Raw genomic sequence first — 230686 nt, 5'->3', positions numbered from 1 at the left:
CTCTGCCAGGTGGATCTTGACAATTTCAAACCATTTGCCGATAAATACGGGTATGCGTGGGGCAGCGAAGTTATTAAAGAGGTTGCCGATATCCTTCAAGGCTACATCAGAGAAGCGGAGCTCGCTGATATATTTCTCGGCCATATCGGAGGCGATGATTTTGTCGTCATTGGCAACCCTGATCACGTTCAGTCCATCTGCAAAAGACTGGTAATGGATTTCGAAAAACGTATCCTCAGTTTCTATGAATCTCAGGACGCGCAAAACGGATATTTCATCGGTAAAAACCGCCAGGGAATTGTGCAAAAATTTCCATTAATTACGATTACGGCGGCGATTGTCACCGACGATGGCTCACGATTCAAAAACCCGTTGGATATGGCCAGGCTGGTGGCGGAATTAAAAGAATATGCCAAAATGATGCCCGGCAGTAATTACGTTACGGAAGAATATGTTGAAAAAAGAAAATTATCTCAGCCGCAGAACTTATGAAATACTCTGGAGTTGAAAAAGTGTTCATCCCTTTCAGGAGAATCATCTGTTTCATTATCACAACCGCTATGCTGGCGGGATGCGCAGCAAGCGCTGTTATGGAAAACGCGAATGACAAGACGGGTGCAAAAGGAAAATCCAGCCGGATGTTCAATAAAGCGCCGTCGGATAAAGAGCTGTTTGAAGAGGCCCTGTTCTGCTTGAGTAATGATAAAAAAGAACCGGATTATCAGGAGGCGCAAAGCAAATTGCAAAATCTGGTTTCGCAATTTCCAAACAGTCATCTGACCACCGGCGCAGAGGCTTTATTATTAACCCTGGACAGAATTTCCGCATTGCAAACCGCATTAAAAAAGGAAAAACTTAAAACTCAGGGGGAGCAGGTAAAACTTACAAAAGAAATTAGCAGGTTAAAAGAAAACGCCGAACAGATAGAAGGAAAATATTCGGTGGAAATCGTAAAATTGCAGCAGGAAAATGAGCAGTTGAAGAAGGATATCCAGCAATTAAAGAATTTGGAAATTCAGCTGGAAAAAAGAGAGAAAATGATACGGTGATTTTAAGCGGATTTCAGTGAGCAGCCGGATGCAGAGATTCGTGCTGATCGAGTGCTGAAATCAGGCAAATCAACTGATGATCAAAGAGATAAAAAGCCCGGATATTCAAAAGGGGATGAATTTGTTTTTTAACGCTCCGCATTCAGAACACCCGCATCGTCATGGTCTGACGCTTTTCCCAATATGGTTGAAAGAAAGTGATGATTCATCTTTGAAAGGATGGATCTGAAAATTCGTTTTGCTTTTTTCCCTAAGACCCTGTTATAAATATTAAATGATTAAGACGATTAAAATAACCGAACTTAAACTGGGCATGTATATCAACCTGCCCACTTCCTGGCGCGCCCACCCGTTTTTACGAAACAGCTTTACCATTACCTCAAAGAAGCAAATCCAGAAGCTGGCTGATTACGGTATAAAAGAAGTCAAGATTGATGAGGTTAAAGGGTTGCCTGCCAATACGGCTATTAAAGAAGTAGAGCAGCCGGAAAAAGACTTTTCTCAGGATTATAAGGTGGTCGCCGAAAAGTTGCATGAGGTGCTGATCGATAAGAGCATTGAGCCGGCTAAACGGGCTGAAGCTATTCACATGCGGACAGCCGATATGATGAAAAACATGTGGGAGAATCCCACGCCTGAAAAAATAGGGCAGTTTAAACAGAGTGTAGCCGGTGTTGTAAAATTGGTCCTTTCCGAGGATGCCACCAACAATTACTTATTAAATATCACCTCCTATGATTATGATACGTATATTCATTCCGTTAATGTCGGTGTGCTGGCTATATCTCTGGCAAAAGTTGTTTTAAAGAAGGAAGACAAGCATGATCTCAATGCGCTGGGTGCAGGATTTTTTCTCCATGATTTAGGGAAAATACATATCGATGAGTCTATTATCAACAAACCCGGAAAACTCACCGAGGAAGAAATGAATATTATGCGCAGACATCCGGGCATGGGATTTAACCTTTTGCTGGAAACAAAGCAAATCAGTGAAGAAAGCAAACTGGTCGTATTGCAGCATCATGAACGCTATAACGGTTCAGGCTACCCGAAGAAGCTGCGCGGCGAAGAAATTCATATTTACGGCCGCATTTGTTCAGTTGCGGATGTTTTTGACGCGCTGGTTTCCAAACGGCCGTACAAATCACAGCTGAGTCATTTTGAAGCTCTGAAGATTATGAAAAACGAGATGATCGAACATTTTCACAAGGATGTTTTCGAGAAATTTGTCATGATGTTTAAATAAATATTCAATCCATTCCAGGTTAGTGTCTCACTGGTATAAAAAATCCACCTGCAAAAAAATATCTGTCACCGTCACTTTCACCGGTTATAACCGGTTGCACGGAATAGCCGGGTCTACAACCTCATCACCAGGCTTGTATTTCGCGATTTTCAATAAGGCGGCTTCGCAGGGTGAAAGCGCCGGATTACCGGGCTTTCACCCCCCGTTGCAATTATAAATAATTTTTACTTCTTTAACGTCGGTGCGAAGCTTTTGTAGGATTCATCGATCTTCGGCATTTTGACGCTTTCCTCGATCAGGGGAAGCTTGCCGTAGGTGGTATCATCCTGCCACCCGTCCATGTGCGCGGCGCGACGGGCTGCCGCCTGGAGTTTCTTCCAGTTGGCGCTGCCGTACAGGAACATCTCCTGGGCCGCCATCGATCCTTCACCGTGAATCGTATCAACCTGCCAGTGATTGCCGGTGCAGTCTTTAATGAGCCGCAGGATGCGCAGCCGCTCCTCGGTGGAAACGCCGTCTTTTGCCGCCAGATATTTATCGATGAACGGCGCTATCTCGGGGTTCTTCCAGTCGCGGTAAGCGGGCACGGTGGTTGTTAATCCGCCGCCGATATCATGCATGTGCTGGCACATTGTATGGAAGTTGCTGGCGTAGGTCCACTTCGAAGCATTGATGGCCATCCGGTTGGGCATCATCACGTCCATGCCGAATTCCGTGATCGGATCGAGACAGGCCTGTTTGGCCAGCAGTTGCACGGTCTCCGTGATATAGGCCATCCAGGACAGCTTCTTGCGTACATGCGGAACATTCTGAACGCCGTTGTATTCGGCGATGAGGCTTGCGGCGCCGGTCATCAGCTCCAGCGTTCCCGTCATTTTGCAGGTGCCGAAGAGGCGATGATAGCTGGCAAAGGCATAGGCCAGAACCTGGGAGTACTGCCACTCGCCGCACATGAAGACCCGTTCCCAGGGAACAAAAACATCGTCAAAAACGATCAGCGACTCCGAAGGCTGCAAGTGGTCGGAGGCGGGATAATCGAATTCGCATTCCTCTCCGTACATCCTCACATTCGGCTCCACGGCCAGAAGCTTCACACCGGGCGTGGCAACGGGGATGGCAAAGCCCAGGGCGTAATCCTTATCCGCTTCGCCATGGGTGCGGCAGGGCAGACACAGAAGCTCGTTGGCGCAGGGGGAGGCGCTGATATGCACCTTGGCGCCGCGAACCACAATGCCGTCTTTTTGCCGGTCCACGATTCTCAGATAGAAGTCTTTATGCTGCTTCTGTTGAGAGGGGTGCAGACTGCGGTCTCCCTTCACATCCGTAATGGCGCCGGTCAGGGCCAGATCGTTTTTCTGCAGGTATCGCCGGTAATTCTCGACACGCTCAATGTAGTTGGTGCCCAGTTTCTTGTCCATCACCTCCGCGGCGACACTGAAAGAGGCTAGCGCGTCGGCGCCCATGCAGTGCACTAGTACGCCGCCGCCTGTGCGCATGCCGGTCATGTAGCACTCCCGGCGCCTCAGCATATCCTGAGGTGTTTTCGGGGAGGTCAGCAGGAAATTGATATCTTCGCCGTCTTTATCTTTGGTGACAAAAATATCCCGGTAATCGGGATGATTCGGCAATACATAATCCATGGCTGCCATTCTGACGATGGTGCTGATCGACGGATGGGTTCGGACATCGGTGACTTTTTCTCCCAGACACCAGACCTCCCGGCCGTCATTTAAACTTTCCAAATACTGTTCTACAGTTTTTATCATAATCTTCTCCTTAAGCTTTATTTATCGGATAACAAAAATCAGGCAGCCTTCCATGCCGATATTATTTTTTGCTTTTAGCAATTTCCTCGTCACGCAATATCTTGCGAAGGATCTTGCCGACGGCGGATTTCGGCAGTTCTTTGCGGAATTCAACCGTCTTCGGCACTTTATAGGGCGCGAGTTTCTGTTTACAGAAATCAATAATTTCCTTATCGGTTGCTTCTTCACCCTCTTTCAAGACGACAAAGGCTTTGACGGTCTCACCGCGATAGGCGTCGGGAACACCCGCGGAAACCGCCTCGGCGATTTTGGGATGCTGATAAAGAACCTCGTCAACCTCGCGGGGATAAATATTGAAGCCGCCCGCGATGATCATGTCTTTCTTGCGGTCAACGATGCAGAAATAGCCGTCTTCGTCCATGGTGGCAATATCGCCGGTGCTGAGCCAGCCGTCTTTCAACTGGTTTTTCGTCTCTTCGGGATTGTCCCAGTAGCCCTGCATGACGGAGGGACCTTTCAGCAGGATTTCACCCGGCTCACCTTGTTTAACCTCCTGAAGACCTGTTTCGATATCCACAAGACGGACCTGGTTGTCGGTAACCGGGCAGCCGATGGACCCGGCCTTATGGCGGAGAATCGGGCTCGAGATCCCCACGGATGCCGTTTCACTCATCCCCCATCCTTCACTGAAGAAGATGCCCATGTCTTTGACTTTCTGAATCAACTCCAGAGGCATCGGCGCGCCGCCCGAGCTGATCAGGCGAATACGGGAACCAAGGTCCAGTTCGGCGGCTTTGGGATGGCTGATGATCGCCGTGATCATCGTCGGCACGGCAGGAAAATACGTGATCTGGTTGAATTGGGCAATGATCGTCATAAATTCTTCCAGTTCAAAACGCGGGAACAGGATTTGCGTGCCGGCATTGAACATGGACCAGTTCATGGCAAAGGTATTGCCGTAAACATGGAAATAAGGAATGACGCTGATGACGGAGCGTTCGGCATGGGGAACGTAATTGGTGACGGCACTGCCCCAGAGACAACTCTGGAAAACGCCCGACACGATATTCGAGTGAGACAAAAGGGCGCCTTTGGGCAATCCCGTCGTACCTCCCGTGTACTGAATCATGGCCGGATCTTCGGAATGAACGGCCACTTTCGGTATACTCTCATTGGTATTGGTCTCAATGAGTTCCGAAAAATGGTGCCAGCCTTCTTCCAGTTCCAGGCTTTTGGCCGTACTGACCGGCAGACCCTGGATGTAGTCCGTTACCTTCGTGATGATCACATTTTTCAACTTCAGTTCTTTGGCCAGAGGCCGCATTACGGGCAGAACCATGTCAAAGGTGAAGAGGGTTTGCAAACCTGAATTTTCCATCATGAATTTCAATTCGTCATGTGTGTACATGGGGTTCATGTTCACGACGATGGCGCCCGCGGACAGCGCCGCATAATAGGCAATGACGTACTGCGGACAGTTGGGAAGCGCGAGGCCGATGCGGTCTCCTTTCTTAACGCCGAATTTGATCAGCGCGTTGGACATGCGCAGCATCTGGGAGCGGATCTGCCGGAAGGTCATCTCCGAACCATAAAAATTTGTTGATGCTTTACGCGGATACATGGCGGCAGCAAGATGGACCAAATCCTGTATGGGAATTTTCGGATACTGAATCGTTTTCGGGACACAGTAATCGTAACAATTTAGCCAGGGTCTTGTTTCAAACATGTGTAACCTCCTAAAAAAGTTTATTTATCCACGCTCATCAGAAAAATTATCAGTAAAAATCCACTCTGAAAAACATGGGATCTATTTTGTCCGGTTCTATCTTTTTCATCCTGCCGTTACTAATACATAAAAATTTATTAATATTCAATATATTTTAATTTAAATATAAAACATAAATATTAAATAGTTACAGATTTAAATAAAACATACGTTTGTATTTTTTATCCAGATCTGCTAAGCTGCATCCGTTTTTACGGGTAGAACAGTTTTCCGTGAAGGACGTGAAAAACAAGACATTGAACTGACGGATGCAAAAATTTATGGGTTCCGGAATTGTCATGGCGGGCGCTTTGAAAAATCCGCTTTCCGCCCCGATGGGCACAAAGTTATTCGCCGGGTTTTCCAGCGGCTCGACGCCGCTTGATCATTTGTACGGAACTTGATTTTAAAGAAAGGCTCTGGTAATGAAACGTCCTGTCTCATGTAAAAAAGTTGAATTAACAGAGCCCTGCGTATCACGGGACCCCATGTCATCAAAGACCATCACCTTCTCTCGATGATCCGGGTCAGAGTCATATGCAGCGGGCCAGTCACGCATTGGCGGTGTTAATGACAAAAATACTTTTAGCATAACTTTATAAATGAGGAACTCATGGCCAAAACCAACGACAGTCACCCTGTTACAGAAACCGCCGCAGGAAAATCCGGGAGCACCCGTCAGGACCCTGTCAATAAAAGGCAGCAGCTGATTATAAAAAAAGCATCAAAATTATTCATTAAAAAAGGGTATTCCCAAACCACCATGCGCGACATCTCCAAGGCAACTGGCATCAACCTGGGAAATCTGTATAGTTATATCAGCAATAAGGAAGACATTCTTTGCCTTGCTTTTGACATGTATCATGGGCCCGCGATGGATTGGTTCGTACAGGAAGGTATTTTGGAAATCGACAATCCTGATTTGCAGTTGAAAACAGCTCTCCGTCAGATGCTGGAAATGATTCATGACGCCATGAATGATGTTCTGATGATGTATCGGGAAACCAGAGTTCTACCCCCCAAATTTTTGAAAATCGTTTTAAAAAAAGAGAATGAACTGATCAAAATCTTTGAGGGCATTATTGCCAGGGGAGTCGAAAAAAAGGTTTTTAATGTCCGGGATCCTTTTTTTGCAGCCAACATGCTTGTCTTCCAACTATCGCTTTATCCCCTGAGAAGCTGGAATCTTGATAGATACACCCGTGAAGAATATCTGAACCTGGCTGAGGAAACCATTCTGAAAGCGATCATCCCGTAATCCATTTAAATATTGAGGGAGAAGATGTCTGCCATGAATAATCCGGAAAACCTCGATTTCTTATTTCATCCCCAAACGATCGCCATTGCCGGCGTATCGGAGAATGCCAACAAGTTTAATTTCGGCCTGAAATATCTTGAAGGGTTGACCGAGTTCGGCTTCAAGGGAAAAATCTACCCGATGAATCCCACCGGCGGCGAAATCATGGGAAGGACCATTTACAAAAGCGTTAAAGATATTCCCGATCAGGTGGATTTCATTATCTCGGCCATCCCTGCCCCCTATACGCCGCAGCTGGTCACCGATGCGGCCGAAAAAGGCGTCCGGGCCATTCATTTCTTTACCTCAGGCTTCAGCGAGATTGAAAACGCCGAAGGCAAACGTCTGCAGGCGGATATTATCGCCAGGGCCAGGAAGGGCGGCATCCGCGTGATCGGTCCTAATTGCCTGGGCTTCTATTGCCCGTCCGGCGGACTGAGTTTTAATGCCGGCTATGACAAAACCGCGGGGCCTGTGGCCATGATCTCCCAGAGTGGAGGCAATGCCGCGCACTGCATTCAGGAAGGCAACAGCAGAGGCGTGTTTTTCAGCAAAGTGATCAGCATGGGCAACGGCGCGGATCTCAATGAATCGGATTTTCTGGAATATCTGACGCAGGATGAGGAAACGAAAATTATTACAGCTTACATTGAAGGCGTGCACCAGGGGCCGCGGTTCTTCAAAACGCTCAAAGCTGCCGCTAAAACAAAGCCCGTCGTTATTCTGAAAGTCGGCACTTCGGAATCCGGAGCCGAGGCGGCGGTATCGCACACAACGGCTATGGCCGGTTCCGATCAGATATGGGAGGGCGTGCTTGCGCAGACGGGAGCCATCCGTGCAGGCTGCATTGAGGAAATGATGGATATCGCCCTGGCGTTTCAGCACATGCCGGCGCCCACGGGAAACCGGATAGTAATTGTCGGGATCGGCGGCGGCGCCAGTGTGATCCTTGCGGATGAATTCAGTCGGACGGGACTGGAGCTGCCAAGGATCAGCAATGATCTGCGGCAAAGCCTGATTGATGTGTTTTCCTCGGAAGCCGGACGGATCTTTAAGAATCCGATCGACCTCAATAATTTTGAAACGCCCGACAAATTCTTCAAAACCATGAACACCCTGGATCAGTCTGAAGAAGCCGACATGCTGATTATCCATGTGGCGTTTGACCATTTCGGCCTGGTTTCCAACAAAGAAAAGGAATTCTGGGTGGGCTCATTTCTCCAGCTGATCGGTCAAGTCAAGAAGGGTTTGAACAAACCGCTGGCGGTGATCCTGCACAGCTACAGCTCCGCGGATATGAAGCTGTTGGCGCAGAAAGCAGCTATGGAACTGTCCGCCGCGGGAATTGCGGTCTTCCCTTCAATCCAGCGGGCGGCCATCGCTTTGAGCAAATTCACAAGCTACCACGCAAAGATTAAGGAAGACGGATAAATCATCAAGACTGAACAGGCAGCGATCAATCCTGTGCTTCTCTGCGGGATCGATCACAGCAAATGGAAGGACCGTGAGGATAAGAGCATGCCATTTGAGCAGGAACTGGATCAGCTGGAAAAACGCAGGGAAAAGGCCCGCCGGATGGGCGGACCCGCAAAAATCAAAATACAACACGACAAGAATAAATTGACCGCGCGGGAACGGATACCGCGTCTTTTGGACCCCGATACCTTTCTGGAAGTGGGGATGTTCAATTGTTCGGACGTTCCGGGCATGGAAGATAAAACGCCCGCGGACAGTAAAATAGGCGGTTACGGCAAAATCAACGGCCGGCCTGTGGCAGTCATCGCCAATGACTTTACCGTCCTTGCAGCAACCAGCAGCCGGGTGGCCGCGCGCAAGGAAGTGGATATCAAAAGTGAAGCGGTTCGCAGAGGCTTTCCGCTGGTCTATCTGGGCGAGGCCGGCGGAGCGAGAATGCCCGACATCATGGGGGCCAAGGGGCTGGCGTCCTTCGGAGGCGGCGGCTATGACACCTTTGTGCAGGCCATGAGCCGCGTGCGCAAGTCGCCCCAGGTCACTGCCATTATGGGGGAATGCTACGGTATGCCCACCTGGATGGCGTGCCTTTCGGATTTTGTCGTCCAGGTCAAGGGTAGCGCCATGGGCGTATCCGGGCCCCGCGTGCTGGAACTGGCGATCGGTGAAAAGATTTCGGATGAGGAGCTGGGCGGATGGAAGGTCCATGCGGAAATCACCGGCAATGTAGACCGCGTCGCGGAAAACGATGAAGAATGCCTGGACATCATCCGTGAGTATTTAGCCTATATGCCCGCGCATTGTGATGAAAAGCCGCCGGTCATGGCGGTGCCTGATGGTTCCGGCAGCGGCATGGATAAAATCCTGAATATTCTGCCGGAAAAAAGAAACCGCGCTTATGACATGAATAAGATTTTAAGCACGATTGTCGACGGCGGCATTTTATTTCCGGTCAAGCCATCTTTTGCCAAAAGCGTCATCACGTCACTCGCGCGGTTAAACGGCGAAGTGGTCGGCATTGTCGCCAATCAGCCGTCTTTCGGCGCCGGCGCAATCGACACCAACGGCATCGACAAAATTACCAGCTTCCTGGTTTTATGCGATTCCTTCAATATTCCTCTGCTCTTTTTCGAAGACACGCCGGGATTTCTGGTCGGGAAGGAAGCGGAGCGCAACCGTGTCGGCGCCCGGGTGATGAATTTCATGAATGCCCTGGGGCAGATCACCGTTCCCAAGATTACGGTGATTGTCCGCAAGGCTTATGGCATGGCTTTTCACACCATGGCCGGACCGGGATGCAGAACGGATTTTATTGTCGCCTGGCCGACGGCCGAGGTGAGTTTTGTCGCGCCGGAGATCGCCGCCAATATTGTCTTTGCCGGAAAAATGGCCAATTCGCCCGAGCTCAAAGAACAAAAAGACAAGTACATCTCAGAGATGGTCAGAGACAGCGCCCCCTATTCGGCGGTCGGCGCCCATTTCTTCCACGACGTCATCGACCCGCGCGAGACGCGCAATTACCTTATCCGCGCCCTGAACATCTGCGTGGATCAGCGCACGGGAGGTATCGGCGAACACCGGCTCGCCAACTGGCCGACCAAGTTCTGATACCGCGCAGATCAGGAATGAAACGCCGGAAATACCTTCCGGCAGTGAATCGTGCAGGATCATCCTGCAATAGAAAGGAACGAACATGGATACTTTCCCGTGGTGGAGTGAAGCCCAGATCAAACTGGCCGAGGACGCCGGGAAATTTGTCGACGATGTGCTGATGCCGGTGGGCATGCGCGGCATCGTAAAAAATGAATTCGCCCGGGAGGCTTCAAAGCTGATGGCCGGACAGGATTGGTTCGGCGCCCTGGTCCCGAAAAAATACGGCGGCCATTTTGAAGACTGGGGTGTGACGGGTGCGGCGATTCTCAACGAAGAAGCCGCCCGCGCCGGTGTGGTCGGCCCATTGGGGACCACCATGTTCGGCAGCGCTACGCAGCTGCTGCACAATGGAAACGAGGAACAAAAACAGAAGTGGCTCCCGAAAATGGCCAAAGGAGAGCTCTTAGGATGCATCACCATGACGGAGCCTTATGCGGGCTCCGATATCGCGTCGATCGAATCAACGGCCGTGCGCGACGGCGACAGTTATATCATCAACGGGAAAAAAAGATTTCAAACAACCGCTGCGGCGGCCGATCTTTATCTGTGCTATTTCCGGACCAGCCTCAAACCGGAGGACCGGGCTGCCTATCGTCATCTGAGCGCTTTTGTCGTGGAGAAAGGCGCTCCCGGCTTCCATATCGAGAGAGTCAATGACATGATCGGCATGTTTGGTAATTACAACGGTAATCTGACCTTCGATCAGGCCAGGATTCCCGTGTTCAACCGTCTGGGGCAGGAAGGCGACGGATGGAAGATCATGATGGGCGGCCTGAATGTCGAAAGAATTTTGAATGCCGCCCCGATCCTGGGCATGATGCGGGAGTGCATCCGTTATACCAAGCAGCATTTGGAAAGAAGGTTGCAGTTCGGCCGCCCCACCGGCGATATCGCCACCAACCAGTTCAAGCTCGCGGATATGATTTCGAAGCTTTACCTCGGCAGACTGGTGATGTACTATTCCTGCCACTGCATCGACCTGGGACGTGAAATTCCTGTTGAGTCCGCCATCTCCAAGCTCTTTGCGGCTGACTCGCTGATGGAGACGGCATTGGAAGCCATCCAGTGCATGGGCGGAAACGGCGCTCTGAAAATTTATCCCGTGCAGCGCATCATGCAGGACGCCAAGCTGACGCAGATTGCCGCGGGAACCTCGGAAGTCCTGAAACTGCTCATCTATCGTCAGGGCACCAAACGCCTGAAAGACGATTTGAAAATCCCACAGCGGATGATCGATCCCGACCTGAAAGTTCCGCTGCCTGTCGGTCAACCGCCGGCCCGCACCAAAGCCCGCAGCGAAGCGGATGTGCTGCAGATTCTGGCGGAGAATTACCGGGTTAATCCGGGATTGCACATGACGATGGACGACATCCGGGAATGGCTCGAAATTACGGATGCGGATCTGATCAAATACCTTGAGATCCTGGAAGCAGCAGGAAAGGCGGGCCTGTACCGCACCCGCCAGGGCATTGCTCTGGCCAGAGTGACCCTGGCCGGACTTCAACTGGCTCATCCTCCGGAGTATTATCGATATATCCCCGAATGGGCAAAAGCGGAAGATATGTTTTAACGTCCTTATTCACGGTTCCATACCAGACATGATGATGTTCTCGTAAACCGGTCAAAAAAAACCGGAATCGGCACGGGGCCGATTCCGGTTCATTGAAAACCAGCAGCAAGTGTGATTACAGATCCCAGGCTGCGCGCGCGCCTTCTTCCGTTGCTTCAATGATTCTTCTGGGCTTGCCGGCATCACCGACAACGGCAAAGGGAATCCCGAGTTTCTCCAGAACGTCCTTGAGTGCGTTGACGGGCTTCATTCCAACGGCGACCACTACCTGATCAACAGGAGAAATCTCGGACAGTTCACCTTCCATGCTGCATTCGACGCAGCCGTCGCCGATGCTCTTGACTTCCACGCCGAAGATCATCCGGCATTTTCTTTCCCGCAGACGGTTATGCAGCATGTAACCATGGGACGTGATTTTCAGGACGGGTGAACGTTTCAGCATTTCCACTATTGTAACTTGAATCCCTTTTTCGCTGAGATAATCCGCCACTTCCATACCGATCAATCCGCCGCCGATGACGACAACATTTTTTCCGGGCGCCACCCGGCCGTCGAGGATCTGCCACGCGTCACAGACAAAAGGTTTGTCGATTCCCGCGATGGGCGGGACAAGCTTTTCTCCGCCGGTTGCCACGATCACAAAATCAGGTTTACCGTCGGCAAGCAGCGCTTCCGTGACCTCCGTCTCCCTCTTGATGGTCACTTTGGATTTTTCAACCTGGCCTGCCTGCCAGTCGATCCATTCGCCGTAGATTTCCTTATGCGGGGGAACCTGGGCATAACGGATCTGACCCCCGAGGGTTTTTTTCTTTTCGAAAAGGGTTACCTTGTGGCCGAGGCGGCAGGCCTCGGAGGCGGCAATTAGGCCCGCGGGGCCCGAACCGGCAACCCAAACATTCCGGGGGGTGGCTGCGGGGCCTTTGGGATAGATCGTTTCCTGGCCTGTTTCCGGATTGATGGAGCAGCGAATGTTTCCTTCTCCAAGCATTTCTCTTTCAATGCATCCCTGGTTGCAGGCAATGCACTGGCGGATGTCCGCCGTCCGTCCTGCTTTGGCTTTGATGAGAAAATCCGGGTCGGCTAAAAACTGCCGTCCGAAAGCGATCAGATCGGCGTCGCCGCGGGCGATGGCCTCGTCCGCCGCCGAAGGATCGGTAAAGCGGCCGACGGCAATGACCGGCGCGGAAGTGACATCTTTTATTTTTTTGGCCAGCCAGACATTAAAGCCGGGTGCGTATTCACCGGGCGCCTGGGTGATGCCGCCGGGGCTGCCGTGTGTGCCGAAAGACGCATGGATCAGGTCGGCGCCGGCCGCTACGATATCCGGGATGATGGTCTGCATATCTTCCACGCTGTAGCCGCCCTTGATAAATTCCTGCGCGGACAGCCGGATGGAAAGGGGATAATCCGCGCCAACCTGTCTGCGGACTTCCGCGATGACTTCCAGAACAAAACGGGATCGTTCCTTCAACGTTGTTCCGCCGTATTGATCGGTCCGCTGGTTGGTCAGCGCGGAGAGAAACTGTGTTAAAAGATAGCCGTGAGCGCCATGGATTTCCACGGCGTCAAACCCGGCTTCGCGCGCCCGGCGGGCGGCCGATCCGAAGCAGGCAATGATTTCCTGGATATCGCCAAGCGTCATTTCCCTGGGCATGCCCCTGAAAACAATACTCGGTATCGGCGACGGCGCCATTGCTTTGCCCTTGCCCAGCATGTAGAGGCTTTCGCGACCGGTATGATGAATCTGCATGGCAATCCTGCAGCCTTCTTCATGCGCCGCCGCCGCCATTTTCGCCAGCCCCGGAATAAAGCGGTCGTCGTAGGCGCCAAGCTGGTTTGGGCCGACCACGCCTTCGGGATGAACACCGGTGATCTCCGTGATAATCAGGCCGGGCTGCCCTTTGGCGCGGCGCGTCAGGTATGCCAGATTCTCTTCACTTACCGTTCCATCCTTATTTCCCAGATTCGATCCCATAGGGGGCATGACAACCCGATTGGGAAGTTCCAAAGATCTGATCTTGAGAGGCGATAAGATGCTTTTCAATGTACTCATCATGTTCTCCTTATTTACGGTCTCTTTTAAATTAAAATGATCATGAATGAATGGCCTGCCCGCCGCCGATGACCATTTCCTTACCGGTCATAAAAGACGCTTCCTCGGAGCACATCCACAGAACAGCCGAGGCGATTTCTTCGGGCTTGCCGAATCGCTTCATGGGAACCAGTGCCATGGTTAAATCCTTGATCTGGGGATTTTGCTGCCATGGTTCTTCCAGCATGGGGGTATGGATAAATCCCGGGCAGACGGCATTGATGCGGACTTTCCTGTGAGCATAATCGAGAGCGGCGGCCCGGGTCAAACCCAGTACGGCATGCTTGCTTGCCGCGTAAACAGACAGGCCGACTTCCGAGCAGATGCCGGCGATGGACGAATTGTTGACAATGGCGCCTCCGCCCTGTTTCAACATCCGCGGAATTTCCTGTTTCATGCATCGCCAGACGCCTTTTAAGTTGGTGTTCATCATCCAGTCCCAGTCTTCCATGGTTGTATTGATGATCCGCCTCATCGTGGGTGAGCTGACCCCGGCGTTGTTGAAGGCGCAGTCCAGCCGGCCATACTCATTATCAATGACCTGAAACAGATTTTCAATGTCTTTTATCCGGGTGATGTCGGTTTGAATAAACCGGGCCCGTCCTTTTTCATTTTCTATTTCCTGCACGACGGCGTTGCCCTTGTCTTCCCGGCGGGCGGCGATAACCACCCGGGCGCCCTCGCGGGCGAACATCAGCGCCGCGGCGCGGCCGATTCCCGAATTGCCTCCGGTGACCAAAACAACTTTGTCCTGAAATCGATTTGCTTTCAAAGTTTATCTCCTTTCTCGTGAAACAGCCATCAGGATACGACCCCCTGACCGCCCGCTACCACCAATTCTTTTCCTGTCATAAACGACGATTCGCCGGAGCAAAGCCAAAGAACCGCTCCCGCAATCTCTTCCGGCTCGCCCATTCTTCTCATGGGTGTTTTGGCAATCAGCATGTCATTCATTTTAGCGAATTGGGCCATGGGGGCTGTGAGCATTTCCGTGCGGATCGGTCCGGGGCATACGGCATTGACGCGGATGTTTTTATGGGCGTATTCCAGCGCCGCCGTTTTGGTCAATCCGATGATGCCATGTTTGCTGGCGCAGTAAGATGCTAACCCGTATTCTCCCGTCACGCCAAGCACCGAGGCGGTGTTCACTATCACGCCGCCGCCCTGCTTGAGCATCACGCCTATCTCCTGTTTCATGCAAAGCCATGTCCCGCGGAGATTGGTATTGACGATGTCGTCCCATTCCTCTTCGGTGATCTTTGCGGCGGGCGGCATACCCATTGAACTAAGACCGGCATTATTAAAGGCGACATCCAGACGTCCGTAGCGGGTTGTGATTTCCTGAAAAAGCCTGTCGATTTCCTCGCTGACCCGGATATCCGTTTTAATGAAGACGGCTTTTCCGCCATTGGTTTCTATTTCGCGGACAACTTCACGGCCGAGATCTTCCCTTCGGGCGGCAATGATGACGTGTGCGCCTTCGCGGGCAAAGGCCACGGCTGTGGCTCTTCCTATCCCGGAGGTGCCGCCTGTCACCAGCACCGTTTTATGGTCGTATCTTTTGATTTCCAATAGTTGCTCCTTTCTTTTATTGTCTTTCTTTATTAAATTATCAATGGTAATAACAGTTTAATGATTCTTAATAAAACAAGCGTTTTATTTTCGTTATATGAATCCGTTTGTCCTGTCAAGTTGTTTTAGATATTTTCTTTATGATTTAAATATATTAGGAACTTAAGCAATAATAATTCTTGACAAATTGACCTCCCTTAAATAATGATTAAAACATACGTACGTTTTATTTACGTACTTGTAGAACGAAAAGATAATATGAAATATTAATAAATTAAATGGAGGAGGTGTTTTATGATTAAATCAAGACTGTGTGACCTGATTGGAATTAAGTATCCGATCATTCAGGCGGGGATGGGCCCTTTCAGCAATAACAACCTTGGCGTTGCAGCGGCCAATGCCGGCGCATTGGGCCTGCTTTCCACAAGCGGTTTAACGGGCAGGGACATGCAACCTTTTGTTTACGATGCCTGGATCAAGACGGCCGAGGCAAATTTGGATGATGATATTGCCACCGCAATGGAGAAGGTGCTGAAGCGGACATATCGTCTCACGAAAGACAAGGGAGGCGTGTTCGGCATTAACGTCATGGTCGCGGCGGAAATGGCGGCCGAAGCAAACATCATTGTTGATGCAGCCATCCGGGTGCGGGAAGCGAATCCCGAAATGAAGAAAAACTTCAAAGTCATCTTTACCTCCGCCGGAGACCCGGTAGGCTGGCATGACAAAATCAAGGGCGCCGGGTTTACCTGGATGCACGTTGTACCCTCCGTTAAGGGCGCTTTGCGCTGCAAGAAAGCGGGCGTTGACGTGATTGTGGCATCCGGTCACGAAGGCGGATTCCATACCTCGTGGGAGCCGGTGCATTCCATGATCCTGCTGCCCGCGGTGGTGGAAGCCGTTTCGGATGAAAAGACGCTCGTCTGCGGAGCCGGTGGATTCTGTGACGGTAAGACACTCGCCGCCGCACTGGTGCTGGGCGCCGACGGTGTTCAGATGGGTACGCGGTTCCTGGCTACACAGGAAAGCGATTTCCATTTGATCTGGAAAGAAGCTGTTGTGGCCGCTCAGGATAGAGGGACTCTGGTGGCCCGTGGATTTGTCGGACCGGCCCGCTGGTTGAAAACCCCGCGCAGCGAAGAGCATGCTGTCAACACGCTCGCAAAATCGCCCGGCGTCTTCTTGGGGACACCCGACGACTTTACGACAATTGATATGTCCCTGATTCAGTATGAGATTGAATCCATCAAGGCTGTTTATGACGGTGATAAGACAAAAGCGTTGATGGCAGCCGGCGAAGCGGCCCAGCGGATCAACGATATGCCCAAGGTAGGCGATATGGTTGAGACCATTGTCCGGGATGCGGAAGATATTCTTCGCGGCATTCAGAAAAAATATCTTGCTTAAACAGAAGAGACTGAAACGAATAATAAACATACGTACGTTTTATTATCGGGCTTTTAAAACTGCGTATGTTTATGAAATAACAAGATAATATAAATAAATTGATCTTGTTGACAATGAATAATAATTAGTATAGGGAAATAGACAGCGTCGTGGATGAACGCTGCTATTTTACAACATGTCGAAGCAGTTGCATATCAAACAATGTACTGCCCCGGGTAACCGATAAAATGAAACCGTAAGATGCACTCATGAAAAAGATCTTGAATCCCAGTGACAGCAAAGAAGTAAACAGAGTATTAAAACATTCTGCATCTTCATTACTGTTTCCGGGAATGACAAGATATGCTTCTTGCGGCTCCATCAATTTTGTAACAAGGAGGAAAGTAAAATGAAGCAAATGGGTAAGTATTTTTCGGTTGTTCTTCTCGCTCTTGCGGTATGTGCTCTGGCTGCCTTTAGTCCGTCTACGGGCTTTGCAGCCAAAGCAGCTAAAGTGGACAAGAAAAGCAGTGCAGCACCAGCCGCCGCCGTCTTCGATGCTAATAAAATGTCGAACATGTCGGATTATGATCCGGGCAGCCCCGTGACTCCCAAGGGCGATACGATTAAAATTGCCGTCGTCGCCGCCTTCTCCGGGCCAAGCGCATACAACGGGCAGATCTACTTCGCCTTGGTGCAATGGGTGGCCCATGACATCAACAAACGCGGCGGCATTATGGTAGACGGCAAAAAGAAACTGATTGAAGTCATTAAAGCGGATCACATGTCCAAAGTGGATCAGTGCAAAAAGGTCACGGAACGCATGGCCCTGCAGGAAAAAGTTCATTTCTTCTGGGGAACAGACGGCAGCCATTTCATGAAGATCATCAATGAGACGGCTAAGAAATACAAGATCATCGCCATCAATGCCACGTGCATGTCTGATGATCTTCAGGACGCGGTCAATTTTTCACCCTACTCTTTCCATGCCACCTTCTCCACTGAGTCAGTCGCACGCGGGTTAGCCTACTACTACGGCCAGATCCGTAAAAAAGAGAAAAAATTCTATATTCTCAATCAGGATTACGCTTTCGGCCGTCAATTGGCGGAAGACTTCAAGAAGGGCCTGAAGGAATATTATCCGGACGCGCAAATCGTGGGCGAAGATTTTCATAAACTGTTCCTGACCGACTACGCCCCCTACCTCACCAAAGTCAAAGCCTCCGGCGCCGAAGTTATTTTTACGGGGGACTGGCTTCCCGATGCGGGAAACCTGTTAAAGCAGGCGCGGCAGATGGGCATCATGCTGCCTTTTGCCAACGTTTACGTGGATGAGCCCAACTACCTCAACGAAACAGGCGTCGCGGGAACCAAAGGCCTCACCAATATCAGCGCCTATTATGATTCAACTCCGTTCTTCAAAACAAAAGAGCATATCAAGTTCTATACGACATGGAAGGAACAGCAGAAAAAGTGGAAAACCCTTCCTTACAGCAGCATCGCGTTTCAGCATTTCACGGCTAACGCCGCCGCCTGGGTCATGACCACCTACTGGGCGATGAGTGTTATGGAACGGGCGCAGAGCACCGATCCGGAAAAGATCATTAAAGTCTGGGAAAATGACAGTTACCAATACATCAACGGCAAAGTCGTTAAAATGAGGGCCTGTGATCACAAGGCTGTCATGGATCTGGGCGTCACCGAATATGTGCCGCCCGAGCAGCAGAAAGTTGCCATGAACATTCCCCCCTACTACTGGTTCAAGAACGCTTCCTATACTGGGCCGGTTTACAAGGTTCCTGCTGCCAAGGTTCTTCCCTGGATGGACCAGAAATTGGACCGTTGCAAGGGAAAGAATGACTGGGGCCAGTAGCAGCAACGCCAGCGCCCGCCATTCTGAGATGCTGTAAAATTGGCCAAATGGCAGATCAACCCCGCATCAAAACGGGGGTTGATCTGTCCATCCTTTAGAAAGCTCGGCAACAGGACCATCCAGAGCAGTTCCGGTTTAAGTAATGAAAGGAAGTAAAGAATGGATCCAACTTTATCGATGTATATTTCGCAGGGCATGCACGGGATTGCCTACGGCATGATATTATTTTTAATTGCCTCGGGATTGAACATCATCTTCGGAATGATGGGAATACTGAACATGGCCCATGCTGCGTTTTTCATGCTGGCGAGTTATTTCTGCTACCAGATTGTAGGTGTGACGGGAAGCTTCTGGCTCGGGCTGATTTTTGCGCCGCTAATGACGGCCGGGCTGGGTGTATTCATGGAGCGGGTTTTTTTGCGTCGTGCCCATGCCGCGGGACATTTTGGGGAGTTGATCCTGACAATGGGTATTGCGGCGGTCATCGTGGCGGCAATCAAGAAGATCTGGGGTTCGGAAAGCCTGCCACTGCACGTTCCGGACATCCTGCAGGGAATGGTGGATATCGCCGGCGTGAGCTACCCGGTTTACCGGCTGTTTGTCATCGGGTTGGCGCTGGTCGTTCTGGCTTTCATGATGCTCCTTTTGTACCGGACGCGTCTGGGTAAGATTGTCCGGGCAGCGGTGTCGGACCGGGATATGGTCAATGCCCTGGGGATTAATATCAACCTGGTCTTTATGTTTGTATTTGGCGTCGGCACATGGATGGCGGGACTCGCCGGTGTGGCCATCGCGCCGATCCTGACGGTTTTTCCGGGACTCGCGGACCAGGTGGGAATGGATGCTTTTATTGTTGTGGTGACGGGAGGATTCGGTTCTCTGGCCGGAGCTTTTATCGTCTCCATTATTTTCGGACTGCTCAGCTCCTACGGCGTCCAGTTCGTCTCTCAATTTGCGCCGGTCCTGATGGTTTGTTTCATGGCCCTTGTTCTGGCGTTTCGTCCTAACGGACTATTCGGAGCGAAGGATCGGTGATGATGAATAAGACTACAAAAGTGACGGCCTGGCTGGCAGGCCTTATTTTATTGATTTTTATCCCCAAGTTGATTGGGGTTTACTATATGAATATGATGGTGACATTCGCCATCCTTGCCGTCTATGCGGTATCTTTGAACATGCTGCTGGGGTACACGGGGCTTTTGAGCTTCGGGCATGCGATGTTCTTCGGGATGGGAGGATACGGGACCGCCCTGGCGCTTACCCATATCGACGGAATCGGCGTCCTTCCGGCCATCGGTATCGGCGCCATGGCATCAATGATTCTGGCTTTGGTTCTCTCCCCCCTCGTGGTCCGGGTGAGCGGAACGGCTTTTGCCATGCTGCATCTGGCGTTTGGTCAGTTGATGTTTGTTCTGGCGCTCAAGTTATATAAAGTAACCGGCGGTGAAGACGGGATTGGAAACTTTCCGATGCCGGGAATCTTTACCGAAAGCCTGAAGACTTCTCCCGAACATTTCTATTTTCTGGTGATGATTGTGATGGGAGCATGCACATGGCTGATGTGGTTTATCACCAAGACCCCCTTCGGCCAAATCCAGGTGGGAATCCGCGACAATGCCAAACGCATCGATTACCTGGGGTATAAAGTGCCGCAGACAAAAGCGGTGGTCTATACGCTCTCGGCAACATTTGCCGGCGTGGCGGGGTCATTGTACGGCTTGTCCCACAATCTGGTCTCGGCCGACGGATCGCTGGGATTGGGAATGTCTTTTGCACCGATCATAGCAACCATGATTGGCGGCGTCGGCAGCTTTTTCGGACCCATCCTGGGCGTCGCCATCTTTCAGGGAATCGACGAGCTGATTCTGCGCTACACGGAAAGTACGGAACTGGTCATGGGCGTGATCCTGATCCTGGTGGTCATGTTTCTGCCAACGGGCTTTATGGGACTTATCAGAAAGCTGAACATCAAATGGAATGCCCGGTCCGCAAAAAAGGCTGAAATGGAGAAGGTGTCATGAATATACTGGAAACCAAAGATTTACAGCACAGTTTCGGCGGATTGAAAGTGTTGTTCGGCGTCAATCTGCAGGTGGAAGAAGGAGAACGGCACGCGGTGATCGGCCCCAACGGCGCGGGGAAAACGACTCTGTTTAATGCCATAACGGGTACATATAACCCGACAGCGGGAAAAGTGCTTTTCAAGGGAAAGGACATCACCGGCTACAAGCCCCATCAGCTTTCGCGGATGGGCATGGGACGGTCGTTTCAGATCACCAGCACATTTACGAATCTGACGGCGTTTCAAAACATCCGGCTGGCGATTCTCTCCAAAGACGGCGTGCGTTTCAATTTATTCCGAAACGTGGATAAAATGAAGCGGCTGACCGAAGAGACGGAAGAAATGTTGAAAAGGATCAATTTGTTCGAGGACCGGGATACGCCGGCTGCCGCATTGTCCTATGGAAAATCGCGCGCCCTCGAAATCAGCATGGCGCTGGCAACGGATCCTGAGCTGGTGCTGCTCGACGAATTTGCGGCGGGAATGTCCAGAGAAGAGACTCAGGATGCAGTTGCGCTGATCCGGAAATTGACCCAGGGCAAGACTGTGGTCATCATCGAACATGACATGGACGTGGTCTTTTCGCTGGCGGACCGGATTACGGTTTTGCATTACGGAAAGATTCTGGCAACGGGAACACCGCAGGAAATCCGCAATAATCAGGACGTAAAGGATGCCTATCTCGGCGATCTGGAAGTTTAAGATGAAATGGCTTCGGAAAAAGGCCATATGCCGGGTCCACCTTCAGGTAACGTTGCGCTTCATTCCGCGGACTTCGCGCGCCTTGCCTCCGGCACTTTTTGCGATGCCATAAAACCTTTAAGAAAGAATGTCAATTAAGGTGAATACATATGTTACTGGAAGTAAAAGATCTGAACACTCATTACGGGCCAAGCCATGTGCTGCAGGGAATAAATCTGAACATCGCTGAAGGAGAACTGGTGGCTCTGCTGGGGCGAAACGGAATGGGTAAGAGCACTACACTGAAAAGCATCATGGGTATGGTCAAGCCGACTTCCGGATCCGTATTACTTGAAGGAAAAGAGATAGCCGGCCTGCCGCCCTATAAGGTGGCGCGCGCCGGAATCGGTTATGTGCCTGAAGAGCGCCGTATTTTTCCCGGACTTTCCGTGCTGGATAATTTGCTTCTGGGGATTAAAGGCGGAAAGATCGAAAAGCCGAACGATCCAAATGTCTGGACGGTGGAACGGATTTTCCATCATTTCCCGAAGTTGAAGGAACGCACGAACCAGATGGGAGGTTTGTTGTCCGGCGGCGAACAGCAGATGCTGTCCATTGGCCGGTCGCTCATGGGGAATCCGCGTCTGCTTCTCGTTGATGAGCCGTCGGAAGGGCTCGCACCCATCATGGTTCAGGAAGTGCGCAATGTTCTAGCCGAGATCAACAAGGCGGGAGTTTCGGTTCTGCTGGTGGAACATAACCTGAAGGTGGCTCTGTCGCTGGCCAGTCGGGTCTACCTGATGACAAAGGCCTGTATCGGCTGCGAGGCCGCCGCCGAGGAAATGAAAAACAATCACGAGATACGGGCGAAATATCTGGAAGCGTGAAACAGTTCAGGCAATAAAAATACGGGTACCTGCACCTGTTGCCTCATAAGAATTTTCCGGCCAGCATAATTCCCAGGACCGTTTTAGCATCCATGATTGCACCACTATTTATCAGTTCTTCGGCCCTTTTGAAGCTCACGGGAATGACTTCAATAAATTCGTCTTCATCCGGCGTCAGTGGCGCATAAGCAAGATCCTGGGCCAGAAAAAAATACATAAATTCATTGCAGTAACCCGGTAAGAGATAGCCGGCAAAAAGCTGGGTTAGCGATCGGGCCCGATAGCCTGTTTCTTCGGCCAGTTCACGCCCCGCGCAGGCAACGGGAGATTCCTCCCCGTGGTCCATGGAACCGGCGGGAATCTCCAGCAGGTTTTGTTTGGCGGGGATGCGGAATTGTTTGATCAGAAGCAGTTCGTTTTTATCATTAACAGGGATGACGGCTACCGTCGGTTTATGGTCGATCCAGCTTTGCTTAATCGTTTTTCCATTGGGCAGTGATATATCTTCTTCCCAGACCGAAAAAATTTTACACGAGTAGGACAACTTTTTGTTATTTTCCATCACAACTTTTTCACTTCAGTTGGTTTTGATAATCGCGAGCAGGTGTTTTTCTATTTCCTGTTTCGGCAGGGCGCCCACAAGACGTTCAACGATTTTGCCTTCACGAAAAAACAGCAGAGTGGGAATGCTGCGGATGCCGTACTGAGATGCGGTAACGGGATTTTCGTCCACATTCAGTTTGACCACCTTTACACCATTGGCATAATCCGAAGCCAGTTCATCAATGATCGGCGAAAGGCTCTTGCACGGACCGCACCAGGGCGCCCAGCAATCGACCAGGACAGAGGTTTCCGTGGTCAGCACTTCACGGGCAAAGGAGTCATCGGTTACGTCGATGGGTTTGATGTTCTGTCTCACGATTACAAGCGGTTCACGACATTTGCCGCAAAGCGGTTTTTGATTCAGGCGTTCCTCAGGCATACGGTTTTTCGTGCCGCATTTCAAACAACGGATGATCAGATCATCAAGGGCGGCATGACAGTTGCCGCATGTGGGACGACCCTGAAATTTTTGTTTCGGTATCCGATTTTTTGTTCCGCAGTTGAGGCAGCGGATGATCACATTGTCCGGCATAAATATTTCCTCAAAAGTTGATGGGCATTATCTCTTTTTTCAGTACAAAAGGCAAATCATATCGCAACACTGACTTCGCGGGGTTGAAGGATGCGAACAAGTTCCGAAGATGGCATTTTCGCCAGCAGACCTCGTGAACCGGCATTGATCAGAATTTCCGGCAAATCAGCGATGGTTTTTTCCATATAAATCATCATAGGTTTTCTGGTGCCAAACGGAGACGTTCCACCGACCAGATAACCGGTATGCTTATGCGCCGTTTCCGGTTTGCAGGGTGTGATGGATTTGACACCCAGAAAACGAGCCAGCGATTTGGTGGAAACTTCCTTGTCTCCGTGCATGAGAATGATGAATGGTTTGGCGGTTTCATCCTCCATGACCAGGGTTTTAATAACACAATGTTCGTCAACTCCCAGCTTCTGAGAAGATACGCGTGTGCCACCGTGCTCTTCATAAGTGTAGATCTGCAAAGCATAATCGGCGCTTTGCGCTTTCAAGGCCAGGATGGCTGGGGTGGTCGGAATTTTTTCTTTTGCCATGGTTCAATTATAATGATGCCTGGTGGGAAAGGCAATGGAAAAAGGGTTGAAGGTCAAAGACCACACTCCCTTTTTGAAGAAGGCGCGAGACGGGGGGCTGGTGCAGGCATTCAGCCCTTTAATTTATGCCTTGAAGGTTGCCAGGTTTTTGAAATCCAGCGTGGCCAGATAGTCCTTTACTGTTTCGGCGCGGCGGATTTGAGTGACGGAGCCGTCTTCACGAAGCAGCAGCTCGGCGGCGCGGAGTTTGCCGTTGTAATTGAAACCCATGGCATAGCCGTGGGCGCCTGCGTCATGAATAGCCATGATGTCTCCCGGTTCCAACCGGGGCAGCATGCGATCAATGGCGAACTTGTCGTTGTTTTCGCAAAGCGAGCCGGTGACGTCATACAGGACATCATGGGGACGATTTTCCTTGCCGAAAACGGTGATGTGATGATAGGCGCCATAAAGAGCCGGCCGCATCAGGTTAGCCATGCAGGCGTCCAGTCCGGCAAATAGTTTATACGTATCTTTAATATGCAGGACTTTGGATATGAGGTAGCCGTACGGGCCGGTGATATATCGTCCGGATTCGGTAAATATCTTAATAGGAGCGAAACCATTGGCGGCAATAATCTGCTCGTATTTGTCCCGAATGCCGCGGGCCATGGCCTGTAAGTCAATCCGTTCCTGTTCGGGCCGGTAGGGAATCCCAACGCCGCCGCTGAGATTAACGAATTCAAAACGGATGTTGAGGGCGTGCGACAGTTCGACGATAAGCCTGAATAGAATTTCCGCCGTTTCAACAAAATAGTTCGGGTCAAGTTCGTTGGAGGCTACCATGGTGTGAATGCCAAACCGCTTAATACCTTTGTCCCGGCAGATACGATACCCTTCAAATAATTGCTCCCGCGTAAATCCGTACTTGGCCTCTTCCGGATGGCCGATGATGATATTGCCCTTTTTCAGAGGGCCGGGATTATAGCGAAGGCAAATAATTTCAGGGAGTCCTGCGTGTTGTTCGAGATACTGAATATGTGAGATATCATCCAGATTGATGACCGCTTTTAATTTTTTAGCTTTGACAAATTCTTCGGCGGGGGTGTCGTTGGAGGAAAACATGATTTCTTCTCCGACAATGCCGGTCTTTTGAGACATTACCAGTTCCGCAAGCGAGCTGCAATCCGTGCCGAATCCTTCGGCATGAAGTAATTTTAGTAAATAAGGATTCGGACAGGCTTTGACGGCAAAAAATTCTTTGAAGCCCTTATTCCAGGCAAAAGCCTTTTTAAAGGCGCGGGCGTTTGCCCGGATGGCTTTTTCATCATAAATATGAAAAGGAGTCGGATATTGTTCAATAATTTTTTCAATCTGTTTTTTTGTAAAAGGCGGCAGTTTATCCGGCATCAAAGATTCTCCCGTAGCAAATTAATTTGAAATTATGAACAGGATTTACGGGAAAAAAGAAAAATTATCAATAGTATTTTCAATCGGGATGTTGGACTGAGACATTTTGAATCCAGTTTTGCGGGACGAACGTTAATTCGCGCAGCTTGCTGCGGGGTGGTTGATTCTTAAAAAATAAAAAATTTCAGAGAAAGGTAAAGGGTGGCGGAGATGGCGGCGGCAATCGGTATTGTCAATACCCAGGCCCAAATGATGTTGCCGGCCACGCCCCAGCGGACGGCGGAAAGCCTTTTCGTCGCACCGACACCGACAATGGCTCCCGCTATCGTGTGTGTTGTACTGACCGGAATACCCGCTATGGATGAACCGATAATCGCGCAGGCGGCGGCGGCTTCAGCGCTGAAACCGCCAATCGGTTGAAGTTTCGTGATTTTAGTTCCCATCGTTTTCACAATTCGCCAGCCGCCAAACATGGTTCCCAATGCGATGACCGAGTAGCACATGATAATGATCCAGTAGGGAATGTTAAAACTCGAACCGATCAGGCCTTTACTATACAGAACAATGGCAATGATACCGATTGTCTTTTGCGCATCATTCATGCCGTGACCCAGCGAATAAATTGCCGATGAAGCAAGCTGCAATTTTCGGTAAATTTTGTCTGTTCTGGCAATATTGGAATTCCGATTAAGATTCATGTGCAAGACCATGAATATGAACCCGAGAACTAAACCAATGGCAGGTGACAAGACAATGAAAGCGGTCGTTTTGATGATGCCGGACCACACCAGAGTCTCGACACCGCCTTTGGCGATGCCTGCGCCGATGAGTCCGCCAATCAGAGCGTGAGAAGAACTGCTCGGTAAACCAAAATACCACGTAATGAGATTCCAGACAATGGCGCCGCCCAGTGCGGAAAGAATCAGCAGGTTGTCAATAATGTCGATATGGATAATGCCTTTACCAATGGTGTGAGCAACTGCGGTGCCGATGAAAAATGCGGCGATAAAATTAAAAAAGGCGGCCCACATGACGGCTTGTTTGGGCGAAAGAACTCTGGTGGAAACAATTGTTGAAATGGAATTAGAAGAGTCATGGAAACCGTTGATGAAATCGAAAACAAGTGCAACGATCACCAGGAAAATGACAAATGCCATTGAATCAAGCATGTTTCAGGACAATCCCTTCCACGGTGTTGGATACGTCTTCACAAACATCAATCGCCTCTTCGATCCGTTCGAAGATTTCTTTCCATTTGATCAGTTCGATGGCATCCTGTTCCTTGATAAAAAGATTGGTGATAATGGTTCTTAAAACGACGTCACCGGCATTTTCCAGGGTGTTGATTTCCACGCAGCCGTCCAGAATCATCTGGGAGTTTTTCATGTCGCGCAGGCCATACACAATTTCTTTTATTTTTTTGATGGCTTGAAAAAGGATTTCCGCCTGCTTGATGATTTCGTCATCCGGCTTTTTAACCTTATACATGTGGATGCGAATGGCGGTGGCTTCAATGACGTCCATAATGCTGTCCATCTTGTTGACCAGGGCGTAAATATCCTCACGGTCGATGGGCGTCAGAAAAGTCTTGTGCATTCTTTCATAAGTTTTGTGGGTAATGATGTCGGCTTCATGCTCAAGTTCTTTGAGGCGTGCCACTTTTGCTTCAGAATAATCACGATTCTTGGTCATATCCAGAAAGAATTGGCCACCTTCTTCAATTTTATTGGCTAACTCTTCAAAGTAGTTAAAGAAATTTTCTTCTTTAGGAAACAGGCGCATCAGCAATTCCTCCTTTTTTCCTTAGGTATGCAGCTGGTGATCTTAAAGTCAGCAGTGCTCTAGCGAATTATCGGAAAAAATGCAAGGCCTTAAAACGAATATCGGGCAAATTATTGGTCTTATTATTTGTTATTTAAGGGCTTTAGAGTAAATAATTTTACTATCGCCGGGTGAATAGAAATCCTTAAGAACCGCCTCGGGAAAGTAGCCGCAACTTTTGTAAAAATGCTGAGTTGGTCCGTATTGAGCGCGGGAAGCTGTCTCTGCGTATATCTGCCTGCCGCCGGTTTTCTGAATGAGATCTTCTGTTTTTTGCAGAAGAATTTTACCGAGGCCATGACCGCGCAGGGGTTCAGAAACTGCAATCCAGTAAAGATCATAACTGCTTGCCGTAGCCGGTATTAAACCATAACAGGTATATCCGACGACCTGGCTGTTTTCTTCGGCGAATAAAAACTCATAGGAGCTCTGCCTGCCTTGTTCCAGCCGATCGGCGGCCAGTTCACAGGCCAGTTCAACTTCTTCGGCGGAGAAAAACCCGCTTCCTTGAACAATGTTCAAAATCGCGCTTAAATCCGACGGTTCAATTTCCTGTCGGTAGGTGATGGGATTCATCCGTATCATCCATTCTGCGGCATACCGCCGCGAAACATGAAGTAAACCGCGCCAACCATACAGAACGCCGCCCAGAGAAAGTCCAGTTTCAGCGGCTGCTTCATATAAAGGATGGCGAAACCGGCAAAAACGATCATCGTAATAACTTCCTGGATAATCTTAAGCTGACCTAAAGAGTAATACTCAAATCCGATACGGTTGGCAGGTACCTGCAAGACATATTCAAAGAAAGCAATACCCCAGCTGATTATGATGACCAGAAACAAAGGTTTGCTGTTAAGATTTTTTAAATGGCCATACCAGGCAAATGTCATGAAAAGATTAGAAAACAAAAGCAATACAACAGATTTTAACACAAAACAAATCCCCTTTCTTCATTTATGGTTGTAAAGCATCCCGAAGGATGTCGTCAATTGCATTGGAATACTTTATGCCTGCATAATCGAGGGCAGCGGCAAATCCCGCGTCCGGCGACAGACAGGGATTGGCGTTGATTTCCAGAACATATGGATTGCCCTTCTGGTCGATACGGAAATCCACGCGGGCGTATCCGCGCAAACCGAAAAGATTCCAGCACCGCAGGGCGATATCCCGCAGGCGGCCTGTCAATGGTTCGTCCTCAGGAGCGATATACAGAGTCCGCCGTGTATTGTCATATTCGAAAGAATCTTCCACCCACTTGGCACGGTAATCCAGGATTTTCAGTTTGCCGGGCGGGTAATCCTGAAAGAGAATTTCCGAAGCCGGCAGAATTTGAACCCCCTGATCTGTGGCCAGTAAGGCGATGTTAAATTCCCGTCCTTCGATATAGGCTTCCGCGAAACAGTCGCTGCCGATTTCTGCCTGCCGATTCCGCAAGGCGCTTACAATATTATTCTGGTCGGTCATGAAGATAATAGCATCATCATCCAATCCGACGGATGCATCTTCCCAGGAGGGCTTCATTAAATAAGTGCCGGCGGGAGCCGATCCGGTGCCGATGCCGGCAGTTGTGATCCAGGGAGGTGTGGGAATGCCTTCTGCGTGCAGGAACTTTTTCGTGAGGGGTTTATTGGATGTCAGATACAGGGCGTCCGTCCGGCAGCCCGTGTAGGGAAGGCGTAGAAAATCCAGCAGGGCTGTTGAAAAGTAAACCATGCTGCCTTTTCCGCCAAGGGATTCCACCAGATTAAAAACAACACAGGGCTGCAGGGCGCGGAGTTTGGAAATCGTTGCATTTAAATCCATCACAAAGGGCAGCATGACCGGCTCGTAGCCCAGAGATGTTATGGCCTCGGCAATGGTTTTGGCCTGAAGAATCGTATCCTGTTCATCAATACCCGCATCGGGGGCCACATCCGTATGCAAAATGACAATTTTTTTCATGGAATAATTTTCCGCTCTCAGGATTTTGAGATTCGACTTAACATATTCTTAGCATTCCGGCACGCTTTAAGGCGGAATTCAGGATGTCGGTGATGAGTTGATGATAAGATATCCCCATAAGGCGGCAGAGAATAGGCAGATCCGAACGGATGGGATTCAAGCCGGCCAGTGAATTTACTTCGATAAAGTGCGGAATACCTCGAGTATCAGAGCGCAGGTCGATGCGTCCCCCGTCTGCCAAACCGAGTCCGCGCCAGGCGGCAAGAGATATCTCCATGGCATGTCTGGCTTCTGCGTCATCGACTGCGGCGTATCGTACAAGATTTTCATAATGTTCCTTATTGTCATAGGAGTATGCATGCTGCTCAGCGTCCGGGTTGAGGATGACCTCCATGGCGCCGAGGGTGCGGGCGTCCTTTCCTGTGCCGACAATCCCGACAGTGAATTCCCGTCCGGATAGATAAGTTTCTACCAACACGGGCTGATGAAAAGTGTTGAGAAGGTTTGTGCAGATATTGCGCAGATCTTCGACGTTATCAATTTTGGACAGGGCGGTGATACCTTTGCCTGTCCCTTCCGCGACAGGTTTGGCAAAGAGGGGATAAGGAAGGGAAACCTGGTCTATATCCTCCGGATCGGAAACAACGACAAAGTCCGGTGTGGGAATGCCCAGATCGCGTACGACATGTTTAGTCATGCCCTTATGAAGGGTCAGAGTCTGTCCGAGCGGATCGGAGAAGGTATAGGGAATTTTGTAGGCGTCCAGCAGCGCGGGAACCTGCGCCTCACGGCCAAAGCCGTGCAGACCTTCGGCAATGTTGAAAACAAGATCCCAGCGATCACCCGCGGCCAGACGACGGGTCAGTGCCTGAACATGGCCGATGCGATCAGTCGCATGACCGTTTTTCAAAATGACGTCTTCAATAGCTGCAATGGTATCGGGTTTGTCGAATTCGGCGGTTTCTTCCTGAGAGTAACCTTCTCGCAGGTAATCATCTCGCAAGTCATAGGTCAGGCCGACGGTTATTTTTGGCAGAGTGCTGATGATTGGGCTGTCAGGTTTACCGGACATCATTTGTTTTCACGATCCTAATGGATATCTTTCGATTCAGCGTGATTGTCCGGGTAGCGGAAGATATTGCCTTCGTAATTGCGAACCATCAAATCGCCTTTATCCCAGCCGATAGCGTATTCGGGAAGCAACGGAATTTTTCCACCGCCGCCGGGAGCATCGACGACATAGGTCGGTACGGCATAGCCGGTCGTATGGCCTCGCAAGCCCTGGATGATTTCCAGGCCTTTGCTGATCGGTGTGCGGAAATGAGAGGAGCCGGGAATCGGATCGCATTGATACAGGTAGTAGGGGCGAACGCGAATTTGTAAAAGGCCATGCACCAGTCTCGTCATCGTGGAGACAGAATCATTAATGCCGGAAAGCAAGACGGTTTGGCTGCCCAGGGGAATGCCGGCGTCAGCCAGGCGGATGCAGGCGGCGCTCATTTCGGGGGTCAACTCATCCGGATGTGTGATGTGGATGCTCATCCAGAGTGGATGGTATTTTTTTAACATGGAAACCAGAGCGGGCGTAATCCGTTGCGGCAGGACGACGGGCGCTTTGGTGCCGATACGGATCATTTCAACATGGGGAATGTCCTTGAGTCTTGCCAGGAGCCACTCGAGTTTATCGTCGGACAGGGTTAGCGGATCGCCGCCGGACAGGAGCACATCACGGATGTTTGGATTAGATTCGATATAGGAAAGCGCCCTTTCCCATTTAGCCGTGTCTATAAAACATTGATGCTGACGGCCAAAAATGCGGGAACGGGTGCAGTAACGGCAATACGTCGCGCAAATGTCGGTAACCAGAAACAGGACGCGGTCGGGGTAGCGATGCACGATGCCGGGAACCGGGGAGTCGGCGTCTTCGCAAAGAGGATCTTCTTCTTCGCCCTTCGTATGCAGACATTCATCAACCACCGGAACGACGGAACGACGAAGCGGTGAGGACGGGTCCTGTGTGGAAATCAAACTGGCATAATAAGGGGTAACGGCTACAGGTAAATCTCCTGAGGGGTGCATCATGGCCTGGCGTTCATTGTCGGACAAATGAATGATGGCATCCAGTGCCTGGACATCGCGAATGGCGTTTTGAAATTGCCAGCGCCAGTCAAACCATTCGATACGGCTGATGTCAGGATAATGTTTTTTGCGAAAGGCTCGTGAACGGGGAGAATCTTTAAAGGGAAAATAAAGGCGCTCTGGCTTTGATTTTACCAGGGAGGGTTGCTGATTGTTAGTGGACAACGAAAAGAAATTCGTTGTTTCGTTTTGAGCCACAACAAGACCAGCTGTGGTACCGGGAGGTTCGGCCTCCTCATTAAACAGCGTCTCGTTTTCCATTGATGCTCCCTCCAAAATCTTTCTTCTGTTTAAAAAAAGTAATCACCAATAAACAGATTTATAGTTTTTGAATTTACGCAAGCAGAAAAATTTGTCAACATTTATTTTCAATTTTAGCTGGAAAAATGAAAATAATTCTAAAAAAAGTAAAATAATTTTTAAGCAAAATTTTTCGAGCGGGTTGTGTTGCTCAAAACTCATAAAAAAAATTTCCCATGGGTGCTACTATGAGCTTTTGGAAAAGAGAATGTTCAGCAAGATGCGCCATACGAACTTTTTCAAAAGAGCAGGACGACCGTACAAATTAAATTGCCGAAGTGATCATAATAAAGTAAAAGGAAGAAGTCCTGAAAGCAGTTAATCGTGAGGAAACATAGACTGGACAGCTATTTCAGAGGAACATACAATCATTTTTACTGACTGAATTCAATGAGCAAGATTAGTAAAAGGAGAAAAAATGCCCGAACTGCCGGAAGTCGAAACGTTATGTCGTCAGCTAAATGCCAAAATAGCCGGAGAAAAAATTCTGGAGACGATTGTTTATGACGATAAGCTTGCCGGTCTCGAAAACGTCAAAGGACAAATGATCGAGAAAGTCCAGCGCATCGGAAAAACGATTGTCATAATGTTAAGCGATGGCAGAAATATCGCAATTCATTTGCGCATGACAGGGCGATTGTTTTGGCGACAAGACATAAAATTGGAAAAGCATACACGCTGGCGAATGACGGTTGGCGCTGGAAGTGTTGATCTGCTTGATCCGCGCCGTTTCGCAACGATTAAGATCGGGCCAAAACGGCAGTCAAACGCTATGCAGGATCTAATGACTGACTTTGACGAAAAGGTATTTCTAAGTCTGCACGCCCCTCGCAAGGTGAGTGTAAAAGTATTGCTCATGGATCCGAAGGCGATAGCAGGTATCGGAAACATATACGCCTGTGAGATTCTACATCAGGCGGGCATATCTCCTTTTCGGCAGGCGGAAACGCTGAGTGAAAGGGAATGGAAGACGGTATTTCGTCAGGCAAGGCGTATTTTAAAAAGGGGAATCGAAAAACGGGGAACATCCATTTCCGATTGGCGTGATCTTTACGGCTGCAAAGGCGAGAACCAAAACGAGCTTAAGGCCTATGGCCAAGAGGGCAATGCCTGTTGTGCCTGCGGAGGAGTCATCGTACGTCTCAAGCAGAACGGACGCAGTACGTTTTATTGCCCGCGATGCCAGGAGTAGGGTGGGTATTCAGAGATTATTCGTTGATGGTTTCCTTAATCCTGAAGACGAAATGTCTGCCGCCTTTTCGAAATAACCCAAAACGATGTCTCCTACTGCCGGTTTGACAATTGATGTGAGGTAGCCGGAAGGTTGTGCCGTTCTGATCGTTTCTGCGTTTTGAAGAAAAGAGAAACTACTTTGTTGACGACTTCAGCTAAAATACTGAGCAGGGGTCTTTTCTCGATCCTGTACCTGCCGGCTTCGAAAACATCGGCTCCTCCCTTTCATTGACAATCGAGATTTCACGCCTGTTTTAAGTTCATCAAGGTATTTCACTTTACTCCGGTCACCATGACCCAGGCGTGGATGTCCCGTTGTTGAAGAGAAAAGGAAGGAATACCGGATTGGGATTTCCTGCATTTTCCCGATAGACATGAAAAAGGACATTACTGTAGTTTCCGATCAGCATTCCCTCCAGGCATCATAGTCGTAATCGTACCGATAAAGACAATGTTACCGCTTGAAGGTAAACTTCTGCAAAGCAAGCTTTGGCATAGAGCGTAATATTTTTAAAAACTGACAGTTCATCAGCTCAGATGAGCAAACGCCAGACAGCTTTTTCCAGGATGGATAAGGGCAGACTTTTGCCTCCTTAATTAATGCAAAAAAACAATTTTTGCGCACTGCGCAATAATTTTCTCCAGTCGGAACAATGGTCCAGTCCGGACCTTCCACAATGTCTGTCTGGTTGGCCAAAGAGACGATCGGTACTTCGTCTTCATTATAATATTCGTCTTTTCAAGAATACCCGGTGATCGCTTTCCTGAACGTCAATGATTACGGGAAGTCTCAGAATATTCAATCTTTCAAAATCATCGGGACTTACTGTAACAGCATCCGTACCGCTTTAAACCGCGGTTGTTAAGAAATCTTTATTGCAGATACGGCAATCAAAACGCACCTTTTTGTTCTTTTTCCCGTTGGCGGGCAATTGGTACCCGGCCCATTAATCCGGAGACAGCTGCTGGTTTCGGCAGAGCGAACGTTTTTCTCTATTTTATAATGAAGCGGAAGCGCTTTAGCGCAGGCGGTTCAGATTGATGAAGGGATGTAGTTATGATCTGCATTGCAGGAATCAGTTAACTTATATAAGGATGATTTGAACTTATATGTAATGATACGCCAAGAAATTATGGAGAACGTAGAAAATAGTAGATAAAGCTCGCGGATGAGGACGGTAGTCTGTAGAAAACGCGCCTGCCGAGTATCTGATGAAATGTAATAAAAACAATGATATAGAATGGTATAGAGATAATAAATTATCCATTAGTTTTAAAGATGATCGAAATTGCTGAATGAAAAGTTTGTGTGAGGGAAATCTTAAAATCACGAATGATTTCTTAAATTGCGGATGCATAAGGATGCACAGAGAAAAAATATGGGAAAGGTTTTAAGCTCCAGCTCATGCTAAAAGGTAATTCATTACCGGACGTTATTGGAGATACCATTTTCGAATGGTAATAGCCGTTGGAAGAGAAACAAGATTAATCATTGAGGTATATATGCTAATCACGAATGGACAATTTCTCATGAAAGCATCGGAAATAAAGCTTCGGTGAAAGTACGGGCAGATTTGTCTGACAAACGCATGAGCATATCGGAAACACATGTAATTTAGTGATATTGGCAATTCAAGCTAAGGTTTGAAAGGAAATATTGATTAAAAGGATCAAGGAAGTCGGAATTCAAATTTGGGGTCGAAATATTCGCAACAAATAAAAGGGTGAGGGGTGTAGCAGGTTCCTGTTGGAATAATGGAGCTGCTATAATCAGACAACAAAGATCGGGTTGGAAAAAATCCAGGGACGATATTTTCCGGCTGATTTTAAATATACCTCCACGCGATAGATGCCGGGAAGAGTCAAAGGAAAAGAACAACCGACATTTGTGGCTTTATTCCACTCCAAGCCATTTCTAATGATGCGAATACAAGCTTTTTCAGGACAAGATACTGATAATTGTGCATTGCCAGAAAGCAGGAAACGATCTCCCATCGAATATTCATCATTATCCTGATTTATTAAGAATTGAAAACCCTGAGCTTTGCGGAAATATTCCAGAGCAAAGTAACAACGGCCATGAAGGAGAGAACGAAAAATCATAGCAATATCTTGTTGACTGTTGCCACTGAATTTATCTTCAGTTAAAACATGAGTACTAATAAACTTGAAGGCACGATCGAAAGGGAAGGCGACAAAGGAAATACCAAATAGCTTTTTGATACTGGCATGATTATCAAGTTCTCCAATGCCTACCGTTTTCCGGTTTTGGTTCAAAGCATCCCATCTCTCCAACGTTATCTTGCGAGGGCCTTTCAGAAAATAGGCGGGAAAAAGGAAGCTTAGCAATCCGCTGAAATAGCCGCAAAGGCTGTTTTGCCAATCCGTCATGAAGTCCCAAACGCTGATCCCGGAATAACCGATGACTTTCCAATCATTCCAGCAGTAATGTTTCACGTGAAACATTGCCGTTCCTTCATGATCGGGATGAGCAATAAACCCAAATCCACCCTGCTTGTTGACGGCATCAATATATTTTTGCGGATAGTTTCCCTCTGTGTCACCGTTATATGAAACAGGTCGGTTAATGTTAAAGCCCAGGTAATGATTAAACCGGGGTGCAATCTCTTCTCCAACAATGACCAGAGTTCTGCCTTTCCATCCTTCCCACCCTTCATCTCTTGCTCTCAGATGATCATGATCCGTCAACATTAAAAAATCGATCCCGTTGTCATGTGCCGCAGCAATGACTTTTTCTATAGCGGCATGGCCATCAAAGGAAAAAGACGAATGAAGATGGATGACACCGGTGTAATCATAAAGTTTCATGGAGTATTACTAGATCTTTTAATGAATTTTGTCTATCGTAAATAGTAATTTGCAGTTCAGCTCACGGCCATTGGTGTTATGTAAATAAAAAAAGCAGACCAATGGCCTGCTTTTTTATTAGATAATTGGATCTGTCGCTACTGTGTTTGCAATGCAACAAAGAAACTTGATCTTCCGCGCTTAATCAGTAAAGTGACACTTTTCTTTCCCGCCGCTTTGGTAATTTCCCGGTTAAAGTCTTTCATGGAAGAAATTTTAACCCGGTTGACTTGAACAATAATATCCTGCGGCTGAATACCAACTTCATCCGCCGGGCTTCCGGGTTGAACTTCCGTGATGATGACACCATCGCGTGCTATGCCTAATTGTCTGGCTATCTCCGGTGTGATTTCTTGCGCTGCTATGCCAAATTGACCTTTTCCTGATCTTTCGGCTGCCGCAGTAACATTATCCTTGCGTTCCGCTACGGTTACCTGGAAAGTCATTTCCTTGCCGTCGCGAATTGCTTTTATGCTCATTTTTTGTCCAACCTGCAATGAAGCTATCGTCAAAAGTAAATCATGGGTGTTTTTAATTAATTTTCCATTAATTTCAGTAATAATGTCTCCAACTTTTATTCCTGCTTTGTCTGCCGGATCGCCTTTGAATACATCTGATACTAATGCACCGCTTTTATTTTTATGATTCAAATTTTTGGCAATATCATCAGAAATGTCCTGAACGGATATACCTAACCAGCCGCGTGTTACCTTACCTTTTGTTTTCAGATCGGCCAGAATACTTTTGGCCATATTAATGGGAATAGCAAAGCCAATGCCTTGACCATGGGCAACAATCGCCGTATTAATACCGATAACTTTTCCTTCCATATTAAACAAAGGACCACCGCTGTTGCCGGGATTAATGGAGGCATCTGTTTGTATGAAATTATCGTAAGGTCCGGCGCCGATGACACGCCCCTTGGCGCTGACTATGCCAGCTGTTACCGTAGCTTCCAATCCAAAGGGGTTGCCGATCGCAATGACCCATTCTCCGACTCTGACTTTTTCAGAATCGCCGATTTCCGCAACCGGCAAGCTGTTGTCCGGTTTAATTTTAATCAAAGCGATGTCCGTGTTGGCATCTGTTCCGATGACCTTAGCTTCGTACTCTTTACCGTCGGTTGTTTTTACGAGAATTTTATCGGCCTGTTCGACGACATGATTATTAGTAAAAATATAGCCGTCATTGCTGATGATGAATCCTGAACCCAGGCTGCGCTGTTTGAATTCTTTTCGCGGTATATCGCCAAAAAAGCGGTCAAAAAAATCATCCCCGAATGGCGAACCGCCGAAAGGCGCGCCAAACCCACCCCGCCCTTTGTAAGTCTTGGAAGTGCTGATATTGACAACTGCGGGTTTAACACGTTCCGCCAGATCAGAAAAAGAGACAGGTGTTCTGCCGGCCGAGTCGGATAAAGAAGGCACTGCCTGAGCTGCTGGTATTTCCGGTGCTCCCGACCGGGTAAACGACGATCGCAAAACCCCAACCAGGGATACGATAAAAAACGCGACCAGAAACGCCATTAAAAACATAAAAAAAGTTTTTCGATTTGTATTTTTCATACCGATCCTCCAAGATAGACACATGCAAAGCCTGGTTTTTATTCCAAGCATGAAGTATTTTAATTGTTCTGAATATAACGACAAGCAGCTATTTGTCAATTAAAACGTTAAAAACCAGTGATGTGTAATGAACGCTAATTCTTTGCTTTTAAAATGCTAGATGATTAATGGTGCTTTGAAGAATTCGTTGTCCTGTGCTAGAATAACCTCCACTTCTGGAGCAAAAGAATGATATTTTTCTTAGAAAACTTGGGGCGTCGAGTCAATCTGACGCTGACAGCATTTGCCGATACCATTTTGTTTGCCTGTAAGGTTTTTATACGCGTTTTTCAACGCAAAACATACAGCAGCGCGATGCGTGAAGTTTTGGTTAATCAAATTTATTTTACATCCGTACAAATTTTACCAGTCTTTCTCATTGCCTCCATTATCTTTGGTTCGTTGTTGATCGGTATAGTTTTTCAGCTGCTAAAAGAATTAGGACTGACCGGGTTCTTCGGCAATGTATTAATGGGGCTGATCGTTACGGAATTATCGCCGCTTTTAACGGTGTTGCTGATCACGCTGCGATCCGCCTCTGCGATCAATACGGAAATAGCCGTCATGAAGGTAAACCGAGAAATAACAACTCTCGAAACTTTCCGCATCGATGTTATTGATTATCTTTTGGCACCGCGAATCATCAATGGAATTATATCGATTATGCTGTTGAGCAGTCTTTTCTCAACCGTTTTACTCGTCAGCGGCATATTGTTTTCATGGTTGATTTTTGGAATGAGTATGGACGTTTACACAAATATTCTATTAAATTCGGCCAATTTTTCTGATATAATAATTGCCCTGTTCAAGTGCGCCATTTATGGATTTTTTGTTACGCTGATACCCATTCGTTCCGGTCTGCGGGCGTCACATGAACTTACCAGCATACCCATTGCCGTTTCCCATGGCATGGTTAACGTTTTTTCGGCTATACTGATTATCGAGGTATTGTCATTATTAACAAAATTACTCTAAATTTATTTGATAGCGAACCGCTGCTCAATCAGTCATTGAACCAGTTTATGCTTGCCCATCCTACGCAAGCGGCCCCGGTTTCAGTTGATATTCCACTGATTTCCAATCAGGATGTTTACATGAATATTGCTCTTATTAAACAATTTCATGAAAATATGCCCAAGCACCAGGCGCAACGGTTGGCTGTTGAATATCTGGAGCGTTTAGGTCTTGGAGATATTGCCAATAAGCGTAATCCGTCTTTAACTTTGGAAGAGAGATTTTGCGTGATGATGCTCAGAGCCGCTATGGTAAAAGATGCGATGCTCGTGATTGACCAGCCTTTTAAAATAATTCCTCATCTGAAAGACGTTCAATATGTAATAACCGCTTTGAAAAAAATTGACGATTTATACGTAAGCTGTCATATATATGATTACCAGTGGATGGAAGAAAAGTATGGTGAGCTATGACATTGAGTCGTGAACTTAAAGTTGGTCTTTTTATTGGCTGCACAGCCGTAACTATTGTGTTGGCCCTGTTATTTCTGGCTGCCGGAAAAGGTTTATTCGAAAAGATGCATATATTTACCCTTTCCTCCAGGTCCGGTGATGGTTTTACTGAAGGTATGCCTGTTGTTTTTTCGGGATTCAATATCGGAAAAGTTCAGGCTCTGGAACTTGATGAAAAAGGGATTGTTTTGATTAAAATTAAAATTCCTGACCGACACGTTAAATGGATCAGATCAAACAGTGCCTTTATTTTATATCGTCCACTGATTGGCTCAGCGAGGATCGTTGTCAATACGGATAATTTTAAAAGTCCACCCTTGGATACGGAAAAGATTCCGGAAATCGTTATTGTCAATGATATTAATGATGCCATTGCCAAAATTGAACCTGTACTGGAGAAAGTAACGCAGATTGCTGTCAATGTCGAACGTCTTACGCGAAATCTGTCTGATCCCAAAGGGGATTTGAATCGAGTACTGGGCAATGCTGAAAAGATCACGTCCAACCTTGCGTCTAAAAAATCGCTTGTGGAAATGGCTGTCTCCGATGAGGAGAGTGTGAAAGCCCTGAATGAATCTCTGAAAAAAATCAAGGATATAACGACCAGCGTTGATAAAATTCTTAAAAAAATAGATAAGATGGCGGACAAAACAGATAACGAGATATATGGTAAGACCGGTGCACTGCCCCAAATCAACACGATTCTTAAAGATATGGTCGGCAAATTACAAAAACTGGATGTAACCGTTGATAATATTAATAAAATAAGCACAGATACTTCTGAAGGCATGAAAGATTTTCATATTCTGCGTTCCGACATAGACGACGCCGTAAACTCGTTAGGCGATGTTGTAAAAAAATTGGATGCCATAATCGGGTCGAAAAAATCCCCGGAGTTTAATGTCCCATGAAGAAGCTATTGTCCTTAATATTGGTCTTATTAATTTGTGCCTGTGGCGCTACGGTGCCGGTTCCTGCCTGGAAAGACAATGCTTACAGACAATTGGAAGATTACAAAACCGGTTTTTTGACCGGCAGGGAAGAGTCTACAGAGCCTCATTTTGTCAAAGCCAGAAGAGAGATCGCCGCCGGCAATGATTTGAGTATTTTGGCCATTGCCTATTTGACGAAATATTCCCTGCATACCGCTTCACTGGAAAGCTTTGATTCAAAAGAGTTTGCAAAACTTTACAGACTGGAACCTCATGTTGCTGATATGGCCTACTGTCATTTTTTAAAAGGCAATTTCAGTGCCGTAGATGCCAAGTTGTTGCCGGTCCGTTATGTCGGTGTTCTGAAAGCTGCCGGAAGCAGGGATTTGACTGTGGCCGCCCGCGAAGTTGCCGCCATTGACGATCCACTGTCCCGCCTGATTGCCTGCGGTGTCTGCGTAAGGTATTTGCCTTCCGATGAGACGATTCTGCAGATAGGTATTGCAACGGCGTCTGCTAACGGTTGGCGCAGGCCTCTGTGGGCTTATCTCACTAAACTGCACGAGCACTATCTAAATAAAGGAGAACATAATAAAGCAGCCGCCACCAAAGAAAGGTTAGATCTTTTGAAAAATAATTGATACCTTCCACAGAGAAAGGCCCGAGATTTCAGGGATAATAAAAGATTCCTTTAGTGGAGGAACAAGCGATGAAGATAAAAGTGACAACCGGACTATTGATTATTTTCGCGGCGTATATTTTTGCCGGATGCGCCGGCCAGTCCAAAGAATTGCTTGGAGAGAATTACCAATCCATGTCGGACGATAAGCTTCTCGAATACTTTTATCGTCTCAATGATGAAATAGAAAAACAAGAAAAACAAACAGGTCCATCATTCGGCGTCGGCATTGGAGGTTTCGGGCACAGTCGTGGCGCTGTCGGTGGTGTGGGTGTTGGTACGGGCGGGACAGCTTATACGGCAGAAGATTTAAGACAAAGACGCATTGAAGTCCGGATGGAGATGAAAAAGAGAAACATCAATCCGTAAGGCAGGTTTGATGGCGGGAGAATCATCATGATGAAAGCAACTGAGCAATTGAGAAACGAGCATGAAGGTGTCCTGCTGATGCTTCGCATTCTGGGTGAAGTCAGTCGGCAATTGGAGACCACCGGGACTATCCACAATGAGCACCTGGAAAATATTCTCGAGTTTTTGAAAATTTTTGTTGATAAATGCCATCACGGAAAAGAAGAGGAGCTTTTATTTCCAGCGCTTGTGCATGTTGGTATTCCTCAGGACGGCCCGATTGCCGCTATGCTTTTTGAACATGAAATGGGCCGAAAATATATCCGGGTGATGACCGACGCATTTGACCGACACAAGTTAAAGGACGCATCAGCGGCGGAAGCTATCGTGCGCAATGCACAGGACTATATAGCGCTTCTTACCGATCATATCGATAAAGAAAATAATATTCTTTTTGCGATGGCCGATGATCGTTTGTCACCGGAAGCTCAGGAAAAATTATTTGAAGGTTTTGAGAAAATTGAGGAGTCAAGGATCGGTTCGGGAAAACATGAAGAGTTTCATTCCCTTTTGCACAAATTAGCGGATTTTTATTTGAAAGGGTGTTGTGATCAATGATTCTATGAATGAGATTGACAGTCGTATAAAGATATACGGCTGTACCAGGCTTGGAACAGGATCATAAAGCAAAAGGGGCATATTCTCTTGATGAACAAATCGAGAATATGCCCCTTTACAATTTGATATTATGATTTTTGCTTTGCTGCGGGTGGCGCTACAGGCGCTGCCGGTGGTGCGGCAGGAGCTGCGGGCGCTGCCGGTGCGGCTGGAACCTCCGGCGGAGGGGCAATGCCTAGTGCCTCCATTGCTTTTGTGGCTTTTTCTTGAATTGCTGTGGTCGCCGCAATGGCATCAGCCATGTTCCCCGCTTTAAAGGTTTCCTGAGCTTTTGCAAAGTCTGCCTTAAGAGCGTCAAGCGCGGTTTTTGCCTCTGCCAGTTTCTCGACGGTTATGTCTTTCGGAAGCTTCTTGGGTTTGAGTTGGGAGAGAGCATCCACCTTGGCCTGGATTGCATCAACCATTTGAGGAACTTTCTGGCTTAAATCAGTCCATTTTTTGGTTAATTCATCTTTTTTAGCCATTGCCGCGGCCAGGACAACTTTTGCCTGACCAGGTATGGCTTGCGCTTCGGCCAAAGCAGCCTTGTATTCCTTCTGGGCCATCTTGTCCTTTGCAGATGCCAATGTGGCATTCAGCGCAGCCATCTGATCCGGAACAAACTTTGTGGCCTCAGCTTTGGTGGCATTAACCGCCTGCTCCGCCGCCTGCATTCCCAGTTCCGCCGGTCCCTTTTCATCGGCACAAGCCATTAACATAACGGCGATGAACAATGTTGCTGCAATACTGACAAAAATTCTTCTCATATTTTCTCCTTTCAGAATTAAGTTACAGATTTATTAGAGACCCTTTAAGTCTAAACTTGAAAAGCGGTCTTGCTTTAACATCAATCAACAGTAAATCAACGGTACAGGACGACATTATTAAGAACAAATGGGGGTACAATCATTTTTGTATGTTGAGTATAGGAATTACGTTTTTTTCTGTCAAGACAATTTAAGATCAAATATTTAAAAGTAAAACGATAACGATATATTTTTCCAACGCACAAATATGCGTGTTTATAAAAAGCGGCCCCCGTGGCAGTTCAATTCAGCTGGATCAATCTGTGGGGCTATTTGGCTAAAGTATCTTTGACCGCCCGGCCCAATTCCTCCAGAATGAGAGGTTTTTTCAAGTATCGTCCGGCTCCCAGCTTCATCGTTTCTCTAACCTCATCTGTTTCCGCAAAACCGCTGACGATGATAGCCTTTTGTTGCGGCCGGAATTTTTTTATCTGCTCGTAAGTTTCACGTCCATTGATTCCCTTGTCCAGGATCATGTCGAGTACCAGCAAGTCGACATCATGATCCTGCAGGTAAGCAACGGCTGATTCACCGCTTTCTACCGCGCTGGCACGATATCCCAGCGCCTCAAGCATCATGCAGGAGATTTCTCTTTGGCTTTTCACATCATCAACAACCAGAATACTCTCGCCATTGCCTTTCAAAGTAACAATCGATTCGAACGATTTTTTGCCGATAACGGCCTCCCGTGTAATGGGAAAATACAACTCAAATTTTGAACCATGTCCGTTGCTGCTCACATCAATATATCCTTCATGGTCTTGGACAACATTCCAGACAACTGTCAGTCCCAAACCGGTGCCGCTCCTCCCCATAACCTTTTTGGTGTAAAAAGGTTCAAAAATCCGCTTAAGATCCTCTGTTGATATTTCCGGTCCGTTGTTTTCAACCGCTAGAACGGCATATTCACCTATATGAACATTTTCATAACCTTTTATGGGCCGGTCCACATAACGATTCACGGTAGATATTGAAACCATGCCGCGATCTTCGATAGCTTCAGATGCATTCGATACGAGATTCATGATGACTTTGCGAAGGTGGGCCGGTGATCCCTTAATATGCAATAATTGTGAATCGAGCTTTGCCTGCACCGTTACCAGAGGATGATGCTGTAATAGTTTCTTATATTCAGGAGAGGTTAAGTATGAATGGACGACCATGTTTAGATCAAAAGGTTCTTTGGGAACAGCCACGCCTCTGGCGACGGTCAACAAATCCTGTACGATGGCCGATGCTCTTTGTCCGGCCTGTTGAATAGTCATCAGGGGTTTGCGAAGTTTGCTGTCTTCGGGCAGATTCAGCAGCATTAATTCCGGGTAGCTGACAATTCCCGAAAGCACGTTGTTCAAATCATGGGCGACACCACCCGCCAGCAATCCCAGGGATTCCATTTTTTTGAGACGGGACAGTTTTTCTTCCTGTTCCCTCAAGGCTTCTTCCTTCCTGATACGCTGGGTGACATCACGCATAACGTTCAGAATGGCCGATCTGTTGCGATAAGTAATGATGTTACCCCGGACTTCCAGATTTATTTTATCGCCATCCGGCCGCATAATGCGTAAAATCAGTGAGTCATTTACCATTGCCGAATGCAACCCGCTGTAATACTGCAGGAGTTTGAATCGATCTTCCATCACGATATTGCTGATGAAGTCTTCTGTACTTAAATCGACCACCGGATGTCCGAATAAAGCATTACAGGCCGCATTTTCGAAAACGATTTTGTTGTCCTGAATCACCAGAATGCCGTCATTGGTGAATTCCGTAATCACGCGGTATTTATCTTCCGCCATTCTGTCCGTGTAGCTGTCAAAGACGACCCAGAGAACCGCAATCGAAAAGCCGAAAAAACCATATTCCATCACGTATTGAAAAGTCTGAACTCCGAAAGCAGCCAACCCGTCATGGATACCCAGCATGAGCCAGATGATTATACCAGTCAGATACGCAACTTTATATCTTTCATCGTTAACTTTGTGTCTGAGCCACATGATGACGGCCGCGACAGCCGTTCCTGCAATATAGGTGATGAATAAGGGGCCCAGAGGTCCCAGCCCCGCTTCGACAAACGGTTTCGCCAGACCCAGGAAATTACGGCTGACAAACTGATCGGATACGATGAGCTGAGTGAACCACAAAAGAGCCAGTAGAAAGATATGAAACATTCCGGCCAGCTGGTGATAACGTTTTCCATTGATGCCCAGATAGGTGAAGCTCATTCCATATAGAGAATGGATCAAAAAGACATGTGCCGTAAATTCCAGCACACCCCCGAAATGATTGACTGGTCCAACCGGCATATTGTATTCCAGAAAAATACCGGCGGCATAGAGCATGCCGGAAAAAGATACGGCGGCACCCCATAGATACCAGTTTAGCCGAGGTTTCCTGAATGCGAAGATGAATTGAATGATGGCCATCGTCAATGCCAAAAAAGCTACTGACAATGAACCGGCTGATTGGAAAACTATCTGTTCGATAATGCGCCTCTCACCTCTTGTTATAAACAATCAAGTCGCTTTGCAAATCGAATCCTGTGGTGCCCCGACGTGCATCTTTTAGATTGAATTCCGAGAATAATCAATAATAAAATTTATCCTGCCATGTGAATAAATATTTTCAGATGAATAGTGAAAATCATCCCTCCAACAGCTAGAATAAAACAGTTCATCTTTTGCTTAGCTGCAGCTTATGATTTGCGGGTTTTTCTTCCGACGACGGTATAAGCAGTGAGTGTGGCCACGAAACTGCCTTGCCTGGTTCTGTCCATGAGCTCTTCTATCCAGGCGCGTCCCTGAGATATGGAAATGTACCCGTCTTCGACAGCTTTGTGCACGGTTTCCTTCAGATTGTAAACTTTATCTGCCGTTGTAAAGTCTGTGATGACGGAAGTACCGGGGTGGATACTAACATTCGACACCCCCCCGGAAATAAAATAACCCCGCAGGTGACGGCCGATTGCAGTGTTTGCGAAAGAATCGCGCCATAAATGTTCTATGGTTCGTGCAATTTCATGATCGGTTGATGTAATTGAAAAAGTTTCCCAATCGTTATCATAGGCCAGCAGCAACCCGTTTGGTTCCAGCACACGAATGAGTTCCGCCACCGCGTCTTGAGGCTGCGGTATATGCTGCAACACGCGGTCGATTCGGCAGCGCGCAAAGGAATTGTCAGGGAAAGGCAGCGCTTTCACATCACCTAACAGAAATTCAACGGGTAGCTGCGTCATGAGCGCCCGTGATCTGGCTTTTTCAAGCATGGCGTTGCTTGTATCCAGGCCAACAACCTTTCCGCCCGGATTGATCCGCTCGGCCATACGGAAAGCGTCATCTCCCAGTCCGCAGCCGGCCTCCAACACCGTCATTCCCGGCCTGAGGTCCAGCAGATCGTAGCTTTTTGTCTTGTATTCCTTGTAATAAGGCAGCGAATCCAGCAAAGTCAGGCAGTCAAAATATGCATGCTTATCTTTAGCGTGGTCAACATCCGTAAAGCCGGTTGAAAGATACTCTTTGCTCATCAAAGCTCCGATTCTCACATTCCATCATTTCAATATATATCATCCTGATGCCCCAGTGACCACAGATCATACAACGCTTGATCTTTCCGGGGGGGGTGATAAAAGGCATTTTCCAGCTGCTTGCCGAAACTTTCGCATCATTTTGCAATGGCTTTGAATCGTCATCCTTTACGTTTTCGTATTCCGCAGCAAACGCTATTATTACTTTTTTCATTTTGCCGATGACGCCTCCTATGCCTTGCCGCTTTTATAATCCATCGCCCGTAAATATTCAATCCGTTCAACCAGCGGCGGATGAGAATAATAAAACAGAACATACCAGGGATGAGGATGGAGATTACTTAAATTATCCGTAGCCAGACGCTTAAGCGCGCTGATCATGGGTTGTGCCGTACCGATTAACTCAAAAGCCATTTTGTCGGCATCACGTTCAAAACGGCGTGTGACCATCATGCCCAGAGGAGATAGAAAAAAGCCTGAGGCGCTCAGATAAAGAGAGGCTAAGAAAATACCTGCGTAAACGGGTGTTTGGGTTATGCCGAATGCCCAAAACAGCGGCGGCCAGATGGTGATCCGATAGACAAAATAGAACAGAATCAACGAGGCCGTAATCATAAAGGCCAACTGTTTGAGGATATGTTTCTTTTTCCAATGACCGATTTCATGGGCCAGCACCGACAGGATTTCTTCATGGGTGTGTGAGGAAAGCAGTGTGTCGTACAAAACAATGCGCTTGGTTTTACCGATGCCGGTGAAGTAGGCATTGGTGTGTTTGGAACGCTTGCCTTCGTCCACCTGATAAATGCCTTTGGCCTGGAAACCGGCTTTGGCAATTAATGACATGATTTTATCCTTCAGCGCCTCATCCCTGATCGGCTCAAATTTATTAAAGAGCGGCGCGATCAACACCGGATAAAGCCAGAGAAGAACCAGCTGAAACAATGTGAAAAATGCCCAGCCCCAAAACCACCAGCTTTCCGGCAGGAATGTAATAAGGGCGATCATTGCGCTGACCATGATGGTCAGCAGGATTCCGGAAATAATGATGGATTTGCAAAAGTCGATCAGCCACAGTTTCCAGGTAATAGTGGAAAATCCATATTTCTGTTCCAGAACAAACGTGTGATACAGATCAAACGGCAGGCTCGCCATTCCGCTGATGACGGCCAGTGCGGCGAAAAAAATCAGCGCCTGTCCGATGATATGAATATTCATCACGGAAAGCCAACCTACCAGCAAAGGCAGTAAAAGAAATAACACACCAAGTTCAATTGCATCGCCGGACAAATCCTCTCTGGCTGAAAGACGTGATTGCTCACAGGTATAATCCGCCATCCTGCTGAGCGTTGCTTCGTCAATGGACCCTTCAAAAACCGGCGGGACCGTCCGGCCGTGGGCTTTCAAACTTTTCGTGTTGAGATGCTGGAGGAGATAGCGCAAAGCCATACGTCCGATGAATAAAACAAGAAATAGTACCAACAGTAATTTTTCCATGTGATCCCGTCTTTACACAAATTTGTTAATCAGGTGATAAATGGAGTCAGGGGTTTTGTAAAGTTATTTATTGCCCGCAAATGCAGCATGAGAGTGAACGAATCGGTTGCCGTAATCAATGCCTGTTTCATAAGCGGAACGAAGGGTCGCTTCGTCTTTGGTTGTTCTGCCGACATCCAGTCGGGGGGGTGGAGCGATTTGTTGAATCCGGACGCCCGGCGGCGGGTTTTTAATAAACGCGACGGCGGAATTATAATTATCAGCACGATTTTTGAATTTTTGCACCAGCCTCGGGTATTTCCGGAAATAGCAGGAGACGACGGCCAGTGCTACCGGACTTCCTTTTTTGACATAGTCGGCAGGGCGTGAACGGATTACGGTGATGTCCGTCGCACCGCGGCGCGCCGCTTCGCGGACGGGAATGGAATTCGCCATGCCGCCGTCAGTTGCTTTTTCACCGTTTACTTCCAATATATTGCGATAAAGAATCGGCAGAGAACTGGAGACTTTCAGATAATGTTCCAGCGTGTTTTCATCGGGCTGCAGATAAAGCGCTTTTCCGGTTTCCATTGATGTGGCCACAATCAGATATTCTTTGTTTTGCGACCGGAGCTTTTCATCAATATGTTTGAGATTCAGGCGATAGTGGGTGATGGTCTGCTCCCACATCCAGTCCAGATCCATGAGGTGCCCTCCGGTCAGAAACCGCCGGAGATTGATAAATTCCGGAGCCAGAGAATAACGCAGGGTAATATCAAAGTTGCGGCTGTTTTGTCCCGCCAGATGAGAGGCCAGATGGCAGGCCCCGGCAGATACGCCGATATACAAATCAAAAGGATCAAACCCGGCGTTGCCGAATGCATGAAGAACGCCTGCTGCAAAGATACCGCGCATTCCTCCGCCTTCCACAATTAATGCCGATTTAATGTTGTTTCCGTTCATAGCGTCTCGCAAAGACGCCCCGAAGCTGAGAAGCTTCGGGGCGTCTTCTTTATAATCGCCCATTGGACCGAAACAGTCCTGGCGGGCGCCTTTTAGAAATTATTTCTTGTAGCTGTACCATCCTTCACCGGTCTTCTGACCAAATTTGCCTTCCGTGTATTTCTTAACCACGCTCGGGGAGGGAAGATCAGCGGGATTACCGGACTCTAAGAAATGGCCCATGCAGACATCGTATGTCAGATCGATACCCGTCAGGTCATTGAGGCGGAACGGACCCATGGGATGACCAGCACCGTATACACAGGCCTTGTCGATATCCTCATAGCTGGCTACGCCCATTTCCAGCATCCAGAGAGATTCTTTCTGGATAACGCTGAAAATACGGTTCAAAACAAAGCCATCCACTTCCTTCTTGATATGGATTGGAATTTTGTCGATTTTCAAGCAGAAGTCCATCATGCACTTTGCCGTTTCGTCCGAAACATGCGGTCCCTGAACCACTTCAACGAGCTTCATGACGAGAGCGGGGTTGAAGAAGTGGAGGTTGCATACCTGAGCGGGACGATTGGTGGCAGACGCGATTCTGGAACTTACAATGAAGGAGCTGTTGGACGCCAGGATGGCGTTGGGCGGTGCAATCTTGTCCAGGTCGGCAAAAATCTTCCGTTTGAGATCGATTCTTTCCAGAACGGCTTCGATCACCACATCGGCGTCTTTCGCGGCTTCTTTCAGATCGCCGTTGAAGGAGATTCTTGCGCGGGCAGCCTTTGCCGCATCTTCCGTCATTTTGCCTTTCTGCACGCGGCCCGCCAGATAGCTGTCGACAAACTTTTCGGCTTTTTCCAGAACGGCCGGGATAACATCCGTGCTGACTGTTTTGAAGCCGGAAAGGGCGCACTGCAGAGCGATTTGATGGCCCATGTTACCGGCGCCGACTACACATACATTTTTTACATCTTCAATCTTCATAATTCTTCCTCACTTTCAGTTTATGTTTTTAAATACGATAAGCTATTTAAGATCGTCCTTGGTATTACAGCCTTTGCCTTGGTTCTTTTCGGCTGGAAAGAAGACTCTTACCGCCTCCCTTGCAATAGCCGATTATTAATGGAATTTCAATGAACATTGACTGACCGTTATACTTATGGTCATCATATTGTCAAGACAAAAATAATAGTAAAAATATTTCTGATCGCGAGGCGGAAAAGAGGATTTTTTTTGATGGCAGATCAGCATGTTAGCGTGATCCTAAAATTTGATTATCGGATGCGCGCTTCGGTTTGAAACGGGGGTACAACAAGCCGGTGCCGGTCAAAATGACAACCGGCCACTCCACGCCGCGAATAAAGATCAATTGGGCCGGATGTCTGCCTTCCAGGGGCTGCCAGTTTTGGGGCGTCACAAATTCCATCCTCCACAAAGGCCTGCTTTCCATTGAAATCAATCCCTCGTAGGATTCATGCTGATTCGATTCCGCATCTGTCCACCGACGAATGCTGATTTCGACGGAGCCGTTTTGTTTGTTTCCTTCCCTTAATCCTCTGGCCGCGTTACGGATATGCGGGGCTGTCTGCCGGATGGCGAACCCGATGAGAGTGAAAACCAGCGCTATGTAATAAAAAGCCGGATTGCCGGTAAACAGTCCGGCCAGCGCTAAGCCCGAAGCCAGCACCACGACACCCGGACGCGCCAGATTTATCATTTTATCCGGTCCCGGTCTGGTCAGTTCGGCTATTTGCTCATCAAGAGTCATATAAATGGCCTACAAGATAGATCTGGCGCCGTCAAGGCGTAAAAGCGAAATTTATCCGGATAACTCTTTGATTTAAAGTTGATATAAACTTGCTTTGATTAAGTCCAGGCCCCCGGTTATTGTGAAAAACATTGACAAAAGCTGTAATCAATATATAGGTATGTCTCAATATTTAAAGGAGTAATTTATCCATGTTTGGTATTGGTGTGCAGGAACTGATCATCATCGCGATCATCGCACTTTTAATCGTCGGGCCCAAAAAACTGCCCGATCTGGCTAAAACGCTGGGCAAAGGCTTCAGAGATTTCAAAAATGCAACCGAAGGCGTCACGGAAGATTTGAAAGACGCCTTGAAGGAAGAAGATAAGCCCAAGTCGGATGATGGCCTGAAAGATTCCCTGCTGGTCAAAAAGCCTGACGCGGAAGAGGCGAAAAGCGAAGCATCCGGTGTTGACACCGGCAAAAAACAAAATCCAACATAACTTCTACTATTCAAGTACCCAGCAAAACGGCACATTATGGAATCCAACGAAGATCTTAAAATGTCTTTGACTGAACATTTAATTGAACTGCGCAAAAGGCTGACGAATTCGCTGATTGCCCTGGGGCTCGGTTTTTTTGTCTGTTATTATTTTAAGGACTGGCTTTTCGGCATCCTTACGAAACCTTTGACCGATGCTCTGCCGAAGAGCAGCTATCTGATTTATACCGGTTTGACCCAGGCTTTTTTCACCTATATGAAAATTGCTTTTTTTGCTTCCCTGATTATCACCAGCCCTTTTATCATTTATCAGGTATGGAAATTTATTTCACCGGCGCTGCTTCCCGAAGAGAAAAAAATGGTGGTGCCTTTTGTCTTTTTTTCCACATTGCTCTTTTTAAGCGGCGTTACTTTCGGCTATTTCATCGTTCTGCCGACGGCTTTTGAATTTTTTGTCAGCTTCAACAATCAGTATTTACGGGCAATGATTTCATTCAGTGATTATTTGTCCTTCCTGGTGACCTTCTTGCTCGGTTTCGGCTTATCTTTTCAGTTGCCGATTCTGATTTTCTTTTTAGCGAGACTCGGCATTGTCACGGATAAACTGCTCTCCCGGAACAGAAAGTATGCCATCCTGGTTATATTCGTTATCGCGGCTGTTTTAACACCTTCACCGGATGCCTTAAGCCAGATCCTGATGGCCATCCCCCTGATGTTCCTTTATGAAGTAAGCATATTTGTGGCAAGGTTTGCCGCCAAAAAGAAAGAGGCGCCGGAATCAAATGAAGGCGAACCTGAAGAATAGGGATTAAAGTATGGCTGAACGGAAAAAAAAGGTGCGGCAGCCGGGGCAAGGTGTCAGGCTGTCCGGAATCATGAAAACTTTATTGGTGGTATTTCTGCTGATTTTATTATTGGCCGCTGGCGGAACCGCTGTCTATAACCTTATGACTCTTGACTTACCCGGCATTGACGCGCTTAAAGATTACCGGCCCAGTATTGCCTCGCGCGTATTCGACGAAAATAACGAACTGATCGATGAGTTCTTTCTGGAAGACAGAAAGCTGATTAAGATTTCCGACGTTCCAAAAATCGCTCAGCATGCTTTTGTCGCGGCGGAGGATTCCCGCTTTTATCAGCATCAGGGCGTCGATCTGCAAAGTATTTTCCGTGCCATGTTTAAAAATGTGGAGGCAGGCAAAATTGTGCAGGGCGGCAGCACCATCACGCAGCAGGTTGCCAAACTGATGTATCTGACGCCGGAAAGAAAATACATCCGAAAACTCAAGGAAGCCATTCTTTCTTATCGAATTGACAAGTATCTGAGCAAAGATGAAATCCTGAATTTGTATCTGAATCAAATCTATCTGGGTCACGGCACCTACGGCATCGAATCGGCTTCGATAGGTTACTTCGGCAAAAGCGCGAAGGATCTGATATTGCCGGAAGCCGCACTGCTCGCCGGCTTGCCGAAAGCGCCGACCACCTACTCTCCGTTTTTGTCTCTCGATCGAGCAAAGCAAAGGCAGGTTTATGTTTTGACGCGCATGATGGAAGAAGGTTTTATTACTAAAGAGCAAATGGACAAGGCCGTTGCCGCTCCCATCAAACTTCGGCCCATGAAACCGAAGGACAAAGTTGCCGCTTATTTTGTAGAACATGTCCGCCGTTATGTTCAGGAGAAATATGGCGCGGATGTTCTCTACAAGGAAGGGTTGTCCATCTACACGACTCTTAATCTTTCGGCGCAAAAAGCGGCCCGCGACGCACTCATCAAGGGTCTGACGGAAATGGAGGAACGGGGCAAAGCCGAGAAAGGTCTTGCTCAGGGAGCGCTTTATTGTATGGACGTTAAAACCGGCGCAATTCGCGCCCTGGTTGGAGGACGTGATTTCAGCAAAAGCGAGTTCAACCGTGCGACTCAGTCGCGCCGTCAACCCGGTTCCGCTTTTAAACCGTTGATCTATACGGCGGCCTTTGACAAAGGAATGAATCCCTCCACGCGGTTTGTGGACTCACCGATCGTTTTTGAAGATCCCTCGCAGGATGATGGTTTATGGAAACCGAAGAACTTCGACGGAAAATTTCTGGGGCCGATTACCATGAGGACTGCGCTCGTGCAATCCCGCAACGTCGTAACCGTTAAGATTTTACAGGAAATCGGCATCGATTATGCGACGTCCTATGCTGCAAACATGGGGATTGAATCTTCATTGTCCAAAAACCTGTCTCTGGCTCTGGGATCCTCGGGGGTCACCTTGCAGGAGCTGGTTCGCGCCTACGGTGTTCTGGGGAACGGCGGTAAAAAGGTCACTCCTTACTTTATCCGCAAAATTGTTGACCGCACCGGTAATGTTTTTGAAGAAGCCAAGGTGATCTCAGAGCAGGTCATTGATTCACGCATTGCCTTTATGACCACCTATGTGATGCAGGACGTTGTGGAAAGCGGAACGGGCCGCAGAGTGAAAAGCATTGGCCGGCCGGTTGCCGGCAAGACGGGAACAACTAATGATATCCGCGACGCCTGGTTTATCGGATTTACCCCTTCGCTGATTACCGGTGTCTGGATTGGTTATGATCAGGAAAAGTCGCTGGGAAAACAAGAAGTAGGCGGTCGCGCCGCGGCGCCGGTCTGGCTTTATTTTATGGAAAAAGCTCTGGCCAATGCGCCGGTTGAGGCTTTCCCCGCCCCGGAAGGGATTGTTTTTGTCAAGGTGGATCACAAAAGCGGTCGGCCGACTCAGGCCTCAGGTCCGGGAACCATCTATGAATGTTTCCTGGATAATGCGCCGCCCAGTGAAAAAGAAGAGGAGACGACTGAAGAAAAAGAAGAGTTATTCCGATAAAATATTTAATCGAGCGGAGAATGCCTCTTGACAAGCAGCGTTTTTTTCGCTAGAAGGGAATCAAATTTATCAGGAAGTAATTATGTTTCTTAAAGATTTTGACAGCGGCAGAATTCAGATACAATCCCGTGTAAGATTGCTCGTAGTAGTAGTCGTACCCATGGGGTCTGCCGGTTAAGTATCTTTCAAAAAAATAAGATACAAGCCGCGGGCCCCTGAAGCCCGCGGCTTTGCTTTTGGACACAAAGCCGCTTTTTCCTAAAAGAAACTTGCGGCTTTTTTAATTTTAAATGCCGTTGAATAAAGAGACTGAGTCATTAGCGAAGGAGTTATAACGTATGAAGTTGAAAGGCACGGAAATCCTGCTGCAAGTGCTGGAAGAAGAAAAAGTGGACATTATCTTTGGCTACCCCGGCGGGGCTGTTCTCGATATTTATGATCAACTTTACAAAAGCAGCCTCAAACATATTTTAGTCCGCCACGAGCAGGGTGCGGTGCATGCCGCCGACGGTTATGCGCGCGCAACAGGCCGCGTAGGAGTTTGCCTGGTGACTTCCGGTCCCGGCGCCACCAATACCGTCACCGGCATTGCCACGGCCAATATGGACTCCATCCCTCTGGTGGTTTTTACCGGGCAGGTCCCGACGGGCCTTATCGGCAACGATGCGTTTCAGGAGTGCGATATTACCGGGATCACGCGTCCCTGCACGAAACATAACTTTCTGGTGCGCAACGTCGAAGATCTGGCTTCAACAATTAAAGAAGCGTTTCATATCGCCCGTTCCGGAAGGCCGGGGCCGGTGCTTGTGGATTTGCCCAAGAATGTGATGGCCGCGCAAACCGATTATATTCCTTCTAATGTGAGGTTCCGCAATCATGAAGTGGCCTACAAACCGGCGCCCAAGAAAATGGCCAATGTATGGGATATGCTCCAAGCCGCTAAAAAACCCTTAATTATGACTGGCGGCGGTGTCATCCTCGGTAAGGCATCTGAAGAATTGACAGAGCTTGCGCGCAAATACCGGATTCCGGTAACCGGCACCCTGATGGGTCTTGGATCGTTTCCGGGCAGCGACCCTTTGTGGCTGGGCATGCTGGGTATGCATGGCACTTACTATGCGAACATGGCCATCAGCCACTGCGATTTTCTGCTGGCCGTCGGCGTCCGGTTTGACGACCGCGTGACCGGAACAATTGAAACCTTTGCCGCCAACGCGAAAATAGTCCATATTGATATCGATCCGTCGTCCATTAATAAAAATGTTACCGTTGATCTGCCGATAATCGGCGACACGAAAGCCACGCTCAAGGACTTGCTGCGGTTTCTGGAAGAACATCACTATGCGCATGATGACGCTCTGAGGAATACGTGGCTTGGCGAGATTGCCGAATGGCGGGAAAAAGTACCGCTGACCTACTGTCAGAACGGCGAGGTGATTAAACCGCAATACGTTATCGAAACCCTGCATAAGCTTACCGGCGGCGACGCCCTCATCACGACGGAAGTCGGTCAGCATCAGATGTGGACGGCGCAGTTCTTCCAGTTTGACCGGCCCAACACCCTGATCTCATCAGGGGGCTTAGGGACGATGGGATTCGGCCTGCCCGCCGCCATCGGCGTCAAATGCGCTTTCCCCGACAAGCAGGTGGTGGATATTGCCGGCGACGGCAGTATCCAGATGAACATTCAGGAACTGGCCACTGCCGCTCAGTACAACATTGCCGTAAAGGTTGTCCTGCTGAATAACGAATTTTTAGGCATGCCCCGCCAGTGGCAGCAAATGTTTTATGGAAAGCGTTACTCCCATACGGATATGACTTACGCGCCCGATTTCGTTAAACTGGCGGAAGCCTTTGGCGTAATCGGTCTGCGGGCGACCAAACCAGCCGAGGTGGAAGCCGTGCTAAGAGAGGGGCTCGCCGCGGACAAACCGGTCCTGATGGATTTCCGGGTGTCGCGCGAAGAATGTGTTTATCCCATGGTGCATCCGGGCGAGTCGATTACCCAGATGACGCTCGGGTCGAGAGAGATGATCAACTGACGACTTCGTGAAATACCCCAGAGGGCACGCGAGTCCCATATGCTTCGTTGTGCGTCATCATTCCCCGGCCTGTGCCGGGGCAGGCTAGGCGGCCTGCATAAGCAGGCCGCATTCCTCATGACTCGCACGCCTTGCCTCTGGAGCTTTTGACGAAGCGTCAAATTACTAATTGTGAGGTTGAGTAAAATGGAGAAAAAGGACCACATTATTTCAATTCTGGTGCATAACAAACCGGACGTTCTGGCCAGAGTTGCCGGAACGCTGGGCGGTAAAGGATACAATATTGACAGTCTCTGCGTGAATACCACAACGCAAAAAGACATATCGAAAATCGTGATGACCACTGCCGGAGCCCAGACGACCGTTACCCGGATTGAAAATCAGCTGCAAAGACTGTTCGATGTAATTTCTGTTGATGACCTGACCAATGTCGAGTCCATCCATCGCGAGATGGTTCTGGTCCGGCTTAATCTGACAGCCCAGAATTCGGAATCCGTAAAAAAGGCTATTGATATGAATAAGTGGAAGGTCATCGTGTCGGGCGATAAATATGTTATTATCGAAATAACAGGGGATAAAACTCAAATCGACTTTTCTCTGGCTCGCCTGGAGCCGCTCGGCATTGCCGATATCACCAGAACAGGTCTTATCGCTTTGAAATTGGATGATTAAAATAAGATGCAAAATAACAAATAATAACAATTAAGAACAGGGGGTTTTATGGCAAAAATTAATTTTGGCGGTACAGTGGAAGATGTGGTGACTTCGGAAGAGTTCACCGTTCAAAAGGCACAGGACGTTCTTAAAAAAGAAGTGATCGCGGTTTTGGGCTATGGTGTTCAGGGGCCCGCGCAGGCTTTCAATATGAGAGATAACGGCGTCAACGTCATCATCGGTCAGTCTCCGGAAGACAAATCTTACTGGGAAAAAGCCATTGCCGACGGCTGGGTACCCGGCCAGACGCTTTTCCCGATTGAAGAAGCGGTAGAGAAAGCAACCGTCATTCAATATCTGGTATCCGACGCGGCGCAGACTATCCTGTGGCCGAAAGTCAAAGCACACCTGAAAAAAGGCGATGCGCTTTACTTCTCGCATGGTTTTTCAATTGTGTATAAGGAACAGACGGGTGTTATCCCGCCTGACTTCGTCGATGTCATTATGGTCGCTCCCAAGGGGTCGGGTACCAGCGTCCGCCGCAATTTCGTCGACGGCAGCGGCATCAATTCCAGCTTTGCGGTCCATCAGGATGCAACAGGCCGCGCAATGGAACGCACACTGGCTCTGGGCATCGCCATCGGTTCCGGATTCTTGTTTCCGACGACCTTCCAAATGGAAGTTTACAGCGATCTTACCGGTGAACGCGGTGTGCTGATGGGCGCTCTTGCCGGCATGATGGAGGCACAATACGCCGAACTGCGCAAACACGGCCATACCCCAAGCGAAGCCTTCAATGAAACGGTGGAAGAACTTACGCAGAGCCTGATCCGTCTGGTCGGCGAAAACGGCATGGATTGGATGTACGCCAACTGTTCAGCTACCGCGCAGCGCGGTGCGCTGGACTGGCGGCACAAATTCCGCAAGGCGGTGGAACCGGTGTTTGCCGAACTTTATAATTCCGTCGCTACCGGCAAGGAGACGGAAATCGTTCTGCGCGTCAACGGCGCGCCGGATTACAAGGAAAAGCTCAACGAAGAACTCAAAGAGATGCGCGAGTCCGAGTTGTGGCAGGCCGGCGCTGCTGTGAGAGCGCTCAGACCGGAAAAACGCAAGAAATAATTGATCTGAGCAATGGTCTCCGCCTTGGCGGGGGCTGTTGCTCAATCCGAATTTGTCATTGTGACGTGTGCTCTCATTTAACCTTTGAGTTATCAGGGCAGCAACCCTTCGGGCTGAGCATGCCATCTGGCCAGAGGGTGGCAATCTGAATCCATGAGATTGCTTCGCTCCACTTGCAATGATTGGTTTATGGTTCTCAGGAAGAACGCCTGACGCGACGCGGCGATCTTCAAATGACATAAAAAGTATCTATTCAGGAGAAAAACGATGAGAAGTGATCTCATGAAAAAAGGACTGGAGCGCGCACCGCATCGCTCACTCTTTAAAGCCATGGGTTATACCGATGAAGAAATTGCCAGACCGCTTATCGGTGTGGTGAATTCCGCCAATGAAATCATCCCCGGCCATATCCATCTGGACCTGATCACTCAGGATGTCAAGGCGGGTATTCGCATGGCCGGTGGCACACCGGTGGAGTTTCCGGTTATCGGGGTATGCGACGGCATCGCCATGAATCATGCGGGGATGAAGTATTCGCTGGCTAGCCGCGAATTGATTGCCGACTCCATTGAAATCATGGCGATGGCTCATCCGTTTGACGCTTTGGTTTTTATTCCCAACTGCGACAAGGTCGTGCCCGGCATGCTTATGGCGGCGCTGCGGCTGAATATTCCGGCGATTTTCATCAGCGGCGGCCCGATGCTGGCGGGGAAACTTCAGGGTAAAGCCGTTGACCTCATTTCTGTGTTTGAAGGCGTCGGTGCGGTAAAGGCCAAAAAAATGAAAGCCGCGGAATTGGCACAGTTGGAAGACTGCGCCTGTCCGGGCTGCGGTTCCTGCTCCGGCATGTACACGGCCAATTCCATGAACTGCGTCACCGAAGCGTTGGGTCTGGGGTTACCCGGACACGGCACGATTCCGGCGGTGCTTGCCGCGCGGCATCGACTGGCCAAGCATGCGGGCATGAAAATTATGGATATTCTCAAAAAGAACGTGAAACCCCGCGACATCGCGACACTGGCCGCTTTCAAAAACGCGATCGCCGTCGATATGGCATTAGGCTGCTCCACCAATACGGTTTTGCACATTCCCGCCATTGCTCATGAAGCGGGGATCAAGCTCGATTTGGACCTCTTCAATAAAATCAGCGGGAAAACTCCGAACATCTGCAAATTGAGCCCGGCCGGTCATCACCACATTGAAGATCTGGATGCGGCGGGCGGGATTCAAGCGGTCCTGAAGACCATAAGCAAGCTGGGCGTTATTGATGAAAAAGCAATGACCGTATCGGGAAAAACTGTAGGAGCGAATTTAAAAACTGCCCGCGTTTTGAATGATGATGTCATTCGGTCCTTAAATAATCCGTATTCCAAGCAGGGCGGAATTGCTGTTTTGCGCGGCAACCTTGCTCCGGACGGCGGCGTGGTGAAACAATCCGCGGTGGCGCAGGCGATGCAGATCAATGAAGGCAAGGCCCGGGTCTTTAACTGTGAGGATGACGCCATCGCCGCGATCCTTGGTGGAAAGATTAAAGACGGTGACATTGTAGTGATCCGCTATGAAGGTCCCAAAGGCGGCCCGGGGATGCGCGAGATGCTTTCGCCGACCTCGGCAATTGTCGGGATGGGACTGGATAAGACCGTAGCGCTTTTGACCGACGGGCGTTTCAGCGGCGGTACGCAGGGCGCGGCGATCGGTCATATCTCTCCGGAAGCGGCGGAAGGCGGCCCCATTGCACTCGTGAAGGAAGGCGATATCATTGCCATTGATATCCCGGCCAAAACGCTGAATCTGAAAGTCAGCGACGCCGAGCTTGCGCGGCGCCGCAAGTTGCTCAAACCCTGGACGCCCGCCATCACCACGGGCTATCTGGCGCGCTATGCCAGGCTGGTGACGTCTGCTTCCACCGGGGCAATATTTAAGGATTAGTTATTTGCGGGGAACGGTTTTGATAACCTGACGGTCACAAGACCGTTCCCTGCGTTTTTATTGTTCAGACATATTCTTTTATTTTCATATCGAGCTTCCAGAAAGCCGTCTCGATGTGGTTTAAAATCTCAGAAACCTTTTCGGGGGCAACAGGCTCACTTTTTTTCGCACTATCCCAAATCCAGTTTGCCGGCAGATAAATGATCCAGGTAAGTTCTCCTCCGACATCCGGCCGATCCTCGATCTGCAAGGTTATTGTTTTGTCCTTTTCGGAATACTTTAAAGCATCCAAGGATAAAATATCGACCCTCCAGCCCTGAGAGCTTTCAACAGTTTTGTCATTTAAAGCACTGATGATTTCTTTCATGATACCCGGCATTTTTTATAAATTGTCTGCAAAATATTCAGTTCCATTCCGCAATCATAACGCCCGCACTGATTCGGTTAATACTTGTGTTATAGTCTATCAGTCCTTCGCCATAGCCGTTGAAATATTGAAAATAGAGGCTGAATTTATCCGTAAGGTATTTTTCCAGCGTTGATTTCGGGATAAAGGAGCCCAGCAGCAGATGGCCCAGCGTGATGGGCGGAATGCTCCAATCCAACTGCACAGCGCCCAGATTGTTTTGCCTTAAATTGTTGCGCAGCATAATGGCAAATCTCTGCTTTTCCCAGTAGTAAGTTGTCAGGAGTTCGCCATATCCCATATAGCGTGTCATGTCGGGGTTGTCATCATTATCGTTTCCAATTTCCGTCAACCGGTACCAGGTTTTCAACTGCAAATCCAAATTCTTTCTTTCCAGGCCGATATTGGCTACCAGGCGGTTCCAGCTGCGGGAAAGCGGTCGTGACCGGCCGTTGGATTGATGGTTGAATCCGACGTTTATAAAACGCCCCTTGAAGCCCAGAACTTCATAATTCGTGCGAAAGTTGACTAATAATTCCGGCTCATAATTTAAATCGCGGAAAGGCGCTGAGAAAGCGGTATTGTAAATCTGCCAAAAGGACAATTGCGTGTATGCAAACCAGATATCCATACCTTTTATCACTTTAATTTTGTCATAAACCCCCTGAAGCGGACTCTGCAAGACATCCTCCCAAATTTTCGCTTTCAAACTGATCTGGAACTTGGCTTCATTATATTGGATCTGAGCCGCGGGGTCATATTCCAAATTCGTTTCCTCATTCGGTGACGAATTGTAGGCAACCGGCAATAAATAATTCATGCGGTATGGTCTGAGGACAAAGGAATTCCGGCGGGTTTGAGGGTCCAAATCCCATTGTCTGGTCATAACGGAAAGTTTGTCCGGTTCTGAAGAAGCCTCTTTCGCCACAGATATGGCGGGTGTTTGGGCTTCGGCAGTTTGAGGGACAGGATTCTTTCTACCCGTCAGTTCATCAAAGCAATGCAATCGTGATGCATTATCGTCAATTTTAGCGCAATCGGCCAGACGATCATTCATTTCGGCGACAGCAGCGGATGGATGCAGGAAAAAAACAGTCCATATGGTCAGAATAAATATGCCGCATAGAAGTCGTCCATCGGATATCCATCTTTTTAAAAAAAGCATTCTTTATCCCTCATTTTATTAAGATAACCCCTTCCGGCGCCAAAGTAAAGCCGGCTCCGATATTGTAAGTTTTTTTGACATTGTATCTACCCGGCCATTCTGATAATCGTATGATCAACTTTTAAACAGATGCTTTTGGATAAAATAATAGTCTTATTGTTTCTTAACATTAAAACGGATTAATTATGCGAAAATATATCAGTATCGTCATCCTGGTCCTGATTATCTGGAATCTCAGTGGCTGTGCACTGGTTAAACTGAGGGAGGATGTTCAATTTTCAAAAGACTCCTGCCTGCTGATTGGCGAAGTCATCAATGTTTCATCTCGCAAAACTTCCATTGTTGTTGTCACTTACAGCAATCAGAGCGGTGTTGTAACGATTGCCGATTACACGGTGTTATCCGGGTCCGGGCAATATGAAATGCTGGTGCGGGAGGGAAATTATGAGATTTTCGCTTTTGAGGACGCCAATGGGGATCTCTCTTATGATCCAAATGAATGGGCGGGTTACTACGGAAAACCCGATCAAGTGAAAACGCAGGTGGGTGGCGCTGTCTTCGGTCTGGATATTATTCTGAAGCCGGAAACGAAACCACCGGTTTCATCTTTGGCCAGTTTGCTGATTCAATTTTCCGGCGGAAAAAAGAAACCTTCAACATCAGCCGGTACTTTGGCGAATCTCGACGATCCGGTGTTTTCAGCAGAAAATGGGCTCGCTGGTTTCTGGACGCCGCTGGAATTTTTTAAACGGATTGGCTGCAATATATTTTTCATTGAACCTTACGACGCCAAAAAAATTCCCATTCTTTTTGTTCACGGCGCTGCCGGTTCACCGCAGGACTGGCGTTATTTTATTAATCATCTTGACCGTTCGCGTTATCAGCCCTGGATTTTTTACTATCCGTCCGGCGCCCGGCTGGACACAACGGCTTTCTTGCTTCGGACAAAGCTTTATGACTTGTACAGGAAATATCAATTTGAATCGTTGTATGTCGTTGCGCACAGCATGGGGGGCTTGGTGTCCCGTTCTGTCATTATTGCCAGGGAGGATAACTACTACGACGCCATCAAGCTTTTTGTTTCGATTTCCACACCTTGGGGCGGGGAGCAGCGGGCGAAAACAGGCGTGCAAAATTCACCCGCGGTTATTCCCAGCTGGAAAGATATGGACCCGGAAAGCATCTACATCAAACGCGTGCTGTCTGCAAAACTGGACTCCTCGATACGTTACTATCTGTTTTTCGGGCATAAGGGAGGCGGTAGCCTGTTTCGGCAAAATAACGATAACACGGTTACTCTGGAAAGCATGCTGGATTTAAGAGCGCAGGCCGAGGCCCTTAAAACAACCGGACTTAACGAAGACCATGTCAGTATTCTTTCCAGTCCGGAAATGATAGCTCAATTCAAAGCCGTCCTGGCCAGTACGGAAACCAATAAGGATAAAACATATGCCCGTTCTAAAGGCTATGTGCATCTTCAACATGCATTTGATCCCCCGAACGTAAAAATTCCTTCGCAGATGGCGCTTGTCCTGGTCCCGACCGGAACGGAGGAAAAGGAAACACAACTCAAAATAGATCCTTTTCTGCCCGAACAGGAAACGGGGGCTATTATACCCAAAAAATATGATGTCAGTCTCTGTGCTTTTGGTTTTAAAACCGAACCGGATAAAGTAACGCTGGACATAAAACCGGGGAAAATTGCGGAAGCAAAGTTTATTTTAAAACCGCAGGGAATGGTTGCCGGTTATATGACGGCTGCAACATCCACCGCCGACAGGTTCTGGGGTTTTTTTAAAGACTTGCCGGAGAGCGTGAAAATCCGCGCCATTCAGTTAACCGGTCCCGGGATCTCCCGGTTGCTTGTACCCAATGACAAGATGAGCGAAAGAGAGGTGCTGACTACTTTTCTTGCGTCCCGGGATTTCGCGTTTAAAGCGACATTTGCTTTTTTTGGTCTGCCTGCAGGTGATTATGATGTGACGATTGAAGCCGACGGTTGTGAAACTTTTTCGACAAAAATTAAAGCCTGGCCGGGAGAATTCATTCCTCCCGCGCCGTTCCGGCTTATTTTAAAATAGCATTACTTTCTTGCCATCAGAATCCGGCGAACCCGGTCGAGTTCCTGTTCGTTGTCCACTTCCACGGAATCATGAGGTGTGATGACGCACTTGATTTTGTAACCGTATTCCAGAGCGCGCAGCTGTTCGAGTGCTTCGAGTTTTTCCAGTTTGCCTTCCGGCAGCCGGGTAAAGGTGTCAAGAAAATCCCGGCGATAGGCGTAAATGCCGTGATGCTTATAATAGTCGGCTTTGAGCATTTTGTCGCGCACATAAGGAATGGTTGCCCGTGAAAAATAAAGAGCGTTGTTTTTATGATCAAGAACAACTTTCACGGCGTGCGGGTGCGTGATTTCTTCATCCAGAATGATTTTGTAAATCAAGGTGGACATCACGACGGCGGGATCAGTCTGCAGAGGTTCGATGACTTCATCAACCTGCACCGGCTCAAAAATCGGTTGGTCGCCCTGGATGTTGACGACAATGGCATCGGCTGCAAGATCCAGGGATGCGACGGCTTCGGAAATCCGGTCCGTGCCGGAGCGATGCGTTCTGGCGGTCATCACGGCGTTGCCGCCGAATTTTTTCACTGCATCATAAATTCTCTGATCGTCGGTGGCCACTGCCACATAAGGTATGGCTCCGGCCTTTGCCACTCGTTCATAAACATGCTGGATCATCGGCTTGCCGCACAGGTCGGCCAGAGGTTTGCCGGGAAAACGGCTGGATTCATATCGCGAGGGGATAATGCAGACAACATTTCTCTTCATGCTGAGCGCCTCCGTAAAATGTCCATATCCATCGTTGCACTGCATCCTTCCCCGGTCTCCGCCGGTGTAGGCTATGCGGTCTACGCTAAAGCAGGCCCCACTCCTCAGGCTTTGTGCGCCTTGTCTCCGGATCAATTTACGAAGGCGCTAAATGCAGTAGCTGAATTTTTTTAATTTCCTAAATGGGGATCCGTTTTTTGCAAATAGTTCACAACGTAATCCCGGACCGAATCTTCAAGCGGCGAAAAGTCCACCGGGCAGCCAGCCTGGCTGAGTTTGTCCATTTCCGCCTGCGTGAAATACTGGTATTGATTGCGCAATGATTCGGGCATCTCAATGTATTCAATGTTCGGCTTTCTGCCCATCGCGGCAAAAACCGCGTTAATCAAATCATTCCAGGTTCTGGCCTTGCCGGTACCCAGATTGAAAATCCCATTGGCGTCCTGATGATTAAAAAGCCACCACATGGCGTCGATACAATCTTTGACATAGACAAAATCACGCAACTGGCCGCCATCGGGATATTGGGGCAGATAGGATTTGAAAAGGCGGACTTTGCCTGTTTCCCTGATTTGATGAAAGGCTTTAAAGATCACACTGGTCATGTCGCCTTTGTGATATTCATTGGGACCGAAAACATTAAAAAATTTGATGCCGGCAATATTGTTTTCCCAGGAATGTTTCAATGCTCTTACATCAAATACCTGCTTGGAATAGCCATACATGTTGATGGGTTTCAGTGTTTTGATTTTGTCGTGATCGTCAGAAAACCCCCCGGTTCCGTCGCCGTATGTTGCCGCGGAACTGGCGTAAATGAAACGGATGCCGTGTTCAATCGCATATTCAGCCAGCAGACCGGTGTAAACATGATTGTTTTGCCAGAGGTAATCGGCATCCCGCTCTGTTGTCGATGAACAGGCGCCCATGTGGATAATCGCGTCGACATCGAAACGCATTGTGTCATTATAAATCATCTCATGAAAATCGTCCTTATGGAGGTAATTAACAAAGCGAAGATTTACCAGATTTTTCCATTTATCCGTTTTTCCAAGGCGATCAACAATAATAATATCTTCAATGCCTTCCTGGTTGAGTTTCCAGACAAAGGCACTGCCGATGAATCCCGCGCCGCCGGTCACGATAATCATGAAATATACTCCTTGGGTCAAATTTGGTTTCCTTAGTAATACTGAAAAGAAATGGTGTCAACAGGGAATTCATTGCCTGGATCAAACAAAAACCCCCTCCCGGTGGGCGCCCGGAGGGGGTTAAATTTTTACAGATCATGCCGACGGTTACGAAGGGATCAGGTTACGATCGTCTTCACCAATTCGATAACCGGGTTGGTGACCAGCGCCATTAAAACCGTGTAGAGAGCGAAGGCGCCCACCGCTTCCGTGATATATATCTTGGTGAACCTCCGTTTCAACTGAATCAGCAAGAGGCCGCCGACAATCAACAGGCCCAGCTGAAAGTAAGGGAAGTTTGCTGCCCCAGCTGCCGCGTACTCGGCAAATCCGAATGTTGCCGTTAAAAGAACCACTGCCGCCGCTACCATCATTGTTCCTAATGTCTTTTTCATGATCTGTGACCTCCTTAGGGTAGTTATCGTACTTGCCTTTATACTAATGAAATTAGTGTGCCAAGTTTTCGAGATGATTGAGTGGCGAAGACATCATGCTGATATGCTGCATGATTTAGCGATTATATCCATTGGCGGCAGATGGCGGTCAGCCGTTTTTATCCGGGTGATTGAATGAAACATTCAAACAGGTTTTACGAAACATGAAAGAAGATATGAAAACTGCTCTTTTCAGGCTTTTCCTTAAATCAGGTGTGTATGACGAAATTGAGATGTGCGGTGCCCTAATATCGGGTGAGTCATCTTTAATGGATGTGTTTTAAATCATCATTGAACAATAACGCCTTGCAGATGGAATCTCCTTTAATCATCATAAAATTGATTTGCCGTCCGGTGATGCCGCCTGAACCCCGGTGCGAAAAAAAAGCCTCCTGATGGCATACGGTGCAAACGCCCGCCGCTTCAATGCTGGCGGCGGGAATGCCGCAATTCAGCAGCTGCCGCCGGTTGGCTTCCACCAGATCCAGCATCCATTTGTCCGGGCGTTTTCCCGGAAATAAAAATAATTCAGAGTCCCTTTGTTTTCGGAAAGCATCGGCGGCAACGGCGTCCACTTCATAACAGCAACGGCCGATGGACGGACCGATGGCCGTGATCATATCGGTGGGCTTTGAACCATACTGATTTTGCATCAGACGGACGACTTTGGCGCTGATGCCGAGGGCAGACCCGCGCCAGCCTGCGTGAACGGCGGCAATAACTTTTTTAACCGGATCGACGATAAAGACCGGCACGCAATCCGCTGTTTTGATACAAATGGCCAGATTGCTGCGATTGGTCACGATGGCATCATAATTCAGTGCTTCATGTGACGAATAGTAATCCCCATGAGGTTTAATAACGAAAATATTGTCGCCATGCACCTGATTGAGAACCAGAAAATTTTCCACCGGGATCTGGAAAGCGGATGCCAGCTTATCCCAATTTTGCAGAACATGAAATTCCTCGTCGCCTTCCCGGAAACTCATATTCAGGCTTTGGTAATCATCCTTGGAAACGCCGCCAATTCTGGTGCAGAAAGCGTGAACCAGGAAATCACAAGCGCTGAGCCTGGGTGAGTGCAGGTACCCGATGGTGTTTTTTTTTGCTAGTGAAAACATGGCGGTTATCTTAATTTATCCTTCCAGTTCTGTAAACCGGTATTTCCGGCAGGTGAGGGGGCGGTTGCGCGAAACAGCCCGCATAGTTTATCCATATCCGCAGGAATTGGCGCTGTAAAGACGACCCGTTCACCACCATGCGGATGGACGAATGAAAGCTGCGCGGCATGGAGCGCCTGCCGTGCCAGAGATTTAATCCCCGCTTTCAATTCCGCGTTTTTAACGGTTTGCAATTTAGAAGCGTTGCCGTAAACCGCATCTCCGATGACCGGATAGCCCCGCTCGGACAGATGAACCCGGATCTGATGCGTCCGTCCGGTTTTGATTTCCACATCCAGCAGGGTTGCCGTGCCGTAACGCTCGCGGACTTTCCAGAGGGTGAGAGCGTCCTTGCCGTGACGGCTTTTCGTAGACATTTTTTTGCGGTCCACCGGGTGACGCCCCACGGGCAAAACAATTTCACCGCTTGCGCCTTTGACGTCGCCCCAGACCAATGCGACATATTTTTTATAGACGTCATGTTTTTCAAACTGCGCGGAAAGCTTGCGGTGCGCCTCATCGGATTTTGCGGCGACAATCAGTCCGGATGTTTCCTTGTCCAGCCGGTGGACAATGCCCGGCCTCAGCACACCACCGATACCCGACAGATCATGGCAATGAAAAAGGAGCGCATTAACGAGTGTCTGATCGGGATTACCCGGTGCGGGATGCACCACCATGCCGGCCGGTTTGTTAATGACAATAATGGAGGCGTCTTCATAAACAATGTCCAATGGGATATTTTGCGGTATTGCTACGGCATCGATGGCCGGTTCCAGGTGAAGTTCGACGATATCACCATCCTTGAGGTGCTGGCTTACTTTCGGCTCTTTACCGTTCACGGTCACGACGCCTTCTTCGATGGCGATTTTAATCTGCGAGCGGGAAAAAGAATCGTCGGTCTGAGCCAGAAAAACATCGAGCCGCAGTCCCGCCTGTGACGGGCTTACCGTAAAGGATAAGTCTCTGTTGGTCGGGCCGTCATCAGTCACGTCGGGACTCCAGGATTATGGTTATGAAACAATGGTTGATTTTAAAGCGTCCAGAATAAATCCGAATTCATCCTCGGATACAGTGCGTAGATCCAGAAGAATTTCGCTTTCATTGACCCGGACAATCACGGGTACCAATGCCTGACGAAGTTTTGCCTCCATCCGGCTGGCCGTCATGCCGGCGGATTTTACCGCGACAACTGCCGTCGGGATGTCCTCGGTCGGGAGTGATCCGCCGCCGGCGGCGGCTACGTCTTCACGCATCTCAAAAGTCAGATCGGGGATATTCGCTTTTTTCAACTTATTGATCAGTTTGCGCGCCCGTTTTTTAACATCGACTGGCGGTTCGGTAAGGGCCTTAAGCGATCTTAATGTCCGGGGCGCGGCCTCCGGCACAAGATAATGCATCAATGTTGCTTCCAGCGCGGCCAGTGTGAATTTGTCTATCCGCAGCGCGCGGTTGAGGGGATTTTTTTTGATTTCAGCCAGGATGTCTTTCTTGCCGACAATAATGCCCGCCTGCGGTCCGCCCAGAAGCTTGTCGCCGCTGAATGTTACCACATCGACGTCCGTGGCCAGCACCTCCCGCACGGTTGGTTCATGCTGCAGGCCGTAAACTGTAAGATCAATCAGGCAGCCGCTGCCCAGATCGTCGAATACGGGGATGCCATGCTGCTTTCCCAGCGCCACGAGGGGGATAAGTTCAGCCTCTTCGGTAAAGCCGACAATCCGGTAATTGCTGGTATGTACTTTTAAAATCACGCCGGTATTCGGACCGATGGCTTTTTCGTAATCACTGAGGCGTGTGCGGTTGGTTGTCCCCACTTCGCGCAGAATGGTATTACTTTTGGTCATGACGTCCGGGATGCGGAACTCGCCGCCGATCTCAATGAGTTCGCCGCGTGAGACGATTGCTTCCTTGCGGTCGGCCAGCGTATTGAGCGTGAGCAGCACGGCGGCCGCGTTGTTGTTGACAATCAGGGCATCCTCCGCGCCGGTGAGCGCGCAGATCAGCCGGGTCACGTGGTCATAACGCAGGCCGCGTTCGCCGCGATTCAGATCAAATTCCAGATTGGAATAGCCCTTGCCCACTTCCATAATTCTATCCAGAGCTTCTGGGCACAAAGGCGCTCGTCCCAGATTGGTATGCAGGATAACGCCGGTGGCGTTGACAAGCCTCTTTAATTTGTAACGATACAGGTCATCGATTATCATCTCCACGCTGCGGGCGGCGGATGCGGCTTCAGAAGCAATTGCCGGTAATGATTTATGATCAGCGGTCAGGATTTTATCCCGCAGTTTCTGCACGACGTCACGGCAGGCCTCCCGGATTATTTCTCGCGACGCTTTTTCATAGATATTGTTTTTTTCCAGAAGCCCGATGACTTCGTCGATTTTCGGCAGCCCCCGCAGCATTTCTTTTCTTTTGTCATCCATAACTCACTCCAAATTTCAGGATTCCAGTGCTTCTTGCGTCAATCAGTGCTTTGTCATTTCGACCAAAGGGAGAAATCTTCTCAACAACGATAAAGATTTCTCAGTCACTTCGTTCCTTCGAAATGACATCTCCTTCTTTTTCATAAGAAGGTACTATATCAATCCGGCTTGTTTCCGGCAGTAATCGCGGAAATTGTTGACCGCGATGAAAAATTCCCGCATCATAATCACCCACAGATAGCGTCCGCGCGGCGTTAAATGCAAGTTGGGGGAAAAGTAACGAAACGACCCGGCCAGTGTGAAAGCGGCCATTTCTTTCCATAAGGTTGTAAAAAATTTGCCGTCGTATTTTTTGTCCAGCTCATTGACATTCATTTTTGTGCTGAACAGCTTCATGAGGAAGTCGTAGCGCATCCGGTCGGGCAAATCGAACCTGCGCGCAGCCTGGAGAGGCAGTTTGCCTCCCGTCAGATCGGCAATGTAGCGGTCGATATCAAAAGTATTGGCGTAGCAGACTCCGTTTAAATAACCGATGGCGCCGCTTCCCAATCCGGCGTATTCATCAAAATCCACGACATATTCGTCAATCAGCGATTGGCCGGTTTTCTTTCTGGAAAAGCACCAGGCCGAAGAAGAATCATATTGCCGCCCGAGACGCCGCAGGATCAGATTGAAATAGGATTTCTCACGACGGAAGTTGACTTCTCCCAATGTCTCCTGCATCAGACGCTGGGTGAGTGTCGAAACCATCAGGGGATAAAAAGTGATCTGCTGCATCTGGAGTTTCAGCAAAACCGCCAGATCGGCATCGAGCATGCCGGCTGTCTGTTCGGGAAAGTTGAAAATCATGTCGGCGTTGACGGTGTCAAACGACCCCATGGTTCGCCGGAGGCGGAAAGCGATTTCTTTGCCCGATCCGTATTTGTCATAACGGGCTATTTTTTTGAGTAAATCATCGTTGAAAGTCTGCACGCCAACGGAAAGCCGGTTGACGCCCGCCTGTTTCAGGATATTGATATTGGCATCGGTCAGGTGGTTGGGATTCGTTTCCACGGATACAGAGGTGATGGGAAACAATTCCCGGGCCAAGCGCAAAGTTTCCGCTAATTCATCAATCAACACAGTCGGCGTGCCGCCGCCGACATAAATACCTGTAAAACGGTAACCTTTCTGACGGTAAAGGGCCATTTCGCTGCGGAGGGCCTGATGATATTTAAACGCCAGGGTTTCATCCAGTCGGACGCGATGAAAAGAGCAGTAGGGGCAGAGTTCTTCGCAAAAAGGAATATGGATATAAAGCAGTCGCTGTTGTTCATCTTTACAGGCAGGCAGTTCGGGGACAATGCCGTCTTTAAAATTCAGGGCGAGGGCGAACTGTTTCCTTGTTATATGGGTAACTATTTGATTAATCACAAATCATTCCATGTCTTTCATCAAATTAACATAATTGGTTATCTGTTTAACAAAAGATGGAAGGAATTTGCAAGCGTCGTTTACTTGAAATAACATCCGATAGGTGTTATACCGCCAAAGAAAACCACCCCGATGGTGAAAGATATGGCTCCCAAAAGAGTTTTAACCCTATGGAATGACGATGGTGTTAACGAAGCCGACACTTCCGTTCTGAGAAAAAAGTCGGTCGAAATAAAAACACCGCTGAACAAGGAAGAACAGGCGGAAATCAAGGCGCTGATTGAATCCTTTACCTGTCGGGATGATGCATCCGGTCTTGCCGGGCCGCAAATCGGCATCAACAAAAGAATCATTATTTTCCGCAATAAGACCGTCGATGATAAGAAGAAAAAAATGAGTCCTGATGATTATGACGTTCTGGTTAATCCGCGCATTACCCAGGCGCGCGGTGAAAAAGTGACGGCGACGGAAGGCTGCCTCTCCTGTCCGGACATTCAAATTGAAGTCAGCCGCTTTCCCGAAGTAAAGATCCGCGCCTTGAATGAAAAAGGCGAAAAAATCAGCAGGCGATATCTGGATTATACCGCCCGGGTTGTGCAGCATGAAATCGATCATCTCGACGGCAAGTTAATTGTGGATTATGAGGGTAATCTTTATTATCCGAAAAACAAGCAGGCTTTAATTGATAAACTTTTTAAATAACCGGCGTTTAATCAAGCACCTCGCAGCAAACTGCGGTGAAATTAACGCTCGTCCCGCGTGAGCGGGATTAAATCTTGAAATGTCGCACAAGTTGTAGTAGTCGTTCCGCCATAATCGTCACAAGAATTTCTGATTTCATTTTCCGGTTCATTGGGAGTAACGGTACCGCGTTGAAAAATACAAATCTTTGAGGAATGCCGGGTATTATCCATGAAAAAAACGCCTTTATATGAAAAACATGTTGACCTGCAAGCTAAAATTATTGATTTCGGCGGCTGGGCCATGCCCGTGCAATATTCGAACGTGATTGATGAACATAAAACGACCCGCGAAAGCGCGACGCTTTTCGATATTTGCCATATGGGAGAAATTGAAGTTAAAGGGCCGCAGGCGCTTGATCTGCTCCAGTTTGCGCTGACGCGGGATCTGGCAGGGCAAAAAACGGGTCAGGTCAAACTCTCCGCTTTGCTTAACGACAAAGGCTGTATCATTGACGATTTGACCGTGTATAAAATGGCGGAAGATTTTTACATGCTGGTCACCAACGCCACAACGCGTGATAGTGATTTCCTGCGTGTCCAATCCATTCTCCAGGAAAGAAAGTTTGACTGCCGGATGGAAGATATCAGCGACAAAACCGGCAAGCTGGATTTGCAGGGACCCCGCTCAGAAGAAATTATACAGAAGCTGACCGCAGCTGATTTAAAGGCAATCCGTTTCTATCATTTTATTGAATCGCAGGTGGCGGGAGTGCAGGCCGTGATTTCCCGCAGCGGTTATACCGGTGAAGACGGGTTTGAAATTTACGCGTCCGCCGATCAGATTGGGCTCATCTGGGACAAATTGATGGCAGCAGGCGCCGCATCCGGTTTGAAACCGGCGGGACTGGGCGCACGCGACACCCTGCGCCTGGAATCCGGTATGATGCTTAACGGTCAGGATATTACCGAGGAGGTCAGTCCGCTGGAAGTGCCCTATAGCTGGCTTGTCGACTGGAATAAGGATTTTGCGGGCAAACCCGCTCTGACGGCAATTCGGGATCACGGCATTCAGAAAAAGCTGGTCGGACTGGTGATGACCGGGCGGGGCATCGCGCGGCACAATTACAAGGTCGCCAAAGATGCCAGAGAGATTGGCATCGTGACATCCGGCACATTTTCGCCAACCTTGAATAAGGCGATTGGCCTGGCTTTTGTCGATATTGAATTCGCGGCTCCGGATACGGAGATATCTGTCAACATTCGGGATACCGTAAGCCCGGCCGTAGTCGTAAAGCTTCCATTTTATAAAAGGCAAAAATAATTCACTAAGGAGAATCGTGATGTCCAAATCAAACCCCACTGACAGATTGTATTCCAAAGATCATGAATGGGTGAAAGACAACGGCGACGGGACGGCTGTGGTCGGCATTACCGATTACGCCCAGGAAATGCTGACGGATATTGTGTTTGTGGAACTGCCCCCGATCGGCAAAAAAGTGGCGAAGGGCGAACCGATGGCTGTAGTCGAGTCCGTTAAATCCGTATCCGATGTCTTCGCGCCGGTTGGCGGTGAAGTCATTGACGTCAATAAAACTCTGGAAGAAACGCCGGAGCTTATCAATCAGGATGCATTCAATGAGGGCTGGATCGCCAGGTTGAAACTCAGTAACGCCGAAGAGCTGAAATCACTGCTTGATGCCGCTGCTTACAGCGCTTTGATTAAAGAGGAGAAACATTAGACAAAATGGACTATTGCCCCCACACGCCTCACGATATCAATCAAATGCAGGCGGCTATCGGCGTAGGAAGCATTGAAGAACTGTTTGCCGATATCCCGCAAAAATTCCGCATCAAGCAAATGCCCGGCATACCGGCTTCTTTATCCGAGCAGGAAACATTCGGACTGATGCAGGCGATGAGCCGGAAAAATATGGCGCCGCGCGTAACACTTACCGGCGCGGGCGCTTATGCTCATTACATTCCCGCAGTGGTCGGCCATATCATCGGGCGCGCCGAATTTTACACCGCCTATACCCCTTACCAGGCGGAAATCAGCCAGGGCATTTTACAGGCCATTTACGAATACCAGACCATGATCGCTCATTTGACCGGAACGGAGATCGCCAATGCCTCCATGTATGACGGCGCTTCGGCCATGGCGGAAGCGGCGGTGCTCTGCGGCAAGATGTCCAACCGTTCAAGGATTGTTGTTGCCCGTTCGGTCAATCCGCAGTACCGGCAGGTTTTGCAGACCTACTGCTGGTCGAACGGTTATACCATCACCGAGATGCCTTATGCGGCAACCGGCCAGTCTGATTTGGCCGCACTGAAAAATGCGCTGGATGACAGCGTTGCGGCGGTCGTCGTGCAAAGCCCGAATTTTTTCGGATGCATTGAAGATATCACACCGATTGCCGCAGCCGCTCATGAAAATGGCGCCCTGCTGATTGCCGGGTTTACCGACGGCACATCGCTGGGCATCCTGCAACCGGCTGGGGCCTCCGGCGCGGATTTTGTTGTTGGTGAGGGGCAGAGCTTCGGTAATCCGGTCAACTACGGCGGCCCTTATCTGGGAATTTTTGCCGCGCGGGAAAAATTTCTGCGACGTATTCCGGGCCGGCTTGCCGGTGCGACGGTCGATAAAAACGGCAAACGCGGATTCGTTCTGACGCTGCAGACACGTGAGCAGCATATCCGCCGGGAAAAGGCGACGTCCAACATCTGCTCCAATGAAGCGCTCTGCGCGCTTGCGGCTGGCGTTTATCTGGCCGCTCTGGGCAGGAATCTTAAGCGGCTGGCTGAGCTCAATATCTACAAAACGCAATATCTGAAAAACAAACTTCTGCAACTGCCGGGATGGAAGGAGGTTTTTTCCGCTCCCGTTTATAATGAATTTGCCCTGCGCAGTCCCGATGTCCGAACGGTCAATAAAAAGTTGTCGGCGGCAGGGATGATCGGCGCTTATGATTTGCAGAAAGATTATCAGGAACTGGATAATACGCTGCTCTTTTGTGCGACGGAAATGCTCTCCAAAGAAGATATGGATCGAGTGGTAGAGATCATAAAATAAGGGGAACGGGGATGGAACTCATTTTTGAAAGAAGTAAATCCGGACGCAGTGCGGCGGACATACCCGCAAGCGATGTGCCGGCCATTAATCTCGGGGAAGTAATCGGCGGAAAATATTTGCGGGATGATCTGGATCTGCCCGAAGTGGCGGAAGTAGATCTGGTGCGGCATTATACCAATCTATCGCGGCGAAATTTCGGCGTCGATCTCGGGTTTTATCCGCTGGGTTCCTGCACCATGAAATACAATCCCAAGATTAATGAGAATGTTGCGGCCCTGCCCGGTTTTACCGGATTACACCCCGAAGCGGCGGATGAATTTGCCCAGGGTAATCTGGAATTAATGTATGACATGCAGAAGCTTTTGAGCAACATCTTCGGCATGGCCGATTTTACGCTGCAACCCGCGGCCGGAGCGCACGGCGAACTGACCGGCGTCATGATGATCAAGAAATATTATGAACAGAAGGGTGAAGCGCGCCATCTGATTTTGATTCCCGATGCCGCGCACGGAACCAATCCCGCCTCCGGTGCGCTGTGCGGTTTTGACACGGTGACCCTGCGTTCCAATCCTGAAGGCGGCGTTGATCTTGAGCATCTGGAATCATTAATGACGGAGGATGTGGCGGGATTAATGCTCACCAATCCCAATACGCTGGGCCTTTTTGAACGCAATATCGAAAAAGTGGCGCAAATCATTCACGGTAAAGGCGGGCTGCTTTACGGTGACGGCGCCAACGCCAACGCGTTTCTGGGAAAGACGAGGCCCGGCGATCTGGGGTTTGACGTCATTCAATTGAATTTGCACAAGACATTTTCCACGCCGCACGGCTGCGGCGGCCCCGGCAGCGGTCCGGTGGGTGTAGGCGCCAAACTGGTGAATTTTCTGCCGGTGCCCCGGATTATAAAAAATGACGCGACCTACGCATGGTCTTCGGATTTTCCCGATACAATCGGCCGGGTGCGCGCCTTTTACGGAAACTTTAATGTGATTGTCAAGGCCTACACCTATATCCGTTCACTGGGTGCGGAAGGTCTGACGCGCGCTACGGAAATGGCCGTGCTCAATGCCAACTACATCAAGGAAAGATTAAAGCCCTATTTTGATCTGCCTTTTGACCGTGTGTGCATGCACGAGTGCGTTTTTTCCGGGAATCGTCAGGTAGCCGAAAACGGTGTGCATACCAGCGACATGGCCAAGCGGTTGATCGATTTCGGTTATCATCCGCCGACGATTTACTTCCCCCTTATTGTGCCTGAAGCCATTATGATTGAACCGACCGAAACGGAAAGCAAGGAAACGCTCGACACATTCTGCGATGCCATGATCGCCATTGCCCGGGAGGCAAAGGAAGACCCGCAGCGGGTGAAAGACGCACCACTGTCCACGCCGGTAAACCGTCTTGATGAAGTGCTGGCCGCCCGCAAACCGGATGTTTGCTGGAAGAAACCATAAGCAATCATTATAACGAAACCGCAGGGAATGTCCTTTAGCTGTTCCCTGCAAATTTCCCTGGCTCTCTTCATGATCAACAACCGGCAAAACCCTGAAATTCTGCGTAAACCTCCCTGGCTCAAAGTGCGTCCGCCTTATGCTGACGGCTGCCGTCAAATCCGCTCAACGCTTTCCGGCCTTAGGCTGCATACCGTCTGTCAGGAAGCGGCCTGTCCCAACATGGCCGAATGCTTTCAAAGCGGCACCGCCACGTTTTTGATTCTCGGCAACATCTGCACCAGAGACTGCCTTTATTGCAATGTTGCTCACGATCAGCCTTTGCCTGTCGATGAAAAGGAAGTTGAGCATCTGATCCTGGCAACAAAAATAATGAATCTGAATTATGTCGTCATCACATCCGTGACACGGGACGATTTGCAAGACGGCGGAGCGCAGGCCTTTGCCGACTGCATTACCCGGCTGCGTCAAGCTGCTCCGGGCTGTAAAATCGAAGTCCTGATTCCCGATTTTCGAAATAAGCCCGGGGCGCTGGAAAAAGTAATTGCCGCCAGGCCCGATGTCATCAATCACAATATGGAAGTGGTTTTGCCGCTGTTTGGCGGGCTGCGTCCGCAGGGTGATTATCATCATTCTCTTCAATTGCTTTTCCGCGTCGCGTCAACCCCGGTTGTTTCCAAAAGCGGCTTTATGGTGGGCTTTGGTGAAAAGAAGGAAGATGTCCTGCGACTGATCGATGATCTGGCATCCGTTTCCTGCGCCCGTCTGACGATCGGGCAGTATCAGCAGCCAACGCTCAAACACTGGCCGGTTGCCAAATATTACCATCCCGATGAATTTGCCGTGTTCAAGGAAATCGCCTACTCAAAAGGTTTTCAACATGTAGAGGCAGGACCCCTGGTGCGCAGCTCCTATCACGCGGCGAGGGCGGGGACATTCAAGTAACATGGTCATATTGCCTGATATGCATTTTTTTTGGCGGCTTGTCCGTCAGGAAGACAATCGCTCTAAATACTCCATAGAAACACTCTGCCATCCTTTATATTTGATCATCATTTTTGATGGCTTATACCTGTCAATAAGCTATTACTTAACTACCATTGCTTTCTGTCCTGCCGGCTCGTATTAATCTAACAATACGCGTGCTTTCTTGCCTCAAGTAAAGTAGATACCCGGTCGTCGGACTTATCAAGGCCAATTAAAGAGACAGGCATAGCCTAAAAACAAAAACCGGCTGCGCTGTTTGTAGTAAAAAAGAAGGAGGGAAAAATGAAACAGATGGAAAGATTTTATTTCACCGTTAAAGTGCTGGCTGTTTTGTGTATGCTGGTAGCGTTCAGTTCCAATGTAGATGCGGCGGGCAAGAACCCATGCAAGAAAGATATTGAAAAGTTCTGTAAAAACGTCAAACCCGAAAATAACGGAATCATGAGATGTCTGGAACAACATGAAAGAGAGCTGACTAAAGAATGCAGAGATTATGAAGTGAAAATGGAAGGCTTGAAGGGGGAAAGAAGAGAAATAGCAAAAGGGAAGATGAGATTCCGTCAGGATTGTAAAGCCGACATCAATAAATTCTGCAAAGACGCCGATCTCCAGCCGGGGGGAATCGGAAAATGTATTTATCAGCATGAAAACGTTGTGTCCGCTTCATGCAAGGCATGGATAAAAAATGATAAAGAAGAAATCGGAAAAGCAAATTAGGCTTTTTATCCGCGCGTGAGCCATCCATTCCTGCTCTATCAATTTCAACCCCGCATCCGGGGCAATACCTTGGCCTTCCGGATGCGGGGTTCGTTCGTTTAGACTGTTTGTGCTTTTGATGATGGCGGGAGAGGGAAGGCGGCATCTGCCGCACTTTTCCTCTCCCGTTGTTACGGTTAGACGAGTTTAAGATAATTTTTGACCAGATACTCAGCGGTTTGCAAAGCGCCTTTAGCCGCCCCCAATTTGGTGTTGTGCGCCAGGCAGACATACTTGATGCCATTTTCAATGATCGGATCCTTGCGGATTCGGCCGACGGTGACGGTCATACCGCCGCCTTTGTCGCGATCCACGCGCGGCTGCGGGCGGAACGGATCATCGGTCACATCGATCAGATGGGCGGGTGAACTGGGCAGATGCAGTTCCGCAAAGTCTTTGCCGTACTCGACCATCACCCGTTTTACATCTTCCGGCGTGCAGGGCTTTTCGGTTTGCACGAATGCGCACACCAGATGTCCGTCCAGCACCGGCACACGGTTGCACGCGGCGGTGATGCCGAACGGGGCGTTGACAATCTTCTCCCCCATCATCTTGCCAAGGATTTTCTGCGGCTCGGTTTCCACTTTCGGTTCTTCGCCCGCGATATACGGAACAACATTTTCCATCATATCCATCGCGGAAAGCCCCGGGGTGCGGCCCGCGCCGGACATGGCCTGCAGCGAGGTCATCATGACCTGCTTGACGCCAAAGTTGTCCAGAATCGGTTTTAAAGAAACAACCAGGCCGGCGATGGTGCAGTTGGATTTGGGCGAAATGAATCCCTTCCAGCCGCGGTTCTTCCTCTGAATGTCCAGAAGCGCCGCATGTTCCATATTGACGCCGCCCACCAGAATCGGGGTGTCGGCTTCATAGCGAAACGCGGAGGCGGTGCTGATGACCGGAGTGGTTTTTGCGTATTTCGGTTCAAGTTCCTTGGCAGGACCGGTATCCATGGTCGAAAAAATAATATCTACGGATGTCGGATCAAAGCTGGCCGCTTCTTCCACAACCATATTAGCGATGTCTTCGGGAAGCTCTTCCGTGCACCACCAGCGGATGGAGCCGTTGGCATCCCGCAGCGCGTCGATATACTTCTTTTCTGCCGAGCGCTCCGAGGCAACCAGTTTGGTTATTTTAAACCAGGGATGTCCGAGTAAACTGACAATCGCCTGCTGTCCGACGATGCCGGTCGCGCCCACAATGGCAATTTTTAACATAAAACTATTTCCTCCAAAATTATTTGTTTGATTTTAATATTTCTTTCGTTCTTTCGACATCCAGCGCGATCTGTCGCTTCAAGCTTTCGGGACCGTCAAATTTGACAATGTCCCGCAATTTCTCCACAAAAAGCACATTTATTTTATTTCCGCGCAGGTCGCCTGTATAGTCCAAAAGGAATACCTCAAACGTGGATGTGTAGTCTTCAAAAGTAGGTTTGGCTCCAATATTGAGCGCCCCCATGAATCGATGGTCATCGACCATAACAAATGCCGCGTAAATTCCCGGCGGCGGCAGCAGTTCCTTTTCCGGTTCGATATTGGCGGTGGGATATCCCAGGCCTGTGCCGCGGCCCGCTCCGGTAACTACGGCGCCCGCAACATTATAATAACGCCCCATTAACTTCGCGGCGGTCCGGACATTGCCTGCCAGAATGTAATTGCGGATCAGCGTGCTGCTGACGATCTCATCGTCGATTTTAAACGCCTTAATCACTTCCACGGAAAAACCCAGTTTTCGTCCCTGGGCCTTCAGGTAGGCGTCATTGCCCTGTCTGGCCTGGCCGAACGTGTAGTCATGGCCGATAATAATTTTAGTGATAGCCAGCTTTTCCCACAAAAACCCCTGCACAAACTGCTCGGCGGTGGTTTTGGAGTAATGCTGGTCAAAGGTGATGATAACCGTCGCATCGACGCCGCATCTTTCCAGCAAATCCATCTTTTCGGTCCGGGTGGTAATCAGGTAAAAGGGCCGGATATTCGGATGAAGGATCATCTTGGGATGCGGGTCAAAGGTAATCACCAGAGACTTTTTTCCGGCGCTTTTTGCTTCGGCAGCCAGTTTGCGACAAATATGCTGATGGCTCAGATGAACGCCGTCAAAATTGCCGATGGTGACAAATGCCCCCCGGAAATCTTTGGTTATCGATTTGATTCCTTCAAAAATAATCATGATCTTTTTTCCATTACTTAATTCATTAGCATTTCAACATAGCATTTTGGGTATTAAATTCAAGTTCATTTTAACTTGACAAGATGCCTTCGTTCAGTATAGTCACTTCTCTCGTGCCGAAGTGGCGGAATTGGTAGACGCGCTAGGTTCAGGGTCTAGTAGGTGTACGCCTGTGATGGTTCAAATCCATTCTTCGGCACCATTTGAAGAATCAAGGGGTTAGTCATGGAAGTGACTGCCCTTTTTTATTGTAAAGTCTCTTCGGGCCAATATTATTCGTCCGGCTGCTTCCCGCATTTTGAACTGCGAATCAAAAAAGCCGAATTTTTAAAGAAAGATGCCATCCGCCGGCGGCTAAGCCAACTCGAGCGCATTTATGATAATCCCGACGCAATCATTGAATTTTTGTTCTTTCGCCCTCTTTAACGCCCGGTTTCGAACCATTTGCTCTTTAAAATCATTTATGATACACGTCCAGCCACTCTAAAGCTTTTTCTGAAAGAAGGCGCGTATGTCCCGAAAAACTGGAATTGTCAAAGATAGCCGTTATTTGCGGCATGCTTCCAGCTTTTCGCATCCGGAGAGTCCCGAGCGGCTGATGTCCGTTTATGAAATGCTGGATAACCCTCACATGTCCTGGAAGTATGTTGATATTGAGCCCCGGATGGCCAGTCGTGACGAAATCGCTTACATCCACACGCCATCCTATATAGACACTATTGCCGGAACTGCCGGGCAGAGTTGTGTATTTCTCGATTCCGATACCATAGCCAGCGCGGAAACTTATGATACGGCCAGACTGGCGGCAGGCGGTCTGTTGAATGCCATTGACGGTGTGATGACCGGAGAAGTGAATAATGCTTTCGCATTTGTGCGTCCTCCCGGCCATCACGCGGGCACGGGAAATTCCGCCGGTTTTTGCATTTTTAACAATGTCGCCATTGGCGCAATGCACGCGATGAAAAAGCACGGCCTGAAAAAAATCATGATTGTGGATTGGGACTTGCATCACGGTAACGGAACACAGAAAATTTTTTATTCCGACCGGCGTGTTTTGTATTTTTCCACGCATCAATACCCCCATTACCCGGGCACGGGCAGCCTGCATGAGGTAGGGGAGGGTAAGGCTCTGGGTTATACGGTCAATGTGCCGCTCAGACACGGAGCGGTTGACGGGACATTCATAGCGGCATTTCGTAAAATTCTGGAGCCGATCGCGGATGCGTTTAAACCGGAATTGATTCTCGTCTCGGCTGGATTCGATACGTATTATCAGGACCCGCTGGGCGGAATGCGTGTTACGCCGGAGGGCTTTGCCGCGATGGCACGCGTATTGCTCAATATTGCGGATAAATGCTGCAAAGGACGGGTCGTGGCGGTGCTGGAGGGCGGCTATAATGTCGTAGGCCTGGCCCGATCGGCCAAAGCGACGCTGGAAGAGATGTTTGACGAAACGCATTGCACGGATAAAAAGCTGGATGCCATGGAGCATGAAGCCGACGAGGAAAACAAACCGGCTATTCAATCAGTGATTACCGGTATGCGGCGCTACTGGGATGTATTTTAATACCAAGTGAAATGTTTGATAGCAACTTTTGGTATAAGGAGGTATTTTGAAGCTAAGCACACAGGATGTTGAATACGTTGCTAAATTAGCACGGCTGGAAGTTGCGGATCAGGAAAAGGAAAAATTTACCGCTCAGCTCAACGATATTTTGCTCTATATCGATCAGCTCAATGAGCTGGATACGACGGGTGTAGCGCCGATGACTCACGCGATTGCCGTTACCAATGCTTTTCGTGAAGATAAGGTGATGGACTCGCTGGGAACGGAGGGTGCTCTGGCCAACGCGCCCGACGCGCGTGGAGAGTTTTTCCGGGTGCCGAAAGTTATTGACTGATCGTTCCGGAAACCTGGCAGCCTGAAAATTGCCGGGGTGGAGCGAAGTCACAAGAAGGTACACAAAAGTTCTGACTTTTTCCGAAATGAACAGATTTGTATAAAAGAAATAGAGGATTTTATGGAGTTATATTCATTAACCATTCATGAACTGCAGGAAAAAATAAAAAGCGGCAGCGTAACGGCAGTAGAGCTGGCCGAGTCCGTTTTTTCACGCATCGACGCGGTTGAAGATCGGGTGCATTCATACATCCGCCTGATGAAAGAACAAGCAATGGCCGCGGCGGCCGAAGCCGACGAGAACATCAAAAAGGGCGATATCAGACCGTTAAGCGGAATTCCCATTGCGCTTAAAGATATCGTCTGCACGAAGGGTATTACGACCACCTGCGGTTCGCACATCCTGCATAATTTTGTGCCGCCTTATGACGCAACAGTCGTGGAAAAACTGCGTGATAACGGCGCTGTGTTTGTAGGCAAAGCCAATATGGACGAATTCGCGATGGGTTCCTCCACGGAAACATCGTATTTTGGTCCGACGCGCAATCCGTGGGATTTGGAACGCATCCCGGGCGGCTCCAGCGGTGGGTCGGCCACGGCAGTAGCCGCCGACGAATGCATCGCTTCGATAGGTTCCGATACCGGCGGATCGATTCGGCAGCCGGCGGCTCTTTGCGGTATTGTCGGCCTGAAGCCCACTTACGGCCGCGTGTCGCGTTTCGGTTTGATCGCGTTTGCGTCGTCACTGGATCAGCTCGGACCTTTTACGAAAGATGTGGAAGACTGCGCGATCATGATGAATGTAATGGCCGGCTATGATCCCAAAGAATCCACGTCCGTCCGGACGGAAGTTCCCGACTACCGGCAATTTATCGGACGCGATATCAAAGGGTGGAGAATCGGCATCCCCAAAGAATATTTTATCGAAGGCATCGATCCGGAGGTAAGCGCGGCCGTTAAAAAAACCATCGAGGTTGTGCAGCAGTGCGGCGGCCAGTGCATCGATATTTCTCTGCCGCATACGAAGTACTGTGTGGCGGTTTATTACATCATTGCTCCGGCCGAGGCCTCTTCCAACTTGGCGCGTTATGACGGTGTGAAGTATGGTTTTCGAACGGCGGATGCACGTGACCTTGCTGAAATGTATCAAAAAACCCGCATGCAGGGGTTTGGCGCAGAAGTCAAACGCCGCATCATGATCGGCACCTACGCCTTGTCCGCCGGTTATTACGATGCCTATTACGGCAAAGCATCGCAGGTGCGGGCGCTGATTCGCCGGGACTTTGATGAAGCCTTTAAGCAATGCGACGTTATTCTCACACCCACGGCGCCGACACCCGCGTTTAAAATCGGTGAGAAAACAGACGATCCGCTGCAAATGTATCTGTCCGACATCTTCACCATCTCGGCCAATCTGGCGGGGATTCCGGGCATCTCCGTGCCGTGCGGTTTTACCGCTGCCGGGCTGCCCCTGGGTGTGCAGTTTCTGGCCAGTCATTTCGAGGAAGGCAAACTGCTGCAAATTGCCTCGGCGTACGAAAAGAACGCCGCCATGAAAAAAAGGAGGCCGACGTTATAATGGAATTTGAAACAGTCATCGGGCTGGAAGTCCACGCCCAAATGTTAACGGACACCAAGATATTCTGCAATTGCTCCACAAAATTCGGCGGGGCGCCCAACAGCCACGCCTGCCCGGTTTGCCTAGGGATGCCCGGCGTTTTACCGGTGCTCAATAAAAAAGTTGTCGAATACGGCATGAAAATGGCGCTGGCGACCAACTGCACCATCAATCCATCCAACAGCTTTGCGCGGAAAAACTATTTTTATCCCGATCTGCCCAAGGGCTATCAGATTTCCCAATACGCCTATCCGCTGGCGGAACACGGTTACATATTGCTTGAGGGAGACGGAGAACCAAAGAAGATCGGCATTACCCGCATTCACATGGAAGAAGACGCGGGCAAGTTGATTCATGATGAAAATAATCCTTCAAGTTATGTCGATTTGAACCGCACCGGCGTGCCGCTCATTGAAATTGTCGGTGAGCCGGATTTGCGCTCGCCGGAAGAGGCGGCGGAATACCTCAGGCGCCTGCATGAAATTCTGGTCTATCTGGAAATCTGCGACGGCAACATGGAAGAAGGGTCTTTCCGCTGTGACGCCAACGTATCGATCCGGCCGGTGGGGCAGAAGGAATTCGGCACCCGCACGGAACTCAAAAACATGAACTCCTTCCGTAATGTACAGCGCGCGCTGGAGTATGAAGTCAAACGGCAGCAGTATCTGGTGGAAAACGGCCAGAAAATTATTCAGGAATCGCGCCTGTGGGATGACGCGCAGGGCGTAACCAATTCCATGCGCAGCAAGGAAGAAGCACATGACTATCGCTACTTCCCCGATCCCGATCTGGTGCCGGTGATGGTGGATGAAGCCTGGATTGCCAGGATTCGTGAAGAACTGCCGGAGTTACCCTTAGCAAAACGCGAGCGGTTTGTGAAAGAGTATCAGATTCCCGCTTACGATGCTGGCGTACTCACTGCCGATAAAGCGCTGGCTCTGTACTATGAAGACGTGGTCAAGCTTTGCGGCAAACCGAAACAGGCCAGCAACTGGGTCATGGGAGATGTGCTGCGTTTTCTCAATGAGGATAAACGCGATATTCGTCAATGTCCCATCACCGCCAAGTCGCTGGCCGACATGATCAAACTGATTGAGGAAGGCGCCATCAGCGGTAAAATGGCCAAGGACGTCATTGACGAGATGTATAAAACCGGCAAGCCGCCGCAGGAGATTGTCAAGGAAAAAGGCCTGGTGCAGATTACCGATGAGGGTGAACTGATTAAAACCATTACGGCGATCATAGAAGCCAACCCCAATCAACTTAAAGATTATCGGGGCGGAAAAGAAAAGCTCTTCGGATTCTTCGTCGGCCAGGTGATGAAAGCAACCCAGGGGAAAGCCAATCCGCAACTGGTCAACGACCTGCTTAAAAAGATGCTTGCTTGATGATTAAAACAGTCTTCTGGAAAAACAACACGGTGGTCATGATTGATCAGAATGCCCTGCCGGCGATTGAACGGCAGGTGGTCTGTTCAGATTACGGGCAGGTGATTGCCGCAATTAAAGATTTAACCGTGCGTGGCGCACCGGCTATCGGAGTTGCCGCCGCCCTGGGTGCCGCTCTGGGCGCGCTATCCATTCCAACAAAGTCTGTCGAAAAATTCCAAAAGACCTTTAACGCAATTTGCGATGAGATTGCCAAAGCAAGACCTACCGCGCGCAATTTATTCTGGGCGCTGGAGAGGATGAAAAGATATCTGGATAAGGCCGTTCTTTCCGGAAGGCAAAACCTGACCTTTGGACTGGTAACCGAAGCCAAGCGTATTTGTGCCGAAGATATCGAGATTAATCGCCTGATGGGTCAACATGGCAGCTGGTTGCTGGCCTGCGGCGACAACGTTCTGACGCATTGCAACGCGGGCGCTCTGGCCACCGCCGGCTACGGAACGGCGCTGGGCGTTATCCGCGCCGCCTGCGGGCAGGGCAAAAAACTGCACGTCTACGTCGATGAAACAAGACCTGTGCTGCAGGGCGCAAGGCTTACCGCCTGGGAAATGAAGAAGGAAAAAATTCCCGCTACCTTGATTACCGACAATATGGCCGGTTTTCTGATGCAGCAGGGTAAAATTGACAAAATCATTGTCGGCGCGGACCGCATTGCGGCCAATGGTGATACGGCGAACAAAATAGGCACTTATTCCCTTGCTGTTCTGGCACGGGCGCACCGGATTCCTTTTTATGTCGCAGCGCCTCTTTCCACGTTTGATTTTTCCATTAAAACGGGTTCGGGAATACCCATCGAAGAGCGGCAAGCTGACGAAGTAACCTGTTTTCGCGGTGTCCCGACAGCGCCGAGAGGAGTGAGCGTTTACAATCCGGCTTTTGATATCACACCCGCAAGATATATTACGGCGATTGTTACGGAAAAAGGGGTGATCACCCGCCCGTATGGTCCGGGAATTGCTCGTTTACGAAAAAAGGAAACAGATGAAGTTACTGCTTTTTGATTTCGACGGCGTGCTGGTTGATTCGATTGATGTCTATGAAAAAACCGTAACGGACTGTCTGGAGCGCATCAATCAACCCCTGAAGCGCGGACGCGAAGAATTTCTGGAACTCTTTGAGGGGAATTTTTACGAATCTCTTGTGGAAAAGGGGGTGGATCTGGAAAAATTCATGACCGCCTCCGTGGATATTCTTTCCAAGGTTAATTATGCCGAAATGAAACCTTTTGACGCGATCAGGCCGGTTTTACGTGAACTTGCAAAAAATCATCCCATGATTGTTATTTCGTCCAATGATACACCGACTATTGCGGAAGCATTGCGTCTCTATGATTTTGAAGGGATTTTTCAGGAGATCCTGGGTTCGGACTTTATGCTCAGCAAAAAAGACAAAATTCTTCATGTTATCGAAAAATATAACGTCACACTTTCCGACATTTACTATATCGGAGACACCACCGGCGATATGAAGGAGGGCAAAGAGGCCGGCGTTAAAACCGTTGGTGTCACCTGGGGCTGGCATAGCAAAGAAAAAATGGCGGCGGTTCAACCTGACTATCTGTTTGATAAACCGGAAGATTTATTGAAGCTTGGCTGATGTTTAAGTTTTAGGCACCCGTTTCCGATTATAATGAAGAGATATATGGAGGAAACAAGATGTCGGATGCATTCGGAATAGCACTTACCGCGCTTCGAGCCTTTGATAAGAAGTTGGATGTAAACGCTAATAACATAGCCAATGTCAATACGGATAAGTTCAAGAAAAGCCGTGTGGATTTACAGGAAGCGGCGTCCGGCGGCGTGCAGGTAACGATTGAACAGATTAGCACGCCGGGCATTTCGCTGGGGACAAATGAAAGAACCGGCGAGGAGCGGGAATCTTCCAATGTGACGATGGAAGAAGAGTTTATTGATCAAATGGTTACGCAATATGCTTTTGAATCAAATATGCTTATTGTGAAAACCGCCGATGAAATGCAAAAGTCGCTTCTGGATATCATCTCGTAAATTTTTCTTTTAAGTGCCAAGGTCACTGGTGGGCCTCCTGGACTTCAAATCCAGTGTGGGGCGCTAGAACCGTCCCAGGTGGGTTCGATTCCCATGCACTTCCGCCAATTTATTTGTTAGATTTGATTTTATCGAAAAAATTTCTTCAACTTGATATTTTACCGTTTTTAACCTTCCAATTCCGACGTCCAAATACTGGATTTGAAGAACCCAACTGAACAGCAAAACCATGCAGCATGTTTTCATGATTGATATTCATCGGCGAGAAATCTTTTGCCTTAACTCTGTATTTGACATACAATCTTATTAACTACAGTTTTTAAATGTAGTGCTTAAACGTATATACATGTCGCTGCTTTTCTGAAAGCGCCGAAAGTCTGGTTGATATCTGCCGAAGGTGATATTTATGCAGCTTGAATCGATAAAAAATGTGTTCCTGGACATCAAAGATGAGAGACTGACTGCAAGGCTGATCCATGATTATCTCCATGCCACTGCAATAATTCAGGATGATCATATCCAGAAGAGACTGTTGGAGGAATTGATTAGAGAATATGTCGTTCTGGAAAAAAAAGTCGATAACCTCCTGAAAAATACCCTTCCTGAAACGGTAGCCAATGAAATCAAATATAGCGATGGCTTTGCCCCCCGCTCTTATGATTGTACCATCCTGTTTTCTGACATTGTGGGATTTACAAAACTGGCAGAAACAATATCCGGCGAAGTGCTGATAGGGTTACTCGACACCCTATTCAAAGGGATGGATAATCTAGTGGTAAGCTTAAATGGAACAAAGATAAAAACCATAGGTGATGCCTATATGGCCGTATTCGGAGCACCTGTTGCATATGATGATCATGCTCGTATGGCTGTAAAAGCAGGTATGGCGTTTTTAAAACTCGTTTACGATTTCAACAGGCAAACCGGGCAGAATATTCATATCCGTATTGGCATTCACACAGGCCGGGTAATGGCCGGCGTTGTCGGAAAGGAACGCATGCAGTTTGATGTTTTTGGGGATAACGTAAATATTGCTTCCAGATTTGAGTCATCAGGGGTCGAGGGCAGGGTAAATATATCTCAGGAAACGTACTTAAAAACCATTGATTATTTTGAATTTGAAGCAAGAGGAGAGATAACTCTGAAGAACAAAGGCAATATGAAGGCATATTTCGTAACGAGGGAGTTGTAATGGATCCTAAAAAACATAAAATAGGTTATGACCGGCCGATAGAGATTGCGGATAATATATTCTGGCTCGGATTTCATGAAACGACGACGAACTTTCACTGCAATCCATACCTGATAAAAGAGGGCAATCAGGCTGTTGTGATTGATGCAGGAAGCCGTCCCGATTTTGCTGTTGTGATGATGAAGATCCTGCAGACGGGTATTTCTCCCGATAACATCGTGGCTTTGATTTATCAACACATCGATCCCGATTTGTGCGGTTCTTTGTCCAATATGATCGACATCTGTGCAAACCCTGAACTGAAAGTTCTTTCCGAATCTCAAAATAACATGTTTATCAGCTATTACATCGAGCGGGACAAACGATCCATGTTGAAGTCAATAGATGATTACAGCGCGGGCTTTCTTTTTGGGGGAAGGATGCTGGAGTTTTTTAAAACTCCTTACGCCCACGATGCCGGCAGCTTCGTTACCCGTGATGGAAAGACAAAAACTCTTTTCACCAGCGATCTTTTTGGAAGTTTATCAAAGCAATGGGAACTTTCTGTTGACCTTACAGACGACTGTTATACATGCAGGGATTACAGCCACTGCATCCATTTGAAAGAATATTGTCCCATACCTGATATTCTTGAATTTCATAAGAAAATCATGCCTTCGGAAAAGGCTCTCGAAAATGCCATGAATGTCATCGGAAGACTTGATATTGATATGATTGCTCCTCAGCATGGAAGCATCTTTTTAAAGAAAAGGGATATAAATTTCCTCATTGAACGGTTGAAGACACTTAAAGCAGTGGGAATCGACGGCATTATAAAAAAATAATCTTTTTATGAAATTTTTCTTATATCATTGATTTTTTCCTGCATCATCATTTTGTGCTCATTCGTCTGTGAAAGGATATCCTTCATCAGAGTTTGATATTCAATGTCGGTTGTCTTTACAATTTCAGCATAACGTGATTCCAGCATGGATTGTTCGATATCCCTGGCAATAACAAACATTTTTTCGCGGGAAAAAGCCCCTTCCGTAACCCGTTTAATATTGTCATTTACTCCGGCCATTGCCGTATTCAGTGCAACAATGTTAAAGGGTCGACCAAATTCAAAGCTGTTCTGTTTTCTGATAATGATCTCTTGCATCTTTTGTATATTTTCAGCGTGCCGCTGTTCCGCATGGGCCAGTCCCTTCCAGAAGACCTGATCTTCCTTCCAAGTTTCAGCACATCTCGTATATAAATTAGCCAGTGCCAGTTCATATTGCGCCATTGATTCGAGAACTTTTGTGATTTTGTTAATATCAGTAACGTTCATAATAACTGTATTCCTTCCTGACTGAAAATGAGATGTGTAATCCAATTGCTCAATTTTAGAATACAAATGATCGTGTGTAAAGTAATATAAATGAATTAATTGACGGAATTTTGTGTTTTGGAACAACAAATCGCTGGGATATTTTATGTCAATAATTTATCTGAGTATGCAGGCTAAAGGCCTTTATGATGCAAAGGACATTACAGATAAGGCGGAGCATAATGTCCTCAGATTGTTATAAAATAATATAGCATTGTGAAATTGAATTGAAATTACTAATGTGGTCCAATTTTTCCATAGCTTTGAGTTAACAGAAGCCAACCTATAACCTTTTGTTTTTTCTGAAAAGGTTAATTTGTTCCTGATAATGATTAATCTCTTCAGGAGTGACTTTTTCCAGAAGGCACTCTTCAGCCATGTAACTTGCTACTTTTTCATCAAATTGAATCCTCATGCTGTTCTTTCCGGTCATTTCCTCTGATATTTCGTCTTTTACATATAAAAGCGTTCGCTCACCGGATTCCAGTTTCAGGGTGACGACATTTTTTTTCGGCGCCGGCAGCTGCATCTTTGCAACGCGATCTTCAAAGTCCCGGCGATCAATTTCCATTGCAATTCCATCCACCAGAAATACGATGATGCCCAATGGCGTCATGGTTGCTGCGCCGGCAACCATGCTTGTCGAGCCTACAGCAAAACTTGAATAATCCTTGAATTTTTTCGATCGAAGTTCTTGAGGCGTTAATTTACGGAATTTCAAAATGATGCGATAGCCATAAAAATCCTTGAAGCTTTCCTGCAACTGATAATATTTTAAAGAACGCAGGATAAATTCAGCGACATGCCCCAGATACAGTTTTTCATCAGGCGGCAATTTGACCGATTCCGGATTCACATCGCGTGACAATTTCAGGCAACTGAAAAGTGTATCCTGCGTGCCGGGTTTTGTTGCACACCCCGGTAACAGAATCACATTAATTTCGCCCCGGGTCGCAAGCGCTTTTTCCACATCTGCGTCAGAATCAATGTTTTGATCAATATAATTACGATAAATTGTCTGGCATCCTGAGAAATTAGTAATAAGAAAGATACAAGTAACAAGCGAGATTACCAATCGTATTAGCATTTTGCCATACCGAATATTATTGTTCATACCTGAACACAAATGCCGAAGTTGAGCCGACCACTGATTTTTTAAAATTTGTTTCGGTACACAGCCTGAAATCACTGCCGGTCATTAATATCCTGAAGATCCATGAAGGTGTTCATTTGTTTCAGATTCTTCAACTCTTTTTCGTGAAGCCCGTTCCATCCTGTCCTGCGGACATTTTGCTGAAAGAAGAACTGCATCATCGGCTTGATGATATGCTGCCACATGGATGTCCATATTTTCCCCTGACTTCGAGCAAAAGCTGATGGGGTCCACCAGCCAAGGGCATTTTGGCGATAATACCAAAAAAGATATTGGAGTTGATCCGCGGAGAGGTGTTTTGTTTTGACGTTTGCCCACAATCCACTGTATTTCCGGTAATCATCCGGATTGGTGACAAGGCCGTCATCGATGAGATGTTCACGGAGACGGGTTTTGGGGTATGGAGTCACAATCTGGCAGTAGGCCGCATCAACACCAATGTTGTTCAGGAAGGTGTAATTCCTGTGAATGGCACTTTCATCATCATTCGGCAGACCAAAAATCAAACCTCCTACGACCATGATTCCGTTTTTATGGCAAATATCAACTGCCTGTTGAGACACGGCTGCCACATTGCCTTTGGATAGTTCCTCCAGGTTAACCTCCGAGGCGTTCTCAATTCCCAGAAACATTCCCCGGAATCCCGCCCGCCTCATCTTACTGACCATCTCCGGGTTCCTGGCAATGGAAATGCAATCGGCCTGGACCACGAGGTTCAGTCCCTTGTAATTTTTTTTGATGATTGCCTCACAGACGGTGTCCACCCACTTTGGATTCAAGACCAGATTGTCATCGGCCACAAAGATCAACCGTGTTTTCTTCCGGCGGTAGATATAATCCAGATCGTCAATGACGCGTTCGACGGGATAAGTGCGATAGGACCTGCCGTACATATGTTGTATGCTGCAGAAGTTGCAGTTGCGGGTGCAACCTCGGGAGGTTTCCATGATCTCAATATTTTTGAACATGAAATGGTACCCCCATGTCAACCGGCGATGATCGCGGATTGGCAGTTTTAAAGTGGAAAGATCACAAAGAGTCGCCCGTTCGTTGTGGATGAAACAACCGTCTTCCTTGAAGGAGAGGGAGGGGATGGATGCAAAGTTGTCCTGTCCATCCAGGGCATTGACAAGCCGCCGGAAGGTTACTTCACCCTCTCCCCGAACGATAAAGTCGATAAGAGCCGCGTCAGGCGAGGCGGCAATTTCCTCAGCCATCAAGGTTGCGTGGTATCCGCCCAGGGCAATCCTGACATCCGGCAGTATGCTCTTAATGAAGCGGATGATCCGGTTGCACGTATCATACTGCCAGGTCATGGCGGAAAGACCGATAATATCCGGTCTGATTTTAGTCAGGGTGTTTGTAAGGTATTTTCTGATCGTATTTCGCTTTCGTATGAGATCTATCAGATAAACCTGATGCCGATCATCGATATTACCACCGACGCAGGCAATCCCATGGTTCGGCATATGGATTGCCTGTTCATGAATGATGATGGGAACGACATCAGGCATGGAAATGAGCACAACCTTCATGCTGCCCTCTCAGTTTTGTTAATTTTAATGATCTGTCCTGATACTTGTACCACATGTTCATTTAGAGTTCAGCCATTATTCAATGCTCTCTTCAGGTATGTCCCGGCAAATTTTGCGCCTGATGAGTTCCAGCGCCAATCATTCCATGATTTTTTTGAATTAAAAAACATCCTCAAAGCCGGACCTTAATCAATCATCAACAAAATCCTATCCCTCTTTTTTGCGGTCAAGATTGACTTGACACACAAGACGGTGTTTTCTATACTTCGTCACACAAAGAAGCATAATGATCCGGTTGAAAAAATTAAAGATGTCTTGACAAGGGGAGACACGTGAAGAATTTGGTGATTTTATCAGGTGGTTTTGATCCCGTTCACATGGGACATGTGTATATGATGAAAGCTGCGTCATTAGTCGGTGAAATTGTTATTTGTCTGAATAGTGATGATTGGCTGATCCGGAAAAAAGGCAAACCTTTTATGTCCTGGATTGAACGAGCAACCATTGTAGGCGATATGAAATATGTCATTGATGTATTGCCCATGAATGATGACGATGACAGTGCCTGTGACGGCATTAAAAGCGCGTATGCAAAATATAAGAAGCAATATGATATGATCTATTTTGGCAATGGCGGTGATCGAAATCCTGTTTCAACACCCAGTAAAGAACAGGCATTATGTAACCAGCTGGGAATAGGCCTGATTTGGGAATTAGGCGGTAATACTAAAGTTCAGTCTTCAAGCTGGGTGTTAGGTAAATAAGATAAGCGTGTTTAGGTAATTTTGCGTTAATGATTTTGTTCGAGAAATGCCGCCGAGCCAAGACATTGCATCCTCCCATAGCGCTTTGTCCCAAGGTTTGCTGTTCATGGGGAAATCGCTATCACCCTTCGGATCATCAGGGGACGCCATTTCTGAACGAGATTCTAACGTATCTCCCGTATGACCCTGCCGGAGCTTAAAAAAGAAAGCCCCAGGTTTCCTGATAAATCTATCATGACAGATTCTATCAAGGGTTCGTTGACCGGCCGCTCGGCCATCCATTCAACTATGAAGTTGGAACCGGTGCCGCTCTGATCTTCTTTAGAAATAGTAAAAATAATTGTTGCAAGAGGTTTAACTGATTGTTCCGCCGAGATAAAGCTTCTGACTATTATGCCCTCCGTATTAAAATAGTCAGCCTTCGTTATCTTGATCTGATGATTCAAATCAGTGTTGTGAATAGCGAGAAAAGCGCTTAAATTATGAAGTTGTTTATAATTAGACGGAATATTTGAATATATCGGCATATACAGCACTTGCCCCTTAAGTTTCCTTCCGCCTTTATCCGGTATTTTAAGGGTATCGGGATTGAAAGACACGGCTGGTGAGCTGTTTTCCGTTTTGGATTCCTGCCCGGCTTCCTGCGCCCGGCAAGATACAATTGCAACAGTAAGTAAAAGAATAAGGATGATTTTAATCCATTTCATTAACAGATCCTCCTTTTTTAAACTGGCTTTTACAGGATATTAGTAGAATGAACCGCCTCGTGTGTCAATGGCATAATAAAAATATTTCAGTTGCCTTGAACCTTTCAATTCAGAGGCCGTTGTCAGACAGAGTTTCCGACAAGATCCTTCTTTTAATGACGGGGCTTTTCATATTTTGCGATTTCTATAATATTTCAATCGGACATATTTAAAAAACTGCGGAACTATAACTGTACATGTGATAGGATCATTATCATGGTGTGTCAGTCGTGTAAGAGCGCGGTTATAAGCCAATGCTCAAAATCTGTCTGCTGTGGAGTACGGATATCATGAAATTACTAAAAATAAAATTTGGTTTAAGCGGTGAAAATGTCGATGCATTTGGCATACGTTTTTATGGTGAATTCGACAGCAGAATAGAACATCGCGGGAGCTTTAGCGAAATTCTGACGGATCCTGATTCGCCGCCCATGACAAAAAATAAAAGGGTTACTCTTTGGTTTATTTTTGAAAAAATCAGACCCTACAATCGGGTCTCCACTCTTCTTGGTGAGTTGATGTCCTTATTAAAGAAAGAAGGTTATATGGTGATGGTTTCATCTATCGATGGCCTTGTTGACACTACGTCATTGGATTACGCAAAACAGCCTGAAAGCAGTTTTCCCAATCCCAACAGAATGCATGGCTTTAACGCGGCCAACGGTTTTTCAATCACCATCGAAAAAACAGATGCCGAATTGAAATTTTCACAAAGAGAAATCGTGGTCATTCAGGACCTGGCAATAAAATTTGGTCAGACGGTCTATGGCCGATCCTTGAAAATGGCTGATAAGACCAGCTAAGTGGCAAAATTCAGGTCTTTTGTAAAAAGACTGATTGACTGTCAGGATTCGCTTCCCGGTTTTTCCTCCATCAATTTTTTTTGATCAAGTTGAATCAGTGCATATCTTTCGGTGCTTTTTCTTCCGGCATGGTATCCATCGGCATTTGAATCCGATGCCATGAATAAAAACTTCCGTTCCATTTTCCATCAATAATATTTCAAGATTTACAGGTCGAAGGGGCAAGCGGCCGGTCATGATTCAACCATTCTCATTTGGGCGATATGATGACGTTCTCGGGCATTGAGGATCAGCGGGTCAAAATATTTCGGTGAATGAGCCAGGATGGTGATTTTAATTGACATCCAGATGGAATTTCTCTATGCCTAGGCTTCAGACTGTAGCGGCCCGTCATGTTAATTTATTATAAAAGGAGTCCGATCATGAAAAAATTGTTGGTTGTTGTTGCCGGTATTATTTTTCTGCTGCCGGGGTGTTCTTCAGTGCAAAAAATGGCTCCGGAACAGCAGTTCAAAATTAGTTTTCCTCAAGTCAAATACGAAACGTTTATACAGGCATCCGTGCAGGGTGTCTATGAGGTTTATGACGGACAACGGATTCTCTATTACCTTCCGGAAGGCGACGTGGTTTTCGTGGGCAATATGTTTTCCAAGGACGGTAAAAATATCACGCAGGAAAGCAACACGAAAAGAATGGCTGCCAAGCTGACCAATCTGCCTCTGGAGCAGGCGCTGAAAATCGGTGACGGGAAAACGACTATCGTGGAATTCATAGATCCGAATTGCCATTACTGCCGGTTGTCCTTCAATTTTTTTAAAGAGCGTAAGAAAGACATTACGATGTATGTATTTTTCTATCCGTTGTCCGAAGATTCATCAAAGAAAGTTCGTCACATTGTCTGTGCCGGCGATAAGGTTCAAACCTACGAAGATGTTTTAAGCGGAAAACTGGATGGAAATGCTCAATTGAATTTATGCAACAGTAAAGAAGCGGAAAGCATGCTGCAAAATCATCGGCAGGTCAGTGCTAAAGTCGGCGTCCAGGCAACGCCGTTATTTTACATCAAAGGAGAGGTTGTGCCCGGTTTTGACCAGCCGGCGATTGAGAAAATCTTAGCTAAATAAAATTGTGAGGATCTATTTATGATGAAGAGAGTATGGATGGCTCTGGCAAGCGGGATATTTTTATGTGCTTTTGCCGTTGGGGTTGTTTTTGCCCAACCGGCGGGTAAGGCGATTGTGGACAATGCCTGTTCCAAGTGTCACAGCATTAAAAGGGTGGAAGCCGCCAGGAAAAATGCCTCCGAATGGGGAGCTACTCTCGATCGGATGATTAAAAAAGGCGCAAACATTAAGTCGGAAGAAAGAGATTCTGTTCTGAAATACCTCAACACATTGAACAAATAAATGAAAAAGCGGCTGTCTCCCAGAGGGGGCAGCCGCTTTTTTTTCAGTAAGAGGGAATGGTCTTGCCGCCCGCATGCCTGATGACCTGATACCCTGAGGTGTTTGCCTGTCCGGTGATTAATCCGCGGGGAAAGCGTGCCGGTTAACCCGTTCCTGAAAAATTCATATTCAATTCTAGCGAACTTTTGCACCCGTTTTGGGTTCCCGGTCAAATCCGATCAGCGTCAATCCGGCAACACCGTCTGTCGCCAGCAGCATGCCGTGTGATTCCACGCCCATCAATTTTGCCGGTTTGAGATTGGCCACCACAATAATGGATTTGCCGATAAGCTCTTCCGGTTTGTAATCCTTGCCGATTCCCGCTACGATGGTCCGCTCTTCACCAATATCGATCCTTAGTTTGACCAGCTTGTTGGATTTGGGAACCGCTTCGGCCGCCAGAATTTTTGCCACCCGTAAATCTGCTTTGGCGAATTCGTCATACTCAATTTCCGGTTTCAGGTCGATGGATGCCTTCCTGGGCTGAGGAGTCGGTTCTTTTTCAGCGCTTACCCGTGGAAAGAGCGACTCACCACGAATCAGAGCATTGCCTGCGGGCAGGACGTCGTTTCGGCGAATCACGTCCATATTGAATTTTTGCGATGGATCCAGGCCGACTTGCCGCAGTATTTTTTCTGCCGCCTGCGGCATGAACGGAGAGATTAAAATGGCGATGGCGCGTAATGCCTCCAGCAGCCGGTACATAATCGCCACCAGTCTTTTCTGGTTGGCTGTGTCCCTGGCCAGAGACCAGGGTTCGTTTTCCACGATGTATTTATTAGCGACACTGATCAACTCCCAGATAGCCATCAGCGCCTTATGGAGCGCCATGTCGGCAAAAGAAGCCTCCACGTCCGCCACTGCTTTAAGCGCTGCGACAGGCAAGCTGCTTTCCTGGTCGGATGCCGGCGGATCGGGAATTTTCCCGTCGCAATATTTAACAGCCATGGTGACGGTACGGCTGAGCAGATTCCCCAGATCGTTGGCCAGATCGGAATTGAGTCGCTGGACAAAGGCCTCTTCGGAAAAGTTGGAATCCAGGCCGAAAACCATGTCCCTGAGCAGGAAGTAGCGGAAAGCATCCAGGCCGTATTTATCTTTTAAATCCAGCGGCCGGACAACGTTGCCCAGACTTTTGGACATCTTGCTTGCATCCGAGTTCCAGTACCCATGGACATTAAGGTGCTGATAAGGCAAAATGCCCGCGGCCTTGAGCATGGTGGGCCAGTAAATGCCATGGGGTTTCAGAATATCCTTGGCGATCAGGTGCTGGGCCTGCGGCCAGAATTTGTTAAAATTTTCTCCGTCGGGATAGCCAACCGCAGTGACGTAATTAATCAGCGCATCAAACCATACATAGGTTACATACTGGTCATCAAACGGCAGGGTGATGCCCCATTCCAGGCGCGTCTTGGGACGTGAAATGCAGAGGTCTTCCAGCGGTTCCCTTAGAAACGCCAGGACTTCGTTGCGATACCGCTCCGGACGGATGAAATCCGGATTGTCCTGAATATGCCGGATCAGCCAGTCCTGATATTTGCTCATGCGGAAGAAGTAATTGCTTTCCTTGCGGTGTTCCGGAACGGTTTGATGGTCCGGGCACTTGCCGTCCACCAGCTCTTTTTCCATGTAAAAACGTTCGCAGCCGACGCAATAAAATCCTTCATATGCCCCGAAGTAAATATCGCCCGCGTCGTAGACTTTCTGCAAAATGGCGCGAACGGTTGCCATGTGATTTGCGTCGGTAGTTCGGATGAAGTAATCGTTGGTGATCGCCAGTTCAGGCCACAGATTACGGAACTGAGCGCTGATTCCATCCGCGTATTGCTTGGGGCTGACGCCCGCTTTTTGCGCAGCTTCGGCGATTTTGTCGCCATGTTCGTCCGTGCCGGTGGCAAAAAAAGTTTCGCTTCCCGCCATGCGGGCGTAACGGGCCAGAACGTCGGCAACTATGGTAGTATAAGCGTGCCCGATGTGCGGGGACGCGTTAACGTAATAAATAGGGGTTGTAATATAAAATGGCTTGGACATGATGGTTGGCAGCTCCTTAGGACTCCGTGCGCTTTTTATTGGCGTCCCGCGCATTTGTTATTTTATGTTTTGCCGGCTGCGGCTCGCCAGCTGCCGGCTCGGTTTCGGTTTTCGCGCCCCGCGCGCATTTTTTGGCTCCCGCGTAGCCCTCATGTTCGAATGACAGACAACACATCAGCCTTCCGCATAAACCGGATATTTTTTCCGGATTGAGCGACATGCTTTGTTCCTTGGCCATCTTCACGGTAACGCGATCAAGATTTTGCAGGATGCCGGCGCAGCAAACCGTCCGGCCGCAGACGGCGAGACCCTTGATGATTCTCGCCTGCTGCCGTGCGCCGATTTGTTTGAGTTCGATCCGGGTTTTGAATTTAGCAACCAGGTCTTTGACGAGTTCACGGAAATCCACACGGCTTTCCGCCGTGAAGTAAAAGATCATTTTGCTTTTATCAAAGAGGCATTCCACTGTAATCAGCTTCATGGCCAGATTTTTTTCCTGGATTTTTTCCATGCAATATTTTCTGGCTTCTTCTTCAAGCAGCTCCAGTTCTTCTCTGACGCGCAGATCATCTGCGGTCACTTTGCGCAAAACATTCTTGAGATTGGGTGGCAGCTGATGAGATTCGCACCGACAGACGTCGGTTACGACAACTCCCAGCGCAACGCCGTTGTCCGTATTGACCAGCACCTGATCGTCCTTATGAACGATCAGGTCGCCCGCGTCGAAATTGTAAATTCTTCCTTCTTTTTTAAATTTTACGCCGATGATATTGGTCAACACGTTTAGTCCTGCTTTACGATTTAATTTTATAAATGAAGCTTAAATGCCATTGCTTCTAATGTCAACGATTTGTTCACGTTCATTTCAATCGCTTCGTTTGATTTATCCACCAGAGCGATATTCTGCAGAATCTGTTCACCGCCTAAACGCCCGGCTAAAGAAGCAATGGCGGGCAGATCATCCGCATTGATGATCATGGCGGCCTGAGCCGTTTCTTTATAGACGAGTGCGTCGCGAAAATAGGTATTGAGAATCCTGAGTCCCTGCCTGATCTCCTTTTTGTCCTGTCCCAGAAAAGAGGCAAGCGTCAGCAGACTCAGGGGATCCTTTCTGCCTGCGGCAGTCAGGATACGGCTTAACTCGGTGCGAAAAGCGATCATGTCTTCGGAATTCAGTTCCAGCGCCTGTCCAATCGAACCTCCGGAAAGGGAGGCGAGCAATAAAGCTTTGGATGGATTCATTTGCCTTTGTTCGATCAGGAACGTTGCCACGGTTTCCGCCGTAAGCGGGTTCATGCGCACATGACGGCAGCGCGAAAGGATGGTTTGAGGCAGCCAGTAAGGACGGGCGGTTACCAGCATGATGATATTGTCATGTGATGGTTCTTCCAGTGTCTTTAAAAGGGCGTTGGCGGCCTGTTCATTCATTTTATCCGCGTCGTCGATAATAAACACGCGCCTCTGTCCTTCCAGAGGTTTAAAGGTCATTTGCTGCTGAATGTTGCGGATGGCGTCGATGCGGATAAATTGTGCCTGTGTTTCCACTAGATGAATGTCGGGGTGGTTGCCGGAGGCCATTTTCCTGCAGGAGGGACAGTTGCCGCAGGCGTCATTTAAAGATGATGCGTTTTCACAGGTCAGCGCTTGCGTAAAGGCCAGCGCCAGTGCTTTCTTGCCGATGGCATCAAGCCCGCTGAAAATATAAGAATGCCCGACCCGCGAAAGCGCCATGGCTTTCTGCAGCATACCGATTTGCTTTTGATGGCCGTAAATGTTTTTAAAAGACATAACGATAACGCAACTGTCCGGAAAGTTAGCTTTGCCTGTCCATGAATTCCATAATATGCCCGCGGACGTCTTCGGCAATCCTGTCCACGGTCCGCGCTGCGTCAATCACCCGAAAACGTCCGGGCTCCGCCGATCGGAGATTCAGGTAACCCTGCCGTACACGGTTATGAAAATCAAGTTTTTCTTTCTCGAAGCGGTCGGCGGATGACGGGTCTTTGAGTTCGGCGTCACGCCTGCCTGCTCTTTGCAGACCGATTTCCACCGGTAAATCAAAAAGCAGCGTCAAAGCCGGTTTTAGCTGTCCGGCGCAATAATCATTAATTGTTTTGATGAAATCGGGATTAAGACCGCGTCCTGCCGCCTGATAGGCGAAGGTTGCGTCGGAAAACCGGTCGCATAAGACATATTTCGCTTCATTCAATGCCGGCAGAACGACTTCTCTGACGTGCTGCGCGCGCGCCGCGCAAAACAAAAGCAGTTCCGTTTCCGGGCACATGGCCTGATGGCCGCGGTTGAAGAGAATATCGCCTATTTTCCTGCCGATCGGGGTTCCCGATGGTTCCTGCGTCAGCATTATGGGAATGTTTTTCGCGATCAAATATTCGCCCAGAAGTTTCACTTGTGTGGATTTGCCGGAGCCTTCAACTCCTTCAAAGGTAATAAATTTATTCATGGGCGATTTTTTCCCGCAGCTAATGAGCTGAATAAATTGATGAAGAAAACGTTGTCCCGTTTTTTTCGTCCGGTTTAAAAGAATCCAATACGGAAACCGTATTAAAAAAGCAGGGGAAAGATCCGCCGGTCAGGACGGACATTCCCCCCAACATTAAAGTAAAACTGATTTTGCTATTTTTCCTCTCCGGGAACAATTGCTTCCACCGGGCACTGATCGCAGCAAGCGCCGCAGTCTGTACATAACTTGGGATCAATCACGTATTTGTCATCGCCTTCGGATATTGCTTCTACCGGACACTCATCCTCACATGAGCCGCAAGCAATGCATTCATCTGTAATCACATATGCCATGTTTTTATAAATCTCCTTTAATTAAAAATATTCGCGTTCTTCCAATTCAAGCCGGTTTCAGACAGACACCACTTCCTTGACGGAAGGCACTTGCTGTTTAAGAATCTTTTCGATGCCCATTTTCAAGGTCATTTGCGACATCGGGCAGCCGTGGCAGGCGCCGGTCAGTCTGACCTTGACCACGCCGTCTGCGGAAACATCGACCAGTTCAACATCACCGCCGTCCGCCTGCAGTCCGGGTCGGACTTTATCGAGCGCTTTTTGTACTTCTTCCTTCATAAAATATTCTCCATTTTTCTGCTGGTTGGATAGTCGACCACACCTGAAATCAATGCGGCATCTCGTTTACCATGTCACTGACGACCGAACGGGCGACATCGGCCAGTTCCGGCTTGAAAAACGTGTAGGTTTTTTTCAGCTGATGACCCGCTTTCCACATGATTTTTCCGGTTTCCGCATCAATCAACTTTAAACCGATGCTGACTTTTGCCAGCTTGTCTTTTTCCACGGTATAATTCCAAAAATCAACAGCGACTAATAAAAAAGCATCCGTTTTTGTCAACTCACCGATTTTCTTGCTTAATGCCGCATCGGAGTAATTCACGGTGTTAAGCTTGGCCAGGTAGTCCACCATGGTTTTGTTCAACTCCGGGTTGCTGTTCATCTGGCGATTCAGGCTTGCCGTATCCGTAACGTCGCTAAACCATTTCTTATCCATGAGCACGCCGGGAACGATCTGTTCAATAGGCTGGCGCGCTTCCTCAAATGTTCCGACATCCGCGGTAAAAACTGCGATTCGCTTGGGATGATAATCTTTTGCCGCAGGATCCAGTTGAGAATAGCGCAATCCGCCGCAGCCGATAACGCTCAAGACGGTACTAATCAAAATAATTCGAGTTAAGAATTTTTTTAGCATTATCTTTACTCCTTTCATTTGCTTTGCATCGTAAACTCAGCCCAGAACGTAACAGCAGAAAACAGCAAAACCAGCAATGATATAGCTTGTTTCCAGGAGCCCCTCGATGATCCCTCCTGAAAGCCCCGCCCTTCTATCACAAAGTCGGAAACAAATCCATATATATAATATACACAAAACCAGGAAATAACTTAAAGTTGAGCTCCACGAGGCAGGGTGGGATATTAGTAAAATAATCAATAATATCAGAATGATAATTTTCAGCAACACTTGGGTTTTTTCCTTGCCGATGACAACAGGGATGGTTTCCCGCCCCAGGAGTTTGTCGCTTTGAATATCCATCATGTCCGACATGGCTGACCGTGTGAAGACCAGGGTGAATGTAAAAATAAAAGCGACTGCCGTCCCGGCATCGAAATGGCGGTTCAGACTTAAAGCCGGTAAAACGGCTGTCACTATTCCCCAGGCCGCCGCCGTAAAAAAGTTTTTGGAACCGGGAATATCTTTCAGACTCTGAAAACGCCATCCCTCAGGCAGGATTTTCATATTGTATAAGCCGCCGGCGAGCGAAATAATAAATAACAGTAAGAAAGAAAACAGACTGTTCATGAACGACAGGATCAGAGCAATCAGCAGTGAAACAATGGCCGCCAGACGATAATGTTTTTCGTGGAGTAAATAGGATTTCTCGCGGAAAGAGCCGATCAGCCCCGATTCCTTGCGGCTCACCAGCCGGTTCAGCACGTGCATGGCATAAACAAAAAAAGAAGCAACGGCAATGGATGAAATATGGACGGGGATTTTTTGCAGATGCATGCCCGCCCAGGCGAGACATCCCGCACCCAATGCGGAATAGAAGTCCGTTTTGACCGCCCATAACCACAGTTTAAGGAGGAACCCCGCTTTTTTGTATGGCGTGCCGTATCCTTCCGCTATATTGTCCATGACCTGGTCGATAATCCAGTTTGGCGTGGAAGCGCCGGCGGAAACCCCGATGCTTTTATAAGGGGTCAGGTCAATATCTTTTATTTCTTCAGCCGTTTCGATATGAAAAGTCGGTGTGTTTTGTTTTTTGGCCAGATCGGCCAGGCGGCAGGTATTCGCGCTGTTTTTGCCGCCGACGACGAATAAAGCGTCCATTTCGGAAGCCAGGGTGATAATGTCTTCCTGCCTTCTTTCCGTGGAGGAACAGATCGTGTTGAAAACGACGGCCTGCGGATTTTTCTCCTGAATTTTATTAACGATGTTGGTGTAATGATCCGTGTCCTGGGTGGTCTGGGCCACGATGCAGACTTTGTCCATAGCGGGTAATTTTTCCGCGTCCGTAAGGGTCGAGACAATAATGCCCCGGCCTTCGGTATAACCCCACAGACCATCCACTTCCGGGTGTTCACGGTCTCCGGCGATGATGACCGTGTAGCCCAGAGCCGTGTGCTTTTTGATAATGGCCTGCACGTAGCCGACCTTGGGACAGGTGGCATCAATAATTTTAATGCCGCTTTCCTTGATTTTTTTCCTTTCGCCGGGCGCGATGCCGTGCGCCCGGATAATCAGCCCCGCCTGTTTTTTGTCCGGGATTTCATGGATATCGCTGATGGCCGTAATCCCGCGATTTTTCAGGAGTTCAATGGTTTGGGGATTATGGATCAGGGGGCCGTAAGTATAGATGCGCCTGCCTTTCTCATGCTGGGCAATATCCAGAACCGTATCCACCGCCCGGCGCACGCCCATGCAAAATCCGGCTGTTTTGGCGAGTTTTATTTCCATTCAGTTTGTCTTCCGTGCCAAAATGAAAAATTCCTTGTTGCCGGCCGGTCCTAAAAGAGCAGAAGTGCAGGTTCCCTGCACCTCCAGTTCTTTTGATTGACAAAAGAAGCGGATTTCCTCTACGACACGCTCATGAACATTTGTGTCTTCCACCACCCCGTTTTTGCCGACTTCATCTCTTTTTGCTTCAAACTGCGGCTTGATCAGAGCCAGGATTCGGGCATGATCAGCGATGAGCGGCAGCACTGCGGGGATGACGGTTTTCAGCGAAATAAACGAAACATCAATAACGGCAAGCGCGGGCTTTTCATCGAGGTCTGCGCCGTCGTAATGGCGGATGTTGGTGCGCTCAATGACCACTACACGCGGGTCTTCACGCAGCTTCCAGGCCAGTTGGCCGTAGCCGACATCAACGGCAAACACTTTGCGCGCGCCGGCCGCAAGCAGGCAGTCGGTGAAACCGCCTGTGGATGCTCCGACGTCCAGAACGGCAAAACCGTTTACATCCAGCGCAAAATGATCCAGGGCGCCCCTTAACTTCAAACCGCCGCGGCTGACGTAAGGGTGATCTTCTCCCTTAATGGAAAGAGCTGCGTCCCCGAAGACCAGCGCACCGGCTTTATCCATGCAGCGTGTTTCCATATTAACGGCGCCGGACAGAATCAGGACGCGGGCCTTCTCTATAGTGGGGGCAATGCCGCGCTCCACCAGCAAGGCGTCCAGACGAATTTTTTTACCGTGCTTATTCATGATGTGCTGATAAGGAATCTTCGTTTAACATTTTCTCTGCCGCCCGGAGGATGCCTTTTTCATCAAGGCCATACTGAGAGCGTAATTCGGCCTGTGTTGCGTGTTGTACAAATTCATCCGCGATTCCCAATCTTCTGACCGTTACATCCGTTATGCCGTTTTCGGCGAACAATTCCAGGACGGCGCTGCCAAATCCGCCGTCCAGAACATTTTCTTCGACCGTCAGAATTTTATGAACGGACGCCGCTGTTTTTAAGAGTAATGCCGCGTCGAGCGGTTTGATAAACCTGGCGTTGATGACTTGAACGAAGATTCCTTTATCCGCCAGTGAGCGAGCCGCCTTCATGGCCGGCTCGACGGTTGCGCCTACGGCAATGATGGCCAGATCGGAACCCTCGCAAAGCACTTCGCCGCGGCCGATGGGCAATGTAGAAAGCTCGTCATCGAGGGGAATGCCGATGCCCCTGCCGCGCGGGTAACGAATAGACACGGGCGAGCCGCAGCTGACGGCTGTTTTGAGCATATGCCGCAGTTCGTTTTCATCTTTCGGGGCCATCATGATGATATGGGGAAGATTACGCAAATAAGAAAAATCAAACAGCCCCTGATGAGTCGCACCGTCTTCACCGACAAAGCCGGCGCGGTCGATTGCAAAAACCACGGGCAGCTTTTGCAGACAGACATCGTGTAATATCTGATCATAAGCGCGCTGCAGGAAAGTTGAATAAATTGCCACAACCGGCCGGAGGCCTTCCATGGCCAAACCGGCGGCAAAGGTGACGGCCAGCTGTTCGGCAATGCCGACATCATACAAACGCCGGGGGAATTCCTGTCGAAATTTATCCAGACCGGTACCTTCGCACATGGCAGCCGTAACGGCGACAACGCGGGAGTCGGCGGAGGCGAGATCAATGAGCGTTTTGCCGAAAATCTCCGTATAGGAAGGCGCGGTATTGGCCGATGGAATCGTCAAACCGGTTTCCACGTCAAAGGGCGCAATGCCGTGATAGGTCGGCGAATTATCCTCGGCAAATTTGTAGCCCCGGCCTTTTTGCGTAATGACGTGAACCAGCACCGGCCCCTTTAATTTCTTGACGTTTTCAAAATTTTTGATGAGGTAATCCAGGCGATGCCCTTCCAGCGGTCCGACGTACGTGAAACCGAGTTCTTCAAACAACGCGCCGGGAACAACAAAGGTTTTCACGGATTCCTCGATTTGTTTCGAAAACTTTAAAATCTGCTCGCCGACACCGGGAATGCTTTTCAGGAAGTTTTTCAGCTCGCTTTTGAATTTGGTGACCCTGTCGCCGGTCATGATTCTGTTTAAATAAGACGATAAGGCGCCGACATTCGGAGAAATGGACATTTCATTATCATTTAACACAATGATCAAATCTTTATCGCGGTCACCCGACCAGTTTAATCCTTCAAACGCCATGCCGGTGGTGAGGGAGCCGTCGCCGATTACCGCGATGGCTTTGTAATGTTCGTTTTTCAGGCATTGGGCTTCGGCAAACGCCGCCGCCGCCGCAATCGAGGTTCCGCTGTGTCCGACATTAAAAGCGTCATAGATGCTTTCTTCCCGCTTGGGAAAACCACTCAGGCCGCCCTGCTTTCGCAAGGTGGAAAACTTATCCTTACGTCCCGTAACAATCTTGTGGGCGTAAGACTGATGGCCGACGTCCCAGATGAGCCGGTCTTCCGGTGTATTGAAAACATAATGCAGCGCCAGAGTCAGTTCCACCGTGCCCAGCGATGAAGCGAGATGGCCGCCTGACGATGCCACGGTATTGATGATGAAGGTTCGTAATTCCTGCGCCAGCTTGTTGAGTTCCGCCAGATTGAGTTTCCGGATGTCGGAAGGAAAATTCACCTTCGGCAAAACGTCATAATCGGTTATTTCAACTGGTTTCATTGGTATGGGTAACCCTTTAAGATTTTCTATCCATAATATAGCGGGCGATGACTCTCAACGGCAGTGCCCGTGAATCAAAAGCAGCGATGGAGGCAGTGGCCGCATCCACATGGTCGGCGAGTTTTGCCTTTGCATTTTCCAATCCGAGGAGAACCGGATACGTGACCTTGCCGCGAGCGGCGTCGCTGCCGGTTTTTTTGCCCATGAGTTCGCTGTCGCCTTCCACGTTGAGAATGTCGTCGGCGATTTGAAAAGCGATGCCGATGTGGCTGCCGTAAACACCCAGCGCCTGAATTCTGGTGTCGCTTGCACCGGCCAGAATCGCTCCGGATTTAACGGCCGCCACGATCAACGCGCCGGTTTTACGCCGGTGAATATCCATCAACCCCTCAAAATCAGGCGCAATTTTTTCCGCCCGGATATCCAGCGCCTGTCCTCCCACCATACCCGCAATACCTGCGGCGTGGGCAATTTCCTGGATGACGGCCAGGCGCCTCTCCGCGGCCAGCCGGACTTTTTCAGCACGGGACAGGAGTACAAAGGCCTCCGTTAAAAGAGCATCGCCGGCGAGGACGGCCACCGCTTCACCGAAAACCTTGTGGCTGGTGGGTTTGCCGCGCCGGAAATCATCATTGTCCATAACCGGTAAATCGTCATGGATCAGGGAATAAGTATGAATCAATTCGAGCGCGCAGGCGACAGGCATCGCCGGCGCCATATCGCCGCCGCACGCCTCAAGCGCCGCCAGGCAAAGAATCGGCCGGATTCTCTTGCCGCCGGCGAATACACTGTAGTGCAAGGCGGCATGTAAGTCCTGCGGATTATTATCTTTCCCCGGAAGATATCGTTCGAGCGCCTCTTCCACAATTTTCTGCCGGTCTTTTAAGTAAGCCTCAAGGAAATCCTCATGGTTCATCAGTGTTATCATCCTGAAATATTTTTGTTTGCAGCGAATTATCTTTTTCCAGAAGCTGTTCGACGCGGCGCTGAGTCTCATCGAGTTTTGCGGAACAGAAACGGATCAGCCGAATGCCTTCTTCAAAAGATTTCAGCGCCGAATCCAGCGGCATTTCACCCGCTTCCATTTCCCTTACTATATTTTCGAGTTTTTCCAAAGCATCTTCAAATTTTTCCTTCGCCATGATCTTTTACTCCCCGTTTATTTTTTCCACCCGCGCCCGGATGCTTCCGGAAGCGAGTTGGATACTGACGCTTTCGTCCAGGGTCAACCCCCGGGCCTGACGGACGATTTCTCCATTCGATAAGCGCCGCGTGATGCTGTAACCTCTCTGCAATACCGCAAGCGGATTTAAGGAAGAAAGCAGGGCCGCGTTTTTTTCCAGCCGTCCTCCCCGATCTTTGAAATAGCAATTCCAGGCATCCGCGATGCCTTTTCCCAAATGGTCGAGGGAAATTCTTTTTTCACGGATCCGGCGCTCCGGATTCCGGCTTTGCAAACCCAGTTCCAAGCGCTGGAGTTTGCTTTTCACGGCTTGCGTATTTTGCGTGACGGCGCGCTGAATTCTTTCGCGCAGATCATCCAGATGAATGGAATAATCAATCAGGAAGCGGCGTGGATCTTTAAATCGGGCCTGCAGGGACGCCAGCTGCTCTTTTTGATCATCAAGATGACGGCGCTCGCCGGCCACCAGCCGCTGCCGCAGATTCTGAATCCTGTCCTGCAGCTGCACTCGCAGCGGAACCACCAGCTCCGCCGCCGCCGACGGCGTGGGTGCACGCAGATCCGCGACAAAATCACAAATCGTAAAGTCGGTTTCGTGGCCGATTGCGGAGACGATGGGAATGGGTGAATGAAAAATTTCTCTGGCCAGGGATTCATCATTGAAAGGGGCAAGATCCTCCAGCGAGCCGCCTCCCCGTGCAATAATAATGATATCGACGCTGCCGTGAGCGTGAAGTCGGCGCAGAGCGGAGATGATTTCAGCGGCGGCATCGTTTCCCTGAACCCGGGTGGGGGCGATCAGAATATGAACGGAGGGAAAGCGGCGGCGGGTGATATTTAAAATATCCCGGATAACCGCACCGGTCGGCGAGGTGACGACGCCGATGCGGCGGGGCAGAAAAGGCAATGCTTTTTTACGGGACTCATCAAATAATCCTTCGGTCGCCAGTTTTATTTTAAGCTGCTCAAATGCGATTTGCAGCGCGCCCACACCCTGTGGCTCGATGGATTCCACAAGGAGCTGGTATTCGCCGCGCGGCGGATAAGCGCTGAGGCGCGCCCGACATAAAATTTTCATGCCGTCTTCCAGATCAAACTTTGGCGCGCGGTTTTGAGAATAACCGTATGGGCGAAAATAAACCGCACGAACCTGGCTTTTATCGTCCTTCAGTGTGAAATAGACGTGGCCGGACTGGGGCCTGCGCAAATTGGAAACTTCACCTTCCACCCAGAGGGAACCGAAGGTTTCCTCCAGAAAGGTTTTAATATTATCGTTAAGTTGTGAAACGGTCAGAAAGTCTTTCATCCACCTAATCCTGACTGGTGGAGTACCAGATATTCGCGGGTAAGACAAGATTCAATTCCGTAAGAATTTCCGTTTGCCTGGTATTGAGGCTTGTGTTAATGACCGTTAAACAGGGGGGTGCATACATGTCCGATAAGTATGATCTGATTGTCATTGGCGGCGGTCCGGGGGGGCTGGCGGCGGCGGAACTGGCGGCAGCAAAGAAAAAACGAGTCCTGATCATCGAAAAAGACGGCTGGGGAGGCACCTGCACGCACCGCGGCTGCATTCCCACTAAAGCGCTGCTTACCTGCAGCAAATTTTATTCTGATTTGAAAAAACTCAAACGCGTCGGGGTCAATATTGGCAATGCCGCCGTCGATTTTCCTGCCATGAAGAAACACCAGCAGCAGATTGTTAAAATCGCAGCCCTCGGCGCGCAGAAAAGTCTTACGGATGCCGGGGTGGAATTCAGGCAGGGTATGGGTGAGATAGTGTCGCCTCACGAGGTGCGTTTTACGGATTCATCCGCACAAAGCCGCATATTGATGACGGATCATATTCTCATCGCGTGGGGGTCGCAGCCGCAAATCCTGGCGGGTCTCCAGACATCGGAACGGATTCTTACCTCGGACGATATTCTCGGCATGGCAACACTGCCTTCCGCGATGATCATTGTCGGCGGCAGTTTTATCGGCGTCGAATACGCCACGGTATTTGCCGAACTCGGCGTGAAGGTTATCCTGGTGGAATTGCTGGATCATATTTTGCCGCTGGAGGATGAAGAAGCCGCGGATTTTCTCAACCAGGAGCTGGCCCGGCAGGGAATTGCCGTCCACACATCAACTAAGCTTGTCAGCCTCAAAGAGTCAGCGGGCGGTGTTGTGATGCAGGTGGAAAAAAATGGTGAAGCCACGGAAATGCGCGCCGCATGCGCCCTGCTGTGCACAGGCCGGAAGCCGCTTTTACACGTCGAACAGTTGGATAAATTGGGAATGGACTATACGAAAGCCGGAATCAAAGTGGATGAGAATATGATGACCACCGTCCGGGGGATTTATGCCGCAGGCGATGTTACAGGGGGCATGATGCTGGCGCACCGCGCAGCGAGGCAGGCCAAAGTCGCTGTGGAAAGGATGTTTGGCGACGGTGATTATGCCTATCAGGAAAACTTTATTCCATCCGTTGTTTACAGTCATCCACAGATCGCGCGCGTCGGTTACACCCCGAGGCGGGCCCGGGAGGAAGGATTAAACATAGAAATTGTTAAATCCAATTACAGCGCCAACATCATTGCCCGCGCCGAGTTGATGGGGCAGGGTTTTGTCAAGGTTGTCTTCCATCAGGACAAAATCATCGGCGCGGTCATCGTCGGCGACCATGCCGCCGACCTTCTTTCACCGCTTGCCCTGGCGGTTTCCAATGAATTAACCAGAAAGCAGCTCGCCTGCTGGGTCATTCCCCACCCGACACTCAGTGAAATAATGAATTTTCCGGATTGATGACCGCTGCACGCTCATGGCCCCCGCTTCCCTCTTGCAGTTGACGGACCAATGAAAAGGCCTGAAGGGTTTTTTCCCTTCAGGCCTTTCGTGATAAAGGTTGTTTCCGTTTTAATATCTGATGAAAATCAGATCATCATATATGCTTGCTTTCATCTCTCAGCATCAGAACGCCAAACATGGCGATGAGATAGAATACCGATACGGCGGCCATAACGACGGTTAAGCCGATTTGCTGCGCCACGGCGCCCATGGCAATCGGTATGACGGTTGCAATCAGGCGTCCGGTGGAGAAGGCGGATGCAACACCGACCGCACGGATATGGATGGGAAATTGTTCAACCAGATAAGCGAGCAGAATCGCCCAGATAATGGATGGGAAACCCCAGGCGATGGCGGCAAGAATATTGAATACCATGTCCGATTCCCATTGTATTCCCAGCCACAAATACATCGTAATGGCGGAGATGAAAGCACAGATGGCCATGACCCGACGCTTGCCGAATTTGTCGCCGGCCCAGCCGCCAACAAAATAAAGCCCGGCCGCTACAAATTGCAGCGTCATAAGCAATGTGGAAAAGGCTTTGGGGCTCATGCCTCTTTCTCTGGCCAGAATCGTGGGAAGCCACGTGTTGACCGCCCAGTAGGTACAAAGCATTGACGTGCAGATCACAACGACAAACAGGTAAGGCCGGAAATTTTCTTTTTTGAAAAGATCCTTGGTGCCGGTTGCTGCAGCAGGAGGTGTGCCGGCAGCAATACCCTTTTGCCGGTCATGGTGCATTTTCAACCAAGAGGGGGATTCCGGAATGGCATATTGAATGTAAATGGCCAGCAAAACAGCCGTTGCACCTGTATAATAAAGAATCTGCCAGCCCATTATCGGCGTCAGGAAATATCCGATTAATACGGTAAGACCATAGCCGATCGGCCAACCCAGCTGCATCAAGGAGCTGGCTTTAGCGCGTTTGGCCGGTTCTGTAAATTCCTGCAAGATCGTGCCGCCCAGCGCCCATTCCGCGCCAAGACCCAGTCCCGCCAGAAAGCGCATGACGCTCATTTGAATGTAATCTGTACAAAAACCGGTAAAACCGGTGATGACACCGAAAAAGGCGATGCAGATGACCAATGCCCTTTTGCGGCCAATCCTATCGGCGATGGGACCGAAAATATAGCCGCCAAAACTCATGCCCAGCAGCATAGACGTTGCAATAACACCGATCTGAACCAATGTTAGCGTCGGCCAAGCTTCTAATAATAACGGCGCGGCAAGCGCAAAAACCATGATGTCCATTCCATCAAAAGCATAACCGGCAATCGAAATCGCCAACACCTTTCCTCTGTACTTTGCAGGATCAACAACAGCTCCACTCGAAACCTCTGACATGAAAAACCCTCCCGTATTTGTAAGAATTGTAATTCATACATGATTGGATTCATGCATCTGATACGTCGTTGTTACCGTAAATCCGCCGTCCCTCCCTCCTTAGGTATATATCACCGGTGCGTAGCGAGCAGTGGCATTTTAATATTTCCCCCACGCGCCGTTAATAGACTAAGTTCGTCTGACCCTTTTGTTGCGACTACTTTTTCAGTTACAACCGAGTATTCGAGAAACTTTTTTCTGGCACTGCACTTGTTATGCTTGAGACGTGAAATCTGGTGCTTGATACAAAGACTTTTTTTGGAATGCTCTACCTCTTATACAAACTCTCATGGAAAATCAAATTAATATTCCTCGCTGAATCCTATGACAAGTCTGTACAATCAGCAAATGCGTGATATCTGTATGGGCTTCTGGCAGATCCGATCCGGATTGCGCAATTTTCAGTCTTAACAGTACCGGGCGGCGCCCGGTACTGTTAAGACCGGTTAATAATGGTGCCAAACTATAAAATCATAATTTGGTTTCCGATCACCGTGAGATGCTTATATATGGGCGCTTGAATCTTTCAACATCAGCACACCAAACATGCAAATGAGGTAGAATACGGAGATGAAAGCCATCACCAGGGTCAGTCCTACTGCCTGAGCCGCGGCGCCCATGACGACCGGTACAATAGTCGAAATTAAACGTCCGGTGGAGTATCCGGTCGAAACGCCCACCGCACGGATATGCGTGGGGAACTGTTCAACCAGGTAAGCCAGCAGAATGGCCCAGATGACAGAGGGGCATGCCCAGGCAATGACACCCAGGATATAGAACATTCTTTGGTCTTCCCATTCGACTCCCATCCACAAGAACAGTGTGACGGCTGCAAGAAACGCACTGATCGCCATCACCGGACGCTTGCCGAATTTGTCGCCGGCCCACCCGGCAACGAAATAACCCGCAATCGCTGAAAACTGCAGGATCAGCAGGAAGGACGAAAATGCTTTCGGAGACATGCCTCTTTCTCTGGCCAGAATCGTGGGCAGCCAGGTATTGACGGCCCAATAGGTGAACATGAGAGAGGTGCAAATGACAACGACAAAGAGGAACGACCTGAAGTTTTCTTTCTTGAACAGGTCACTGATGCCAGCCGCAGCAGCAGCCGGTGCACCTGATGCGATGCCTTTTTTCTTGGCTTCCTGCATTTGGAGCCAGACGGGTGATTCAGGAATGGCAACCTGAATGTAAATGGCAAGGAAAACGGCTGTGGCGCCGAAGAAATAAAGAATCGGCCAGCCATAAATCGGACAAAGAAAATGATTGATTGCAACGATTATCGCGATGCCCACCGGCCAGCCCAGCTGCATCCAGGAGCTGTATTTCGCGCGTTTGGCAGGTTCCGTGTATTCCTGTAAAAGCGTTCCGGCCAGCGCCCATTCCGCGCCAAGTCCCAGGCCCGCTATAAATCGCAGTATGGCCAGTTGAATATAATCTGTAGCAAAGCCGGTGAGACCGGTGGCTATACCAAAGAAGGCAATACACCAGACCAAAGCTTTTTTTCTGCCGTATTTATCAGCTATTGGGCCAAAAACATACCCGCCTGCGCTCATACCCAACAGCATGCATGTGGCGACAAAACCGATTTGGACCAGCGTCAGCGTCGGCCAGGCCTCCAAAAGTAAAGGCGCCGCCAGTGCGAAAACCCAAATATCCATTCCATCAAAGGCAAAACCGAAAATCGAAGCAACCAATACCTTTATCCTGTACTTTGCAGGATCAACAATAGCTCCACTAGAAACTTCAGACATGTAAAATCCTCCCTTTTTCCTTTCCTTATGTTTAATAAATCTCCTGCCGCCGTTTGTGGCAGCAGGAGAAACAACTGTTGAATTTATGAAATTATCGGTTGATTATTTTTTATAACTGTACCAGCCTTCACCGGTCTTCTGACCGTATTTGCCTTCGGTATATCTCTTCACAATGCTCGGGGAAGGCAGGTCGGCCGGATTGCCGGACTCATAGAAGTGGCTCATGCCGATATCGTAGGCCAGATCGATACCGGTCAGATCCAGCAGACGGAAGGGACCCATCGGGTGGCCGGCGCCATAGACACAGGCTTTATCGATGTCTTCAAAAGACGCAACACCCATTTCCAGCATCCAGAGAGCTTCCTTATGGATCACACTGAAAATGCGGTTCAAGACAAACCCATCGACTTCCTTCTTGACATGGATGGGAATTTTGTCGATTTTCAGGCAGAAGTCCATCATGCACTGTGCCGTTTCGTCCGAAACGTGGGGGCCCTGAACCACTTCCACCAGTTTCATGACCAGAGCCGGGTTGAAGAAGTGAAGATTGCAGACCTGAGCGGGTCGCTTGGTGACATCGGCAATGCGTGAGCTCACGATGAAAGAACTATTCGTTGCCAGAATGGCGTTGGCGGGTGCAAACTTGTCCAGATCGGCAAAGATTTTGCGCTTCAGGTCGATTCTTTCCAGAACGGCTTCGATGACCACATCGGCATCCTTTACGGCTTCTTTGAGCTCACCCGTAAACGAAATCAGGCTTCTGGTTTTTTTGGCCGCATCCTCCGTCATCTTTCCCTTTTGCACGCGGCCGGCCAGGTAGCTGTCGACAAATTTCTCGGCTTTTTCGAGAACAGCCGGAACGACATCTGTGCTGACGGTCTTAAATCCGGAAAGAGCGCACTGGAGTGCAATCTGATGCCCCATGTTTCCGGCGCCCACGACACACACATTTTTTACATCATCGATCTTCATGTTTCCTCCTTAATTTCCTTAATTGTCATATTGCAGGAGCCGTTAAAAACGGCTCCGGTTCCTGAAATCATCATACAACGAGTGTTGATTGTATGGACTATTTTGCCGGGGCCATTTTGTCAAGTATTATTTTCGATTTACATTGACAGACAGACCAGTTTTGTTATAGTGACATCAATACTCTTGAAAGGATTTCTTTTAAATCAATGGGAAAGAACGCAGCCTCCGACAAAGAGGTCAAGCCAAAGAAAAATAATGATCTGTTTCAAAAAAGACAAATGCAGATCATTAAAAAAGCCACGAAGCTTTTTATGAAGAAAGGCTACGCGCAGACGTCCATGCGTGAAATATCCAAGGCAACGGGAATCGATATCCGGAATTTGTATTATTTCATTAAAAGTAAGGAAGATATCCTTTTTCTGGTTATTAACATGATTCACAAGCCGGAAATCGAACTTTTCGAAAAGCAGAGCATTGTGAGTATTGATGATCCGGTTGAACAACTGAGGGCTGTTATCCGTGAGTTGATTGATAACGGTTTTGACTATGGAGATGAAGTCCTGCTTTTGTACAGGGAGTCCAAATCTCTTCCGAAACGTTTACTCAAGATCATTTTGGCCAGGGAGAGTCAGGTTGTCACGCGGATAGAAGAAATCCTGCAAAAAGGCATGGAGAGGAAGGTCTTTCACTGCGAGGACACTTCTTTTACCGCCAACATGATTGTTTACCAGCTGGCCCTGCGTCCCCTGCGTCGCTGGAATATGAAAAAATATTCCAAAGAAGAGGTGAACAATCTGCTGGAAAAGAATGTCATGAAGACAGTCATGGTTTGATTATTTTCCACCATCGTAAAAGTAAAAAGCCGGGAGTTCATCTCCCGGCTTTTTGTTAGGTTATTGCCATTTTAGCTTATACGAGATATTTCTGAACACCGCGAAGAATATCTTCAGTTTCCTTGGCGATGGTTTGCACCAGGTCCTCGACTTTCGGCATGCTGCTGATGCGCTGAGCAACTTCCCCGGCGGCCATCATGGCCATTCCTTTATCCCCTTCGCATACGGCTTTGATGGATTGCTTTTCAAATTCAATCAGGCTTTGTGCTTCCGGGCTTGCATAATCATCCGGGAATCCCAGAAAAATACCGGGTGATTTCTTCAGGGTGTTGACGGCATGTTCCGAGCTGCGCGGGTTTTTGATCCACCGCGCCGGACCGACAAAGCCGCGGGCCACCAGTGTTGACCGGTCACCGGCTTCCACGACGGCCTCTTTCCAGATCTGATGGAAGTCGCTTTCCTGAGTGGCCAGGAATCGGGTTCCCATCTGCGCGCCGTCGGCGCCCATGACCAGTGCCGCCGCCAGCGTCTTACCGTCGGCATACCCGCCGGCGCCGCACACCAGGGTGTTCTCATCGGAAACGGCTTCGACCACGGCGGGGAGGAGAATCATGGAGTGGACCGGCTCCCAGGAGGTATGGAATCCGCCCTCATGGCCGGAGGCCACAATGACATCCACGCCGGCCTTCTTGCAGCGCTGCGCGCCTTTGACGGACGGGACGACATGCATCCAGGTAAAGCCTGCGCCCTTGATCTTGTCTTTCCAGCCGACGGGGTCGCCGGCGGATGTGAAGATGACCTTGAAATTATTCTTCATATCCGGATTTGCTTCACGGACCTTAATTGCCGTATCGATGATAATGTTGGCCTGGGTCATCAGTTCCGCCGACACCATGACATTGATACCGAAGATGCCGCCCTTATCTTTCACCAGGCGGTAGGTGCGTTTCAGAAGTTTTTCCATCACGGTCGCCATGTCATCTTCCATGGTCGACTCCGCCGATTGAATAAAGGCGTTATAAATCCAGGGCTGCTGTTCTTTGTCGAAAAGGCCGCTTGTGGAAAGCAATCCCAGAACGCCCGCATTGGCGGCTGCGACACAAAGATTGTTGTTGGAAAACGGGCCCATGCCGGCCTGGATGATGGGATATTTGATCCCGAGCTTCTCAGTAAGTCTTGATTTAATCATAAAACATCTCCTTCTATTTTAGTTTATTTATTCATGGTGTATTTGCCATTTCGCGGCTCTACGTGCTTTGTCCAAACGCTGTGATACGGTTTGCCCGCATCGGTTATAAGGTTCTCATACTTTTTCGGCTGCGGCAAGTAATTCATTTTCGGATCTCCCCGGTTTTTAACGCGATTGATGTTTAATATTGGGCTTGCCCCGGCCGGATATTACAACGAGCGTTGATTGTATGACCTAATGGAGCAGAGGTTGTTTTGTCAAGCGTTTTTTACAGTTCATTCAAAAAATAATCCTTGACAAAATAAATACGGGTCAATAATACAACCAACGTTCGTTGTATGCATTACAGATGATTGCGTGAAAGGATTATTATGACTATGAACACCAGTAAAATCAGCGTTTCAAGAGGAACATTTAATGTTCGCGATCGGGGAAACAAGGATGGATTCCCTGTAATCATGCTGCATGGATGGCCGGAAAGTTCCTATTGCTGGGAAGGCGTTACTGAGTTCCTTGACCCGAATTGGCGCGTTATTGCTCCGGATTTGCGGGGTCTTGGCGACAGCGAACGCACCAAGGACGTGAAGGCGTACCAGAAAGTGGAACTGGCCAGGGACGTCATCGAAATCATCGATGCTCTCGGGATCCATGAATTCTTCCTGGTTGGCCACGACTGGGGCGGCATCGTAGCCCAGGAACTTGCTTACTTGATTCCTGATCGGGTGAAAAAATTTGTCATCCTGAATATCCCCATCCTCGCAAACGTCAAAGGCGCGGAAGAAGTAACCAAAGCCATGATCGCCATCAGATACATCCCTTATTGGTATCAATATTTTCAAATGATGCCGGTGCTGCCTGAAGCCATGATCAAGGGCAACGAACGCGTCTGGGTTAGCTTTTTCTTCGGCAGGCAGGGCCAGGACGGCACCATTCCGAAGGAATCCATCGCCGAATATATCCGCTGTTACAGCATTGAAAATACGCCGGCCACGGCCGCCTCTTATTATCGTTCCATGGCTCTTGATGCTCCGCACTGGGCGACGCTTGCCGGCAAGAGGTTTGCCATGCCGTCACTCTATATTTACGGAAACGAGGACTCGGTGATTATTCCGGCAAACATCACCCACCTTGAAGATTGCTTTGATTCGATTAAAGTCGAACAGGTCAAGGCGGCGCACTTTCTCCAGGAGGAGAAACCTCAAGAAGTCGCCGAACTGATGAACGGATTTTTTAAATAATCATGGATTCCGGAGAACAGGGAAGGCCAGACCATGCCTGCAAAAATATTGTCCGCTTGATCTGGTGTGCGCTGGGCGCCGCCACCGGCATTGGTTTGGCGCTGTGGTTTGTGGGAGTGCCTTCCTCGCCGTTTTTACTTGCTTCCCTGGGAGGCTCCACGGTGTTTTTGTTCGGCCTGACGGGCGCAGCCGCAGCGCAGCCCCGAGCTTTATTCGGCGGACATCTGGGCAGTGCGGCAATAGGCGTGCTCTGTTTCCAGGCATTTGGAGATAAACTTTGGGTTTGCGTGCTGGCCGTCGTATTGTCGTTTGTTTTCATGATGGCCACAAGAACCGTCCATCCTCCTGCCGGCGCCAATCCGCTGATTATGGTACAGGGTCACGCAGGCTTTTCTGCTCTGTGGCAACCGGTTGGTCTGGGTGTTCTGATGCTCGCACTTGTGGCCGCAGTATGGAGCCGTCTGGCGCCGGGTATAAATTCCTACCCAGTGAGCTGGTCTGAGAAATCACCATATTCCATTCTTTAAGGAGCAAAATATCATGTCCGGTCTCAAAAGCAACAAAGATCAATTTCAGGAGTTAGCCGATAATCCCAATGAAGAATCATTTGTTATGCTCAACCTGCTGAAGTTTAAAAAGGAAGGCGGCAGGGAGGCTTACTTTCGTTATATCAGGGAATCGGGTCCCTTTGTCGAGGCTGTCGGAGCGAAGGTGCTCTATTTTGGGAAACCGAAGGAATTGCTTCAGGGGGAGGAGGATTGGGATCTCCTAATGCTCGTCTCGTACCCGTCGCGCAAGGCGTTTCTTGAAATGGCCAATAATCCCGATTATCTCAAGGTTCATGAATTCCGCGCGGAAGGTGTGGAACGCGCCGTTCTCTATGCGACAGATCCTGTTAAATTCAAGGCGATATTATCCGCATAGCAGCGAACCGGAACGGCACGCTTCAATTAATAATATTACTCTCCGATCGGGGCGTAAAATATATTTCGAAACACAACGAGGTGAAAGTATGGCAAAAGAAGTAGACATGAATGACGTATACAAAAGCCCGAACAATCTGGTCGATTTATTTGAGATGAGCGTAGCCAAATGGCCAAATAAAAGATTATTTGGCGTCAAGAATCCGGATTCGGGGCAATATGAGTGGCAAAACCGCACGCAGGTGGCCGAAAGAGTGAATAACCTGCGCGCCGCTCTGAAAAAACTTGGTTTAGCCAAGGGCGAATCCGTGGGCGTCATTATCGACAACAGCGTGGAATGGTTCATCTGCCAGCAGGCGACTCATGGCCTGGGCGCAGCATTCGTGCCCATGTACCAGAAGGAACTCAAAAAGATCTGGCAATACATTATTACTGACGGCGCCGTAAAATATCTTTTTGTCCGGGACCAGAGCATTTATGACCAGGTCAAAGAATTCAAGGATGAAATTTCCACACTGAAAGATATTTTCATTATTTACGGTGACGGCGAGAAATCCATGAAGGCGCTGGAAGAAACGGGCAGGAAAGATACGGTTCCTTCCGTCAAACCGCACTGGAATGATCTGGCCTGCATCATCTATACCTCTGGGACGACCGGTGATCCGAAAGGCGTTATGTTATCCCACGGAAACCTGACATTGAGCACAACATCGGGAGTTGAATCTTTCAATCTGGATGAAACCATGCATGTCGTCGCTATCCTTCCCTGGGCGCATGTCTTCGGCATGACTTGCGATCTCTTCACTTATATCCACTGCGGCGGTGGCGTCGCGTTTGCCGAATCTCTGCTCAAGCTGATTCAGAATTTCCAGGAAGTCAAACCCACCGGGCTTTCCGTTGTTCCCAAAATCTGCTCCACCATTTACGATAACGTCATGATGGGGGTTGCCGCCGATCCGGTTAAAAAGCAATTTTTTGATGCCGCGGTGGCGGAAGCGGTTAAAAACAGAGACCTGCCGGAAAAAACGAAAGAATTTAAAGATTATGATGCGCTGGTTTTCTCCCAGGTGCGCAATATTTTCGGCGGCAGTTTGAGATTTTTTGTAACCGGCGGCGCGCTTTTGAAACGCGACATCGCTTTGTTCTTCAAGGATATCGGTCAGCCTACTTATGATGGCTATGGCATGACGGAAACCGCATCAGGGATCACCAATAATTCACCCACACGGGGCAATAAGCTGGGCACTGTCGGCAAACCGATGAAATACCACAATGTTGTTATTGACAAATCCCGCGTCGGCGAAGACAGCAAAGACGGCGAAGTAGTCGTCTACGGTCCTCAGGTCATGCTGGGATATCGCAACAAACCCCAGGCAACGGCAGAAATCATGATGCCGGATAAATGGAATGGCTTTTCGGGGCTTCGAACCGGAGACCGCGGCTGGTTCGACGAAGACGGTTTCCTGCATATTACCGGGCGCTTCAAGGATGAATACAAACTGGCCAACGGCAAGTACGTTCATCCGGAAGGTATTGAAAACGAGATCAAGTTGCTGCGCTACATTCTCCATGCGATGCTGTATGGCGACGGCAGAGATTACAACGTTGCCATGATTGTGCCGAATTTTGATGTTTTGAAGGCCGATCCGAATATCTCGCCGCTTTTAAAAGCCACCCTGGCGGAATCCCTGGCCGATCAGGCCGTACAGGATTATCTGTCGAAAGACATTACGGCGCATCTGCGTAAAACCTACGGCAGCTATGAAGTGCCGCAGAAATTTCTTTTTGTTGCGGAGGATTTGACGCTCGAAAACGGGATGGTGACGCAGACCATGAAAGTCAAAAGGAACAATGTTATGAAGAAATACGGAGAGCAGCTCCAGGCTCTTTATTAGAGCGCGGCATACCCGATCGCCCGCGAAGCTGAATGGCATTTCATCTTCAGCGGGTGATCTTCTTCTTGAAGTGATTCCCGTCTTGCAGCCGGCGGGAATCACTTTTTCTGATTTTTGCTCAATCAAAACAATATCCATAGATCGTTCAACTGATACTCTGCGGGGTGCAAACGGCGGGACAAGATCACCGTTTGATTAATTAACAGGGGAATGATAATAAAAACTCATGGAATGTATTTACCTGGACAATGCGGCAACATCTTTTCCCAAACCGGAAGCGACGCTGGCGGCCATGAGTCGTTTTCAGCAAGCGGTCGGCGCCAATCCCGGCCGCGCAGGTTACGGACGCGCAATCGACGCCGGACGAATCATTTATGAAACGCGCGAAGTTCTCGGGCGCCTTTTCAACGTCGATGATCCACTGCGGATTGTGCTCACGAAAAATTCCACGGAAGCATTGAACATCGCTATTATTGGTGCGTTGCAATCCGGTGATCACGTGATGACCAGCGCCATGGAACATAACTCCGTCATGCGCCCGCTGCGCTTTCTTGAAGCGCGCGGTGTAGAGCTGACAGTGCTTCCCTGTTCGCCGCAAGGTGAGCTTGATCCTCGCGACATTCAAAGGGCTTTGCGGAAAAATACTAAAATGGTGGTGTTGACCCACGCCTCGAATGTGACGGGAACGATTATGCCGGTTGAAGCGGTCGGGTCGCTTCTCCGGGAAAGAGGCGACGTGATTTTTTGCGTAGATGCCGCGCAGACCGCCGGAGCTTTGCCCGTTGATGTTCAAACGATGGGGATCGATCTGCTGGCTTTCACCGGACATAAATCCCTTTTCGGCCCCCAGGGGACAGGCGGCCTCTATATCCGTAAGGGGTTGGAAAAGAGCGTCGCCCCGTTGATGATGGGGGGAACGGGCAGCCACTCGGAATTTGAGAATCAGCCGGACTTTATGCCCGACAAGTATGAAAGCGGGACGCCGAATACGATAGGCTTCGCCGGTCTCGGCGCGGGAGTGACCTTTGTTTTAGAGCAGACGGTAGAAGCGATCAGAGCCAAAGAAAAATTATTAACGTCGCGTTTTCTTGACCAGTTGAAAACGATGAGCGACCGGGTGATGCTTTACGGTCCGAAAGACGTCTCGAAACAAACGGCGGTTGTTTCTTTCAACGTACAAAATATCGCATCCTCGGATGCCGCTCAGTATTTCGAAGAAAACTTTGGAATCCTGTGCCGTCCCGGCCTGCATTGCGCGCCCTCCGCACATCATACGATTGGAACCTTTCCACGAGGGACCATCCGTTTCAGTTTTGGATTTTTCAACACCGGGCAGGAGGTAGATGCGGCCAGTGAAGCGGTTCTCAAACTGTTAAAAAGCTGATCGCCTGAAACGAACGGCTGTAACCGGAATGACGCGGTAAATTCCTGCCGCTGCCCCGTTTAGATCGTGCTTTCGGAAGGGGGAAAAATCACCAGGGCACAAAAGATTACTGCCGGGGGATAGCCGCAGATTATTGAAATCTATTTATTTTGAGGATAAATTAAATTTCATATTGACAAAATGTTCATCATGACCTAATAAATGAATCAACTTCGCATTTTTTAAACTTGATGCGGTCGTCGTATGTGAACCATTTCAAAGCAGCTGAAAACGCGTGATCATTAAGGAGTCGACTGCTGGAGCTTACTGCCAAACGGTTTTCCTGAAGATGGAACAGATTCAAAATCTGATAGCTTTGGAGGCCTGGTGTTCGCAACATTTTTTCCGTCTCAATGCATCATCGGTAACAATGTCATTCCGCAACCATCCCGGAAAGATTTGTTGCCGGTCAACAGCACTTTCCCAACGTTTAATTCTTATCAGTTTTTCAGAAAGTTTCAAAATTTGAATTTACAATTTTTTCGACAGCAATTGCACTGGCCGTGTTCGGATACGTCTGTTTTTGTGTCCTTGCCCGGCGTGCCGGATTCCCTGTTATCCGGCGATGATCAAAGCGCAAGAAGTGGTTTCTGAGAACTTCGGGAACTTTTCATAATCGTTGTTTTGAGAAAATTTTAGTTTCATCAATAGAGGGTGAAAAGGCATGTGGACTTATATTCAGACTGTTGTCATTTATACGTTTGTGCTGGGCTCAATATATCTTCTCATTTCACTGGGGTTTTCACTGATCTGCGGGGTGCTGCGGATTTTCCATCTCGGATACGCCTATATCTTTCCTCTTACGGTTTACGGCACCTGGATGTTCATGTCGGCGCTTGAATGGCCCCTGATACCCTCCATTTTTGCCATGGTTGTCGTCCAATTTATTGTCTCCATCCTCATTTACAAAGGCATGATTAAAAAATACATGTATACGGAAGATGTTCTGCTAACCGCTCTTCTGCTGGTGGCGTTGATTATTGAACAAGCGGCCAATTACTATTATCCCGTTCAGGCGGGAGTTTATCTGGAGACAACGCTGATCGACGGCGTCTTTCAACTTGGCGCGGTGGTGGTTCCCAATCAGCTGATGGTCGGCGCCGTGGTTGCTCTTGCGATGACCGGCATTTTCGTTTTCTTTTTTGTTAAAACAAAAACCGGCATGGCCATCCGGGCTTTGTCTCAGGACATTTATTCCTCGCGAATTGTCGGCATCAATGTTGAAACGCTCTATATGTTTACGATGATGATCGTCCTGTTGCCCGTTATTATCGGAATGCTCATTGTCGCGCCGGTGTGGTCGGTCGAGCCGGGCATGGGCTGGATGTACATGGTTACCGCGATTCTTGTCGCGGTTCTAGGCGGATTGGGCAATATAAAAGGGACGATCATTGCCAGTTTTTTAATCGGGTTTACCCACGCCATCGTCTGTAATGTCATCGGGGAACCGCGCTTTATGAATTTGTCAGCATTGATTCTGGTCATGGTTATTTTAGTTATCCGACCCCAGGGATTAGCAAGGAGTGAATCGTTATGGTAAAAATGGAATTAAAGCGAGACCGCATCGTCATCCGGCTTGGAACAAAAAAATGGGAATGGACCCTGGAGCCTCGCTACTGGCGCAACACACTGCTGTGGGCTTTTATCCTTTTTCTTTTTCCGACGGTATCCTACTTTGTCAGTCCCGGCCTGATCAATACCATGATTTCGGCCAATATCTATGCCGCCATTGCGATGCCTCTGGCGCTAATGACCATCGGCACGGGACGAATGAACTTCGGCCCTCAATTTTACATCGGCGTGGGAGGCTATACGGCAGCGCTGCTCAGTATTGCCTATGGCTGGGGGCCATTGACCACCTTGCCGTTTGCCATCCTGATGTGCATCGTTTCAGCTCTTATGTTCAGCCCGCTGGTCATCATGGCGAGGGGGCTTTACTATGTTCTCCTGACGCTGCTTTTACCGCTGGTGTTCCTGGAAGTGACCTTCATTTATACCGATATTTTCAAAGGCGACACCGGCCTGTTCGGTATTGTGCCGCTTCTGGACACCGGCAATGCTAAAAACAATTTTCTGATCATCGGCTATCTTTCCATCGTGATCATGTATGCTTATTTGTGGTTCATCAACAAAGTCCTGAAATCCCGCTACGGTCTTTTAATGGCGGCGATCAACGATGATGAAGATGTCGCCCATTCCATCGGCATCAATATCAATAAAATTAAAATTATCGCGTTTGTTACCGCTTCGACCATGATCGGTATTATCGGATGGTTTTACGCGCATTACTTCAGTTCGTTCGCCGGAATTACTTATCTGCCGCTGACGTTTATGCTGAAGGTCCTGCTGGTACTGATGATCGGCGGGCGTGCCCAGGTTTTCGGCTGCGTGGTTGGCGGTTATTTTGTCGCTTTCTTGGAGATGCTGATGATTCGATATATGGGGCCGATCCAACCGCTGGTTTTCCCGATTATCCTGCTGGTTCTGCTGTTTGTTCTCCCGGAAGGTTTATTCGGCCTGTATCGGAAGCGCCGTTATCGCGAATATTTGCCAACCATTCATGTGCGGAGGTAAGAATCCATGGCGCCCTTAGTTAAAGTGAGCAATCTGGTCAAACGGTTCGGCGGAATCGTGGCGGTCAACGATGTATCCTTCGAGATTTATCAGGGGGAAACGCTGGGATTTATCGGTCCCAACGGCGCCGGTAAATCCACGGTGGTCAATTGTCTGACGGGCTACTTCCCCGCTACGTCCGGCAAAATTGAAATGAACGGCGTGGACATTACGAATATGAAGCCGCATCAAAGAGCGCATATGGGGCTTGCCCGCACGTATCAGATTCCGCGTCCCTTTCCGGAATTGACGGCGCTGACCAGTGTTCTGGCCAGTTCCGTTGCCGGCAAGAAAAGAATCAACCAGAGTTTTCAGGATGCGATGTATGATGCGACGCATTATCTGGAGTTTGTCGGTCTCTTCAGCAAAAGAAATATTCTGGCGCGCGACCTGACTTTTTATGAACTGCGAATGCTGGAATTAGCCCGTGCCCTGGCCACCACGCCGCAGTTGCTGTTTATCGATGAAGTTATGGCGGGTCTCAATCCCGGCGAGGCAAAAAACGCCATCAATATGATTCGAAAAGCCAAAGAAGAATTCGGTGTCACGATTTTCTGGATTGAACATGTTATGGCGGTTCTGATGGAAGCTGCCGACCGGATTGTCGCGATCAATTACGGCGCTAAATTAGCGGAAGGCACACCGGATCAAGTAGTCAATAATGATGATGTCATTGAAGCGTATCTGGGCAGAGGCTGGAGGGAATATGCTTGAAGTTAGTGATCTGAGCGCATCTTACGGCGTCATTCCGGCGCTGAATGGAGTAAATTTTAATGTCCGGCAATCGGAAATTGTAACGATCCTGGGGTCCAACGGAACAGGGAAAAGCTCGATTTTGAATGTGATTCAGGGTCTGATGCAGCCGACCAGCGGCCGGGTGCTTTTTCGCGATGAAGCCATTCAGGGGCTGCCGTCGCATAAAATTGTCAACCGGGGTATTGTACAGGTTCCGGAAGGCATGAAAAGCTTTCCCTATATGACTGTGAGAGAAAATCTTTTGCTGGGAGCCTACCGGAAATCATCCTGGTCCAAAAGAAAGCAAACGATCGAATATGTTTACAGCCTTTTCCCCAGATTAAAAGAAAGATCCAATATGTCGGCCCGTCTTCTGTCGGGCGGCGAGCAGCAGATGCTGAAGATCGGCCGGGGACTGATGGCCATTCCGCAGTTGCTGATGGTGGATGAACCGTCCATCGGACTGGCTCCGTTGATCGTTGACGAAGTTTACGAAACGCTGAGCAAACTGCGGACAACCGGCCTGACTATTCTGCTGACCGAGCAAAATGCGCTCAGAGCCCTGCAACTGGCCGACCGTGGTTATATTATTCAGGAAGGACGAATCGTTCTCGAGGGAAGTGGGAAGGATCTGATGAAGAACAATCTCGTGAAAAAGGCATATTTAGGGAGATAGCAATGGAAGATTATTTTTCTTATACGGCAAAACTGTTCAATCCCGACGAGGCAAGTCAGAAGCCCGAAGCTTTAAAAGGCATCCGGGTGCTGGATTTTTCTCACGTCATCTTCGGACCGATTGCCGCAAGACTCCTTGCGGATTACGGTGCGGAAGTCATTAAGCTGGAGTTGCCTTTCTACGGGGATCTCTGGCGTCCGGCGACTTATTGGGGTAAATACTGGAAACATTCCAATCCCATCTGGCATAATATTACCAAAAATAAATATTTTCTTTCCGTCAATCTGGCGCTTAAAGAGTCCAAGGAGCTCATTTACAAAATGGCCGAGAGCGCCGATGTCGTGATTGAAAACTTTGCGCCCGGCACAGCGGATGCCTGGGGTATCGGTTATGAAAAAATATCCAAGATTAACCCCAATATCGTTTTCCTGAGCTGTTCCACGTACGGCCAGTTTGGACCGATGCGCTATTTCCCGGGCTGGGATCTCCTGGCTCAGGGCGCCAGCGGCGTTCTGACTCTAAACGGTTATCCGGATACGGATATTTATTACAAACTGCCCGATTATGTCGGGGATTTCGTCCCCGGTAATTTCGGAGCGCTCGCCGTGCTGATGGCTCTCTATCACCGGAAGAAAACCGGCAAAGGACAGTATATTGATATGGCGCAAACCGAAGGCCTGATGCGCATGCTGTTTCATTATACTTATCATTCCGTGACCAAGGACGCGATCGGGCGCACCGGCAACACGGATCCGACGATGGTGCCTGCCTCCATCTTTAAAACGGCCGATAACAAATTTCTGGCCCTAGCCTGCGCAACGGCTGATCAGTTTAAAAATTTTACGACCGCCATGGGCAGATCGGATCTGGCGGCGGATGGACGTTTTGCCGACACGCTGGAAAGATTAAAGCCGGAAAACGCGAAAGCGCTGACGGCCATAGCGGTTGACTGGGTTAAATCGAAATCTGGCGCCGAGATCATCAAACTGGCCGATGAAATGAATTTTCCGGCGGCGGAAGTGGCGGACGACTTGATGATCGCCAATGAGGAGTGGCGGCGAAAGCGGGGGAGTGTGGTTCTTTTCAAGGATGATGTTTACGGCAATCTGACGATAGCCGGTCCATCCGCTCAGCTCTCCGGTACGCCGTCACGCACCAAGTGGCTTGCACGGCCGCTCGGTTATCATAACCGGCTTGTACTGAAAAAGTTTCTGGGAATGTCGGAGGAAGAAATTCAAAAATTGGAAAAGAAAAAAGTCATCGGGACATTTGATGACCGGCCGGGACTGAAACCTCCTGTCTATTATAATCTGTGTGAAGATCCTATTTATAACTACGGAAAAGAGGTAAAAAAATGAGCGCCAAGGAAGAAATCTATACCCGGCATGGCGGGGGCGGTGGAGCGGATCGCGGTAAAATAATCGCGGAAATGATGAACGCCGAAGGAAAACCGGAAGTGCTCGACGACATCCTGGTGCTCGATGTAAGTTCGGCCAATTTTGCGGGCATTATCTGTGCGAGTTATCTGGCGGAGTTTGGAGCGGAGGTTATCAAAATTGAGCCTTCGGAGGGCGATCCGGCGCGCCAGATCACGCCCTTTGGCGTTACGGTCAAGGGAGTAGGTATTCCGTTTATGTTCGAGGGACGTAACAAACGATACATGACGCTCGACATCAAAAATAATCCCGAAGACCGAAAGACTTTTGCAAAACTGGCCAAAAAAGCCGCGGTGGTGATTGAGAGCTTTACGCCGGGTGAAATGGATAGCTGGGGAATCGGCTACCGTCAACTCAGTGCGGATAATCCTGGTTTGGTATACATAGCGCTTTCCGCATATGGCCAATATACGGATAAAGCCAAAGAGTCCGCGAAAGTGCCGGATACGGACATTACCTCTCAGGCGGGTTCCGGACTTCCCGCGCAAATGGGCGGGCTGCCTAATGAACCCGAACCGCTGAACTGGCCGCTCCGTGGCGGGATGTGGGCAGGCTGGTATATTTCCGGGCTTTCCGCCGCCCTGGGCGGAACGGTCGCCCTGATCCACAGGCAAAACACCGGCCAGGGCCAGATGGTGGATGTTGCCGGCATGGATGCGTACTCTTCCATGGTCGGCATGCCGGCCACCATTGGTTGTACCTGGGAAAAAGCGCGCCCGCGCATCGGCGTTCTGGATTTTATCCTTTATCCTTACGGACACTGGAAATGCAAAGACGGCTTTGTGGCGATTGCCGCGCCCCGTGATCACGACTTTCGCGCTCTGCTTAAAATTCTCGGTCTCTGGGAGCAGGAGGACGATTGGCGTTATTCGTCGGACCGCATCCCCGATATACTGGAGCAGGCCATTCATCTGCACAAGATCATTGAAGAAAAAACAGTTCAATACAGCGCCGATGAACTGGTGAAAATGGCTCTGAATTACAGCAAAAAATCGGCCAGGTCCAAATGGCGGGGCGGCGGCGTACCGATTGTCATGAAACTCATGACGCCGGAAGCGGCGATGAAAAATAAACAATGGCAGATCCGCAAAGCCTTTCAGGAAGTGGAAGATGAAAAACTCGGGAAATACACGATCAGCACGAATTTTGTAAAAATGTCCGCATCGCCTCCCCGGGTAAAATGGGTGTCGAGTGAAATCGGCAAGGATAATGACTATGTCAATAAGAAATATCTGAACGAATAACGATGGGAAGGATCAGATATTCGGCGAAATCTCTGATCATAAATTTTTGGGGTTTTTTGAGGAGGAGGAGGGGTACAATGATGAAGCGATCAAGAAGGGTTAACATTGTCGTTTTTATAGCATTGATGCTGCTGGTTGCCATTGCAATCGGTGCACCATCCATCTCAGTTGCACAGCCGAAAGGTGAGCCGTTTGTCATCGGCTACATCGGCATGGTGGCTTCACCCGGCACCAGGCCTTGCATGGACATCCAGAAAATGGCGGTGGAAGAAATCAACGCCACCGGCGGCATTCTGGGACGGCCGGTCAAGTATGTGGTTATGGATAACAAGGGCGATACGTCACTGTCCGTGGAGGCGTTTCGTAAACTGGTCATTGAGGACAAGGCCAAGTTTATTTCCGTCGAAGGCCGAACGGAAATCTGTCTGGCTGTTCAGGAAGCCTCCGGCATGCTGGCTAAGGAATATCCCCATATTCTGGTTTTCAACGGGCCGATGGGCTCGGAACTGACGGCACGCATTATCGACCAGGCGCCGAAGTATGATCATAACTTCCGTGACTGGGATCCGGAGCCCGCGCATTACGCGCAGACAAAGTATTTCTTCTGCAAAACATTTCCTGAATATATGAAAGTCAAGAAAATTGCCTTTCTGTGGGAAGACTTATCCTGGACGACCGAATGGCGCAAAGGCATTGACTACGTTAAATTGCCCACCTGGGAAAAAATGGCTAAAGATTGCGGTCTGCAGGTTGTTTACAGCAAGGCGGTTAAACCCCGTGGTACCATGTATCTGCCGCTTCTCCAGGACATCAAGAAAGCCGATGCAGATGTAATTTTCTACATCAGCTCCTGGTTTACCGATGTCGAATCCTTTGCCAAGCAGTGGTCGGATTCCGCAGCCCGTGACATTCAGGTCAACGTGTATGGCGGTGTTGCCCAGACCAAGGATTTCTGGCGCATGACAGGCGGAAAGGGACTGGGGATTATCAGTTCATTTACCGATCTTGACGATATTCCTCTCACGGACAAAACAATTCCGCTGGTGAAAAAAGCACATGCACGTAAAATTCCCATGCAGATTCATGTCCATATTGCCTATGCGGATATTTATCATTTCAAGGCGGCCATCGAAAAAGCCAAGGGAACCGGTAATATTAAAGCATTGATCAAAGCAATGGAAGACGTGGAAACCACCTATTCTCTGGGCAAAATGAAATATGAGACCAAAAAAGTGAAACCCTTCTATCATTCACGGGTGAGGGTTGATCCGAACAATCCCTGGAAGACGTTGCCCGGTTACTACTATCAGTTGATTGTCCAGTTCCAGCAGGGCGGCAAGATCGCTTTCCTGCATGAGTCCGCTCAGGAAAATGAAAAATACGTGGCCAAGTGGGTTGATCCGAAACGCTACAAGAGACCGGCGGAACTGAGAAAGTAGAAAAGGTTGTTAGGCTGAAGGCCGAAGTCTGAAGGCTAAAAGGAAAAAGGGCGGCATTCTTTCGAATGCCGCTCTTTTTGTGAACTTACTAACGGCCCTTGAAATTCGGGGCTCTCTTTTCCAGGAAAGCGGCCGCACCTTCCTTGAAATCTTCAGTGTACTGCAATGCCTTGCTGGCGTTAAGTTCGATATTTAAGACGCCGTCGCGAATATCGGTGTCCAGACCCAGGCGTACGGCCTTCATGATTTCGCGCTGAGCAACCGGAGCGCCGCCGGCCAGTTTCTTGGCCAGCTTTTTGGCGGTGGCCAGAACTTCAGCCTGCGGAACGACTTTGTTCAAGAGGCCGAGCGCCAGAGCATCTTTAGCCGGCATAAAATCGCCGGTCAGCATCAATTCGAGAGCCTTTGTTTTGCCGATGTAGCGCGGCAGTCTCTGTGTTCCGCCCCAGCCGGGGTTCAGGCCCAGTTTGACTTCGGGAAGGCCGACAACCGCTTCTTCCGCCATGATTCTCAGGGTGCAGACACAGGCCAGTTCACAACCGCCACCCAGGGCCATACCCTGCATGGCTGCGATGACGATTTTAGGATAATTTTCGATTTTGAAATAAATGGTGTTGCCGTCATATTCGGGAATTTTGCCCTTCTGCAGGTCGGCAAATTCGGTGATGTCCGCGCCTGCCGAAAAACACTTGGTGCCGGTGCCGGTGATGATGATGACGCGCACACTGTCATCGTTTTCGCATTTGTCCAGAAGATCGTTTAAATCTCTCAATACGCCCTGAGCCATTGCATTTGCCGGGGGATGATTGATTGCCGCCACCACGACCATACCGTCTTGTTCCACTGTTAACTTCTCATACTCAAAAGCCATTTCATTCCTCCTGTGGTAATGATTTTTTTGAAAAAATATTTTAGATATCAATATTTCTTTTTAATACCCGGCAGTATAGAAAGAACCTTTATGTGTGTCAAGAAGAAACAGATATTAATATTTCACTTGAATCCTGTATAATAAGGTATATTGTAAAAAACCAAAGCGGCGGGCGTACTCTGCCATGACCATTCATTATCATCATTCAGTAAATAATATTCAGGAAAATATTCTAACAGGACAGGGGAGCTATGTCCCGAAAACCGAATCCATATGGGAGGGAGGCGAGTAGATACAATAACCAATTGAAGCTGTGGCGATAAGGTTTGTTCGCCATGCGGAAAAGGAGGAGACTATGAATGTAGCAATATTATTGATTATATCAGCAGTTCTATTCTTATTAGCCTATCGTTTTTATGGAAGATTTATTGCTAGGCTCTTTGGAGAAGACGACAAAAAGCCAACGCCGGCTTGTGCCTTGCAGGATGATTGCGATTACGTGCCGACAAAACCCATTGTTCTGTTCGGCCATCATTTTGCAAGCATCGCCGGAGGGGGACCCATTATCGGGCCCACCGTTGCTCTGCTTTTTGGATTTCTGCCCTTGTGGCTATGGGCGATTTTAGGTACCATCTTCATCGGTGCAGTCCATGATATGACTGTTTTGTTTGCCAGCGTCCGGGAAAAAGGCAAGTCCGTAGCCGAGATTGCCAAAGAATCTCTGGGAAACACCGGATTCTTTTTATTTGTCAGTTTTGCCATCCTGATGCTTTTACTGCTAACCTCCGCATTTCTGGGGTTGACGGCCACAGCTCTCACCTCTACCATTTCACTGGATATCCTGAGGCTGGATCACAGCCAGACCGTGGTGAGAACGATTATGGTTGGAGGTGTGGAAAAGGCACAGATCGGTGGCATTGCTTCGACGTCCGTCATTTTCATCACCTGCTGTGCGCCGGTGATCGGCTGGCTCGTCTATAAAAAGAATATCAACGTTTATCTGGCGGCCGCTATCGCCATAGTCGTATGTATTACTTCTATTTTTGTAGGAATTAATTTCCCGATCACTTTTGAACCCAGCACTTGGATGATTATTCTTTGCGTCTATACGCTGCTTGCGGCGGGAATTCCCGTCTGGATTATCCTGCAGCCCCGTGATTTTACCAACTCCTTTTTACTTTACCTTGGCGCTGCCGCCCTGTTCATCGGCGGTATTGTGGCCGGATTTAAAGGTGTTACCTTTTCGGCTCCGGCTCTCAACATGGCGGAAGGAACCAGTAAACTGGGTCCCATCTGGCCTTTTCTGTTCATCACGGTGGCGTGCGGCGCCATTTCAGGTTTCCATTCACTGGTTGCTGGCGGTACAACCTCCAAGCAAATTTCCAAAGAATCACATGTTAAGCCGATTGCTTATGGCGGGATGCTGCTGGAGGGATTGCTGGCCATCGGCGTGATGATTGCGGTCGGCTGCGGCATTATGTTCAGTGATTATGTCAATATTGTTTTTCCGACCGCTGCCGGAGTAAAGGCCAACCCGATTCTGGCATTTGCCGCCGGTGTCGGCGGACTGATGGATAAATCCCTCGGGATCGCTCCCATTTACGGTACCATCTTCGGCATCCTGCTCGTCGAAGGTTTTGTCGTTACGACGCTGGATACGGCCGTCCGTCTGAATCGTTATCTTTTAGAAGAGGTGTGGCAGGTGATTTTCAAAAATGTTCCGACCATCATGAACTCCTATCTCTTCAATGCGCTCTTGTGTGTCGTGTTGATGTATATCCTGGCTTACACCAACGCGTTTGCTGCGATCTGGCCGATCTTCGGTTCCGCCAATCAATTGCTGGCGTCACTGGCGCTGATTGCCGTGTCGGCATGGCTGGCTATCAGAAAGAAAACAACTTGGTTTACCGTACTGCCTGCGATTTTCATGATGGCTACCACCCTTTATTCACTGGTTTCCCTGCTCATTAATAAATATATTCCCAAGAACAATGTTGCGCTGGCGCTGGTGGATATCCTGCTGATCGTTCTGGCCATCGGTGTTATTATTCTGGCTTACAAGAAATGGCAGGAATTAAGGAACGACGGCGCCAGGGCAAAAGGAAGTGTTGCGTAAATTGAATAAACTATTCATATGGAATCAAAGAGGGACAGCTTACTCTGTCCCTCTTGTTTTGCCAATGCATGTTGTGTTGGCCGCCTTTGTGAGCATATGGTTTAGGGAACAATATTTTACGTGAATACCCATAAAATAATTCGTAACTAGAATGTCATTATGTAAACATAAATTTTAATAAAGATGGAGATATGAAAAAATCTATCAAAAAAATCGATACAGAATTCAGGCAATATTGGAAGCACTATGTGATGCAAAGTCTCCTCGCCACTTTATCTGTTTTTATCGTTCTTTATTTCTTGAGTCTACAACATGCAGTCATAATAGCATCCATCGGTTCTACCGCTTTTATCGTATTCGCAATGCCTGATAGTATAACGGCGCAGCCCAGAAATGTCATAGGAGGTCAACTGGTTGGTCTTCTCTGCGGATTTTTGTTTTCCTTAATACCACAACCGGCTTTAATATATTCCACTGTTGTATGTTCATTTGCCGTAGGGGCTGCCATATTCATCATGGTAGTCATAGACATGGAACATCCACCTGCAGCCGGCACTGCTCTTGGAGTTGCAATGACAGGTATCTCTTTTGATGTATTTGCTGCAGTTAGCATAAGCATCATTCTGCTTTCTTTGATCCATAAATTCATGAAACCATATATTAGAGATTTAACCTGATTTTTGCTTAACATGTTCATCATTGACATAAAGAAATACTTTCCCTATACTTCTTATACGCGCTAGCATCTTCCAACCATGGATATGCAGGGTTTTGAAGTTCGAAAAATATCGTGACGCTGATCCTATCTGACATATACTTTGTTTCCTAATAATGAAACACGGGCGAATCCGGTACGCGTTTTGGGCTAAAACTATTCGTATCACCCGTCATTTTCGCCATCAGTTTTGGATAATATGATTTTTGGGAGGGCTGGATGCAGGACAGAGATCTGGTGCTGGGTATTGATATCGGCGGAACGAAAACAGCCTTTGGATTTGTGGATCGTGAAGGCACCATCTTTAACGCCACGTCTATGCTAACTCATGCAGATGCGTCTGCTCAAACCTTTGTATCCAGGCTTCATCAGCGCATCGAAAAGAGCAGGATTAATCTCTCTTCCCCGCATGGTTTGCGTGGAATCGGCATTGGCGCACCCAACGCCCATCATGATCGCGGAAAAATCGAAAAAGCCGTCAATCTGAATTGGGGTGAGAGTGTTGATTTTGTCGAACTGGTCCGGAAATATTACGACCTTCCCGTCTCCATCACCAATGACGCCAACGCCGCAGCCGCAGGAGAGATGCTTTTTGGGAACGCCCGCGGCATGAAGCACTTTCTGGTTATTACCCTGGGCACTGGTCTGGGCAGCGGTATCGTTGTTGACGGACACCTGCTTTATGGCGCCAGCGGCTTTGCCGGGGAGCTCGGCCACACCGTCGTGGATCCGGAGGGACGCCAATGCAGCTGCGGAAAACGAGGCTGTCTGGAAACTTATGTGTCGGCCACCGGTCTGACGAGGACTGCACGGGAACTGCTGGCCACGCGATGCAATTCAAGTGCGCTCAGAGAAATAAACGATCAGGATATGACATCGAAACAAATCTTTGACCTGGCGGAGGCGGGCGATGCCATTGCATCGGAAGCCTTTGAGCGTACCGCACGGATTCTGGGGATGAAACTGGCCGACGCTGTGGCTCACCTGAGCCCAGAAGCCATCTTCCTGGCAGGGGGATTAGCCGCAGCCGGAGAGATTCTACTTGTTCCCACAGAGCAATATATGAATGATTTTCTGTTTCGTGCTTACCGGGGCACAGTGAAACTGATGCCTTCCGGATTGGAAACGGGTACAAGCGCCATTCTGGGAGCGGCAGCACTTATCTGGAGCGAACTTAAATTGTAAAAACAGTCGAACCACCAACACGGAAGGAATTCCTATGAAGAATTCTCTTGAACTCGGCCTGATCGGCAATTGCCGCATCGGAGCACTGATCGATGAGCGGGGCGAAATTGTCTGGAGCTGCCTGCCCCGCTTTGACGGCGACCCGGTTTTCTGTTCACTCCTGAATGAACATTCTGACGGTGAGGGTGCAGGCTTTTGTGTCATTGAGCTGCTGGATCAGGTGGAGGCATCCCAGTCCTATCTGCCCAATACGGCCGTCATGGTTACCCGCCTGACAGACAGTCGCGGGGCCGTGATTGAAATCACGGACTTCTCACCCCGTTTTTATCAATACGGCCGCATGTTCATGCCCATGATGATCATCCGGCAAATCCGCCGTATCAGCGGCAATCCCCGCATCTGCGTGCGCGTTCGTCCCTTATGCGAATACGGCAGTCAAAGCTGTACGATAACCCACGGCAGCCATCATATCCGTTATGTCGCGCCGTCCTGGATTCTGCGGCTGACCACGGACATCTCCGTCACCGCGGTGCTCCAGGAACTCCCTTTTTTCCTCGAAACCACGGCCTCACTTATTCTGGGTCCTGATGAAACCATCCCGGCAGCTATCGAAGAACTTTCGCTGAATTTTCTCAATGAAACCATTCACAGCTGGCGTGACTGGGTCAGAGATTTGTCCATTCCCTACGAATGGCAGGAAGAAGTCATCCGCGCCGCGATCACTTTGAAACTCAACGCCTTTGAGGACACAGGCGCTATTATTGCGGCCATAACCACATCCATTCCAGAAGCGGCTGGTTCGGGACGCAACTGGGATTACCGCTATTGTTGGTTACGGGATTCCTACTTCGTTGTGAATGCCTTAAATCGCCTCAGCACAACAAACACGATGGAGCGATATTTAAACTATCTGATTAATGTGGTTGCCGGTGCGCCTGAAGGCCGTATCCAACCCGTTTATGGGATCGACGGCAGAGCAAGGCTGGAGGAGTGCGTGGTGAACAGTCTGCCCGGCTACCGCGGGATGGGGCCTGTCCGGATCGGCAATCAGGCTTGCGAGCAGATTCAGCATGACGTTTACGGTTCGGCCATCCTGGCGGTGGCCCATGTCTTCTTTGATCGCAGGCTCGCGCACCGGGGCGGTGTTGCCCTCTTCACGAGGCTGGAGCCGCTGGGTGAGATGGCTATTGCCGTACATGATCAGCCGGATTCGGGGCCCTGGGAAACGCGCAATACTTTGCGCGTTCATACTTTTTCCAGCATCATGTGCTGGGCGGCCTGTGACCGCCTGGCCAGAATTGCCGTTTATATCGGACTTGCGGATCGCGCCGATTATTGGCGGAGTCAGGCGGATAAAATCCATGCTACGATTTGCCGGCACGCATGGAGCAAAAAAAAGCAGGCTTTTACCGCCGCATTTGACAGTGATTCTCTCGATGCCAGTCTTCTCCTGCTCCACGATACCGGATTTCTGCCCGCCGATGATCCGCGCTTTGCCCAAACCGTAGCTGCCATTGAACGTGAGCTCAAGCACGGCAACTATATTTACCGCTATGTCGAAAATGACGATTTCGGCGTCCCGGAAAATGCCTTTGTGGTTTGCACCTTCTGGTACATCTATGCCCTGGCCGCCCTCAACCGGGGCGACGAAGCCCGTACGTTGTTTGAAAATCTTCTGAACCGTCGCAACCGGCACGGGCTTTTGGCCGAACATGTTGATCCGCGCACGGGTGACCCATGGGGAAATTTTGTTCAGACCTACAGTATGGTTGGACTGATCAATTCGGCCATCCGCCTTAGCCGCCGGTGGGACAGCGCGTTTTAGAAAGGAGCAGTATTGATGAGTTTTCAAAAAATAAAGTCTTCCCGGTCCTTGCGTTTGACGCTACGTTTTGTTGTTCCTTTGATTGTGGTCATGACGCTCCTGGCCTTCCTCGTGGTACCCCTGGTGGATAACCTGACGCTGCGGTGGTCTGTTCGCGATCTGGACATCCGTTCCAAGCTGATTACCAACGCCCTCCAGGAACCGCTTTCTGAACTTCTGGGGCAGGGAAACAAAGCGAAGATCAATTCCCTGCTCACACGGGCCACTCAGGATGAGCGCCTCTTTGCCCTGGGTTACTGTGACGGGCAAAGCAAATTACGCTACCATACACAAACGTTTCCCCTTGACCTTGGATGCACCCTGCCCGGTTCATCCGTCCACAAATCGCCGGCGCTTCTCCAATTGCCGAGGGGTCTGGTTCATGTCGCCGTCAATCCTCTTCTCATTGAGGGCGTACCATCCGGCTCCCTCGTTTTGGTCCACGACATGAGCTTTGTCGAACGACGCAGTACGGACACACGCAAGTATATCGTGATTCTGTTTGCCGCCCTTTGCCTGATTACATCCCTGATTACCGTACTGGTCGCCCATTTAAGCTGGCGCGGCTGGATGTCCGGTGTCCGCGCCCTCCTGCGCGGTGACGGCCTGATCAAGCCTTTTGACAAGTCTTCCAACTCCGAGCTGCAGCCTCTGGTAGGCGATCTGCGCGCCCTTCTGCGCACCATAGATTCAGAAAGGCGAATTACCGACGATGTCACTATCTCCTGGAATCCGGATGCCCTCCGGAACCTGCTGTTTAAACAATTAGCGGGAGAACAAATTCTTGTCGTCTCCAACCGCGAACCTTACATTCACACAAAAGGCAGGGATGGCATTGAAATTCAGCGTCCGGCCAGCGGATTGGTGACAGCGGTGGAGCCGGTAATGCGGGCCTGTTCGGGGATATGGATCGCTCATGGCGGTGGTACGGCCGATCTTGAAGTCGTAGACAAAAAAGATCATGTTCGGGTACCACCGGAACACCCGGACTACACTTTGCGGCGTATCTGGCTGACCAAAGAGGAGGAAAAAGGTTATTACTACGGTTTTGCCAATGAGGGATTATGGCCGCTTTGTCATATCGCGCATGTGCGCCCCATCTTCCGGACCAGCGACTGGAACCATTACGTGGCGATTAATCAGCGTTTTGCGGATGCTGTGGTTAAAGAAGCGGAAAGGGAAGATCCCGTTGTTCTTGTGCAGGACTATCATTTCGCCCTGCTGCCGGGCATGCTCCGCAAGTCCCTGCCCAAAGCGACCATCATCACCTTCTGGCATATTCCCTGGCCCAATCCGGAATCTTTCGGCATCTGCCCCTGGCGGGAAGAGTTGCTCAGAGGCATGTTGGGAAGCACGATTCTCGGTTTCCACACGCCTTTTCATTGTAAGAATTTCCTGGAAACGGTGGACCGGTATCTGGAAACCCGGATTGAGCACGCCTCGTCAACGATTTCTCACGGCGGAAATCTGACACTGGTGGAAGCCTATCCGATCTCCATCCAGTGGCCGCCACCCTGGCAGGAAAGTCAACCGTCCATCGCTGCCTGCCGGGCTGAAATCCGTAAATCACTTAAAATCAGTGAGGATTGTCTTATTGGACTTGGTGTGGATAGACTGGACTATACCAAAGGTATCCTCGAACGTCTGCGGGCCGTCGAGTGCCTTCTGGAGACCCACCCGGAAATGATCGGGCGGTTTACCTTTATCCAGATTGCCGCCCCGTCACGCTCGGCACTGGAAGAATACCAGGCCTTCGATGCCCGTGTCCGTGCCCTAGCTACACAGATCAATTTGCGGTTTGCAAATGGCGCCTATCTGCCTGTTCATCTGAAAGTCGAACATCATGAACCGGAAGATGTTAACCTTTATTACCGGGCCGCCGACGTTTGCGTGGTGACAAGTCTGCATGACGGCATGAACCTGGTAGCCAAGGAATATGTGGCTTCCCGCGATGATGAAAGAGGCGTTCTTGTGCTCAGCCAGTTTACCGGAGCGGCCCATGAATTATACGAGGCTTTGATCGTCAATCCTTATCATATTGAACAAACGGCTGAGGCCCTCTACCAAGCCCTGACCATGCCCGAATTTGAACAACAGGCGCGGATGCGCTCCATGCGGTCAATGGTCCGCGATTTCAATGTATACCGGTGGGCGGCCCGGATGCTTCTGGATGCGGCGCGCATCCGGCAGCGCGAAAAACTGGCGGACAGGATCGGTGTTCAGTTATGAGTTCGGACCAACCATCGACCTATCTTTTTTCGGACACGGCCCGCACCGCCATGGAGTGTTTCATTGACCGGACAACCTTGTTTGCCTTTGATCTCGACGGCACGCTGGCCCCCATCGGCCCCGATCCGGACACCATCGGTATTCCTGTAACCATTCAAAAAGAAATTATCACGCTCGGCGGGGTAGCTCAAGTCGCGATCATCACCGGCCGTTCCCGTTCAGACGCACTGCAGCGCCTTTCCGTCTTACCGCGCTACCTGATCGGCAATCATGGTGCTGAAGGGTTGCCCGGCTGGGAATCCCGGACGCTAGAGTTTATCCAGACGGTTAAAGAGTGGCAAGATCAACTGACAAGCGGGCTGTCGAACAAAGATCAAAATGGCATATTGATCGAAAATAAAGGTCCGACATTATCTGTTCATTACCGACATGCCGCCGACTCCAAAACAGCCCGTGTAATGATCCTGAGCGCCATTAACCGGCTGTTTCCTCAACCGCGGCTAATCAGCGGTATTTATATCGAGAACCTTGTTCCGAAAGGCGCTCCGGACAAGGGTGTTGCCCTCAAGCACTTGATGAATCAGGCAGGGTGCCCGAAAGGTTTTTTCGTCGGAGATGATGAAACGGATGAAGACGTGTTTCGACTGGATAAAGAAAGCATTTTGACCGTCCGTGTGGGAAGGAAAGTCGGAAGTCTCTCACGTTTCTACCTGCGAAACCAGCAGGAAATCGCCCGGCTCCTACGCGTAATCAACAGAATTATTAGGTAATTTACGTAATTTCCCCCTCGATAAATAATTCTACAAGCCATTTCCGTTCTTCTAATAATCAAAAAGATGGCATTGACTTTTTAATGGGTACTGCTTAATTTATAGCTATGCAAATCATTTGTATAGCTATGAATGACAAGGCAAAAAACTATCAGGGAAATGAGAGGAAAAGCGTAAAAATGATGGTGAGTTAACAAGTCAACGGTGGCATTTATTCATGAATGGAGGAATGACTATGTTTACACCAAAAAGAATTCTTGTACCGACAGACTTTTCCGGTAACTCAGACGAAGCACTGAAGCAGTCATTGGAATTGGCAAAGTAATACCATGCCAAAGTCTATTTGCTGCATGTCGCACCACCGATCACACAATGGGCGGTGGATTATGTTCCTGATGCATCAGTTGTCAAACAGGCCGAGGCGGCGGAAATCCTTCGGGCGAAGGAGATGATGCAGAAAGGACTGTTACAATTTCCCGAAGGCCAGGAGATCGAAGTGATCAACGATAGCCGGGAAGGCGATCCGGTGGCTCATAATCTCAAAGAACATGATGAAGCCGGTGTCGATTTGATCGTAATGCCATCACACGGCAAAACGGGACTGCTCAAGCTCATGATGGGGTTAGTTTCAGAGAAGGTCATGGAGGACGCCAATACTCCGCACACCTTGTGAGGCACTGACGGACCTAATCCTGAACAATATTCGAAAGTGAAGACGGATATTTCTCTTGCGTCGCTTTCTACATCATCCAATCCAATAGTTCTTCCTTCACCCGGCGGGCAGTTTTAAAATGATAGGCTTGTGCTATTACTAACCTATGGAACAACCCTCATTGTAAACTGCGAAATTATCGATAACATGGGAAATAAATTAAATTATGGAGGCAAAAAATGAAAAAAATCATCTTTATTATTTCATTGGTGTTTTTCGTAGCATTTGTTTTCAGCACTGCTACGGTTCAGAGTCAGACTGGCAGAGGCGGCTATGGTTACGGTATGGGGCAGGGATACGGATATGGCATGGGTCCGGGAATGATGAGGGGCGATGGTGGTTATGGCATGGGCCCCGGCATGATGGGTGATGGCTGGATTGATGTGCCGGATAAACTGCCCGCACCTAAAAGCTCAGAATGGGTGCAAAAACTCCGGGAGATTCTGACGCTGGAAAAAGAATCTCTGGCCCAGTATACGGCGGATCAGGAAAAGTTCAACACCTATATGCCATATATGATGGTCATCCCTCAGGAAGAGAATCACGTTGAATGGATCGGGCAACTGTTTAAAGCTTATGGATTGGATGCCGATGGTAAGACGCCACCGGTTGTCGACAATAAGACCTTGACGAATGCCTACGAACTCAGTGTAAAAATGGAAAACGATTTACTGCCCCGTTATGAATGGCTTGTAAAAAAGGCAGAGGATCGCGATACGGCGCAGGTGTTGAATGTCATCCTCCTTCAGAGCCGCTGGCATTTGGTGATGTTTGATCATGCGTTGCGCATGGGCCATGGCTATGGATTCAGCAGAGGGCGGGGGATGGGACCCGGCATGATGGGCGGCAGATATGGATCTGATTATGGAAGGGGATATGGCATGATGGGTGGTTATTATGGCACAGGCCGCGGCTATGGACGGCAATACCCATCAAGCGGCAAACCCATTGATGCAAAGGAAGCCGAAGCCATGATGAAAGACTATTTGAAGTCTTCCAGAAACCCCAATCTGAAGCTGGGCAAGATAAAAGACACGGGTAATGCCTTTGAGGCAGAGATCCTGACAAAGAAGAACGATATCGCCGACAAGGTTCATATTGACAAGGCAACGGGGTATATAAAATCGGCCTATTGACAAAGGAGCGGATCGTATCCATTGACCGTCATACCTTTTTAAGGCAGCAATATAGGGAGACAGCATCTCTACGCTGTCTCCCCTTGTTAGAGATCAGAGATTATGATCTTGGAGGGAGAAAAGGAATGATCAGTTATGGTTTTACCAAAGAGCTTAATGCCTCTTGTGAGAGAGTCGTCGAACAGATCACGGAAGCTTTAAAGAAAGAGGGATTCGGGATTCTGACTGAAATCGATGTCCAGAAAAAAATGAAGGAGAAGCTGGATGTTGATATGAAAAAATACATGATCCTGGGCGCCTGCAATCCGCCGAATGCCTATCAGGCGATCCTTGCCGAGGAAAACATCGGGCTCCTTCTGCCCTGTAACGTTATAGTTTTTGAAAAGGGCGATAAGACGGTGTTATCCGTGATCAGGCCCATGGTGGCCATGCAGATGATTGAAAATGCGGAACTTCAAAAAATAGCTCCGGCGGTTGAAGAAAAGTTAAAGAAGGCCTTTAATGCGGTAATGTGATGAAAATCAGGCATTTTTGCTTTTTTCTTTTTATGGCATGTTGGCAATAAAGATCTCTGGATTAACGAAGGAAGGAGAGGATGATCGAATGAAAATAAATATCATGACAATCTTTGCGTTGTCGATCATGTTAACAGCCCTGTCCGTATTCAACGTTTATGCCGTCGAAAATACGGCGCCCACAAAAAATAGTTCTGATGAACAGCTGAAAGAAAAACTGACGGGAATTGACGGGAAAACAGCTGTGGCCATCGCCAACAAATGGCACAGCGATAAAATGGACGCGGTAACTTTTGTTACGCCGGAGAAAGTTAATTTCAAGTTCAAGGATGGACAGGTTATCAGCATCCCACTGCCCAATGATTCCATGATGGTTTCAATCGCCCCATACATTGACAAAACTCATACGTGCGCAACACATTATATATCAAGTTGTGATGCGGAATTAAAGAACACAAGTATAAAAGTCGTAGCTGTTACCGGCAGTGGCAAAACCCTGATTAGCAAGACCATGAAAACGGCACCGACCGGTTTTCTGGATCTTTGGCTCCCCAGAAATCAAGCCATTGACATAAAAGTTAGCGCTAAAGGCAAAACTGCAACCGGGAAAATATTTACCAATAGAGACAGCAAAACGTGCGAAACAACTCTTAAGCTGGAATAATAGAATCAAATCTGAAAAGGAGATAACGAAGATGAATACATTTTTTAAAATATTTGCTTTTATGATGGCAGGATTGCTTGTGTCCTGCAGAGGTATGGGTGGATATGGCGATCAAGGTCCAGGCGGTTGGGGACCCATGATGCACTATGGATTTGGATATGGAGGAATGTTTATGTGGATTATTTTTTTGATCGTCATTGGATTGCTGATCTATTTCTTTGTTCAGACTCAGAAAAAAAAGGATCAGACACCGGCACAGGGTGAAAGTCACCTGGATATCCTGAAGAAGCGTTACGCTAAGGGTGAAATCACAAAAGAAGACTATGACCGGATGAAGCACGATCTGGATACATAATTTATCCCAACGGCAAATACGAAATTCGTTATTTATCGTGCCAATATGCAGAAATGCTCTGGAGGAAGGTATGCAATGATAGGATTTATTTGCCGGCTGTTTTGTGTATCCATAAACTTCTCTTGTAAATGTGCCGCAAGATGGTTGTGTTCCGCATCAACATTTGGATTGCATTCACAAATAACATGAGGTAATATTTCAATAAATACATTTTTCCCAAAATTTAAACTTAATTATCAGTCTATCTACAAGGAGGTCGTGAATGAATTTTAAGATCATTCTTCTGATTATTATGGCCTGTCTTGTCGTACTTTTTGTAACACAAAATGTGTCCGCTGTTACTGTCAGCTTCTTTTTCTGGTCGATTTCCCTGTCTCTCGCGCTGCTGATTTTTTTTGCGCTGGCCATCGGTTTTGTTCTTGGGTGGTTTCTGCATAGCTATATCGCTTATCAAAAAATAAAAAAAGAAGTCGCCGACACTCAGGCTGAGATGCGTTTAAAGAAATAATGATACGGAATAGCGGTCCTTCCTACTCCGCAGTATTTTTTTTCCGTCCCAACATTACCAGGTGGTCATCTTCCGATCGTCATCCCATTAAGTCCGATCCTGATAATGAATTTTAACAGTGCTTCCCCAGGTCCATTAGCGCAAGGAAAGAGAATGAATTATGAAGCAGAGGAGGATAAGCTGTGCAACAAAACAGAAATATCAAATTTTTAGTGGTCGCCCACATCATGGCAGGCAGAGTTGCTGGGTTTGCTTATGACATGTCTAAAAGCAAGGCAGAAAGTTCACCTTGGCCGGAAATGGTGTTTCGTTTTCTGAAGAAGAAATTGGTGTCCAGTTGAGTGCTGTTCTGGGTGACGTAATAAAATAGTATTTGCAGAAGGTAAAACTTTAGCACAAAAGATAAAGGAAACTATGACCCCGAAATAATGATGAAATTAGAATGGAAGAGATTATCAAAATATATGACTCAACATGGAAACGGGAATAGGTCCGGAATGAAGGGAAAACGGTTAAGCTGGCCAATAGAAGAACAGCTTGCAGAAGCTGGCATGGGAAATTGCTGGTTCGCAGAGGGAATAGTTCTTCCAAAAGATCGGCAAGGTCCGAACAATCTCAGCAGGTGATCCTGCCATCGCGATTGATCAAAACGACCATCGGCACGCCAACGATACCGACCTTGCGAGAGACTTCGCCGTCCTTATCGAGAAGCGTTGGATATAGAATGTCATGTCCCTTTGCAAATCCCTCCGCCTTTTCTCCCGGTTCCATGACCTCGATATTGAAAATAACTAAGCCCTTCGACTTATAAAGGGAATAGCTTTCCTTCATGTGAGGAATCATTTTCCAAGTGCCGCGAATCCAGGCAGTCATGAATAACAAAGTAATAGGATTCAACTTGTAGTCACTAAACTTGACCTTATGACCATTCAAATCCTCTAAGAGGAAATTAGGTGCCTGATCGCCCGCTCTAATATTGTCGATCTCCTCACCCCGCGTTAGGTTAGAAAATGTCAAGATATTTCAAGGCATATGTCGGAGCCTGTGGAGGCAAAGTTTTCTCGTATTCGCTAAAGTGAAAATTCTTGAGGTTGCTGTTAGGAATGAGGTAATACTCCTCAAATTAATAATATCTATCTATGTCTTGCTTCCTTTGGATCGTTCAGCGCTTGTTTTTCTAACCGGATAATTTATTTCTACTGAACGTATTAATTTAGGAGGTGTTTTCTGTGCGCCAAATATTTTCACAAGATTCTTCATGCTTTTATTAATGTCCTTCAGATTCATGATGGGTAATTCCTCCAACCCCGCCACAAGTAAGCCTTGTGCTACTTGCGGGGCAGATTTTACAAGCAATTGACCTGCTGGAGTTAATTCTACCCGCACGACCCGCCGGTCTTCCTTGGCGCGTGTTCTTCTAACCAGCTTACGCGTTTCAAGACGATCGATAATCCCGCCAACTGTTGTGGGATGAAGATAAAGGCGGCGGGAAAGATCGGAGAGGTTGATCGGCGCATTTTCGCAGATAACTTTTATCGTCCAAAGTTGCGGGCCCGTCAAGCCGGTATCCTTCTCCACTTTTTTTGATTGTTCATTCAATATCTGGAACACTCTTCGCAAATTATCAATGATGTCTGTAATTACAACGGATTTGTCGGTCATTTTATAATCTCACGTTTTAAAAGTTGATTTTTAATCAATGTTATTATAATAGGTGTACCTATTATTTGCATACAATTTCTTCTTTGCTGCCATGCCTAGCATATCAGCAAACAATATGCCAATAATAAATATGTATTTTACGGGTGATACATCATGGACATCCAAAATAAGATTATTTTCACCGTTATTATTTTTTGCGTTTTTTTTTATTCATTCATATCAGCCGCACAGGATCCCATACCTGATCTCAAAGGCAAATGGAGTGGTGTATCTTATTTATCCGCCGATTCGAAGAAATTCCATACATCAAAAAACATTATTAGGCTGAACATATTGAAACAATCAGGTCTTCAATTCAGTGGAAACATTGAACTGCAGGATGATGAAGTAACACGGATACGCAATTTTTCCGGTTTTCTTAATGAACGGGAAGGTTACCTTTGGTACTTCGGCATAGTGATACAAGATAGTGATCTAAATATCGGCTACCTTTTAACGAAAAATTTCATGAAGATTCATTTGAAAAATTTTTATTCTGATTTCGAAATTATAGTAGGCAGACTCAAGAGAGAAAAACCGCTTGCAGATTAAAACTGGTGCGGAGCCAGAGGTTACAATGTGTTCCTCCTTTCAAAGTGTTCACTTTTTATCCTCCCTCCGCACCTTTATTTTTGTAAAAGGTGCGGGAATTAATCATTGATCTTGGATTTTCGTGCGCTGATGTAGAGCCAGGTAAGGCCAACGATCGCGGCCATCACCGATGCCATGATAATGCCAAGTCTCGCCGCTTCAAAGAACATCGGGCTCGTGGCAAAAGCCAATTGCGCGATAAAGAGGGACATTGTAAAGCCAATCCCCCCGAGCCAGGCCGCGCCCAAGATATGACGCCATTGGACGCCACGGGGTAGTCTTGCTAAACCAAGTTTTACGGCCAGCCAAGCAAAACTGGATATTCCGATAAATTTCCCCAAAACTAAACCAAGCATCACCCCCAACGTTACAGGCTGAACGATAACCTCCCGGAAAGGCAAGGCCAGCAGATCCAGTCCGGCATTCGCCATGGCAAACAGCGGGATCACTCCGAAAGTAACCCAGGGGGCAAGGTGATGCTCCATACGTTGCTGCGGCGACTGTACGGCGGAGGATGCTTTTTCGAGGCTCTCAGCAACAGCATACATGTTATTAATTTCCAACGGCATGTTGGGGTCGTCAAGATTGACGGCTGATGAGTGGAAGGCATTACTCATTTTATTCAGATGTTCGTCAAATTGTTGCGGGGTATAAACCGGCCGTGCGGGGATAGCGAAAGCCAGAATCACACCGGCCAAGGTGGCGTGTACTCCCGATTTCAAGAAGGCCAGCCAAAGCAAAATACCCAGGATCGCATAAGGCAGGGTGTGGCGGATGCCTCCCCGGTTGCAAAGAAACAGAATACACAGTAGTCCAAATGCTGCGCCCAGAAGTTTCATATCAATGGTCTGCGTATAAAAGAGAGCAATAACCAGCACCGCACCCAAATCGTCCGCAATGGCCAAAGCGGTCAAAAAAATAATGAGATTTCTGTGGATGCGCCATGCGAGAAGAACAAGGATGCCCACGGAAAAGGCAATGTCCGTGGCCATCGGTACGCCCCAGCCCACTGAAGCCGGACCGGAAGGATTGAACAAGAAGTAGATGAGTGCCGGCACCAACATACCTCCCATTGCTCCCGCAACCGGAAGGGCAGCATTGCGCAGTGCGGCAAGCTCACCGACCATTATTTCACGCTTCAATTCGAGACCAACGAGCAAAAAGAACAGGGCCATCAAACCTTCATTCACCCAAGCATGAAGCGACATTTCCATATTGTGAGAGCCTATCCCAATGCGGATGGGCATCTCCCACAAATGTCTATAAGCATCACCCAAAGGTGAACTAGCCACAATCAAGGTCAGCAGGGTCATGCCCATGAGTACAATTCCGCCCGCAGTGGTTTGCCGAAGAAACCGCTCAAATGGACCGATAATTTTCCCGAACAGGGGTTCGAGTGGATAATAATGCTCTGTCATGAAACTCTATCCTTACAAACATGAATCTTGAATTTTATAAATTTTTAATCGAGCCAATTCTAATCTTTTTTCTTGAATCCGCCAATATTCTTTAGACGATTAACAATTCCCATGGGAATTGTTGGCCACAGCCGGAAAATGGCAATTACGCTAATAGCTGCAATAAGCAGCTATTCTCGATGTTGAAATGTATCTGCATCTTGGATATCCATAAAAATGGCCGCCAACTGATTATCATCAATCAGATGGCGGCCCGACCATCAATAAATCCTCCATAAGTCTTTTTGAGCTTATGAACCCGTTATGTGTTTATGAACTCCAACATAATACATTCAAGTGGTAGAAAGATCCTTTTTCCCGATATCCACCATAGATTGGTTGAGACTCTATTTGTCTTTATCATTATATCTCTAGCGAAACCGGGAAAGAACTGACTGCTCATATACTGTGCATGTCATGAAAATGCAAGCATTACCGGTAAAATACATAATCTTATTCAACATTTTATCGGGCAATTCGATGACCATTATTACCTTGACACACGAGATCTTTGTGGCGCATAAATTGTCTTAAAAAAATACCTTATCAAGGTATTAAGGCAGCCTCCTGAAGGCAGTATTCAATGCAGATGTTTTTCGCCGCTTTTCTGGCGGAATGATGTTGTTTCAAACTTTTTCACTATCAATGAAAGGAGTTGTGCATGCCAATTTTCGTGACACTTTTGCTAAGTCTGCTCATATCATTCTCCTGCCTTGCACAGGGGCCGGTTCTGGGTTACCAATGTCCCAATAAGATTGAATGCAGGCAGAGGCTCTACGACAACTATGGCAATACCTCTGAACAGACTATCGGGACACTTGAAGCCAAATGCTGCTACAAGTTTCCCACAGGCTGTCGCCCGTGGCACTGTGATGAGGACACAACCGACAATGCCCACTGGCAGTTTAAGTGTAACAATAAATTTCAGGAGTGTCTGGATAACCATCACGGATACACGGACATTTCCTGCACTCCACATTACAAATCCTATTAATAATTTGGGGTTGCACAGTGAAGCCGCGCGAAAACGCCTGAATGTTTGCCCGGGAGGGCATCTGTACCAGTACCATACTGAATGTGCTGCAATTGAAGACATTAAGTTGGTGTTGAAAGTCGTTTATCAGAAAAAATCAGATGAAACTGCTGGTGTTATCTCCTGACCAAAAGGTGTCCTTTTTTCATTGAGCGAGATCGTTTTTTATAGAACACCACGGTATCGGAGACCTATTTCCTTGACGGTCCGGATCATGTTCAAGGCATTCCCCGGTTGACAACCAGCACTTTATTTACTTTTTTTTACAAAGCCCGTCCCTCCCTCATTTCTTTGATGGTCAGGGCCTGTACAGAACAGGAAAGTTAAGGCGATATTTACCACGATTTCTGCCGATTCGTTTCCTGCATGAAGTTCTGGCGGATTTTTTCAGATGTTTATGCTATCTTTTCCGCATAAAGTATCGTTCAAAATAATTTTTGGCAGAACGCCTGCACATATCTCAAGGATTGCTTATGCCTAATAGAATAACCGGACTTGGCTCAGACTTCAGCAGTAAGATAATCAACACGGATCAGGTCTTGGATAAAATAAAGCCGGGACAGAAGATTTTCGTATCGAGCGGCGTGGCGGCGCCGGGGAAGGTTCTGGCGGCCATTGCCGGATCCGAGGCACGCAACATCCGCGATCTGGAAATCATTCAGCTCATTACGCTGGGCAACTATCTGACGGCTCAAAAAGATTACCGGCAATACCGCTTAAAGACATTCAATATCGGCGAGAGCATCAGCAAGGAAATCGCCGAAGGCAAAGTCGATTTTATTCCCGCCAACCTGATGGAACTGCCGTACATTTTTTTAAGCGGGGCGGTGGCGGTGGATGTGGCGATCATTCAAACATCCATGCCCGGGGAAAATGGTTTTGTTTCTCTGGGTGTCTCAATTGACGTGGCCAATGTTGTCATTAAACAGGCGTCGCTGGTCATTGCCGAAGTTAATCCGAACATGCCGGTTACTCTGGGGGAAACATTTCTGCATATCAGCAGTTTCGACTATGTGGTCGAAAGCGATTTGCCTTTGATTGAGCGGGAAAACAAACCCTATGATGCCATCGTGGACCGGATCGGCTGGAATATCTCCAATCTGATCGAGGACGGCGCAACCGTGGTGCTGCATGTCGGTAAAATTTTTACCGCGGTGGCCGATCATTTGAAGGGCAAAAAAAACCTGGGCATTGTGACGCACGTTATTTCCGACTGGGTCATTGACCTGATTAATTCCGGCGCCATTTCGCTGGATCGCAGCCGTTATAACGGAGGGCTTGTAACCGCCAGTTATTGTTACGGCAGCCGCGCCTTGTATGAGTATGTCGATCGCAACCCCGTCTTTGAGTTTTATCCGATAGCCCGGCTCAGCAATCCCTTTGTCGTGCGGCGGATCAAAAGTCTGATCAGCATCATGAACGTCAAAAAAATCGATATCTCCGGCGAGTCGGTCATCTTCCATTCCGGCGACAATCTTCTGACCGGTTATGAAAGCAAACTGAATTTCGCCGTCGCCGCGACCATTTCCAAAAGAGGCAAAGCAATTGTGGCGCTTAATTCCGTGGACAAGCAGGGTCGAAGCAATATTGTTATCAAGCACGATTGCGATATTGACAATCCGCACAGCACACTGGGCGTGGTGAAATACATTGCCACCGAATACGGTGTCGCAAATCTTTTCGGAAAATCCATCCGGGAGCGTGTGATTGCGATGATCGACATTGCCCATCCCGATCATCGGGAAGATTTGCTGGCGCAGGCCAAAGCGCTCAATTATGTTTATGCCGATCAGATTTATGTCGCCCGACATGCCGCCAATTACCCGGCGGGGCTGGAAACACGTAAGTCTCTGCGCGACGGTCTGGAAATCAAAATCCGTCCGATCAAGCCGTCTGATGAAGATATGATGCGCCGGCTGTTTTACAATTTTTCCGATGAATCAAAATATTTCCGTTATTTTGCCTCAAAGCCCGTTATGCCCCACAAGGAAATGCAAAGTTACGTCAGTATTGATTACGAAACCATTTTGTCCGTTGTTGCTATTGTGGAAAAGGGGCGAAACGAGAGAATTATCGGGGAAGCGCGTTATGCTTACGATAAAAATGCTGATGCGTATGAAGTCGCCTTTATCGTCGATGAGGAATTTCAGGGAAAAGGCATTGCCTCCTTCATGTTCAACTATCTGGTCAAGATCGCGCGCGACCGGGGCATTAGCTGTTTTATCGCGTATGTGCTGCCGCGCAATGAGGCCATGCTAAAAGTTTTTGAAAAAGCAAAGATCGAAACCACCCGGTCTTACGATTCGGATGCGCTGGCTTTGAGCTTTAATCTGGCAGCGCAGAATAATGCAAGTGAAGTTGCGGCAGGGCAGGATCATAAAGGCAAAGCTCCGAGCCATGTGTGATCTCAAGTTACCTTGCGCCGCCTCGTGCCACCTCGCGCCACCTTCAGGTGGTCAGGTAGTCAGGTGGGTCAGGTGGGTCAGGTGGTCAGACCCGTCAGATTTTTTAGAATTGAAAATGATTGAGGAGACAATGCTATGTCACCGCAAAAAAAACCGGCAGCAAGACCTGCAGCCGGGAAGGTTGTCAGAAAAGTTTCCGGGAAAGCTTCTGGAAAAACCACCGGGAAATCATCCCCCAAATCTCTGAAGAAATTATCACCAAAGCCCCTGAAGCAGGCGCTGAAGAAACCTTCTCCGTCTAAAGATTCGGGCGGCCGGATGGAGGAAATGATCAATTCCATCGGAGCCGGAATATACATGATACAGAAAGGCAAGTTTGTCTATGTCAGCTCCATCTATGAGAAACTTACCGGTTATGCGGCAGCTGATCTGACCGGCAAAAATTTTCTCGATCATGTCCACCCGGATGATCGGGCATTGATCAAAAAAAACGCAGCACGCAATTTGAAAAAGAAAAATCCGGATACTTACGAATACAGATTCGTTAGGAAAAATGGCGACATCATGTGGGTTTTGGAAACGATCAGCTCCGGCATTCATCAGGGAGCGCAAGCCTTACTTGGAAGCATCATGGATATTACCCGGTATAAGCAGACCGAGGACGCAATCGGTCTGAAAGAAGAACGATACCACACGCTTCTGGAGGAAACAGAAGAGAACTATTACGAAATCGATCTGAAAGGAAACTTTGCGTTTGTCAATGATGCAATGGCCCGCCATATGGGCTATTCCAGAGAGGAGCTGATCGGCATGAACTACCGGCAATACTGCGATGCGGAGACGGCTCAAAAAATGCTGGAACTTTACACTCATGTTTACCAAAGCGGAAAACCCTTTATGGGTATCGAGGTGCCCTTCATCATCAAAGGCGGCGCAATACGATTTGTCGAAATTTCAGGGGCGCCGATCCGGGATAAACAAGGCAAGCCGGCTGGTTTTCGGGGGGTGTCACGGGATATTACCGAACGCAAACGCATGGAGGAGAACCTGCGGGTCAGCGAAGAACGATATCGCACGATTCTTGAAGATATGGATGAAGGATATTTCGAAGTGGATCTTCGTGGCAGTTTTACCTTTGTTAATGATGCGGAATGCCGGGATCTGGGATATTCACGCGAAGAACTGATCGGTATAAACTACCGGCAATATTGCGGCGATGAAGAAGCAGCAAAAGGGCTATTCGAGCAATTTAATACGATTTACAAGACAGGATGCCCGTCTCGAGGAATTTCGTGGGAGTTTATATCCAAGGACGGCAAACGGCATTTCAACGAGGTGTCGGCGTCGCTAATCCGAGACGCAAAGGGGAAGCCGGTTGGTTTTCGGGGCATTTCACGGGACATTACGAAGCGCAAACAGGAAGAGGAAGAGCGAAAACAGGATGCCGAGCGATACCGCACAATTCTGGAGGAAATCAACGAAGGTTGTTCGGAGTTCGATTTGACCGGAACCTGGACCTTTACAAATGAGGCGGCGGCGAACATTCTCGGTTACACACCGGCAGAATTAATCGGTAAAAATTACAAGGAAGTAACCGATGAAGATTCCGGACGAAAACTGTTCCATGCTTTCAATGGCCTTTATCAAACAGGAAGACCTTTCAGGGGATTGGAAGCTGAATTCCTGACCAAACAAGGCATCCGGCGGGTGAACGAAATTTCCGGCGCCCTGCTCCGGGATGAAAAAGGGCAACCGGTTGGATTCCGCGCCCTGGCCCGGGACATCACGGAACGCAAGTGGGCGGAAGACGCGCTGCTCCAGAGTGAGGCCAGATATTTCAGCATTATTGAAAGCATCGGTGATGCCTACTTTGAAACGGATCTCACCGGTATGACCACCTTTGTTAATGACAGAGCCTGCGAAGATCTGGGTTATACCCGTGAAGAACTGCTGCACATGTCCAATCGTGATCTGCAGGATGAAGCCTCGGCGCAGGAAACGTATGCCGTTTTTAACGAAGTTTATGAAACAGGCCGCCCGTTCAGGGAATTTCAATACAAGGTGAATCGCAAAGACGGTACGACGGCCATTTTTGAAATGGCCGTATCCCTGATGAGAGATGCTGACGGTAAACCAATAGGCTTTAGAGGTCTGAGCCGGGACATTACCGAACGCAAAAAAATGGAAGACGCTCTTAAAGCCAGCGAAGCCCGGGCCCGGACACTGATTGCCACTATTCCGGATCCCTATGTTGAAAGGGATCTGCAGGGTAAGGCTGTCTACGTCAACGATGCCTATGTAAAGTTATCAGGTTACAACAGCGAAGAACTGCGCAATATGCCGTATAGTGGATATCTCGATGCTAAAAATGCCGAAATAGTATCCAATACCTATCAGACCGTTTTGCAGACAGGTCTGATGATGAAAAATGTCGAGATAGACATCATCACCAAGAAGAGAGAAACGCGGCGGGTGAATCTGTCCGCAAGTCTCATTCTGGATTCTCAGGGCAATCCCACAGGATTTCAATCCATTATTCGCGATATAACGGACGTAAAGAAAGCGCAGGAGCTTATCAAACAGTCCGAGCAGTCCCTGCGGGAATATTCCGAAACTTTGGAATCGCGTGTCAAGCAACGCACGGCTGAACTGGAGAAGGCAAAGATTGCGGCGGAAGCGGCCAACCGGGCCAAATCGGATTTTATGGCCAATATCAGTCATGAATTTCAGACACCGCTCAATGCGGTTATTGGCTTTACCAAAGTGCTGCAAGACCGGATGTTTGGCGAACTGAGTGAAAAGCAGGAAGAATTCGTCCGCTTCATTGCCGAGGCGGGGGCAAGTCTCAGCAGAATCATTACGGAAATACTGGATGCGTCCCATGCGTCGTCGGGAACGATAAAACTGAACTTCTCATCGGTTTCGATTGTGAATGCGTTGTCGCAAACGACCCGCCTGCTAGCCCTGCAAATCGAAGAAAAGAAGCAAATTCTGACGGTGGATGTGGATCTGGATGCTGATGTTTCCATCGAGGCGGATGAGCAGAAGATTCAACAAGCCCTTTTTCACCTGATGAGCAACGCTGTAAAATATACCGATGAAGGCGGAAAAATTGATATCAAAGCGGCCAGAACCAGCCATCCGGTTTCCCGGCAAGAGTGTGTCAGTATCGCCATTGCGGATACGGGTATCGGAATTAAGGCGGAAGATATGTCCAAGCTCTTTCAGGCGTTCGTTACGCTGGAATCGCCCTATTCCAAGACGGGAGCCGGCATCGGTGTCGGTTTGTCTCTGACCAAGCAACTGGTGGAACTCCACGGCGGAACGGTCAGCGTTGAAAGTAAATTTGGACAAGGCAGCTGCTTTACAGTCTTTCTGCCTCTGCGGCAACAACAGGCAGGGTCGCCGGAGTAATCATGTTGGCTATGAGTTCAACCGATGCTTACGCAATGAATATGAGGCAGTCACAAATCCTGTGCGTCGACAGCGACGTGGCGGGACTGGTCCTGCTGGACGCGATTCTCACGCCGCGCGGTTATGATGTGATTCGCGTCAATACCGGCCAGCAGGCGCTGGAAGTTCTCGAACGACAAACTGTCGATTTAATCCTTTTGGGGGTCATTTTGCCCGGGACGGATGGGTTTGCCATCTGTGCGCAAATTCGGGCTGATGAACGCTTCCGGGACATTCCCGTTGTGATGATGTCCGCCCTGAAGTCGCGTGAAGATCTTATCCGGGGAATTGAAGCCGGCGCTGATCATTATTTGTTCAAACCGCTGGACCATGAAGAGATGTTGGCCCGCATTAAAATGCTTCTGAAACAAAAAAATATCCGCGACAGCGTCAACAATGCTTACCATGAGATGAATAAGCTGACGGCGTTGAGCAGGGAAATGATCGAGACCTTCGATGCGTCGCACTTTGATTTACAGACGAATATTGACCGGGTTGTCAAGCTGCTGGTGGGAAAGACAACGAATTTGTCCAACAAACCGCGGTCGGTGCTTGTAGGCGTTATGGTGGAAAATCAAATCTGGCAGTGGTTTCATTATGAGTACGCTTTTCAGGAATTAAACCGGGTGAAACTGGATTTCAATCTGCTTGCCGGCATTCCGCTCCCGGAAAAAAACAAATCCAAAATATTTTTACTGGCAGGTCATCAAATGATGCCGGAGGCCATGCTGCTGATAAAAAATTTCCAGGCCAGAAATATGTCCGTGGAGAACGGCATTGGTTATTTAAGTCATGAACTGTGCATTCTGGCTGTTAATTACGGACAGGAAATCAACGACTCTAATATTTATTTTCTGCAGCAGGTTGTTGTCCAGAACTATTTTCTCCATTCTCTTTCGCATCAGCATCAGGAAGTGGTGAGAGCTTTTGATTATACGGTTTATGCGCTGGCCCGCGCCGCCGAAGCCCATGACGACGATACGGGCAATCATATCTACCGGGTCGGTGATTACTGCGGCATCCTTGCCGAACGTCTCGGCATGAAGGATGATTTTGTTCATGCCATCAGCATCCAGGCAACCCTTCACGATGTCGGTAAAATTTATGTTCCTTCATACATTCTGAAGAAAACCGAAGCCCGCAGCGCTGAGGAATGGATTGAATTCAGAAAGCATACCCTCTGGGGAGCGAAAATTATCGGCGGCAATCCGCATTTACTGATTGCACAATCAATCGCCCTGAATCACCATGAAAAATGGGACGGCAGCGGCTACCCGAGGGGGCTGAAGGGCGATGCCATTCCCATCGAAGCGCGAATCGCCGCCTTTGCCGACCAGTATGATACGCTGCGTACCGGACGGAATCAAAAAGCGTCCGTTGACCATGCCACGGCCACCAAAATCCTCAATCATGGTGATGCGCGCATCAAGCCTCAGCATTTTGATCCCCGGATCCTCAAAGCCTACCGCGAGACAGCCTTTCTTTTTGAGGAAGTTTATGAAAGACGCAAAGGCTAAGACCATCCGGCCACGGAACAAATCACTCTTGCCTTAACGCCTCAATTATGAAATACTTCCCGGGATTTTAATGCATTAGTCAATCACCACGGACTTTTGAGCCTTAAAGTATCGTGGAAATAACATAAACAGTATCAATATATTGAGATCGAGGAGGTAGCAGTATTATGTCAAATGCAGTTATTGTCAACGGTGTGCGCACCGCGGTTGGAGCCTTCGGCGGCTCCCTGAAAGACGTTTCCGCTAAAGATTTGGGAGCGCTCGTCATTCGTGAAACTTTAATCAAAGCCGGGTTTAAACCGGCCCTGCCGGCTCACGCCAAAGAAGATGCGCCGGATAGCGCAAAGAACGAAGGTCTTTCCTCTATCGAACAGCAGTATTACAAGTGGGACGATAATCTCAAGGAAATCGCTGTGGATGAAGTCATCATCGGCAACGTCATCGGGGCGGGACAGGGCCAGAACGTGGGCCGCCAGGCCATGATTCGCGCCGGTCTTCCCAAGGAAACGACGGCCTTCACCATCAACAAGGTGTGCGCCTCCGGCATGAAGGCCATTGCCCTTGCCGCGGCCGGCATCAAGGCGGGTGACAGCGAAGTCGTGATCGCGGGCGGTATGGAAAACATGAGCGATGTTCCGATCGGTCTGCCCAAGGCCCGCTGGGGGCACCGGATGGATATGCCTTTCGGCAAAACGGTCGATCTGATGGTGTTTGACGCTCTTTATGAAATCTTTTATGGCTACCACATGGGCATCACAGCAGAAAACATCGCCGCGCGCTATGGCATCACCCGCGAGGAACAGGATAAACTGAGCGTGGAGAGCCACGCCCGCGCCCGCAACGCCATGAAAAATGGCCTCTTGAAAGATGAAATTGTTCCGGTTGCCATCCCGCAAAAGAAGGGCAACCCGATTATTTTTGATACGGATGAACGCCCCATGGACACCAGCATGGAGAAACTGGCCAAGTTGAACACAGCCTTCAAGAAGGACGGCACGGTTACGGCCGGCAACGCCTCCGGCATCAACGATGCGGCAGCGGCCCTGCTGATCATGAGCGAAGAAAAAGCCAAACAGCTGGGCTTGAAACCTCTGGCGCGGATTAAAGGTTATGCGTCCGGCGGCGTCGATCCTGCTTACATGGGATTGGGGCCTGTTCCCGCGGTGCGCAAATTGCTCAGACTCACCGGGACGTCGATTAAGGATTACGGCCTGTTTGAACTCAATGAAGCGTTTGCCGCTCAGGCCATTGCCTGCCTGCGCGAACTGAACATTCCCTGGGATGTCACCAACGTCAATGGCTCGGCCATTTCCATCGGCCATCCGGTTGGCTGCTCCGGTGCGCGTATAGTGCTTGCGCTGGCCAATGAAATGAAACGTCGCAATGTGGGCCTGGGACTGGCCTCTTTGTGCATCGGCGGCGGTCAGGGAATGGCCATTGCCATTGAAGCCGTTTAAATAATTCTTGTTCTTCATGACCCCCGCAGGCGACTGCGGGGGATTTTTTTGCTTATTTTCCCGGGGAGCGGAAGGTATTCTGATGCCGCATCAAACAGTCAACGGAATCAAAATTTATTATGAAGAGCAGGGAAAGGGCGAACCGCTGATGCTCATCAATGGCCTGGCTTTTCCCATGGATTTATGGTTCGCGCAAATTCAGGAACTGGCCAAAGATTTTCGGGTGATTGCATTGGATAACCGGGGCATCGGTCAAAGCGACAAACCGGACGGGGAATACTCGATTTCCTTAATGGCCTCTGATGCGGTGGAATTGCAGAAAGCGCTGGGCATTGAAAATGCCCATGTGGCGGGGCTTTCCATGGGCGGTTTTATTTCCCAGGAGATCGCTCGGTCTTATCCTGACAGGGTTAACCGCCTGATTCTGATTGCAACAAGCATGGGCGGCGCCCGGTCTCTGGAACTGGGTAAACCTTTCTGGGTGAAGACGGCCGTGGCCATAGCCGGTAAACCAGCCGAACAGGTTTATCGTACGGATTTGACTCTGATGACGGCGCCGGGATTTGCTGAGAAATGCCCGGATATTCTGGATCAGGCCGTCGCTTTACGGATGAAGAATCCGCAGCCGCTAAAAGCCTTTATGCGGCAGTTCGCCGCCTGCAACGCATTTGACAATAACAGCCGGGCTCAGAATATCACACAGCCGACGATGATCATTTTAGGCAAGGATGATCCGATTTTTCCGATACCGCTTGCGGAAGATTTCCGATGGACGCTGCCCAAAGCAAAGATGATCATTTACGAAAATTGCGGCCACGCGATTCTTCTGGAAAAAGCCGGCCAACTGTCCCACGATATGCGGGAGTTTTTAAAAGGGCGGTTAGACTGACGCCCTGATAGCCTAAAGGTTACACGAGGGGGCGCGAGGCCGAAGGTCTGTTTTGCTGTGCCACCTTTATGGGCGGTGGGCCTTCAGCCTTATTCCCTGATTTTTGCAATTACCCTGGCCAGGTTTTTCTTGTATTCAAAATTGCCCAGTCTGGCGATCATGATCCGCTGCGCCTGCGGCGAGCCCGCTCCGTGCATGGACTCCGTGCGATACCCCACCGCGCCGGTGCCCAGCGTGAGATTCTCTATGAGCCTGAGCACCCGCATGCGGGCTTCCGTTGAAACATCCGGTATGCCCTGGAAGTATTTGTCGATATAACGGCCGATTTCCGGATGCCGGAAATCTTTTTCGGACGGCATCGTCACCATCAGGCCGCCCGCGATATCTTCAGCGTGCCTCGCGATGTCATAGGTGAAGCGGGTGACATTGTGTTTGCAGACGTTGGCCAGCATCTGGTCGATCTGATAAGCTCCCGAAGGCGTCTGCCAGCCTTCCGTCGAGCAGGCGAGCGCGCTTGAATAAATGGTTTCATTCAAATGCGTCATTTCGACAAGTTTGTCCTTCACGTGCGAAGCTTTCGCGATGCCGCAGTAATCGGCGGAAAGCGCAGTCGCTCCGATGAGGACATCTCCGACGCCCACTTTGCAGGCATAGGAAGGCCGGTGATGGCCGGAAAAGCGTTCCACCATCATTCCGACAAATTCCGTTTCGCCGTTCATGAAGATGCGCTCGTTGGGAATAAAAACATTATCAAAAATCACCAGCGCTTCATGGCCGCCGAACCGGCTGTTGCCGACGTCCATTTCCGTGCCTTCCATTTTGCGCGTGTCGCAGGATTGCCTGCCGAAAATCATGACGATGCCCGGCGCGTCCGTCGGTACCGCAAAACTTACCGCATAGTCCCTGTCTTTTTCCTGCATGGCGATGGTCGGCATGACGAGAATTTCATGAGAGTTGACAATGCCGGTCTGATGGGCTTTTGCGCCTCGCACCACAATGCCGTCCGGCCGCCGCTCCACGACGTGCAGGTAAAGGTCCGGATCTTTTTGCTGATGGGGTGCAAGCGATCGATCACCCTTCGGGTCGGTCATCGCGCCGTCCACGACGAGGTTTTCCTCCTGGACGTACAGCAGAAATTTTTTGAATTTTTCATGATAAGATGTGCCGAATTTCCCGTCCATTTCAAAGGATGTGCTGTAGACGGCATTCATCGCGTCCATGCCCACACAACGCTGAAAGCAGCAGGAGGTTTTCTGCCCCAGAATTCGCTGGCGGCGCACTTTTTTAACAAGGTCTTCCGTACTGGAAAAAATGTGTGTAAAGCGGTTGATTTTCTTTCCCGTCAGGTGCGAGGTTGCCGTCATTAAATCTTCGTACTGCGAATCAAGGGCCAGCTCGTAGGTAAAGGACACGGCATTCATCGAAGGGATAATGATCGGATGATCCACGGGTGACGCGATCTTTTCCCCGAACATCCAGAGATTTAATTTCAGCCGTCGCAAACTTTCAATGTAATCCTGCCTGGTTTTAATGGTCATGAAAAATTCTCCTTTTTTGATTGAACGGTAAAATGAGCGGTTACTCGTGCTGAAGATGTGCCGGGAAACCATCATTGTGAAATGCGTTCTTGATGATTTATGGTATCATCAGTAAATTAATCAGAAGCAGGCGTCTGTCAAGATACTTGTCAAATGAAATGATATTTGTCATAGTAGTCAAGGAAAGGATGCGGAACATGGGAATGACGAAAATCAAAACGGTTACGCCTGACGAAGCGGTGCGGGTGATTAAATCAGGCAATCATATTCATCTCAGCAGTGTCGCCAGTTCCCCGCAGTGTCTGGTTGCCGCCATGTGCCGGCGCGGACGGGCCGATGAATTGCGGAATGTTCATATTCATCATCTGCATACGGAAGGTCCGGCCCCTTACGCAGATCCGGAGTTTGAAGGCATTTTTCAACTGGAATCTTTCTTTGTCGGCCCTAATGTCCGCACGCAGACTCAGCAGGGATATGCCGATTACATCCCGGTGTTTTTAGGGGAAACCCAGCGACTTTACCGTGAAGGTCATCTGCCCTGCCATGTGGTCATGCTGCAGGTCTGCCCGCCGGACGAACAGGGTTATGTGTCTCTGGGGACGTCGGTGGATGCGACGCTGGCCGCCATGGAAATCGCTGAAACCGTCATTGCCGTCATTAATCCGCATGTTCCCCGCACATTCGGTGATGCGCTTATTTCCATCGATAAAATCAATATTTTTGTTGAAGATGATATCCCGCTGGAGACGGTCCATTTTGCGAAGCCCGATCCCATAGAAGCGGCCATCGGCAGGCATTGCGCGGCGCTTATCGAAGACGGCGCCACTTTGCAGATGGGCATCGGCGCGATTCCCAATGCGGTGCTTTCCCAGCTTGCCTCGCACAAAAATCTGGGCATTCACACGGAAATGTTCGCCGACGGCGTGATTCCACTTGTGGAAAAAGGTGTGATCAACGGCGCCAACAAGGCGATTGATCAGGGAAAGATGGTGGCAACATTCCTGCTGGGTTCAAAAAATTTATATGATTACACGCATCGGAATGCCCGGGTGCTGATGATGGATGTCGGTTACACCAATGATCCTTTCGTCATTGCGCAAAACCCGAAGGTGACAGCCATAAATTCCGCGCTGCAAATTGATCTGACCGGCCAGATCTGCGCCGACTCCCTGGGATCAAAATTTTACTCCGGCGTGGGCGGACAGATTGACTTTTTTTATGGCGCCTCCCGTTCCCGGGGTGGCAAGGCGATTGTTGCCATGCCTTCGGTAACGGACAAAGGGATCAGCAAAATCGCCCCCGTATTGCTGCCCGGCGCGGGCGTGGTGACCACGCGTGCTCATGTGCGCTGGCTGGTCACGGAATTCGGCGCCGTGGATCTTTACGGCCGATCCCTGCAGGAACGGGCGCGGCTGATCATCTCCGTTGCGCACCCGGAACATCAGGAAGGGCTGGATCAGGCTGCATTTGAACGTTTCGGTTCACATTATCATTTTGTAAAGAAATAATGGCCGGGATTTTCCTGGCTGGTAAAAGAGCTTTTGGATTAAGGCTCAATGGTCAATTGGAAATCATTCCGTTCTTTTTTTAACGATCTGAGCAGCTTCATGATTCTGCCATAGTCTCTGCCCATCCACTTCTTTGATTCATCGGCATTCTTCCAGATGATTTCGAAAGGACCCTGGAGATCGGTGGAAAGAATATCCCAAAGCGCGTCAAGATTGCGGCCAAAGTGGCGGGGCAGCGGGAGCGCAAAGGCCAGTTGTTCATAAAGATCATCGAGTGAACGGATGGCCAGACCGTTCAAAGTGCACCGTTTTACCGGCATGGTGGTACCTCCGTAAACGTTTGGTAGTGATTCACGGTGACAAATCGCATGCCGTCTGGTGAGAAGACAAGGCGCTTGCCGCCCCGGTGTCCGCCCTTGTAGTCCAAATCAGCCTCGCGCCATTTATGATCGGGCAGACGTCCTTCCAGGTTTCTAAACCGGTCGCCGCCGATGCTTGAACCTCGGAGGGATCTTACGGACCATAGATCCTTTCCGGGTTTCCATCCCTGTGACCGGGCCGCCCGTTTGCTCACGAACTTCATCGGAAGTTTTTTGTTGTTTGTGCTGTTCAGGCTTCGGAGAATTTCGATGAGCTCCGGCTCGTCGATTGCAGACGACAACCGGACATTCACATCCCTGACTGCTTTTTCGCAGGACCCCGCAACGGCTTCTGTTGACAGACAGGTGTGCAGGACAAGGAGAAGAATAGCTGATTGGATGACTGTTCGTTGTATCCTGGTCATATCCCCGACCTTTCACATCGGTATGATTGCTTGACCGGACACAGGAGCTTTGAAGCAACATTCGGGATGCCGATCATCTTTCATAATGATACAGATTTGGTGCCGGGTTTCAACTTTTTTTATCCGGAAAGACCCGGCCGGTTATTTAATAACCCGGGCGATCGAAATAAATTTTCGGCTGAATTTCCATGGAGATCTTCTATTCTCAGGGTTGACTGATTTTGGAAAATATGCAAAATTGCAAACGCAATTATTGAAATAAGTTAGAACTGATTTGAAGTGTTTCGGTTAACAAATGAACATAGAGTTTAGAGTTGCCATATCCGGAGAAGCTGATTTACAGATTCAAATTTATGAATGGAGATTATTATTATGAAGAAATATGGAAGAAACTTTATTGTAGCCGTGGTTGTTGTTTTTTCACTGATGTTTGTTGCTCAGGCGAATGCTTTGGAGTTCGGCGCGCGGGGCTATTTGTGGTTTCCCGAACAAAAAAAGTCGGATATCCAGGCGACAGCCGATGGCAGAGATACATCAAATATCAATACCAAAGATATGCTGGGCATCGGAAACAAGGCCACTTATTCCGTTGAGGCCTTTGGAGGGATGGGCAAGAATCATGTGAGTCTGATGTATACACCCTTCGGTTATTCATCCGATAATGTTCTTGCGACGGCTGTGAATTACAGCGGTTCGACCTTTAACGCCGGCACCACCGTCCGTTCTGAGCTGGCCTATTCCATGTTCGATCTTAAGTACCAGCGCGATCTCATCAACATGGAAAATATTCTGGCGGGCTTTTCCCTGGGAGGCATTCTCCAACTCAAATATTCCACTGGGACTTTTAAAATGAGTTCTGGAGCAAACGGATTTGAGCAAACCAGGTCGTTTAATTCTTTGATCCCGATGATCGGCGTTGGCGCCCATGTCGGACTGCTGGCCAAGCTGCTGGAACTGCGGGCTCAGGCAACAGCTGGTGGATATGGTTCGGGTAATTATTCCTATGAAGCCCTGGCGGATTTGTCCCTTACTCCTCTTCCCTTCCTCGATATCCACGCCGGCTACAGACTGCTTCAGCTTAAGATGGACGTGAACGACTACAAGATGGATACGCTCTATACGGGACCTTACATTGGATTAACCGTCGGATTTTAATAGGCGTCGAAGAATACAGGATAAATATTATAAGAAGGCTTATAGCTGGCGGAGTCAGTCTCTGAAGAAATCCTTCGGAGACTGACTCCGCTTTTTTCTTTCCACCGCTGTAAGCAGCGGAGAAAATAGCGGTCTAAAGTATTAAGCGGCTATGCACACTCGCTGTACCCGCAGCCGCGGCAGACGGCGCAGCCGCCTTCGTGCTCGACGATGCCGCCGCAGTCGGGGCAGGCGCCTTTGCGGAAAACGCGTTTTTCATGCTGCACCTTGCCCCCGTTGGCCTCAACGTGAGCCTGAATGGCTTTGGCCACCGCATCGGCACAGGACAGAATCTTGTTTTCACCAAAACCGGACGGTGAGTGGCACGAAATGCCCTGCAATTGCTTGATAACCTGGCGCGCCTGAAGTCCGCTGCGCCAAGCCAGCGATACCATGCGTCCGATGGCTTCGCTCTGGGAAGCGGCGCATCCACCGGCCTTTCCCATCGTTGTGAAGAGTTCAAACAAGCCTGAGGCATCCTCGTTAACCGTCACATATAGCGGCCCGCAGCCGGTTTGCATCTGATAGGTCCAGCCTTTAAGTATTTTGGGCCGCTCGCGTTTGGTGGTTGACAGATCTTTATCCGCTGCGGCGGGCATAGCGGTTTCCTGCTTTTTACCGACACTCAGCACCTGCTGGTCGCGCGACCCGTCACGGTAAATCGTAACGCCCTTGCAGTCGAGTTTATAAGCCAGTTCATAAACACGGGCGACATCCTGGACGGTTGCGCCGTTGGCGAAATTAACGGTTTTGCTGACGGCATTGTCGGTGTATTTCTGAAAGGCAGCCTGCATCCGGATGTGCACTTCCGGCGTGATGTCGTGCGCGGTGACAAACAGATTGCGGATGTCTTCCGGAATCTCATCCAGATTGTGCAGCGTGCCGCTTTCGGCAATTTTCTTCATTAATTCCGATGAATAAAACCCTCTTTCTTTGGCGATGGCTTCAAAATAGGGATGAACTTCCACCAGGATATCGTTGTCCATCACCTGACGGATGTAAGAGACGGCAAAGAGCGGCTCTACGCCGGAGGAAGCATTAGCCATAATCGAAATCGTTCCGGTGGGTGCAATGGTGGTCACGGTGGCGTTGCGCATCGGCGGTTCGCCTTTTTTATCATAGACGGACCCTTTAAAATTCGGGAAAGCGCCGCGGGTTTTGGCCAGCGCCTGTGACGCGGCGTGCCCCTGCTTGTTAATGAAGTGCATGACTTTCAGCGCCAGTTCAATGGCTTCTTCCGTATTGTAGGGAATGCCGAGTAAGATCAGCATATCCGCCCAGCCCATCACGCCCAGCCCGACTTTGCGGTTTCCCAGGGTCATTTCGGCGATTTGCGGGAGAGGATAGTTATTGGCCTCAACAACATTATCGAGAAAATGGACGGCCAGACGAATGACTTCTTCCAGTCTTTTCCAGTTGATCTTGCCGCCCTGCACCATTTTACTCAGATTGATAGAGCCGAGATTGCATGATTCATACGGCAACAGCGGCTGTTCACCACAGGGGTTTGTAGATTCGATCATTCCAACATGAGGAGTCGGATTGTCGCGGTTGAGCCGGTCCAGAAAAACAATGCCCGGCTCGCCGTTTTCCCAGGCCTGTGTGACGATCCGGTTAAAAACCTTGCGGGCGTTGAGGGTTCCCGAAACCTGACCATCGCGGGGATTCACGAGGTCGTAATTTTCATCTTTTTCCACGGCTTTCATAAACGCTTCGGTCAGTCCCACGGAGATGTTGAAATTATTCAGCTGCTTTTTGTCAGCCTTGCACATGATGAAATTCATAACGTCCGGATGATCGATGCGCAGAATGCCCATGTTGGCGCCCCGCCTGGTTCCTCCCTGCTTGATCGTTTCCGTAGCGACATCGAAAACACGCATGAAAGAAATCGGTCCGCTGGAAATGCCGGTCGTCGTTAAAACAACATCATTGGCGGGACGCAACCGGGAAAATGAAAATCCGGTACCGCCGCCGGATTTGTGAATCAGAGCGGTGAATTTCACGGCGTCGAAAATTTCTTCCATCGAATCGCCTACCGGCAGCACAAAACAGGCGGACAGTTGTCCCAGTTCGCGTCCGGCGTTCATGAGGGTCGGTGAATTGGGCAGAAATTCCAACCGGGTCATCATATGATAAAACTCTTCCGCAACGGCGGACGTATCAGCCTTTTTATTAAATTTTTTATCCGCGCAGGCGATGGTATCCGCCACGCGCCGAAACATTTGAACAGGAGTTTCCAGCACCTTCCCCTCTTTGTCGCGTTTCAGATAACGCCGTTCCAGAACGGTAATCGCGTTTTTTGTCAATTCCGGAATGATGGGGGTGTAAATCGTTTTTTCCATTGAGGTGAACTCCTTTAAGAATGATTAATAAGATTTGTAAATAAAAAATACTATATATTGTATGATGTGACCCATTAAACACAACATGTAGACGTTGTCAATAGAGTGAAATTAATTATTTTAAAAAGTAAAAAAAGGCGCGTGGTTGGATGTGAAAAATTCCGGGGTACGTTCGATGATGGGTGCGATGGCCGGATGCTTTTTAAAAGTTTTTGCAAGATAATTGCGGACATTCGGGCGCTGCCAGCCGCCGGGATGATGGAAGCTTCTGTACAGAGATAAATCACCTTCGTAAAAATCCCGTGTGGCGAAGATTTGCGCCTCGGCACTGGCCGCAGGCAGGTTAAAGATCGCCAGATTCAAGAAGTCAATGCAGCCGGCGTGCCGGCTGACAAAATCCAGTGTCTTCATGGCGGCCGTTTCAGTTTCCGGTGGTGTGCCGAATAGAAAGTAACAATAAGTGGCAATGCCGGTCTTCCTGAGCATCCGCAAGGCAGCTGAGACGGTCTGTAAGTCAATTCCCTTATTCAAGCTGTCGAGGACGTCCTGATCACCGGATTCTATGCCGAGTTTCAACATGACGCAGCCGCTTCTCTTCAAGACCCGGCAAAAATCCTCATCGGCCAGATGCGGGGTAATGCGGACAAACCCATACCAGGGTGCGCCCGGTGGCTGTTGGGCAAGCGCTTTCAGCAGCGACGGAGCGATGGAGCTGTCCAAAAGATGAATCAGCGATGGATGTGTCAGGTTGGAGAGCGTTTGCAATTCTTCTGCAGCATGGGCAGAAGGCAGGGGCAGGTAGGGATTGGCCTCGGCTTTCTCCGGGCAGAACGCGCACTTTCGCCACCAGCAACCGCGGGCGGCGCTGTAGGGAAGAATAAAACCCGGAGAAAGATAACGATTCTCCATCAGAAGGTGATAATCCGTTGAAGAGCCACTCCGGATATCTTTGATCCCCAGCAATTCCAGCAGCTTTTCTTCCCCGGCCCCGGCAACGATTTCATCAACCAGTCCGGTAAAGAGATTGGGTCTGCCCGTGATCTGAAACCAGGATGTGGTCAGTGATCCGCCCAGAATGATTTTCTGCCGGGGGTTTATTTTTTTGATAAAGCCGATCATGGCCATGGTGCAAATCGCCTGGCTTAAAAAATTAAGTGAAAAGCCGATAAATTCCGGAGTCTCTTCAAGTGCTTGAGCCAGACGTCCCGAAAAATATGCATAGAAAGGGTTGGTTTCCGGGTTTTCAGCGGCCCGGATCAAGTCGCTGCTTTTTACCGGGGACAGTCTGCTATCCGCGTAGTCGGACAATGACAGGATTGCGCCGCCGGGAATTCCTGCCAGGAAAAGGACACGGTTGACATCCAGCACGGCGCGGGAATACCGGCTTTTGTTGCTGAAGGTCATGATATTTTGCAGGGCGGCCAGGTTGGTTTCCAGATTTTTGCAGGCACGACTGTTCCATCGGCCGGAAGGCAAACCGGCTCGTGCGGTGGTGCCTGCGAGATAAAGCATTCCTTCCAGATTGCCATCAATCACCTGATGTTTAACGCCGTTTGCTTTCAGGCAGGAAGACAGTCTGGCAATTCCCGCCGGCGGTTCAGAGGGTTTCGCGACGGGCGGATGAATTAAAATTATTTTTGATGTCATAAGCCACAAATAATACAAAACATAATGTTTTTCTACGGTAGCGTGCCCTGAATATCTATACAATATGTCATTTCGAAGCGAAGCGAGAAATCTTAATGATTGTAAGAAAACACAAGATATCTCCCGCTGGTCGATATGACAAGATTATAGTGAGAAGCTGTGCTAATTTGCTTTCTAATATCGGATGACCTCTTGCGCAAGCATTATCTCATGCTTATATTTCCGGCTTGACACAGAATGGGCTTTACGCAATAGTCAACCGCTCGAAAACGGCTAATACTTTGTGGATATTTCTTTGTAAGGTAATTTGTGAATAAAATATATAATGATCATTTTTATCGTGGATGCAAAACATTATTAGTCCTGTGCGCGGCGATTTTTTTTGCGCTCGCGGGCGGTGCGGCATTCGCGGCGGATCAGTATCCTTCCCATAAAGGAACGGCTGTCAATGATTTTGCCAATGTGATTGATCAGGCCAACGCCGCTAAAATGGAATCTTTAGCGCATGAAGTATTGCAGAAAACAGGCACGGCAATTGTTGTAGCAACCGTGCCGGAGCTGGGACAATCAGAAGAAATCACGCTTTATACGAATGGTCTGTATAAAGCCTGGGGCATTGGTAAAAAAGGTGAAGATAAAGGGGTCCTGATATTTCTTGCCGTCAAAGAGCGAAAGATTCGCATTGAAACCGGCTATGGGACTGAAGGCGTATTACCGGATGGCCTGGTCGGCGAAATACTGGACAAATATGTTGTGCCTCATCTCAAATCAGGCGAAACGGGCAAGGCCCTTTACAATGCCATGTTTGCCTGCGGGTCTTATCTGGCGAAAGCCTCAGGCGTGCAATTGACAGGGGTTGCCGCCCCTTATCGCTCTAAAGCCAAGCCCCAGGGCAAAGGGATCAGCGCTGCCGGAATTATCATCTTTCTCATTGCCGCGGCCGTCCTTTTGGGAACGAGAACAGGCCGGCAAATGCTGCCTTGGATATTGCTGATGCTCATGAGCGGCAGTGGACGGGGTGGCGGCGGCGGTTTCGGCGGCGGGTTTGGCGGCTTCGGCGGCGGCGGAAGCGGCGGTGGCGGAGCAGGCCGTGATTTTTAGGGACCGTTAAGAAATAACGGGTGCATTTCTATCCATTTCGTTACGGCCCTTATGCCGGTTATGATTTTAAAATGTTACAGTTATTATTGAACGACGGCTTAAACAATTTTCAGGGTGGATAAACATGGCAAAAATACCGGATCAACCTCAAGACATTTTTGTTCCCTTAACCAACGACTATCTTCAGGCGTTCGGCAAGGATCTGGTTTCGCTGATGCTTTACGGAAGCGCAGCGGGCGGTTCTTACGTGAAGGGCAAATCGGATATTAACACTCTGGTTGTTTTGACGCCTGAAGGCATCCATCGGCTGGAAGATGGATTTGCTCTGGTAAAAAACTGGAGAAAACGCAATGTGGCCGTGCCGCTGGTGATGACCAAAGCTTTTATTGAGTCGTCGCTGGATGCGTATCCCATTGAATTTCTCAACATGAAGAACAATTCAATTTTGATTCATGGTGAAAATGTTCTTGAACAGCTGTCTTTCAAGCCGGAGGACCTGCGCTTGCAGATCGAGCGTGAGCTCAAAGGGAAGATTCTCCTGCTTCGGGAAGGGTACCTGGAATCGGAAGGTTCGGTGCGCCCCGTGAGACAGCTGATCAGCAAATCACTGACGGCATTTGTTTCGATTTTTAATGCGATGCTTTATTTAAAGCAGATGCAGTCGCCGCATAATAAACGTGAAACCATCAAGGAGATGAACAAGGTTTTCGGCATTGACGCAGCGGTTTTCATGCTGTGTTTTGATATCAGAGAAGGCACGGATAAACTTTCCGGCCGCGAAGTAATCGACGTGTTTAAAAAGTATTTGCGGGAAGTAGAAAATGCATGTCACACCATCGATTGTTTATAATAATTTAGCATAATGAAGGAGGGAAAAATGTCAGCAGGAAAGAAAATTATCATTGTGGTTGCGGTTATTGCAGTCCTGGCTATTGCCGTATATTCACTGTTTGCGGGTAATTACAATAAATTTGTACAGATGGATGTCGGAATAAAAGCGGCCTGGTCCCAGGTGGAAAATCAGTTGCAGCGCCGATACGATCTAATTCCCAATCTGATGGAAACGGTTAAGGGTTACGCCAAACAGGAAAAAGATGTTCTGGTTGAAGTGACCAATGCCCGGTCTAAAGTTGGCGGTGCCGGTACGGTTCCCGATAAGATTGCAGCCAATAATGAATTGTCCGGAGCGCTCAGCCGGTTGATGGTTGTTGTGGAAAGATATCCGGATTTGAAATCGAATCAAAATTTCATGAAGCTGCAGGATGAACTGGCCGGAACGGAAAACAGGATTGCCGTGGAAAGAATGAGATACAATGACGCAGTGAAAATTTACAATCAGGCCATCCGGAGTTTCCCGGCGAACTTTGTCGCCGGCATGTTCGGTTTTAAAGAAGCAGCTTTCTTTGAAGCGCCCAAGGAAGCGAAAGCAGCACCCAAAGTAAAATTCTAAGCTTTTCATCAGCGGAATAATAAAAGCCCTGAATCTTTCAAGAGAGATTCAGGGCTTTTTCTGTTCATCCTTTTTTTTCTTCCGGGTGAAACGGCCGGAAACCATTCTTTATCACATGAGTGACGATCACATCACCGAGCCTTCACGCCGCCCTCGCGGAACAGGATGATGGAACCACGGGCATTGAACTTCCCACTGGAGGCGATCCATTTGTTTCCAGCCGGGTCGATCTCCAGCCACCAGCTTGCATTATTGGGCAGGTTGAATGATGTAAGTTTTTTACCGTCTTGTCTCAATAAACCGGGAGCCCGGCTCGTGCCATGGTTAAAATTATTTGCTATCCAGAGGACGTTTTGCGTATCAAAGGCCACGTCTTCAAAATAACAGCCGTTACCATAACCACATCCAATCAGGTGAAATTTTCCGCCTGCATACCGGTAGGCTGCACCCGTGTAATTGACAAAATACATAATTCCGTTTCTGTCAAATTTGATACTTTTCGCCGTTCCGCCCATCTGAAGACCGGCCGTGCCGGCCTTGAATACCTCCCATCGTGCGCCGTCATACCTGACAATGTCCCCTTTCGCTGTGCCGATCCAGACTATGCCGCTCTTGTCGATGTTCATGGCGGAAATCTGCCGATGCGGAATCAGTGAGTTTTCCGGAGAAAACAACTTCCACTCTTTGCCGTCATAGCGGAGCAAACCGTCATAAGTTGTAAGCCACATGACGTTGTTTTTGTCGAAAGCCATGTGTTCCACCTGTTTGACATACTCCGGGAGGGGAAGAATATCCCTGTTTACGATCTTCCATTCACTGCCGTCATACGTGGCAAGAGGCGCGCCTTTGCGGCAAGTCAAGCCGACCCACAGTGTGCCTCTGGTGTCGAAGGCCAGGGGTTTGAAGTTATAGCAGGATGCCTCCGAAAAGGCCGCGGTGGTTTCCCTTGTGAACTCCTCGCGCGCCAAAGCGGTGAATCGCAAAATGGCTTTCTGTGTGCCTGCCCAGGCCGTCTTCCCGTCAGAGGCCATCTTGAGAGACGAGAAGAGTGGCCTGTCCGTATTCAGCGCTGGAGAATCAAAAAGAATTTCCATATCGCCTGCAAAACCGGGAAAGGACATTACGGATATGGCCAGTGCGATGATGAACCATGAACACATCTTCTTCATTTTATTTTCCTCTTTCGTTGAGTTTTTTATTAAAGTCGGGCTGAAGAGAGGTGATGACTTGCCGGGCCTGATCAAGGCTATCGTGAGGAACCGGCACCCGGGCCTGGTGAATTTGCGGACCATGCCGCTCGATGGCTGCATACGAGAATACCATACCCTTCGGGTCCGAAGAATTGTCCAATTGGCAGTCGATGAGATAGCTGCCGCCGCCCGACCAGGTGTGCAGGGCGCCATTCAACCAGACACCGTGGCGTCCGATGCGTGCTTCGCCGGTTGGTGTGAGATTACGCCGCCGTGAAATCCGGGTTGACAGCGCGGCGGTTCCTGCCATGAGAGCGACGATGGTCAGGCCAACACCGATCATCAGGACGGTAAGCTCCGGATAGAGTACCGCCATCAGGCCGCAATACAGCAACGCAAATCCGGCGGTGATCAGGATGATCAATTTCTTCACGCTTTTCTCAGCGGCAAGTTCTGCTCCGGCGAAGGCGCGCCACTCGTCCGGACTGTAACGCCAGTGGGCCAGCAATTGTTCTTCCCGAAACAGTTCACGAAAGACCCGCAGGCGATGCCGAAATACAAAGGATGAGAAGAAAGCGGTTATGGCAAAAAAGCCTCCGACCAGCATCATGGCAAAAGCGCCGTCACCCATGGCCTTTTCAACGCCATCGAAAAGGATGGGTAAAAGGACCATGGCGATTCCGAGGATCGTCACGGCATAGCAGATGATGAAGGCCTTGAGAGGAGATCCGGTGATGGTGCTGTCAGATGAGGTTGTTGGCATGGGTATCCTTATGGTGCGAGGGGGCATTGTTGTCCTGCGTATGGCTATAAAGTTTAATGGTCATATCGACCGAAGGCGGCAGCCCGGTGCATTCCGGGGAGCTATCTTTAACACTGCATGAATTTCAAAACCGCAATATCATTACGCACGATACCGGTGACGCAGCAATCCGTCTTATATGGTCTACCTGCAGCCCCGGGTCCTTGATTACTTGCCAATAGCTCCCGTGGCATCCAGTTTGAGCAGCCAGACCGCTATGCCTTTGTCGTCGCGTCCGCACACCACATAGCCACCATCAGAAGCCTGCACAATCGCGTACCCGGTTGAGAGACGCTTGTCCGTCATTTCTTTGTTCCAAATAACATTTCCCCGGCTGTCGGTTCGCACGATCCAAAGGATCGCTTTGCCCATGCTTATCCCGCCGGTTGCAATAAATCCGTTATCCTTCGTTTCCGTTACGGCGGATAGTCCGGCGCTTTTCCCCTGCCGGTTTTTTCCAAAGGTTTTGTGCCAGCCGAGAGAGCCGTTAGCGTCAAACTTCGCCAGCAATCCGTCTCCTTCGCCCCCACCGGCAAAAATGAATCCTCCGTCGTTTGTTGCACTAAGTGTCCCCAGACTGCTGCGCTGATACTGGTCAAGCTGACGTTTCCAAACAATATTGCCGGCAGGGTCAAGCTTAAACATAACCGCATGTTCATCAGGAGTGGTAAAACCGGCATAGAAGTGCCCATCTGCCGCAGTGGCAAGGGAGACCGGAGAGACACCGCCTCCATTGTCAGCGGGTCCCAGAAACTTTTCCCATTGGCGGATTCCGTTTCGGTCAAGCCTTACCAGCCATGCCGTTGTCGCTCCCCCAGCGCTGCCGAATCCAGCTATGATCAAGCCGCCGTCATCCGTCTGCAGAATGGAGCGCCCTTCGCCGGCAGAGGTATTGGCGCCCCATTGGCAGCCGTATGATTTCTCCCAGAGGGTCGTGCCGTTTTTGGATAATTTGATGACCCACAACTCGTTCCAGGTTGACCAACCATGCAGTGCGGATAAGTTTTTGGTGCCGGTTACCAGATAACCATCAGGCGTTTCAATGGCTGCATAACCATGATGAGGACTGCTTTTGTGAGGGGAAAAATTTTTTTCCCAGATCTTCGCACCGCGGCTGTCGGTTTTCATGGCCCACAGTGACGACCCGTTGTCCCTGGCGTTTTCTCCTTTTGATCCGGTCATCAGGTAGCCGCCGTCCGAGGTGGCAATAACCGCTGCACGATAGTTGTTGAATGTCGTGAAGGTTTTGCTCCATGTTGCGGAAGCGTTATCTGATTGCTGTTTGAGTTTTTTTGATGCGGCATCCGCAGGAGCAAAATATCCTGATCCCATGGTGAGCAGTAAGGCAATACAGGTTGTGGTAAGCAAACGGATAAGGATTGTCATTTATTCTTCCTTTCAATCGTCTGTCAGTATGTGAAAAAAGTCCAGCCTCAGGGATTGAGATAAGTGCCCTTGATCTCGACCATACCGTTGCCCCCTGATCTTGCGTTTTGCGACCATGAGCCGGGATTGGAGGTTTCAACCAGATAGGTGCCGGGCTGCAGGACGATGTCCGGTTTGACTTCCCAATAATAGGACGGCTGAGGGGATCCTGATCTTCCCTGTGCCTGCCAGGCGCCTATCGCGGCGCCTGTTGCATTTAATATCCGTATGCTTCCCGGTACTCCTCTATAGCCATAATGATAGGTAAACATATTGGTGATCCAAACCGGACGGGAAATGGTAAAATGGGGGCTTCTTCCCCCAGATGAAACACCGGCATCATTGCCATTATAAAAAATAACCGATTCTTTACCGGGTTTCCCGGCCTTCATTCCGCTGTCATCTGATCCGTTTTGTCCGGCGGGGGCGCTTGTCGTTGTTCCTCCGCACACGATACGCGAGAATCCGACGCAGAAGCCCTCGTTACATACCTTGTTATCTCCCATGACCCATGTTGGTCGGCGATTGGCCAGTTCAAACGATATTGCCCCGGAAAAACCCTTTTTTCGGCAGAAATAATCTGCTGCGGGTTTTTGGCAGTTGCTCCCCCAGTTGAGACAATTATCGACATAGTGTCCGTTGATCATCGGATCAAGATACGTTTTGGAATTCATGGATTCTGCTTTGGGCGCTGCCGCAGGAGCCGCTCCGCTGAGCTTCACGCCGGATACCGTGTCGCCGTTGTGTGCCCCGTTGGGAACGCTGTCCTTCAGCCAGCAATGATAGGCGGATTTTACATATGTGTAAGCGGCACACTTGAGATCTGTGGCGCACTGGTTCTGACAGAACTTAACAGAAGATGCATTATCGATTCTTCGATAGTCCGCACCCATGCGATCGGTGTTGGGCTCGCAGGTCACACCGGCAACAGTGGCGCAGCTTCCATCCCCGACCGCGCGTTTTTTTACCCCGGAGATGGTGTCGTTGTTGGGGGTTGGTCCGGGTACTCCATTTTTCAGCCAGCAGTGGTGTGCTGACTTCACATACGTGAAGGCTTGGCATTGCTTGTCAGCAGCGCAGGCGGAATGGCACGCCTGCACCGATGGGCTGCCATCGATGCGTCGATAGTCCGCGCCCATGCGATCGGTATTGGCCTCCATGGTTAGTGTGTCGGCATAGGCCGGCGCTGAAATCAAGATGATAGCAAAAAAGACGGTGAGTGCCGCTCCAAATGTCCGATGCGCTGTCCCGGCAATAAAAGCATACATAATAACCTCCAAATTTTGTGATGACTTCCTTTTTGCGCAAAAGTATAGGACATGAATCACTATGTCAAGAAAACCTTGACTCCTGTGACCATAAAATAAGGATGTCAGGTTATGCGCGTCCTGCGCTTTTTCCTGTTGCTGCGCCGGCCTTTGAGAGCGAGAAGGATGTGACCCTTGCTTTTGCCCGAATAACGCCAAAAAAAAGCCACCGGGTTGGCCGGTGGCTTTTGGTAAAAGTCTTAATTCTACTGGTAACTTACTTTTTGTTGGATTGTCTCCAGATTTTTCTTTTTTCGGCTTCCTTGATCAGGTCATCCCGGAAATCAGGATGAGCAATGGAGATCAGTTTTTCCGCACGATACCAGGTGGGGCAGGTTTTCAGGGCGACTGCGCCATATTCGGTCACCACGAAATTGACCATCTGGCGGGTTACAGTGGTGATGCTGCCGAGATCGAAGTTGGGAACAATGCGGGATTCGATGGTGCCGTCCTTCTTCTTATGTGTCGAAGGCAGGCAGATGAAACTGCGGCCGCCTTTGGACCAGTAAGATCCCAGCACGAAGTCCGACATGCCGCCGTTGCCGGAAATCTGTTTGAACCCGGAACTTTCCGCGTTGACCTGACCATACAGGTCAACCTGCAGAGCCTGGTTGATGGAAATCAGATTGTCGATCTGGGCAAGTCTTGTCGGGTGATTGACATATCCCACGCTGCAGGAAGCCAGGGCGGGATTACGGTCTATCCAGTCATAAAGCGGCTTCCCTCCCAGGGCGAACGTGTAGTTGATTTTGCCCTGATCGAAAGTCTTTTTCATTCCGTTCATCACACCCGCTTCCCACATATCGTGATAGGCATCAACCAGCATTTCCGTCCAGCCGCCCAGATTCTTTAAATCGGATTGACTGATCAATTTACCCAGAACATTCGGCATTCCGCCAATGCCCAACTGAATGCAGTCGCCGTCTTTCAGATGCGCCAGGACGTGCTCGGCGATTTTTTTGTCCGTTTCCGACGGGGTGACGACGGGCAGTTCCGCCAAAGCCGTGTTGTTGCCTTCGACCACGGCTTGAATCTGCGAAATGTGGATTCTCTCCATGTTGCCGCCGTATGCATAGGGGATGTTATTGTTGACTTCCAGAATGATATTTTTTGAACTGATCGCCTGCAGATAGCAGCAGGAGTTGTGCAGCCCCCAGTTGAAGTAGCCGTCTTTGTCCATCGGGGCGACCTGCGCCATGAAATGGTCGCGCAGCGGTGTACCTGCTTTTTTCGGGTCATACATCCCGTTTGTGACATAGAGTTCCGACTCGCCATATAAAGTCGGCTGATAAAAAACGCCCTGACACATTTCCTGCAGGATGCGGGTAAGCAAACTGAAATGCTGGTCATTGTATGTGAAAACTTCGCCTTTGGGATCTTTCTGAACGACTTCCGGGACCGGCGGTACGGTCACTGCTGCCATGATCTTAATATCGCTCAGTTCATCCTTTCGCGCCGCCAGTGCCTTGTCCAGTTCAACCGGTTTGCCGTTGAACATGGCCCAGTCAATCCAGTCGCCGGATTTCACTTTTTTGACCGCCTCTTCGGCGGTCACCAGTTTTTCCTTATACATTTTTTGAAAATCACCCATGGTAATACCTCCTGTTGCTTTCTTAATATTTTTACCCCTTTTGGGCAGGGTTTATGATGTGCATTTGGTCGCGGTAAAGTTTTTGTTGATTTTCATTACCGATGGTTATATTACTAACCAACGGTTACATTAGTCAAGCTTTTTTAGTGCAAGGTCTCAGAAGCATGTGATATATGGATGCCAAAGGGGTGATATGAAAAAGAAGAATTCTTTTGCTGAACTCAGAGATCATGAGAAAAGAGCCAGGCAGGATGTCATTATTGAGTCTGCCAAGCGGATATTTGCCACTAAACCATTCAGCAAAGTCAGTATTCGCGACATTGCCGGAGAGGCCGGTATCTCTCACGCGTCTATTTACCGGTATTTTCCCGATCAGCAATCTCTGTTTCTGGAAGCCTATCTTCACGGGGCTCAGGAAATAACGGCCATTCTTAGCGGCATTATTGAGAAAAGTGGAAGAAAAACCATCGAAAAGGTAGCCGATGCCTATCTCAACTACCTGATCGATAATGACCAGTTTTGCCGGATGATGACCCATTTTATGCTGGACGGCTCACTGCCCGCGGAAATGGTTGACAAACTCAACGCCTCCGAACGCCTTATTTTTGATCAATTCGATATTCTTTTTCGGAAAGCAAACATGCCGGAACCGGTGAGACCTTTATCGCATGCTTTCTTCGCGGCGCTCAATGGCGTTCATGTCACGTTTCGAAATTATCCCGGCAGGACTCCTGCGGCTGTGCATCAGCATATGCATCATATCGCCCAGGTCGTTGTGGCTAAATTTAAAAAAACAGCCGTTTGAAAACACATCTGATATGGGGAAAGGCTCCCGAAGGAATATTTGGCGCAGTTGTCTCTGTTATCCGGCTTAAACAACGACCCTGACATCCGGCAGCTTATCTTTAATTGACATATCAGGTCCGGGCCAATATACTTTGCCCATGATTGAATTGAATGCCGTAACCAAACAATATGGCTCCCTGGCCGCCGTCGATAATGTTTCATTTTCCGTAAAAGCAGGCGAGTATTTTGCTCTGCTTGGTCCCAACGGAGCAGGAAAAACAACCATTGTCAAAATGCTGCTGGACTTTACCCGGCCAACATCGGGACATTTGGCGGTCAATGGTATTTCCAGTACGCAGGCGGCAAGCCGCACCGCCATCGGTTATCTGGCTGAGAACCACCATATCCCCCCGCATCTTTCCGGTTGGCAGTACCTGCAGCGCTGCTCGGAACTGTTGGACATCAGTCGATCAGACGGAGCGGATCAATGCAAGCGCATTGTCGGGCAAATCGGGATGCAGGGCAGGGAGCATGCCAAAGCAAACACCTATTCCAAAGGTATGGTTCAGCGGTTTGGAATCGGCGCCGCCCTTGTCGGGAATCCGAAGCTTCTTATTCTTGATGAACCTACCTCCGGCCTTGATCCCATCGGCATCCGGGAAACACGCCAGCTGCTGGAATCACTCAAAGGCCAGGGTATGACGATCTTCCTCAATTCTCACCTTTTATCGGAAGTTGAAAAAATATGCGACAACGCCGCTATTATCAACCAGGGAAGGCTCCTGGTGAAGGACACCATTTCCGCACTGATCAAGAATGGCGATACTCTGGAAGATGTGTTTGTCCGGTTGGTGAAAGGTTGAATTGAAGATGCCGAAAACATATCTCTCCATCATTCGAATCGCGAAATATACACTGACGGATGAAGTGCGCCAGAAGAGCTTCATCGTCATGGGTGTCATCTGCGCCCTGGCCATTCTGCTTGTCCGCGGTTGTTATTCAGGGAACGTCATGGTGAACGGCCAGACGCTTGATGGCGATACCATTATCCGGGTTGTGTCCAAAGTGATCTTCCACATGATTGCCGCAGGTTCGATGCTGCTTGCGGCCCTGCTCACAATGCGCGTCTTCAAGCGCGACCGGGATGAAGGGATGCAATCCTGCATCCTGTCCAAACCGGTGACCAGGATGCAGTATGTGCTGGGAAAGATGATCGGCCTGTGGGCTTTAGCGAGCAGCTTCATGTTCATCCTGCACGGCATTGTGTTTGTCATTGCATCCATTAACTTGAAGGTCGTCATGCCGGAATACCTGCTGGCTTCGCTTTCTTGCTCGCTCAATTTGCTTTTTGTGGTGGTCGCCGTGCTTCTTTTTTCGCTCCTGATGCCGGATATCATCGCTTTTCTTTTCGTGACGGGCATCGGCATGGCCAGTTTTGTTGCCGAAGGAATTTTTGCGCTAAGCCGCAGCCCAATGGGGCAGGCGATGATGCAGCAGCCGGGCGCACAGCCGGACTGGACCTGGGGGAAAGCGGCCTACTATTTATGGCCGAAACTTTCCGGCATCCAGCAATTTGCGTCTTCGATTATCGGCGGTGAAGGGTTCCAGGGATTTTTGTCTGTTTATCCGTTCATTAATATCCTTATCTATGTCCTGATTCTCGGTGCGCTCCTGTTCCATCGTTTCCGGAATGAGGACATCATTTGACCTGCGGGAATTATTCAGGCCGGAAATATCCATGGAGCAAACGGCGTCACGGGAGCAAAATTCAACCCTCCGACCTTCTACTTGAAAAGGGGAAATAATGAAAATCGGTTTGACCTTGGGAGGCGGCGGTGTTCGCGGTTTGGCGCATGTTCCTATTCTGGAGGCTCTTGATGATCTGGGCATTAAACCGGACATCATTTCCGGCACCAGTGTCGGCGCCATCATCGGGGCGCTCTATGCCTCCGGGATGTCCGGGAAGGAGATCCGGGAGCGCATCAGCCGGTATCTCATTTTAAAAGATGATACCTGGCGGGATATCGTGGCCAAGAAAAGTGACCTGCTGAAATGGGTTACGGCTTTTTCCGCGGGATTGTCGCGCGGCGGGTTTATCAAGACACAGCGCTTTATTGAATATCTGTTCAGTGAAATTAAGAAGCCGACTTTTGAAGAGTTGGATATTCCACTGTTAGTCGTTGCCGCGGACTATTGGACCGCACAGGAAGTTGTGTTTGAAGCAGGTGATCTGCTTCCCGCTCTGCAGGCCAGCATGGCCGTGTCGGGAGTATTTGCGCCGGTGTCGATTGCAGGCAGGGTTTTCATCGATGGAGGCGTCGTCAATCTGGTTCCCTACGATCACCTTTTAGAGCGGGCTGATTTTACCATAGCCGTGGATGTGAGCAAGGTTCGCAATGAAGGGGATCATAAAATTCCCGGCGCTCTGGAGTCCGTTTTTGGAGCTTTCAATATCATGCAGGCGTCGGCTCTTGCTGAAAAGATGAAGCACAAAAAGCCTGACATCTATATCCAGCAGGAAATCCAGGAAGTGCGGATGTTTGACTTTGGAAAAGCCGCGGACATTTTCCTGCAGGCCCAATCCGCTGTAGACTTGCTGAGAAGACAGCTGAAAGATTCGGCCATCGGATAGCAAAAAGGCGATGGGGTCGGTTTTTTTATGACTCATGCTTGAGCGGATTGAAGAACGTTTTAAAATAAGCAGAAGATATGGCGGCAGCTCAAGTCAGGGAACGGATCAGAGCCATGCCGTTATCGTGAAATATTTTATCGTAAAATTCCTGAGACAGGTTCATCTTCAGCAAGTTTTCAATCTCCGCTTCCCGCGGTGTTATCAGGTTGGGATAATCCGAACCGTATAAAATTCTTGATTGATACTTTTCAAGATAATCGGGGCCCAGTTGATAGCCTTCATACGGCGGCGGCAAAAAACAGAAGGCGGTGTCCAGGTACAATCGCGGATATCGATCTAAAAGTGTTATGAACCCGCTATATTCATGCGCCCCCATGTGGGCGACGGTTGCGGGCAGATCCGGGAATTTTTCAAGCACCTTCAGGAAAGGTTCAAGACCGACATATGGATTCCCCACGGGTCCCGTTCCTGCGTGAAACAATAGATGCTTCTTTTTCCTGATGATCATTTCATACAGGGGGAAGAGCCGAACATCGCACGGATAAAAATTCTGGACAAGGTGGTGGAGTTTGAATCCGAGTATCTTCGGGTTTTCGAGAAGACGCTCAGCCATTTCCAGGGCGTGTTTATCGTCCGGGTGATACGCGGCAAAGCAGTAAAGGTCGTCATATTCCTGAAGGATTTTAACATTCCATTGGTTCAGGCCCAAGGCAATATCGGCACGGTGGGCGTAGTTGGAATAGACGATGGTTCCGACGCCTCCCTTTCTCAGACGCGCTATGCATTCCCCGCAATAATATTGATGGATGATATTCCAGTTATAATTTTTAACAAAAGAACTCCAGATGGCGTCAAAAAGCTTATCCGGAAACAGATGGACATGAAAATCGATTATTTTTTCAGGAATTATTGCCATGTTCTACACCGCCTCATACCTGTATAACTAAACCTGTTATATTACCATACGGGTTTAGTCAATGGGATGCAACTTGATCTAAATAACGATCTGTTTTTCCACCACATTTTATCTTCCTTGAACCGCCCGCCATTCCTTCAGCTTGCTCAGGGCCCTTCCCGTCATGATGGTTTCCCTACTCATTTCCACGCCATTTTTCAGATCAGCGGCCTTGCCCGCCACGTAGAGGATTGCCCCGGCGTTCAGGCAGGTGAAGTCGATACAGGGTTGATGGGACCGGCCGGAGACGACCTCGACAAACCGCCGGGCCTCGGTCCGGATGCTGCCGGTTGCCAGAATATCTTCAAGGGCGCATTTCTTTATGCCCGCGTCCCCGGGCTGAATGGTATAGCGCTTCACCCGGCTTCCGGAAAACTCGATGACGAGAGTGTCTCCGGAAGGCGAGATTTCATCCATTCCCGCTCCCGGTTTTCCGTTCCTTCCGTGTACGACCATGCCTCGTTCATAACCGATGAGCTGCATGACCTGTGCTACTTTCTCCATCACCGATTCTGCGTAAACGCCCCTGAGGGCTAGGGACGGTTTAGCGGGATGGGCAAGAGAAGCGGCAATGTTCAGGGTGGAGCCGAATCGTATCTGGCTGAGAATGCGGCCCAAACCGCCGGGATGCACCCTGGGGCTTGTGCCGTTGAAAAGACCGATGCCTGTCTCGCGGATACTTTTCTCTACGGTTGATATATCGCATTCCACATCGATTCCCACCGCTTCAAGAATATCGACGGTGCCGCATGCAGAGGTAATGGCCCGTGCTCCATGTCTGGCCATTGTGACGCCGCAGGCCGCGGCTACGATGGCCGCGGCACTGCTGACGTTGAATGTTTTTATCCCGTCCATACCCGTGCCGGAATTTTCAAAAAGAGGACCGGGCAGATCGGAAGCCGTGCGTATCGTGTCAAACTCATATATGGCGCGCCACGCACCGACGATCTCATCGTGTGTTTCACCTTTGGCGGTCAGGGCGGCCAGAAACGCTCCCTGCTGCAGATCGGGCTGTTCGTTGCATAAGACCTGTTTGAATGAACAATACGTTTCTTCCTCAGTGAGGTTTTGTCCGTTAATCAGACGTTCGATCTTTCCGCCGAAATTCTTTAATACCTGCTGGTCCATTGCCGGTCTCCTCGTTTTATTCTGTTTTACGGGTAAAGATGAATCTTCATACACTCCCGTCGCTCTACAAGACCGAGGGCTCTCTCCAGGTCTCCGAGGGGCAGGGCATGAGAGATCAGGTCGGAAACGGGAACAGCACCGCTGCCGATGAGGGCAAGGGCCTCCCGGCCATGTCTGAAGCTGCAACCGTAGGCGCCGACGATGGTCTGTTCAAGATAATGCAACTGGTTGAAATCGGTTTTGATGGCGCAGTGATCGGGTGCAAGGCCGGAAAACACAACAAGCCGTCCCCTTGGCCCGAGGCGTTCCAAGGCTTCCACATAGGCATTCCGGTTTCCTGCGGCGACGATGGCTGCGTCAAAAGTTCTGTCCGGAGGCCGCGTAAAACCCTTTACCAGAGAAGCCCGGCGTTCATCGGTGTCAATGATGGCGACTTCCGCCCCAAGAGCGCGAGCGCTTCTGGCAAGCAGGGAACCGGCAGGACCGGCGCCCCAGATGGCAATGGCCTCTTCTTTTTTCAGGCGGGAAAGCTCCAGAGCGTTGAGGCAGCAGGAAAGAGGCTCGGCAAAAACCGCTTCTTCGTCGGTAATATTGTCCGGCACGGGAATGAGGCTGCGGGCGGGGGCTACCACATATTCGGCAAAACCACCGTGACGGTGAAACCCCATGATCTGCATATCTTTGCAGAGGTTTTCCGCCCCTGACCGGCAGGGCCGGCAGGTGCCGCAACTTGTGCCGGGATAAATGTAGACCCTCTGGCCTGTGGTAAAGTCATTCACACCTGTCCCGAGAGTCCCAATGATGCCCACGACCTCTTCCCCGGGGATGCGGGGCAACGCAAGATCCCTGTGCCCCACCCTGATGAGTTTCAGATCCGTCCGGCACAGACCGGTTACGGAAACGCGAACGAGAACGTCATCACGGCCGGGCGCCGGTGTTTCCATGTCCCGGATGGTGAAACTACCTATCTCTTCAACAATAACTGCCTTCATGCCGCCTCCTCAATACAAAAAGGGTTCCTGCGGATAAAATTAATTTCCGCAGGAACCCTTTACCATCGAATCCCTTGTTCATAATGATTTCAGCAGGTCTTCTGACTTACGGATCATCCATCGGCTGCGACCTTCCCGTCCTGTTAAAACAGACAGTGGTTGTATCCTTGCAGCCGGTGTCCACGTTTACAGCGGCGGGACCGTCACGGAATTGCACCGTGTTCCGGATTGCTGAATCAAACAATTTATTAGTGGGTGCGTTTACCTTATCTGCCTGCCTAATGAAAGCATATTTTTATGCCCCATGGACTTTTTGCCGGCGTTTACACTCCTTTGCCCAGAAATTTGTTTCCCAGGTCGTCAATCTGTCCCCGGCCAATCATTCTCCGGACATGTTTTTTGATCATGATGAATTCCCACATGTAGACCCACGCATCGACATGGTATTTGCTGCCGTAGATAAGGCCCTGATCGACAATTTCCTGTAATGACAAAGGCCTTGTCAGTGTCGAAAGAATCTTCCTGTCCCGTTCATGAATGATTTCGATGAACCTGTCCAGGCCGGCCAGAAAATCCTTTCTGCCCAGAACACCTTTTTCATGTCCCGTGATGTAATATTCACCATCGATCGCTTTGAGCTTTTCACACGAAGAGATGAAGCAATCGATATCACCGTCGGAACCGGCGTACCAGGGTCCGAAAGATGTGAGGTCGATGTCCGCGACATACATCACGCCATGGTCGGGGAAATTCATACAGCTGAAGCCTTTCGAATGTCCGGGGGTTCCGATGACCTCCATCCTGGTCCTGCCGAAATCCATGACCTCTCCCCACCGGTATTCTCTATCCAGTCTGGCCGTGGATTTCCACCACTCGTGTCGGTTCTGAGGGGAAAACGGGCTTTGCTTTGTGGAAGGATCGGCTATCCTGGCCATCCATTCATAAACCCAATCCGGACCGTAAACCTCGTCCATGCCCAGGAGGGCGCCCAAATTTTTTCTCTCCCGGAAACACGGGGCTTCCTGCGCATTGATGAGGACCTGCGCCTGATCAAAAAGATAATTGTAGGCAATGTGATCAAAGTGATAATGCGTGTTGATGACCAGATCGATGGAAGCTTCCTGCTTCAGGGCCGTGAGCGTTTTCAAGCCGGCGCCCGGATCGATGAGAACCTTAACATCATCATCAATAAACAGAGACGTGCAATGAGGAAATCTGCACTTGTCTTCTCCCGGTATCACTCTAATAGGTCCGAATGGTTGATTCATAAGTTTCGGCTCAGGCGGCGGCCATCCATGCAGCCGATCAGATCTTTTCGTATTTCACTTTTTTGCGGTTGACGGTTCTGAGATACTTCACTTTGGGATGGCCGAAAACCATCATAAAGATGACCGATTCATCTTCACGAATGCCGACTCTTTGTTTTAATTCCGGTGAGACGTCAAATGCGAATGTTCCAAAACCCATCAGGCAGGCGCCCAGGCCCAGCGCGTTGATCATCAGTTCGAGATGACCCGCGTTTAGGCAGCCGTCTACCTCGTTGCACTTCCGGCTGACAATCAGAAGCGCGTTGGGCGCGCCATGGAACAATAAATCCCTCTGGTTTTTCTGGTAAACCTGATGCCAGTTGACCCAGATGGATTGGAAATCCAGGTACTGATGCGGCACCCGCATCGCTTTCTTATCGACGCTTTTGACGTCCAGTTCCGCCAGTGCCGTGAGCGCAATCGGCGTAATCTCCCGCAGCGTATCCTTTGTCAGGACGATATAACGCAGCAACTGCATATTTGCGCCGGTTTGCGTGTATCGTCCCATCTCCAGTATTTTCGCGATATCCGCATCGCTTACCGGTTCGCCCGTATATTGACGGATGCTCCGGCGGAATTTAACAAAATTTAAAAGCCTCTCGGGCGTAATCTCGAATTGCTTTGGATCATATTCGATAATCTCCGAAGGATCATAGTTGCCAACCAAGGCAACCGCATGCTGCGGGCATACGGCAAGGCAGTGTCCGCATTCCAGACAGAATTTGCCGTGAACGGCCTTCCCGTCTTTGAGAGCGATGTTCGCGGCGGTGCAGTCCGCTTTGCAGGTGCCGCATCCGATACATTTTTCCAGATTAACTTTTACCATGACAATTTCTCCCGAATCATATCGATAATTTTGAACACATGCGGCTAGTTAATTCAAGTTATCGATGTTTGTCAAAGGTTTTGTCGGAACCACCTTATAATGGTTTCCGCCATAACCTGATGCCCTTTTTCATTAGGATATCGGGAATCCGACAGCACTAAATCCGCGTTTTCCAGATGATGTTCTTCAAGATATCCCGCCCAGGATAAGTGGACGGGAATTAATTTGCAGCCCAGGTCTGAAGCGACAATCCTCAAGGATCTGTAAAAAATATTAACGGCGTGCATCTCATCGGGATTATCAAAGGTGTGAGATGTCGCAAGGAAGATGACCGGATTGAAACGAAGCCGCGCCAGCCTGATCATCTGTACGATATTTTCCTGAAATTCCGAGCGGTAGACATACCCGAAAGCATCGTCAACACCGAATTGAACAAGAAGCATCTCCGGCTGAAAGAAATCGATGTCTTCGGTGAAAGTGCGGATCGCATCAAAAGAGGTTTCCCGGTGTCTTGACCGGTTGATCACTTCGATCCCCTTTGACGTCAGGGAGTCTGCCATAATATCTGCGTAACTTTTGATGACACCGAATCCTGCCGCAATACTTCCGCCGCAGATAAGCAACTTCATAAACAGCCCCCGGATTAATCAGCAATTCCGATCGTCCAGCTTTCCTGATGCCTGAATATTCTATCACCAAATGAATAAATGGGAAGCAGGAAAAAGATATAATTATCAGTATTTCCGTATAAAGCCATCATCCTGATCGCGGTGACACATTATAAAATGGTGAAAATTTCTCTGTAATCTGATGGATAATAAATGTTAAATAGTTGTCGCAAGAAATACTAATCGGCAAGAGAGGATATTAAGATGATTGGAATAGATATGACGGGCAAGGTAACCCTGGTAACAGGCGCCGGAGGGGGAATCGGCGGCGGCATCGCGGACGTTTTTGCGAAAGCCGGCTCCAAGGTTTATGTGGCGGATCTGGAACTGGAAGACGCGAGACTAAAAGCGGGACAGATGAAAGCGGAAGGACTGCTTGCGGAAGCCGTGCAGCTTGATGTTACGAAAAAAGATGATATCTACGCTCTTATTGACCGGATTGTAAAAGAGAACGGGAAGATCGATCATCTCATCAACTGCGCCGGAATTGCCTACAGCAAACCCTATATGGAATCTAACGACGACGAGTTTCGAAAAACACTCGAAGTTAACCTGATCGGTGTCAGTAACTGCTGTCAGGCCGTTCTCCGGCAGATGATTCCCCGCAGGGAAGGCAAAATAGTGAATATCCTGTCGGCATCGTCCCGGCAGGGGAGCGACTTTTATACGCATTATTCATCGTCGAAATTCGGCGCGATGGGCCTGACCCAGGGCGTAGGGCTTGCCGCAGCCAGGCACAACATCAATGTCAACGGTATCTGTCCCGGAATCATCGAAACCAAGATAGGCGAAAAACAGGGCGGCGGCCTGACGCAGCAGATGGCGAAGTATTCGGGAAAGCCGGAGGAACTGATGCGGGAGAGTATCAGAAAAACCATTCCGCTCAGGAGATTCCAGAGCGGCGAAGATATCGGCCATATGGCGCTGTTTCTCTGCTCCGATCTCGCGAAAAATATCACCTGCCAGGCCATCAACGTCTGCGGCGGGATGCGAATGAATTAACACGGCAAAGACGCGCTGTGGCGGCGTCCTTTTCTCTCCGTGTAACGGCAGTCCAGAGCGTAAGCTGCCACAGCTTGATTTGCCGCCTGCGGCCGGTCAGTCGTGGCGGTGCGTCTCGGGCAGGCCCAATCGCGGGATGGTGTCTTTTTCAAAGTCGAACTCGATCAAGACGGCCGTTTCCTCTCCCACGACCCAGGCTTCATGGCCCGGTTCGACGACGACCACCTGCGGTGCGACGAAATCCAGGGTGCAGCCGTCATGGAAAAGAAAACGGAGGTGTCCCCGGGCCAGGAATCCCACATGCCCATGCATACACAGGTCGGTGTTCACCAGGGGCTTGATATGGGTTGACCATCGGAAACCGGGCGGGTAAATCATCCGCTTGACCCGGGCAAGGCCCGCCGGGACCACATCGAGCTGCATGATGCCGATTTCGCGGTGATCGGCTCCCGGCAGCACGGCGAGAAGGGGATCGATGCTCATTCTGGGCTCTCCTGTTTGATTGGACAAGAACTTACTGTTTGTTCAGGAACTCAGACCGGAACAAAATCGGCCGGTCGCACCTCTTTGAGCTTTAAGGCATCCACGGGACAGACGACGGTGCAGGCGCCGCATCCCAGGCACTTTTCCGGATCTACGGCAGCCAGATCATCCTTCATGGAAAGCGCGTCGAAAAAACATCGCTCCACACACGTTTCGCATCCGCTGCAAAGATCGGCATCGACTGTGGCCTCAAAACGGCTGGGCGCCACCCATTTCTTCGGTCCCTTCATAATTGCCCAGTTCAGGCAGCAGTCATTGCAGCAATTGCAGATGACATGGCCGACCGTCTGGCGATTATCCACAACATGCACCAGCCCTTCCTCCCGGCACTTTTTCAATATCTCAATGGCCTCGTTTTTGGACAATACCCGTCCCGTTCCCCGGTCGATATTGTATTCGGCGGCACGATCGACCTGCATGCAAACTTCCAGCGGCTTGGTGCAATTACCGGAAATTACGCGGCAGGAGCAATTGGTAACCGAAAGTATTTTAGCATCCTCGATAATCTTTATGACATCATCGTAAGCCAGAATCCGTGATTGCGGTTCGATGCTTTCATTGACGGGGACAACCCGCATGATGGAACCGGGCAGCATTTCCATGATCATCTGACCGTAATCCGGCCATTCCTTTTCCATGTACTCTTTCCACAGGTCCAGCACATGCCTGGAAATTCCCGGAGTCAGGCTGGTGGAATCGTGCATCTGCGGAATGGTTTTGACACGGTAGAATTTTTTTTCACCGCCTTTGGCGGCCTTGAAGATCAACCCCCGTTGAAATAAGGAATCCATCATGGCCGTAATCGCGTCTGCGGACAATCCTGATTTTTGGGCTAATTCTTCGACGGTTGCAGGCGGGGAAGCCAGGAGCATGACTCTGGCCTCATCGTCATTAACAAGCGCTTCGAAGATTCTGGGGATGAGCGGCGATTCTCCCGCCCCGATGGCGCGGGCAAGTTGGCTGCACAAATTCATGTCTACCATATCGGCGTATCCTCCGTTTCAAAGAATTGAAGAAAGTATCGGAAAAAATGTCTTTCATGTCAAGGACAAACAAATATCCATGGAATGTGATACGGGTCACGGGCAGACCTCAATATGCAATAACTCTTTCTTTACAATAACATGATATCTTGTTAGAGGTTGTCACGCATATTTTAGGAGTACGGGGCGCATCGAGCTGACGGTTTTGCTTAAAACATCAACGCTGAGGGTTTGAATCGGAATATGAAAAGAACATTGGATAATGCCCGCGCCATAGTCCAGGAGATACTTGAAGATATTGAAAAGAGGTCGAACGCCGCCCGGCTCGACGGGGCGGCGTTCGACGATTTTCAGGCGCGCCTGCGCCGGGTTGAGGATGACGTTTCCCTGGAGTGCCTGCGCGGCATTCCCCGTAAATACATGACCATGATCCGCGACAAAATCGGCGCCGAGATTATCGCGGCTGTTGAACCCGGAAAACTGGGCGCCGTTTTCGGCAGCCGCGACCGCATCCGGCAGGCGTATCAAAAAATCACCATCCTGCTGGAAAAGTACAATCATGCATTGAAAATTGCACAGGACAGCTTGACGGAGATAGATCGTCTCAAATTTGTGCAGAAAGAGATGGCGGAATCCCAGATTGCCAACTTGCAGGAGCTTGAACTGTTCGAACAAAGCATGCGGCACATCCAGTGGCTGGTCGACATACAGCTGGAACCCTTTGAAAAGGCCATGAGCAGGATTATCAACTTTCTTAACGCCAGGCACTTTGAAGTCTATCTGTTCGACGATGACAAGTTTCTGACCACCAACCTCAATACCGACGGGAAAATTTTTATCTACAACAAACAACAGGAGGAGAGTCCTGAGCTGCCGCATGCCGTTGACGCGCCGACTTTTCAGGAGGTGCAGGAAACCATTTATGAGGTCCCCCTCACCGTGGAAGGGCGGCAGATCGGCCACTGCCGCATCCTGTGCACGAAAACACCGGATTTCGACCGGGATATCTGGATCAAAAAAGTTGACTTCGTCACGCCGGTTGCCGCCCGCATCATTGAAGCCAACCAAAACCGGCTTCTTGCCGCCAAGGTCTATACCGACGATCTCACGCAACTATACAACAAACGCAAGCTCAACGAGCAGATGGGACGCCTGTTCAAGCAGTTTAAAACCGGGCAGAAAAAATTGTTTGTCGCGATGATCGATATCGACAAGTTCAAGAGCTTAAATGACACTTACGGCCATCCCGTCGGGGATCAGGTCCTCAAGAAAGTCGCCCAGCTGATCCGCGATGGGGTGCCATACGCCTATCGTTACGGCGGCGAGGAATTCTGCGCCGTTTTTTACGGTTATGAAAAGCAGGTGGTGCTCGATACCATGGAAAACCTGCGCAGGAAAATTGAAACAACATCTTTTGCCATCGACGGCCTTGAACACCCGATAACGGTTTCTTCAGGGATTGCTGAATTTGAAGTCAGTATGCACGCCGTGATGGACGCCATCGACCGGGCCGACAAGGCGCTGTATGTCAGCAAGGAAGACGGGCGCAACCGCTGCACGTATTATGACGACATCAAAGACCGTTATCTCGCGGACGCCAACCGTCTGCGTCATAGAAATCTCATGCTGGAGGAAGAGGTCGAACTGCTGCGGCAGGAACTCTCCGGGATCAAGGGAGGAAAGAGCCGCTGACCAAAGAGAGCGGACCGGCGGCATACAACGCACAGCTGCCTTTGAATGCCTTCCTTAACTCAGCATTTGACGGATTTTGAAAATCGTGATTGGTTACTCATCTTGATGATTGATGTACTGCGACACCATCGGTCAACCGGCGGCAGTCAGAGAAGACCAATTTAAATTCCGTAGAATCGCTTGAAATCGATCTACTCAAATAAAGCATAAGGTACGGACATGAATAGCGGATTATTTTTTAAAGCCCTGTTTGAACCGCGGGCTATTGCCTTTATCGGTGCGTCCGCAAATCCCTCCAAATGGGGATTTAACATTCTTCACCACCTCATCAGGGGAGGTTATGCCGGCAACATTTATCCAATAAACCCTCAGGGCGGCACATGGTTTGGCAGGCCCCTGTATAAAAGCCTGGCTGAAGTGCCGCGGCCTGTTGAGATGGCCATCATCGTTGTCCCTAAAGAAAAGGTTCCGGATACGCTGCGCGAATGCATTGCCGCTGGCATCCCCGCCGCCATCGTCATCACCGCCGGATTCGGCGAGACCGGCGCAGAGGGAAAGGCTCTGGAGCAGGAAGTTCTTTCCGTCGCACGCGAAGGCGGTATCCGCATGGTGGGACCGAACACCATGGGAGTGTACAGCGCCTATCCATCGCGCATGCAGGCGATCATGACCGCCTCGCAATTCACACGGGGGGCCGTAGCTGTTTTATCCCAGAGCGGCAATCTGGGGACCTGCCTCTCCGACCGGTTCATCCGGCGGGAGATCGGCATCAGTCGCCTGGTCAGCTCCGGCAACGAGGCGGATCTGACAATTGAAGATTACCTGGACTATCTGGAAACCGACGACAAGACCAAAGTCATTTGCCTGTATGTGGAAGGTGTGCGCCAGGGCAGCCGATTCATCGATACGATCAAACGGATATCGGCGACCAAGCCGGTCATCCTGCTCAAAGGCGGTACCGGAACCATCGGCGCGGACGCGGCCATGTCGCACACGGGCACGCTGGCCGGAAGCTTCATGGTGTTTCGCGCCATTTGCCGTCAGGCCAATATCATTGTGGCGGATACCATTGATGAGATGGTGGATATCGCGGGACTCCTGCTCTCCCAGCCGGAAATCAAAGGGAAGAGGATCGGCATCGTCACGCAGGGGGGAGGGCTGGGCGTTATATCCGCCGATCTGTGCGAGGCGGCAGGCCTTGAGGTTCCGCCGCTTTCTGCCCGGGTGGTCGGCATGCTCGACGCCTATCTGCCGTCTTTCTGGAGCAGACGCAACCCCGTTGATCTGGTTGCGCCGGGAAAGGTTTCGATGATCACCGATTCCACTGCCGCGTTGTTAAAGTACGCGGACATGGACGCCATCGTTCTGCTGGGCTTAGGCTATATGACCAGCCGTGCCAGACGCTGGCTGGCATCCGATGTGCTTCCCCGCGACGTTATGGAGGGGCCTGCCGGGAAAATGATCGCCGGAGAAATGGAGCTTCTGGATCTGATCGTGGAACAAATCAGGGAGTTCAACAAGCCGATCCTGCCGGTGATCGATGTCGTCGGTTTTGATGATCCCGATGAAGGCAATATCGTCCGGCATCTGGATAAGATGGGGATTATGGCATACTCGTCTCCGGAACAGGCGATCCGCGCGCTGGCCAAGGCTCAAGCCTATTATCAGAAGCGGCGCGCGCGGGCGGAGCATTAAAAGACAAGAACTCTGCGGGACCAGACAGAAAACGGAGGAACTGATATTTGATGAGCAATATTTATGAAAAATTGCGCGACAGGCTGGAAATGATGGCAACCGGTTATCCGGCAACAGCCAATGGCGTAGAAATTAAAATCCTTCGTCAGCTCTTCAGCGAAGAAGACGCGGATCTGTTTTTGAAGCTGGAGGCCAAACCGGCAACGGCCGGGCAGGTGGCTTTGCGTCTGGCATCGGATGTTGCGGACATGGCGGTTCGACTGGAAGGAATGGCCCGCAAGGGCCTTATCTTCAGAGTCAGGCAGGATGAGGCGATCTGTTATTTTCCGGTTCCTTTCATTGTCGGCATCTATGAATTCCAGTTGAACAATTTAGATAAACCGCTGCTCAAGGACATCTCCCAGTATTATCTGACCGGTTTGGGCGCCACGTTCCACGGGCAGAAAACACCCCATCTGCGTTCCATTCCCATCAATGCCGAAATCGTCGCCGACCGGCCCATCTTCCCCTACGATGACGCTGCCGCGATCATCAAGGGGAAAGCCCGCATTGCCGTTGCCGAATGCTTTTGCCGCAAGGCGGTGAGCCTGTATGGAAAAACCTGTTCGCATCCCCTGGAGACGTGCCTGCAGTTTGAGACTTTTGCCGATTATTATGTGGAAAACGGAATGGCGCGTTACATCAGCACGGAGGAGGCACTGGCCATTCTGAAGCAAAGTGAAGCGGAGGGACTGGTTATCCATATTTTGAATTCTCAGAAAGTGGAAGCGATGTGCTGCTGCTGTTCCTGCTGCTGCGGCATGCTGATTTCGCTCAAGCTTTTCCCGGCCCCGGCCCGCGCGGTGAAAAGCAATTATGCCTGCCTGTTTGACGAAGCCCTCTGTAACCACTGCGGTATCTGCGTCTCGCGCTGCACCGTGGGGGCATTTAAGATGAAGGATGAGAAAGTCGGGTTTCACGCCGACCGCTGCATCGGCTGCGGTCTTTGCGTCACCACCTGTCCCACCGACGCATTGAAGCTGGATAAAAAAGCGGATGACAGCCTTTATACGCCGCCTGCAACCGTTTATGATACGTATGCGGTGATGAGCCGGGAAAAGGCCGGATAATTTCGAATTTTATTTATTCGGATAAAATCCCGTCTGCCAGATGCCGTCGGTGAAGATGATGCGGGAAGGCTCATCCAGCCGGGCCGGCACTTTAAATTTTTCAATGCCGTACTCGGGATCGTGCGGCAACTTTAAAAAATTTTCCGAATGCTGAGGCAGGATGGGATAAATAGCGCGGTCTTTGATCCCGGAAAATAGTGCGTCGATCGTCGTATATGCCGCCAGTTCCTCCAGGGTCTTCAGCGTCGGCGGCATCAGCATCACCTCTTTATTGTCATGCATTTTTAAAATATTTTCCGGCGTGCCCCACAGGCAGTCCGTCAACTCGTCGCAATCGGTCGTCGTCAATTGGCCTTCCGGCAGTTGTGCCAGAAAAAAGCGGGTGCTGAATCGCTTCGGAGAAATTTCCGGTGTAATCCAGTGGGCATAAGGAACCAGAGCTTCCGGGGACAACAGCAGGTTTTCTTTTTCAGCGATCTCTTTGAGTGTCATCTGCCCGGCGTTAAGTTCTCTCCGGTAGTCGGCAAAGCGGTCGATGGATTGATTGGAATCGAATTTCAGTGAATGTCCGCCGGAGTCCTGCGCAATGAGTATGCCTGCTTCTTCAAAGGTTTCCCGGATGGCGCAGATAAAAATACTCTGCGCCATCTCAGGGGATAAACCGGGATCCTGAAGTAATGCCTGCGGATTAAATTGATCCGGTGCTGCAATAAAGTTATTGAGCTGTAAGTCCGCGTCGGCGGCATCCACCTGACCGCCCGGAAAAACATAAGCCGCCGCCATAAAAGACTGATTGCGATGGCGGCATGCTAAAAAAACTTCCCAGTTGCTCTCGGGATTGCTTCGGACTAAAATAACAGTCGCCGATTCTTTAGGCACGGCAATTTGCACCGATGAAGGCACGATTTTTCCTTCCCTGGCATTTATTTGGCGATCTGGCCGCCGTCAACAACCATGACATGACCGGTCATAAAGGCCGAAGCAGGTGAAGCGAGGAATACGGCCACACCCTTCATGTCATCAATTTCACCGACATGGCGCAGCGGGATCTCATTGATGATCGCGTCGCGGATCGGTTTAAAATCGGGCTTGTCGATGTAAGCCATCATGTCCGTGTGAAAAAAACCCGGTGCGATGGCATTGACGCGAATGTTATACCGGGCCAATTTGACAGCCAGATTCATGGTCAGCAGATTGATGGCCGCTTTAGTGGAATTATAAGGAATGGCCGGATGACCTTCCTCGATGGAGCCGCGGAAAGCCATGACGGAAGAAATATTGATGATGTTGCCGCCGCCCTGTTCCTTCATGATGCGGGCGACTTTCTGGGTGAGAATCCAGACGCCGCGGACGTTGACGTTGAAAAGCTGATCCCATTTTTCCAGGGGGAACTCAAGGGTGGGAGCGCCCCAGGTCGCACCGGCGTTGTTGACCAGAATGTCAATGTGCCCCAATTTTGCCACAGCTTCCGCCAGCATGGCGTCAATGGTTTCTTCTTTGGCCATGTCACTGGCAATGGCCAGCGCTTTGACTTTGAACTCGGCTTCCAGTTCTTTGGCCGTAGCCTCCAGATTCTTCAACTTGCGGGATGTTAAAATGATATCCGCGCCTGCTTCGGCAAGGCCGGTGGCAATAAATTTGCCGATGCCCCGGCCGCCGCCTGTGATCAGCGCCACTTTTCCCTTGAGCGAAAACATGTCTGTGAGTTTCATCTGTTCCTCCTTAAAATTATTGTTAACCGGATGTTTTCCGGAATCGTTTTCATGCGGCGGCAAATAGTATCATAAACAGCCAAGAGTCGTTACCAAAATATGTAAAATTCTGTCATGATCCTGTCGGTTAATATATAAACTTTGTAGATAAAAAATATTTATGTTATGCACTTACCATCATGGTTGACCGTTTTGAAAACATTACCCTCCAGCAAATGGAGGCCCTGATCTGTCTGGTGGAAGAACGCAGTTTCAGCCGTGCGGCCAAGCGCATGTTGCTGACGCAACCGGCGTTGACGAAGAATATTCACAATGTGGAAGACTGTCTCAATGTGAAAGTGGTCAACCGCAGCCCTTCAGGTGTTTCTTTGACTCCGGAAGGGAAAATTCTTTATGATATCGCCCTGCGGATGGTTAAGCTGCGCAAGGAAGCGGGCGAAAAAATCCAAAAGCTGCGCGAAAATACGGGTGGCGACATCTATATCGGCGCCAGCACCATTCCGGCTACCTATATTATGCCGCATGCCATGAGTGCGTTTAAAAAAGATCATGCCGATATCCGGATTTTTATAAAAACGGAAGACAGCGAAGAAGTTTTGAATATGGTGCTGGATCATGAGGTGGAAATCGGCTGCATCGGCAAAGAACCGCTCAACCGGAAGCTGACGGCCGAACCGCTCTGGAATGACCGGCTGATTCTGGTTGTTCCCAAGCATCACCGTTTTGTCAAAAAAGGTTCGATAGACATCTCCGAACTGCTTGCGGAGCCGTTTGTCCTGCGCGAAAGGGGATCGGCGACGCGATCTGTTTTTGAAGCCTATCTCAAGGAAAAAAAGTCAATCAGCCTTTCGCAGCTGAATATTTGCGGTGAATTGGGAAGTTCCGAGGCGATCAGGGAAGCCGTGATTGCCGGGCTCGGCGTATCCGTCCTGTCGGTGCACGCGGTTAAGCGCGAACTGGCGTCCCGGCTTCTTTATGAAATTCCCATCACCTCCTGCCGTATCGAAAGAAAATTCTATCTGATTTACCTCAAGTCCTTCGATTTCCGCCCGCACCACCAAACCTTTGTCAGCTTTTTGAAAAAATACGAGGCCGGCAAAACCGTTTTAGATAACCGGTAGACCGGATTTCGAAGCGGAAAATTTATCATGGTCACGGTCCAGTGCTTCCCGCACTTTGGTGGCCAGGTCGTTTACCGAAAACGGTTTCTGAATGAAATGGACGCCCTCATCGAGCACGCCCTGATGGGCAATAACGTTGGCCGTATAGCCGGACATGAAAAGGTGCTTAATTTGCGGGTAAAGAGGCAGCATGTTTTGAGCCAGATCCCGGCCATTCATCTCAGGCATAACGACGTCCGTCAACAGCAGATTGATTTCAGAGTCATGCTCCCCGGCCAATCGGATCGCTTCGCTTGGCCTGCCCGCGGTCAGCACGGTGTAACCGAGGCTTTCGAGCATTGTCGCGGTCATTTCCAGGATGGTCGGTTCATCCTCGACCAGCAGAATGATTTCATTCCCCCGCTGGAGTGGTTCCGCCATGTCTTCCTTCTGGATCTGCACGGCTTTGCCCGCGTATCGGGGCAGATAGATTTTGAAGGTGGTTCCCTGCAGGGGTTCGCTGTAGACATTGATGAAACCGTTGTTCTGTTTAACGATGCCATAGACCATGGATAATCCCAGTCCGGTTCCCTGGCCGACCTCCTTGGTGGTGAAGAACGGTTCGAAGATATTGGACAGGGTTCTCTTATCCATACCACAGCCATTGTCGCTTACGGACAGAAGCACATAGTCGCCGGGGACAAAATCCGCGTGATAAGTGCAGTATGCGTGATCAAGGACGGTATTTTCCGTTTTGATGGTGACCTTGCCCCCGCCGGTGATGGCATCCCGGGCGTTGACGCACAGATTGGCCAGGATCTGATCAATCTGGTTGGGATCCATCTTCACGGGCCATAAGGTGCTGTTTGGCAACCAGGCAAGATCAATGTCTTCGCCGATGAGCCTTCTCAGCATCTTGAGCATGCTTTCCACTGTCTCATTAAGGTCAAGAATTTTGGGGGTGACATTCTGCTTGCGGGCAAAGGCCAGCAGTTGGCGGGTCAGATCTGCGGACCGTCTCCCTGCATTCAGGATATTCTGCAGTGCTTTATGGAGGGGTTCAGAGGGGGCAACCTTGTTCAGGGCCATTTCCGTATTCCCGATGATGACGCTGAGCATGTTGTTGAAGTCGTGGGCGACGCCTCCGGCCAATTGTCCCACGGACTGCATCTTTTGCGCCTGAATGAGCTGCGTTTCAAGCTGCTTTCTTCCGCTTAAATCGACCATCGAGATGATGCTTTCTTTCTTATCAGGAATAATGGCGGCGCTCGTCATGAGATCCAGAATTTTGCCTTCACGGTTTACGGCGCGAAATTCATAAGAGGATGGCGATGATCCCTGATCCTGCCTGCGCATCTTATGGTAGGTTTTCATTTTTTCCAGATCGTCTTTATGGACGAAAGCCGTCCAGCTCATCTTTCCTTCCAGTTCCTGTTTTGTATACCCGGACAGGCCGGCAAAGTTGTTATTGGCCATGAGAATAGTCGAGTCTTCGGCGACAATGATATTGGCCGTGGCCGTACTTTCGAATATCGTCCTGTAAAGTTCTTCGCTTTCCTTGATTTTTTGATAGGAGACGGCATTTCTGATGCTGATGCCGATCTGCGGGGCAATGCCCATCAACAGGTTGATCTCCGTCTGGCCCAGCGGCTTTTTCGTCTGGATGTTGTCCACCATGAGGATGCCCATGGATTCCCCTTTATAGACTATCGGAACGCAGATGAAAGACTGAGTGCCCATGTCGCGGATGAAATTAAGAGTCTTTGGGGACAGATCCTTTTCAATTAGCGATACATCATTGACCAATACGGGTTTCTGTTTTCTGAAGGCTTCAATGGCCACGCCTTTTGAGAGGGGGTTGTCCAGATGAAATTTAATGCCCTCCATGTAGGCTTCGTCTTTGGGATTGTATCCGCAGCCTACGGAATAAACGAGCAAATTCCTTTGCTCGTTTTGCAGCATGATCATTCCCCGGTCAAAATCCAGCCTGGTGATCAGCGATTTCATGGCATGCTTGAGAAGCTCGTCGACCTCGGGAATCATGGAGGCCGCCTGACCGATTTCCTGAATCAGAAGGGCCTCATTGTACCGGCTGTTGATTTGATCCAGGAGGAGGTCGGACGCATCCGCCTGATTGTTGATAATGGATAACAGTTCCTTTTTTTCCAGATGTTCGACATGCAGCGTCAATCCCATCAAGACGATGACGAACGACAGGACCAGGGCATCCCAGTAGGCGGGTTGGATAAAATTCAGTGCGATGATGCAACTGACCAGGCCGATGACGGAGGAGTAATTGCGGATGCGTTTCCAGATCAGGGAGGGCGTTTTTTTCCAGGAGATGACATACAGGCAGCAGTCCCCGCCCTTGTGGACGCAAACGGGATGTTCGATGCTGGCTAATTTGTTGGTGGAGAGTTTTGCCAGCGCCTCCAGTCCACCCAGCCGGTTAGAGCACTGGTAAGGTTTTTCGTCCACACCCGGCTGTAGCGTTACTTTCGCCTCAAGCTTATCCAATGCGATCGTCCGGGTTTTCATCACGGCTGCCCGGCTGAGACGGCCGTTGATTTTCTCCAAAACGCCGTACGCCGTTGCCGGGTTCATAAATCCCAGCATATACTGTCCAAGAGCGCCGGAGGCGCGGGATGTTACCGAAAAACGACCTACCTTCCTGGAGATGTCCGGATCCTGCGTCGCCTGCGCAAGGATGTCGTGAAACCGGTCAACCTGTGTCTGGGTCAGCCAGTGTCCTTCATCATCGAGCTGGAACATTTCAATGTCCGCGTATTTCAATAACGGAGCTATATTAATATCCGGAAAGAACTTTTTCAGGTACTCTACATAGCTCTTGATAATCCGGCTGTTGTAATACTGTTTTTCTTCCATCAGGTTCCTTTGAATTTTTTCAAGAAAAGCCGGATAATAAATCTGATTCTGAACTTGATATTTTCCATCATGTATTCACTGTATTCCCGGGCGTAATGAGCGTGAATGATCCAGAGATTATATTTCTTTTCAGGAATCGAAACATCCTGTGCTTTGAAATAGTCAGACGGATAAATGAGAACCGGTATCTGGTCCATCTTGTAATTTTCGGCCGCCACCTGCGCAATGGCCGCAGACAGGATCGGCCAGGGCAGACCCGCTGCATCGGTGACCAGGATTTTGAGCCCGTTTAAGAAGTCCGAGAGGCTGAGCCCCACGTTCGATTTGTTCACGATGATAACGGCTTTTAATGTTCCGTTTTGCGTGAGAGAGAGGCTCCGGCAGCTTCGGAGGAACCCATGGCCAGCATACAGCTCTGAAAGGAATTTTCCCTCTTCGCCTTCCTTATCCAGGCTCAATACATCCAGCAGGAGTCCGTTGGACGTATTCTGATAAAAACGCCTTAATTCTTCCAGATCCGCGGCTGTGCAACCGGCTAGCACACACCCTTCAGGCAGGGGCGTTCTGGTGTCGGATGTCGGATAATTGATATAGGAAAAAAGGTCAAGCGAGCAGGCCCGCGGGTTCTTGAAATGCCTGGCGAAGCCGCCGAAGAAATGATCGGGAAAACGGTTTTCCGGCCGGAAATAGAACATCATATAGTCCATCCCGACGGTAGGCAGCCGATAGAGGCCGTTGAAATAGTGCATGATCTGTTTCAGGACCTGCAGGCCGGTCCTCTTTTTGTTAAGCGGTCTGGCGGCAAGGTGGTGAACCATCCAGGTCCGCCTGTAAGATCGGACCATGGAGGCATGCCCATATATCCGGCCATTTTGCTGATACGTGATCTGCGTGGTGATTTCGGGATTATCGCGATACAGCCGCTGATAAGCAAGCTTCATCGGCTGCCGGTGCGCGTGGATCGTGGTATATTTTTTAGGATAAATGAAACCGCTGTCAAAAAGAAATTCCCAAAGCTGCTCGGCATCGACCTCATCGGCAACATGAGCGCCGGGATCAATGATATTCATGACAATATGACTCAGCCGGTTGTAGGCGACAACGTCCATATCCAGGATAACAAAACCGTAGAGGATGATGCTCTTCTTTATTGCGCGGCGGTAGAGAACCTGTGCTTCGCATGGGATTTGCAAAGCGCCTGAAAAGTTCATTTTCAAGTCAGGAATGATCATACCCGGGATGAGAACATCTTCATCGGCGGCAAGCTCAATGGCGAAGCCCGAGGAGGAAAGGTTTTTAACGTCCAGCTGAATATTTTTGAGAATTAATGGATGCTCAAAGGTGATATTCGGCACGGGCCTGACCGAAACGCGGGGGCTGCGCCATTTTTTCTTTAAAAAACGGCTGATCTGGCTGGTCGCCGGGGCCAATACAATTTCCCGAAGCCCCTGGTCAGCCGTTTGTCTGATGCATCGGCAGGATGCCGAAAAAACCATCCGGCCATTCCGGTAAAGATTGACCGTCGATGGGTTGTCGGCATTAAACCAGCGGAAAGATCCGGTGGATTCCGGGCTGACCTTAATGGTGAAGGCCCGGGAACTGAAATCCGTCAGCTGCCCATGGGCCTGAAACCCGTCCTGTACCAGCATGGCATTGATGCCCTGACAATCAAAGTGCCTGGCCTGCCTTTTGCCCAGGATATACGCGCGATCGGGCATTTCAATTGTAAAATGATCTTTTTGAATGTCCAGGAGATTGGCGGGCACGAGGAACATCGTGAGGCCGTTGGTCAGGATAATGTCCAGGATACTCGCGTTTTCCGTAAACAGGCCGCTTTTCTCCGGCCAGCGGCAGGTTATCGAGTTGTCACCGCAGGGTTCCGGATGGGCTTCGACAAGGAGTCCCTCTTTATAACGGGGGTGCTGGAGGTGGACCTGGACCATGCCATCCATGAAGTGGATGCTGTTCCACAGGTTGATAAGTTTACGCTGATTAATCGTTTTTTTGGAGCTGAGTTTTCGAATAAGATTATGATGGCGGAAATAGGACGGGATGACCACGGGATCGGGATCCGGGTGTTCATTAAACTCTTTCACTATTATCGGGCCCTGCTGGTTCATGGGACAGCCTCCTGCTGGAATTTCTGCCTCTAAAGATTCCGGATAAATCCTGATATTGCCAATGCAGCTTCCCTGGGTTTCTCAAATTGTATGGCATGGCCGCTGCTGAAGACGATTAACTGATTCTTTGTCTCTCGGGAAAATAACTGATCCAGAAATTGTGTGATTTTCCTGTTGTCCACGATGCGGTCCTGTTCCGCAATCATCGCGAGCACGGGGAGGCCGTTCCGGGGCATGGCCAACCAGGACATCTCCTGAATTTCACTTGCGATCCCTGATGATTTCAAATTCAGTAATGTGGTTTTAAGATCATCTTTTTCGATGAAGTCCAGCCATTCGTCGACTAGTGTAAAATCAGTGGCCTCCATGGGGATGGGAATGCAGGCATGATCGCGCTCGGGTTTCAGTTTAAATACGGCCATCATCTCCTGCGTGATTTTTCTGTTGATGCTTAAAACGGAGTGGAAGCGTTCATTCCAGAAAAAGCTCGGAGCCATCAGAATGAGGCTGGAAACGGCATCGGGCATCCCGGCTGTCGCCACGGCGGCGTATTGCGCCCCCTGACACCAGCCGGCGAGATGCACCCTTTTGAAAGATTTTTTCAGCAATTCAATGTGCCGGGTGACGTCTCCAATTGCCGCATGGACGGAACCCAGGTCTCCCCGCTTATCATTCAATCCGCAGCCACGCCGGTCAGCGGCGATGACGGTTAGATCCGGCATCATCGATCTGAGCTGAATCGCCAGCGGCGCCAGCCAGCCTGAATGACTCATGCCCCCGTGCAGAATCAGCACCGCATCTTCACCTTCCGGAAGGCCCCACCGCCGGTAATGAATTTTATACCGGTCGGGCATTTCGAGAAAACAGATGTCCGGCGCGCCGTCATCCGCTGCCTGAGGCATCCGGCACTGCATGCCAAAACCGGCATCCCAGTTTTCTACCGGGACGATCTGAAGCCCCCGGACGGTTTTCAGATGATAAGGCATGCGCAAATCCAAAAGCCCGCCGCGTCCGAACGTCAGGGTCGGTTGGGATGGTTCCCGTGACACCAGATAATCGCCGAAAGCCCCTTCATGGGCCGCAAGATTTTCTCCGGCAGCAGCGGAGATCACCAGTGCAGCCCTTGTCAGCAATGATGTTTCACCGACGTGACAACCTACAATAATCGGCCATCCCAGCTTTTTTACTTCGGTGATCATTTGCAACGCCCGGGTAAGACCGCCCACCCGCGAGATTTTGATATTGGCGATGAATTGACCCGGCACATTTTGAAATAACCGCAGATCAGCCAAGGTGCACAGGCTTTCATCCAGAATCACGGGAAGTCCCGTAGCCATACTGAAACGGCTGATATCTTCAATATGCCGCGCCTGCACCGGTTCCTCCACGGCAAACAATCTTTCGCGCCCCAGCGCCAATGTGAAAGCGATGGCTTCATCACAGCGATCCTTCCACAAATTATTGGCGTCCAGACGAATACGGGGAGTGGGAGCGTGATGCTGAACGGACAAATCCTCCAGCAGTTCTATTTTTTGCGTGTCTTCTGCCGGATTGCCGCTGAGTTTGATTTTGAAATCCGCAATTCCGCGGATCAGATATTGATCAACCAGGGTGGCATATTGCCATAATTTTTGATCCCCGAGAACGGCTGTGTAGCGGCCATAGCGCATATCGCCTCTGAGTCCCAGCAGTTCCTCAACTGAACAGCCCTTTTCCCTGGCAAGAAGGTCAAGTATCGCCATTTCGACGGCGCACCATGCCGAAGGATATTGATCGATCATTTTTGCATGAGAGGATGACCATTGCTTCAGATCATCGAGCGTTGAAAAATCCACCTCGCCTGCGGAAAACGTTTCCCTGACCCATTGGAGGCTGGAGGTGAGATCATCGCCCGCCACATAGTCTCTGGGACAACCTTCGCCGTATCCCGTATGCCCCTGGCTTTTTGCCTCGATCCAGAGGCTTTCCCCTTCCTTCCGGGTCGCCGCAGCATGCCGGACAGTGGTTTTTAAAGTTAACTGCAGCGGCTCTGCTTTGATCTGGATGTTTCTCTTTGTCACCCTATTTTTATCCTTCTTTTTTTGATAGTAAATTACCAATAATGTTGAACTTTATAATAGGAGCGGGCTTGAATGTCAATGAAAGATTGACCATTGTATGTACAAAGGGCTCATGATTGCAGAATAGTTGCAATCAGTCCCAAAATGAAAAAAGGTTTGTAACGATGAGCGTTGCAAACCTTTGAATATTCTGGTGCCGGAGCTCGGAGCTCGGAATCGAACCGAGATGCCCTTGCGAGCGGGGGATTTTGAGTCCCCTGCGTCTACCAGTTTCACCACTCCGGCACGGGCGCGATTATATAGACGGAGAACAAAATGTCAAGCTAAAATCTGTTGACAAGCCGCAAATGCCCATGTTAAAGAGGCCCTTCGATTTGGGAAGTCTTGATTGGGGGTGTAGCTCAGCTGGGAGAGCGCTTGAATGGCATTCAAGAGGCCAGCAGTTCGATCCTGCTCATCTCCACCAAAAATAAAAGGGAAGAACCGGATAATGGTTCTTCCCTTTTTCAGTTACATCAAAAACCGCTGATTCGGATTATAAATCTTTTGCCTCTTTATTGATTTTCAGCCGTTTTGCTTTGATCATCTCCGCTTTGTTGCCTTCCAGCCATAATTTCATCGCTTCTTCCCGTTTCAGATTCATCGCCACTTTTCGATATATCTCTTTTTTTGCGGCGAAATCGCTCCTGTCCAGTGCGCTCATTTCCTTGAGTTTGATAATCACATTTGTATTATTGATGGCAAGAGGCTTTTCCGGATAAGGCTGATTCATGGAAAGAGACAGAAGTATTTCGACGGTTTCGGGATGGTTGCCGAGTTTCGGAATAGCCGTGCCGGGTTGAAATAAGCCGGTTTCCTGTACTTTTAAACCTTTCTCCGAAGCCAGTTTATCCAGATTTTCTCCTTTGCGCAGCTTTTCAAGGATCATGGCGGCGTCCTCGAAGGCGATTTTGTCCTGCTCAGACTTGAGATAGCTGCGGCGAACGTCCGTTTCAATATTTTTGAGCTGCGGCGTGAAGGCTTCCTTTTTATCGTCAATGCGTATCACGAAATAGCCATTGCCAGCGGTCAGAACTTTGCTGATATCCTTCTTTTGCAAGCCGGCCAGCTGCGAAGTCAGATCTTTAACGGATGCAAAGATCTGAGGGGGTTTATTGAGCGGGAAAAAATCAGCAGCCTGAACTTTCAGGTTATTTTTTGCGGCATAAGCGTCAAAGTTGTCTTCCTGGTAAATGGTGTCGTGCGCTATCTTGGCTTCCGCAAAGGCTTTTTGCATTCCCCGGCTTTGCTTCAGCTCTTTGATGATGACCGGTGTCGCCTGTTCCAGCCCCATGAGCTTGCCGTCTTTGCCTTTGTAGTTTTCTTTACTGCGGTTGTAATAATCCCTGACGTCGGAGGGGCTGATTTCGGCGGAAGAAAACGTCTCGGCGGCAAAAAACAGGTATTTGATTTTTACCTGCTCGGGAACGCGAAAAGCATTGCTGTTGTTCTTAAGATATTTTTCCAGCTCGCTTACGGATGGATTGATTTTTCTGGTGATATCAGCGCCGAAAATTTGCAGGAAATTGAGATTAATTTTCTGATTCTGCATGGCATAAAGATCCAGCACTTCCTGATCGGATACTTTGATCCCTTCACGAATTATAACGGCAATTTTACTGGCAGCCAGATTCACTTTCTGGCTGGCTTCAAAGTCTTCTGCGGTTAATTTGTTCATGCGCAGTAATTGCTTATATTTGTAGTTGTCAAATTTCCCGTCTGTTTGCAGGTCGGGTATGGTCATGATCATTTGCTTTAACTCGTCATCGGACACCTGCAGTTTCAAATCTTTTGTTTTGGCAATAATGACCTGACGGTTGATCAGGTTGTCGATGGCCACCTTTTTGAGATCCATCTGCTTGATCATCTCCGCCGTTAAAGCGCCGCCTTGACGCGCTTTTTCCATATCCGTTATTTTTGAGTATTCGTTATAATATTCGGATTCGGTGATGGCAACGCCATCGACAATGGCCAGAGCGTTGGCTGTTCGAGAGCCCCGGTCTGTTCCAAAATAAAGGACGAAAACAAAAATAATGATGGCCATGAAAAGAAGCATGAACCAGCCTCGAGCGTGTTTACGGAAAAATTTCAGCATTTCATTACCTCTAAAGTGAGTGTTGAGTGACCCAATATCTTTACAATCAGGATCACTAGTATTACAGTCATTTACAAATTGCAAATACATTTTAAAAATGCGTTGCTTAGGGGGATGAAATACGATATAGACCCAAAAAATATATGAATACGATACATTAAAGAAACAGGAGGGCACATGCTGTTCGATTATATTTTAGGAAAGTTTTCCAATGATCTGGCCATTGATCTTGGAACTGCCAATACACTGGTTTATGTTAAAGGAAAGGGTATTGTTTTAAATGAACCGTCCGTTGTCGCCGTGCATATGGATAATAGAGGCATGAAAAAGGTGCTGGCGGTCGGCAATGAAGCCAAAAACATGCTGGGACGCACTCCAGGCAATATTGTTGCCATCCGCCCCATGCGTGACGGCGTCATCGCGGATTTCGATATCACCGAAGCCATGCTGAAACACTTTATCCTGTGCGTACACAACCGCAAATCACTGGTGCGCCCCCGCATAATTGTTTCCGTACCGTCGGGCATTACGCAGGTGGAGCGCCGCGCGGTGCGTGAAACAGTCGAGTCGGCCGGCGCCCGGGAGATATATCTGATAGAAGAGCCGATGGCGGCGGCAATTGGTGCGGGATTACCCATTGCCGAGCCCACCAGTTCCATGGTGGTTGATATCGGCGGCGGTACCACGGAAGTGGCCGTGATTTCCCTGGCCGGCATCGTGTATTCCAAATCGGTTCGGGTGGCCGGGGATAAAATTGATGAAGAAATTGTCCAGTACATGAAGCGCAAATACAGTTTGCTGATCGGTGAAAGAACGGCTGAAATCATCAAGACGCAAATCGGCTGTGCCTATCCGATGAATGAGATTAAAACGATTGACGTCAAAGGACGTGACCTGATATCGGGCATCCCGAAGACCATCGAAACAAGCTCCGAAGAAATCCGGGAGGCGATCATCGAACCCGTGACGTTGATCGTCGATGCGATAAAAGATGCTCTGGAAAATGCCCCGCCGGAACTGGCCGGTGATATTGTTGACCGCGGCATTGTGCTGACCGGAGGCGGTGCTTTGCTGAAAAATCTCGATATTCTGGTGCGGGAAGAAACCGGCCTGCCTATCACGATTGCCGACGATCCTCTCTGTGCCGTGGCCCGCGGCGCCGGCATGGCACTGGATCAACTGGACGTGCTCAAAGAGGTCACTATTCAGGTCTGATGTCGCTTCCTGAATCGGTCTTTATCGGTAGAAGATATTAGGTCGAATATGTTTTTTAAGAATTATCGGACCGTCATCTTTATTGGCGTAGTTGTTGCCGCCGCTCTTGTTCTGCTTTCGTATAGTTTAAAGTACGATTCCGGTGCGGGTGTTGTAAAAAAGCTTGTTCTGGAAGCGGCAACGCCTGTTCAGCGATTGTTCAATGCGTCCATTGAAGGCGTCGAAAACGCCTGGTTGCGCTATATTCACCTGGTCGGACTGGAAGAAGATAATCGGAGTCTGAAAAATAAAATTGCCGCTCTCCAGGCGGAGCTGATTCTTTATAAAGAAGGCTATCTTGAAGCGCAAAGATTGAAAAAACTTCTGTCTTTGCTGGAAGATCGTCAGTACAAATTCACGGCTGCCCGGGTGATTGCCAAAGAACAGGCAGCCCTTTCCAAAACCCTCTGGATTGACAAAGGCAGTGCGCACGGTCTGAAATCCGGGATGCCGGTTCTTGTTCCGCCCGGACTTATCGGAAGATTGACGGATGTTTCCTGGCATAGTTCGAAAGTTCTCCTGCTGATTGATGAAAATTCCAACGTGGATGTTCTGATACAACGAACGCGGGTGCAGGGAATTGTTCGCGGCGCGGGATCGCGCGGCTGCGTCGTCCGGTATATTTCCAAAGTTCAGGATGTCAAGGAAGGCGATGTGGTTGTGACATCCGGAATGAGTAACATTTTTCCCAAGGGGTTGCTTATCGGCAAGGTGAGCCACGTCGACCGGATGGACGTCGGGTTGTTTTTGCAGATCCGGGTGGCCCCTTTTGTTGATTTTTCCATGCTGGAGGAAGTTCTGGTTTTAACGACCGGGCAAGGGGAATTTTCTGAGGGAAAGAAAACTGCAAAATGATTTATTATTTATTATTGCCTTTTTTGACAATTTTGCTGGTTGTATTACAAACCACCCTGGCCGATATCCTTTTTTCAGGCTGGCTGGTTTTGGAACTGTCGCTGGTTGTCGTGATTTATGCCGGATTTCGTCTGGATTTGATGAAAGGAATCATCCTGACAGGCCTTTCGGGATTTGTGTTTGACTGTGTGTCCGGAGCGCCTCTCGGATTATTCACGCTTGCTTATCTGCTTATTTTTTTACTTTCTTTTTTTGTTTCATTGCGGCTTGCTTCGGAAAAGCTTTATCTCATAGCTCTTTTCAGTCTGGTTTGTTCTCTGCTGGAGTCGCTGATGCTGATTCTACTCTACCATATTGTGTCTGACGTTGACATGCTGAGTAATGTGTTTCTCGTTTTTGTGCCACAGGCTTTGCTGATTAGTGTTCTTTCCGTCGGCTTTTTTTACGCGATGCGAAAGATAGAAGGATTAGTGTATGGAAAAACAAGGCAATCTTCGCAACGGACCGGAACCCGCGGAATTTCGGCAGAAGCTTAAAGTTGTCATTATCCTGGTTGTCCTGACCCTGCTTGTCCTAATGATTCGACTATGGTATTTGCAGGTCATCAAGGGAGATGAACTTAAACAGCGGTCGGAAAACAATGCCGTGCGCTTTCGCAAAATCCAGCCATTGCGCGGTCTGATTATGGATCGCAATGGCGCGGTGATCGTGGACAACTGTCCTTCTTTTGATGTGCTTTACATGCCCACAAAAGGTGTGGATCCGGAGTTAATGATCCGGAAAATTAAAGATATTTATAAAACCAAATCGATCGATTACTCATCCGATCTGCCTTTTCCCAAGACGCTTAAACCCTATCTGCCGGTGCGACTGGAAAAAAACGTCAGCATCGAAAAAGTTGCCCTTGTGGAAACCAACGCCATTGACCTGCCGGGTGTTTATGTCGATGTCACGCCGGTCCGCCTCTATGTGGATGGGGAAATGATCGCACCGATCATCGGTTACACGGGTGAAGTCAGCAAGGAAGAATTGGAAAAATCGGAGGAAGATTATCTGTCCGGCGATATCACGGGAAAGTATGGCATCGAAAAAGTTCTTGATCCCTATATTCGCGGCCGCCGAGGCAATGAACTGGTTGAAGTCAATGCCTTCGGCAAAGTCATTAAGAACCTGGGGCGGATTGATCCCACTTCCGGTTCCACCGTTGTGCTGACCATAGATGCCCAATTACAGAAGGCTGCCTGGGAAGCCTTTGAAGGTAAAGCCGGTGCGGCTGTGGCAATGGATCCGCGTGATGGTTCGATTCTGGCGATGGTCAGTCTGCCGTCTTTTGATCCGAATTTATTCAACAGCGGCATTGCTCGCGCTGAATGGGAAAAACTGCAAAAGAATCCGTTGAACCCTTTGTCCAACAGAGCCATTTCCGGACAGTATCCGCCCGGCTCGACCTATAAACTTATTGTGGCCGCGGCAGCCCTCGAAGAGGGCATCGTTACGCCTGAAACCAGAATATCCTGCAGCGGTTCTTTCAGTTTGGGCAACAGATCGTTCCGCTGCTGGAAAAAGCATGGACACGGATCCGTCAATCTGCATCGGGCGCTGGTGGAGTCCTGTGATGTTTATTTTTATACGGTTGGGAAGATGTTGGGCGTGGATAAAATAGCGCGATACGCCCGGTTGTTCGGTTTAGGGGAGGCTACCGGCATTGATCTTGCTCACGAGCGAAGGGGTCTGGTGCCCACGCGGGACTGGAAGCTGGCTCGTATGAAAGAGCCGTGGCACCTCGGTGAAACGATATCAATATCCATCGGCCAGGGGTTCAATTTAACAACCCCGCTGCAGTTGGTGCAGGCATACAGCGCTTTGGCTAACGGCGGTACTTTGTGGCGTCCCCATCTTATTCAGCGAATTGAGTTGTCCGATAGAACCGTTGTTAAAGAATATCTGCCGGAGAAAAAAGGCGAATTAAAGTTAAGTCCGCAGACGATATCAGTGCTCAGCCACGGACTTTGGGGTGTTGTCAATGAACCGGGAGGCACCGGAGCTGCTGCGCGCAGGCCTTCTGCAGACGTTTGCGGTAAAACCGGAACGTCGCAGGTGGTGGGATTGCCGCAGAATGAGAAGGCGCGCCGTACACAAAAAATTACCGCATTTCATAAAGACCACGCCTTATTTGTCGGCTATGCTCCGATGAAAAGTCCGGAAATCGCCGTGGCGGTGATTGCTGAAAATGCCGGCGGCGGCGGTGCGGTTGCCGCTCCGATTGCCCGTAAAATTCTGAACGCTTACTTTGATGCCAGGAAAAAAGAAAAAGCGGTTAAGGTTGCCGCAAAAATTCAGCCGGCCGGTCAGCCGGAAGACTGATTACGTATTTCATGTTTATCGTTCAAGGAAGGATTCTTATTAAGGAAGAAAATGATTTTTTTTAAATACGATCGCCGTATATTTCAGAATTTTGACTGGACTCTGTGTGGGTTGGTGCTGGCTATTTGTGCCATTGGCATTATTAATATTTATTCCACCGGCTTTAGTCTCAGCGATAATCAATCACCCCTTTACTTAAAGCAACTTCAATGGATTCTGTTCGGTCTTTTTTTAATGATGATTACTTTTTTAATTGATTACCGGGCCATCAATCAGGCTGCATATATTATTTATGCGATTTCCGTTCTATCCCTGATTGTTGTTGCTTTATTCGGTCATACGGCCAATGGCGCGCAAAGGTGGATATCCTTCGGATTCGTTTTATTTCAACCTTCCGAATTAATGAAGGTGAGTGTTATTATTGTTCTGGCCAGATATTTTGATGATCATAAATCTAACGAGCCCTATCTGTTGCGGGAACTGTTTGTTCCTGCCGTGATGGTGTTGTTTCCCTGTGTCCTGATCTTGAAACAACCGGATTTAGGGACGGCATTGATGATCGTCATTGTTGCCGCTTCGATTGTTCTTTTTATCGGAATGAACTGGAAGTCCCTGTTGATAACCGCTGTCAGTATTTTAGTGATGTTGCCCATGGCCTGGTTCTTTTTAAAAGATTATCAAAAAGACAGATTACTGACTTTTCTTTCGCCCGAGATTGATCCCTTGGGTACGGGCTACCATATTATCCAATCCATGATCGCCATAGGTTCCGGAGGATTTCTGGGCAAGGGATTTTTAAAAGGTTCACAAACCCAGCTGAAGTTTTTACCGGAACAGCAGACGGATTTCGTTTTTTCCGTGTTTGCGGAAGAGTGGGGATTTGTCGGCGGTTTGATCCTGATGATGATGTTTATATCCTTGATCATCTGGGGGTTGAAAATTGCCTTGCATTCAAAAGATTTATTGGGCACGATACTGGCATTTGGCATTACCGTACTGATTGCCTGGCAGGTGGTGATCAACATGGGAATGGTCTTGGGTATGCTGCCGGTTGTCGGCATTCCATTGCCCTTTTTAAGTTACGGCGGTTCAGCGATAGTGTCATTGCTGGCCGCGATAGGGTTGTTAATGAACGTCAGCGTGCGCAGATTTATCTTGCAACGCTGATCTGTTTTTTATTCGGAATCATAAGGAGAAAAGTATGTGGGAAAAGAAGAAACATGTTGAAGATACGAAAGCTTTTTTAGGGAAGGGCGCCGAGTTTGTCGGTAAACTGATGTTTAACGGCAATGTTCGTATTGACGGCGATTTTCAAGGAGAGATTTTCGGGCAAGGGTCTGTTGATATCGGTGAGGGTGCTTTGGTGAAGGCCAACATTGCCGTTCACAGTGTCTATATCGGCGGTGAAGTTCAAGGCAGTATTGATGTGAAGGAAAAAATAAACATTCACTCCACAGGAAAATTTCTCGGCGACGTGCGGACACCGGTCTTCATCATGGAAGAGGGGGCGCTTTTTGATGGACGGTCACATATGATTGATGCAAAGGAGCAAAAAATAGTTCAATCATCAGTGGATTAAGTTCTTTCAAGCACTTATTTAAACTATCATAGCTGTGATTTTATCAAAATTAGACCGTCGGTCATAAAAAAGCTTGACAACCAAACAAGTGTATGGTTAGTAACCTCCGTCCTCGCGGTGTGGCTAGCTTCAGCGAGCCCGGTTATTGAACGTCAGCTTCTGTAACAAATCACTGCCAGAGATTACGCTGTTTGAAATGTTAGATTAAATTTAATTCACCTTATTGTCCCATGGCAAGTATGGATAATAAGTTCTGAAAAAAGACGAGGTAAGTTGTGGTTACCGTAATTCCAGATTTAACACTTTTCGTTCAGATGGCTACTTTCATAGCCTTAGTTTTTATCCTCAATTATCTTCTTTATAAACCCATTTTGTCCATCATAGACCGCCGTAAAAAACAGCTTGAAGAGCTCGAAAATGAAATTAAGCTTTTCAAAGATTCTGTGGATAAAAAAGCCGCCGAATATGATGAAAAACTCAATAAGGCAAAAACGAGCGCTTCTGATCTGAAAAAAGAGATTATCACGGAAGGTGCTCAGCAGGCCAAAGGCATTGTCGATGCCGTCCGTAATGAAATACCAATAATGTATCAAGAATTTCAAAAGAAGATGGATGCGGAGATGCAAGCTGCTCGGCAGATACTTGACGGCCAGTCCCGTAAGCTTTCTCTGGAAATTGCGGAAAAGATTCTGGGAAGGAGAATGCAATGAAGTATTCACGCCGATCAATTAATTTTTCGCTGTTTCTTTCCCTGTTTATCGTTTTCGCTTCGGCTTGCATGGTTTATGCGTCAGGTGGCGGCGAGGGGCATGGTGAAGGCGGATCCCAATGGAAAGATTTTGCCTGGAAGACGCTTAATGCCGCTATTATCATTGGCTTTCTGGTATGGATGTTAGCACCGAAAATCAAAAGCTTTTTTGCCGGCCGGCGTCAGGACATCAAGGATTCCCTGGAAAGCACAGCCGTTCAAAAGGCGGATGCCGAGAAGCAGTACAGGGAGTATGCGGAAAAGATCGACAAGGCTTCTCTGGAAATTGACGGTATTTTTGAAATGATCAAGGCTCAGGGTGTTGTCGAAAAGCAGAAGATCATTGAAGATGCAAGCAAGGCCGCCCAGAAAATGAAAGAAGACGCGCAGGCGCGCATCGAACAGGAGTTGAATAAAGCTTCCGGTCAGTTGCGCAGTGAAGCAGTTGCCCTTTCAGTGCAAATGGCGGAAGAAATACTAAAGAAGAACATAACAGCACAGGACCATGAAGCGATGGTCAAGGAATATATGGATAAGGTGGTGAACAAAAATTGATCAGCAATATTTCAAAACGATACGCTCGCGCATTTTTTGAAATTGCCGAGGAAGAAAAGAAACTGGAACAGTATTATAACGAGCTCAGTCAGTTTTCTTCAATTGTTGCAGAGAATAAAGATTTGGGTGGCTTTTTAGCCAATCCGATCTTTGACGAGGAAGCTAAGAAGAAAGTGCTGGATAAGATCATCGGCAAATTATCGCTTTCTAAAATGACAATCAATTTTTTAAATTTGCTGATCGATAAGAAACGGATCGATGTTTTACCGGACATTGAAAGCTGCTACAGGCAGTTGATGGATGAAACGCTTCAAAAAGTGAGAGTAACTTTGAGGACGGCATTTCCTCTATCCGGTGAGACGCAGGATTACATAACCTCTAATTTGAAAAAAATGACGGGCCGCGAAGTTGAAGTAACGGTTGAATCAGACAAGGGCCTATTAGGTGGCATAGTTATTGGTGTTGGTGATACGCTTTATGACGGCAGCATCAAAAACCAATTGAATAATATGAGGAATCTCTTAGGGGAGGCAAGATAAACATGGAAGCAATCAAGGCGGAAGAAATTAGTCAAATTATTTCTGAGCAAATTAAAAGCTATGAAAAAAAGCTGGATATAAGCGAAACAGGAACAGTCCTGTCTGTCGGTGACGGTATCGCGAGAGTTTACGGTGTTCAAAACGCAATGGTTATGGAGCTTCTTGAATTCCCCGGCGGCATTCTGGGTATGGTTCTCAACCTGGAAGCAGATAATGTCGGTGTTGCCGTTCTGGGAGAAGTTACACATATCAAAGAAGGTGATATCGTTAAGAGAACCGGTAAAATCGCGCAGGTTCCGGTGGGTGAAGGACTGCTCGGCCGTGTCATTGACGCGACGGGAGCGCCACTGGATGGTAAAGGCCCCATTGAAGCCACCGAGTTTCGCCGAATTGAAATGGTTGCCCCAGGTGTTATCGCGCGCCAACCCGTTAACCAGCCGATGTACACGGGCCTCAAAGCCATTGATGCCATGACGCCGATCGGACGCGGCCAGCGTGAACTTATTATTGGCGACCGCCAGATTGGTAAAACAGCCATTTGCGTCGATGCGATCATTCGCCAGAAAGATACGGGCGTTAAATGTATCTACGTCGCCATCGGCCAGAAGAAATCCACCGTGGCGCAGGTTGTGGAAAAATTAAGACAGCATGACGCGATGTCTTACACATGTATCGTTGCCGGATGCGCTTCCGATCCCGCAACACTTCAGTATATCGCGGCCTATGCCGGTTGCAGTATTGGTGAATACTTTAGAGATAAGAGCCAGGATGCATTGATTGTTTATGACGATCTGTCCAAACAGGCAGTTGCTTACCGTCAGATTTCACTGCTCTTACGTCGTCCTCCCGGACGTGAAGCTTATCCCGGCGACATTTTTTACAATCACTCCCGTCTGCTGGAACGTTCAGCCCGTGTCAGTCAGGAGTTGGGCGGCGGATCGCTCACCGCTCTGCCGATTATCGAAACCCAGGCGGGCGATGTGTCGGCCTACATTCCGACCAACGTTATTTCAATTACCGACGGCCAGGTTTATTTGGAACCGAGTTCGTTCTTCTCCGGTATCCGACCGGCTATCAACGTCGGTCTGTCCGTGTCCCGCGTCGGCGGCGCAGCCCAGGTGAAGGCGATGAAGCAGGTTGCCGGCACGCTGAAACTTGATCTGGCCCAGTTCCGTGAACTGGCAGCATTTGCCCAATTCGGTTCCGATCTCGACAAATCCACGCAAGCGCAGTTGGATCGTGGTGTTCGTCTGGTTGAGTTGCTTAAACAGCCGCAATATCAGCCCATGTCTCTGGGACAGGAAATTGTTGTCCTGTTTGCGGGAACAAGAGGTTTTATTGATAAAGTCGATGTTGAAAAAGTCCAGGCCTATGAAAAACAGTTGTTGAGTTTCGTTGAAAGCAAGCATTCTGATATTTTGAAAGAAATAGAAGATAAAAAGATTATTTCGCCTGAGCTGGAAAAGAAGATGAAGGATGCTCTGACTGCATTCGACTCCGTTTTTGTGGCGGAATAAATTGTAAAGAAGATGAAATAGAATTTTGTGGTAAAAATTCTGGTTACAGGAACGACGGATTAAAGTCCAAATTAAACAGTTGAGGAGAATCTTCAGTGGCCTCGCTTAAAGACATAAAAAGAAAAGTTAGCGCCGTTCAAAAGACGAAGCAGATCACACGCGCCATGAATATGGTTGCCGCGTCAAAATTTAAATCGGCGCAGATGAAGATGGAAAATTTCCGGCCTTACGCTGGAAAATTTATGGATGTTCTTAGTAGTGTTGCTTTACGTGTGGATAGTTCTTCTCATCCATTGCTGGCGGTTCGTGACCCCAAAAAAATAAGAGTTATTTGTATGACGTCCGACCGGGGGCTTTGTGGCGGGTTCAATACAAACCTTATTAAAGCAACAGAGCGATTCTTAAAGGAAAAAGGAAAAGAAAGCAAAGAAATTGCCTTAGTCAGCGTCGGCCGCAAAGGCCGGGATTTTTTTCGAAAGAAGTCGAACATCATTGCACAAAAGGTTGATGTCTTAAGTAAATTTGACATGACGCTGGCGGTTTCCATTGCGGATGAAGTTATTACCCCTTTTATCAAAGAGGAGTATGACGAACTCTATTTAATCTATAATCAGTTTGTCAATGTTTCCGTTCAGAAGCCTACAATTGTCCGGCTGTTTCCTTTACCGTCAATCGGCCAGGATACGGAGATGGATTCTGATAAGCGTCTTGATTATACTTATGAACCATCGGATGAAGTGTTGCTGCATAAATTACTGCCGATGTATGTTCATGTTTTGGTTTATCGGGCTCTCCTGGAAACATCAGCCGGTGAAAACGGCGCTCGGATGGCTGCCATGGATAATGCAACCAGCAATTGCGAAGAACTGATCAGCAGTTTGACGCTGAAAATGAATAAAGCAAGACAGGCGGCAATTACGGCGGAGTTAATGGATATCGTTGGCGGTACCGAAGCTTTGTCGAAAGGTTAATTTTTCTGCGGTAATCTGCCGCATGTAAAATATATTAATGCGACTATTTGTAAGGAGATAGTTATGAATATCGGAAAGATTGTTCAGGTTATTGGACCCGTTGTTGACGTGGCTTTTGAAGAGGGGAAACTTCCCAGTATTTTAAACGCTATTTTAATTACCAATCCGGCGATCAACGACAATGAAGATAATCTGGTTGTCGAAGTAGCGCAGCATTTGGGCGACAACGTTGTCCGCTGTATCGCCATGGATGTTACCGATGGTCTGGTTCTTGGCAGAATTCAGAACGTTGTAGGTCGCCCCGTGGATGGTCTGGGACCCATTAATGCTGAAACGCACATGCCGATCCATCGTCTATCTCCGACGTTCATGGAGCAGGATACATCCGTTCACGTTCTGGAGACAGGCGTTAAAGTTATTGATCTTCTGGTTCCATTTCCCCGTGGCGGTAAAATGGGCATGTTCGGCGGAGCAGGCGTCGGCAAGACCGTCGTTATGATGGAAATGATTCATAACATTGCCATGCACCACGGCGGCATTTCCGTGTTCGCGGGCGTCGGTGAAAGAACCCGTGAAGGAAACGATCTTTATCGCGAAATGCTGGAATCAGGTGTTATCAAACAGGCTGCCCTTATTTATGGGCAGATGACTGAACCGCCCGGAGCCCGCGCGCGAATTTCATTGACGGCTCTGGCCAATGCGGAATATTTCCGTGATATCGAAGGCCAAGATGTTCTTTTGTTCGTCGACAACATCTTCCGTTTCACACAGGCCGGTTCTGAAGTATCCGCTTTGCTGGGACGCATGCCTTCTGCCGTCGGTTATCAACCGACATTGGCCTGCGATCTTGGTGAACTGCAGGAACGTATTACATCCACCAACAAGGGTTCGATTACGGCCGTTCAGTGCGTTTACGTTCCCGCGGACGACTTGACCGACCCTGCGCCGGCAACCACCTTTGCGCATCTTGACGGAACCGTCGTTTTGTCCCGACCGATTGCCGAACTGGGTATTTATCCCGCGGTGGATCCTCTGGATTCAACATCGCGTATTCTTGACCCTAACGTTATAGGTCAGGATCATTATATGGTCGCCAGACAGGTTCAGGTAACGTTGCAGAAATATAAAGATTTGCAGGACATCATTGCCATTTTGGGTATGGATGAGCTTTCCGAAGCCGATAAGCTGACAGTTAGCCGCGCCAGAAAGATTCAAAGATTCCTTTCGCAGCCCTTCTTCGTTGCCGCTCAGTTTACGGGAACGGAAGGGAAATTTGTCTCCGTGCCCGATACAGTTAGAGGATTCAAGGAAATCCTGGAAGGCAAGCATGATGACTTGCCTGAGCAGGCTTTCTACATGGTTGGTGGCATCGAAGAGGCGATAGAAAAAGCTCAGAAGCTTTCCTGATAAGCGAGGATTTCAATGTCGGATGAATTAATGCTTGAAGTTGTAACGCCGGAAAAAATTGCTTTTTCCGGAATAGTGGATGAAGTAACAATTCCCGGAACAGAAGGTGAATTTGGGGTTTTGCGAGGCCATGAACCCTTCTTAACATCAGTGGATATTGGTGAACTTTATTTTCTGGTTGCCGGTAAAAAGACAAATTATGCCGTCAATACCGGCTATGCGGAAGTGACAGGCAGTAAAGTAACCATATTAATTGAAACGGCGGAAAGAGCTGATGCCATTGATAAAGACAGAGCGACGAGGGCAAAAGAAAAGGCTACGGCGAGTTTGGCGCAACTGACCAAGGAGCATGACGATTATGAAAAAATGCGTTTGGCTCTTGCTCGCGCGATTAACCGGATTAGTGTTGCTGAAAGATTAATGTAAAACTAACCCGTCGCAATATAGATTAAAGAAGGCAGATCACTTCAACAGGATCTGCCTTTTTTAATGGTAAAAATTAATGTCCGGTAGCTCCGGGGCTGATCACTTAGTCAACCGAAATGTCGATAACTTGAAAATTGCGGGTACCGCCCGGTGTTTTTACGGTAATTTCACTATCAATTTTTTTCCCGATTAATGCTCTGCCGATAGGTGATGTTACTGAAATTTTGTTTTGATTGATATCCGATTCAAAAGGGCCGACCAGCTGATATTTTATTTCTTCACCGTTGTCACTGTCAATATCGGCTATGGTCACAAAACATCCAAAAACAACCTTGTCGCTGGTTATCCCCGTTATATCGATTATGTTGCACGAAGCCAGATTATTTTCCAATTCCTGTGATTTGCCGTAAAGATGGGACTGACGTTCTTTTGCTGCAGCATATTCCGCATTTTCGGAAAGGTCACCATGGGCACGCGCTATTTCAATATCACGAACATTTTCAGGGATGGACACATTCTTGATGGTCTCCAGATCCTTTTTTAATTTCTCAAAGCCCTCTTTAGTAATAGGTATCTTGTCCATAAACACTCCAGATTATTTTGCCTTGCTCTGACGTGATCTTTATTGTTCAACAACAGGCAGGAAACTCGCTAAATTTTTGTTTAAACGAGAAACAGTGTCCTGTCAAGAAACATTTCACTTTTTGTTTCCAGTATATATGCGCTTATCCGGATCATTGAAGGATTCTATTCTATTCCACAGGCTAAAGTTGTTTTGTCTGATGGTTTATGCTATGAACGCCAGTCAGGTAATTAAGGAGATTGTAGTAAAGTCATGCTGGATAAATACGACAGAGATATAAACTATCTGCGAGTTTCCATTACAGAACGATGCAATTTACGTTGCACATATTGCCGGCCCAAGGAAGGAATTTCGTTGAAAGGGCATGACGATATTCTCCGGTATGAAGATATTCTTCGCATCGTTTCCCAAGCGGTTAAGATGGGCATGATCAAGATCCGGCTGACTGGCGGTGAACCTCTTGTCCGCCGGGGCTTTGTTGAGTTCGCTAAAGATTTGAAAAAAATACGGGGCCTTCAGGATATCAGCTTAACAACCAACGGCATTCTCCTGGATCAGTATGCAGAAGATATTTTTAAAGCCGGTATCACCAGAATCAATATCAGTCTTGATTCTCTCGACAAAGACAAATATTTTCAAATAACCAGAGGCGGAAACCTTGACGATGTTTTTCGGGGCATTGCTGCTGCCGAAAAGGCAGGCTTTTCCCCTATAAAAATCAACACGGTTGTGATGACCGGCTTCAACGACGATGAGGTTCTTGATTTTGCGCAATTGGCGATGAAAAAACCTTTTCAAATCCGATTTATCGAGCTTATGCCGATCAGTCAGGTAAACGCAGATCAACCCGAAGACTTCCTGCCGACAAACCAGTTGTTCGCAAAAATCAGTAAACATCTTCAGCTTGAGCCCTTGCCGGGCAAAAAGAACAAATCAGACGGACCGGCCAGAATTTATAGGCTGAAAGGCGGACCGGGTGAAGTTGGGTTTATTAATCCGGTCAGCGATCATTTTTGTTCAACTTGTAACCGTTTGCGCCTGATGGCCGATGGGAAACTGCGTGCTTGTCTGATTAAGGATGAAGAAATTGATTTGAAGGCGGCTCTCAATCGTCATTGTGATGATGCCGAGCTCTCCGGCCTTATCCGTCAGGCGATATTGCTGAAACCCGAAAAACACGATCTGGACTGCACAGACAGGCATCTGAAAAAATGCCATCGTGACATGTCCGACATCGGCGGATGAAAATTTGCCTGAGGCAATTATCTTGATATTGATTATAATAAAGATATGAATTAGTGTTAGTCCATCCAAGATTGATGATCGTGTAGGTGTTGCGAAATAATTAAATGTTATGCAGCAATGGGAGGGGTTGGCTTCATGTCTTTCGATCCACTTCAGGCCGCGTCAGGGGAGAAATGGCTGGAATCAGAATTAGGACAATATATATTTTCCCGTCAAGAAAAACTAATTTTGGATTTAGTGTCTCCTGCCATGGGGGAATCTCTGCTGGATGTGGGTTGCGGAACAGGGAACTATCTGCGCTTGTTCCAACAGGAAAAATGTGTCCTGACGGGAATTGACTCGTCGGCTAAAGCTCTGGAGCTGGCCCGGAAAAAACTTGGTAATCAATGTGAATTGGTTCAGGGAGACACCACAGACCTTCCTTTTTCCGATAATGAATTTGATATTGTCACTCTGATGAATGGTCCGCAGCCTCCGGGCGACCCGCAAAAAATCATTGCTGAGGCTGTCCGGGTCAGCCGTAACCGTGTATTTATCGGCTTTTTCAATAAGCATTTTCTGGCAGGAACCGAACGCTCTGTGCGAAAACTTTTTGGCTTTCCCACCGTCCCCGCCATTCGTTTCTTCTCTATCGGTGAAATGCAATCCATTATCAAAGAAACAGTGGAAACTTCTTCCATCAGGTGGGGGTCCGTTATTTACCTCCCCAGTCCTGTTTATACGCTGTTCTCGGAACTGGAAGAACTTTTCCCAATGAAAAATAATCCATTGGGTGCATTTGTCGGTATGATAGTTCCTGTTCGATATACTTACCGAACCGTTCAAAACCCCATTATAAATTCATTCGAGTTGAAAGCCGATACGGAGACCGGAGCTCCGGAGGCTGTCCGGGGCATGTTAAAAGAGGCTGACCGATGATCAGAGAAGCGTTACTTTATAAAAAGCTTGCCGATTCCCGTGTGCAATGTGCGCTATGCGCCCACCGGTGCAAAATAAACCCCGATCGGCGCGGGCTATGCGGTGTCCGTGAAAACAGGGATGGTATTTTGTACTCCCTTGTCTTCGGGACACTGATTGCCGAGCATGTTGACCCTATTGAAAAAAAACCTTTTTTTCATGTTTATCCCGCTTCACGATCCTATTCCATTGCCACCGTCGGCTGTAATTTAAGCTGCGAATTTTGCCAAAATCATGAAATATCCCAAATGCCTCGCTCCACCTTGATGATTATGGGCGAAGATACGTCACCTGCGGCCATCGTAGAGCGCGCCCAAAAAAGTTCTTGCAAAACGATTGCTTATACCTATACGGAACCTACCGTTTATATGGAAACCGCTCTGGAAACCGCAAAGACTGCCTGCGGTGAAGGTTTGAAAAATGTTTTTGTTACGAATGGGTTTATGACACTGGAGGCGATTGAAATAATTGCGCCTTATCTTGCCGCCGCCAATGTGGATTTAAAGTCTTTTCGGGATGAATTTTATAAGAAACAGTGTGGCGCGCGACTCAAACCGGTTCTGGACAGTTTGATAAAAATGAAGCAGCAGGGAATCTGGTTGGAAATCACCACATTGCTTATCCCCGGTTTGAATGATTCTCCGGAAGAATTGAAAGAGATTGCCGCGTTTATTTCCAGCCTGGGTTCGGAAACTCCATGGCATATCAGCAGATTCCATCCTCAGTTCAAGCTGCTTTCGACACCTTCAACCCCCGTCTCTTCGCTGCATCGCGCCTGTGATATCGGGAAAGAAGCCGGGTTGAAATATGTGTATAGTGGCAACGTGCCGGGTGATGACGGCGAAAATACGTATTGCTCCAATTGCCAAAGGCTGCTAATTAAACGTAATGGTTATCGAATTACAGATAATAACCTATCGGACAATTCATGTTCCCATTGTGGTAATAAACTTGACGGTGTTTTTTAAGGGCTTCTTAATTTGGCGACATGATCACAATTTTTTTTAGTTAAATTTAATTTGAATTTCGTCCAATTATTTGTCTTCCCGCCGTATTTTCCTTAATGCGTATCTTTCTTGCTCCAATGGTCAAAGCACTATATATTGTGGTATGATTTTTTCATTCATACATTTTGTTGTATTTTCACTTTACAAAGGAAATATCTTTTGTTAGGCTTTTTTAAAATTTAAACACTTCGATTAAAGATACGTTATGAAATTAAAACGTTTGGAAATAGCAGGTTTCAAATCTTTCCGCGACAAGGTCGTCATTGATTTTTCAAAAGGCGTCAATGCGGTTGTCGGTCCCAATGGTTGTGGAAAATCAAATGTGGTTGATTCGATTCGCTGGGTGATGGGCGAACAGCGCGTTAAAGCGTTGCGCGGCAAGAAAATGGATGATGTGGTCTTTAACGGCAGTGAAGACGCCGCTCCCGTGAGCATGGCGGAGGTCGTCATGACGCTGGCGAGCAATGGATCGAGCTTTCCCGGTGTTTATGGCGAATTGACGGAGGTATCCATTTCTCGCAAGGTTGTGCTGGATGGCGAAAGTGAATATTGCATCAATCGCGTGCCCTGCCGTTTGCTGGACATCAAAGAGTTTTTTATGGGTACGGGTGTCGGCGCCCGCACCTATTCGCTGGTTGAGCAGGGCTCCGTGTCCTCTCTGGTGGAAGCCAAACCGGAGGATCGCCGCTTATTTATCGAAGACGCGGCCGGAGTATCCAAATATAAAAGCCGTAAAGATGCTGCCGTTCGGAAGATGGAGGCCACCAAGCAGAACATTTTGCGTCTCAATGATATCCACAAGGAAGTCAAATCCCAGCTTAATGCCATAGCAAGGCAGGCTAAAAAGGCCGAACAATACAAAGAAGTAAAACTGCGCATTAAAGAAACGGAACTGGTTTTGTCCCAACAGGGCTTTGCCAGATTGGCCGAAAAAAACGCCACACTGCAGGATGTTCGCGGCGGCTTCTCCGAGCAGCTGGAAGGTATCAACGCTCAACTGGAAGCAAAGGAATCCGCGCTGGAAGAAATGAAGGCGAAACTGCTGGAAAATGATGAACTGATCAGCCGCCATCAAACCGAACTTTATGAAATTAAGAATTCCATCAACATCAAGGAAAAGAATATCGAATTTTCGCGGCGCCGGATGACGGAAGCCTCGGAGCGTAAACAAAAAGATCAGGCTGAAATAGATGTAATGGAACAGAAAAAGTCAAGTTTGATTGTCGAGGTTGAAAATCTGCAAAAGAAGGCCGCGGACGCTTTTAACCAGATGAGTCAGCTCCAGGATGAATTGGATGAAGGACAGCAGCAGGTTCAGGGGTTATTGGAAGGCGACCGGGAAATCAATTCCCGTCTGGAAGAACATAAAATCCGTTATATTGACGTGATGCAGGATCTGGCCAAGTTCAATAACGTTATTGCGAGCCTCAATAAGAACATGGAGGATTTCAGGAAGCGCGAGGAACGGGAAATCCGTGAAATTGAACAGGATAAAAACAGACTGACCGAATTAACGGATAAACTGCAATTGCTCATCTCGGGTCTGGCGGCGGAAGAAGAAGAAATAGTGAGGCTGGCGGACCAGAAAGAAACCACTGCCGACGAACTGGAAAGAGCCAAATCGGATTTGCAGATGGTTGAAGAACGAATCATGCAGATTAAAGAAGAAGCAGGCGGTAAATCATCGCGCCTGCAATCGCTTACGGAATTTCAGGCGGCCTTTAAATGGTCCAACGAAGGTGTGAAGAAGGTTATTGAGAAGCAGGAAAGTCTGGATACGTTTTACGGTGTGGTAGCCGATCACATCAATGTGCCGCGCGAATATGAGTCGGCGGTGGAAGCGGTGTTGGGCGATAAGCTGCAATATGTCGTCGTGAAGAATCAGGAAGAAGGCGTGCGCGCCATTGACTATCTGAAAAGTTATCAGTTGGGCCGGGGCAGTTTTGTGCCGGTGGAGTTGCGAGGCAATTACGCTGAAACTTACAGCGCCGAACATCTCCTGGATGCGGAGCCCCTGCTGCGCAAAGTGGTTGTGAAGGACGAATTCAAACAGATTGCCGATTGTCTGCTGGGGGATGTCTTATTAACGCCGACGATGGAAAGCGGCATCAATCTGTGGAAGAAAAACGGCTTCCGGGGGACTTTTGTGACGCCGGACGGTGATACCATCAGTCCGCACGGCGTACTGACGGGCGGCAGCGGCTCGGCGGTGGAAAAAAGTCTGCTGGCTACTAAAAGAGAAATCGCGGAACTGGAAACGGAAGTGTCCAGACTATCCGTCGAGCTGGAGGATCAACTTCAGGAAAAGAAAAAACTGGTTTCATCAATTGCCCGCTGGGATGAAGAACTCACCGGATTAAAAAACAGGGCGCACCGGCTGGAGATAGATATCAACGGCCGGAAAAAAGATATGGAGCGCTTCGAGGATGAAACGGGTAGATTGAAGCAGAGAATTGCCGTGCTTGAATTTAACCGTCAGAATATTAAAACAGAAGAAGCCCAGGCCGAACAAAAATTGCTGGAGATCAAAGCGGATGTTCTCCAGAGAGAAGCGGCGGAAAAAGAGCTCAACGAAATCATCTCCGTATTAAACAGCCGTCGTCAGCAATCGAGGGCGGCCATTGATGCGCAGGAGAAGCTTCTCACGGAGAAAAAAGTTCTGTTGGCTTCTCTGATGGAAAAGAAAGAAGCGGATCTGAGAACCATCGCGCGGTTGCAACATGATATGAGCGTCAATGAAAGTGAAGTTGCGAGAAAGAGCGAAGAGATCGTTGCCTGTCAAAACCAGATGACCGAATTGGCATCCGCCGTTGAAGCGGAGCAAACGGCGCTGCAGGCGCTCTATCAGAGCCTGGCGTCCTGTGATGCCGTATTGGCTGAAATGAAAGAAAAAAGGGCGCACGAGGATGAACTGCTGAAAGTTCAGGAAAACGAAATTCGCGACGTCAAAAAGAAACTCGATGATTTGCATCGGCAAACAAACGAACTGGAAATGCAGTGCCGCGAAGTGGCCTTAAACATTGAGAATCTGCAAAAGGCAGTTGCTGAAAAGCACAGCGTTGATCTTGCGGCCATGATGGCGGATTTCACCATGGTGGATGATGACAAAATTGCCGAACTCGCCGCTCTTTTGGAAAAAGACAAGCAGATCATTGACAATTTCGGCGAGGTGAATCTGCTGGCGCTCAATGAATATGCAGAGCTCGATCAACGCAATCAGTTTTTGACGACGCAGTTGTCCGATCTCAACGAGTCGCTAGCGTCGCTGCAGAGAACCATTACCCGGATCAACAAAATATCCCGTGAGAGGTTTGCCGAAACCTTTGCGGCTGTCAATGCATGTTTTAAAGATACTTTTTCTCATATTTTCCCCGGGGGTCACGGAGAACTCCACCTGACCGATGAAAATGATTTGCTGGAAACCGGGGTTGATATTGATATCCAGATTCCGGGTAAAAAAGCGCAAAGTGTCAGTCTGCTGTCCGGCGGCGAAAAATCCCTGGCGGCCATTGCACTGATTTTTGCGATTCTGCTATACCGTCCAACGCCTTTCCTGATTCTTGACGAAGTCGATGCAGCGCTGGATGATGCGAATACCAACCTGTTTAACCGCTTGATCAGGGATGTTGCCGAGAAGTCCCAGGTTATCATGATTACGCATAATAAGAGCACGATGGAAGTCGCCGACACGCTCTTTGGCGTGACCATGCAAAAACAGGGCATATCGTCTCTGGTTTCCGTCAATCTGAACTAATCCATTCCGTTACTTTAGCAAAGAAAATTTGATTGACATTCCCGTAAAATCGTTATGAATAGACAAGGAACGGCTGTACCGTTTTCTGCAATTGGTTTTCCAAGCGGGGTCTTACGGACTATTCTCAAAAGGTCATGATTTAAGAAAGGAATTCGTTTTAAAGTGGGTTTATTTGATAAATTAAAGGCGGGTCTGGCCAAGACGCGCACGGTCCTGACGAAAAATCTGGATAATCTTGTTTTTGGCAAAAGGGTTCTTGATCAGGCTCTTTTTGATGAACTTGAAGAATTAATGATTTCGGCAGACATGGGGCCGCAGTTTACACACGATTTGATAGATGATGTGAAGCAGCGGGTGAAGCGTAAGGAGCTGCAGGACGCATCGCAGATTAAAAAGGTTTTGCAGGAACGCATGATGGCGATTCTGCAGCAAATGGAAAAGCCTCTGAGCATTCCGAAGAATCAGCCATTTGTCATTATGGCTATCGGCGTCAACGGCAGCGGCAAAACGACAACAATTGGCAAGCTATCTAATTTATTGCGCAATGATGGATATGATATTCTGCTGGTAGCCGCCGATACTTTCCGGGCGGCGGCCATCGAGCAATTGGAAGTGTGGGGAAACCGCGTCGGTGCGCCCGTCGTCAAACAGAAAATGAATGCCGATCCCGCGGCTGTTGTTTTTGATGCAGTCGGCAAGATTAAAGCCGGTTTTAACGGTGTTGTTATTGTGGATACGGCAGGCCGCCTGCACACCCGGACTAACCTGATGGAGGAGCTTAAAAAGGTTAAAAGGGTTATCGGCAGGGAATTGCCCGGAGCGCCACACGAGATATTGCTTGTATTAGACGCCACAACAGGTCAGAATGCCGTCATGCAGGCCAAAATGTTTAAAGAGGATATCGGTGTGACCGGCATTGTGCTCACAAAACTCGACGGAACGTCGAAGGGCGGTGTCGTGGTCCGCATTGCCGGCGAACTGGGACTTCCGGTGCGGTTTATCGGAGTCGGCGAGGGACTGGATGATTTGCGAATCTTTGATAGCAAGGATTTTACGGCAGCCCTGTTAGATTAACAGATTTTTCTGACGGCGAAAGAAAATGAATAAAATTTTTGCCATCGGAGACATTCACGGTTGTCTGGATAAACTCCAGCGTCTCATTCAGGATATAGCAGCCGATCCGGCAAACGATACCCTGGTTTTTATCGGCGATTATATCGACCGCGCGGACGGAGGCAGAGACGTCGTTGACTACGTTTTGGAGCTCGAAAAAGTCTATCAAAAAGTGATCTGTCTTTGCGGAAACCACGAATCCATGCTGATGCGCTATCTGGAAGGTGTGGATGAAGAAATGTATCTGGTCAATGGCGGTTTGCTGACGCTCGAAGCTTACGGGATATCACGAACGGATACCCTGTTCCAAAGGAAGGCAAAAATTCCTTCGGCGCATTTGCGCTTTTTTGAATCGCTTTTGCCTTATTATGAAACGGATCAATTTATTTTTGTTCATGCCGGTTTGCTTCCCGGAATGCCACTGGCCGGGCAGGCTATTCATGATCTGCTATGGATCCGGCGGTCGTTTATTGATTCCGACTATGATTTCGGCAAACGGGTGATATTTGGACATACTCATTTCAACGCGCCTCTGGTTGCCGCGAATAAGATCGGCATTGACACAGGCGCGGTCTTTGGCGGTAAACTCACCTGTGTGGAGTTGCCGACTTTAAAATTTTATCAGGTATAGACATGAAAATTATCGAATGCGTGCCGAATTTCAGTGAAGGATGCGATTTGGATAAGATCGAATCGATTGCCAGCGTATTGAAGGCGTTTTCCAATATCCGCCTGATTGACTACAGCGGGGACAGCGATCATAACCGGAGTGTCTTCACGTTTCTGGGAAAACCGGAAGATGTGTTGGAAGCGGCGCTAGCCGCATCAAGGCAGGCTTTGGAGCTGATTGACATGCGTACACAAACGGGTGTCCATCCGCGGCTGGGGGCAGTTGACGTGGTGCCCTTCATTCCACTGGGCAAAACAAAAATGGCTGAGGCTGTTGATCTGGCGCATCTCTATGGTCATCAACTATATGAACGATTCGGAGTGCCTGTTTATTTTTATGGTCATGCGGCATTGATTCCCGAGCGCAGCGAACTGGCGAATGTCAGACGCGGCGGATACGAGGCGCTGGCGGAAAAGATGTCCAATCCTGACGACGCTCCGGATGCCGGCAAGCCGGTATTTAATCCACGTGCGGGCGCAACGGCTGTAGGCGCGCGTGAACCGCTGGTTGCCTATAACATCAATCTGAATTGTGATGATTTGAGGTTGGCGCAAAAAATCGCATCGCTAATCCGGGAAAAAAGCGGCGGCCTGAAACATGTGCGCGCCATTGGCGTCATATTAAAAAGCAGACATCTGGCGCAGGTGTCCATGAATCTGACCAATTGCAGAGAAACGCCGCTTAAAGTGATTTATGAACAGGTGGAGGCGCTTGCGGCTGAGCGCGGCGTTGAGATCCTGGAATCGGAATTGATCGGACTGGCGCCCAAATGCGCATTCACCGGCACGAAACCGCAAAATCTCAAGCTGATAAACTTTGATAAGAACCGTTTGCTGGAAACGCATCTGAAGGATTTTGCAGCCGCGTAAGATGACGGAAGGTTGACAGCCTGCGTAAAGAATGTTAAATCGCGGCGTCTTGCAGGAATAACAAACAAGGTTGCCCCTGTAGCTCAGTAGGATAGAGCGACAGATTCCTAATCTGTGGGCCGCGTGTTCGACTCACGCCAGGGGCACCAATTTCATGACACCTTACGGGTGTCATGAACAACTTCCACATCATCGTCTTTCTTATGTTAAACCGAAGTCGCTGATTTTCCATCTCTCCAGTCGTTCAAACGAATCCTGAGCCGCTTTTAAGAGCACATCGAGTTTGACCGGTTTGACAAAGAAATCGTCAAATCCAGCGGCCCGACATTCCAGAAGACCATAAATATTGCTATAGCCGGTAAACGCATGAATAATGCTGATCTGATCCTTTGAGCGGATTTTTTTGCAGAGCTCAACACCGCTCATACCGGGAAGCCTGATGTCGAGAAACATAACCCAGGCAGATTCATTTTGAATGATCTTCAGGGCATCTTCCGCGCTTCCGGCCGTCAATACCGTATAACCTTCTGACTCGAAAACTTCTTTGATCATATCCAAAATGGAGACTTCATCATCTACCACTAAAATTTTCTTCTCCATCATAACAATTTTCTCCTTTTATTCAGACTCTTGATCGGAGCTCTTATTGATATTGATAATTCGGCTGAATCCCGCATAATCTTCGGTTTGAGAATCTTTTATTCTCATCAGTTTTTTTGTGATAGTGCTCATCCGGCGAATTTGCTTGTTGATCTTATCCACTTTGATGTGGACGGGATCATCTTCCGCAGTGTCCTTTAACAGCATTTCGGAATATCCGGAAATAATCTGCATCGGCTGATTCAATTCATGGCAAACGGCTCCCGCCATTTCCAGAACGCCATGAAGTTTTTCGTAATGGTATCTTTCTTCCTCCGCCCTTTTCCGGTCGTTGATGTCGGTCACCGAGATAATTCCGACGGGTCGCTTTCCGATCATTGTAGATGCCCCCGTCAGATCCACCCATTTCTCAGAACCGTCCCGCCTGATGATCTTGACTTCATAACGATAGGTCGTTTCTTCCCCCCGCTCGAATTTCTGTCCGCATTCCTGAACAAATGCTTTGAAGTCGGGATGAGCGATGTCCCAGGAATTCATGCGGAGAAGTTCCTTTGCGGAATAGCCGAAAATAGTTTCGGTAGCCTGGTTGGCATAGATCCACCGGCCATCCTGGTAAAGCATGATTGCTGCCGGTGACAAGTCGGCGAGAATCCGGAACTTCTCTTCGCTCTGCTTCAGAGCCACCCGGTACTGTTCGGCTTCCATAACTGCTTTTTCGAGAATTTTTATTTTTTGTTCCAGGTCTTCATAGGTGGGCTTTTCATACATGGATAAGAAACCTCCGATCATTCAGAAAACAGGCAGTGGTGCATCTGAAAAGATCCTCCCGGCCCTTTGCCTTGCTGATAGTGAAAGCCTCTTTGAGAAAGGCTTTTATGGGAAAATGTATAGACAGAAAAGTCGGGTAAGTCAATTCAATAATCATTACAAAATGAGCGGCTCGTTGTTGATGTTTGTAATCGAGAATGAGTGTTTCTTATTACGGCTTGACGTGACATCCGTAACTTTGCAAAAAAGGATGATTGCCGGAAAACGCAGAAATGATCAGTGCTGAAAACAGCGGCCAGGATTCTGGAGGTGTCCGCTCATAGGAACAGCATAACAAAACTCTCAAAAACATTTTTGCGACAATGAGCGGTTATTTGCTCTTTCCAAAATCTTTAAGGCAGCAAAGGTATATGGTGATTTACAGGGACGCTTGGAAGCCGGTGCATCCGGACATCCGCAACTGAACAAATGCGGCCGTAAAAATGTGAATCTCTTTGCCACGCGGCTTTTACGGATAACCTGTTCCGGCGTTAATATTCAATTTGCCGCAAATAACTAAATGGATCATTCCCGTATTGCCGTATCAGGCAGCATGGTAACCGCTGTTTCCCGTTGATGAAATGGCAATCCATTATAACTGATGACTTTTCCGCTCTTGATTTTCTGGTCAATCCGGCGATAGGAATACAGGTGGCCCAGGACGCGTTTAACATACTCTTGCGTTTCTCTGTAGGGGGGGATTTTGTAGTGGTATTTGATGACGACATTTTCACCAACATTATAGGCCGCCAGGGCGAGCGGTAGATTTTCTTCAAAAAGGTCCAGAAGGTAGCGGAGATAACGAGTTCCTCCTTCGATATTATTCTCCGGATGGAAAGAATCTTCAATTTCATAGGCCTGAGCAGTCTGCGGCATGAGTTGCATTAACCCCTGTGCGCCATTTGGTGATACAGCCAGATGGTCGAAGTTTGATTCCATTTTGATGACCGCTTTTATCAAAGCAGCTTCTACATTGTATTTTACCGATGCATCCGAAATGATCTGATTATATTTGATCATATCGGATGCTTTGATGTTAAAGATAAATCTTCTTTCTCGACAGGGGTTTCCCTCTTTTGCTCCCGGTGATGTCAAGGCATGGAGATTCGTACTTGCCATTTTCATGGATGATAATGTGCTGTTGAGATCCGATATCTTCCGGGAATAATCGAGGAATTGTTTCTTCATATCATGGTATTGGATTACATAGGGGATCGTGTAGCAGAGCAAAATAACATTTAAGATGATAACAATGGTCAGCAAGGCGATGCCGGCAGCTGAAATTTTTAGATGGATAGTTCTGCACCCTTTGCCAAAGGGAATAAATATGATGGTAATGGGGGAGAAAGCCTTTCTGTAAAGCATCCTGCATCCACGATAGAAGTGCATGACAAATCCTCCCTCAAACACACAAATATCAGAGCATGATATCGGGACTGTTTTGATGATCATACTGCAAAATCAGTGGCGGAATGACATATAGAGCACCGGTTTTATTAACTGGCCTGTGTGAGCAACTCGGGGATGAATCATGAGAAAGACGTTTGAATAATGCACTGGCTATTTAGTTAAATAAATTATGACACAGCTATGAAAAAAGATGCAAGCGTTTATTGTAAATATTTTATAAAAAGCTGTATTTACAAATAGATCCTTTAATAACCGTTCTGTTTGTGATGGTGACCGGTAATTTCAAAAGAGTCAGGTCGCTATACAGATCCTGTCAATCCGGATACCGATACCTGATACTCCGACGCAGGCGAGGACGCAGGTAAATAAACCGCGAAAAATAATGTTTCCGGAAACCGTGCAGCTTTCAGGAATGATTCAAGTCATGTTGATGGTGTGGATTTTCAAAAGAAACTCCTTGAACTGCTCTTTTGTCGTCTCCTTTATCGACTCGAGTCGGACCATCACGGCTTTGTTGTAAAACGTATATCCATTTTCGATTTTTTCCGGATCATTATCATCGTCAATGAAGTGTTCCATAAATTTCATGGCGAACTCTTTTGCCTCTGCTTCGTTTTTTGCTGTTACTAGATAATGGTGATTCTCCAGATCCTCATCTTGTGTCTCGCTGATTTTTATCCTGTAGTCAGGCATATATCTTTCTCCTATCATTATAATATAACGTTACTTTATGTCCTCGATATATTCTCTGGGGCAGTCAGCAGCGTCTCGTGTCTTCAGATCATTTTCATCGAGCGATTGCTATTACAAGATCATGCAGAATTAATCAATTACAATAATTGATGCCTCCGTTGAAATTACACAGGCGGGAATTGTCACATATTCGCAAATTTTTTGAAAAATATTTTATTATCAATGATCTTCTCAAAAAAATGCATCGCAGTCTTTCAGATTCACTTATTATTTCTTCACGGTTTTATCCGCTTGAGACGATCCTGGGAATCATACAGGTCATGATAGATGCTGTTTCTTCTTCCGAGCCATCCCACCCCGTTTAGTTTGGGCATAGCACAGGCTCTCTTCCATATAAACTCCAGAGCATCTTCCCCATTCGCCGTATTGACGGATCTCATGTTTTGAATACCCGTTTTAAGCAGGGGCTTGGACTGATCGCATCATCTCTTATTTAATCAATAACCGTCTGGATGAAAACCGGGCCGCCGGCATACTCTTGCTGATTGGATTTTTTCATCACTTCCCGTCAACATGAGCATTCCTTGTCTTTTACCTTGGGGTGTTGTATATTATAGCATTATTGTTAAAAATCTAAAGGGGTGTACATCTATATGAAGTCTGCCCTTCAACGAACAATACTCATCTCTTTCCTGCTTGTTTTGTTTATTCCGGGTTTTGCATCTGCTGAAACAACAGCCGTCAACCACGATGTGATGGATGTATATGACAAAACCACAGAGCCGAGCCCGAAGGATGCAATGGTCTATTACAACAGGGGTAATGCCCAGAGCAAACTTGGCAATTACAAGCAGGCGGTTGCCGATTTTGACAAGGCCATTGTTTTAAACCCCAGGAATGCAGCAGCCTTTTATAACCGTGGATTAACCCATCATAAACTCGGTAATTACAAGCAGGCGGTAGTCGATTTTGACAAGGCCATTGAGCTAAACCCGCACAATGCGGTGTTCTACGGTAATCGCGGACTTGTTCATAATAATCTTGGTAATTATAAGCAGGCCATTGCCGATTTTAACAAAGCGATCGAACTTAGTCCAAACGATGCAACAGTCTATTGTAACCGAGGGATTGCTTACAGCAGGCTTGATCATAATGAACAAGCTATCAGTGATTTTGACAAAGCCATTGAACTCAGTCCACAATATGCAGCGGCCTATAATCATCGGGGGACCGGATATAAAAAACTGGGCATTTACAAGCAGGCTATCAGTGATTTTGATAAAGCCATTGAACTCAGTTCGCAATATGCAGAGGCCTATAATAACCGCGGGACCATATA

Annotated in this window: 212 protein-coding genes, 4 tRNA genes, 1 pseudogene and 1 riboswitch (2 of these 218 running past the window's edge); of the genes and pseudogenes, 121 read left to right on the top strand and 96 right to left on the bottom strand. The window is 48.8% G+C overall.

Annotation, left to right across the window (positions count from 1 at the left end; all coding sequences use genetic code 11):
• From CVU71_12065 to CVU71_12055, 3 genes are all read left to right on the top strand, one after another.
• Positions 1–492: the end of a hypothetical protein gene (locus CVU71_12065; GenBank protein PKN18239.1), read on the top strand. Its footprint begins 885 nt before the window's first position; only the last 492 of its 1377 coding nucleotides appear in the window; its start codon lies beyond the left edge, outside the window; the stop codon is at positions 490–492.
• A 68-nt stretch (positions 493–560) separates the two neighbouring features.
• Complete coding sequence (locus CVU71_12060; protein PKN18238.1) at positions 561–1049, top strand: hypothetical protein; 489 nt, start codon at positions 561–563, stop codon at positions 1047–1049.
• A 274-nt stretch (positions 1050–1323) separates the two neighbouring features.
• Positions 1324–2295 carry a hypothetical protein gene (locus CVU71_12055; GenBank protein PKN18237.1) on the top strand — a complete coding sequence of 324 codons (972 nt, stop codon included), beginning with the start codon at positions 1324–1326 and terminating at the stop codon, positions 2293–2295.
• Positions 2296–2519: 224 nt separating this feature from the next.
• Here the strand turns inward: CVU71_12055 and CVU71_12050 are convergent, their stop codons facing one another.
• From CVU71_12050 to CVU71_12040, 3 genes are all read right to left on the bottom strand, one after another.
• Positions 2520–4061, bottom strand: coding sequence for a hypothetical protein (locus CVU71_12050; protein ID PKN18236.1), 1542 nt, complete (start codon positions 4059–4061; stop codon positions 2520–2522).
• A gap of 61 nt (positions 4062–4122) precedes the next feature.
• On the bottom strand, positions 4123–5787 hold the full coding sequence (locus CVU71_12045; protein PKN18235.1) for a long-chain fatty acid--CoA ligase: 1665 nt from the start codon (positions 5785–5787) through the stop codon (positions 4123–4125).
• Between the two features lie 187 nt (positions 5788–5974).
• Positions 5975–6169, bottom strand: coding sequence for a hypothetical protein (locus CVU71_12040; protein ID PKN18234.1), 195 nt, complete (start codon positions 6167–6169; stop codon positions 5975–5977).
• Positions 6170–6439: 270 nt separating this feature from the next.
• Between CVU71_12040 and CVU71_12035 the strand changes: the two genes are divergently transcribed.
• The 4 genes from CVU71_12035 to CVU71_12020 all read left to right on the top strand — a co-directional run bounded on the left by CVU71_12035 (position 6440) and on the right by CVU71_12020 (position 11819).
• Entirely contained in the window at positions 6440–7084 is a 645-nt protein-coding gene (locus CVU71_12035; protein ID PKN18233.1) for a hypothetical protein, read from the top strand.
• A 24-nt stretch (positions 7085–7108) separates the two neighbouring features.
• Positions 7109–8554 carry a hypothetical protein gene (locus CVU71_12030; protein PKN18232.1) on the top strand — a complete coding sequence of 482 codons (1446 nt, stop codon included), beginning with the start codon at positions 7109–7111 and terminating at the stop codon, positions 8552–8554.
• Between the two features lie 87 nt (positions 8555–8641).
• Positions 8642–10204, top strand: a complete 1563-nt coding sequence (locus tag CVU71_12025) for a carboxyl transferase (protein ID PKN18231.1) — start codon at positions 8642–8644, stop codon at positions 10202–10204.
• Positions 10205–10289: 85 nt separating this feature from the next.
• Positions 10290–11819 carry an acyl-CoA dehydrogenase gene (locus CVU71_12020; GenBank protein ID PKN18230.1) on the top strand — a complete coding sequence of 510 codons (1530 nt, stop codon included), beginning with the start codon at positions 10290–10292 and terminating at the stop codon, positions 11817–11819.
• A 115-nt stretch (positions 11820–11934) separates the two neighbouring features.
• On the opposite strand, the gene CVU71_12015 is transcribed toward CVU71_12020, so the two are convergent.
• From CVU71_12015 to CVU71_12005, 3 genes are read right to left on the bottom strand one after another with little or no spacing between them, the layout of a single operon-like run.
• Positions 11935–13875, bottom strand: coding sequence for an NADH:flavin oxidoreductase (locus CVU71_12015; GenBank protein ID PKN18229.1), 1941 nt, complete (start codon positions 13873–13875; stop codon positions 11935–11937).
• Positions 13876–13912: 37 nt separating this feature from the next.
• Positions 13913–14683 carry a hypothetical protein gene (locus CVU71_12010; GenBank protein PKN18228.1) on the bottom strand — a complete coding sequence of 257 codons (771 nt, stop codon included), beginning with the start codon at positions 14681–14683 and terminating at the stop codon, positions 13913–13915.
• 29 nt (positions 14684–14712) lie between these two features.
• A complete protein-coding gene (locus CVU71_12005) occupies positions 14713–15483 on the bottom strand; it encodes a hypothetical protein (GenBank protein ID PKN18227.1) in 771 nt (256 codons plus the stop codon).
• A gap of 294 nt (positions 15484–15777) precedes the next feature.
• Between CVU71_12005 and CVU71_12000 the strand changes: the two genes are divergently transcribed.
• The 6 genes from CVU71_12000 to CVU71_11975 all read left to right on the top strand — a co-directional run bounded on the left by CVU71_12000 (position 15778) and on the right by CVU71_11975 (position 22372).
• Positions 15778–16890 carry a hypothetical protein gene (locus tag CVU71_12000; protein ID PKN18226.1) on the top strand — a complete coding sequence of 371 codons (1113 nt, stop codon included), beginning with the start codon at positions 15778–15780 and terminating at the stop codon, positions 16888–16890.
• Between the two features lie 388 nt (positions 16891–17278).
• Positions 17279–18742 (top strand): branched-chain amino acid ABC transporter substrate-binding protein, encoded by a 1464-nt coding sequence (locus CVU71_11995; protein ID PKN18225.1) that lies wholly within the window; start codon positions 17279–17281, stop codon positions 18740–18742.
• Between the two features lie 159 nt (positions 18743–18901).
• Positions 18902–19777, top strand: coding sequence for a branched-chain amino acid ABC transporter permease (locus tag CVU71_11990; GenBank protein PKN18224.1), 876 nt, complete (start codon positions 18902–18904; stop codon positions 19775–19777).
• A gap of 2 nt (positions 19778–19779) precedes the next feature.
• A complete protein-coding gene (locus CVU71_11985) occupies positions 19780–20763 on the top strand; it encodes a branched-chain amino acid ABC transporter permease (protein ID PKN18706.1) in 984 nt (327 codons plus the stop codon).
• Complete coding sequence (locus tag CVU71_11980) at positions 20760–21506, top strand: ABC transporter ATP-binding protein (protein PKN18223.1); 747 nt, start codon at positions 20760–20762, stop codon at positions 21504–21506. Before CVU71_11985 ends, CVU71_11980 begins: the two co-directional genes overlap by 4 nt.
• A gap of 149 nt (positions 21507–21655) precedes the next feature.
• On the top strand, positions 21656–22372 hold the full coding sequence (locus CVU71_11975; protein PKN18222.1) for an ABC transporter ATP-binding protein: 717 nt from the start codon (positions 21656–21658) through the stop codon (positions 22370–22372).
• A 43-nt stretch (positions 22373–22415) separates the two neighbouring features.
• Here the strand turns inward: CVU71_11975 and CVU71_11970 are convergent, their stop codons facing one another.
• The 11 genes from CVU71_11970 to CVU71_11920 all read right to left on the bottom strand — a co-directional run bounded on the left by CVU71_11970 (position 22416) and on the right by CVU71_11920 (position 31597).
• Positions 22416–22934 carry an ADP-ribose pyrophosphatase gene (locus CVU71_11970; protein ID PKN18221.1) on the bottom strand — a complete coding sequence of 173 codons (519 nt, stop codon included), beginning with the start codon at positions 22932–22934 and terminating at the stop codon, positions 22416–22418.
• 15 nt (positions 22935–22949) lie between these two features.
• Positions 22950–23507, bottom strand: a complete 558-nt coding sequence (locus CVU71_11965) for a thiol reductase thioredoxin (protein ID PKN18220.1) — start codon at positions 23505–23507, stop codon at positions 22950–22952.
• 56 nt (positions 23508–23563) lie between these two features.
• Positions 23564–24046 (bottom strand): Cys-tRNA(Pro) deacylase, encoded by a 483-nt coding sequence (locus CVU71_11960; protein PKN18219.1) that lies wholly within the window; start codon positions 24044–24046, stop codon positions 23564–23566.
• Positions 24047–24169: 123 nt separating this feature from the next.
• A complete protein-coding gene (locus CVU71_11955) occupies positions 24170–25435 on the bottom strand; it encodes a diaminopimelate decarboxylase (protein ID PKN18218.1) in 1266 nt (421 codons plus the stop codon).
• 167 nt (positions 25436–25602) lie between these two features.
• Positions 25603–26604, bottom strand: coding sequence for an anion permease (locus CVU71_11950; protein PKN18217.1), 1002 nt, complete (start codon positions 26602–26604; stop codon positions 25603–25605).
• On the bottom strand, positions 26597–27217 hold the full coding sequence (locus CVU71_11945) for a DUF47 domain-containing protein (GenBank protein ID PKN18216.1): 621 nt from the start codon (positions 27215–27217) through the stop codon (positions 26597–26599). The genes CVU71_11950 and CVU71_11945 overlap by 8 nt, the downstream gene beginning before the upstream one ends.
• Before the next feature lie 129 nt (positions 27218–27346).
• Positions 27347–27841: an N-acetyltransferase gene (locus CVU71_11940; GenBank protein PKN18215.1), complete on the bottom strand. Its 495-nt coding sequence runs from the start codon at positions 27839–27841 to the stop codon at positions 27347–27349.
• Complete coding sequence (locus CVU71_11935; GenBank protein ID PKN18214.1) at positions 27838–28197, bottom strand: hypothetical protein; 360 nt, start codon at positions 28195–28197, stop codon at positions 27838–27840. The genes CVU71_11940 and CVU71_11935 overlap by 4 nt, the downstream gene beginning before the upstream one ends.
• A gap of 13 nt (positions 28198–28210) precedes the next feature.
• The gene (locus CVU71_11930; GenBank protein PKN18213.1) at positions 28211–29197 is read right to left on the bottom strand and encodes a D-alanine--D-alanine ligase; all 987 of its coding nucleotides are present in this window, start codon (positions 29195–29197) and stop codon (positions 28211–28213) included.
• Between the two features lie 37 nt (positions 29198–29234).
• Positions 29235–30224 carry a D-alanine--D-alanine ligase gene (locus tag CVU71_11925; protein PKN18705.1) on the bottom strand — a complete coding sequence of 330 codons (990 nt, stop codon included), beginning with the start codon at positions 30222–30224 and terminating at the stop codon, positions 29235–29237.
• 62 nt (positions 30225–30286) lie between these two features.
• Positions 30287–31597: a lysine 2,3-aminomutase gene (locus CVU71_11920; protein PKN18212.1), complete on the bottom strand. Its 1311-nt coding sequence runs from the start codon at positions 31595–31597 to the stop codon at positions 30287–30289.
• A gap of 457 nt (positions 31598–32054) precedes the next feature.
• Between CVU71_11920 and CVU71_11915 the strand changes: the two genes are divergently transcribed.
• Positions 32055–32828 carry a formamidopyrimidine-DNA glycosylase gene (locus CVU71_11915; GenBank protein PKN18211.1) on the top strand — a complete coding sequence of 258 codons (774 nt, stop codon included), beginning with the start codon at positions 32055–32057 and terminating at the stop codon, positions 32826–32828.
• A 1811-nt stretch (positions 32829–34639) separates the two neighbouring features.
• On the opposite strand, the gene CVU71_11910 is transcribed toward CVU71_11915, so the two are convergent.
• Together CVU71_11910 and CVU71_11905 are read right to left on the bottom strand one after the other, a co-directional pair.
• The gene (locus CVU71_11910; protein ID PKN18210.1) at positions 34640–35698 is read right to left on the bottom strand and encodes a hypothetical protein; all 1059 of its coding nucleotides are present in this window, start codon (positions 35696–35698) and stop codon (positions 34640–34642) included.
• 137 nt (positions 35699–35835) lie between these two features.
• Positions 35836–37308, bottom strand: a complete 1473-nt coding sequence (locus CVU71_11905; GenBank protein PKN18704.1) for a peptidase — start codon at positions 37306–37308, stop codon at positions 35836–35838.
• Positions 37309–37530: 222 nt separating this feature from the next.
• Here CVU71_11905 and CVU71_11900 point away from each other — a divergent pair, with 222 nt between their 5' ends.
• The 6 genes from CVU71_11900 to CVU71_11875 all read left to right on the top strand — a co-directional run bounded on the left by CVU71_11900 (position 37531) and on the right by CVU71_11875 (position 41384).
• Positions 37531–38316, top strand: coding sequence for an ABC transporter permease (locus CVU71_11900; protein PKN18209.1), 786 nt, complete (start codon positions 37531–37533; stop codon positions 38314–38316).
• 119 nt (positions 38317–38435) lie between these two features.
• Entirely contained in the window at positions 38436–38768 is a 333-nt protein-coding gene (locus CVU71_11895; protein ID PKN18208.1) for a hypothetical protein, read from the top strand.
• On the top strand, positions 38765–39718 hold the full coding sequence (locus CVU71_11890) for a hypothetical protein (protein PKN18207.1): 954 nt from the start codon (positions 38765–38767) through the stop codon (positions 39716–39718). Before CVU71_11895 ends, CVU71_11890 begins: the two co-directional genes overlap by 4 nt.
• Positions 39715–40380: a hypothetical protein gene (locus CVU71_11885; GenBank protein PKN18206.1), complete on the top strand. Its 666-nt coding sequence runs from the start codon at positions 39715–39717 to the stop codon at positions 40378–40380. Before CVU71_11890 ends, CVU71_11885 begins: the two co-directional genes overlap by 4 nt.
• Before the next feature lie 68 nt (positions 40381–40448).
• On the top strand, positions 40449–40787 hold the full coding sequence (locus CVU71_11880; GenBank protein ID PKN18205.1) for a hypothetical protein: 339 nt from the start codon (positions 40449–40451) through the stop codon (positions 40785–40787).
• Between the two features lie 30 nt (positions 40788–40817).
• Positions 40818–41384 (top strand): hemerythrin, encoded by a 567-nt coding sequence (locus CVU71_11875; GenBank protein PKN18703.1) that lies wholly within the window; start codon positions 40818–40820, stop codon positions 41382–41384.
• Between the two features lie 128 nt (positions 41385–41512).
• Here CVU71_11875 and CVU71_11870 read toward each other — a convergent pair whose 3' ends face one another.
• The 8 genes from CVU71_11870 to CVU71_11835 form a co-directional block, all read right to left on the bottom strand.
• On the bottom strand, positions 41513–42190 hold the full coding sequence (locus tag CVU71_11870) for a hypothetical protein (protein ID PKN18204.1): 678 nt from the start codon (positions 42188–42190) through the stop codon (positions 41513–41515).
• Positions 42191–42498: 308 nt separating this feature from the next.
• Positions 42499–44652 (bottom strand): hypothetical protein, encoded by a 2154-nt coding sequence (locus CVU71_11865; GenBank protein ID PKN18203.1) that lies wholly within the window; start codon positions 44650–44652, stop codon positions 42499–42501.
• Between the two features lie 269 nt (positions 44653–44921).
• The gene (locus CVU71_11860; protein ID PKN18202.1) at positions 44922–45749 is read right to left on the bottom strand and encodes a class I SAM-dependent methyltransferase; all 828 of its coding nucleotides are present in this window, start codon (positions 45747–45749) and stop codon (positions 44922–44924) included.
• Positions 45709–45963 (bottom strand): hypothetical protein, encoded by a 255-nt coding sequence (locus tag CVU71_11855; protein PKN18201.1) that lies wholly within the window; start codon positions 45961–45963, stop codon positions 45709–45711. Before CVU71_11855 ends, CVU71_11860 begins: the two co-directional genes overlap by 41 nt.
• 17 nt (positions 45964–45980) lie before the next feature.
• Positions 45981–47243, bottom strand: a complete 1263-nt coding sequence (locus CVU71_11850; GenBank protein ID PKN18200.1) for a peptidase M48 — start codon at positions 47241–47243, stop codon at positions 45981–45983.
• A 63-nt stretch (positions 47244–47306) separates the two neighbouring features.
• Complete coding sequence (locus CVU71_11845) at positions 47307–48185, bottom strand: patatin family protein (GenBank protein ID PKN18702.1); 879 nt, start codon at positions 48183–48185, stop codon at positions 47307–47309.
• Between the two features lie 99 nt (positions 48186–48284).
• On the bottom strand, positions 48285–49154 hold the full coding sequence (locus tag CVU71_11840) for a 3-hydroxyacyl-CoA dehydrogenase (GenBank protein PKN18199.1): 870 nt from the start codon (positions 49152–49154) through the stop codon (positions 48285–48287).
• Positions 49155–49422: 268 nt separating this feature from the next.
• Positions 49423–49938 carry a hypothetical protein gene (locus CVU71_11835; protein ID PKN18198.1) on the bottom strand — a complete coding sequence of 172 codons (516 nt, stop codon included), beginning with the start codon at positions 49936–49938 and terminating at the stop codon, positions 49423–49425.
• Between the two features lie 191 nt (positions 49939–50129).
• On the opposite strand from CVU71_11835, the gene CVU71_11830 reads away from it, so the two are divergent.
• From CVU71_11830 to CVU71_11820, 3 genes are all read left to right on the top strand, one after another.
• Complete coding sequence (locus CVU71_11830) at positions 50130–50420, top strand: hypothetical protein (protein ID PKN18197.1); 291 nt, start codon at positions 50130–50132, stop codon at positions 50418–50420.
• Between the two features lie 36 nt (positions 50421–50456).
• Positions 50457–51224: a twin-arginine translocase subunit TatC gene (gene tatC, locus CVU71_11825; protein ID PKN18196.1), complete on the top strand. Its 768-nt coding sequence runs from the start codon at positions 50457–50459 to the stop codon at positions 51222–51224.
• A 70-nt stretch (positions 51225–51294) separates the two neighbouring features.
• Complete coding sequence (locus CVU71_11820; protein PKN18701.1) at positions 51295–53265, top strand: penicillin-binding protein; 1971 nt, start codon at positions 51295–51297, stop codon at positions 53263–53265.
• 49 nt (positions 53266–53314) lie between these two features.
• Here CVU71_11820 and CVU71_11815 read toward each other — a convergent pair whose 3' ends face one another.
• On the bottom strand, positions 53315–53509 hold the full coding sequence (locus CVU71_11815) for a hypothetical protein (protein PKN18195.1): 195 nt from the start codon (positions 53507–53509) through the stop codon (positions 53315–53317).
• Positions 53510–53603: 94 nt separating this feature from the next.
• On the opposite strand from CVU71_11815, the gene ilvB reads away from it, so the two are divergent.
• From ilvB to ilvD, 4 genes are all read left to right on the top strand, one after another.
• Entirely contained in the window at positions 53604–55307 is a 1704-nt protein-coding gene (ilvB, locus tag CVU71_11810; protein ID PKN18194.1) for an acetolactate synthase, large subunit, biosynthetic type, read from the top strand.
• A 186-nt stretch (positions 55308–55493) separates the two neighbouring features.
• Positions 55494–55979: an acetolactate synthase small subunit gene (locus tag CVU71_11805; GenBank protein PKN18193.1), complete on the top strand. Its 486-nt coding sequence runs from the start codon at positions 55494–55496 to the stop codon at positions 55977–55979.
• 48 nt (positions 55980–56027) lie between these two features.
• Positions 56028–57083 carry a ketol-acid reductoisomerase gene (gene ilvC, locus CVU71_11800; protein ID PKN18192.1) on the top strand — a complete coding sequence of 352 codons (1056 nt, stop codon included), beginning with the start codon at positions 56028–56030 and terminating at the stop codon, positions 57081–57083.
• A 267-nt stretch (positions 57084–57350) separates the two neighbouring features.
• Positions 57351–59012: a dihydroxy-acid dehydratase gene (gene ilvD, locus CVU71_11795; protein PKN18191.1), complete on the top strand. Its 1662-nt coding sequence runs from the start codon at positions 57351–57353 to the stop codon at positions 59010–59012.
• 64 nt (positions 59013–59076) lie between these two features.
• On the opposite strand, the gene CVU71_11790 is transcribed toward ilvD, so the two are convergent.
• Together CVU71_11790 and CVU71_11785 are read right to left on the bottom strand one after the other, a co-directional pair.
• Positions 59077–59391 carry a hypothetical protein gene (locus CVU71_11790; GenBank protein ID PKN18190.1) on the bottom strand — a complete coding sequence of 105 codons (315 nt, stop codon included), beginning with the start codon at positions 59389–59391 and terminating at the stop codon, positions 59077–59079.
• Between the two features lie 25 nt (positions 59392–59416).
• Positions 59417–60583, bottom strand: a complete 1167-nt coding sequence (locus tag CVU71_11785) for a phospholipase (GenBank protein PKN18189.1) — start codon at positions 60581–60583, stop codon at positions 59417–59419.
• Positions 60584–60768: 185 nt separating this feature from the next.
• Here CVU71_11785 and CVU71_11780 point away from each other — a divergent pair, with 185 nt between their 5' ends.
• Positions 60769–62664, top strand: a complete 1896-nt coding sequence (locus CVU71_11780; protein ID PKN18188.1) for a hypothetical protein — start codon at positions 60769–60771, stop codon at positions 62662–62664.
• Positions 62665–62666: 2 nt separating this feature from the next.
• Here CVU71_11780 and kdsB read toward each other — a convergent pair whose 3' ends face one another.
• From kdsB to CVU71_11745, 7 genes are all read right to left on the bottom strand, one after another.
• Positions 62667–63413, bottom strand: a complete 747-nt coding sequence (gene kdsB, locus CVU71_11775; GenBank protein PKN18187.1) for a 3-deoxy-manno-octulosonate cytidylyltransferase — start codon at positions 63411–63413, stop codon at positions 62667–62669.
• Positions 63414–63583: 170 nt separating this feature from the next.
• A complete protein-coding gene (gene rfaD, locus CVU71_11770; GenBank protein PKN18186.1) occupies positions 63584–64561 on the bottom strand; it encodes an ADP-glyceromanno-heptose 6-epimerase in 978 nt (325 codons plus the stop codon).
• Between the two features lie 158 nt (positions 64562–64719).
• A complete protein-coding gene (locus CVU71_11765; GenBank protein PKN18185.1) occupies positions 64720–64995 on the bottom strand; it encodes a hypothetical protein in 276 nt (91 codons plus the stop codon).
• Between the two features lie 305 nt (positions 64996–65300).
• A complete protein-coding gene (locus CVU71_11760; GenBank protein ID PKN18184.1) occupies positions 65301–66155 on the bottom strand; it encodes a peptidoglycan editing factor PgeF in 855 nt (284 codons plus the stop codon).
• A gap of 5 nt (positions 66156–66160) precedes the next feature.
• The gene (locus CVU71_11755) at positions 66161–67186 is read right to left on the bottom strand and encodes an RluA family pseudouridine synthase (GenBank protein PKN18183.1); all 1026 of its coding nucleotides are present in this window, start codon (positions 67184–67186) and stop codon (positions 66161–66163) included.
• Between the two features lie 21 nt (positions 67187–67207).
• Entirely contained in the window at positions 67208–68623 is a 1416-nt protein-coding gene (locus CVU71_11750; protein PKN18182.1) for an L-seryl-tRNA(Sec) selenium transferase, read from the bottom strand.
• 153 nt (positions 68624–68776) lie between these two features.
• Positions 68777–70036, bottom strand: coding sequence for a coproporphyrinogen III oxidase (locus CVU71_11745; protein ID PKN18181.1), 1260 nt, complete (start codon positions 70034–70036; stop codon positions 68777–68779).
• Between the two features lie 132 nt (positions 70037–70168).
• On the opposite strand from CVU71_11745, the gene def reads away from it, so the two are divergent.
• The 7 genes from def to CVU71_11710 all read left to right on the top strand — a co-directional run bounded on the left by def (position 70169) and on the right by CVU71_11710 (position 76944).
• Positions 70169–70738, top strand: coding sequence for a peptide deformylase (def, locus tag CVU71_11740; GenBank protein ID PKN18180.1), 570 nt, complete (start codon positions 70169–70171; stop codon positions 70736–70738).
• A 210-nt stretch (positions 70739–70948) separates the two neighbouring features.
• Positions 70949–72040 carry a glycine cleavage system protein T gene (gene gcvT, locus CVU71_11735; GenBank protein PKN18179.1) on the top strand — a complete coding sequence of 364 codons (1092 nt, stop codon included), beginning with the start codon at positions 70949–70951 and terminating at the stop codon, positions 72038–72040.
• A gap of 19 nt (positions 72041–72059) precedes the next feature.
• A complete protein-coding gene (gene gcvH, locus CVU71_11730; protein ID PKN18178.1) occupies positions 72060–72458 on the top strand; it encodes a glycine cleavage system protein H in 399 nt (132 codons plus the stop codon).
• A gap of 5 nt (positions 72459–72463) precedes the next feature.
• The gene (locus tag CVU71_11725; protein ID PKN18177.1) at positions 72464–73789 is read left to right on the top strand and encodes an aminomethyl-transferring glycine dehydrogenase; all 1326 of its coding nucleotides are present in this window, start codon (positions 72464–72466) and stop codon (positions 73787–73789) included.
• 11 nt (positions 73790–73800) lie between these two features.
• Positions 73801–75243: a glycine dehydrogenase (aminomethyl-transferring) gene (locus tag CVU71_11720; protein ID PKN18176.1), complete on the top strand. Its 1443-nt coding sequence runs from the start codon at positions 73801–73803 to the stop codon at positions 75241–75243.
• Between the two features lie 27 nt (positions 75244–75270).
• Positions 75271–76185, top strand: a complete 915-nt coding sequence (lipA, locus tag CVU71_11715) for a lipoyl synthase (protein ID PKN18175.1) — start codon at positions 75271–75273, stop codon at positions 76183–76185.
• 324 nt (positions 76186–76509) lie between these two features.
• Positions 76510–76944, top strand: a complete 435-nt coding sequence (locus tag CVU71_11710; protein PKN18174.1) for a hypothetical protein — start codon at positions 76510–76512, stop codon at positions 76942–76944.
• A 176-nt stretch (positions 76945–77120) separates the two neighbouring features.
• On the opposite strand, the gene asd is transcribed toward CVU71_11710, so the two are convergent.
• The gene (gene asd / locus CVU71_11705) at positions 77121–78200 is read right to left on the bottom strand and encodes an aspartate-semialdehyde dehydrogenase (GenBank protein ID PKN18173.1); all 1080 of its coding nucleotides are present in this window, start codon (positions 78198–78200) and stop codon (positions 77121–77123) included.
• 19 nt (positions 78201–78219) lie between these two features.
• Positions 78220–79152, bottom strand: coding sequence for a riboflavin biosynthesis protein RibF (locus tag CVU71_11700; GenBank protein PKN18172.1), 933 nt, complete (start codon positions 79150–79152; stop codon positions 78220–78222).
• Positions 79153–79267: 115 nt separating this feature from the next.
• On the opposite strand from CVU71_11700, the gene CVU71_11695 reads away from it, so the two are divergent.
• The 9 genes from CVU71_11695 (at position 79268) to CVU71_11655 (ending at position 86124) form a co-directional block, all read left to right on the top strand.
• Positions 79268–79354: transfer RNA gene (locus tag CVU71_11695), tRNA-Leu, on the top strand.
• Between the two features lie 23 nt (positions 79355–79377).
• Positions 79378–79578: a hypothetical protein gene (locus CVU71_11690; GenBank protein ID PKN18171.1), complete on the top strand. Its 201-nt coding sequence runs from the start codon at positions 79378–79380 to the stop codon at positions 79576–79578.
• Positions 79579–79663: 85 nt separating this feature from the next.
• Complete coding sequence (locus CVU71_11685; protein PKN18170.1) at positions 79664–80719, top strand: histone deacetylase; 1056 nt, start codon at positions 79664–79666, stop codon at positions 80717–80719.
• 46 nt (positions 80720–80765) lie between these two features.
• Complete coding sequence (gene gatC, locus CVU71_11680; GenBank protein PKN18169.1) at positions 80766–81053, top strand: Asp-tRNA(Asn)/Glu-tRNA(Gln) amidotransferase GatCAB subunit C; 288 nt, start codon at positions 80766–80768, stop codon at positions 81051–81053.
• Between the two features lie 120 nt (positions 81054–81173).
• Positions 81174–82631: an Asp-tRNA(Asn)/Glu-tRNA(Gln) amidotransferase GatCAB subunit A gene (gene gatA / locus CVU71_11675; GenBank protein ID PKN18168.1), complete on the top strand. Its 1458-nt coding sequence runs from the start codon at positions 81174–81176 to the stop codon at positions 82629–82631.
• The gene (locus tag CVU71_11670; protein PKN18167.1) at positions 82631–84058 is read left to right on the top strand and encodes an Asp-tRNA(Asn)/Glu-tRNA(Gln) amidotransferase GatCAB subunit B; all 1428 of its coding nucleotides are present in this window, start codon (positions 82631–82633) and stop codon (positions 84056–84058) included. The genes gatA and CVU71_11670 overlap by 1 nt, the downstream gene beginning before the upstream one ends.
• Complete coding sequence (mtnA, locus tag CVU71_11665) at positions 84055–85119, top strand: S-methyl-5-thioribose-1-phosphate isomerase (protein ID PKN18166.1); 1065 nt, start codon at positions 84055–84057, stop codon at positions 85117–85119. The genes CVU71_11670 and mtnA overlap by 4 nt, the downstream gene beginning before the upstream one ends.
• A complete protein-coding gene (locus CVU71_11660; GenBank protein ID PKN18165.1) occupies positions 85061–85714 on the top strand; it encodes a hypothetical protein in 654 nt (217 codons plus the stop codon). The genes mtnA and CVU71_11660 overlap by 59 nt, the downstream gene beginning before the upstream one ends.
• 59 nt (positions 85715–85773) lie before the next feature.
• Positions 85774–86124: a hypothetical protein gene (locus CVU71_11655; protein ID PKN18164.1), complete on the top strand. Its 351-nt coding sequence runs from the start codon at positions 85774–85776 to the stop codon at positions 86122–86124.
• A gap of 63 nt (positions 86125–86187) precedes the next feature.
• On the opposite strand, the gene CVU71_11650 is transcribed toward CVU71_11655, so the two are convergent.
• A complete protein-coding gene (locus tag CVU71_11650) occupies positions 86188–86370 on the bottom strand; it encodes a hypothetical protein (GenBank protein PKN18163.1) in 183 nt (60 codons plus the stop codon).
• 160 nt (positions 86371–86530) lie between these two features.
• Here CVU71_11650 and CVU71_11645 point away from each other — a divergent pair, with 160 nt between their 5' ends.
• Complete coding sequence (locus CVU71_11645; GenBank protein ID PKN18162.1) at positions 86531–87316, top strand: hypothetical protein; 786 nt, start codon at positions 86531–86533, stop codon at positions 87314–87316.
• Positions 87316–88140: a hypothetical protein gene (locus tag CVU71_11640; GenBank protein ID PKN18161.1), complete on the top strand. Its 825-nt coding sequence runs from the start codon at positions 87316–87318 to the stop codon at positions 88138–88140. The genes CVU71_11645 and CVU71_11640 overlap by 1 nt, the downstream gene beginning before the upstream one ends.
• Before the next feature lie 5 nt (positions 88141–88145).
• On the opposite strand, the gene CVU71_11635 is transcribed toward CVU71_11640, so the two are convergent.
• The 3 genes from CVU71_11635 to CVU71_11625 form a co-directional block, all read right to left on the bottom strand.
• Positions 88146–88628: a hypothetical protein gene (locus CVU71_11635; protein PKN18160.1), complete on the bottom strand. Its 483-nt coding sequence runs from the start codon at positions 88626–88628 to the stop codon at positions 88146–88148.
• A 322-nt stretch (positions 88629–88950) separates the two neighbouring features.
• Entirely contained in the window at positions 88951–89637 is a 687-nt protein-coding gene (locus tag CVU71_11630) for a hypothetical protein (GenBank protein ID PKN18159.1), read from the bottom strand.
• A 215-nt stretch (positions 89638–89852) separates the two neighbouring features.
• The gene (locus tag CVU71_11625) at positions 89853–91355 is read right to left on the bottom strand and encodes a B12-binding domain-containing radical SAM protein (protein ID PKN18158.1); all 1503 of its coding nucleotides are present in this window, start codon (positions 91353–91355) and stop codon (positions 89853–89855) included.
• A 332-nt stretch (positions 91356–91687) separates the two neighbouring features.
• Here CVU71_11625 and CVU71_11620 point away from each other — a divergent pair, with 332 nt between their 5' ends.
• Complete coding sequence (locus CVU71_11620) at positions 91688–92119, top strand: cytidyltransferase (GenBank protein PKN18157.1); 432 nt, start codon at positions 91688–91690, stop codon at positions 92117–92119.
• Between the two features lie 164 nt (positions 92120–92283).
• On the opposite strand, the gene CVU71_11615 is transcribed toward CVU71_11620, so the two are convergent.
• Positions 92284–92826, bottom strand: coding sequence for a hypothetical protein (locus tag CVU71_11615; protein PKN18156.1), 543 nt, complete (start codon positions 92824–92826; stop codon positions 92284–92286).
• A gap of 293 nt (positions 92827–93119) precedes the next feature.
• On the opposite strand from CVU71_11615, the gene CVU71_11610 reads away from it, so the two are divergent.
• From CVU71_11610 to CVU71_11600, 3 genes are all read left to right on the top strand, one after another.
• Positions 93120–93668, top strand: coding sequence for a hypothetical protein (locus CVU71_11610; protein PKN18155.1), 549 nt, complete (start codon positions 93120–93122; stop codon positions 93666–93668).
• Positions 93669–94060: 392 nt separating this feature from the next.
• Entirely contained in the window at positions 94061–94792 is a 732-nt protein-coding gene (locus CVU71_11605; protein PKN18154.1) for a hypothetical protein, read from the top strand.
• An 18-nt stretch (positions 94793–94810) separates the two neighbouring features.
• Entirely contained in the window at positions 94811–95074 is a 264-nt protein-coding gene (locus tag CVU71_11600) for a hypothetical protein (GenBank protein PKN18153.1), read from the top strand.
• 174 nt (positions 95075–95248) lie between these two features.
• On the opposite strand, the gene CVU71_11595 is transcribed toward CVU71_11600, so the two are convergent.
• The 13 genes from CVU71_11595 to CVU71_11535 all read right to left on the bottom strand — a co-directional run bounded on the left by CVU71_11595 (position 95249) and on the right by CVU71_11535 (position 107795).
• Positions 95249–97144, bottom strand: coding sequence for a methionine--tRNA ligase (locus CVU71_11595; GenBank protein PKN18152.1), 1896 nt, complete (start codon positions 97142–97144; stop codon positions 95249–95251).
• A 16-nt stretch (positions 97145–97160) separates the two neighbouring features.
• Positions 97161–97955, bottom strand: coding sequence for a stage 0 sporulation protein (locus tag CVU71_11590; protein PKN18151.1), 795 nt, complete (start codon positions 97953–97955; stop codon positions 97161–97163).
• Positions 97952–98932, bottom strand: a complete 981-nt coding sequence (gene holB, locus CVU71_11585; GenBank protein ID PKN18150.1) for a DNA polymerase III subunit delta' — start codon at positions 98930–98932, stop codon at positions 97952–97954. Before holB ends, CVU71_11590 begins: the two co-directional genes overlap by 4 nt.
• Before the next feature lie 25 nt (positions 98933–98957).
• On the bottom strand, positions 98958–99605 hold the full coding sequence (locus CVU71_11580) for a dTMP kinase (GenBank protein PKN18149.1): 648 nt from the start codon (positions 99603–99605) through the stop codon (positions 98958–98960).
• Between the two features lie 173 nt (positions 99606–99778).
• Positions 99779–99958, bottom strand: a complete 180-nt coding sequence (locus CVU71_11575; protein PKN18148.1) for a ferredoxin — start codon at positions 99956–99958, stop codon at positions 99779–99781.
• Between the two features lie 57 nt (positions 99959–100015).
• Entirely contained in the window at positions 100016–100237 is a 222-nt protein-coding gene (locus CVU71_11570) for a hypothetical protein (GenBank protein PKN18147.1), read from the bottom strand.
• Between the two features lie 49 nt (positions 100238–100286).
• Positions 100287–100874 carry a hypothetical protein gene (locus CVU71_11565; GenBank protein ID PKN18146.1) on the bottom strand — a complete coding sequence of 196 codons (588 nt, stop codon included), beginning with the start codon at positions 100872–100874 and terminating at the stop codon, positions 100287–100289.
• Positions 100875–100910: 36 nt separating this feature from the next.
• Complete coding sequence (ispH, locus tag CVU71_11560) at positions 100911–102641, bottom strand: 4-hydroxy-3-methylbut-2-enyl diphosphate reductase (protein PKN18145.1); 1731 nt, start codon at positions 102639–102641, stop codon at positions 100911–100913.
• Positions 102642–103391 carry a TlyA family rRNA (cytidine-2'-O)-methyltransferase gene (locus CVU71_11555; GenBank protein PKN18144.1) on the bottom strand — a complete coding sequence of 250 codons (750 nt, stop codon included), beginning with the start codon at positions 103389–103391 and terminating at the stop codon, positions 102642–102644. It abuts the gene before it with no gap.
• Positions 103384–105306 carry a 1-deoxy-D-xylulose-5-phosphate synthase gene (gene dxs, locus CVU71_11550; GenBank protein PKN18143.1) on the bottom strand — a complete coding sequence of 641 codons (1923 nt, stop codon included), beginning with the start codon at positions 105304–105306 and terminating at the stop codon, positions 103384–103386. The genes CVU71_11555 and dxs overlap by 8 nt, the downstream gene beginning before the upstream one ends.
• Positions 105307–105322: 16 nt before the next feature.
• Positions 105323–106234, bottom strand: coding sequence for a polyprenyl synthetase (locus tag CVU71_11545; protein PKN18142.1), 912 nt, complete (start codon positions 106232–106234; stop codon positions 105323–105325).
• The gene (gene xseB, locus CVU71_11540; GenBank protein PKN18141.1) at positions 106212–106448 is read right to left on the bottom strand and encodes an exodeoxyribonuclease VII small subunit; all 237 of its coding nucleotides are present in this window, start codon (positions 106446–106448) and stop codon (positions 106212–106214) included. The genes CVU71_11545 and xseB overlap by 23 nt, the downstream gene beginning before the upstream one ends.
• A gap of 6 nt (positions 106449–106454) precedes the next feature.
• The gene (locus CVU71_11535) at positions 106455–107795 is read right to left on the bottom strand and encodes an exodeoxyribonuclease VII large subunit (GenBank protein PKN18140.1); all 1341 of its coding nucleotides are present in this window, start codon (positions 107793–107795) and stop codon (positions 106455–106457) included.
• Between the two features lie 98 nt (positions 107796–107893).
• Here CVU71_11535 and lpdA point away from each other — a divergent pair, with 98 nt between their 5' ends.
• Positions 107894–109276, top strand: a complete 1383-nt coding sequence (lpdA, locus tag CVU71_11530) for a dihydrolipoyl dehydrogenase (protein PKN18139.1) — start codon at positions 107894–107896, stop codon at positions 109274–109276.
• Between the two features lie 136 nt (positions 109277–109412).
• Here lpdA and CVU71_11525 read toward each other — a convergent pair whose 3' ends face one another.
• The 3 genes from CVU71_11525 to CVU71_11515 form a co-directional block, all read right to left on the bottom strand.
• Entirely contained in the window at positions 109413–110663 is a 1251-nt protein-coding gene (locus tag CVU71_11525; protein ID PKN18138.1) for a hypothetical protein, read from the bottom strand.
• A gap of 542 nt (positions 110664–111205) precedes the next feature.
• Positions 111206–112456, bottom strand: a complete 1251-nt coding sequence (locus CVU71_11520; protein ID PKN18137.1) for a hypothetical protein — start codon at positions 112454–112456, stop codon at positions 111206–111208.
• 102 nt (positions 112457–112558) lie between these two features.
• Positions 112559–113428 (bottom strand): 3-hydroxyacyl-CoA dehydrogenase, encoded by an 870-nt coding sequence (locus tag CVU71_11515; protein ID PKN18136.1) that lies wholly within the window; start codon positions 113426–113428, stop codon positions 112559–112561.
• Between the two features lie 206 nt (positions 113429–113634).
• On the opposite strand from CVU71_11515, the gene CVU71_11510 reads away from it, so the two are divergent.
• Positions 113635–114261, top strand: coding sequence for a hypothetical protein (locus tag CVU71_11510; GenBank protein PKN18135.1), 627 nt, complete (start codon positions 113635–113637; stop codon positions 114259–114261).
• Positions 114262–114337: 76 nt separating this feature from the next.
• Here the strand turns inward: CVU71_11510 and CVU71_11505 are convergent, their stop codons facing one another.
• Positions 114338–115450 (bottom strand): hypothetical protein, encoded by a 1113-nt coding sequence (locus tag CVU71_11505; protein ID PKN18134.1) that lies wholly within the window; start codon positions 115448–115450, stop codon positions 114338–114340.
• Between the two features lie 377 nt (positions 115451–115827).
• Here CVU71_11505 and CVU71_11500 point away from each other — a divergent pair, with 377 nt between their 5' ends.
• The 12 genes from CVU71_11500 (at position 115828) to CVU71_11445 (ending at position 129072) form a co-directional block, all read left to right on the top strand.
• Positions 115828–116688: an alpha/beta hydrolase gene (locus tag CVU71_11500; protein ID PKN18133.1), complete on the top strand. Its 861-nt coding sequence runs from the start codon at positions 115828–115830 to the stop codon at positions 116686–116688.
• Positions 116689–116690: 2 nt separating this feature from the next.
• Positions 116691–117215, top strand: a complete 525-nt coding sequence (locus CVU71_11495; GenBank protein PKN18132.1) for an HPP family protein — start codon at positions 116691–116693, stop codon at positions 117213–117215.
• A gap of 13 nt (positions 117216–117228) precedes the next feature.
• A complete protein-coding gene (locus CVU71_11490) occupies positions 117229–117612 on the top strand; it encodes a DUF1330 domain-containing protein (GenBank protein ID PKN18131.1) in 384 nt (127 codons plus the stop codon).
• Positions 117530–119506: a hypothetical protein gene (locus CVU71_11485; protein ID PKN18130.1), complete on the top strand. Its 1977-nt coding sequence runs from the start codon at positions 117530–117532 to the stop codon at positions 119504–119506. Before CVU71_11490 ends, CVU71_11485 begins: the two co-directional genes overlap by 83 nt.
• A gap of 226 nt (positions 119507–119732) precedes the next feature.
• Positions 119733–120890, top strand: a complete 1158-nt coding sequence (locus CVU71_11480; protein ID PKN18129.1) for a cysteine desulfurase — start codon at positions 119733–119735, stop codon at positions 120888–120890.
• A gap of 703 nt (positions 120891–121593) precedes the next feature.
• Positions 121594–122469 (top strand): hypothetical protein, encoded by an 876-nt coding sequence (locus CVU71_11475; GenBank protein ID PKN18128.1) that lies wholly within the window; start codon positions 121594–121596, stop codon positions 122467–122469.
• Complete coding sequence (locus CVU71_11470) at positions 122463–123503, top strand: hypothetical protein (protein PKN18127.1); 1041 nt, start codon at positions 122463–122465, stop codon at positions 123501–123503. The genes CVU71_11475 and CVU71_11470 overlap by 7 nt, the downstream gene beginning before the upstream one ends.
• A 6-nt stretch (positions 123504–123509) precedes the next feature.
• The gene (locus CVU71_11465) at positions 123510–124256 is read left to right on the top strand and encodes an ABC transporter ATP-binding protein (protein ID PKN18700.1); all 747 of its coding nucleotides are present in this window, start codon (positions 123510–123512) and stop codon (positions 124254–124256) included.
• Complete coding sequence (locus CVU71_11460; protein PKN18126.1) at positions 124249–124953, top strand: ABC transporter ATP-binding protein; 705 nt, start codon at positions 124249–124251, stop codon at positions 124951–124953. Before CVU71_11465 ends, CVU71_11460 begins: the two co-directional genes overlap by 8 nt.
• Before the next feature lie 2 nt (positions 124954–124955).
• Positions 124956–126311 (top strand): hypothetical protein, encoded by a 1356-nt coding sequence (locus tag CVU71_11455; protein PKN18125.1) that lies wholly within the window; start codon positions 124956–124958, stop codon positions 126309–126311.
• Positions 126308–127633, top strand: coding sequence for a hypothetical protein (locus CVU71_11450; GenBank protein PKN18124.1), 1326 nt, complete (start codon positions 126308–126310; stop codon positions 127631–127633). The genes CVU71_11455 and CVU71_11450 overlap by 4 nt, the downstream gene beginning before the upstream one ends.
• Positions 127634–127635: 2 nt before the next feature.
• Complete coding sequence (locus tag CVU71_11445; protein PKN18123.1) at positions 127636–129072, top strand: hypothetical protein; 1437 nt, start codon at positions 127636–127638, stop codon at positions 129070–129072.
• Positions 129073–129160: 88 nt separating this feature from the next.
• Here the strand turns inward: CVU71_11445 and CVU71_11440 are convergent, their stop codons facing one another.
• A complete protein-coding gene (locus CVU71_11440; GenBank protein PKN18122.1) occupies positions 129161–129943 on the bottom strand; it encodes a 3-hydroxybutyryl-CoA dehydrogenase in 783 nt (260 codons plus the stop codon).
• Positions 129944–130298: 355 nt separating this feature from the next.
• On the opposite strand from CVU71_11440, the gene CVU71_11435 reads away from it, so the two are divergent.
• From CVU71_11435 to CVU71_11375, 13 genes and pseudogenes are all read left to right on the top strand, one after another.
• Positions 130299–132059, top strand: coding sequence for a carbon starvation protein A (locus tag CVU71_11435; GenBank protein PKN18121.1), 1761 nt, complete (start codon positions 130299–130301; stop codon positions 132057–132059).
• Positions 132060–132250: 191 nt separating this feature from the next.
• Positions 132251–132736 (top strand): HPP family protein, encoded by a 486-nt coding sequence (locus CVU71_11430; GenBank protein ID PKN18120.1) that lies wholly within the window; start codon positions 132251–132253, stop codon positions 132734–132736.
• A 257-nt stretch (positions 132737–132993) separates the two neighbouring features.
• Positions 132994–133959 (top strand): glucokinase, encoded by a 966-nt coding sequence (locus CVU71_11425; protein ID PKN18119.1) that lies wholly within the window; start codon positions 132994–132996, stop codon positions 133957–133959.
• A 34-nt stretch (positions 133960–133993) separates the two neighbouring features.
• Positions 133994–135784, top strand: a complete 1791-nt coding sequence (locus tag CVU71_11420; GenBank protein ID PKN18118.1) for a glucoamylase — start codon at positions 133994–133996, stop codon at positions 135782–135784.
• 15 nt (positions 135785–135799) lie between these two features.
• Positions 135800–138052, top strand: a complete 2253-nt coding sequence (locus CVU71_11415) for a trehalose-6-phosphate synthase (protein PKN18117.1) — start codon at positions 135800–135802, stop codon at positions 138050–138052.
• Positions 138053–138102: 50 nt separating this feature from the next.
• Positions 138103–138822 carry a trehalose-phosphatase gene (gene otsB / locus CVU71_11410; GenBank protein PKN18699.1) on the top strand — a complete coding sequence of 240 codons (720 nt, stop codon included), beginning with the start codon at positions 138103–138105 and terminating at the stop codon, positions 138820–138822.
• Positions 138823–139165: 343 nt separating this feature from the next.
• Entirely contained in the window at positions 139166–139495 is a 330-nt protein-coding gene (locus tag CVU71_11405) for a hypothetical protein (GenBank protein ID PKN18116.1), read from the top strand.
• A 308-nt stretch (positions 139496–139803) separates the two neighbouring features.
• A pseudogene (locus CVU71_11400) lies at positions 139804–139899 on the top strand (hypothetical protein).
• Positions 139900–140798: 899 nt separating this feature from the next.
• Positions 140799–141185: an ABC transporter ATP-binding protein gene (locus CVU71_11395; GenBank protein PKN18698.1), complete on the top strand. Its 387-nt coding sequence runs from the start codon at positions 140799–140801 to the stop codon at positions 141183–141185.
• A gap of 88 nt (positions 141186–141273) precedes the next feature.
• Positions 141274–141849 carry a hypothetical protein gene (locus CVU71_11390; GenBank protein PKN18115.1) on the top strand — a complete coding sequence of 192 codons (576 nt, stop codon included), beginning with the start codon at positions 141274–141276 and terminating at the stop codon, positions 141847–141849.
• A 136-nt stretch (positions 141850–141985) separates the two neighbouring features.
• A complete protein-coding gene (locus CVU71_11385; GenBank protein ID PKN18697.1) occupies positions 141986–142204 on the top strand; it encodes an electron transporter RnfE in 219 nt (72 codons plus the stop codon).
• A gap of 262 nt (positions 142205–142466) precedes the next feature.
• On the top strand, positions 142467–142712 hold the full coding sequence (locus CVU71_11380; GenBank protein PKN18114.1) for a DUF1049 domain-containing protein: 246 nt from the start codon (positions 142467–142469) through the stop codon (positions 142710–142712).
• A gap of 428 nt (positions 142713–143140) precedes the next feature.
• Positions 143141–143338 carry a hypothetical protein gene (locus CVU71_11375; GenBank protein PKN18113.1) on the top strand — a complete coding sequence of 66 codons (198 nt, stop codon included), beginning with the start codon at positions 143141–143143 and terminating at the stop codon, positions 143336–143338.
• Here CVU71_11375 and CVU71_11370 read toward each other — a convergent pair.
• Together CVU71_11370 and CVU71_11365 are read right to left on the bottom strand one after the other, a co-directional pair.
• Positions 143328–143732: a hypothetical protein gene (locus CVU71_11370; protein ID PKN18112.1), complete on the bottom strand. Its 405-nt coding sequence runs from the start codon at positions 143730–143732 to the stop codon at positions 143328–143330. The genes CVU71_11375 and CVU71_11370 overlap by 11 nt on opposite strands.
• Positions 143733–143849: 117 nt before the next feature.
• The gene (locus CVU71_11365) at positions 143850–144374 is read right to left on the bottom strand and encodes a MarR family transcriptional regulator (GenBank protein PKN18111.1); all 525 of its coding nucleotides are present in this window, start codon (positions 144372–144374) and stop codon (positions 143850–143852) included.
• 153 nt (positions 144375–144527) lie between these two features.
• Here CVU71_11365 and CVU71_11360 point away from each other — a divergent pair, with 153 nt between their 5' ends.
• Entirely contained in the window at positions 144528–144965 is a 438-nt protein-coding gene (locus tag CVU71_11360) for a hypothetical protein (protein PKN18110.1), read from the top strand.
• Between the two features lie 98 nt (positions 144966–145063).
• Here CVU71_11360 and nhaA read toward each other — a convergent pair whose 3' ends face one another.
• Positions 145064–146422, bottom strand: a complete 1359-nt coding sequence (gene nhaA / locus CVU71_11355; GenBank protein ID PKN18109.1) for a Na+/H+ antiporter NhaA — start codon at positions 146420–146422, stop codon at positions 145064–145066.
• A 739-nt stretch (positions 146423–147161) separates the two neighbouring features.
• Entirely contained in the window at positions 147162–147407 is a 246-nt protein-coding gene (locus tag CVU71_11350; protein ID PKN18108.1) for a hypothetical protein, read from the bottom strand.
• A 560-nt stretch (positions 147408–147967) separates the two neighbouring features.
• On the opposite strand from CVU71_11350, the gene CVU71_11345 reads away from it, so the two are divergent.
• From CVU71_11345 to CVU71_11325, 5 genes are all read left to right on the top strand, one after another.
• Positions 147968–149899 (top strand): GNAT family N-acetyltransferase, encoded by a 1932-nt coding sequence (locus tag CVU71_11345; protein PKN18107.1) that lies wholly within the window; start codon positions 147968–147970, stop codon positions 149897–149899.
• A 135-nt stretch (positions 149900–150034) separates the two neighbouring features.
• The gene (locus CVU71_11340; GenBank protein PKN18106.1) at positions 150035–153313 is read left to right on the top strand and encodes a hypothetical protein; all 3279 of its coding nucleotides are present in this window, start codon (positions 150035–150037) and stop codon (positions 153311–153313) included.
• A 2-nt stretch (positions 153314–153315) separates the two neighbouring features.
• Positions 153316–154869, top strand: a complete 1554-nt coding sequence (locus CVU71_11335) for a two-component system response regulator (GenBank protein ID PKN18105.1) — start codon at positions 153316–153318, stop codon at positions 154867–154869.
• A 167-nt stretch (positions 154870–155036) separates the two neighbouring features.
• Complete coding sequence (locus tag CVU71_11330) at positions 155037–156326, top strand: acetyl-CoA C-acyltransferase (GenBank protein PKN18104.1); 1290 nt, start codon at positions 155037–155039, stop codon at positions 156324–156326.
• 7 nt (positions 156327–156333) lie between these two features.
• Positions 156334–157215 carry an alpha/beta hydrolase gene (locus tag CVU71_11325; protein ID PKN18103.1) on the top strand — a complete coding sequence of 294 codons (882 nt, stop codon included), beginning with the start codon at positions 156334–156336 and terminating at the stop codon, positions 157213–157215.
• Between the two features lie 89 nt (positions 157216–157304).
• Here CVU71_11325 and CVU71_11320 read toward each other — a convergent pair whose 3' ends face one another.
• Positions 157305–158753, bottom strand: coding sequence for a 4-hydroxybutyryl-CoA dehydratase (locus tag CVU71_11320; GenBank protein ID PKN18102.1), 1449 nt, complete (start codon positions 158751–158753; stop codon positions 157305–157307).
• A 203-nt stretch (positions 158754–158956) separates the two neighbouring features.
• Here CVU71_11320 and CVU71_11315 point away from each other — a divergent pair, with 203 nt between their 5' ends.
• Positions 158957–160261 (top strand): 4-hydroxybutyrate CoA-transferase, encoded by a 1305-nt coding sequence (locus CVU71_11315; protein PKN18696.1) that lies wholly within the window; start codon positions 158957–158959, stop codon positions 160259–160261.
• 38 nt (positions 160262–160299) lie between these two features.
• On the opposite strand, the gene CVU71_11310 is transcribed toward CVU71_11315, so the two are convergent.
• Entirely contained in the window at positions 160300–160581 is a 282-nt protein-coding gene (locus tag CVU71_11310) for a barnase inhibitor (protein PKN18101.1), read from the bottom strand.
• On the bottom strand, positions 160572–161045 hold the full coding sequence (locus tag CVU71_11305; protein ID PKN18100.1) for a ribonuclease: 474 nt from the start codon (positions 161043–161045) through the stop codon (positions 160572–160574). The genes CVU71_11310 and CVU71_11305 overlap by 10 nt, the downstream gene beginning before the upstream one ends.
• 357 nt (positions 161046–161402) lie before the next feature.
• On the opposite strand from CVU71_11305, the gene CVU71_11300 reads away from it, so the two are divergent.
• Positions 161403–162200, top strand: a complete 798-nt coding sequence (locus tag CVU71_11300; GenBank protein ID PKN18099.1) for a hypothetical protein — start codon at positions 161403–161405, stop codon at positions 162198–162200.
• Between the two features lie 149 nt (positions 162201–162349).
• On the opposite strand, the gene CVU71_11295 is transcribed toward CVU71_11300, so the two are convergent.
• Together CVU71_11295 and CVU71_11290 are read right to left on the bottom strand one after the other, a co-directional pair.
• Positions 162350–164581 carry a ribonucleoside-diphosphate reductase, adenosylcobalamin-dependent gene (locus CVU71_11295; GenBank protein PKN18098.1) on the bottom strand — a complete coding sequence of 744 codons (2232 nt, stop codon included), beginning with the start codon at positions 164579–164581 and terminating at the stop codon, positions 162350–162352.
• Positions 164582–164701: 120 nt separating this feature from the next.
• Complete coding sequence (locus CVU71_11290) at positions 164702–166216, bottom strand: radical SAM protein (GenBank protein ID PKN18695.1); 1515 nt, start codon at positions 166214–166216, stop codon at positions 164702–164704.
• Positions 166217–166537: 321 nt separating this feature from the next.
• Here CVU71_11290 and CVU71_11285 point away from each other — a divergent pair, with 321 nt between their 5' ends.
• The 3 genes from CVU71_11285 (at position 166538) to CVU71_11275 (ending at position 168779) form a co-directional block, all read left to right on the top strand.
• Entirely contained in the window at positions 166538–167329 is a 792-nt protein-coding gene (locus CVU71_11285) for a hypothetical protein (protein PKN18097.1), read from the top strand.
• A gap of 124 nt (positions 167330–167453) precedes the next feature.
• Positions 167454–168179 (top strand): hypothetical protein, encoded by a 726-nt coding sequence (locus CVU71_11280; protein ID PKN18096.1) that lies wholly within the window; start codon positions 167454–167456, stop codon positions 168177–168179.
• Positions 168180–168206: 27 nt separating this feature from the next.
• Positions 168207–168779, top strand: coding sequence for a LemA family protein (locus CVU71_11275; GenBank protein PKN18095.1), 573 nt, complete (start codon positions 168207–168209; stop codon positions 168777–168779).
• A gap of 131 nt (positions 168780–168910) precedes the next feature.
• Here CVU71_11275 and CVU71_11270 read toward each other — a convergent pair whose 3' ends face one another.
• The 5 genes from CVU71_11270 to CVU71_11250 form a co-directional block, all read right to left on the bottom strand.
• A complete protein-coding gene (locus CVU71_11270) occupies positions 168911–169948 on the bottom strand; it encodes a hypothetical protein (GenBank protein PKN18094.1) in 1038 nt (345 codons plus the stop codon).
• Position 169949: 1 nt separating this feature from the next.
• A complete protein-coding gene (locus tag CVU71_11265; GenBank protein ID PKN18093.1) occupies positions 169950–170732 on the bottom strand; it encodes a hypothetical protein in 783 nt (260 codons plus the stop codon).
• A 207-nt stretch (positions 170733–170939) separates the two neighbouring features.
• Positions 170940–172157, bottom strand: coding sequence for a hypothetical protein (locus CVU71_11260; protein PKN18092.1), 1218 nt, complete (start codon positions 172155–172157; stop codon positions 170940–170942).
• Between the two features lie 47 nt (positions 172158–172204).
• Positions 172205–173464 (bottom strand): hypothetical protein, encoded by a 1260-nt coding sequence (locus tag CVU71_11255; GenBank protein PKN18091.1) that lies wholly within the window; start codon positions 173462–173464, stop codon positions 172205–172207.
• Positions 173465–173720: 256 nt separating this feature from the next.
• Positions 173721–175094 carry a butyryl-CoA:acetate CoA-transferase gene (locus CVU71_11250; protein PKN18090.1) on the bottom strand — a complete coding sequence of 458 codons (1374 nt, stop codon included), beginning with the start codon at positions 175092–175094 and terminating at the stop codon, positions 173721–173723.
• 193 nt (positions 175095–175287) lie between these two features.
• Between CVU71_11250 and CVU71_11245 the strand changes: the two genes are divergently transcribed.
• The 4 genes from CVU71_11245 (at position 175288) to CVU71_11230 (ending at position 178512) form a co-directional block, all read left to right on the top strand.
• Positions 175288–175899, top strand: a complete 612-nt coding sequence (locus tag CVU71_11245) for a TetR/AcrR family transcriptional regulator (protein PKN18089.1) — start codon at positions 175288–175290, stop codon at positions 175897–175899.
• Between the two features lie 139 nt (positions 175900–176038).
• Positions 176039–176743, top strand: a complete 705-nt coding sequence (locus tag CVU71_11240) for a multidrug ABC transporter ATP-binding protein (protein ID PKN18088.1) — start codon at positions 176039–176041, stop codon at positions 176741–176743.
• 7 nt (positions 176744–176750) lie between these two features.
• A complete protein-coding gene (locus tag CVU71_11235; GenBank protein ID PKN18087.1) occupies positions 176751–177587 on the top strand; it encodes a hypothetical protein in 837 nt (278 codons plus the stop codon).
• Positions 177588–177684: 97 nt separating this feature from the next.
• The gene (locus CVU71_11230; GenBank protein PKN18086.1) at positions 177685–178512 is read left to right on the top strand and encodes a patatin; all 828 of its coding nucleotides are present in this window, start codon (positions 177685–177687) and stop codon (positions 178510–178512) included.
• Between the two features lie 88 nt (positions 178513–178600).
• Here the strand turns inward: CVU71_11230 and CVU71_11225 are convergent, their stop codons facing one another.
• The 6 genes from CVU71_11225 to CVU71_11200 all read right to left on the bottom strand — a co-directional run bounded on the left by CVU71_11225 (position 178601) and on the right by CVU71_11200 (position 184349).
• A complete protein-coding gene (locus CVU71_11225) occupies positions 178601–179428 on the bottom strand; it encodes a hypothetical protein (protein ID PKN18085.1) in 828 nt (275 codons plus the stop codon).
• A gap of 108 nt (positions 179429–179536) precedes the next feature.
• Positions 179537–180595, bottom strand: a complete 1059-nt coding sequence (gene trpD / locus CVU71_11220; GenBank protein PKN18084.1) for an anthranilate phosphoribosyltransferase — start codon at positions 180593–180595, stop codon at positions 179537–179539.
• Between the two features lie 26 nt (positions 180596–180621).
• Positions 180622–181587: a hypothetical protein gene (locus CVU71_11215; GenBank protein ID PKN18083.1), complete on the bottom strand. Its 966-nt coding sequence runs from the start codon at positions 181585–181587 to the stop codon at positions 180622–180624.
• 73 nt (positions 181588–181660) lie between these two features.
• Positions 181661–181838: riboswitch (cobalamin riboswitch) on the bottom strand.
• A gap of 72 nt (positions 181839–181910) precedes the next feature.
• On the bottom strand, positions 181911–182855 hold the full coding sequence (locus tag CVU71_11210; protein PKN18082.1) for a hypothetical protein: 945 nt from the start codon (positions 182853–182855) through the stop codon (positions 181911–181913).
• Positions 182856–182892: 37 nt separating this feature from the next.
• Complete coding sequence (locus tag CVU71_11205) at positions 182893–183720, bottom strand: reductase (protein ID PKN18081.1); 828 nt, start codon at positions 183718–183720, stop codon at positions 182893–182895.
• A gap of 71 nt (positions 183721–183791) precedes the next feature.
• The gene (locus tag CVU71_11200; protein PKN18080.1) at positions 183792–184349 is read right to left on the bottom strand and encodes a hypothetical protein; all 558 of its coding nucleotides are present in this window, start codon (positions 184347–184349) and stop codon (positions 183792–183794) included.
• Between the two features lie 243 nt (positions 184350–184592).
• Here CVU71_11200 and CVU71_11195 point away from each other — a divergent pair, with 243 nt between their 5' ends.
• Positions 184593–185390 (top strand): sorbitol-6-phosphate 2-dehydrogenase, encoded by a 798-nt coding sequence (locus tag CVU71_11195; protein PKN18079.1) that lies wholly within the window; start codon positions 184593–184595, stop codon positions 185388–185390.
• A gap of 96 nt (positions 185391–185486) precedes the next feature.
• Here CVU71_11195 and CVU71_11190 read toward each other — a convergent pair whose 3' ends face one another.
• Positions 185487–185873 carry a hypothetical protein gene (locus CVU71_11190; protein ID PKN18078.1) on the bottom strand — a complete coding sequence of 129 codons (387 nt, stop codon included), beginning with the start codon at positions 185871–185873 and terminating at the stop codon, positions 185487–185489.
• Between the two features lie 50 nt (positions 185874–185923).
• Positions 185924–186916: a 4Fe-4S ferredoxin gene (locus tag CVU71_11185; GenBank protein ID PKN18077.1), complete on the bottom strand. Its 993-nt coding sequence runs from the start codon at positions 186914–186916 to the stop codon at positions 185924–185926.
• A 243-nt stretch (positions 186917–187159) separates the two neighbouring features.
• Between CVU71_11185 and CVU71_11180 the strand changes: the two genes are divergently transcribed.
• The 3 genes from CVU71_11180 to CVU71_11170 all read left to right on the top strand — a co-directional run bounded on the left by CVU71_11180 (position 187160) and on the right by CVU71_11170 (position 191412).
• Entirely contained in the window at positions 187160–188608 is a 1449-nt protein-coding gene (locus CVU71_11180) for a hypothetical protein (protein PKN18076.1), read from the top strand.
• A gap of 219 nt (positions 188609–188827) precedes the next feature.
• Positions 188828–190303, top strand: a complete 1476-nt coding sequence (locus CVU71_11175; protein ID PKN18075.1) for a hypothetical protein — start codon at positions 188828–188830, stop codon at positions 190301–190303.
• Between the two features lie 50 nt (positions 190304–190353).
• Complete coding sequence (locus tag CVU71_11170; GenBank protein ID PKN18074.1) at positions 190354–191412, top strand: 4Fe-4S ferredoxin; 1059 nt, start codon at positions 190354–190356, stop codon at positions 191410–191412.
• A 9-nt stretch (positions 191413–191421) separates the two neighbouring features.
• On the opposite strand, the gene CVU71_11165 is transcribed toward CVU71_11170, so the two are convergent.
• Together CVU71_11165 and CVU71_11160 are read right to left on the bottom strand one after the other, a co-directional pair.
• On the bottom strand, positions 191422–192315 hold the full coding sequence (locus CVU71_11165; GenBank protein PKN18073.1) for a hypothetical protein: 894 nt from the start codon (positions 192313–192315) through the stop codon (positions 191422–191424).
• A 20-nt stretch (positions 192316–192335) separates the two neighbouring features.
• On the bottom strand, positions 192336–193124 hold the full coding sequence (locus CVU71_11160) for a gluconate 5-dehydrogenase (GenBank protein PKN18072.1): 789 nt from the start codon (positions 193122–193124) through the stop codon (positions 192336–192338).
• A gap of 179 nt (positions 193125–193303) precedes the next feature.
• Here CVU71_11160 and CVU71_11155 point away from each other — a divergent pair, with 179 nt between their 5' ends.
• Positions 193304–194245, top strand: a complete 942-nt coding sequence (locus CVU71_11155; GenBank protein PKN18071.1) for a hypothetical protein — start codon at positions 193304–193306, stop codon at positions 194243–194245.
• Here the strand turns inward: CVU71_11155 and CVU71_11150 are convergent.
• The 4 genes from CVU71_11150 to CVU71_11135 all read right to left on the bottom strand — a co-directional run bounded on the left by CVU71_11150 (position 194231) and on the right by CVU71_11135 (position 201575).
• Positions 194231–197110: a hypothetical protein gene (locus CVU71_11150; GenBank protein PKN18070.1), complete on the bottom strand. Its 2880-nt coding sequence runs from the start codon at positions 197108–197110 to the stop codon at positions 194231–194233. The genes CVU71_11155 and CVU71_11150 overlap by 15 nt on opposite strands.
• On the bottom strand, positions 197110–199230 hold the full coding sequence (locus CVU71_11145) for a hypothetical protein (protein PKN18069.1): 2121 nt from the start codon (positions 199228–199230) through the stop codon (positions 197110–197112). Before CVU71_11145 ends, CVU71_11150 begins: the two co-directional genes overlap by 1 nt.
• Before the next feature lie 29 nt (positions 199231–199259).
• Positions 199260–201290, bottom strand: coding sequence for a hypothetical protein (locus CVU71_11140; protein ID PKN18068.1), 2031 nt, complete (start codon positions 201288–201290; stop codon positions 199260–199262).
• A 191-nt stretch (positions 201291–201481) separates the two neighbouring features.
• A tRNA-Leu gene (locus CVU71_11135) sits at positions 201482–201575 on the bottom strand.
• 105 nt (positions 201576–201680) lie between these two features.
• On the opposite strand from CVU71_11135, the gene CVU71_11130 reads away from it, so the two are divergent.
• Positions 201681–201756: transfer RNA gene (locus CVU71_11130), tRNA-Ala, on the top strand.
• 69 nt (positions 201757–201825) lie between these two features.
• Here the strand turns inward: CVU71_11130 and CVU71_11125 are convergent.
• Positions 201826–203514: a hypothetical protein gene (locus CVU71_11125; protein PKN18067.1), complete on the bottom strand. Its 1689-nt coding sequence runs from the start codon at positions 203512–203514 to the stop codon at positions 201826–201828.
• A gap of 87 nt (positions 203515–203601) precedes the next feature.
• Here CVU71_11125 and CVU71_11120 point away from each other — a divergent pair, with 87 nt between their 5' ends.
• The 13 genes from CVU71_11120 (at position 203602) to atpC (ending at position 215639) form a co-directional block, all read left to right on the top strand.
• Positions 203602–204639 (top strand): rod shape-determining protein, encoded by a 1038-nt coding sequence (locus CVU71_11120; GenBank protein ID PKN18066.1) that lies wholly within the window; start codon positions 203602–203604, stop codon positions 204637–204639.
• A gap of 48 nt (positions 204640–204687) precedes the next feature.
• Positions 204688–205533 (top strand): rod shape-determining protein MreC, encoded by an 846-nt coding sequence (locus CVU71_11115; GenBank protein ID PKN18065.1) that lies wholly within the window; start codon positions 204688–204690, stop codon positions 205531–205533.
• Positions 205530–206069, top strand: coding sequence for a hypothetical protein (locus CVU71_11110; GenBank protein ID PKN18064.1), 540 nt, complete (start codon positions 205530–205532; stop codon positions 206067–206069). Before CVU71_11115 ends, CVU71_11110 begins: the two co-directional genes overlap by 4 nt.
• Positions 206008–207897 (top strand): penicillin-binding protein 2, encoded by a 1890-nt coding sequence (gene mrdA, locus CVU71_11105; protein ID PKN18063.1) that lies wholly within the window; start codon positions 206008–206010, stop codon positions 207895–207897. The genes CVU71_11110 and mrdA overlap by 62 nt, the downstream gene beginning before the upstream one ends.
• 51 nt (positions 207898–207948) lie before the next feature.
• Positions 207949–209064, top strand: coding sequence for a rod shape-determining protein RodA (locus tag CVU71_11100; protein PKN18062.1), 1116 nt, complete (start codon positions 207949–207951; stop codon positions 209062–209064).
• A 34-nt stretch (positions 209065–209098) separates the two neighbouring features.
• Positions 209099–209476: a hypothetical protein gene (locus CVU71_11095; protein PKN18061.1), complete on the top strand. Its 378-nt coding sequence runs from the start codon at positions 209099–209101 to the stop codon at positions 209474–209476.
• 275 nt (positions 209477–209751) lie between these two features.
• Positions 209752–210186, top strand: a complete 435-nt coding sequence (locus CVU71_11090; GenBank protein ID PKN18060.1) for a hypothetical protein — start codon at positions 209752–209754, stop codon at positions 210184–210186.
• Complete coding sequence (locus CVU71_11085) at positions 210183–210779, top strand: hypothetical protein (GenBank protein PKN18059.1); 597 nt, start codon at positions 210183–210185, stop codon at positions 210777–210779. Before CVU71_11090 ends, CVU71_11085 begins: the two co-directional genes overlap by 4 nt.
• Positions 210776–211318: a F0F1 ATP synthase subunit delta gene (locus tag CVU71_11080; protein ID PKN18058.1), complete on the top strand. Its 543-nt coding sequence runs from the start codon at positions 210776–210778 to the stop codon at positions 211316–211318. Before CVU71_11085 ends, CVU71_11080 begins: the two co-directional genes overlap by 4 nt.
• Positions 211319–211320: 2 nt before the next feature.
• Positions 211321–212835, top strand: coding sequence for a F0F1 ATP synthase subunit alpha (locus CVU71_11075; GenBank protein PKN18057.1), 1515 nt, complete (start codon positions 211321–211323; stop codon positions 212833–212835).
• Between the two features lie 95 nt (positions 212836–212930).
• A complete protein-coding gene (gene atpG / locus CVU71_11070) occupies positions 212931–213806 on the top strand; it encodes an ATP synthase F1 subunit gamma (GenBank protein PKN18056.1) in 876 nt (291 codons plus the stop codon).
• A gap of 63 nt (positions 213807–213869) precedes the next feature.
• Complete coding sequence (gene atpD, locus CVU71_11065; GenBank protein PKN18055.1) at positions 213870–215213, top strand: F0F1 ATP synthase subunit beta; 1344 nt, start codon at positions 213870–213872, stop codon at positions 215211–215213.
• 15 nt (positions 215214–215228) lie between these two features.
• Positions 215229–215639 carry an ATP synthase F1 subunit epsilon gene (atpC, locus tag CVU71_11060; protein ID PKN18054.1) on the top strand — a complete coding sequence of 137 codons (411 nt, stop codon included), beginning with the start codon at positions 215229–215231 and terminating at the stop codon, positions 215637–215639.
• Between the two features lie 103 nt (positions 215640–215742).
• Here atpC and CVU71_11055 read toward each other — a convergent pair whose 3' ends face one another.
• On the bottom strand, positions 215743–216222 hold the full coding sequence (locus tag CVU71_11055; protein ID PKN18053.1) for a transcription elongation factor GreA: 480 nt from the start codon (positions 216220–216222) through the stop codon (positions 215743–215745).
• A gap of 252 nt (positions 216223–216474) precedes the next feature.
• On the opposite strand from CVU71_11055, the gene moaA reads away from it, so the two are divergent.
• The 8 genes from moaA to CVU71_11015 all read left to right on the top strand — a co-directional run bounded on the left by moaA (position 216475) and on the right by CVU71_11015 (position 225986).
• Positions 216475–217467: a GTP 3',8-cyclase MoaA gene (gene moaA / locus CVU71_11050; protein ID PKN18052.1), complete on the top strand. Its 993-nt coding sequence runs from the start codon at positions 216475–216477 to the stop codon at positions 217465–217467.
• A gap of 117 nt (positions 217468–217584) precedes the next feature.
• Positions 217585–218385 carry a hypothetical protein gene (locus tag CVU71_11045; GenBank protein ID PKN18051.1) on the top strand — a complete coding sequence of 267 codons (801 nt, stop codon included), beginning with the start codon at positions 217585–217587 and terminating at the stop codon, positions 218383–218385.
• Complete coding sequence (gene amrS / locus CVU71_11040) at positions 218385–219392, top strand: AmmeMemoRadiSam system radical SAM enzyme (GenBank protein PKN18694.1); 1008 nt, start codon at positions 218385–218387, stop codon at positions 219390–219392. Before CVU71_11045 ends, amrS begins: the two co-directional genes overlap by 1 nt.
• A 244-nt stretch (positions 219393–219636) precedes the next feature.
• Positions 219637–223185 carry a chromosome segregation protein SMC gene (gene smc / locus CVU71_11035; GenBank protein ID PKN18050.1) on the top strand — a complete coding sequence of 1183 codons (3549 nt, stop codon included), beginning with the start codon at positions 219637–219639 and terminating at the stop codon, positions 223183–223185.
• 162 nt (positions 223186–223347) lie between these two features.
• Complete coding sequence (locus CVU71_11030) at positions 223348–224259, top strand: signal recognition particle-docking protein FtsY (GenBank protein ID PKN18049.1); 912 nt, start codon at positions 223348–223350, stop codon at positions 224257–224259.
• A 25-nt stretch (positions 224260–224284) separates the two neighbouring features.
• The gene (locus CVU71_11025) at positions 224285–224929 is read left to right on the top strand and encodes a serine/threonine protein phosphatase (GenBank protein ID PKN18048.1); all 645 of its coding nucleotides are present in this window, start codon (positions 224285–224287) and stop codon (positions 224927–224929) included.
• A gap of 2 nt (positions 224930–224931) precedes the next feature.
• Positions 224932–225837, top strand: coding sequence for a glutamate formimidoyltransferase (gene ftcD / locus CVU71_11020; GenBank protein PKN18047.1), 906 nt, complete (start codon positions 224932–224934; stop codon positions 225835–225837).
• Positions 225838–225909: 72 nt separating this feature from the next.
• Positions 225910–225986 (top strand) — tRNA-Arg (locus tag CVU71_11015).
• A gap of 52 nt (positions 225987–226038) precedes the next feature.
• Here CVU71_11015 and CVU71_11010 read toward each other — a convergent pair.
• From CVU71_11010 to CVU71_10995, 4 genes are all read right to left on the bottom strand, one after another.
• A complete protein-coding gene (locus CVU71_11010; protein PKN18046.1) occupies positions 226039–226440 on the bottom strand; it encodes a response regulator in 402 nt (133 codons plus the stop codon).
• Positions 226441–226455: 15 nt separating this feature from the next.
• Complete coding sequence (locus CVU71_11005; protein PKN18045.1) at positions 226456–227226, bottom strand: hypothetical protein; 771 nt, start codon at positions 227224–227226, stop codon at positions 226456–226458.
• Positions 227227–227769: 543 nt separating this feature from the next.
• Positions 227770–228696, bottom strand: coding sequence for a hypothetical protein (locus CVU71_11000; protein ID PKN18044.1), 927 nt, complete (start codon positions 228694–228696; stop codon positions 227770–227772).
• Positions 228697–229071: 375 nt separating this feature from the next.
• Positions 229072–229347: a hypothetical protein gene (locus CVU71_10995; GenBank protein PKN18043.1), complete on the bottom strand. Its 276-nt coding sequence runs from the start codon at positions 229345–229347 to the stop codon at positions 229072–229074.
• A gap of 179 nt (positions 229348–229526) precedes the next feature.
• Here CVU71_10995 and CVU71_10990 point away from each other — a divergent pair, with 179 nt between their 5' ends.
• Both CVU71_10990 and CVU71_10985 read left to right on the top strand, forming a co-directional pair.
• The gene (locus CVU71_10990; protein PKN18042.1) at positions 229527–229712 is read left to right on the top strand and encodes a hypothetical protein; all 186 of its coding nucleotides are present in this window, start codon (positions 229527–229529) and stop codon (positions 229710–229712) included.
• 288 nt (positions 229713–230000) lie between these two features.
• A protein-coding gene (locus tag CVU71_10985; protein ID PKN18041.1) for a hypothetical protein crosses the window boundary here: on the top strand, positions 230001–230686 show its beginning. Its footprint extends 1165 nt past the window's final position; only the first 686 of its 1851 coding nucleotides appear in the window; it begins with the start codon at positions 230001–230003; its stop codon lies beyond the right edge, outside the window.

It is taken from the genome of Deltaproteobacteria bacterium HGW-Deltaproteobacteria-6 (assembly GCA_002840435.1).
Classification (GTDB): domain Bacteria; phylum Desulfobacterota; class Syntrophia; order Syntrophales; family Smithellaceae; genus UBA8904.
The sequence above is the reverse complement of the archived record's forward strand: the minus strand, read 5'-3'. Positions and strand labels throughout refer to the sequence as shown.

Excerpts from the sequence above, each read along its gene's own strand:
- CVU71_12060 (PKN18238.1), top strand. The coding sequence starts at position 561 with ATGCTGGCGGGATGCGCAGCAAGCGCTGTTATGGAAAACGCGAATGAC.
- CVU71_12055 (PKN18237.1), top strand. The coding sequence starts at position 1,324 with ATGATTAAGACGATTAAAATAACCGAACTTAAACTGGGCATGTATATC.
- CVU71_12050 (PKN18236.1), bottom strand. The coding sequence starts at position 4,061 with ATGATAAAAACTGTAGAACAGTATTTGGAAAGTTTAAATGACGGCCGG.
- CVU71_12045 (PKN18235.1), bottom strand. The coding sequence starts at position 5,787 with ATGTTTGAAACAAGACCCTGGCTAAATTGTTACGATTACTGTGTCCCG.
- CVU71_12035 (PKN18233.1), top strand. The coding sequence starts at position 6,440 with ATGGCCAAAACCAACGACAGTCACCCTGTTACAGAAACCGCCGCAGGA.
- CVU71_12030 (PKN18232.1), top strand. The coding sequence starts at position 7,109 with ATGTCTGCCATGAATAATCCGGAAAACCTCGATTTCTTATTTCATCCC.
- CVU71_12025 (PKN18231.1), top strand. The coding sequence starts at position 8,642 with ATGCCATTTGAGCAGGAACTGGATCAGCTGGAAAAACGCAGGGAAAAG.
- CVU71_12020 (PKN18230.1), top strand. The coding sequence starts at position 10,290 with ATGGATACTTTCCCGTGGTGGAGTGAAGCCCAGATCAAACTGGCCGAG.
- CVU71_12015 (PKN18229.1), bottom strand. The coding sequence starts at position 13,875 with ATGATGAGTACATTGAAAAGCATCTTATCGCCTCTCAAGATCAGATCT.
- CVU71_12000 (PKN18226.1), top strand. The coding sequence starts at position 15,778 with ATGATTAAATCAAGACTGTGTGACCTGATTGGAATTAAGTATCCGATC.
- CVU71_11995 (PKN18225.1), top strand. The coding sequence starts at position 17,279 with ATGAAGCAAATGGGTAAGTATTTTTCGGTTGTTCTTCTCGCTCTTGCG.
- CVU71_11990 (PKN18224.1), top strand. The coding sequence starts at position 18,902 with ATGGATCCAACTTTATCGATGTATATTTCGCAGGGCATGCACGGGATT.
- CVU71_11985 (PKN18706.1), top strand. The coding sequence starts at position 19,780 with ATGAATAAGACTACAAAAGTGACGGCCTGGCTGGCAGGCCTTATTTTA.
- CVU71_11980 (PKN18223.1), top strand. The coding sequence starts at position 20,760 with ATGAATATACTGGAAACCAAAGATTTACAGCACAGTTTCGGCGGATTG.
- CVU71_11975 (PKN18222.1), top strand. The coding sequence starts at position 21,656 with ATGTTACTGGAAGTAAAAGATCTGAACACTCATTACGGGCCAAGCCAT.
- CVU71_11970 (PKN18221.1), bottom strand. The coding sequence starts at position 22,934 with ATGGAAAATAACAAAAAGTTGTCCTACTCGTGTAAAATTTTTTCGGTC.
- CVU71_11965 (PKN18220.1), bottom strand. The coding sequence starts at position 23,507 with ATGCCGGACAATGTGATCATCCGCTGCCTCAACTGCGGAACAAAAAAT.
- CVU71_11960 (PKN18219.1), bottom strand. The coding sequence starts at position 24,046 with ATGGCAAAAGAAAAAATTCCGACCACCCCAGCCATCCTGGCCTTGAAA.
- CVU71_11955 (PKN18218.1), bottom strand. The coding sequence starts at position 25,435 with ATGCCGGATAAACTGCCGCCTTTTACAAAAAAACAGATTGAAAAAATT.
- CVU71_11950 (PKN18217.1), bottom strand. The coding sequence starts at position 26,604 with ATGCTTGATTCAATGGCATTTGTCATTTTCCTGGTGATCGTTGCACTT.
- CVU71_11945 (PKN18216.1), bottom strand. The coding sequence starts at position 27,217 with ATGCGCCTGTTTCCTAAAGAAGAAAATTTCTTTAACTACTTTGAAGAG.
- CVU71_11940 (PKN18215.1), bottom strand. The coding sequence starts at position 27,841 with ATGATACGGATGAATCCCATCACCTACCGACAGGAAATTGAACCGTCG.
- CVU71_11930 (PKN18213.1), bottom strand. The coding sequence starts at position 29,197 with ATGAAAAAAATTGTCATTTTGCATACGGATGTGGCCCCCGATGCGGGT.
- CVU71_11920 (PKN18212.1), bottom strand. The coding sequence starts at position 31,597 with ATGGAAAACGAGACGCTGTTTAATGAGGAGGCCGAACCTCCCGGTACC.
- CVU71_11915 (PKN18211.1), top strand. The coding sequence starts at position 32,055 with ATGCCCGAACTGCCGGAAGTCGAAACGTTATGTCGTCAGCTAAATGCC.
- CVU71_11910 (PKN18210.1), bottom strand. The coding sequence starts at position 35,698 with ATGAAACTTTATGATTACACCGGTGTCATCCATCTTCATTCGTCTTTT.
- CVU71_11900 (PKN18209.1), top strand. The coding sequence starts at position 37,531 with ATGATATTTTTCTTAGAAAACTTGGGGCGTCGAGTCAATCTGACGCTG.
- CVU71_11895 (PKN18208.1), top strand. The coding sequence starts at position 38,436 with ATGAATATTGCTCTTATTAAACAATTTCATGAAAATATGCCCAAGCAC.
- CVU71_11890 (PKN18207.1), top strand. The coding sequence starts at position 38,765 with ATGACATTGAGTCGTGAACTTAAAGTTGGTCTTTTTATTGGCTGCACA.
- CVU71_11885 (PKN18206.1), top strand. The coding sequence starts at position 39,715 with ATGAAGAAGCTATTGTCCTTAATATTGGTCTTATTAATTTGTGCCTGT.
- CVU71_11880 (PKN18205.1), top strand. The coding sequence starts at position 40,449 with ATGAAGATAAAAGTGACAACCGGACTATTGATTATTTTCGCGGCGTAT.
- CVU71_11875 (PKN18703.1), top strand. The coding sequence starts at position 40,818 with ATGAAAGCAACTGAGCAATTGAGAAACGAGCATGAAGGTGTCCTGCTG.
- CVU71_11870 (PKN18204.1), bottom strand. The coding sequence starts at position 42,190 with ATGAGAAGAATTTTTGTCAGTATTGCAGCAACATTGTTCATCGCCGTT.
- CVU71_11865 (PKN18203.1), bottom strand. The coding sequence starts at position 44,652 with ATGGCCATCATTCAATTCATCTTCGCATTCAGGAAACCTCGGCTAAAC.
- CVU71_11860 (PKN18202.1), bottom strand. The coding sequence starts at position 45,749 with ATGAGCAAAGAGTATCTTTCAACCGGCTTTACGGATGTTGACCACGCT.
- CVU71_11855 (PKN18201.1), bottom strand. The coding sequence starts at position 45,963 with ATGAAAAAAGTAATAATAGCGTTTGCTGCGGAATACGAAAACGTAAAG.
- CVU71_11850 (PKN18200.1), bottom strand. The coding sequence starts at position 47,243 with ATGGAAAAATTACTGTTGGTACTATTTCTTGTTTTATTCATCGGACGT.
- CVU71_11845 (PKN18702.1), bottom strand. The coding sequence starts at position 48,185 with ATGAACGGAAACAACATTAAATCGGCATTAATTGTGGAAGGCGGAGGA.
- CVU71_11840 (PKN18199.1), bottom strand. The coding sequence starts at position 49,154 with ATGAAGATTGAAGATGTAAAAAATGTATGTGTAGTCGGCGCCGGTAAC.
- CVU71_11835 (PKN18198.1), bottom strand. The coding sequence starts at position 49,938 with ATGACTCTTGATGAGCAAATAGCCGAACTGACCAGACCGGGACCGGAT.
- CVU71_11830 (PKN18197.1), top strand. The coding sequence starts at position 50,130 with ATGTTTGGTATTGGTGTGCAGGAACTGATCATCATCGCGATCATCGCA.
- tatC (PKN18196.1), top strand. The coding sequence starts at position 50,457 with ATGGAATCCAACGAAGATCTTAAAATGTCTTTGACTGAACATTTAATT.
- CVU71_11820 (PKN18701.1), top strand. The coding sequence starts at position 51,295 with ATGAAAACTTTATTGGTGGTATTTCTGCTGATTTTATTATTGGCCGCT.
- ilvB (PKN18194.1), top strand. The coding sequence starts at position 53,604 with ATGAAGTTGAAAGGCACGGAAATCCTGCTGCAAGTGCTGGAAGAAGAA.
- CVU71_11805 (PKN18193.1), top strand. The coding sequence starts at position 55,494 with ATGGAGAAAAAGGACCACATTATTTCAATTCTGGTGCATAACAAACCG.
- ilvC (PKN18192.1), top strand. The coding sequence starts at position 56,028 with ATGGCAAAAATTAATTTTGGCGGTACAGTGGAAGATGTGGTGACTTCG.
- ilvD (PKN18191.1), top strand. The coding sequence starts at position 57,351 with ATGAGAAGTGATCTCATGAAAAAAGGACTGGAGCGCGCACCGCATCGC.
- CVU71_11790 (PKN18190.1), bottom strand. The coding sequence starts at position 59,391 with ATGCCGGGTATCATGAAAGAAATCATCAGTGCTTTAAATGACAAAACT.
- CVU71_11785 (PKN18189.1), bottom strand. The coding sequence starts at position 60,583 with ATGCTTTTTTTAAAAAGATGGATATCCGATGGACGACTTCTATGCGGC.
- CVU71_11780 (PKN18188.1), top strand. The coding sequence starts at position 60,769 with ATGCGAAAATATATCAGTATCGTCATCCTGGTCCTGATTATCTGGAAT.
- kdsB (PKN18187.1), bottom strand. The coding sequence starts at position 63,413 with ATGAAGAGAAATGTTGTCTGCATTATCCCCTCGCGATATGAATCCAGC.
- rfaD (PKN18186.1), bottom strand. The coding sequence starts at position 64,561 with ATGATTATCGTGACCGGCGGCGCGGGATTCATCGGCAGTGCCTTTGTC.
- CVU71_11765 (PKN18185.1), bottom strand. The coding sequence starts at position 64,995 with ATGAAAAAGACATTAGGAACAATGATGGTAGCGGCGGCAGTGGTTCTT.
- CVU71_11760 (PKN18184.1), bottom strand. The coding sequence starts at position 66,155 with ATGTTTTCACTAGCAAAAAAAAACACCATCGGGTACCTGCACTCACCC.
- CVU71_11750 (PKN18182.1), bottom strand. The coding sequence starts at position 68,623 with ATGGATGACAAAAGAAAAGAAATGCTGCGGGGGCTGCCGAAAATCGAC.
- def (PKN18180.1), top strand. The coding sequence starts at position 70,169 with ATGGTGAAAGATATGGCTCCCAAAAGAGTTTTAACCCTATGGAATGAC.
- gcvT (PKN18179.1), top strand. The coding sequence starts at position 70,949 with ATGAAAAAAACGCCTTTATATGAAAAACATGTTGACCTGCAAGCTAAA.
- gcvH (PKN18178.1), top strand. The coding sequence starts at position 72,060 with ATGTCCAAATCAAACCCCACTGACAGATTGTATTCCAAAGATCATGAA.
- CVU71_11725 (PKN18177.1), top strand. The coding sequence starts at position 72,464 with ATGGACTATTGCCCCCACACGCCTCACGATATCAATCAAATGCAGGCG.
- CVU71_11720 (PKN18176.1), top strand. The coding sequence starts at position 73,801 with ATGGAACTCATTTTTGAAAGAAGTAAATCCGGACGCAGTGCGGCGGAC.
- lipA (PKN18175.1), top strand. The coding sequence starts at position 75,271 with ATGTCCTTTAGCTGTTCCCTGCAAATTTCCCTGGCTCTCTTCATGATC.
- CVU71_11710 (PKN18174.1), top strand. The coding sequence starts at position 76,510 with ATGAAACAGATGGAAAGATTTTATTTCACCGTTAAAGTGCTGGCTGTT.
- asd (PKN18173.1), bottom strand. The coding sequence starts at position 78,200 with ATGTTAAAAATTGCCATTGTGGGCGCGACCGGCATCGTCGGACAGCAG.
- CVU71_11700 (PKN18172.1), bottom strand. The coding sequence starts at position 79,152 with ATGATTATTTTTGAAGGAATCAAATCGATAACCAAAGATTTCCGGGGG.
- CVU71_11690 (PKN18171.1), top strand. The coding sequence starts at position 79,378 with ATGGAAGTGACTGCCCTTTTTTATTGTAAAGTCTCTTCGGGCCAATAT.
- CVU71_11685 (PKN18170.1), top strand. The coding sequence starts at position 79,664 with ATGTCCCGAAAAACTGGAATTGTCAAAGATAGCCGTTATTTGCGGCAT.
- gatA (PKN18168.1), top strand. The coding sequence starts at position 81,174 with ATGGAGTTATATTCATTAACCATTCATGAACTGCAGGAAAAAATAAAA.
- CVU71_11670 (PKN18167.1), top strand. The coding sequence starts at position 82,631 with ATGGAATTTGAAACAGTCATCGGGCTGGAAGTCCACGCCCAAATGTTA.
- CVU71_11660 (PKN18165.1), top strand. The coding sequence starts at position 85,061 with ATGGTCCGGGAATTGCTCGTTTACGAAAAAAGGAAACAGATGAAGTTA.
- CVU71_11655 (PKN18164.1), top strand. The coding sequence starts at position 85,774 with ATGTCGGATGCATTCGGAATAGCACTTACCGCGCTTCGAGCCTTTGAT.
- CVU71_11650 (PKN18163.1), bottom strand. The coding sequence starts at position 86,370 with ATGAAAACATGCTGCATGGTTTTGCTGTTCAGTTGGGTTCTTCAAATC.
- CVU71_11645 (PKN18162.1), top strand. The coding sequence starts at position 86,531 with ATGCAGCTTGAATCGATAAAAAATGTGTTCCTGGACATCAAAGATGAG.
- CVU71_11640 (PKN18161.1), top strand. The coding sequence starts at position 87,316 with ATGGATCCTAAAAAACATAAAATAGGTTATGACCGGCCGATAGAGATT.
- CVU71_11635 (PKN18160.1), bottom strand. The coding sequence starts at position 88,628 with ATGAACGTTACTGATATTAACAAAATCACAAAAGTTCTCGAATCAATG.
- CVU71_11625 (PKN18158.1), bottom strand. The coding sequence starts at position 91,355 with ATGAAGGTTGTGCTCATTTCCATGCCTGATGTCGTTCCCATCATCATT.
- CVU71_11615 (PKN18156.1), bottom strand. The coding sequence starts at position 92,826 with ATGAAATGGATTAAAATCATCCTTATTCTTTTACTTACTGTTGCAATT.
- CVU71_11610 (PKN18155.1), top strand. The coding sequence starts at position 93,120 with ATGCTCAAAATCTGTCTGCTGTGGAGTACGGATATCATGAAATTACTA.
- CVU71_11605 (PKN18154.1), top strand. The coding sequence starts at position 94,061 with ATGTTAATTTATTATAAAAGGAGTCCGATCATGAAAAAATTGTTGGTT.
- CVU71_11600 (PKN18153.1), top strand. The coding sequence starts at position 94,811 with ATGATGAAGAGAGTATGGATGGCTCTGGCAAGCGGGATATTTTTATGT.
- CVU71_11595 (PKN18152.1), bottom strand. The coding sequence starts at position 97,144 with ATGTCCAAGCCATTTTATATTACAACCCCTATTTATTACGTTAACGCG.
- holB (PKN18150.1), bottom strand. The coding sequence starts at position 98,932 with ATGTCTTTTAAAAACATTTACGGCCATCAAAAGCAAATCGGTATGCTG.
- CVU71_11580 (PKN18149.1), bottom strand. The coding sequence starts at position 99,605 with ATGAATAAATTTATTACCTTTGAAGGAGTTGAAGGCTCCGGCAAATCC.
- CVU71_11575 (PKN18148.1), bottom strand. The coding sequence starts at position 99,958 with ATGGCATATGTGATTACAGATGAATGCATTGCTTGCGGCTCATGTGAG.
- CVU71_11570 (PKN18147.1), bottom strand. The coding sequence starts at position 100,237 with ATGAAGGAAGAAGTACAAAAAGCGCTCGATAAAGTCCGACCCGGACTG.
- CVU71_11565 (PKN18146.1), bottom strand. The coding sequence starts at position 100,874 with ATGCTAAAAAAATTCTTAACTCGAATTATTTTGATTAGTACCGTCTTG.
- ispH (PKN18145.1), bottom strand. The coding sequence starts at position 102,641 with ATGGAAATAAAACTCGCCAAAACAGCCGGATTTTGCATGGGCGTGCGC.
- CVU71_11555 (PKN18144.1), bottom strand. The coding sequence starts at position 103,391 with ATGAATAAGCACGGTAAAAAAATTCGTCTGGACGCCTTGCTGGTGGAG.
- dxs (PKN18143.1), bottom strand. The coding sequence starts at position 105,306 with ATGAAACCAGTTGAAATAACCGATTATGACGTTTTGCCGAAGGTGAAT.
- CVU71_11545 (PKN18142.1), bottom strand. The coding sequence starts at position 106,234 with ATGATAACACTGATGAACCATGAGGATTTCCTTGAGGCTTACTTAAAA.
- xseB (PKN18141.1), bottom strand. The coding sequence starts at position 106,448 with ATGGCGAAGGAAAAATTTGAAGATGCTTTGGAAAAACTCGAAAATATA.
- CVU71_11535 (PKN18140.1), bottom strand. The coding sequence starts at position 107,795 with ATGAAAGACTTTCTGACCGTTTCACAACTTAACGATAATATTAAAACC.
- lpdA (PKN18139.1), top strand. The coding sequence starts at position 107,894 with ATGACCGTTAAACAGGGGGGTGCATACATGTCCGATAAGTATGATCTG.
- CVU71_11525 (PKN18138.1), bottom strand. The coding sequence starts at position 110,663 with ATGTCAGAGGTTTCGAGTGGAGCTGTTGTTGATCCTGCAAAGTACAGA.
- CVU71_11520 (PKN18137.1), bottom strand. The coding sequence starts at position 112,456 with ATGTCTGAAGTTTCTAGTGGAGCTATTGTTGATCCTGCAAAGTACAGG.
- CVU71_11515 (PKN18136.1), bottom strand. The coding sequence starts at position 113,428 with ATGAAGATCGATGATGTAAAAAATGTGTGTGTCGTGGGCGCCGGAAAC.
- CVU71_11510 (PKN18135.1), top strand. The coding sequence starts at position 113,635 with ATGGGAAAGAACGCAGCCTCCGACAAAGAGGTCAAGCCAAAGAAAAAT.
- CVU71_11505 (PKN18134.1), bottom strand. The coding sequence starts at position 115,450 with ATGATTAAATCAAGACTTACTGAGAAGCTCGGGATCAAATATCCCATC.
- CVU71_11500 (PKN18133.1), top strand. The coding sequence starts at position 115,828 with ATGAACACCAGTAAAATCAGCGTTTCAAGAGGAACATTTAATGTTCGC.
- CVU71_11495 (PKN18132.1), top strand. The coding sequence starts at position 116,691 with ATGGATTCCGGAGAACAGGGAAGGCCAGACCATGCCTGCAAAAATATT.
- CVU71_11490 (PKN18131.1), top strand. The coding sequence starts at position 117,229 with ATGTCCGGTCTCAAAAGCAACAAAGATCAATTTCAGGAGTTAGCCGAT.
- CVU71_11485 (PKN18130.1), top strand. The coding sequence starts at position 117,530 with ATGAATTCCGCGCGGAAGGTGTGGAACGCGCCGTTCTCTATGCGACAG.
- CVU71_11480 (PKN18129.1), top strand. The coding sequence starts at position 119,733 with ATGGAATGTATTTACCTGGACAATGCGGCAACATCTTTTCCCAAACCG.
- CVU71_11475 (PKN18128.1), top strand. The coding sequence starts at position 121,594 with ATGTGGACTTATATTCAGACTGTTGTCATTTATACGTTTGTGCTGGGC.
- CVU71_11470 (PKN18127.1), top strand. The coding sequence starts at position 122,463 with ATGGTAAAAATGGAATTAAAGCGAGACCGCATCGTCATCCGGCTTGGA.
- CVU71_11465 (PKN18700.1), top strand. The coding sequence starts at position 123,510 with ATGGCGCCCTTAGTTAAAGTGAGCAATCTGGTCAAACGGTTCGGCGGA.
- CVU71_11460 (PKN18126.1), top strand. The coding sequence starts at position 124,249 with ATGCTTGAAGTTAGTGATCTGAGCGCATCTTACGGCGTCATTCCGGCG.
- CVU71_11455 (PKN18125.1), top strand. The coding sequence starts at position 124,956 with ATGGAAGATTATTTTTCTTATACGGCAAAACTGTTCAATCCCGACGAG.
- CVU71_11450 (PKN18124.1), top strand. The coding sequence starts at position 126,308 with ATGAGCGCCAAGGAAGAAATCTATACCCGGCATGGCGGGGGCGGTGGA.
- CVU71_11445 (PKN18123.1), top strand. The coding sequence starts at position 127,636 with ATGGGAAGGATCAGATATTCGGCGAAATCTCTGATCATAAATTTTTGG.
- CVU71_11440 (PKN18122.1), bottom strand. The coding sequence starts at position 129,943 with ATGGCTTTTGAGTATGAGAAGTTAACAGTGGAACAAGACGGTATGGTC.
- CVU71_11435 (PKN18121.1), top strand. The coding sequence starts at position 130,299 with ATGAATGTAGCAATATTATTGATTATATCAGCAGTTCTATTCTTATTA.
- CVU71_11430 (PKN18120.1), top strand. The coding sequence starts at position 132,251 with ATGAAAAAATCTATCAAAAAAATCGATACAGAATTCAGGCAATATTGG.
- CVU71_11425 (PKN18119.1), top strand. The coding sequence starts at position 132,994 with ATGCAGGACAGAGATCTGGTGCTGGGTATTGATATCGGCGGAACGAAA.
- CVU71_11420 (PKN18118.1), top strand. The coding sequence starts at position 133,994 with ATGAAGAATTCTCTTGAACTCGGCCTGATCGGCAATTGCCGCATCGGA.
- CVU71_11415 (PKN18117.1), top strand. The coding sequence starts at position 135,800 with ATGAGTTTTCAAAAAATAAAGTCTTCCCGGTCCTTGCGTTTGACGCTA.
- otsB (PKN18699.1), top strand. The coding sequence starts at position 138,103 with ATGGAGTGTTTCATTGACCGGACAACCTTGTTTGCCTTTGATCTCGAC.
- CVU71_11390 (PKN18115.1), top strand. The coding sequence starts at position 141,274 with ATGAAAATAAATATCATGACAATCTTTGCGTTGTCGATCATGTTAACA.
- CVU71_11385 (PKN18697.1), top strand. The coding sequence starts at position 141,986 with ATGATGCACTATGGATTTGGATATGGAGGAATGTTTATGTGGATTATT.
- CVU71_11380 (PKN18114.1), top strand. The coding sequence starts at position 142,467 with ATGAATTTTAAGATCATTCTTCTGATTATTATGGCCTGTCTTGTCGTA.
- CVU71_11375 (PKN18113.1), top strand. The coding sequence starts at position 143,141 with ATGATGAAATTAGAATGGAAGAGATTATCAAAATATATGACTCAACAT.
- CVU71_11365 (PKN18111.1), bottom strand. The coding sequence starts at position 144,374 with ATGACCGACAAATCCGTTGTAATTACAGACATCATTGATAATTTGCGA.
- CVU71_11360 (PKN18110.1), top strand. The coding sequence starts at position 144,528 with ATGGACATCCAAAATAAGATTATTTTCACCGTTATTATTTTTTGCGTT.
- nhaA (PKN18109.1), bottom strand. The coding sequence starts at position 146,422 with ATGACAGAGCATTATTATCCACTCGAACCCCTGTTCGGGAAAATTATC.
- CVU71_11350 (PKN18108.1), bottom strand. The coding sequence starts at position 147,407 with ATGGTTATCCAGACACTCCTGAAATTTATTGTTACACTTAAACTGCCA.
- CVU71_11345 (PKN18107.1), top strand. The coding sequence starts at position 147,968 with ATGCCTAATAGAATAACCGGACTTGGCTCAGACTTCAGCAGTAAGATA.
- CVU71_11340 (PKN18106.1), top strand. The coding sequence starts at position 150,035 with ATGTCACCGCAAAAAAAACCGGCAGCAAGACCTGCAGCCGGGAAGGTT.
- CVU71_11335 (PKN18105.1), top strand. The coding sequence starts at position 153,316 with ATGTTGGCTATGAGTTCAACCGATGCTTACGCAATGAATATGAGGCAG.
- CVU71_11330 (PKN18104.1), top strand. The coding sequence starts at position 155,037 with ATGTCAAATGCAGTTATTGTCAACGGTGTGCGCACCGCGGTTGGAGCC.
- CVU71_11320 (PKN18102.1), bottom strand. The coding sequence starts at position 158,753 with ATGACCATTAAAACCAGGCAGGATTACATTGAAAGTTTGCGACGGCTG.
- CVU71_11315 (PKN18696.1), top strand. The coding sequence starts at position 158,957 with ATGACGAAAATCAAAACGGTTACGCCTGACGAAGCGGTGCGGGTGATT.
- CVU71_11310 (PKN18101.1), bottom strand. The coding sequence starts at position 160,581 with ATGCCGGTAAAACGGTGCACTTTGAACGGTCTGGCCATCCGTTCACTC.
- CVU71_11305 (PKN18100.1), bottom strand. The coding sequence starts at position 161,045 with ATGACCAGGATACAACGAACAGTCATCCAATCAGCTATTCTTCTCCTT.
- CVU71_11300 (PKN18099.1), top strand. The coding sequence starts at position 161,403 with ATGGAGATTATTATTATGAAGAAATATGGAAGAAACTTTATTGTAGCC.
- CVU71_11295 (PKN18098.1), bottom strand. The coding sequence starts at position 164,581 with ATGGAAAAAACGATTTACACCCCCATCATTCCGGAATTGACAAAAAAC.
- CVU71_11280 (PKN18096.1), top strand. The coding sequence starts at position 167,454 with ATGGCAAAAATACCGGATCAACCTCAAGACATTTTTGTTCCCTTAACC.
- CVU71_11275 (PKN18095.1), top strand. The coding sequence starts at position 168,207 with ATGTCAGCAGGAAAGAAAATTATCATTGTGGTTGCGGTTATTGCAGTC.
- CVU71_11270 (PKN18094.1), bottom strand. The coding sequence starts at position 169,948 with ATGAAGAAGATGTGTTCATGGTTCATCATCGCACTGGCCATATCCGTA.
- CVU71_11265 (PKN18093.1), bottom strand. The coding sequence starts at position 170,732 with ATGCCAACAACCTCATCTGACAGCACCATCACCGGATCTCCTCTCAAG.
- CVU71_11260 (PKN18092.1), bottom strand. The coding sequence starts at position 172,157 with ATGACAATCCTTATCCGTTTGCTTACCACAACCTGTATTGCCTTACTG.
- CVU71_11255 (PKN18091.1), bottom strand. The coding sequence starts at position 173,464 with ATGTATGCTTTTATTGCCGGGACAGCGCATCGGACATTTGGAGCGGCA.
- CVU71_11250 (PKN18090.1), bottom strand. The coding sequence starts at position 175,094 with ATGGGTGATTTTCAAAAAATGTATAAGGAAAAACTGGTGACCGCCGAA.
- CVU71_11245 (PKN18089.1), top strand. The coding sequence starts at position 175,288 with ATGAAAAAGAAGAATTCTTTTGCTGAACTCAGAGATCATGAGAAAAGA.
- CVU71_11240 (PKN18088.1), top strand. The coding sequence starts at position 176,039 with ATGATTGAATTGAATGCCGTAACCAAACAATATGGCTCCCTGGCCGCC.
- CVU71_11235 (PKN18087.1), top strand. The coding sequence starts at position 176,751 with ATGCCGAAAACATATCTCTCCATCATTCGAATCGCGAAATATACACTG.
- CVU71_11230 (PKN18086.1), top strand. The coding sequence starts at position 177,685 with ATGAAAATCGGTTTGACCTTGGGAGGCGGCGGTGTTCGCGGTTTGGCG.
- CVU71_11225 (PKN18085.1), bottom strand. The coding sequence starts at position 179,428 with ATGGCAATAATTCCTGAAAAAATAATCGATTTTCATGTCCATCTGTTT.
- trpD (PKN18084.1), bottom strand. The coding sequence starts at position 180,595 with ATGGACCAGCAGGTATTAAAGAATTTCGGCGGAAAGATCGAACGTCTG.
- CVU71_11215 (PKN18083.1), bottom strand. The coding sequence starts at position 181,587 with ATGAAGGCAGTTATTGTTGAAGAGATAGGTAGTTTCACCATCCGGGAC.
- CVU71_11210 (PKN18082.1), bottom strand. The coding sequence starts at position 182,855 with ATGAATCAACCATTCGGACCTATTAGAGTGATACCGGGAGAAGACAAG.
- CVU71_11205 (PKN18081.1), bottom strand. The coding sequence starts at position 183,720 with ATGGTAAAAGTTAATCTGGAAAAATGTATCGGATGCGGCACCTGCAAA.
- CVU71_11200 (PKN18080.1), bottom strand. The coding sequence starts at position 184,349 with ATGAAGTTGCTTATCTGCGGCGGAAGTATTGCGGCAGGATTCGGTGTC.
- CVU71_11195 (PKN18079.1), top strand. The coding sequence starts at position 184,593 with ATGATTGGAATAGATATGACGGGCAAGGTAACCCTGGTAACAGGCGCC.
- CVU71_11190 (PKN18078.1), bottom strand. The coding sequence starts at position 185,873 with ATGAGCATCGATCCCCTTCTCGCCGTGCTGCCGGGAGCCGATCACCGC.
- CVU71_11185 (PKN18077.1), bottom strand. The coding sequence starts at position 186,916 with ATGGTAGACATGAATTTGTGCAGCCAACTTGCCCGCGCCATCGGGGCG.
- CVU71_11180 (PKN18076.1), top strand. The coding sequence starts at position 187,160 with ATGAAAAGAACATTGGATAATGCCCGCGCCATAGTCCAGGAGATACTT.
- CVU71_11175 (PKN18075.1), top strand. The coding sequence starts at position 188,828 with ATGAATAGCGGATTATTTTTTAAAGCCCTGTTTGAACCGCGGGCTATT.
- CVU71_11170 (PKN18074.1), top strand. The coding sequence starts at position 190,354 with ATGAGCAATATTTATGAAAAATTGCGCGACAGGCTGGAAATGATGGCA.
- CVU71_11160 (PKN18072.1), bottom strand. The coding sequence starts at position 193,124 with ATGAAACTCACAGACATGTTTTCGCTCAAGGGAAAAGTGGCGCTGATC.
- CVU71_11155 (PKN18071.1), top strand. The coding sequence starts at position 193,304 with ATGGTTGACCGTTTTGAAAACATTACCCTCCAGCAAATGGAGGCCCTG.
- CVU71_11150 (PKN18070.1), bottom strand. The coding sequence starts at position 197,110 with ATGGAAGAAAAACAGTATTACAACAGCCGGATTATCAAGAGCTATGTA.
- CVU71_11145 (PKN18069.1), bottom strand. The coding sequence starts at position 199,230 with ATGAACCAGCAGGGCCCGATAATAGTGAAAGAGTTTAATGAACACCCG.
- CVU71_11125 (PKN18067.1), bottom strand. The coding sequence starts at position 203,514 with ATGTATTTGCAATTTGTAAATGACTGTAATACTAGTGATCCTGATTGT.
- CVU71_11120 (PKN18066.1), top strand. The coding sequence starts at position 203,602 with ATGCTGTTCGATTATATTTTAGGAAAGTTTTCCAATGATCTGGCCATT.
- CVU71_11115 (PKN18065.1), top strand. The coding sequence starts at position 204,688 with ATGTTTTTTAAGAATTATCGGACCGTCATCTTTATTGGCGTAGTTGTT.
- CVU71_11110 (PKN18064.1), top strand. The coding sequence starts at position 205,530 with ATGATTTATTATTTATTATTGCCTTTTTTGACAATTTTGCTGGTTGTA.
- mrdA (PKN18063.1), top strand. The coding sequence starts at position 206,008 with ATGGAAAAACAAGGCAATCTTCGCAACGGACCGGAACCCGCGGAATTT.
- CVU71_11100 (PKN18062.1), top strand. The coding sequence starts at position 207,949 with ATGATTTTTTTTAAATACGATCGCCGTATATTTCAGAATTTTGACTGG.
- CVU71_11095 (PKN18061.1), top strand. The coding sequence starts at position 209,099 with ATGTGGGAAAAGAAGAAACATGTTGAAGATACGAAAGCTTTTTTAGGG.
- CVU71_11085 (PKN18059.1), top strand. The coding sequence starts at position 210,183 with ATGAAGTATTCACGCCGATCAATTAATTTTTCGCTGTTTCTTTCCCTG.
- CVU71_11075 (PKN18057.1), top strand. The coding sequence starts at position 211,321 with ATGGAAGCAATCAAGGCGGAAGAAATTAGTCAAATTATTTCTGAGCAA.
- atpD (PKN18055.1), top strand. The coding sequence starts at position 213,870 with ATGAATATCGGAAAGATTGTTCAGGTTATTGGACCCGTTGTTGACGTG.
- atpC (PKN18054.1), top strand. The coding sequence starts at position 215,229 with ATGTCGGATGAATTAATGCTTGAAGTTGTAACGCCGGAAAAAATTGCT.
- CVU71_11055 (PKN18053.1), bottom strand. The coding sequence starts at position 216,222 with ATGGACAAGATACCTATTACTAAAGAGGGCTTTGAGAAATTAAAAAAG.
- moaA (PKN18052.1), top strand. The coding sequence starts at position 216,475 with ATGCTGGATAAATACGACAGAGATATAAACTATCTGCGAGTTTCCATT.
- CVU71_11045 (PKN18051.1), top strand. The coding sequence starts at position 217,585 with ATGGGAGGGGTTGGCTTCATGTCTTTCGATCCACTTCAGGCCGCGTCA.
- smc (PKN18050.1), top strand. The coding sequence starts at position 219,637 with ATGAAATTAAAACGTTTGGAAATAGCAGGTTTCAAATCTTTCCGCGAC.
- CVU71_11025 (PKN18048.1), top strand. The coding sequence starts at position 224,285 with ATGAATAAAATTTTTGCCATCGGAGACATTCACGGTTGTCTGGATAAA.
- ftcD (PKN18047.1), top strand. The coding sequence starts at position 224,932 with ATGAAAATTATCGAATGCGTGCCGAATTTCAGTGAAGGATGCGATTTG.
- CVU71_11010 (PKN18046.1), bottom strand. The coding sequence starts at position 226,440 with ATGATGGAGAAGAAAATTTTAGTGGTAGATGATGAAGTCTCCATTTTG.
- CVU71_11005 (PKN18045.1), bottom strand. The coding sequence starts at position 227,226 with ATGATCGGAGGTTTCTTATCCATGTATGAAAAGCCCACCTATGAAGAC.
- CVU71_11000 (PKN18044.1), bottom strand. The coding sequence starts at position 228,696 with ATGATCATCAAAACAGTCCCGATATCATGCTCTGATATTTGTGTGTTT.
- CVU71_10995 (PKN18043.1), bottom strand. The coding sequence starts at position 229,347 with ATGCCTGACTACAGGATAAAAATCAGCGAGACACAAGATGAGGATCTG.